This is a genomic window from Pseudomonas sp. MF09150, assembly GCF_059862355.1.
Genome location: NZ_JCBCUS010000003.1, coordinates 338,825 through 564,374 on the forward strand (window position 1 = coordinate 338,825; position 225,550 = coordinate 564,374).

Consider the following 225,550-nt stretch of genomic DNA (forward strand, 5'->3'; position numbering starts at 1 on the left):
TCGAGTCATGTACGTGTCCTGAAAAGATTAGGCGGGCGTGGCGAGGGAGCTTGCTCCCGCTGGACCGCTCAGCGGTCCCAACCCCGGGTACTGCGGCGTTTCAAGCACACCGCAAACTCTGCTGTCAGGAGTGCTGTTCACTCCAGCGGGAGCAAGCTCCCTCGCCACAAAAAGCCACTCGTCCTCCCCTGACAGGCCCTTGGCCCGCAGGGGGCGTCCCTGGCGCTTACTGCGCCGCCACTTTTTCCGACTTGCCGTCGTAGCGCTTGCGCCATTCAGCGAGGATCTGGTCGCGGTTCTTCGACGCCCAGGCGAAGTCGTTCTTGATCAGGCGCTGCTCATAGTCGGCCGGCAGTTCGGTCTGCGGCTTGGCGATACCCGGCTGGGCCAGCACCGCGAAGTTTTCCTTGTACAGCTCCATCGCCGCCGGGCTGGCGGAGAAGTCGGCGAGCTTCTTCGCCGCCTCTTCATGAGGGGTGCCCTTGATCACCGCAGTGGCTTCGATTTCCCAGCCCAGGCCCTCTTTGGGCAGCACGATGTCCAGCGGCGCGCCCTGGCGCTTGAGCTGCACCGCCGGGTACTCAAAGGAAATGCCGATCGGGAATTCGCCGGCAGCGGCCAGCTTGCACGGCTTGGAGCCGGAGTGGACGTACTGGCCGATGTTCTGGTGCAGCTCATCCATGTACTGCCAGCCCTGCTTCTCGCCGAAGGTCTGCAACCAGGCGCTGACATCGAGGAAGCCCGTGCCGGAGGACGCCGGGTTGGGCATCACGATCTTGCCCTTGTACTCGGGCTTGGTCAGGTCCTGCCAGCTGACCGGCTTGGTCAGGCCCTGCTTCTCCGCTTCCACGGTGTTGAAGCAGATGGTCGCGGCCCACACGTCCATCCCGACCCAGGCGGGCGGGTTGGCGGCGTCGCGGTAGTTGGGTCCGATCTGGCCCAGGTCCTTGGGGGCGTAGCTTTGCAGCATGCCCTGTTGATCGAGGATCGCCAGGCTCGACGCCGCCAGGCCCCAGACCGCATCGGCCTGTGGCCGGGCTTTTTCCGCCAGCAGCTTGGCGGTGATGATCCCGGTGGAATCGCGCACCCACTTGATCTCGACGTCCGGGTTGGCCTTTTCGAAGGCTTGCTTGTAGGACTTCAGCTGCTCGGCTTCGAGGGCGGTGTACACCGTCAACTCGGTCTTGGCGGCAAAGGCATTCAGGCTGAAGGCGGTGAGGACAGCAGCGGCAAGAGCCAGGGGCTTGAACATGGTGCGGTTCCTTTTAATGAGTGTGGGTGGAGGGGCGGAATCAGTGGCCCGGCGCGGTCTGGCGCCAAGCCTGGGAGCGGCGCAGCAAACCGCGCGAGGCCCAGGCCAGCAGCAGCGAAACGCCGGCCGAGGTGAAGAGGATCAGGGTCGACATGGCCGCCGCGCCGCCGACGTTGCCGGCGTCGTCCATGTTCAGCACGGCGACGGCGGCGAGAATGGTGTCCGGGCTGTAGAGGAAAATCGCCGCCGACACCGTGGTCATGGCCGAGACGAACAGGTAGCGCACGATGTCCAGCAGTGCCGGCAGGCAGATCGGCAGCGTGACCCGCCAGTAGTGCCGGTACAGCGGCGCCTTGAGCGACAGCGCGGCAGCTTCGAATTCGGCGTCGAGTTGGCGCAGGGCGGTGGTGGCGGTCATCTGCGCGGTGGTCAAATAGTGAGCGATGGTGCACACCACCAGCAGGCTCATGGTTCCGTAGAACACATGCAGCGGGTTGCCGTTGAGGTTGAAAAAGAACACGTAGCCCAGGCCCAGAACCAGGCCCGGCACTGCCATCGGTACAAAGCTCAGCATGCGCAGCAGCAGGTTCAGGCCGCGCTGCCCCTGGGTCTTCTCCATCAGGTAGGCGCCGGTGAAAATCAGCCCGCTGCCGATCAGGGCGGTGCACAGGGCCATGGTCAGGCTGTTGCGATAGGCCAGCCAGCCACCGCCGGCGGTGTCGCTGAACTGGTAGTGATTGAGCGATAGCGACAGGTTGTACGGCCAGAATTTGACCAGGGACGAGAACACCGCCATGCCGAACACCAGCAGCAACGCCGCGCAGATCAGCAGCACGATGGCCAGGTAGCAGCCATCCCGGGCGCGACTCGGCAGCGGCTTGAAGACCTGGGCCCGGCCGCTCATGGAGTCGCCATGGCGCCGGCGCAACCAGGCATCGACCGCGAAGCTGAACAGCGCCGGCAGCAGCAACACCATGCCGATCAGGGCACCGCGCCCGAACTGTTGCTGACCGACCACCGCCTTGTAGGCCTCCAGTGCCAGCACCTGATAGTCGCCGCCGACTACCACGGGCACGCCGAAGTCGGTGATGGTCAGGGTGAACACCAGGCAGAACGCGGCGAACACCGCCTGCCGGGTCGCAGGCCAGGTGATGCTGCGAAAGGCCTTGGCCGGGCTCGCGCCCATGCTCGACGCTGCGTCGAACAGCCGTGCATCGGCCAGGGACAGCGCCGAGAGCAAAATCATCAAGGCGTGGGGAAAGGTGTAGATCACCTCCCCCAGGACAATCCCCCAGAAGCCGTAGATGTTGTCCGACAGCAGCCCGCGCAGCAGGCCCTGATTGCCGAACAGATACACCAGGGCGATGCCCGGCAGCATCGAGGGCGCCATCAGCGGCAGCAGCGACAGGCCGCGCCAGACAGCCTTGCCCGGGATCAGGGTGCGTTGCAGGGCGTAGGCGAACAGATAAGCCAGCGGCACCACGATGGCCGCCACGCTGAGGGATACTTTCAGACTGTTACCCAGCAGCCAGTGGAAGTTTTCGCTGCGCAGCAGTTCCCGCGCCGCCACCAGCCCACCGCCCTGCCCGGCTTCACTGCTGAAGCCGCGCCAGAAGATCGCCAGCAACGGCATCAGCACAGCAACCCCCAGCAGGCACAGGAGCAGGACCTTGCCACCGACCACAAACAGCCGATCGCCCAGCTCGGCGCGGGAGGCCTGGCGTACCTGCTTGCCCGGCAGCGGCAGGGCGATCTGCGCGCCCATCAGGCAAACACCTGCAGGCTGCGCGGCGGCAGGGCGACCATGATGTTCTGCGCCCCCAGGCGCGGCATGGCTTCGGGCGCCAGTTCAGCGAGCAGCGCATGGCCGGGCAAATGCTCCAGCTCAAAACTCATGCGGCAGCGATTACCGAGGAAGGTGATTTCACGGACCTTGGCCGGGAACAGGTTTTCCTCGTGCACCAGCGGGTTGACGCTGATCGCCTCCGGGCGGCAGAACAGCCGGCCCGACGCGGCTTTGCCGCTGTTGTCGGCCAGGCGCATGCTCATTCCGCCGACCTGGGCATGGCTCTCGCTGTTGCGGCTGAAGGGCAGCCAGTTGCCCTGGCCGACGAACTCGGCGACGAAAGGCGTCGCTGGCCGGTCGTAGATTTCCTGGGGCGTGGCGTACTGCTCGACCTTGCCGTTGTTCATCACCGCGATGCGGTCGGCCATCAACATGGCCTCGTCCTGGTTGTGGGTCACCATCAAGGTGGTCACGCCCAGGCGCCGCTGCAATTGGCGCAGCTCGGTGCACAAGTGTTCGCGAACCCGGGCATCCAGGGCCGACATCGGCTCGTCGAGCAACAGCAGGGAAGGCGCCGGTGCCAGGGCACGGGCCAGGGCCACCCGCTGCTGCTGGCCGCCGGACAGTTGGCCGGGGTACTTCTTTTCGCTGCCGGTCAGGCCCACCAGCTCAAGCATCTGCCCTACCCGCTGGCGCACCTCGTCGCGTCCGCTGCCGGCCAGGCCGTAGGCGATGTTGGCCTCGACGCTGAGGTTGGGGAACAACGCGTAGGACTGGAACAGGATCCCGTAGTCCCGGGCCTGGGGCGCCAGGCGCGACACATCGCGCTCACCCAGGTACAACTCGCCCTGGTCCTGGCGCTCAAGGCCGGCGATGCAGCGCAGCAGCGTGGTCTTGCCGCAGCCGGACGGGCCGAGCAGGCACACCAGCTCGCCAGCCGCCACGTCCAGGGACACGTTATCCAGCGCCGCAAAGGCGCCAAAGCGTTTCTGCAGACCGCGCACCTTCATCGGTGCACCGGGGTTGCTCAGGGCAGTGGCAATCGAGTTGTTCATGGAGGGGCCTCATCAAGCAGATGCAGGCCATCCTAGGGAACGAATGCGTAGTTACTGTGGCAGCGAGGCAAAAGTTGCCGATAGTGGTATTGGCAGATTTGGGTTGGCCCGGGGCCAGGCAACCCTGCACGGCAGGTTCAGCAGCCGGCCATTTCCTGAGCCAACCCGAGGAAGGCCGCCGGCAGACGCGCGTTTTTACGCTCCTTGAGGCAGTACAGGTACTCGGCGATCTGTGGGGCGTTTTCGAAGGTCAGCACGCGCAATTGCGGGTCGTGGGGCACTTCCTGGCGGGCGATGATGCTGATGCCTATGTTGCGCAGCACGGCTTCGCGGATCGACTCACGGCTGCCGATCTCCAGCAGCGCGCCGAAGCTGACCTGGGCACTGTTGAGCAGTTCTTCGGTCAGGCTGCGGGTGGTCGAGCCGGCTTCACGCATCAACAGGGTATGCCCGGCCAATGCACTCAGGGGCACGTGGTCCAGCGCCGCCAGCGGATGGTTGCGATGCACCGCCAGCACCAGAGGGTCGGTGCCCAGCACCCGGCGGATCAAGCGTGGGTCTTCGAGCAGTTGCGACGAGGCGGCGATGTCCACTCGGTACTCTTCCAGCGCCTCCAGCACCTGCTGCGAATTGCCGATTTCTACGGCCACCTGGACCTGGGGCAAGCGCTCGCGGAAGGTCTTGACCAGGTCGAGGATGTAATACGGCGCGGTGGCGGCGATGCGCAGGCTGCCCTGCATCTGGCCGCTGTTGCGCAGGAAGAACTCGATGTCCGCCTCCTGCTGCAACAGTTGCTTGACCATCGGCAGCAGCCGCGCACCCTCGTCGCTCAGACTCAGGCGGCGACCGCCACGGTAGAACAGCTCAACCGCGTACTGGCTTTCCAGGTGGCGAATCTGGGTGGTGACCGTCGGCTGGCTAAGGCCGAGCTTTTTCGCCGCCAGGGTAATGCTGCCCAGGCGGGCGACCATGTAAAAAGCCTTCAGCTCGGCACTCAGCACTGCGCACTCTCGTCGTTATTTGCGCAACAGGCGCAAACCATTGAACACCACCAACAGGCTGACCCCCATGTCGGCAAAGACTGCCATCCACATCGTGGCCAGGCCGGCAAAGGTTACTCCAAGAAAGATCGCCTTGATCACCAGCGCCAGGGCGATATTTTGCACAAGGATATTTGAGGTCTGACGCGACAGGCGGATAAACGCCGGAATCTTGCGCAGATCGTCGTCCATCAGGGCGACATCGGCAGTTTCAATCGCGGTGTCAGTGCCAGCGGCGGCCATGGCGAAACCGATTTCGGCCCGGGCCAGGGCCGGCGCGTCGTTGATGCCGTCGCCGACCATACCCACGCGGTGCCCCTGGGCATACAGCGCTTCAATCGCTTGCAGCTTGTCGGTGGGCAGCAGGTCGCCTCGCGCCTGGTCGATGCCCACCTGGGCCGCGATGGCCTGGGCGGTGTGCGGGTTGTCACCGGTCAGCATCAGGGTCTTGACCCCCAGCTCATGCAGCTGGGCAATGGCTTCGCGGCTGGTGTCCTTGACCGTATCGGCCACGGCAAACAGCGCCAGCGGCCCGGAGCGGTCGAGGAGCAGGACCACAGTCTTGCCTTGTTTTTCCAGGGCGAAGAGTTTTTCCTCGAGGGCGGGCGAGCACAGGCCCAGTTCTTCCACCAGGCGGTGGTTGCCCAGGTGGTACAGCTCACCGTTGATTTCGCCACTCACGCCGCGTCCGGCCAGAGCCTGGAAGTTATCCACAGCGTGCAGCGCCAGGTTTTTATCCACAGCCGCATTGGCGATGGCCAGCGACACCGGGTGGTCCGAACGCCCGGCCAGGCTGGCGGCCAATGCCGGCGCGGTGTTTTCGGCCAGGGGGTCGAGGGGCAGGAAGTCGGTCTGCACCGGCTTGCCGTGGGTGATGGTGCCGGTCTTGTCCAGGGCCAGGTAGTCGAGCTTGTAACCGCCCTCCAGATACACCCCGCCCTTGACCAGGATCCCTTTGCGCGCGGCGGCGGCCAGGCCGCTGACGATGGTGACCGGGGTGGAGATCACCAGTGCACACGGACACGCCACCACCAGCAGCACCAGGGCGCGGTAGATCCAGTCGAACCAGGCCGCGCCCATGAACAGCGGCGGAATCACGGCCACGACCAGGGCAAAAACAAAGACTACCGGGGTGTAAATGGTGGAGAACTTGTCGACAAAGCGCTGGGTCGGCGCCCGTGCGCCCTGCGCCTGCTCCACGGCGTGGATGATTCGCGCCAGGGTCGAGTTGTTGGCCGCGGCGGTGACTTTATATTCCAGGGAGCCAGCCTGGTTGATGGTGCCGGCGAAAACCTTGTCGCCCACGGTCTTTTCAATCGGCAGGCTTTCGCCGGTAATCGGCGCCTGGTCAATGGTCGAACTGCCCGAGACCACCTCGCCATCGAGGCCGATGCGCTCACCGGGGCGCACCCGGACCAAGGCTCCGAGTTCGATGCTCTTGGCTTCACGTTCGACCCAGGTTCCGTCCGGCAACTGCACCGTGACCTGTTCCGGGGTCATCTGCATCAGGCCACCGATGGCGTTGCGAGCCCGGTCCAGGGAACGCGCTTCAATCAGCTCGGCCACGGTGAACAGGAACATCACCATCGCCGCTTCCGGCCACTGGCCGATCAGCACCGCGCCGGTCACTGCGATACTCATCAGCGCGTTGATGTTGAGGTTGAGGTTCTTCAGGGCGATCCAGCCCTTTTTATAGGTGCCCAGGCCACCGCTGAGAATCGACACCAGCGCCACCAGGGCAATCACCCACGTCGGCGCACTGTCGGTGAAGTGGATCACTTCCGCGGCCAGTGCCCCTACGCCGGACAGTGCCAGCGGCCACCAGTGTTTCTTCACCGGCGGCACTGCCGGCTCGGCGTCGGCGCCCTGCTCGATCGGCTCGGCCTGCATGCCCAGGGACTTGATGGCCTCGATGATCGGCGCGGTGCTCGGCAAGTCGTGGGTGACCCCCAGGACCCGGTTGATCAGGTTGAACTGCAATTGCTGCACACCGGCCAGCTTGCCCAGTTTGTTCTGGATCAGCGTCTGCTCGGTCGGACAGTCCATGGCTTCGATACGAAAACTGCTCAAGCGGGCGCTGGCGCTGATGGTCGCGCTCAACTGGACCTGCGCCGGCGCGACTTTGGACGAACAGCAGGAATCGCCATGGCTGCCGTGGTCATGCTTGGGGATGGCCTGCAGCTTCGGCTCCTGGCCGTGATCGTGATCGTGATCGTGATCGTGATCGTGATCGTGATCGTGATCGTGATCGTGATCAGCGTGGGGCTTGCCGGAAGTGTGGAGCGAATTGTTCATTGTGGTGACGTCCATGAAAGGTGCCTGTTGCCAAGTGAACACCCTGTAGCCACTATAGGGTCAAGCACCCAAAACGAGACGGCCCCCATGAAAATTGGTGAATTGGCGAAACTGACCGACTGTCAGGTCGAAACCATCCGCTATTACGAACGTGAAGGGCTGCTGCCGGAACCGGCTCGCAGCGAAGGCAACTACCGTCTTTACACCCAGGCCCACACCGAACGCCTGACGTTTATCCGCAATTGCCGCAGCCTCGACATGACCCTCGAGGAGATCCGCAGCCTGCTGGGCCTGCGCGACAGCCCGCAAGGCCAGTGCGAGAACGTCAACGCCCTGATCGACGAACACATCCACCACGTCAAATTGCGCATCGACGGCTTGCTGGCGCTGCAGGAACAACTGCTCGACCTGCGCCAACGCTGCTGCGAAGGGCCGGACCTGGACCAATGCGGGATCTTGCAGCGCCTGGAAGTCAGCGGTTCGGTCGCGCCCAGCGACGCCGAGCACTCCCATGTCGGCCGCAGCCACGGGCACTAGGCCCGTGGGCCGGGCGCCATGTTTTCAGGAACCGTGGCGGCCCAGGGGTATCAGCCGCCGGTAGATCCCCTCAAGCAGCGTCAGCAGCCGTTGATCCAGATCGCGCCAGGCCAGGCCCTGGCGCACCAGGCAGGCGCTGAGCAACCCGACCAGGCAGCCGCCAAGGATATCGAACGGGAAATGCACCCCCAGGTAGACCCTGGCCCAGCTCACCAACAGCGCCAGCGCCAGCATCACCAGCCCGGTTCGGTACAGGGACACCAGGATCAGAGCGAACGCCATGGCAAACATGCCGCTGGCATGATCGCTGGGAAAGGACGCCCCAGGCGCGTGGGCCAGGAAGTTCTGCCCCAGGCCCAGCATGAACGGCCGTGGGTGAAACCACAGATCGCGAATCAGCAGGTTGCAGGCCAGGGCGAAAACAATGCTCAAGGTCGCGATCAGCACGATCATTCGTTGCCGCCGCCCGCCAAACACCCACAACACCAGGAGCAGCAGCGGCACGCTCAGGACCAGCCATTGCGCCAGGAACACCGCCAGTTCGCGCATCGGCAACGATGCTTCGGCGCTGGCATTGATGGCCAGGAACAGGCTGCGGTTGAGTTCTTCCATTCAAGGGCTCGCATTCAATATCAGAAGGACTGCACCCCGAACGAACCGAGGCTGCTCCTGAGAGCGTAGCCGCCCGCCAGGTACAGCAATGCCCGGGAGGGTTCCCGGGCACAGGTCGATAAAGGTCATGGATGAAGCGACAAGGGCCGCGCGGTGTCAGCCCCACGGCCCCCGGGTAAAGGCCTAAACCGCCATCGGCGCGGTCATTGGCGCATGGTGCTGGTAGCCGTCGAGGGAGAAGTCGCTCGGCTCGATCAGCTCCAGCCACTCCGGCTGGTAGACACCGGTCTTGGCAAACTCCGGCACCCGATCACTGATCACCAGCTTGGGCATCGGGAACGGCTCGCGCTTGAGCTGTTCGTTGAGCATGTCCAGGTGGTTTTCGTAGACGTGGGCATCACCGATGAAATAGGTGAACCAGCGTGGGGTGTAGCCGGTGAGGCGCCCGATCAGGCTCAGCAAGGCGGCGCCTTCGGTGAGGTTGAACGGCGTGCCCAGGCCCAGGTCATTGGAACGGATATAGAGGGTCAGGGAGATTTCCCGGGTCTCGACATTCGGGTGGAACTGATACAGCAGATGGCACGGCGGCAAGGCCATTTCATCGAGCTGAGCGCAGTTCCAGCCGTGGAACAGGATCCGGCGGCTGCCCGGGTCCTTGATGATGGTGTCGACACACTGGCGGATCTGGTCGATGGCCTTGTACAGCACCACATAGGCCTGACCGTTTTCCTCGCCTTCGGCGATCTGCCGATAGCCCTGGGCCAGGGTCTGCTCGATGGCGGCCGGGTTGCTCAGGGCGATCTGCTTGTAGGCCGGCCATTTGCGCCATTGCACGCCATAAATTTCACCCAGGTCGTCTTCGCCCTGGCGGAACGGGTTGGCCAGCCATTGCGCGTTTTCGTTGGCGTTCTGGTCCCAGACCTTGCAGCCCAGGGCACGGAACTCGGCGGCGTTGTTCACGCCACGCAGAAAACCGCACATCTCGCCGATGGCCGACTTGAAGGCCATCTTGCGGGTGGTGATGGCTGGAAAGCCTTCCTTGAGGTCATAGCGCAGCATGGCACCGGGAAAACTGATGGTGTTCACACCGGTGCGGTTGGCCTGCTTGGTGCCGTTGTTGATGACGTGGGCGACCAGATCGAGATATTGCTTCATGAATTACCTGCATCCTTGAACCCGGGGCCAGGGCCCCGGTATTCGAATTTAAAGCGCGGCGCTCGTGTTCGCCGGAGCGCGGTGATATGCCAGCCAGATCAGGAACAGACCACCGATGATCATCGGCAGGCACAGTACCTGGCCCATGGTCAGCCAGTTCCACGCCAGGTAGCCGAGCTGGGCATCCGGCACCCGTACGAACTCGACGATAAACCGGAAAATCCCGTAGAACAGGGCAAACATGCCGGAGACCGCCATGGTCGGCCGCGGCTTGCGCGAGAACAGCCACAGGATCACGAACAGCGCCACGCCTTCCAACGCGAACTGGTACAGCTGCGACGGATGCCGCGGCAACTGCGAAGGGTCACTGAACGGCGGGAAAATCATCGCCCAGGGCAGGTCAGTCGGCTTGCCCCACAATTCGGCGTTGATGAAGTTGCCGATCCGCCCGGCGCCCAGGCCGATCGGCACCATCGGCGCGACGAAATCCATCAGTTCGAAGAACGACTTGTTGTTGCGCTTGCCAAACCACAAGGCCGCCAGCATCACCCCGATAAAGCCGCCATGGAACGACATGCCGCCCTTCCACACCTCGAAGATCAGGGTCGGGTTGGCCAGGTACGCGTTCAGGTCGTAGAACAGTACATACCCCAGACGGCCACCGACAATGACCCCCATCGACATCCAGAACACCATGTCGGAGAGTTTCTCCTTGTTCCAGGTCGGGTCGAAACGGTTCAGCCGGCGCGATGCCAGCAGCCAGGCACCGCCGATGCCGATCAGGTACATCAGCCCGTACCAGTGGATTTTCAGCGGACCGATGGCCAGGGCCACCGGATCGATCTGCGGGTAAGGCAGCATTGCGACTCCTCGTAAGAGTAGAAAACTCAAGATTGCGGGCGTGACAGTGGCACGCCGGGATTAAGCCAGGATTGCGGCCCCTTTCAGAGCAGGAAACTCAGCCCTACACCAAACAGCAGCGCGGCAAACAGACGCTTGAGCAGGCGCGGCGACAGGCTGTGGGCCAGGCGCGCGCCAAAGCGGGCGAATACCATGCTGGTCAGCGCAATGCCCAGCAGCGCCGGCAAATACACAAAACCCAGACTATGGGCCGGCAGCAACGGATCATGCCAGCCCAGAATCATGAAACTTAAGGCACTGGCCAAGGCAATCGGCAGGCCGCAGGCCGATGACGTGGCCACCGCCTGTTGCATGGGCACGCTGCGCCAGGTCAGGAACGGCACGGTGAGCGAGCCGCCACCGATGCCGAAAATCGCCGAAGCCCAGCCAATCACGCTGCCGGCCAGGGTCAGACCCACTTTGCCGGGAACCGTTCGGCTGGCCTTGGGCTTGAGTTCAAGGACCATCTGCAGGGCGATCACCAGGGCGAATACACCAATGATCTTTTGCAGGTGGGGACCGGAAATCGCCTCCGCCGTCAGCGCACCAAAGCCGGCGCCGATCAGAATCCCTACGGTCATCCAGACAAAGATCGGCCAGCGCACCGCGCCCCTGCGCTGATGCTCGCGAATCGCATTGACCGAAGTGAAGATGATGGTGGCCAGCGAGGTGCCCACCGCCAGGTGGGTCAACACCAGCGGGTCGAAGCCCTGCGCCTTGAAACTGAACACCAGCACCGGAACGATGATGATCCCGCCACCCACGCCAAACAGCCCGGCCAGCACGCCCGCACAGGCGCCCAACAGCAGATAGAGCAGAAATTCCATGGGTGCACCCCAAAATAAGACCGGCATGGTAACGGATGCACGGCCCTCGGCTCCACTGGATGGCGATGGATACCCGCTTCATCTGTGCGTAGAGTGGGCAAAAACACAAAAGGGATAAGCCCGATGTGCTTGATCGTTTTCGCTTGGCGGCCGGGCCACGCCCAACCGCTGATCGTCGCGGCCAACCGCGACGAATTCTATGCCCGCCCCAGCCTGCCCCTCGCCCAATGGCCTGAAACCCCGGAAATTCACGCCGGACGCGACCTGGAAGCCGGGGGCACCTGGCTGGGGGTCGGCGCCGATGGCCGCTTCGCCGCACTGACCAATATCCGCGACCCTCATCAACCCCCGGCGCGCCGTTCCCGGGGCGAACTGGTGGCACGCTTTCTCTCCGGAAAAATCCCGCTGGATGACTATTTGACCGACGTTGTCGGCCGATCGGTGGAATATGCCGGCTTTAACCTGCTGCTCGGCACCGCCGAAGCGCTGTGGCATTACAACGCCAATGAGCTGCAACCCCAACGCTTGCGCAGCGGCGTGTATGGCTTGTCCAACGCCGGCCTGGATACGCCCTGGCCGAAACTGCTCAAGGCCCGTGCCGCCCTCGGTGAACTGCTGGACGATCCGCAGCCCCAGGCGCTGCTTGCCTTGCTCAGTGATCCGCAGACCGCGCCCTTTGCCGACTTGCCGGACACCGGCGTCGGCCTGGCCACCGAGAGTCTGCTGTCCAGCGTGTTTATCGCCAGCCCCAGCTACGGCACCCGCGCCAGCACCGCGCTGATCGTCCACGCCGATGGCACCCGGCACCTGGTGGAGCGCAGTTTCGGGCCCTATGGCGGACATTTGGGAGAGGTCGAGCTGAAGGTTTAAAACGCCCAGGCCGGATGCTGCAGAGCAGGATCCGGCCGGGTGGTGAGTAGAACCGCGCGGTTTAAAGCGTCTTGGCCGAAGCGGGATTGATCATCCGCGCCAGGCCGAGCTTTTTCAGCGCCAGTTGCAGCGAGCTGTGAATAACTTGCGGGTTGTCGATGGTCATCAGCTCGGCCAGCAGTTCCTTGGCCTTGGTCAGGTTGATCTGACGCAGCATCCACTTCACTTTCGGCAGGTTGGTGGCGTTCATCGACAGACTGTCGAACCCCATCGCCATCAGCAGCACCGCTGCCGCCGGATCACCGGCCATCTCACCGCAAATGCTCACCGGCTTGCCTTCGGCATGGGCGTCGCGCACTACGTTTTGCAGGGCTTGCAGCACCGCCGGGTGCAGGTAGTCGTAGAGATCGGCAACCCGCGGGTTGTTGCGGTCCACGGCCAGCAGGTATTGGGTCAGGTCGTTGGAGCCGACCGACAGGAAGTCCACCTGGCGCGCCAGCTCCTTGGTCTGGTAGACCGCAGCCGGAATTTCGATCATGACCCCAATCGGCGGCATCGGCACATCAGTGCCTTCGTCACGCACTTCACCCCAGGCACGGTGGATCAGGTGCAGGGCTTCTTCCAGTTCGTGGGTGCCGGAGATCATCGGCAGCAGAATGCGCAGGTTGTTCAGGCCTTCGCTGGCCTTGAGCATGGCCCGGGTCTGGACCAGGAAGATTTCCGGGTGGTCGAGGGTGACGCGAATGCCGCGCCAGCCGAGGAAGGGGTTGTCTTCCTTGATCGGGAAATAAGACAGTGACTTGTCGCCGCCGATGTCCAGGCTGCGCATCGTCACCGGCTGCGGATGGAAGGCCGCCAGTTGCTCGCGATAAATCGCCAGCTGCTCCTTTTCACTCGGAAAACGCTGATTGATCATGAACGGCACTTCGGTGCGGTACAGGCCCACACCTTCGGCGCCGCGCTTCTGCGCCCGTGCCACATCGGCCAGCAGGCCGGTGTTGACCCACAGCGGCATGCGGTGGCCATCCAGGGTCACGCACGGCAGGTCGCGCAGCGCATCCAGGCCCTGGGCCAGTTGCCGCTCTTCCTCGACCACCTCGGCGAACTGCTTGCGCAGCACATCGCTGGGGTTGGTGTAGACCTCTCCGTGGTAGCCATCGACGATCATCTGGATGCCGTCGACCTTGGAGTAAGGCAGGTCGACCAGGCCCATCACCGTCGGAATCCCCATGGCTCGCGCCAGGATCGCAACGTGGGAGTTGCCCGAACCCAATACCGACACCAGGCCGACCAGCTTGCCTTCCGGCACCTCGCCGAGCATGGCCGGCGTCAGTTCTTCGCTGATCAGGATGGTGTTGTCGGGGTAGACCAGGGTTTGCTGGCGCTCTTCCTGCAGGTAGGCCAGCAGTCGGCGGCCCAGGTCCTTGACGTCGGACGCCCGCTCGCGCAGGTAGGCATCGTCCATCAGCTCAAAGCGGTTGACGTGATCGGTGACCACCTGACGCAGCGCGCCCTGGGCCCACTGACCGGTCTTGATAATGGTGGTGACTTCACTGCCCAGCGAGGCATCGTCGAGCATCATCAGGTAGACGTCGAACAGGGCGCGCTCTTCCGGGCGCAACTGGGTCGCGAGTTTTGCCGACAGTGCGCGCATATCGGCACGCACGCCTTCAATGGCGGTCTTGAACAGCCCGAGCTCGGCATCGATATCGCTGATGGTTTTATCCGGCACCACGTCCAGGTCGGCCGGCGGCAGCATGACCACCGCCGTACCCACTGCGGCACCCGGCGAACCCGGGACGCCGACGAACTTGGCTTCCTGAATCCCCTTGCCCTGGCGCCCCAGGCCGCGGATCGAGCCGGTGGCTTCGGCGTGGGCGATAACCCCCGCCAGCTGCGCGCTCATGGTCACCAGGAAGGCTTCTTCGCCCTCGTCGAACTGGCGACGCTCCTTTTGCTGGATGACCAGCACGCCCACGACCCGGCGGTGGTGGATGATCGGTGCGCCGAGGAAAGAGGCGTAACGCTCCTCACCGGTTTCGGCGAAGTAGCGATAGCGCGGGTGATCGGCGGCATTTTCGAGGTTGAGCGGTTCTTCGCGCGTGCCGACCAGGCCGACCAGACCTTCATTGGGTGCCATGCTGACCTTGCCGATCGAGCGCTTGTTCAAGCCCTCGGTGGCCATCAGGACAAATCGGTTGGTCTCGGGGTCCAGCAGATAGACCGAGCAGACCTGACTGCCCATGGCCTCTTTGACGCGCAATACAATAATCCCTAACGCCGCCTTGAGATCCTTGGCGGAGTTAACTTCCTGGACGATCTTGCGCAGCGTATTGAGCATGGCTCGGGGTCGAACTCCGTCGTCAGTCGCGCGCTAATAGGCGCGGGGCAAGCTCTTTGAGAGCGCGGCGATAAACCTCGCGCTTGAATGTCACCACCTGGCCCAACGGATACCAATAACTGACCCAGCGCCAGCCATCGAATTCCGGTTTACCGGTCAAATCCATCCGCACCCGCTGCTCGTTGGAGATCAGGCGCAGGAGAAACCATTTCTGTTTCTGGCCGATACACAGCGGTTGGCTGTGTGTCCTGACCAGACGTTGCGGCAAACGATAGCGCAACCAGCCCCGGGTGCAGGCGAGAATTTGCACATCTTCGCGCTCCAGGCCCACTTCTTCGTTCAACTCGCGGTACAAGGCGTCTTCCGGAGTCTCCTCGGGGTTGATCCCCCCTTGAGGAAACTGCCAGGCATCTTGATTGATACGGCGAGCCCATAGCACCTGGCCGGCATCATTCGTCAGAATAATCCCGACATTGGGGCGGAAACCATCGGGGTCGATCACGGCAACAACCTCGCAAACGCATGTCGCCGCATTGTTCCACAAAGGTTGTTAAAGCAGCAACGAGGCGGCTTACCTTATGTGCACTCTTGTGAAAAGACCGTATTCTGGACGCCTTTTTCAGCCTTCTGTGAGCGAGTAACTGCAATGCGCCTGGCTTTATTCGACTTGGACAACACGCTTCTGGGCGGTGACAGCGATCACGCCTGGGGCGATTACCTGTGCGAAAGAGGCTTCCTCGACGCCGTCACCTACAAGGCCCTCAACGACGAGTTCTACCAGGATTACCTGGCGGGCAAGCTCGATAACGCCGCCTACCTGAACTTCTGCCTGGAAATTCTCGGCCGCACCGAGATGAGCGTGCTCGATCAATGGCACCGCGACTATATGCGCGACTGCATCGAGCCGATCCTGTTGCCCAAGGCCCTGGCGCTGCTGGCCAAGCACCGCGAGGCCGGCGACAAGCTGGTGATCATCACCGCCACCAACCGCTTCGTCACCGCGCCGATCGCCGAGCGCCTGGGCGTGGAACACCTGATCGCCACCGAATGCGAGATGGTCGACGGCCGCTACAGCGGACGCAGCACCGATGTACCCTGCTTCCGTGAAGGCAAAGTGACACGCCTGAACCGCTGGCTGGAAGAAACCGGCCACACCCTGGACGACAGCTACTTCTACAGCGACTCGATGAACGACCTGCCGCTGCTGGAGCAGGTGGCGAACCCGGTGGCGGTCGACCCCGACCCGAACCTGCTGGCCGAAGCCCAGAAACGTGGCTGGCCCGTGCTCAGCCTGCGAGGCTGATGCCGCTGCCCGGTCCGCTTGAGCACGCGGACCGGGGCCCAGGCCATGCCAGCCATTACGCCGGCTTGGCCACCATCAAATAGAAAATCGCCATGAACGCCAGGAACGCCGGCCAGCCCAGGGCAAACCACCAGCGCATGTAGGTGGCGGCCTTGAGCGGCATCGGCGTGCCGTCGCGCAACGCCTGCTCGGCCATGCGGTGGACCCGGATCTGCAACCAGACCACCGGCAACCAGCAAATACCCGCCAGCACATACAAACCCAGGCTCCACATCAGCCAGCTCTGCCCGATCGACCAACCCGCCAGGTGAATCAGCCCCAGGCCACTCAGCGGCTGGAACACCGCCGTGGTCGCGGTAAACGCCCAGTCGGCGAACACCAGGTGCTTGAAGGTCACAGCGATCACTTCGACCTTGCCGCTGCGCCAGGCACGCAGGGCGTAATAGGCCGAGCCGGCGCCCAGCCCGAACAGAATGGTCGAAGACAGGATGTGCAAGGTTTTAAGCAGCAGGTAAACACTCATCGACGCGGTTCGGTCCAGAGAAGCCAAAGGGTCGCCACCATCAGCACCAGGTTCTTGGCAACGGCGGCATAAGGGTCAAACCAGTAGTGCGGCAGCACCAGGCTGATAAACAGGGTGTAACCCAGCATCAACAGCAGCTGCACCTGCAGGGTTCGTCGCCGCCAGCGCTTGAGCAGCAGCCCGACGCCCAACAGCGCATCGCACAGCGAGCCGCCGACCACCGCCAGCATGGCCATGACGCCGTGGACCCCGGCCTCGCCCATGATCCGCAGCCCCCAGTCGTAACCGGGGCCGATGCACACGGCTGCCGTGCCCAGCCAAATCAACACCATCACTGCCAGCATCAGCGGGCGCAGCGCCAGCTGGCTGCTCTGGCTCGCAGTCGGCCAGTCGTGCAAACGCGTCGGCAGCGGCGCCGCACGGTAGCCGCAGACCGACTCCAGCACCTGCGGATCGGCCAGGTTGTCGCGCTGCGCCATGCGCAGGCTTTGTCGATTCAGGGCACGCCAGCCCAGGCGCTCCCCCAGCCAGGCGCCAACCGCCAGCAGCCCGGACGGCACTTTGATGTAGCGCCCCGGCGCCCAACCCTGGGCCGCGCGCAACTGGTCCAGGACCTGGGCCAAAGTCAGGCACTGCGGGCCCACCAGCGGCAAGACCATGGCCTGCGCCGGCCATTGGCGCAGCAATGCCAGGACCGCGCCACTCAGGTCGTCCACATGCAATGGCTGCGACTGCGCCTTCAGGTCGAGCAGGGCAATCAGCGGCCAGGGCGAGAGCCGGGCCAGCCAGCCACTGCTGGCGCCGCCCTGCCCCAGCACCAGCGAAGGGCGCAGCACCACCGCGTCGATACCCAGTTGCAGCAGATAGTCATCCGCCGCGCCCTTGCTGGCGAGAAAGGCCACGTCCGATTGCGCCGCCGCGCCGAGGGCCGAGATCTGCAATACCCGCACGCCTCGTTGGGCCGCCAGATCAAACAGCGCACGGGCGCCCCGATCCTGGGTCAGCGCCAGCGCCGTGGTGTCGGTAGTCAGCAGCCCGGCTGCGTTGATCAGCAGGTCGACCTGCTCGGGAAAGGCAAAATAAGTCGGGTCCCGGGCCAGCAGGTCGAGGTCCAGGCTGCGCCACTCAACCCCGGGCAACCCAGGCGCCTGGGGCTGGCGACTGGTGGCGATCAATTGATGGCCAGCGGCGTGCAGCGCCGTCAGCAGATGGCGACCGATAAACCCCGTGGCCCCCACCAGAAGGATTTTCATCAGATTCCCCAGTGCGGCTCAGACCGGCTTGGCGCCCATCAACCCGGCGATGGCGAAAAAACACACAAAGCTGAATATCGCCAGCGCCAGGGTGAATTTCAGGCCGCTGGCCGCCTTGGCCAGCCGCAGGCGGTTGAGCCGCACCAGCAACCACAACCAGGCCAGCGCGCCCAGGGTGTAGAGCACGCTGGAGGCGAGGATCCAGGTCTGGCCCAGCGGCCAGCCCACCAGGTGCACCATCCACCAGCCGCTGAAGGGCAGACTCAGGACTCCGAGCGCCATCAGCAACCAGCCGAACAGCCCCGGCCGACGCAGCACCCGGCTGTAAAAGGTGGCGTCACCCCGGTTGCGCCAGACCCAGACCGCCAGGCCCAGGGCGCTGCCCAACAGCAGCACCGTGGCCAGCACATGCAGCAACTTCAGCGTGGTCAATATTTCCATGTCATCTCTTCCTTAGGCCGTGCCCATCAGCGTAGCCGTTCAGCCCAGGAACAGCTGATACGCCGGGTTGTCGCTTTCATCCCAGTACGGGTAGCCGATTTGCGCCAGTGCCGCCGGCACCAGATGACGCTCGGCAGCCGGGACTTGCAGGCCGGCAACCACCCGGCCATCGGCTGCGCCGTGGTTGCGGTAGTGGAACATCGAGATATTCCAGCGCCCGCCCAGCTTGTGCAGGAAGTTGAACAAGGCGCCCGGGCGCTCCGGAAACTCGAAGCGAAACACCACTTCGTCACTGACCTTTTCCGCATGGCCACCGACCATGTAGCGGATATGCAGCTTGGCCAGCTCGTTGTCGGTCAGGTCGATGACTGGGAAGCCCTGCTCGGTCAGGCTGGCGATCAAGGCGCTGCGCGGGTCGTTTTCCGGGTGAGTCTGCACCCCGACGAAAATGTGCGCTTCGCTGCCGGTGTTGTAGCGGTAGTTGAATTCGGTGATCTGGCGCTTGCCGATGGCTTCGCAGAACGCCTTGAAGCTGCCCGGCTTCTCGGGAATGGTCACGGCGATGATGGCTTCACGACCCTCGCCCAACTCGGCGCGCTCGGCGACGTGGCGCAGGCGGTCGAAGTTGACGTTGGCGCCGGAATCGATGGCCACCAGGGTCTGGCCGGTGATGCCACGCTGCTCGACGTACTTCTTGATCCCGGCCACGCCCAGGGCGCCGGCAGGTTCGGTGATCGAGCGGGTATCGTCGTAGATATCCTTGATTGCCGCACAGATCTCGTCGGTGCTGACGGTGATGACTTCGTCGACGTAGTCTTTGCAGATATCGAAGGTGTGCTGGCCGATCTGCGCCACCGCCACGCCATCGGCAAAGATGCCCACGGTCGGCAGCACCACTCGCTCACCGGCGGCCATGGCCGCTTGCAGGCAGTTGGAGTCGTCCGGTTCGACGCCGATGATCTTGATTTCCGGGCGCAGGTACTTCACGTACGCCGCGATGCCGGCGATCAGGCCGCCGCCGCCCACCGGGACAAAGATCGCATCCAGGCGCCCGGGGTGCTGGCGCAGGATTTCCATCGCCACCGTGCCCTGCCCGGCAATGGTGTGCGGATCATCGTAGGGGTGGATGTAGACGTAGCCTTTTTCGTCGACCAGCTTCAGCGAGTAGGCCAGGGCTTCCGGGAAGGAGTCACCGTGCAGCACCACCTTGCCACCGCGCGAACGCACACCTTCGACCTTGATCTCCGGGGTGGTCTTGGGCATCACGATGGTCGCCTTGACCCCCAGGACCTTGGCCGCCAGGGCCAGGCCCTGGGCGTGGTTACCCGCAGAGGCCGTGACCACGCCCCGCGCGCGCTCTGCCTCGCTGAGCTGGGTGAGCTTGTTGTAGGCGCCGCGAATCTTGAACGAGAACACCGGCTGCAAGTCTTCACGCTTGAGCCAGACCTGATTGCCCAGCCGCTCGGAAAGCTGGCGGGCGGTCTGCAGGGGGGTTTCTACGGCAACGTCGTAAACGCGCGAGGTGAGGATCTTTTTGACGTACTGTTCAAGCATCGGAAAGCATCACTGAGCGGGTTGGGCAGGGCCAGGGAGTCTAACCCAGCGTTTGGGCGGGCGACCACACGAAAACAGAGGTTTTGTTGGGTTATACTCGCGCCCCTCTTTACTCCCCGCCCGCTCCGGAGCCCGCATGACCCAGGATCAACTCAAACAGGCAGTGGCCCAGGCCGCCGTCGATTTAATCCTTCCGAAACTCGATGACAAAAGCATCGTCGGGGTCGGCACCGGCTCCACCGCCAACTGCTTTATCGATGCCCTGGCCCAGCACAAGGGCGCCTTCGACGGCGCGGTCGCCAGCTCCGAAGCCACCGCCGCGCGCCTCAAGGGCCACGGGATTCCGGTGTATGAGCTCAACACCGTCAGCGACCTGGAGTTCTACGTCGACGGCGCCGACGAAAGCGACGCGCACCTGAACCTGATCAAGGGCGGTGGCGCGGCCCTGACGCGCGAGAAGATCGTGGCCGCCGTGGCCAAGACCTTCATCTGCATCGCCGACGCCAGCAAGCTGGTCTCGGTGCTGGGCGCCTTCCCGCTGCCGGTGGAAGTGATCCCCATGGCCCGCAGCCACGTGGCCCGCGAGCTGGTTAAGCTCGGCGGCGACCCGGTGTACCGCGAGGGTGTGCTGACCGATAACGGCAACATCATCCTCGACGTGTTCAACATGCAGATCACCAACCCAGTGGAGCTGGAGCGCCAGATCAACGCCATCGTCGGCGTGGTCACCAACGGCCTGTTCGCCGCGCGCCCGGCCGACGTACTGCTGCTGGGCACCAGCGAAGGCGTGAAAACCCTCAAGGCCTGATCCCGCAGTCGCCTGCCGGCGCTGACCCTTGAATGGGGCCAGCGTCGGCAGGCTCGCCTTACAATGCGGGTTTCTTGAACACGTAGAACAGGTTCGGCTCACTCACCAGGTACAGGCTGCCATCGTCATCCATGGCGATCCCTTCCGCCTGCGGCACTGTCGCCCGCAACCCCTGCTGACCCTTGGTCAGGGACAGGGTGCTCAGCGGTCGCCCGTCGACATCCAGCTCCAGCACCAACCGCGACTCATCCGACAGCGCCAGCAAATGCCCGGTGCGTTCGTCGTACTGCAGGCTGGACAGGTCACGGACAAACATCCCGGCATCGCGCTTGGGGTTGTTGACCACGTGCACCGCGTAGGACTTTTCCGGATTGTAGTGAGGAAAGCCCTGCACCTCATAGATCAACATCGGATCACGTTCCTTGGCGACGAACAGGCGCTTGCCCACCGAGTCGTACGCCAAACCTTCAAACCCCTTGTTGCTGCTCATGTGCACACCCAGGGTCATTTGCTCGGCGTCGGCCGCATCGAGAAACTGCGTATCGTCCTCAAGGTGGATCTTGATCAGGCGCTGCCGGCGCTCGTCCGTCAGCACGTAAGTGTCGGCGCTGATGAACTCCACCGCCTCCGGATCGCCAAAGCCGACCAGGGCCACCCGGCGCAGGATCTGCCCCTCGAGCGACAGCTCGATCAGTTCGGCATTCTTGTTGGTGACGGTAAACAGGCTCTTGCGCACCGGGTCGTAGGTCAGTGCCGACACGTCGTCGTCCAGGCCCGGAATCTGTTGTGCCTCGATCTCCACCCGATAATCACCCAGGCCGATGGAACGGGCATCGGCCGGTTGCCACAGGCCTTGCACATTGAACCAGGCGCGCTCGAACAATCGGTACTGCTGGGCGGCGACGCCGACCAGCAACAGAGCGACCAGGCACAGCATCAGGGAAAGGGCTTTGGGACGGGCAAGTCGGCGCATTCAGGCAAGCTCGGGATCAGGACGGACGGATGAAATATCACGCCTGACTGAATTTAAACTTAATTGCCCGGGGTGTCTGGCCCGCCTTGCCATCACCGCAGGGCGCAGCCGTGTGACTCAGCGCTTCTCGAAGCGGTAAAAAAGGTCGGGCTCGCTGACCATGTACAACACACCGGCGTCGTCCATGGCCACGCCCTCGGCGCGGGGAATGGTGCTCTTCAAACCGTTGAAACCGCCCAGCAGGGTCATGAAGCTGACCTGCTCACCGGCTTCGTCCAGCTCCAGCAACAGATGGGAATCGGCGGACAGGACCAGGGTGTGACCGGTGCGCGGGTCGATGCCCAGGGCCGACAGGTTGCGCAGGTCCAGCTCGTCACTGGCCAGCTTCTGCTTGTCCCCCTTGAGCACCTGGCTGCCGTCGCTGCTCCAGGTGAACAGCGCCGGCGGCCGCTCCTCGCCCAGCAGCAGCTGCTGCTTGCGCGGGTTCCAGGCGATGGCTTCAAAGGCTTTGTTCTGGTCTTTCGAAGGGCCCAGGTCGTATCTGGGGAAGTCAGCGATGTTCAGTTCGCGGGTGCTGGCGTCGACCTTGACGATGGTCAGCAGGTGCTGGCGTTCGTCGACGATGGCCAACAGCCCGTTTTCCAACGCCGCCACGCCTTCCGGATTGCCCCAGCCCACCAGCGGCATCTTGCGCAGCACATCGCCCTGCAGGCTCAACTCCACCAGGAACGGGTTCTTGCCCATCACCGAAAACAGGGTCTTGGTCTGCGGGTTATAGGTCAGATCGGAGGCCTCGTCCTTCTCCATACCCGGCAGCACCTTGGCATCGATCACCGCACGGTAGTCGGGCAACCACACGCTTTCCTGGCGCTCCACAGGCGTTTCAAACCCCTCCTGGACCCACAACCAGCCGCGATCATCCCAATGCATGGCGTACGCCAGGCCGTAGACGATCACGCCTACCAGCAGCAACCAAGAATACCAGCGCATGACGAAGCGCGAGCGGTGAGCGGTTTTGAGTTTGGGAAGGGGATGCACGGCCATCAATGACATTCCAGAAAATCAGTCATTTGTAATAGCACACGGGATAAGGATCCATGCACCTTGGGCGGGTATTTATCCAGACAAGATGTGAAAAAAATGCCAAACACCCAGGGCGAGTGCTTGCAGGCTGGCGCGACCCAATCAGGAACGGCCAGCCCGGACGATCGGCAGCGAAGGCTCAGCGAACGCTGCTGCTGAAGGAGCTGGCACCCGGAAGCTCCAGGACCAACTCGTCACCGACATTCAGCGGACCGACGCCCACCGGCGTGCCGGTCAGGATCACATCGCCGGCCTGCAGCGAGAAGCAACCGGCCATGTGCTGGATCATCGGCACGATGGGGTTGAGCATCGCGCTGCTGTTACCGTCCTGGCGAACTTCACCGTTGATGGTCAGGCGGATGCCGATGTCGGTCAGGTCGGCGAATGTGCTGCTGACCACGAACGGTGCCAGGACCGCCGCGCCGTCGAACGACTTGGCGATTTCCCAGGGCAGGCCCTTGGCCTTGAGCTCGGACTGCTTGTCACGCAGGGTCAGGTCCAGGGCCGGGGCGAAACCGGAAATCGCATCCAGCACCTCTTCGCGGCTGGGCTTGGTCGACAGCGGCTTGCCGATCAACACGGCGATTTCCGCCTCGTAGTGCACCGAGCCACGCTCGGTCGGAATGCTGAACCCGCCTTCCAGCGCCACTACACAACTGCCCGGCTTGATAAACAGCAGCGGTTCGGTGGGCACCGGGTTGTCCAGTTCCTTGGCGTGCTCGGCGTAGTTGCGGCCGATACATACCACCTTGCCTACCGGGAAGTGGATTTTCGTACCGTCGACATATTGGTGCTGATAGCTCATTACCGACTCCTGCTCGTTGGGTTCTTCAGGGACTGCGGCTTCAAACGGCGAAAATCTTGCCCGGGTTCATGATCCCGTTCGGATCGAACACGGCCTTGACTGCTTTCATGTACTCGATCTCGACCGCAGAGCGGCTGTAGGTCAGGTAATCGCGCTTGGTCATGCCCACGCCGTGTTCGGCGGAAATCGAACCGTTGTACTTCTCGACGGTTTCGAACACCCACTTGTTGACCGTGGCGCACTTGGCGAAAAACTCGTCCTTGCTCAAGTTGTCCGGCTTGAGGATGTTCAAGTGCAGGTTGCCGTCGCCGATATGGCCAAACCAGACGATTTCGAAGTCCGGGTAGTGTTCGCCGACGATCGCGTCGATTTCCTTCAGGAAAGCCGGCACTTTCGACACGGTGACCGAAATGTCGTTTTTGTACGGGGTCCAGTGGGAAATGGTCTCGGAGATGTACTCACGCAGCTTCCACAGGTTGTGCAACTGGGTTTCGCTCTGGCTCATCACGCCATCCAGCACCCAGCCCTGCTCAACGCAGTGCTCGAAGGTTTCCAGGGCGTGGTTGGCCACTTCTTCAGTGGTCGCTTCGAATTCCAGCAGGGCGTAGAAGGGGCAGTCGGATTCGAACGGCGCCGGTACATCACCCCGGGCCATGACCTTGGCCAGGGCCTTGTCGGAGAAGAACTCGAACGCGGTCAGATCGAGCTTGCTCTGGAAGGCGTGCAGCACCGGCATGATCGAGTCGAAATCGGCGGTGCCCAGCACCATCGCGGTGAGGTTCTTCGGCGCACGATCCAGGCGCATGGTGGCCTCGACCACAAAACCCAGGGTGCCTTCAGCGCCGATGAACAGCTGACGCAGGTCGTAGCCCGTGGCGTTCTTGATCAGGTCCTTGTTCAGCTCCAGCAGGTCGCCCTTGCCGGTGACGACTTTCATGCCGGCGACCCAGTTACGGGTCATGCCGTAGCGAATAACCTTGATCCCGCCGGCATTGGTGCCGATATTGCCGCCAATCTGGCTGGAACCGGCAGAGGCGAAGTCCACGGGGTAGTACAGGCCCTTGTCGCTGGCCAGGTTCTGCAACTGTTCGGTGACCACGCCGGGCTGGCAGACTGCCGTACGGTCGGTGAGGTTCACGTCGAGGATCTGGTTCATGTAGTCGAAGGACACCACCACTTCACCATTGGCCGCCACCGCAGCAGCGGAAAGCCCGGTGCGTCCGCCCGACGGCACCAGCGCGATCTTGTGCTGATTGGCCCAGCGCACGATGGCCTGAACCTGCTCAGTGGTCTTGGGAAACACAATGGCCGTGGGGGCCGGAGCGAAATGCTTGGTCCAATCCTTGCCATAAGCATTCAGGGAGTCGGCATCGGTCAGCACCTTGCCAGGCTCAACCAGGGTCTTCAGCTCATCAATCAGGGCAGGATTGGTCATCGACAGAACTCTCGAACAATTCATGGTCATCCTGAGAACGCTTCACGTCGCAGGAATGAGTGTTTAGCGGGGTGCGTATGCTAGCATACCGCCCCCGCAGGGTAGTGCCCAAAGGCGCTCTGCGGTGACGGCTTTCCTGCCGTCCGGGTCAGCTATCGCTGTCCGATTCCCTGCCATTTTTCTCCGGGACACAGGTTTACGCAGATGAGCAAGACTTCTCTCGATAAGAGCAAGATCAAGTTCCTTCTTCTCGAAGGCGTCCACCAATCCGCTGTCGACGTCCTCAAGGCCGCCGGCTACACCAGCATCGAGTACCTCACGGGCTCCTTGCCGGAAGCCCAGCTCAAGGAAAAGATCGCTGACGCTCACTTCATCGGCATCCGTTCCCGCACGCAACTGACTGAAGAGATCTTCGACCACGCGAAGAAACTGGTCGCGGTCGGCTGTTTCTGCATCGGCACCAACCAGGTTGACCTCAACGCCGCTCGCGAGCGCGGGATTGCGGTGTTCAACGCGCCGTACTCCAACACCCGTTCGGTTGCCGAGCTGGTATTGGCCGAGGCGATCCTGCTGCTGCGCGGCATCCCGGAGAAGAACGCTTCCTGCCACCGTGGTGGCTGGATCAAAAGCGCTGCCAACTCGTTCGAGATCCGCGGCAAGAAGCTGGGCATCGTCGGCTACGGTTCGATCGGTACGCAGTTGTCGGTCCTGGCCGAAGGCCTGGGCATGCAGGTGTTCTTCTACGACACCGTGACCAAGCTGCCGCTGGGTAACGCGACCCAGGTTGGCAAGCTGCACGACCTGCTGGCCATGTCCGACATCGTGACCCTGCACGTTCCGGAAACCGCTGCGACCCAGTGGATGATCGGCGAGAAGGAAATCCGCGCCATCAAGAAGGGCGGGATCCTGATCAACGCAGCACGCGGCACCGTGGTTGAGCTGGACCACCTGGCCGCCGCGATCAAGGACAAGCACCTGATCGGCGCCGCCATCGACGTATTCCCGGTGGAGCCGCGCTCCAACGATGAAGAGTTCGAAAGCCCGCTGCGTGGCCTGGACAACGTGATCCTGACCCCGCACATCGGTGGCTCCACTGCTGAAGCCCAGGCCAACATTGGCCTGGAAGTGGCAGAGAAACTGGTCAAGTACAGCGACAACGGTACGTCGGTGTCCTCGGTCAACTTCCCGGAAGTGGCCCTGCCGGCTCACCCGGGCAAGCACCGCCTGCTGCACATCCACGAGAACATCCCGGGTGTGATGAGCGAGATCAACAAGGTCTTCGCCGAAAACGGCATCAACATCTCCGGTCAGTTCCTGCAGACCAACGAGAAAGTCGGTTACGTGGTAATCGACGTCGACGCCGAGTACTCGGACCTGGCGCAAGAGAAGCTGCAACACATCAACGGCACCATCCGTTGCCGCGTGTTGTTCTAAGCGTTCAGCGCTGGACTAAAAAGGAGCCCTTCGGGGCTCCTTTTTTATGGGGCCTGTTTTTTATGGGGCCTGTTTCGGGGACTTTTCCCTGGGCCAGAACACCACGGCCAGGTTGGCGAACAGGCTCAGGAAGAACAGCGGCAGGACCAGATACACGGGCGCCCAAAACACCTCGGGCGCCGTTCCGAACATAATCGCGCCGACGATGATCGATACGAGCGGCAGGACCGCACACAGCGCACACCACCAGAAGAGCCTGGAGCCGATCCTTGCAAGCTTTCTACGCATCCCTGCCCTCTTCAATCGGTCCACAAAAAAGGAAGGCACATTGGCCTCCCCCGTTTCAATTGTCATTACCCAAAGCTGGGAATAACGATTATTTCACCGTCACTGTGATCTTCTTCGACACAATCACTGGCTTGAACGGCACGTGGTTCTTGTCCGCAAGCTCCAGTTGCAAGGTGTGCTTGCCCGGCGCCAGGGTGACTTCGGTTTCAGTCTGTGCCTTGCCGAAATGCAGGTGGTTGGCGTCCATCGGAATCGGCAGGTTTTCCGCCGGCAGTTGGTCGACATCGATCAACAGGTGATGGTGGCCGGTGTTCGGGGTCTGGTCGCCGGCAGGTGCCAGGGCCATGCCTTGGACACCGAACTTGACCTTGAAGGTCTTGTCCACGGTTGCCCCGTCTTCAGGGGATACGATGCTCACCTGGGCACCGGCAGGCGCTGGCGTACGAGGAATTTCCGCGGCACCGGCGAACATCGAAGCACCCAGCAACAGGCTGGCCAGTGCAGTACGAGAGATGAAGCTTTTCATTATTTTCTCCAGTTTTTCGGCAAAATCTTTACGTTTGTGACAACTTCGGAGCGATTCGTTGTCGAAGGCACTCAACACCATAGCAAAGCGAGCCTGAACGGCGAACCGCACCTATAAATTCAAGGAGTGACCATGCGCTTTCTGCCTGGCCTGATACTTTTGCTACCCCTTGTGAGCACTTACGCTCAAGCCGAACTGATTGATGACATCAATGATCGTGGGGAGCTGCGCATTGCCCTCGAGGCCAACAGCCCGCCCTTCAACTTCAAGGACGACGGCAAACTCAGCGGGTTCGAGGTTGAACTGGGCCAACTGCTGGCCGGCGAGCTTGATGTGCGCGCCGACTTCGTGGTCACCGATGCCGCCGACTTGCTGCCAGGCGTCGAAAGCGGCAAATACGATGTGGCCATCAACCACATAGCAATGACCCCGGAACTCAAGGATCGTTTCGATTTCAGCGAGCCCTACAGCTACTCCAGCGCACAATTGATCGTGCGCCAGGAAGAACAGCGCCCGCTGGGTACGCTGCAGGCCCTGCAAGGCCAGGCTTTGGGCGTGGCCCAGGGCAGCCAGTTCGTGGACCAGGCGCGGACCGTCGAAGGCATCAACCTGCGCAGCTACCCGGACGCGCAACAGCCCCTCAAGGACGTGGCGGACAAGCAGATCGACGCCGCCATCAGCGACCGCCTGCTGATTCCCTATGCCATTCGCGACAGCCGCCTGCCGGTCAAGGAAGGCGCCAAGGTCGGCCCCACGCTGAGCCTGGCGATTCCGTTTCAGAAAGGTAACCCGGCCTTTCAGGCCAGCCTGGATGGCGCCCTGCAGCGCATCAAGAGTGACGGGCGCCTGATGGCGCTGTCGGAGAAATGGTTCGGCATGGATGCGAGCAAGCCGCCAAAGCCTTGAGCCTGTAGCGGCTGCGCTGCGTTCTAGCCGAAGCGGTGGCTGTCAGGTGTCTTTACAGTGTTGCAGAGGGCCAGCGCAGCCTCGCCCGCTCGGCAGCGGCTATGGCTTACGGGTGTGCTGTCTTATTCTGCGAGGCTGGCCAGGGCGGCGGCCGCTTCGGGCAACTGCAACTCGCTGAACACCTGCACCCCGTGGCGCGTCAACAGCGCTGCGGTGACGCCCGCGCCCTGGACCTTGACCCCGCTGAACGAGCCATCGTACGTCAGCACATTGCCGCAGGACGGGCTGTGGGCCTTAAGCACCGCGATGCGAATGCCCTGGCGCTGCACCAGCGCCAGGGCCTGCCGGGCGCCGTCCAGAAACTCACCACTGACGTCTTCACCGTCGCTGGTCAGTACCTGCGCACGACCATCGAGCACCTCGCTCCCCTGCCCGCCAGGAATCTCGGCCGCCGCTCGCGGTGTCGGCAAGCCGCCGGCCACTTCCGGGCACAAGGCAACCACCCGCCCCTCGGCCTGCCAATGGGCCAATTGATCGAATGGCCCGCTGGCTCCCCCGTCATAACGTACGCGGTGGCCCAACAGGCAGCGGCTTACCAGAATCTTGTGCATGATCAGAACGGCTCGTTACCGCGCCGCCGGAACCAGCCGGTCAACGACAGGCGATCGCGGGTTGCGGGCATGACTTCATGAGGCACCTCGCCGGATAGAAACACCACCAGCCGGCCTCCCGTGGGGACCACATCGTATTCGACGTCGCCCTTCAGATACATCCGCAGCTGACCACCGTATTCAGGCAGCCACCCCGGGTTGAGGTAGATCACCGCCGACACCATGCGCCGATCATCGTCGCGAAAACGGTCGAGGTGCTTCAGGTAGAACGCTCCCGGCGGGTACAGGGCGAAATGGCTTTCGAAATCCTCCAGCCCCAGGTACAGGCCGCGATTGAGCGCCACGCGCAGGCTGTCCATCAGCCCCAGATAAGTGTCGCAAGCCTCGGCCTGGCCGGGTTCGAGCCACTGGATATGATCCCCCCGGATCCCCTCGCGGATCTCCTGGAATGGCCCGCGCCCTACTGCCGCCGGAGCCAGTTCACCTTCGGCTGCACGTTTACGGCACTCAGCCGCCAACTCCAGGGTCAGAGCCTCTGGCAGAAAGATATTCTGCTGCGACCAGCCACAGGCGGCCAAGTCGTCGACGATACGTAACAACAATGGGTGATCAGAGGGTATTTGCATGGCGCGCATAGTATCCAGCCTCAGATGAATCTGACAGAGCCGTGTAGCGGAGGACCGCGCAAAAATTCAACGCACAGGTATCGGACACTTTGCACCCTGATCCTGATACGAATTCTCGACAACCATCGCCTCGCCCCGGAGAATAGTGGGCTGCTGACAGGAGTCCTTATGCGCCGTTTGCTTTTTTCACTGTTGATGTTCTGCGTTTTGCCCGCGTGGGCAGACAGCCTCGACCAGTTGTACAAGGTCGCCGGCTGGCCAGAACAACGCGCGCATTTCAACGATGCCCTCACCGCGGCTCAGCAACGCTACCAGAACAGCCTGCCACCGGCGGTCTACCAGGCGTTGGTGAACAACAGCAACCAACGCTTCGCCCCCCAGGCGATGGATCGGCGCGCCCAGGCGCAGCTGAGGCAGAACCTCGCCGACCCGCAGCCGGCGCTGGCGTTTTTCCAGTCGCCCCTGGGACGCAAGATCACCGCCGCCGAACTGCTGGCGACGCGTCGCGACCAATTGGCCAAGAACGCTCAGGGTCTGCCAAAGATGCAGGCCAGTGACAATCGTCAATTGATCATCGGCCACCTGGCCCAGGCCCTGCCCGCCCGCGAGGCCGGTGCCGAAGTCAGCCTGGCGATTGCCGGGGTGGCCGCCGACAGTCTGAGCCAGATGATTCCCGGGCTGTTGGGCGGTGGCCAGGCCCAGGGCATGCTCAACGGCCAGCGCCAGCGGCTGATGGAGCAGATCGGCGCCGATTTGAACAACACCTTGCTGTACGTCTATCGCGACCTGTCGGATACCGAACTGGAAGAATTCGCGACCTTCGCTGAATCCACCGAAGGCAAGGCCTACTACCAGGCCGCCCTCGCCGCCATCCGCGCCGGTCTGGCCGTCGGCCAAAGCAGCTCCAGCCTCGCCCCATAGCCCTGTCGCCGCCCTGCCGAAATACATCCGTTACATCGCTTCACAGGGCCTGCGGCAGCGGCTACAGCGCGGATGTGTAGCCGCTGCCGACAGGCTGCGTTGTCCCGCACAGACGCCGCAAATTCCCCCCACTGAAACTGCCTCGCCCCAAAGGACCTGCCGCAGCGCCTACAGGTGCTGGTCGAGGAAGGCGAAATACTGCTCGCGAAATTCAGGGGTTTCATTGGCCAGGTGATGTCGCGCACGCGGCAGCATCAGTACCTGGGGCTGATCGAATTTGCCGCAGATCACCTGCAGGTTGTGTCGCCAATCCACCGTCATGTCCTGTTCGCCCTGCACGATCAACGGACGCCGGGGGCTGCGGGGCGCGGCTTCCAGGCGTTTGATCCAGCGCGACAAGGCGCCGACCCAGGCCGTTGGCAGGCGCTGCGGCTGCAAGGGGTCGGCCTGCAGGAACGGCATGAAATCGGGATCGTTGGTGTTCTCGCTGAAGCGCCGGGCAATCCCGCTGACGAAGGGTTTGAGCAGGTAATAGCTGAGCATCGACCAACCCCAGGAGCGCGGCCGCACCAGGGGTGACAGCAGGATCACCCGGCCCTGGGCAGGACTCTGCTCACCCTGATGCAGCAAATGATCAACCACGATTGCGCCACCGGTACTCTGCCCGAACAGATGCCAGGGTTGGGGCAAATCCAGGGACCGCGCCTCGGCAAACAAGCCCTGCACCACCGCCTGGTACACCGCGAAATCATCGATGCTGGCGCGCTCGCCGCTGGACAGCCCGTGCCCCGGCAAATCGCAGGCAATCACCACGAACTGATGCTCCAGGGCCCACTCGATCACGTGCCGGTACAGACCCATGTGGTCGTAATAGCCGTGGTACAGAAACAGGGTCGCCACCGGATTTTCCGGCCACCAGACCTGGCTGACCACTTCAAACCCCGGCACTTCAAACCGTCCCAAGCGGCAACGGAACGGCGTCGCACGCTGGGCAAAATCCAGCCCGTAGAAGCGCTGATAGGCCCGCGCCTGCGCCGACAGTGGCTGCGCGGCAGCCAACGGTTGCAGGCTGGCACGCAATTGATCGGGGTCGAACGTCGCAGGCATAGGGCTTTCCAAAGGTGGCGCGAAGCGCAAAACAGGCTTTATGGGCCTGCGATATTCATCTGTCGCGGCAAGCATGGCAAGCTACGCGACCTCGAGGACCGATCCGCATGCCCAAGCCTTACCGCACGACACTCCTTGCCAGCCTGCTTGCACTCATCTGCGCCGGGGTGCTGTGGGCAGCCTACGACTGGTTCCAGGGCCGCTACCTGCGCGCCTTCAGCGAACACACCGCGGTGTTTTCCGGCGACCCGCTGCAACTGCCCGCCGAACTGGCCGGCCCCGGCGCGATCCGCCTGGTGCACTTCTGGGACCCGGCCTGCCCATGCAATGTCGGCAACCAGCAGCACCTGGGCGAATTGATCGAACACTTCGGCCCCCTGGGCGTGGAGTTCTACGCCGTGCAAAAGCCCGGCAGCCATGGCCAGCTCCCCGCCACCCTGAGCGCACTCAAGCCCATCGCCGCGCTGCCCGGCGCCGAGCAGATCCCCGCCAGCCCGGCCGTGGCGATCTGGGACCGCAACGGCAAGCTGGCGTACTTCGGCCCCTACAGCGAAGGCCTGACCTGCAACTCCAGCAACAGCTTTATCGAACCCATCCTGCAAGCCCTGCATCAAGGACGCGCGGTCGACGCGACCCACACCCTGGCGGTGGGCTGCTATTGTCCATGGCCGGTGAACCCTCTGAACTAGGGCATTCCCGACTTTTCAAGGACAGGGCTGCCCAGCCGTCGACGGGCCGTGCTAAATGTCTGCGGTCCAGCCGGACGGCATTCGAAGATCGAACCAGGAGCCTCCATGAAACGCAGCTTGCGCGTACTCGCCGTGTTGATCCTCGCCCTTGCCGCCGGGGCCGGCGGGTACCTGTACAGCAAGCAGCCTTCACGCCAGGGCCAGGTCGAACTGGCCGGCCTCCAGGGCTCGGTCACCGTACGCTATGACGAGCGCGGCATACCGCATATCCGCGCCGAGAACGAAACCGACCTGTACCGCGCCCTCGGCTATGTCCACGCCCAGGACCGCCTGTTCCAGATGGAAGCCATGCGCCGCCTGGCCCGCGGCGAACTGGCCGAGGTGCTCGGGCCCAAGCTGCTGGACACCGACAAACTGTTTCGCAGCCTGCGCATTCGCGAACGGGCAGCCAGCTATGTGGCGGCGCTGGATCGTGAGTCGCCGGCCTGGAAGGCGCTGCAAGCCTATCTGGACGGCATCAACCACTATCAGGACAGCCACGCCAGCCCGATCGAGTTCGACGTGCTGGGCATCCCCAAGCGGCCCTTCACCGCCGAAGACACCATCAGCGTCGCCGGCTACATGGCCTACAGCTTTGCCGCTGCCTTTCGCACCGAGCCGGTGCTGACCTATGTGCGCGATCAACTGGGCAGTGACTACCTGAAAGTCTTCGACCTCGATTGGCAGCCCAAAGGCGTGCTGGCAAGCCACAAGAACCCACCGGCCCCGGCCCTTTCCGCCCGCGACTGGCAAGGCCTGGGCGCCCTCGCCCAACTCAGCCGCCAGGCCCTGGAAGAGGCCGGCCTGCCGCAGTTCGAGGGCAGCAATGCCTGGGCGATCGCCGGCAGCCGCACCAAAAGCGGCAAGCCATTGCTCGCCGGAGACCCGCACATTCGCTTCTCGGTGCCTGCGGTGTGGTATGAGGCGCAGCTTTCGGCGCCGGGCTTCGAGCTCTACGGCCACCACCAGGCCCTGGTGCCCTTTGCGTTCCTCGGGCACAACCTGGATTTCGGCTGGAGCCTGACCATGTTCCAGAACGACGACCTCGATCTGATCGCGGAGAAGGTCAACCCGGACAACCCCAACCAGGTGCGCTACCACGACCAGTGGGTCGACCTCATCAGCAGCGAGCAACAGATCGCGGTCAAGGGCCAGGCCCCGGTGACCCTGGTGCTGCGCCAGTCGCCCCATGGTCCGATCGTCAACGACGCCCTTGGCGCCAACGCCGGCCAGACACCGATCGCCATGTGGTGGGCGTTTCTGGAAACCCCCAACCCGATCCTCGAAGGTTTCTACCAGCTCAACCGCGCCGACACCCTGGCCAAGGCCCGCAACGCCGCGAGCAAGGTCCAGGCGCCCGGCCTGAATATCGTCTGGGCCAACACCCGTGGCGATATCGGCTGGTGGGCCGCGGCCCTGCTGCCCAAGCGTCCGCTGGGGGCCACCCCGGGTTTTATCCTCGACGGCAGCAGCGTGCAGGCCGACAAGGACGGCTTCTACCCGTTCAGCGCCAACCCCCAGGAGGAGAACCCGGCACGCGGCTACATCGTGTCGGCCAACTTCCAGCCGGTGTCGCCCAGCGGGATGGAGATCCCCGGGTACTACAACCTGTCCGACCGTGGCCAGCAGCTGGATCGGCAACTCAGTGACAAAACCGTGAAGTGGGACATCGACGCCAGCCAGAAGCTGCAACTGGGCACCACCACCGCCTACGGTCCGCGTTTACTGGCTCCGCTGCTGCCGGAGCTGCGCAGCCTGGTCAGCGATCCCCAGGAACTGAAACTGGTGGAGCAACTGGCGCAATGGCCGGGCGACTACCCGCTGCAGTCCACCAGCGCCACCCTGTTCAACCAGTTGCTGTTCGAGCTGACCGATGCGGTCTTCCATGAAAAATTGGGTGACTCGCTGTTCGACACCCTGCTCACCACCCGCGTCATCGATGCCGCCCTGCCGCGCCTGACCGCCGACGCCAACTCGCCGTGGTGGGACAACCGCCTGACGCCGCAACGGGAAACCCGCGCCGACACCCTCAAGCTGGCCTGGCGCGCCAGCATCGACCACCTCAAGCGCACCCTGGGCGACGATCCGGCGCAATGGCGCTGGGGCGATGCCCACACCTTGACCCACGGCCACCCGCTGGGCACGCAGAAGCCCCTGGAGCGGGTGCTCAATGTCGGCCCGTTTGCCGCACCCGGTGCCCACGAAGTGCCGAACAACCAGACCTCGAAAATTGGCCCGGCGCCCTGGCCGGTGACTTACGGCCCGTCGACCCGCCGTATCATCGACTTCGCCGACGCGGCCCACAGCCTGACCATCAACCCGGTCGGGCAAAGCGGCGTGCCCTTCGACAAGCACTACCAGGACCAGGCCGAAGCCTATATCGAAGGGGTCTACCAGCAGGCGCACTTCAGCGAAGAAGAAGTCGTCGCCAATACCCGCAGCACCCTGAAACTGCTGCCGGCACGCCCGGCACACTGAAGCCCGGCGCCGGTCACTCAGGCCGGCGCGGCGAAGTTCAGGCGAAACTGCTGCGGCGTTACCCCCAGGCGGCGGTTGAAAACGCTGCGCATGTGCTGGGCATCGCGAAAGCCGCACTGATAGGCCACGGTCTTGAGCGGCGCGCGGGTGCTTTCGAGCATCACCCGTGCCGCGTCCAGCCGTGCGCGCTCGACGAACTCCGCCGGAGTGACCTTGGCCTCCCGGGCAAAGACTCGGGAAAAGTTGCGCGCGCTCATGTTGGCCGCTCGCGCCAGGTCGGCGATGTTCAGGTCGCCATTGAGGTTGGCCAGCACGTAGTGCTGCACCAGCGCCACTGCCGAGGTCGCTTCGGCATGGGGCGTGAGGAACGGACTGAACTGCGACTGCCCGCCCGCGCGCTGGGTGAACACCACCAGGCGCTTGGCCACGCTCAGGGCCACTTCGGCGCCGTGATCACGGGCCAGCAGGTACAGCGACAAATCGATCCCGGCCGTCACCCCGGCCGAGGTGAACAGCTCGCCGTCCTGCACATATAGCCGATCGGCCTCGACCCGGGCCGAGGGACAGAGCGCCGCCAGGGCCGTGGCATCGTTCCAGTGGGTGGTGACCGTGCGCCCCTCCAGCAGACCGGCCCGGGCCAGCATGAACGCGCCATTGCAGATCGAGCCAAAGCCGCCGGCGCCCAGGCTCGCCTGCCGCAGCCAGGCATCGAACTGCGGGCCGAAATCCAGAAACGGCAACTGCGGCCCGCCTGCCGCCAGCAGCAGGTCGTAGTGAGCGTCGGCTTCGCTGAAATGCCGGTGCGCCTGCAGCGTCAACCCATTGGAACAAGCCAGCAGACCGCGCTCGACGCCGATGACCTGCAACCGGTAGTGGGCCTCGGGGGCCAGGAAACGATTGGCCTCGGCAAACACATCCATGGGGCCGGTGACGTCCAGGGACTGCACCCCGGGAAATACGATGATGGCAACGCTTTTGCCCATGGGATCGATCACCTGCCGGGAGTTGAAGGGCGGACCAGAGGCTGGATGCCAGCCTGGGGCGAAGGGGCATAACCCTAGCGAATCACCGGCCAGTAAGCGAGCTGGCACGAAATGCACGCCGATTGGCCGGGATCGCAGCCATGGCTCGATTGTCGGCCCTGGGGCTCGGGAACAGACTGGATCGATCAGCGCCACACCGGCGCCCGCCCCCGAGGACCACCCCATGAGCAACCGCATCGCCGGCATCCCGATCCCCGACAGCGCCCTGGCCCGGGCCACCACCGAATACATCCGCGACCTCGAGCCCGACCTGCTGTACCACCACTCGCGGCGGGTGTTCCTGTTCGGCGCCCTGAGTGGCGAACGCCGACAACTGGCCTACAACCCGGAGTTGCTGTACGTCGGCGCGATGTTCCACGACCTGGGCCTGGTCCAGGGCCAGCGCAGTGCCGACCAACGTTTTGAAGTGGACGGCGCCAATGCAGCCAAGGCCTTCCTCCAGCCTTACGGCCTGAACGACGATGATCTCGAGCAGGTCTGGCTGTCCATCGCCCTGCACACCACGCCAGGGGTCACCCAGCATTTGCGGCCGAACGTGGCGCTGGTCACCGCCGGTGTGGAGATGGACGTGCTGGGCATCGACTACGCGGCCTTTCCTGCCGCGCAACGCGAGGCCGTGGTCCACGCGCACCCACGGGGCGAAGGCTTCAAGGAATGCATCCTCTGTGCGTTCGCCGAGGGCTTCAAACACAAGCCCTTGACCACCTTCGGCACGGTGAACGCCGATGTGCTGGTGGACAGCGAGCCCGGTTTCAAGCCGCTGAATTTTGTCGAGGTGATCCGCCAGTCGCCCTGGAGCTCTTGAGCAGGGGCTAACGGCAGAAACAAAAACGCCCCCTCGACAGGGGCGTTTATTGCATCGCTGGGGCTTAAACGGCTTCCGGCGCCTGGGCCCGACGGACGTCAGGCTGTTTCCAGGAATCGGCCGCGCTTTCTTCGATGGCCTGCTGGATCGCACGTTTGCGCGCTTCTTCGGCGCGGCGGCTGAAGAACCAGACCAGGAAGGTCACCAGGGACACCGCCAGCAGAATCAGGCTGGCCACGGCGTTGATTTCCGGTTTGACCCCCAGGCGCACTGCCGAGAACACTTCCATCGGCAAGGTGGTGGAACCCGGGCCGGAAACGAAGCTGGCCAGTACCAGGTCATCCAGGGACAGGGCGAACGACATCATGCCGCCGGCTGCCAGCGAGGGCGCGATCATCGGGATGGTGATCAGGAAGAACACCTTCCACGGCCGTGCCCCGAGGTCCATGGCCGCCTCTTCGATGGACAGGTCCAGCTCCCGCAGGCGTGCCGACACCACCACCGCCACATAGGCCGAGCAGAAGGTGGTGTGGGCGATCCAGATGGTCACCAGGCCACGTTCCTGGGGCCAGCCGATCATCTGTGCCATGGCCACGAACAGCAGCAACAGCGACAGACCGGTGATCACTTCGGGCATCACCAGCGGCGCGGTCACCAGACCGCCGAACAGCGTGCGACCCTTGAAGTGGGTGATCCGGGTCAGCACGAACGCCGCCAGGGTCCCCAGCGCCACCGCAGCGATCGCCGTGTAGCAGGCGATCTCCAGGGAGCGCAGGACCGAGCCCATCAGTTGGGTGTTGTCCAGCAGGCCGACGTACCACTTGATCGACCAGCCGCCCCAGACCGTCACCAGCTTCGAGGCGTTGAACGAGTAGATCACCAGGATCAGCATCGGCAGGTAAATGAACAGCAAGCCGAGCACCAGCATCAGGGTAGAAAAACTGAAGCGCTTCATTCTTTGCCCTCCATCTCTTTGGCCTGACTACGGTTGAAGAGGATGATCGGCACAATCAGGATCGCCAGCATCACCACCGCCAGGGCCGACGCCACCGGCCAGTCACGGTTGTTGAAGAACTCTTGCCAGAGCACTTTACCGATCATCAGGGTTTCCGGGCCGCCCAGCAGTTCCGGGATCACAAACTCGCCCACCACCGGGATGAACACCAGCATGCAGCCGGCGATGATGCCGTTCTTGGACAGTGGGATGGTGATCTTCCAGAAGCTGTTGAAGGTGCTTGAACCGAGGTCCGACGCGGCTTCCAGCAGGCTGTGGTCGTGCTTCACCAGGTTCGCGTACAACGGCAGGATCATGAACGGCAGGTAGGAATAAACCACGCCGATGTACACCGCGATGTTGGTGTTGAGGATCTGCAGCGGTTCGTTGATCCAGCCCATGCCCATCAGGATGCCGTTGAGCAGGCCGTTGTTGCTGAGGATCCCCATCCAGGCATAGACGCGGATCAGGATCGCGGTCCAGGTCGGCATCATGATCAGCAGCACCAGCACGGTCTGGATCTCTTTGCGCGCCGTGGCGATGCCGTAGGCCATCGGGTAGCCGATCAACAGGCAGAGGATGGTGCTGAAAAACGCCATCTTCAGCGAGCCGAGGTAGGCGGCGATGTACAGCTCGTCGTCGCCCAGCATCGAGTAGTTGCCCAGGTTCAGCAGCAGCTGCACCTTCTGGTCGACGTAGCTGTAGATCTCGGTGTACGGCGGGATGGCCACATCGGCTTCAGCGAAGCTGATCTTCAGGACGATGAAGAACGGCAGCATGAAAAACAGGAACAGCCAGATGAACGGGACCCCGATGACCAATTGACGGCCACCGGGAATTATTCGATTGAGTCGGCGCTTGAGCTTTCGCATGTTCATGAGCGAAGTACCACGCCGCTGTCGTCTTCCCACCAGACGTAAACCTGGTCACCCCAGGTCGGACGGGCTCCGCGGCGCTCGGCGTTGGCCACGAACGACTGCACCAGCTTGCCGCTCGGCAGTTCGACGTAGAACACCGAGTGTCCGCCCAGGTAGGCGATGTCGTGCACCTTGCCGCTGGACCAGTTGTATTCGCAGGTCGGCATTTCGGCAGTGACCAGCAGTTTTTCCGGGCGAATCGCGTAGGTCACCGACTTGTCCTGCACCGAAGTGCTGATGCCGTGGCCGACGTAGATCTGGCGATCCAGGTCTTTGCAGGTGATGGTTGCGTGGCCTTCGGCGTCGTCGATCACTTCGCCTTCGAAGATGTTGACGTTGCCGATGAACTCGCAGACCAGGCGGCTGACCGGAGTTTCGTAGATGTCGATCGGGCTGCCGATCTGCGCGATCCAGCCCAGGTGCATGATGGCGATGCGTTCGGCCATGGTCATGGCCTCTTCCTGGTCGTGGGTCACCATCACGCAGGTCACGCCGACGCGCTCGATGATCTCCACCAGCTCCAGTTGCATCTGCGAGCGCAGTTTCTTGTCCAGGGCGCCCATCGGCTCATCGAGCAGCAGCAGTTTCGGACGCTTGGCCAGGGAGCGAGCCAGGGCCACGCGCTGGCGCTGGCCACCGGAAAGCTGGTGCGGCTTGCGCTTGGCGTATTGGCTCATCTGCACCAGCTTGAGCATTTCCGCGACCCGGGCGTCGACTTCCGCCGCCGGGATCTTGTCCTGCTTGAGGCCGAAGGCAATGTTCTGGGCCACGGTCATGTGCGGGAACAACGCATAGGACTGGAACATCATGTTGATCGGCCGCTCGTAGGGCGGCATGTCGGTGATGTCCACGCCATCGAGGAAGATTCGCCCCTCGGTCGGCCGCTCGAAGCCTGCGAGCATGCGCAGCAAGGTGGATTTGCCCGAACCCGATCCGCCGAGCAAGGCGAAGATTTCGCCTTTCTTGATTTCCAGGGACACGTCGTCCACGGCAATCGTCTCGTCGAACTTCTTCGTGACCCGGTCGATTTTGACCAACACCTGCTTAGGTGTCTGGTCGCCCTCGAGGGCTTTCTTGTAGGCGCCGGAGGCAACAGCCATTTGCGAAACTCCCAACAAAATTTGCAGCTCGCCCGATACAGGCGAGCCTTGGATAGTTTGAGCCTTTGAAGCTACTTACCCGACTTGACCTTGGTCCAGCTACGGGTCATGAGACGTTGAATCTTGGGCGGCAACTCGGAGTTGACGTACAGCTTGTCGACGATGGCTTGCGCTGGGTAAACCGCCTCGTCGGTTCGTACTGCCTGGTCCATCAGCTCGCCCGCCTTGGGGTTGGGGTTGGCGTAACCGACGGCGTCGCTGACCTGAGCGATGACCTCAGGCTTGAGCAGGTAATTGATAAAGGCATGGGCTTCCTTGACGTTGCCGGCATCCCGCGGGATGGCCAGCATGTCGAACCAGAGGTTGCCGCCTTCCTTGGGGATCACGTAGGCGATTTCCACGCCCTTGCCGGCCTCTGCCGCACGGGCCTTGGCCTGGAATACATCACCGGAGAAACCGGCGGCGACGCAGATCTCGCCATTGGCCAGGTCGGAGATGTACTTGGAGGAGTTGAAGTACGTCACGTAAGGGCGCACGGCCAGCAACTTGGCTTCGGCCTTCTTGTAGTCTTCGGGGTTCTGGCTGTTGGGCGACAGGCCCATGTAGTTGAGCACCGCCGGCAGCATTTCATCGGCCGAATCGAGGAAAGCCACGCCGCAGCTGGACAGCTTCTTGATGTTTTCCGGCTCGAACAGCATGGCCCAGGAATCGATCTTGTCGACGCCCAGCGCGGCCTTGACCTTCTCCACGTTGTAACCGATGCCGTTAGTGCCCCACAGGTAAGGCACGGCGTACTGGTTGCCCGGGTCGTTCTTCTCCAGGCGCTTGAGCAGCACCGGGTCGAGGTTGGAATAGTTGCTCAACTGCGCCTTGTCGAGCTTCTGAAAAGCCCCGGCCTTGATCTGCTTGCCCAGGAAGTGATTGGACGGCACCACCACGTCATAGCCGGTATGCCCGGCCAGCAACTTGCCTTCCAGGGTTTCATTGGAGTCGAACACGTCATAGACCGGCTTGATGCCCGTGGCTTTTTCAAAGTCCGCCAGAGTGCTCTGACCGATATAGTCGGACCAGTTATAAATATGCACGGTAGGTGCTGCCTGGACACTGACGGCCAGCGTCAGCCCGGCGCCGACCAGCAAGGCTTTGCGAAATAAAGAAATAGGCAAGTGGAGGTCCTCTAAATAGTTGGGCCCAAGTTGCCCCGTGTCACATGACAGCCCGAAGCTGCCCGGCAACAAAACCGGCGCGCAACTTACCCTCGATAAACCGTTCCAGCAAAACTTTCTGTCATTTAATTACGGCAAAACCGATGTAGCCGCTGCTGGCAGGCTGCCAGCGCTGACGAAGAAAACCCTGCTTTCATCAGCGCCAGGCCCCTTTCGGGGCCATCGCGGCCTTGGGCAGCGGCTACAGGTTTGCGTTATTTACCGGATTTGATCTTGGTCCAGCTGCGCGTCAGGATCCGCTGGGTCGCGGCTGGCAAGTCGGCAATCGCATACAACTTGGCCTGCACGTCCGCTGGCGGGTAGATGCCTGGATCGCTGGTGATGTCTTTATCGACCAGGGCGGTTGCAGCCGCGTTACCGTTGGGGAAACGCACGGCGTTGGTGATCTCGGCCATGATTTCCGGCTTCTGCAGGAAGGTCATGAACTTGTAGGCGCCTTCGACGTTTTCCGCATCTTTCGGGATGGCGACCATGTCGTAGAAGCTGCCAGCACCTTCTTTCGGAATGTTGTAGCTGACTTTCACCTTGTCACCGGCTTCGGCAGCACGGGACTTGGCCTGGTAGATATCGCCCGAGTAACCGACCGCGACGCAGATGTTGCCGTTGGCCAGGTCAGAGATGTACTTGGAAGAGTGGAAGTAGCCGATCGAAGGACGGATCTTCAGGAACAGTGCTTCAGCTTCGGCCAGTTGTTTCTTGTCCTGGCTGTCGGTTGGATAGCCCAGGTAGTGCAGTGCCACCGGAATCATCTCGGTTGGCGAATCGAGGAAGCTGATGCCGCACGATTTCAACTTGGCTGCGTTCTCAGGCTTGAACAGCAGGTCCCAGGAGTTGGTCGGTGCATCGGCGCCCAATGCAGCCTTGACCTTCTCGGCATTGAAGCCGATACCGATCGAGCCCCACATGTAAGGGAATGCGTGTTTGTTGCCCGGGTCGCTGACGGATACGGCCTTGAGCAGGGATTCGTTGAGGTTTTTCCAATTAGGCAGTTTGGAGCGGTCCAACTCTTGGTAGACACCGGCCTTGATCTGTTTGGCCAGGAAGTTGTTGGACGGCACCACGATGTCGTAACCGGACTTGCCGGCCAACAACTTGGCTTCCAGGGTTTCGTTACTGTCGAACACGTCGTACACGACTTTGATACCGGATTCGGTTTCAAACTTCTTGATGGTGTCCGGCGCGATGTAGTCGGACCAGTTGTAAACGTGCAGAACCTTGTCATCGGCCTGGGCTGCGCCAGCGAATGCGCCCATCAGGGAGATCGCGAGGAGGGTCTTGCCAGCTATCTTCATACCTAATGCCTTCATGCGTAATGCTCCAATTATTCTTTTTAACCACATTCTTGTTAACCAAGAGCCGGCGGCCGATTCCCGGGCAACTAAAAACAGCGGGTAGTCTGGCAAGATCCAAGGCAGGCTTTCAAGGAAAGACCCATCCTTTATAACTGCTCAGGGCGAAAGTACCGCGAGATACTCCGCCCAGAGCCTAGCACTTAGCCTTGCAGCGCACTCAAGGTCAGATCCAGGCACTTGCGTGCCTTGGCCACCAGTTCATCGATCTCCGCGTGGCTGATCACCAGCGGTGGAGCGATGATCATGGTGTCGCCCACGGCGCGCATGATCAGGCCATTGTCGAAGCAGAACTGACGGCAGATCATGCCGACGCCCTTGCCCACATACCGCGCCCGTGTCGCCTTGTCCTGAACCAGCTCGATGGCGCCCAGCAGACCCACTCCACGAACTTCGCCCACCAGGGGGTGATCGTTGAGTTCGCGCAGACGTTTCTGCAAATAAGGTGCCGTTTCTGCATGAACGCGTTCGATAATTTTTTCATCGCGCATGATGCGGATGTTTTCCAGGGCCACGGCCGCCGCCACCGGGTGCCCGGAATAGGTGAAGCCGTGGTTGAAATCACCGCCTTCATTCAACACCGCGACCACTTCGTCGCGCACGATCAGGCCACCCATCGGGATGTAGCCCGAGGTCAGGCCCTTGGCGATGGTCATCATGTCCGGCTTGAGGTCGTAGAAGTCGCTGCCGAACCATTCGCCGGTACGCCCGAAACCGCAGATCACCTCGTCGGCGACGAACAGGATGTCGTACTTGGCGAGGATTTCCTTGATGCGCGGCCAGTAGCTTTCCGGCGGAACGATCACGCCACCGGCGCCCTGGATCGGTTCGGCAATAAAAGCACCGACGTTATCCACGCCGATTTCCAGAATCTTCTCTTCCAACTGGTTGGCGGCCCAGACCCCGAACTCTTCGGGGCTCATGTCGCCACCCTCGCCGAACCAGTAGGGTTGCGGGATGTGGACAATGCCCGGGATCGGCAGGTCGCCCTGTTCGTGCATGTAAGTCATGCCGCCCAGGCTGGCGCCGGCCACGGTGGAACCGTGATAGCCGTTGACCCGGCTGATGATGGTTTTCTTGTTCGGCTGGCCCTTGATCGCCCAGTAGTGGCGGACCATACGCAGCATGGTGTCGTTGCCTTCGGAGCCGGAACCGGTGAAGAACACGTGGTTCATGCCTTCAGGGGCAATGTCGGCGATGGCCTTGGACAGCTCCAGCACCGGCGGGTGGGCGGTCTGGAAGAACAGGTTGTAGTACGGCAGTTCTTTCATCTGCTTGGCGGCAGCATCCGCCAGTTCATCACGACCGTAACCGATGGCCACGCACCACAGGCCGGCCATGCCGTCGAGGATCTTGTTGCCTTCGCTGTCCCACAGGTACACGCCCTTGGCGGTGGTGATGATCCGCGGGCCTTTCTCTTTCAGCTGCTTGAAATCGCTGAAGGGGGCCAGGTGGTGATCGTTGCTGAGGGCTTGCCATTCACGGGTTTGCGGGTTGTTGCTGGTCATACGGCTCTCCTAGAGTCAGTTGGGCGCCGCTTGCGGCCGCGGCGCCCGGTGTGTCAGACGGCGAACAGCAGGAATTCCCGCTCCCATGAGCTGATCACGCGCTTGAAGTTTTCATGCTCGGCCCGCTTGACCGCGACGTAGCCAGTGATGAATTTTTTACCCAGGTATTTTTCGACGGTGGCGCTGTTTTCCATACGCTCCAGCGCGTCTTCGATGGTCAGCGGCAGGCGCAGGTTGCGGCGCTCGTAACCACGACCGACCACCGGCGCGCTCGGATTGACCCCCTCGACCATGCCGATAAAACCGCAGAGCAGGCTCGCGGCAATCGCCAAGTAAGGGTTGGCGTCAGCCCCCGGCAGGCGGTTTTCCACACGACGGTTCTGCGGGCCGGCATCCGGTACGCGCAGGCCGACGGTGCGGTTCTCTTCGCCCCACTCCACGTTCACCGGCGCCGACGTATCGGGCAGGAAGCGGCGGAACGAATTGACGTTCGGTGCGAACAGCGGCAACAGCTCGGGAATCAGCTTCTGCAAACCACCGATGTGGTGCAGGAACAGCTGGCTCATGGTCCCGTCTTCATTGGAGAAGACGTTCTTGCCGGTCTCGATGTCGATGATGCTCTGGTGCAGGTGCATGGCGCTGCCGGGTTCGCCGGTCATGGGCTTGGCCATGAAGGTCGCCGCTACATTGTGCTTGAGCGCGGCCTCGCGCATGGTGCGTTTGAACACCAGGATCTGGTCGGCCAGGGACAGGGCATCGCCGTGACGGAAGTTAATTTCCATCTGCGCCGTGCCGTCTTCGTGAATCAGGGTATCGAGGTCCAGTTCCTGCAGCTCGCACCAGTCGTAGACGTCTTCGAACAACGGGTCGAATTCGTTGGCGGCTTCAATGGAGAACGACTGGCGGCCGGTTTCCGGGCGACCGGAGCGGCCGATGGGCGGCTGCAACGGGAAGTCCGGGTCTTCGCAGCGCTTGGTCAGGTAGAACTCCATCTCCGGAGCGACGATGGGCTGCCAACCGCGATCGGAGTAGAGCTTCAGGACTTTCTTCAAGACGTTGCGCGGCGACAGCTCGATCGGGTTGCCTTGCTTGTCGTAGGTGTCGTGGATCACCTGCGCCGTGGGCTCGATGGCCCAGGGCACGAGGAATACGGCGTTCTGGTCAGGGCGGCAGATCATGTCGATGTCGGCAGGATCGAGCAGCTCGTAATAGATGTCGTCTTCGACATAGTCGCCGGTGACCGTCTGCAACAGCACGCTCTCGGGCAGGCGCATGCCTTTTTCGGCGATGAACTTGTTGGTCGGCGAGATCTTGCCCCGGGTGATACCGGTCAGATCGCCAATCATGCATTCGACTTCTGTGATCTTGTGGTCTTTCAACCAATCGGTGAGCTGGTCGAGGTTGTTACTCATAAATGCCTCTAGGCTGAGTTTCCTGACTCTTATAAGTCAGGCGTTTTGTGACGCATCGGCGTCGCGTTGTGTTGCCCGCTTGCGGCAGGCCTCACCAAAGGCCTGGAAAATGGCCAGGTAGTGAGGGTTGGAGCTTACCTGCCATTCGGGATGCCATTGCACGCCTAAAGCAAAAGCCTTGCCCGCCGTCACGGAAATCGCCTCGATCAAGCCGTCGGGCGCTACCGCCTCGACCCGCAGGCCGGGGGCCGGGCGATCGACGCCCTGGGCGTGGATCGAGTTGACCTGGATCTCGCTCGGCAAGCCCAGGCCGGCCAGCACGCCGCCGGCCTGGATGTGCGCGGCATGGGCCGGGGCATACTGCACCTCCAGCGGCTGGCTGGGATCTTCGCGGTGGTCCATATAGGGGCCGACCAGATGAACGTTCTGATGCAGGCTGCCGCCGAAGGCGACGTTCATTTCCTGAAAGCCGCGGCAGATGCCGAGCACTGGAATTCCGGCCGCAACAGCAGCACGAATCAACGGGAGGGTGGTGGCATCGCGTGCAGAATCATGAGCAGTACCCGGCGCACTGGCCTGGCCCTGGTAATGAAAAGGTTCGATATTGGAAGGGGAGCCGGTAAAGAGAATGCCGTCCAGACCGTCAATAATATCGTTCGGGTCGAGCAGCTCTGCCAAGGCTGGCAGAATCAATGGCAAGCCCTTGGCAGCAACAGCAACTGCGCGGACGTACTTATCGCCACTGATATGATAAGCATGCAGACCGACCTGCTTGGTGCAGGCGGTGACGCCGATTAACGGCAGGCGAGACATGAAGCACCCCGGTATTATTGCTGTTATGGGTTTGAATCGAGCTTAGCCTTGTTCATTTTTTTACACAACACCTCCGTAAAAAATACAACACGGCCCGCTCAAGCCTGCGGTACCGGAGGTAGCTGAAGACGGAAAAACGCCCTGTTTTGCCGCGAAAGTGCCGTGCAAGCGCTTTATTAGGGCGTAAAAGGCCTCACTTGACTTCGGCATGCCGTTCGGGTTGACTGAAACCAGAAAAGATCAATGATTGATATTTTTAACAACAAAGGTGTTGCATCATGTCGGTACCCCCGCGTGCCGTTCAGCTTAACGAAGCGAACGCGTTCCTTAAGGAACATCCTGAGGTTCTGTACGTTGACCTTCTGATTGCGGATATGAATGGTGTGGTGCGCGGCAAGCGCATCGAACGCACCAGCCTCCACAAGGTTTACGAGAAAGGCATCAACCTGCCGGCCTCTCTATTTGCTCTGGATATCAATGGCTCGACGGTGGAAAGCACCGGCCTGGGTCTAGACATCGGTGATGCTGACCGAATCTGTTATCCGATCCCCGATACCCTGTGCAATGAGCCGTGGCAGAAGCGCCCCACCGCGCAACTGTTAATGACCATGCACGAACTCGAAGGCGAACCTTTCTTCGCCGACCCGCGTGAAGTGTTGCGCCAAGTCGTTACAAAATTCGATGACCTGGGCCTGACCATCTGCGCCGCGTTCGAGTTGGAGTTCTACCTGATCGACCAGGAGAACGTGAATGGCCGCCCTCAACCGCCGCGCTCGCCGATCTCCGGCAAACGCCCGCACTCGACACAGGTCTACCTGATCGACGACCTCGACGAATACGTCGACTGCCTCCAGGACATTCTGGAAGGTGCGAAAGAGCAAGGCATCCCGGCTGACGCCATCGTCAAGGAAAGTGCCCCGGCGCAGTTCGAAGTGAACCTGCACCACGTCGCCGACCCGATCAAGGCCTGCGACTACGCAGTACTGCTCAAGCGCCTGATCAAGAACATCGCCTACGACCATGAGATGGACACCACCTTCATGGCCAAGCCTTACCCGGGCCAGGCGGGCAACGGTCTGCACGTGCACATTTCGATTCTGGACAAAGACGGCAAGAATATTTTTGCCAGTGAGGATCCCGAGCAGAACGCCGCATTGCGTCACGCGATCGGCGGTGTGCTCGAGACCCTACCGGCGCAGATGGCTTTCCTCTGCCCGAACGTCAACTCGTACCGTCGTTTCGGCGCTCAGTTCTACGTGCCGAACTCGCCGTGCTGGGGCCTGGACAACCGCACCGTGGCGATCCGCGTCCCGACTGGTTCGTCCGATGCCGTGCGCATCGAACACCGCGTAGCCGGCGCCGATGCCAACCCGTACCTGCTGATGGCTTCGGTCCTCGCAGGCGTGCACCACGGCCTGACCAACAAGATCGAGCCGGGGGCGCCGGTTGAAGGCAACTCCTACGAGCAGAACGAGCAAAGCCTGCCGAACAACCTGCGCGATGCCCTGCGCGAGTTGGACGACAGCGAAGTCATGGCCAAGTACATCGACCCGAAATACATCGATATCTTTGTCGCCTGTAAAGAGAGCGAGCTGGAGGAGTTCGAACACTCCATCTCCGACCTCGAATACAACTGGTACCTGCATACCGTGTAAACGGTTGCGATAAAAACAACGCCGCAGGCTTCAGCGCCTGCGGCGTTTTTTTATGGGTCGCCACCGGGCGCTTTCATCAGCGGCGGTGCGCGACGGTGTCCTGGCAGACAACACTCCACCCTGCTCGTACAATGCCCGCTGCCCAGTGAGGAGACTTCGATGACCCGCCCCGCCCCCCTTCGCAAACCCCGCGCTCGCAGCCAGGCCCGCATCGACTCGATCCTCGATGCCGCCCGCACCCTGCTGGCCGCCGAGGGCGTGGCCAGCCTGTCGATCTACAGCGTGGCGGAACGGGCGCAGATCCCGCCGTCGTCGGTCTACCACTTCTTCGCCAGCGTCCCGGCATTGCTGGAGGCCCTCACCGCCGATGTGCACGCCGCCTTTCGCGCCTGCCTGCAAGAACCCATCGAAACCACCCGCCTGCACAGCTGGCGCGATCTCTCGCGCCTGGTGGAGCAACGCATGCTCGCCATCTACAGCGAGGACGCCGCGGCCCGCCAGTTGATCCTCGCCCAGCACGGCCTGACCGAAGTCACCCAGGCCGACCGCCAGCACGACCTTGAGCTGGGCGACCTGATGCACACTCTGTTCGATCGGCATTTCCAGTTGCCGGCGCTGCCGACCGATGTCGACGTGTTCGCCCTGGCCATGGAGCTGGGCGATCGGGTCTATGCGCGCTCGGTGCAACAGCACGGCCAGATCACCCCGCGCATGGCCGAGGAAGGCATGCGCGTGTTCGACGCCTACCTGGGGCTGTACCTGCCGCCGTACCTGGCCAAACGCGAGGCGTGACCCGCCGCTCGCCCGGGCGCCCATAAAAAAGCCCCGAAGGGCTCACACCCGTCGAGGCTGTCTCAACACCGCGATCACAACTTGGCGATCGACACCTCGGTGGATTTCACGAACGCGATCACTTCGCTGCCGATCACCAGCTCCAGCTCCTTGACCGAACGGGTGGTGATCACCGACGTGACGATGCCGGAGGCCGTCTGCACGTCGATTTCCGACAGCACGTCGCCTTCGACGATTTCCTTGATGGTGCCTTTGAACTGGTTACGGACGTTGATGGCTTTGATAGTCATGCGATTTCTCCTAGGGTCGAAAATAAGCCGCAAGTGGCGAGCTTCAAGCAGCAAGTAAAAGCGCCGTGCTCTTGCTTGCCGCTGGACGCTCGCAACGTGCAGCTGCTCTTACTGTGCCCAGCGTAATTGCGTGGGCAAGGGTGAAACAGGTTCCGGCTCCGGGGGTGACCCGGGCAGCGACAGCACACGATTCAGGACTTCGGTTTCCAGCGCGGCCAGGCGGTGCGAACCACGGGCCCGAGGGCGCGGCAGGTCCACCAGCAGGTCGAGGCCGACTTCACCGTCTTCGATCAGGATCACGCGGTCGGCAATGGCCACCGCTTCGCTGACGTCATGGGTGACCAGCAACACCGTGAAGCCATGTTTTTGCCACAGGCCTTCGATCAGCTGCTGCATCTCGATCCGGGTCAAGGCGTCCAGGGCACCCAGGGGCTCATCCAGCAACAGCAGGCGCGGCTGGTGGATCAAGGCGCGGGCCAGGGCCACGCGCTGCTTCTGCCCGCCGGAAAGCGCCGCTGGCCATTCCTGAGCCCGGTCCGCCAGGCCGACCGCCTCCAGGGCCTGCAACGCCTGCGGACGCCAGTTGCCCTTGAGGCCAAGGCCGACGTTGTCGATGACTTTTTTCCAAGGCAGCAGGCGCGCCTCCTGGAACATCAGACGGGTGTCTTCAATCGCCTCGCTGAGCGCTGCCGACCCCGCCAGCAGCTCGCCGGCCGTGGGCTTGTCGAGACCGGCCAGGAGGCGCAGCAAGGTGCTCTTGCCGCAGCCGCTGCGACCGACCACGGCCACGAACTGCCCGGCCGGAATATGCAGGTCGACCTCGCGCAACACCTGGCGCGAGCCAAAAGTTTTTTGCAGCTTGCGCACTGCCAGCGGAATGCCGCGCAGCAGGCGTGGAGGTTGTTGAGCCGTCATTGCGCACCGCCTTTAGCCACTTGATAGGCCGGATGCCAACGCAACCAGACACGTTCCAGGCCGCGGGCGGCCAGGTCGGCCAGCTTGCCGAGCACGGCGTACAGGACGATCGCCAGTACCACCACGTCGGTCTGCAGGAATTCCCGGGCGTTCATTGCCAGGTAACCGATGCCGGAGCTGGCAGAGATGGTTTCCGCCACGATCAGGGTCAGCCACATAAAGCCAAGGGCAAACCTCACCCCCACCAGAATCGATGGCAGCGCACCCGGCAGGATCACCTGGCGGAACAGGCTGAAGCCGGACAGGCCGTAGCTGCGGGCCATTTCCACCAGCGCCGGATCGACGTTGCGGATGCCGTGATAGGTGTTGAGGTAGATCGGGAACAACGTCCCCAAGGCCACCAGGAAGATTTTTGCCGACTCATCGATGCCGAACCACAGGATCACCAGCGGGATCAGCGCCAGGTGCGGCACGTTGCGAATCATCTGCACCGAGCTGTCCAGCAGGCGCTCGCCCCACTTCGACAGGCCAGTGATAAAGCCCAGGGCCAGGCCGATGCCGCCGCCGATCAGGAAGCCGATCGCCGCGCGCCAGCCGCTGATGGCCAGGTGGGTCCAGATTTCGCCGCTGCGAATCAGGCTGACCCCGGCTTCAATCACGGCGCTCGGTGCCGGCAGGATCCGCGTCGATAACCAGCCCGCCGACACCGACAGCTGCCACACCGCCAGCAGCAATACCGGCAAGGCCCACGGCGCCAGCCGATGGAATACGTTTTGACTGTTCATGGCCGCGCTCAGCTCTGGGACACAGCTTTGGGAAGGATGTCGTTGGCCACCATCTCGCCGAACGGGCTCACGTAACCGCTGCTTTTGGGCAATTCGGGACGCTCGATATCCAGGTGCGGGAACAGCAGTTCGGCAACCCGATAAGCCTCTTCCAGGTGTGGGTAACCGGAGAAGATAAAGGTGTCGATGCCCAGGTCCGCGTACTCCTGCATGCGCGCTGCCACCGTCGGCCCGTCGCCGACCAGGGCGGTGCCGGCACCACCGCGCACCAGGCCGACGCCGGCCCAGAGGTTGGGGCTGACTTCCAGCTGGTCGCGGTTGCCGCCATGCAAGGCTGCCATGCGCTGCTGGCCAACCGAATCAAAGCGCGCCAGCGAGGCCTGGGCCCGGGCGATGGTGTCGTCGTCCAGGTGGGAAATCAGGCGCTCGGCGGCTTGCCAGGCTTCGTCGTTGGTTTCACGCACGATCACATGCAAGCGAATACCAAAGCGCACGGTGCGCCCCAGCTTGGCCGCCTTGGCCCGCACCTGTTCGATCTTCTCGGCCACCGCCGCCGGGGGCTCGCCCCAGGTCAGGACCATCTCCACCTGCTCGGCCGCGAGATCCTGGGCCGCTTCCGACGAACCGCCAAAGTACAGCGGCGGGCGCGGTTGCTGGATGGGCGGGTACAGCAGCTTGGCGCCCTTCACACTGATGTGCTGGCCGTCGTAGTCGACGGTTTCACCTTCCAGTACCCGGCGCCAGATGCGGGTGAACTCCACGGAAGCCTGGTAACGCTCTTCATGGCTCAGGAACAACCCATCGCCGGCCAATTCATCCGGATCGCCACCCGTCACCAGGTTGAACAACGCCCGGCCACCGGACAGGCGATCCAGGGTCGCTGCCTGACGCGCCGCCACCGTCGGGGAAATGATCCCGGGGCGCAGGGCTACCAGGAATTTCAGGCGCTGGGTCACGGGGATCAACGAGGCGGCCACCAGCCAGGAGTCCTCGCAGGAACGTCCGGTAGGGATCAGCACCCCGCCAAAGCCAAGACGATCGGCGGCCTGGGCAATCTGCTGCAGGTAACCGTGATCGACGGCCCGTGCGCCTTCGGCGGTGCCAAGGTAATGGCCGTCACCGTGGGTAGGCAGGAACCAGAAAATATTGAGGCTCATGGAGTTGTCTCCTAAGGGGTTCGAGTTACGGCGCTTTGGCAACGGCGGCAGGTGGGGTCCAGATCACATCCTTGATGCTCAACGGCTTGGGAATCAGCTTGAGCTGGTAGAAGCTGTCGGCGATTTTCTGCTGCGCGGCCACGACCTCGGGGGTCAGGAACAGCGCGCCGTAGCCCTGGCGCTTGACCGACGTCAGGGTGATGTCGGCGGGCAGGCCCAGCAGCGGCGACACCTGTTTGGTCACCTCCTCGGGGTTGGCCTTGGACCATTCACCGACTGCGCGCACTTCTTCCACCAGGGCCTTGATCACCTCAGGGTGTTGCTCGGCGTAGGGCTTGGTTGCCAGGTAGAACTGGTGGTTGTCGACGATGCCGCTGCCATCGCGCAGGGTGCGCGCTTGCAACTGTTGCTCGGCGGCGGCCTGGTACGGGTCCCAGATCACCCAGGCATCGACACTGCCGCGCTCGAAAGCGGCACGGGCATCGGCGGGTGGCAGGAAAATGGTCTGGATATCGCTGTATTTCAGACCTGCATCTTCCAGGGCCCGCACCAGCAGGTAATGCACGTTGGAGCCTTTGTTGAGCACCACCTTCTTGCCCTTGAGGTCCTGCACCGACTTGATCGGCGAGCCCTTGGGCACCAGGATCGCTTCGCTGGTCGGTGCCGGCGGCTCGTAAGCCACGTAGAGCAGATCGGCACCGGCGGCCTGGGCGAACACCGGCGGGGTTTCACCGGTCACACCGAAGTCGATCGAACCGACATTGAGCCCTTCAAGCAGCTGCGGGCCACCGGGGAACTCGGTCCACTGCACGTCGACGCCTTGCGCCGCCAGGCGTTTCTCCAGGGAACCCTTGGCCTTGAGCAGCACCAGGGTGCCGTATTTCTGATAACCGATACGCAGTCTTTCAGCCTGGGCTTGGGTGATGGCGCCGAAGGACACAGCCGCAACAAACAGAGCGACCAGACCGCGACGCAAAACTACAGGGCGCATGGCGCTCTCCTTTTGCTGTGGGGTTTTTGGCTGCACCTGCTTGGCCGTTAGCGGCTGAGTAAGGTGAGTACTGCAAAATTCGGGTAAGGCGGTTGCGGCTCAAATGCTCCAGCGAGCACTCAATAAACGTTCATTCAAGATATGCGGATCCAGCGGCTTGGGACGGCGCGCCATGGCGCTGTGGAACTGCTCCAGGGCCTCGCTCAGACGCTGCTCCAGAGCCGGCGCCAGTTGCGCCTGGGCACTGCCTTCGCCGTAAGCGATCTGGCTGTCCTCGGCAAAAATGCCGTGCAGCATTTCCTGGGCCTTGAGCGCCGACAGCACCGGCTTGAGCGCGTAATCCACTGCCAGCATGTGGGCGATGCTGCCACCCGTGGCCATTGGCAACACCACCTTGTGACTCAGGGCGCGTTCGGGCAGCAGATCGAGCACGGTCTTCAACGCGCCGGAGAACGACGCCTTGTACACCGGCGTGGCGATCAGCAAGCCGTCGGCCTGGTCGATCTGTTGCAACAGGTCGATCACTTTTGGGCTGTCGAAGCGGGCGTGCAGCAGATCTTCGGCCGGGAAGTCCCGTACCTGATAGCTGACAACTTCCACACCGTGCTGCTGCAACCAGCGCCTGGAGTGATCCAGCAGCACCCCGGAACGGGAGCGTTGGCTGGGACTTCCACCGAGTGAGACGACCAGCATGCAGAGGTTTCCTTGAGGGCTGAAAGCGATTCGCGGTTTGCGATCTCGCTGAATGAGACAGACCTTAACAGTCAATTTATATATCTATAAATCTTATTTTTTCATTTGTTTATTCTTAAAAAGAATATAAGAAGCAAAATCTTCCAGGCAAAAAAATAGGCCGTCGAGACGGCCTTAAACCCCTGCTTCATGATTCTGCAAAGCCCAGGGGGAGCGGGCATGGCAGCCCATAGTCGGTGGCCGGCGCCGCGGCTCCCCCAGGCGCGATTAACGATTGGGCTGTGGCGTCAGGCGCAGGTAGGGCTTCACTGCGCGGTAACCTTTAGGGAAGCGTTTCTTGATTTCGTCTTCGTCCTTGAGGGACGGCACGATCACCACTTCATCACCGTCCTGCCAGTTGGCGGGAGTCGCCACCTTGTAGTTGTCGGTGAGCTGCAGCGAGTCGATCACCCGCAGGATCTCGTGGAAATTGCGCCCGGTGCTGGCCGGGTAGGTAATGGTCAGGCGGATTTTCTTGTTCGGATCGATCACGAACAGCGAACGCACGGTCAGCGTGTCGTTGGCATTGGGGTGGATCAGGTCGTAGAGGTCGGACACCTTGCGATCGGCGTCGGCCAGGATCGGGAAGTTGACGATAGTGTTCTGGGTTTCGTTGATGTCCTCGATCCACTTGTGGTGCGAGTCCACCGGGTCCACCGACAGGGCAATGGCCTTGACCCCACGTTGGGCGAATTCGTCCTTGAGCTTGGCGGTAAAGCCCAGCTCCGTGGTGCACACCGGGGTGAAGTCCGCCGGGTGGGAAAACAGCACGCCCCAGCTGTCGCCGAGCCATTCGTGAAAACGGATCTTGCCGGCGCTGGAATCCTGCTCGAAATCGGGGGCGATGTCGCCCAGTCTTAGGCTCATGGGTGCTGCTCCTGTGAGTGCGGTATGCAGCTACTCTGCCTGCACTGGAGTTTATTTAAAAAGAATAAATATCGATTTATTCAGATCATAAAGGAATATTAAAAATCTATTCACTGGACCCACAGGCAGGCGAAGACCACCATTCTCATCAGGGTTCGAGAAGGCCTTGAGTGGTTGCAAAGAGGGGATTCGGGAAGGGCTCGCGGGGGTGGGCCCGACTTGAAACAGCACCACGCCCGGCATTGCGCCGGGCGTGGTATTAACGCGGTATTACAACAGCGGCAGCGAGTAACTGACGATCAGACGGTTTTCGTCCTGGTCGCGCTGGCCCGGTACATCGTTGCGCCACATGGCGTTTTTCCAGGTCAGACCCAGGTTTTTCAACGGGCCTTCCGGAATAACGTAGGCAACGGTCAGGTCGCGTTCCCATTCGGAGCGGCCGGAGCCTGCAACGGAACGGTTCGCCGCTACGGTGTCGATGTTATCGCCACGCAGGTAGATCACACCGGCGGTCAGGCCTGGTGCACCCAGCTTGGCGAAGTCGTAAGCGTAACGCGCCTGCCAGGTACGCTCGCCAGCGCGGTTGAACTTGGCGATCTGCATGTCAGTGGTCAGGTAAGCCGAAGCGCCGTCACCCTGGTTCAGGAACGGGAAGTCACTGCTGCCGTTGCTGACCTGGTAACCGCCACCGAAGGTATGACCGGCGACCGAGTACAGGAACAGGCCGCTGTACAGGTTGTTATCGACTTTGCCTTTACCGCTAGGCACACCGGAGTAGTTGCCGGAGGTGTAGTAGGCCGCTTCGTGGCCGTTGGCACCGTCGTCACGGCTATTGAAGTAACGCAGGTCGGACTTCAATACGCCAGGGCCGATCGCCCAGTTATGGGTCAGACCCAGGAAGTGCTGTTTGTAGAAGTCTTCCAGATTGCCGTAGTAGTACTGGGCAGTCAGGTCTTTGGTGATTTTGTAGTCACCACCACCGTAGTAGAACTTGTTGCTGAACTTGCCATTGCCAAAGTTGGAACCACCGTTGGCGCCCGCAATGGACAGGTTTTCATTGTTGCTGGAGTTACGACCTTTGGCTTTCTCGATCTGACCACCGACCAGAGTCAGGTCCTTGATGTCGTTGGAAGTGATCTGGCCGCCCTGGAAGGTTTGCGGCAGCAAACGACCATCGTTGGTCACGATAACCGGCAGTTTTGGCTGCAGGGTGCCGAGCTTGAGCTCGGTCTGGGAGATCTTGGCTTTGGCAGTCAGGCCCAGGCTGGAGAAGTCATCAACCGCTTCGCCGTTGGACTTGCTTGGGAACACGATGCCGCCATAGGAGCCGGAGTTGGCGCCGGAACGTGCGGTTGCACCGTTGGTGCCGCCACCGGAATCAAGTTTGACGCCGAGCAGACCAATGGCATCAATACCAAAACCGACAGTGCCTTGGGTGTAACCGGAAGTGAAGTTGAGCTGGAAGCCCTGACCCCATTCTTCGCTCTTGTTCACAGTGGCAGCAGAGTCACGGTTGTCTTGGTTGATATAGAAGTTACGCAGACCCAAAGTTGCCTTGCTGTCTTCGATAAAACCAGCGGCGCCTGCTTGCTGCGCCAAAACCCCTACGGCCACAGCCAGGGCCAAGGTGGACTTATTCATGTTTCGCTCCTCGTTTCTAATTTTTGTGGTTCTTTGGCCCTGGGTCGTACGCCCGGATCCACAGATGCGCGATTAGCGCCAGACCGTGACTGATAAGTCAATCGCAACTATCGGCGTCTACGACCATGGTCTAATCGTGCTGATTTGGTCCCTGCAGGGTAATGAATTCCTCATAAACCCAAAAAGAATTATTTCATTCTTTTTCATACCATTCAGGAATATGCCTTGGCGTGCCGTAAGCCAGCCGAGTCATCCACATCGGCTACCGAGCCAATTCCTTAATGGTATTTCCCATAAATGCTTAAGACCGATCTGATTTGGCGCAAGTAAATACGTCAAACCAGGTCAGAAAAGCGACGCCATCATGGCGAAGAGCTCATCCTCCCGTCAATTTGTTACAGTTTATGTGTCGAACAGACTTTTTTTTGCAACATTGCCGCTATACGCCTGACACATGCCGCTGCAGGACAGCGGCGAGTGCGCCCCCGCCGATACGGCGGGGACGAGCAGGATTTCAGAGTGCTTTTTCGAAGATTTTCGAGTTGCGCTGGTAGTTGTACAGCGAGGCCCGCGCCGATGGCAGGCGCTCGACACTGCTGGGCACAAAGCCGCGCTCGCGAAACCAGTGGGCGGTGCGCGTGGTCAGTACGAACAGGGTTTTCAGCCCTTGAGCCCGGGCCCGGGTTTCAATCCTTTCCAACAGTTCATCGCCGCGACGGCCGTGGCGGTACTCGGGGTTCACCGCCAGGCACGCCAACTCGCCGGCATCGGAGTCGGCGATCTGATACAGCGCCGCGCAGGCAATGATCATCCCTTCGCGCTCGACCACGCTGAACTGCTCGATTTCACGCTCCAGCACTTCCCGCGAGCGGCGCACCAGAATCCCCTGTTCTTCCAGCGGGCTGATCAGATCCAGCAAACCGCCGACATCCTCGATGGCTGCCTCGCGCACCAGCTCGAACTGCTCCTGGGCCACCAGGGTGCCGCCGCCGTCGCGGGTGAAAAGCTCGGTCAGCAGCGCACCATCTTCGGCGTAGCTGACGATATGGCTGCGCCCCACGCCACCGCGACAGGCTTCGGCAGCGGCATCCAGCAGTTCGGCCTGGTAATTGGCCCCCAGGCGCTGCAAGTGCGCGGGCACCTGTTGCGGCCGCAGCTCGCGCACCAGCTTGCCGTTTTCGTCGATCAGCCCGCGGTCGGCGCCAAACAGCAGCAACTTGTCGGCCGCCAGGTCGATGGCGGCGCGGGTGGCGACGTCTTCGCAGGCGAGGTTGAAGATCTCCCCGGTCGGCGAGTAACCCAGGGGCGACAGCAGCACGATCGAGCGCTCGTCCAGCAGGCGGTTGATGCCCTTGCGGTCGACCCGCCGCACTTCACCGGTGTGGTGGAAGTCCACGCCTTCGAGCACGCCGATCGGCCGCGCCGTCACCAGGTTGCCGCTGGCGACCCGCAGGCGCGAGCCCTGCATCGGCGACGAGGCCATGTCCATGGACAAGCGCGCCTCGATGGCAATCCGCAGATGGCCGACCGCATCGATCACGCACTCCAGGGTCGCGGCATCGGTAATGCGCAGGCCGTGGTGGTAATGGGGGGTCAGGCCTCGCGCAGCCAGGCGGGTTTCAATCTGCGGCCGCGAACCGTGCACCAGCACCAGGCGCACGCCCAGGCTGTGCAACAGCACCAGGTCGTGGACGATATTGCCGAAGTTGGGGTGATCAACCCCATCGCCGGGCAACATGACGACGAAGGTGCAATCGCGGTGGGCGTTGATGTAAGGAGAAGCGTGACGAAGCCAATTGACGTATTCGGGCATGAACCTGAGCCTTAATAAAAAGCAGCCTATAAAAGGGTGAAACAGAGAACGCACATCGGGCTGATGGTTATCGTCGGAACAGGCTTGGCGACACGCTGACTCTCCTTATAGGTACGGACCTGGGCACCGGCGCTTTACTGGGGTTGGGCCGGCGTCAGGCAATAATGTTCGATCAGTTCACGTAATAGATGCACGGTAGGCTGCAAGCGTGACATTTCGAGGTACTCCCCCGGTTGATGCGCACAGGCGATGTCGCCAGGGCCCAGTACCAGGGTCTCGCAGCCAAGGCGCTGAAGATAAGGCGCTTCGGTGCCAAACGCCACCGCTTCGGCGCGATGCCCGGTCAGTCGTTCGGCCACCCGCACCAGTTCGGCATCTTCCGCCTGTTCAAAGGGCGGCACTTCGGGGAACAGTGGCGCGTAGTCGATCTTCACCTGATGGCGCTCGGCCAGGGGTTCCAGTTTCTGCCGGATGGCCGCGCGCAGCATCTGCGGGTCCATGCCCGGCAAAGGCCGCAGGTCGAATTCCAGGGAACACTGGCCGCAAATCCGATTGGGGTTGTCGCCGCCGTGGATGCAACCGAAGTTCATGGTTGGCTGCGGCACACTGAATTGCGGGTTGCGAAATTCGCGCTGCCAGGCCAGTCGCAGGCCGCGCAGCTCGCCGATGGCGTCATGCATCGCCTCCAGCGCGCTGTGGCCCAGGCGCGGGTCAGAGGAGTGCCCGCTCTGCCCGAGGATGTCGATGCGTTCCATCATCACCCCCTTGTGCAGGCGGATCGGCTTGAGCCCGGTGGGCTCACCGATCACCGCAGCGCGGCCCAGTGGTCGACCGGCTTCGGCCAAGGCGCGGGCCCCGGCCATGGAGCTTTCCTCGTCACAGGTGGCCAGAATCAGCAGCGGTTGCTTGAACGGCTGGTCCAGCAGCGGCTGGACCGCCTCGATCACCAGGGCAAAAAAGCCCTTCATGTCACAGCTGCCCAGGCCGATCCAGCGCCCGTCGACTTCGGTCAGTTTCAAGGGGTCGGTCTGCCACAAGGCTTCGTCGAATGGCACCGTATCGCTATGACCTGCCAGGACCAGCCCGCCCGGGCCGCTGCCGAAGCTGGCCAGCAAGTTGAACTTGCCGGGGCTGACCTGCTGAATATCACAGGCAAACCCCAGGTCACCGAGCCAGGCGGCAAGCAGATCGATCACCGCACGATTGGATTGATCCAGCGCCGCCTGGGTGCAACTGACGGACGGTGCGGCAATCAGCGCGGCGAACTGGTCTTTCATGGACGGCAATGGCATGCGCTGGCTCCCGACGGCAAAGATGAGGCTCATCATAGAGCCATCTTGCGACAGGAATAAACCGGCGCGGCACCTCCAGGCGCCTTGTCCTGTACACTGCACGGCCTTGGCAGCCACACATTCCCCTGGCTGCGCTCCCGATTCTGGATTTTCCGGCCATGCAGAAAGAAACTGAAATCAAACTCCGCGTCAGCCGCGAAACCCTCGCCGCCTTGCGCGAGCACCCGCTGCTGAAAAAACGCAACAAAAGTGGCTGGGAACGCCGTGAGCTGATGAACCAGTACTTCGACACCCCAGAGCGTGACCTGGCCCAGGCCAAGGTCGCCCTGCGCCTGCGTCGCGATGGCGAAGAAGTGATTCAGACCCTCAAAACCCGTGGCCACAGCGTTGCCGGTCTGTCCGAGCGCAATGAATACGACTGGCACCTGGCCAAACCCAAGCTCGACGTGAAAAAGCTCGACGGCGAATGCTGGCCCGAAGAACTGGCCGAGCTGGACAAAAAGACCCTCAAGCCAATCTTCACCACCGATTTCGTCCGCGAACGCGCGGAAATCGCCTGGGGCCGCGGCAAGGCCAAAGTAGTGATCGAGGCCGCCCTGGACCTGGGCCACGTGGTTGCTGGCAAGCAGAAGGAAGAAATCTGCGAGCTGGAACTGGAACTGCGCGAAGGTGAACCGGCCGCGCTGCTGGAGCTGGCCGCAGAACTGGCGGCGACCCTGGCCCTGATGCCGTGCGATATCAGCAAGGCCGAGCGCGGCTATCGCCTGTTCGATGCCAACAGCTACACGCTGAGCCTGCCGGCACCGGAGTTCAGCGCCGAAACCGCACTGGATGACGCCTTTGCCGCCCTGACCTGGCACCTGCTGGGCAGCAGCCAGCGCCTGGCCGAACAGTATCGCTTCAACGGCCACTGGCGCCTGCTGCAGGACTGGGTGGAAAACCTCGCCGAACTGCGCGCCCTGCTCAGCAGCCTGGGCCAGGCCGCACCGCGCCAGTCCACCGCCGAACTGCGCAGCGCCCTCGACGCCCTGCTTGAAGACTGGCGCCCACTGGTGCAAGCCGGCCTGGAAGACGAAGACGTGCGCAAGGCAGCGCCGGAGCAGTTCATCGAAGAACTGGAAGACGTGCGCTGGGGCCTGTTCTCGCTGAACACTTCGCGCTGGTTGCTGGCCCGCAGTTGGACCACCGAGCGCAACACCCGTGGCAACCGCCAGGGCGCCGCGCAACTGGGCAACTGGCTGCCGCGCCTGCTGGCCGACGAGGCCGTGGCCCTGCAACTGCCGCGCTATCAGCAACAGCCTGAAGACCTGGCTGAACAGTTGCCGCGTATCGAACGGATCCAGGCCTGGCTGCACCACGCCCGCAACGTCCTGGACATCCCGGAGCTGGACCGCCTGTACGGCGAACTGAACAAGCTGGTGCAACTGGCCAACGAGCCCATCAGCGATGAAGTGCTCGACGCGCGCAAACAGCAAGCCATCACTGTGTTCCAGAGCCGTGCCTGGAAAACCCTGCTGCGCCTGTAACCTGCTCCTCACCGGCAAGCCTGCGGGCCTGTCGGTGAGCGCACCGCCCTAGAGTTTCAGCGCAGCACCGGCAAACTCGTCGTCGACTTGATTTCGGACAAGGCGACGATCGAGTTCACCTCCTGGATTCCCGGCACCATCGACAGCTTCTCGAAGAAAAACCGCTCATAGGCTTCAATATCGGCGGTGACGATGCGCAGCAGGAAATCCACCGCCCCCATCAGCACATAACACTCCAGCACTTCGGGAAAGCCGCGAATCGCCTCGGTGAACTCCGTAAAGTTGGAGCGCCCGTGGGCGTTGAGTTTGACCTCGGCGAAGATCTGCGTGTTGAGGCCGATTTTCTTGCGATCGAGCAAGGTCACCTGGGCGCGAATCACCCCCTCCTCTTTCATCCGCTGAATCCTGCGCCAGCATGGCGACTGGGACAGCCCGACCTGCTCGGCGATCTGCGCGCTGGACAGCGAGGCGTCCTCCTGCAGCAAGGCGAGAATCCGGCGGTCATAAGCGTCAAGCTCGCTGTGCATAGATATTCCTTAAATAGGCATATACAAGAAATGAACAATTCATTATTCGCGCAATCACGCTCATCTTAGATAAGAAATACCCGGGACCCCATGTAAAAATTTCTCCACTGATCTGGAGAACGCCATGCCCCACCTCGAAGCCGTAAACCGTGAACCTTGCCGTGCCGATGTGTGGAGCCGCGCCAACAGCCACTGCCAGGTGCGCTATCAATTGAGCGCGGAAGCCGAAGCCGACGTGCTGTGCCGGGTGCTCAACCATTTCGCCTTGCAGAGCCTGGTGCCGCAGCAGGTTGCAGTGCTGCAACGGGACGGCCAGTTACACATCGAGGTGGCGCTCGACGGTCTGAGCTGGCACCGGGCCGGAGTGATTGCGGAAAAACTTCGTAACCTGATCAGCGTGGAATCGGTAACGCTCGAGCCCATCGAGCTTTCCCGCCTGCACGCGGCGGGCTGACAGGCTGCCGGCAAAACCCTGCAACCCTTGGACGACGGGCCGTCGGTTACCCGGGACTATTCTTGGCAATTCGCGGTCAGAGGCGCACACCTTGAAACCGCTTGGTGCCCGAATGCCCCCAAGGAGCCCGAATGCCTGTTTCCCGCGTTACCCAGGACCGCTGGCTGGACCTCAATGATGTGCTGCGCGACCTGCTCAGCCAGGGCCTGCTCAACCAGGACTCGGCCGAACGCGCACTGAGCAGCCGGCGCAACGCCGCCAACAGCCAGCTGCACCCTCTGGAATTTCTGGCCGGCCAGCAACTCGATGATCAGCGTCGCCCCGGACGCAGCCTGGACCTGGAAAGCCTGACCCTGTGGCTGGCACAACGCGCGGGCCAGCCCTACCTGCGAATCGACCCGCTGAAAATCGATGTCGCCAGCATCACGCCGCTGATGTCCTACGCCTTTGCCCAGCGCCACCAGATTCTCGCGGTGGCCATCGACCCCCATGGGGTCACCGTGGCCAGCGCCCAGCCTGATGTGAACGCCTGGGAAGCCGACCTGGCCCATGTCCTGAAACTGCCCATCAAGCGTGTCGTGGCCAACCCGGCGGATATCCAGCGATTCACCCAGGAGTTCTACCGCCTGGCCAAGTCGGTCAGCGGCGCCAACACCGAACGCAAGATGCACAGCCTGGGCAACTTCGAACAACTGCTCAACCTCGGCGCCAGTGACCAGCAGCCCGACGCCAACGACGCCCATATCGTCAATATTGTCGACTGGCTGTTCCAGTACGCCTTCCAGCAGCGCGCCAGCGATATCCATATCGAGCCCCGCCGCGAGCAGGGCACGGTGCGCTTTCGCATCGACGGGATACTGCACAACGTCTACCAGTTCCCGCCCCACGTCACCGTGGCCATCGTCAGCCGCCTGAAGAGCCTGGGGCGAATGAACGTCGCGGAAAAACGCAAACCCCAGGATGGCCGGGTCAAGACCAAGACCCCGGATGGCGCTGAAGTGGAACTGCGCCTGTCGACCCTGCCCACCGCGTTTGGCGAAAAAATGGTGATGCGCATCTTCGACCCGCAGGTGTTGCTCAAGGACTTCGACCAGCTCGGCTTCGGCGCCGAGGACCTGCTGCGCTGGCAGGACATGACCCGCCAGCCCAACGGCATCATCCTGGTCACCGGCCCCACTGGCTCGGGCAAGACCACCACCCTGTACACCACCCTCAAGCAACTGGCGACGTCCGAGGTCAACCTGTGCACCATCGAGGACCCGATCGAGATGGTCGAGCCGGCGTTCAACCAGATGCAGGTCCAGCACAATATCGACCTGACCTTTGCCAGCGGCGTGCGCGCCCTGATGCGCCAGGACCCGGACATCATCATGATTGGTGAAATTCGCGATCTGGAAACAGCGGAAATGGCGATCCAGGCCGCGCTCACCGGACACCTGGTGCTGTCCACGGCACACACCAACGATGCCCCTGGCGCCATCAACCGGCTGCTGGAACTCGGCGTGCCCCATTACCTGATCAAGGCCACGGTGTTGGGGGTCATGGCCCAACGCCTGGTACGCACCCTGTGCCCGCACTGCAAGGCGCCCCAGAAGCTGGGCGCAGATGACTGGCAGGCCCTGACCCACCCCCGGCAATTGCCCCTGCCCGAACATGCCTGCCGCGCCGTTGGCTGTGCGGAATGCCGGGACACCGGCTACCACGGGCGGGCCGGGGTGTACGAGATCATGCAGATGAGCGACAGCCTCAAGGCCCTGATCAGCCGCGACACCGACCTCCTGGCCTTGCGCCGCCAGGCGGCCAGGGACGGCATGCGCAGCTTGCGCCTATCGGGCGCGCAGAAGGTCGCTGCCGGCCTGACCACCCTGGAGGAGGTGTTGCGCGTCACACCGCAAAGCGAGCAGCCCTAGCCCCCGAACTCCTCCCAGTCGATGACCCCGACCTTGTCATTGGGCTGGATATCCAGCACCGCGCCATCGGCACGCTGCTGCAGAATGGAACGCCCCACGGACAGCTTCTTGCGGGTCTGATGGTTAACCGCGGTGGACTCGCGGGTCGGGCTGAACAGCAGGCGGTCCGGGGTTTCCTGGCGGACCCGCATGCCTGCCGGGTAATGCCATTCCCCGAGCTGCACCGGCTGGGCCAGGACACCCGACCATTGGCGTAACTGTTGGTTTTCATCCAGGTCCAGGGTCAGCGACAGGAACTGCATGCCCTGGTAGGCCACGGGACGCGGCACCTCGCCGTCGGTGCGCACGATAAAGCCGGAGGACTCGTGGAACACCTGGCTGCCCGCGGGCCAGGTGACATCGGCCAAGCGGGCATCCGGGCTCATGTGGCATTCATCGAAGCGCCAGCGGCTGGGAAAGGTCCGGTCTTCGACGGTGCGGTCAAAGCTGACCCAGCCGCCACCCTTGCAGGGCCAGCCGGCGATCTGTTGGTCGCCCACCAGCAACAGTTTTGAAAAGTAGTAATGCGGCGGCATGTCTATTTCGCTGACCTGCAGGCCCAGCACCGACTGCGGCGTCTTGAACGTCGCATAATCGACGCTTTGCAGGCCCGACAGCTGCGACTCCCCCTTCCAGTCCACCGGGTCCAGGGTATCGAGCTTGACCAGGGTCCCGGCCGGGAAGTGCAGTTCGTCCAGTTGCAGATCCGCCTGCAACCGCGGGTTCAGCGCCTGGGTCCGCTCTTGTTGCGCGACGGAAAGGGCCACCATACCCCACACAAACTTGAGCCCCAGGCCGACGAAAAACAGCATGGCCAGGGTCAGGGGCACGTGCAGCCACAGGCGTTTTCGCAGTCGCTGGCGTTTTTCCGGGTGGCGCAGCGCCATGACCAGGGACACCAACCCTGCCGCGCTGGCGCCGCAGAGGATCAGCAACAGGTACAGGTACATGAACGCGATGGGGCTGGGGCCGAAAATCAAAGGTGAACATCCGTGCTCTGGCAGAAGCCGCGCATCGTGCCAAATTTTCCCCGGCGGGCATACCGCTGGATCACACGCCGGGCAGTTGAAACACGCACTCGCCGGCCAAACACCCACCACAGGTCGAAAACCTTCTTCCCATGCCACGGAACTCCTTCAGGTCGTCTGTAATCAAATTGTTCAGATACCCCCAGTCGGAGTCACCCACCATGCGTCTAAAAATAGCTGTCGCGACACTTGCCTTGCTCTCCCTTCCTGTCGGTTCGGCAATGGCCGACAGCTTCTGGCGTAACGTCATTTCCTCCGGTGCCACCACCGGTTCCACCTACCTGACCTTCAAGGATCACAAACTGATCGTTGCGGCGCAGGACGACGCGGGCAGTTTCGTTGCCAGCGACGGCGGGATCCGTGGCCCGTACCTGGAAGCCGCCATGCAGAAAGTCCGGGCCGATAACCCGGGCCTGCAGGCGACGGACATGGAACTGGCCAACGCCATCCTGGCCAAAAACGCGGTCGCGCAAGAGTGATCGCGGTTGTGAGATAAAAGTTGTGAGATAAAAAATGCCGCTCCCATGAGCGGCATTTTTTTGCCTGTTTTTTGATCAGTCCGCCCTCAGCGATAGGCATCCACCGGCACGCAAGCGCAAAACAGGTTGCGATCGCCATAGACGTTATCGACCCGATTCACTGTCGGCCAGTACTTGTGGCTGCGGGTATGGGCGCTGGGCAGCACCGCCTGTTGAATGCTGTAGGGCCGCTCCCAGACTCCGGTGATATCGGCCAGGGTATGGGGCGCACCCTTGAGCGGGTTGTCGTCGGCTGGCCAGTGGCCGTCCTGGACCTGGGCGATCTCCGCGCGAATACTCAGCATCGCCTCGATAAACCGATCCAGCTCGGCCTTGGACTCGCTCTCCGTGGGTTCGACCATCAGGGTTCCCGGCACCGGAAAGGACATGGTCGGCGCATGAAAGCCGTAATCCATCAGGCGCTTGGCCACGTCCTCCTCGCTGATTCCGGTCTGGGCCTTGAGCGGTCGCAGGTCGAGGATGCATTCATGGGCCACCCGCCCATTGCGCCCGCTGTAGAGCACCGCAAAGGCCCCGCTCAACTGCTCCGCCAGGTAATTGGCCGCCAGGATCGCCACCTCGCTGGCATCCACCAATTGCGGGCCCATCATCGCGATGTACATCCAACTGATGGGCAAGATGCTCGCGCTGCCCCAGGGCGCCGCGCTGACCGCATCGTTGCCTGGCAACGGCCCCTCCAGCGGCACCACCGGATGATTGGCGACAAACGGCGCCAAGTGCGCCCGCACGCCGATCGGCCCCATGCCCGGGCCACCGCCGCCATGGGGAATGCAAAAGGTCTTGTGCAGGTTCATGTGGGAGACATCGGCGCCGATATCCGCCGGCCGGGCCAGGCCGACCTGGGCATTGAGGTTGGCTCCGTCCATGTACACCTGGCCGCCATGGCTGTGGATAACTTCGCAGATTTCGCGCATGCCCTCCTCGTACACGCCATGGGTCGATGGATAGGTCGCCATCAGGCAGGCCAGGTGCTCGCCGGCGGCCTGGGCCTTGGCCTTGAGGTCTTCAAGGTCGACGTTGCCCGCAGCGTCGCATTCGACAATCACCACCTGCATCCCGGCCATCTGCGCCGAAGCCGGGTTGGTGCCGTGGGCCGAGGCTGGAATCAGGCAGATATCACGCCCCGCCTGCTGCCGGCTGGCGTGGTACTTACTGATCGCCAGCAACCCGGCGTACTCGCCCTGGGCCCCGGAGTTGGGTTGCATGCAGATGGCATCGAAACCGGTGATCGCACACAGCCAGCGCTGCAATTCGTCGATCATCAGCCCATAGCCCACCGCCTGCTCCAGGGGAGCAAAGGGATGCAGGTTGGCAAATTGCGGCCAGGTGATGGGGATCATCTCGCTGCTGGCGTTGAGCTTCATGGTGCAGGAGCCGAGCGGGATCATCGACTGGTTGAGCGCCAGGTCCTTGTTTTCCAGCTGCTTGAGGTAGCGCAGCATCCGGGTTTCGCTGTGGTGCGCGTTAAACACCGGGTGGGTCAGGTAGCGGCTGCTGCGCAGCAGCTCGGGGGGGATTCCACCGGGCAGCGCCTGGGCATCGAGTTCGGCCACCTGCAACCCGTGGTCGGCCCCCAGGAACAGGTCGAACAAGCGGGCCACGGTGCTTTCGTCGCAGCCCTCATCCAGGCTCAGGCCCAATTTCCCGCGCCCGAGAATCCGCAGGTTGATCTGCGCCGCCTTGGCGCTTTCGATGATCGCCGTCTGGCTCCCGCCCACCTCCAGGGTCAGGGTGTCGAAAAAATGCCGATTGAGCCGGGTGATGCCATGGCGCTCCAGCCCAGCGGCCAGGATGCAGGTCAGCCGGTGCACCCGTTGGGCAATGCGTTTGAGGCCCTCGGGCCCGTGATACACCGCGTAGAAACCGGCGATATTGGCCAGCAGCACCTGGGCCGTGCAGATATTGGAATTGGCCTTCTCGCGACGGATATGTTGCTCGCGGGTTTGCAGGGCCATGCGCAGGGCCACATTGCCCCGGGCGTCCCGCGACACGCCGATGATCCGGCCCGGCATGGCTCGCTTGTACTCGTCACGGCAGGCAAAAAAGGCCGCATGGGGACCGCCGTACCCCATAGGCACGCCAAAGCGCTGGGATGAGCCGAGCACCACGTCGGCCCCCTGCTCGCCCGGCGGCGTCAACAGCAGCAGGCTGAGCAGATCGGTGGCGACACAGGCCAGGGCATGCTGCCCGTGCAGGTGGTCGATCAGCGGACGCAGGTCGCGTATCTCGCCATGGGTGTCCGGGTATTGCAGCAAGGCCCCGAACACCTGCTGCCCTGGCAAGTTATCCACAGCGTCGACCACCAGCTCGAAACCAAACCCTTCGGCCCGGGTGCGAACCACGGAAATCGTCTGCGGGTGGCAGTTATGGTCGACAAAGAAGCGGTTGCTGGTGGATTTGGCGACCCGCCGGGCCAAGGCCATGGCTTCGGCCGCCGCAGTGGCTTCATCCAGCAGCGAGGCATTGGCCAGCTCCAGGCCAGTCAGGTCGATAGTCAGTTGCTGAAAATTGAGCAGGGCCTCAAGCCGGCCCTGGGCGATTTCCGGTTGGTAGGGGGTGTAAGCGGTGTACCAGCCGGGGTTCTCCAGCACGTTACGCAGAATCACCCCCGGGGTCAGAGTGGCGTGGTAGCCCATGCCGATCAGGCTGGTCCAGACCTGGTTCTGCTCGGCGTAGCCACGCAACTTGGCCAGGGCCGCCTCTTCGTCCAGGGCTGGCGGCAGTGCCAGCGCTCCCTTGAAGCGAATCCCCGGCGGCACTGTCTGCTCGATCAGCTCGGTCCGGCTGCCCAGCCCCAGGCTGTCGAGCATCGCCTGCTGCTCGGCGGCATCGGGCCCCAGGTGGCGGCGTAAAAAAGCGTTCGGATCGCGCAATTGGCTCAAGGACGGCAACTGGGACATGACGGGCTCTCTCTTAAGTGGCGCTCAACGTCGATGCAACACGGTCAAGCCAGCATAGCAGCCGCTTTCGGGCGTCGACGCGCTGGCGCCGTCGCCGAATCGGTACCATTATGCTGGGCGTCAGCGCGCCAGCCTCGGCGCGCACCCTGCCTGTTTCTACCCTCTGCTTACCGGGTGCACCCTCGTCATGAGCCAACTGCCTTTCCTGCCGTTTTCCAAACCCACCATCGATGAAGCCACCATCGCCGCTGTCGGCGACGTCCTGCGCTCGGGCTGGATCACCAGCGGGCCCAAGGTCCAGGCCTTCGAAGCCCAGCTCTCGGAGTTCTTCGGCGGACGCCCGGTGCGCACCTTCAACTCCGGCACCTGCACCATGGAGATCGCCCTGCGAATCGCCGGCATCGGCCCCGGCGACGAAGTCATCACCACCCCGATCTCCTGGGTGGCCACGGCCAACGTGATTCTGGAAGTCGGCGCCACTCCGGTATTTGCCGATATCGACCCGATCACCCGCAACCTCGACCTGGCCCAGGTGGAGGCGGCGATCACCCCCCGCACCAAAGCCATCATCCCGGTGTATCTGGCCGGGTTACCGGTGGACATGACGCGCCTCTACGCCCTGGCGCGCAAGCACGGCCTGCGGGTGGTGGAAGACGCCGCCCAGGCCCTGGGTTCGAGCTGGGACGGCCAGCGCATCGGCGCCAGCGGTGACTTTGTGTCATTCAGCTTCCAGGCCAACAAAAACGTCACCTCGTCCGAGGGCGGCTGCATGGTGCTGAACACCCCCGAAGAAGTGCGCCTGGCCGAGAAGTACCGCCTGCAAGGCGTCACCCGCAACGGTTTCGACGGGCTGGATGTGGATGTCCTGGGCGGCAAGTTCAATATGACCGACGTCGCCGCCGCCATCGGCCTGGGGCAGTTCGCCCATATCGAACACATCACCACCCATCGCCGTGAACTGGCCCGCTACTACTTCGACTGCTTCGGCAGCGATTTCGAGGCCACCTACGGCGCCCAACTGCCGCCGGCGGACTTCAGCAACAGCAACTGGCACCTGTTCCAGCTGGTGCTGCCTGAACGCCGGGACGGCAAGCCCGCCCGCGCCAGTTTTATGGAGCAGATGCAGGAACGCGGCATCGGGATCGGCTATCACTACCCGCCCATCCACCTGCTGAGCCTGTACCGCAAACTCGGCTTCAAGGAGGGCATGTTCCCGGTGGCGGAACGGGTCGGGCGCCTGATCGTTTCGCTGCCGATGTTCACCAGCATGAGCAAAAGCGACGTCGAGCGCTCGGTGGCGGCGGTCAAGGCCGTGCTGAAAGACGCCTGATACGGCGCCCATAAAAAAGCCTCGAATGATCGAGGCTTTTTCTTTCCAAGGGCTTACTCGCCGATGGCGGCCTTGTAGCCGGCAGCGTCCAGCAGCTTATCCAGATCTGCGGCATTGCTTGGCTTGAGCTTGAAGATCCAGGCGCCATACGGGTCGCTGTTGAGCAGCTCGGGGCTGGCGCTCAGCTCTTCGTTGATGGCAATCACTTCGCCCGCCACCGGTGCGTAGATATCGGAAGCCGCCTTGACCGACTCCACCACGCCCGCCTGATCCCCTGCACCGAACACGGTGCCGACTTCGGTCAGCTCGACGAATACCACGTCGCCCAAGGCTTCCTGAGCGTGGTCGCTAATACCCACGGTCACGCTGCCATCGGCTTCCACACGGGCCCATTCATGACTTTCGGCAAAACGCAGGTCGGCAGGGATATCGCTCATATTCTGTGTCCTCAAGAAGAAATGTCAGCGGCTAACTGCCCGCCGGAAAAAGTTAGATCAGGGTTTTGCCATGGCGTACGAAGGTCGGCTTGACCACTCGAACCGGGTACCACTTGCCACGGATTTCCACTTCTGCACGGTCGGCGGTGGCCATCGGCACCCGCGCCAGTGCGATCGATTTGCTCAGCGTAGGGGAGAAACTACCACTGGTGATCTCACCTTCGCCAACATCTGTGATGCGAACCACCTGGTGCGCTCGCAAAACACCGCGTTCTTCCAGGACCAGGCCCACCAGCTTCTGCTTCACTCCGCCCGCCCGCTCGGCTTCCAGTGCGGTGCGACCGATGAATTTGCGTGAGGCCGGCTCCCAGGCAATGCTCCAGGCCATGTTGGCCGCCAGGGGCGACACGTCCTGGTGAATGTCCTGGCCGTACAGGTTCATCCCGGCCTCGAGACGCAAGGTATCGCGGGCGCCAAGGCCGATAGGGGAAATGCCTGCGCCCACCAGGTCGTTGAAGAATGCCGGGGCCTGATCGGCCGGAAACATGATTTCCAGGCCATCCTCGCCGGTATAGCCGGTACGGGCGATAAACCAGTCACCGTCGAAACGGCCTTCGAATGGCTTGAGCTGGTGGATCAACGCGCCACGGGCCTGGGTCACCAGTTCGGCGATCTTATGCCGCGCCTGGGGGCCCTGGATGGCGAGCAACGCCAGGTCCGAGCGTTCGCGCAACTGCACCTGGAACGCCCCCAGCTGCGCCTGCATCCAGGCGATGTCCTGGTCGCGAGTGGCGGCGTTGACCACCAGCCGGTAACCGTCTTCGGTGCGGTAGACCAGCATATCGTCGACGATGCCGCCACGTTCGTTGAGCATGGTGCTGTACAAAGCCTGCCCGGGGCTTTGCAGGCGCTCGACATCATTGGCCAGCAGATACTGGAGCCAGGCCTTGGCCTGGGGGCCGCTGATGTCGATCACGGTCATATGGGATACATCGAAAACACCGCAGTCACGGCGCACCTCATGGTGCTCCTCGACTTGCGAGCCGTAATGCAGAGGCATGTCCCAACCGCCAAAATCGACCATCTTCGCGCCAAGGGCGAGGTGAAAGTCATACAGAGGCGTGCGCTGTCCCATGGGTTTCTCCTTCCGGGCGTGGCGAAGGTGCGGACCGCCGCTGCACGAGTGAAAGCCTTGAAATAGATGGCTTTCAGCCGATTCCAGCCAGCAGATCCGAAGATGGACCGCACCGAATGCCGCGCATTGTAGCCGCAAGGTTGAGGACTGGCACCTAACCGATTCGATGAGCCGAGCGGCGGATCAAGCCAATGACCGGCAACAACCCGACCAGAACCAGGGTCAAGGCCGGCAGCGAAGCACGCGCCCACTCCCCTTCGCTGGTCATCTCGAAGATCCGTACCGCCAGCGTGTCCCAGCCGAACGGGCGCATCAGCAGGGTGGCGGGCATTTCCTTGAGCACATCGACGAACACCAGCAACGCGGCGCTGAGGGTTCCGGGCAGCAGCAACGGCAGATACACCTTGCAAAACAGTCGTGGCCCGCTGACCCCCAGGCTGCGGGCAGCTTCCGGCAAGGACGGACGGATCCGCGCCAGGCTGTTTTCCAGCGGCCCATAGGCCACCGCGATGAAGCGCACCAGATACGCCAGCAACAGCGCACAGAGGCTGCCCAGCAGCAGCGGCTTGCCGGCGCCGCCGAGCCAGCTCGACAGCGGGATCACCAGCTCGCGGTCCAGGTAACTGAACGCCAGCATGATTGACACCGCCAGCACCGAGCCCGGCAGCGCATAGCCGAGGTTGGCCAGGCTGACCCCGGTACGGATCGCCCGGGTCGGCGCGAGGCGCCGGGCAAACGCCAGCAGCAGGGCCACGCTCACCGTGATCAGCGCCGCCATGGCCCCCAGGTAAAGGGTGTGCACGATCAACCCGGCATAGCGCTCGTCGAGGTCGAAGCGTCCACGCTGCCAGAACCACACCACCAGTTGCAGCAGCGGAATCACGAAGGCGCAGGCGAAGACCAGCAGGCACCAACTGCTGGCTGCCAGGGCCTTGAGCCCGCGCAGGTGGTACAACGCCTTGCCCCGCGGCCGCTCATTGCCTGCACGGCTGGCGCCACGGGCACGACGCTCGCCGTACAGCACCAGCATCACCGCCAGCAGCAACAGACTGGCCAGTTGCGCGGCGCTGGACAGGCTGAAGAAGCCATACCAGGTCTTGTAGATAGCGGTGGTGAAGGTGTCGAAATTGAACACGGCGACCGCGCCGAAATCGGCCAGGGTCTCCATCAATGCCAAGGCCACGCCGGCGCCGATGGCCGGGCGCGCCATGGGCAGTGCCACGCGCCAGAACGCCTGCCACGGCGACTGGCCCAATACCCGCGCGGCCTCCATCAGGCCCTTGCCCTGGGCCAGGAATGCGGTGCGCGCCAGCAGGTAGACATAGGGGTAGAACACCAGCACCAGCACCAGGATCACTCCGCCGGTGGAACGCACCCGGGGCAGGCGCAACCCGCTGCCGAACCACTCACGCAGCAGGCTTTGCACCGGGCCGGAAAAATCCAGCAGGCCGACAAAGACAAAGGCCAGCACATAAGCCGGAATCGCGAACGGCAGCATCAGCGCCCAATCCAGCCAGCGCCGACCGGGAAACTCACAGAGGCTGGTCAACCACGCCAGGCTGACCCCGAGCAGGGTCACGCCGACACCCACTCCCAACACCAGGACCAAGGTGTTGCCCAGCAGCCTTGGCATCTGGGTTTGCCACAGGTGCGACCAGATCTGCTGGTCGACCACCTGCCAGGACAGCAGCAGGACGCTCAGCGGCAGCAGGACCAGGGCGGCAATGGCGAAGACCAGGGGATACCAGCGGCGTTGGGCGGGATGGGCCACAAAAAACTCTCGGGCAGGTGGGACAGGCAAAAAGGCTTGCGGATCGCCGGGGCGAGGAGCGTGCTCGCGCTGGGCGGTATCGCCGCCCCTTTAAAGCAAACGCCCCGCATAGGCGGGGCGCAGTATAACGGCAGGCTCAGTTCCAGCCAGCGCGATCCATCAGGCGAATGGCTTCGGCCTGGCGCTTGCCGGCCACTTCCACCGGCAGGGTATCGGCGACGAACTTGCCCCAACTGGCCACTTCAGCCGACGGCTGCACTGCCGGGTTGGCCGGAAATTCCTGGTTCACGTCGGCGAAGATCTTCTGCGCTTCCGGGGTGGTCATCCACTCCACCAAGGCCTTGGCGGCTTCCGGGTGCGGCGCATGCTTGGTCAGGCCGATGCCCGACAGGTTGACGTGCACCCCACGGTCGCCCTGGTTCGGCCAGAACAGCTTCACCGCCAGATCCGGCTTCTGTTTGTGCAGGCGGCCGTAGTAGTAGGTGTTGACGATACCGACGTCGCATTGCCCGGCGTTGATCGCTTCCAGCACCGCGATGTCGTCAGAGAACACATCGGTGGACAGGTTGTTGACCCAGCCCTTGACGATCTCTTCGGTTTTCTCCGCGCCATGGGTTTCGATCAGCGTGGCCGTCAGCGACTGGTTGTAGACCTTTTTCGCCGTGCGTAGGCACAGTCGGCCTTCCCATTGCTTGCCGGCCAGGGCTTCGTAAGTGGTCAAGTCACCCGGTTTAACGCGGTCGGTGGAGTAGGCGAGGGTCCGCGCGCGCAGGCTCAGGCCCGTCCAGGCGTGGGCCGAGGAGCGGTATTGCAGGGGGATATTGGCGTCGATCACCTTGGAGGTGAACGGTTGCAGAATGCCCATCTGCTCGGCTTGCCAGAGGTTGCCGGCATCCACGGTGAGCAGCAGGTCGGCGGTGGCGTTTTCACCCTCGGCCTTGATCCGCTGCATCAGGGGCGCTTCCTTGTCAGTGATGAACTTGACCTGGACCCCGGTTTTTTTGGTGTAGGCATCAAACACCGGCTTGATCAGCTCGTCGATACGCGAGGAGTAGACCACCACCTCATCGGCCGCCTGGGCGGTTCCGCCGATAAGGGTGAGTGCCAGGGCAGTCAGTAGACGCTTCGGTGCCAACATGGGAGCGGTCTCTCGATATCAAAGTGAGGCCAAATGATAAGGACTCACATTTACCTTCTCAAACCGAACGTGCCCTTGAGGCGTTACCAGATGTTGCACCGAACGCAATAGGCGCAGAGCCGAGGGGGTCAGGCCTTGGCCAATGCCGGCAGATCGCCGCTCAACCCCAGCGCCTGACGCACAAACAGCGCCTTGGCTTCGGGCATCTGGTCGACGATTTTCAACCCGGTGTTGCGCAGCCAGCGCAACGGCAGCGGGTCTGCCTGGAACAAACGTTCAAAGCCTTCCATCGCCGCCATCAACGCCAGGTTGTGCGGCATGCGCCGGCGTTCGAAACGGCTGAGCACCTTCACATCGGCCAGGCGCTCGCCACGGCTGTGCGCGCGCAGCAGTTCTTCGGCCAGCACCGCCGCATCGAGAAAGCCCAGGTTGACGCCTTGCCCGGCCAGCGGGTGGATGGTGTGCGCGGCGTCGCCGATCAGCGCCAGGCCCTCGGCTACGTAGCGCTTGGCATGGCGCTGGCGCAGCGGCACGCAGAGCCGTGGGTCGGCGCTCAGCACCGTGCCCAGGCGACCCTCGAAGGCGCGCTCCAGCTCGCGGCAGAACACCTCGTCGTCCAGCGCCATGAGGCGCTCGGCCTCGCCTGGCGTGGTTGACCAGACAATCGAGCACCAGTCCTGCTGCCCATCGCGCTCCAGCGGCAGAAACGCCAAGGGGCCGTTGTCGGTGAAACGCTGCCAGGCGGTCAGTTGGTGCGGCTGGCTGCTGCGCACGCTGGTGACGATGGCGTGGTGCAGGTAATCCCACTCGCGGGTGGCGCAACCGGTCAGGCGCCGCACCGCCGAGTTGGCGCCATCGGCCGCGATCACCAGGGGTGCGCGCAGCACCCGGCCATCGGCCAGGGTCAGCAGCCAGTCATCCCCGGAGCGCCGCATCTGCTCCAGGCGCGCATTGGCCAGCAGGCCCAGGTCGCATTCGTGCAAACGCTCGAGCAAGGCGTCCTGGACCACGCGGTTCTCAACGATATGCCCCAGCACCTCGGCATGCACGCTGGCCGCCGAAAAGTGGATCTGCCCGGTGCCACTGCCATCCCAGACCTGCATCTGCGCGTAAGGGCTGGTGCGGCGTCGGGCAATCCCCTCCCAGACGCCCAGGCGTTGCAGGATCCGCTGGCTGGCCGCCGACAAGGCACTCACACGCGGCTCGAAGGGCGCCTCGGCAGCGAAGGGTTTGACCGTCAGCGGGCTGCCATCGAGCAGCAGGACTTCCAGCCCACTGTCCTGCAAGGCCAGCGCCAGGGCGCTACCGACCATTCCGGCACCGACAATCAGCAGATCTGCGCGCATTTCCATGCTTTAAGCCTGTCTCGCTTGCGGCTTGAGCCGCACGTAAAGGGTTTTATCGACCCGCGCCACCAAAGTGCCGTCGCCGTCGTGGATATCCACCTGCAACAACGGCAGGTACTTCTCGCCACTGGCGGTGTGCTGACGGATCTGGTCGAGCAGGGCCTGGTCGATCGTGAACCGGGCGAACACCGGGCCTTTGCCCGGGGCGATGAAATCAATGGTGGCGGCCTTGTCCCAGACGATGTACTCACGGCCGAGGTTTTCCATCAGCATCAACATGAAAAACGGGTCGACCATGGCGTACAGGCTGCCGCCGAACTGGGTGCCGACATAGTTGCGGTTGTACCAGCCCAGGCCCATGGACACCCGGACCTCACGAAAATCCGCGCTGATGTGGCGGACTCGCACCCCGGCACCGAGGTACGGCGGATACAGGCACATGATCCAGCGCAGCAGGCGCGCCTTGCCCAGGCGCTGGTTCAGCCACTTAAGCATCCGGGCGCGTACCCAGGCCCATGGCCTGACGGGCAAACCAGCGCTTGGCCGGAGGCAAGAGATCCAGCCCCAGCAGGCCGATATTGCGCCCCAGGGACACCAGCGGCTGCTTGCTGCCAAACAGGCGGGTGACCTGGTCGGAGAATCCCACGGTCAGGGTCTGATCCTGGCGCTGGCGTTCGCGATAAGCCTGCAAGGTGGCGAAATCCCCTGGCGAATCCTGGCTGGCCAGCAACGCATCGGCCAGGGCCTGGGCATCGCGCAGAGACAGGTTGAAGCCCTGGCCGGCAATCGGATGCAGGCTGTGGGCGGCGTTGCCGAGGACGGCGAGGTGCGGGCGCACCTGTTCTTCGGCCTCCACCAGTGACAGCGGATAAAGATGCCGCGCGCCCACTTGCTTGAGGGTGCCCAGGCGATAACCGAAGACGCCCTGCAGCTCGCTGAGGAAGCTGCGGTCATCCAGGCTGGCAAGGCGCTGCGCATCCATCCCCAGGCGAGTCCAGACCAGGGCGCAGCGATTTTCCGGCAGGGGCAGCAAGGCCATCGGCCCGTCATCGGTAAAACGCTCGAAGGCCATGCCGTTGTGGGCTTCGCTGGGGGTGATGTTGGCGATCAGCGCGCTCTGGTTGTATGGGCGATTCTTGACCCCGATCCCCAGTTGCTCGCGCAACCCGGAGCGGCCGCCATCGGCCAATACCGCCAGCTCGCATTCCAGGGTGGTCTCGTCATTCAGGGTCAGGCGGTAGCCGTCCGGCAACGGCTCCATGCGCGTGACTTCAGCCGGGCAGCGCCAATTGATCACGTCCTTGTCCAGGGCCTGCCACAGGCACTGGCCAAGCCAGGCGTTCTCCACCACATAACCGAGGGCCGGAACCCCCTCCTCCATGGCCGACAGGCGCGCGGTGGAAAACCGCCCACGGTCGGAGACATGAATCTGCTTGATCGGCTCGGCGCGACGGGAAATTTCCTGCCACACACCCAGCCGCTGATAAATCTGTCGCGCGCCAAAGGACAGCGCCGAGGAGCGGGCGTCATAGCTGGGCTGGTAACTGTCGCCGGGGGCGAAGGGTTCGATCAGCACGATCTTCCAGCCCCGGGCCTTGGCCCCGGCCTGCAACGCCAACGCCAGGCTGGCGCCGACCAGGCCGCCACCGATGATCGCCAGATTGACCCGGGTCATGCGACCTGGGCCCGTGCGGCGGCCATCAGTGCTTCGATCTCGGCGACCGTCTTCGGCACGCCACCGGTGAGAATCTCACAACCTTGCTTGGTCACTACCACGTCATCCTCGATGCGCACGCCAATGCCGCGCCACTTCTTCGCCACGTTCTGATTGTCCGGGGCAATGTAAATCCCCGGCTCCACCGTCAGCGCCATGCCGACCTCCAGCACCCGCCATTCGCCGCCGACCTTGTACTCACCGACGTCGTGCACATCCATGCCCAGCCAGTGCCCGGCGCGGTGCATGTAAAACGCCTTGTAGGCTTCGCTGGCGATCAGTTCGTCGACATCGCCTTCGAGCAAACCCAGCTGCACCAGGCCCTGGGTGATCACTTGCACCGTGGCCTCATGGGCCTGGTTCCAGTGCTTGTTCGGTGCAATCTCGGCAAACGCCGCTTCCTGGGAAGCCAGGACCAATTCGTAGATCGCCTTCTGCTCCGGCGAAAACCGACCGTTGACCGGCCAGGTACGGGTGATGTCGCTGGCGTAGCAATCGATCTCGCAACCGGCATCGATCAGCACCAGGTCACCGTCCTTGAGCAGCGCGTCATTCTGCTGGTAATGCAGGATGCAGCTGTTGCGCCCGGCGGCGACGATGGAACCGTAGGCCGGCATCTTCGCCCCGCCCTTGCGGAACTCGTAGTCCAGCTCAGCTTCCAGACTGAACTCATGCAGACCGGCTCGGCTGGCCTGCATGGCGCGGATATGGGCCTGGGCGGAAATCCGCGCGGCTTCACGCATGACCTTCACTTCTGCCGCCGATTTATACAGGCGCATGTCGTGCAGCAGATGATCCAGGGCAACGAATTCGTTCGGTGGCTGGGCGCCGAGGTGCGCTTTAGAGCGGATGACGTTGATCCAGTCCATCAGGTGCCGGTCGAATTCCGGATTGCTGCCCATGGCCGAATAGACCCGGTCACGCCCTTCGATCAGGCCCGGCAGGATGTCGTCGATGTCGGTGATGGGGAAGGCATCGTCAGCGCCGTAGTCGCGCATCGCGCCTTCCTGGCCAGCCCGCAGGCCGTCCCAGAGTTCACGCTCGGCGTTGCGCTCACGGCAGAACAGCACGTACTCGCCATGCTCGCGGCCCGGCATCAGGACGATGACCGCCTGGGGCTCGGGGAAACCGCTGAGGTATTGGAAGTCGCTGTCCTGGCGGTACACGTGCTCGACATCGCGATTGCGGATCGCCACGGCGGCGGCCGGCAGAATCGCGATGCTGTTGGGTTCCATCTGCGCCATGAGCGCCTTGCGGCGGCGGGTGTATTCCGATTTCGGGATATGGATCATGGGCAGACGGACTTCCCTATCAAGCAGTTAGTGCAAAGACGGCTTGGCAGCCGGTTCAACTTTCTTGCTGGTCTCGGTGAACAACAGCAAGGGGGCGACCCGCAGGTACTCCATCACTTCCATATAGTCGCTTTCGCCGTCATCGGATTCTTCCAGGGCATCTTGCACCTGGGCGATCGCGGCAAGGTCTTGCAACACTTCGGTGGCTTCGGTGCTCAGGGCGCTGCTGTCGCGGGAGTTCAAGCCGAAACCGCTGAGGAAGCCCTGGCACCACTGGCCCAGTGCCGCGGCACGTTCGGTCAGGGGCGCATCGTCGCTGGGCAACAGCAGAACCACGGTCATGTCATCGCTGGTCAGCTCGCCCTTGACCATTTCCTGCAGGCCGATCAAGGCGTTGCGCACGTTGTCTTGTGGTTCGCCTTCGAGCAGTTCGGCGGCGTCGATCAACCAGCCGTCGACATCAAAGCCGGCGCCGGCGCAACTGCGACCGAGCAACAGGCCGTGCAATTCGGCTGGCGAGACAGGGTGACCGCTGCTGGTGAGCAGGGTGGCGAAGGCGTTGTACGGAGAATTCTGAATGGGCATGGGCAGCTAGGCGCCAAGCGGCGCAATGTCTAGAATGGAGGCCTTGTATCGTAGCATCGGCGGACGCGCCAAGACCATCAAGGCCGTCAACTCGTTTGCCCAGCCTGTTGCCACTCATCAGACAAATCCAGTGGGATCCAATGGAAGACACCGACCTGCAAGCGCTGATGGCCAGACTCGAATTGCTAATTACCAGGGTCGAGCAACTAAAGAGTCAAAACGCACTCTTATTAGCTCAGGAAAAGACCTGGCGCGAGGAACGCGCGCACCTCATTGAAAAAAATGAAATCGCCCGGCGTAAGGTCGAATCGATGATTTCGCGCCTCAAGGCCCTGGAGCAAGACTCATGAGTTCAAGCAATAGCGTAACCGTGCAGATCCTCGACAAAGAGTATTCGATCATCTGCCCCCAGGAAGAGCGCAGCAACCTGGTGAGCGCCGCCCGTTACCTGGACGGCAAGATGCGCGAGATTCGCAGCAGCGGCAAAGTCATAGGCGCCGATCGCATCGCCGTCATGGCCGCCCTCAACATTACCCACGATTTGCTGCACAAGCAGGAGCGCCCCGACATACAGGCCAGCGGTTCGACCCGCGAGCAAGTACGCGACCTGCTGGAGCGCGTCGATCTGGTCCTGGCGACCGATCCGGAACAACCCAAAGCTGATTCCTGAAGGCGGTTGCGGTATACTCCCGCCACTCCCTGGGGTGCTTGCCAGTTGACGATGTCCCTGAGCCGATTCGCACTACCCTGGAGGTTGCACGTTGGGCTGGTGTGCATGTCCGCTAGACGGAAAGCCTTAAAGCCTACTGCATCTTCCACCTTGAACTTTCGGGTTCAAGGGCTAAGTTGACAGCGGTTCATCCGGGGAGCCTGAATTGCAAACCAATGCCAGCCATCGTGCTGGCATTGTTGTTTCTGGCGCCGGCCGTTTAGCGGTAGGCTGGGCCATCCGAACCCAGCTCCCACGGCCTGCCCCCATGACCGACGCCCCCCTCTCCCGCCCGCAACTTCGTCGCCTGCTGCGCCGCGCGCGGCGTGCCCTCAGCCCCAGCGAGCAGCGCCAGGCCGCACGCGGGCTGTATCGACAGCTGGCGCAAAACCCGCTGTTCCGCCGGGCGCGGCATATATCCCTGTACCTGCCCACCGACGGTGAAATCGACCCGCGCCTGCTGCTGCGCGCCGCCCAGCGCCGGGGCAAGGCCACCTACCTGCCGGTGCTCAGCGCCTGGCCCAGGACCAAGATGGTGTTCCAGCGGGTACGTCCGGGAGAGAAGCTGCGGCCCAATCGTTTCCGGATTCTTGAACCACGGGTGAATGTCGCGCGCCTGCGCAAGGTCTGGGCCCTGGACCTGGTGCTATTGCCGTTGGTCGGTTTCGACGATGTGGGGGGGCGTCTGGGGATGGGCGGCGGCTTCTATGACCGCAGCCTGGCGTACCTGGCCCGGCGCCAGAATTGGCGCAAGCCGACGCTATTGGGCCTGGCCCATGAGTGTCAGAAGGTCGAGCGACTGGATCAGGCGAGCTGGGATGTGCCGTTGCAGGCTACGGTGACAGACGGGCGGTGGTATTTTGCAGAGCAGGCGCCACTTGAAGGCAGCGGCGCCTGAGACGGGATCAACGCTTGAAGGGTTGCTGCTGTTGCGCGAGCTCGATCGGGGCATCGGCTTTACTGGCCCACAGGCTCTGCGCATAGCCAGTGGTCACCACACCCAAACCGAACAAAATAACCAAAATCCATAGTAAATCCGGTTTGCGTTTCATCGATTGCCCCCCTAAGGCCTATCACACACGATGACAGCAACGGCTTGCGTAATAGTCCGTGCAGCAGCGTCAAGCTTAAAATCCCGGCATTCTGCGATAACGTGAACCGACACGCAAATGCTGACGTCAACCGACTGTCGGTTTGTCATAAAATTGCCAGACAACTTGCCCACAGCCCTCGAGGAGCGCAAAAAATGGCCTATTGGCTGATGAAGTCCGAGCCCGAAGAACTCTCGATCAAGGGCCTGGAAAAGCTCGGCGAAGCCCGTTGGGACGGGGTGCGCAATTACCAGGCACGCAACTTCCTGCGGGCCATGGCGGTGGGCGACCTATTCTTCTTCTATCACTCCAGTTGCCCGGAGCCCGGGATCGCCGGCATCGGGCAGATCATCGAAGCCGCCTACCCGGACCCAACGGCCCTGGACCCGCAAAGTCCCTACTTCGACGCCAAGGCCACGCCGGAAAAAAATGCCTGGAGTGCAATCACCGTTGCCCATGTCGAGACTTTCTCCCAGGTGTTGCGCCTGGACTATTTGAAACAACAGGCCGCCCTCGACGAAATGCCGCTGGTACAAAAAGGCAGCCGCCTCTCGGTGATGCCGGTGACCGCCGAGCAATGGGCCGCGGTACTGGCCCTGCGCTGATCCACGGCAAGCCGTGCCGCGCACCGCTCGCGGCACGCGCCCACGGCTTTTATCTCGAGAACCCGGCAGTCATCGCGCACAACCATGCATCGTCTGGCCAATAGGGTTAGGCTTACGGCTTTCATTTGACGGGTATCAAGTCGCCTAACGGCGTCTACCGTCAGACTTGGACGCTATAAGCCGCAGGATGCACCTATGTCGACGAACCATCGTTCTTCCCGCCTTTTCGCCATTTCTTTATTGGTCCTGCTGCTCGCTGCCGGCGGCTTCGGTTATTGGAAGTCGCTCAGCGATCGCCTGCCCGAAGGCCTGAGCATGGGCAACGGTCGGCTCGAAGCCACAGAAGTGCAGATCGCCAGCAAGATCCCCGGGCGCCTGGCGGAAGTGCGGGTCAACGAAGGTGACAAAGTCCTGCAAGGCCAACTCCTCGCGCGCATGGACACCCGCACCCTGGAGGCCCAGCGCACCCAGGCGGAAGCGGAAGTGCTGCGGGCGCGGGAAAACTTCGCGGCCGCCGAAGCCAACGTGCAGCTGCGCCAGAGTGAGTTGTTGCTGGCCAACCAGGAATTCAAGCGCTCCCAGGAGCTGTTCAAGCGCGGCTTCGCCAGCCAGCAGATCATCGACCAGCAACAGGCCCGCCTGAACACCGGGAACGCGGCCGTGCTGGCCGCCAGGTCCCAGGTCGCGGCGGTCCAGGCCGCCATCGGCGCCGCCCAGGCCCAGGTTGCCCAGCTCACCAGCGAGATCGACGACAGCAGCCTGCGTGCGCCCATCGACGGCATTATCCAGCTGCGCCTGGCCGAGCCGGGCGAAGTCCTGGGTGCCGGCGGCCGGGTCCTGCTGCTGATTGACCCCAATGACCAGTACATGAACCTCTACCTGCCCGCCTCGGTCACCGGTCGCCTGACCGTTGGCTCGGACGCGCGGATCCTGCTCGACGCCCTGCCCGATCAGCCGCTGCCGGCAAAAATCACCTTTGTCGCGGCCAAGTCCCAGTTCACCCCGAAAGAAGTCGAGACCCGTGACGAGCGGCAGAAGCTGGTGTTCCGGGTAAAACTGCGGCTGACCGAGCCGAGTGCCGTGCCTCAGGCCAAACCCGGCATGCCCGGCGCCGGCTATGTGCGCACCGCGACCGTGGACTGGCCGGCTAACCTGCAATGACCGCCCTGGCGCTGCAAACCACGGGGATCAACCATCGCTATGGGCAACAGCAGGCCCTGATCGACATTGCCTTCAGCCTGCCGGCGGGCACCCGCTGCGGGCTGATCGGCCCGGATGGGGCCGGCAAGTCGAGCCTGCTGGGCCTGATCGCCGGGGTCAAAAAGCTGCAACAGGGCCAGCTCGAAGTACTGGGCGGCCCCATCGAGCAGCGCCGGCACCGCAACAGCCTGTATCCCCGCATCGCCTTCATGCCCCAGGGCCTGGGCGGCAACCTGTACCCCGAACTGTCGATCAGCGAAAACATCCGCTTCTTTGCCACCCTGTTCGGCCTGTCGAAAGCCGAATGCGAGCAGCGCATGCATGGCCTGCTGCTGGCCACCGACCTGCTGCGCTTCGCGGAGCGGCCGGCGGGCAAGTTGTCCGGCGGCATGAAGCAGAAGCTCGGACTGTGTTGCGCCCTGATCCACGAGCCGGACCTGCTGATCCTCGATGAGCCGACCACCGGCGTCGACCCCCTGTCCCGCCGGCGCTTCTGGGAGTTGGTGGAAGACGTGCGCAGCCAGCGCCCGCAGCTGACCCTGCTGGTCGCCACGGCGTATATGGAAGAAGCCGAACAGTTCGAACACTGCCTGATGCTCGATCGCGGCAAGCTGATCGCCCAGGGCCTGAGCCGCGAGCTGGCGGCGGCAACCCCCAGCGGCAAGCTCGACGAAGCCTTTACCCATTTCCAGGGTGACAGCGGCCATAACAATGAGCCGCTGGTGATCCCGCCGCGCGCCGGCGACAACCACGACATCGCCATCGAAGCCCACGAGCTGACCCTGCGTTTCGGCGATTTCACGGCGGTGAACAAAGTCAGCTTCGCCATCGGCCGCGGCGAGATTTTTGGCTTCCTGGGCTCCAATGGCTGTGGCAAGACCACCACCATGAAAGTCCTGACCGGGCTGATGCCGGCCACTGAAGGCAGCGCCAAACTGCTGGGCAACCCGGTCAACGCCAAGGACCTGGCAACCCGCAAACGCGTGGGTTTCATGTCCCAGAGCTTCTCGCTGTACGGCGAACTCAGCGTGCGCCAGAACCTGGTGCTGCACGCCCGGCTTTTCGACCTGCCGGCCAGTGAAAGCGCGCCGCGTATCGAAGAACTGATCCAGCGTTTCGACCTCGGCGCCATCGCCGAGCAGCAGTCCGGCGCCCTGCCCCTGGGCCTCCGCCAACGCCTGTCGCTCGCGGTGGCAGTGCTGCATCGTCCGGAAGTGCTGATCCTCGATGAACCGACCTCGGGCGTCGACCCGGCGGCACGCGATGACTTCTGGCGCCTGCTGATCGAGTTGTCGCGCGAGCAGGGGGTGACGATTTTCCTGTCCACCCACTTCATGAACGAAGCCCAGCGCTGCGACCGCATTTCCCTGATGCACGCCGGCAAGGTACTGGCCTGCGACACCCCCGCCGCGCTGCAACAGCAGTTCGCCGGCGATACCCTGGAAGCCGCCTTCGTGACCTGCCTGGAGCAGGCCCAAGGCGCCGCCGACGCCGCACCGACGCCAGCCCCTGCGGCAGAAACCACCCAGGCCCCGAGCAGCGTACCGCCAAGCAAACCCGGTTTCAGCCTGGCCCGCCTGCTGGCCGTGGCCACCCGCGAGGGCAAGGAATTGCTGCGCGACAAGGTGCGCCTGGGCTTTGCCCTGCTGGGGGCGATTTTCATGATGGTGATCTTCGGCTACGGCATTTCCCTGGATGTGGAGAAGCTGGCTTTCGCCGTCTACGACCAGGACCAGACGCCGCAAAGCCGCGCCTACCTGGAGGCGTTTCGCAGCTCGCGGTACTTTCAGGAACAGCCGCCGATCCGCGATTCGGCCGAACTGCACCGACGCCTGCAGCGCTCGGAAATCAAGCTGGCACTGGAAATTCCCCCCGGTTTCGGCCGCGATCTGTACGCCGGGCGCCAACCTGCGGTGGCGGCCTGGCTGGATGGCGGTATGCCGTTTCGCGCCGAAACCAGTCGCAACTATGTCGAGGCCGTGCACCAGGCCAACCTGGAGCAACTGGCCGAACAAAGCAGCCCGGCCTACAACCCGCGCCCTGCGGCCCGGCTGGAAACACGCTTTCGCTACAACCAGGACGTGGTCAGCGTGAACGCCATCGGCCCCGGGGTGATGGCGCTGATCCTGGCGTTTATCCCGGCGATGCTGACGGCGCTGGGGATTGTCCGCGAGAAGGAACTGGGCTCGATCACCAACTTCTACGCCACACCCCTGACGCGCCTGGAGTTTCTCCTGGGCAAGCAGGCGCCGTACCTGGCGGTCAGCCTGATCAACCTCGGCCTACTGGTGGCGATGAATCGCTGGCTGTTTGGCGTGCCCTTCAAGGGCAGCGGCCTGACCCTGGCCTTCGGCGGCATGCTTTATGTGCTGGCCACCACCAGCATGGGCTTACTGATCTCGGCGTTCACCCGGACCCAGATCGCGGCGATCCTCGGCACCATGATCATCACCAGCCTGCCGACAATCCAGTTCTCCGGGCTGATCGTGCCGCGCTCGTCCCTTGAAGGCGCGGCCGCCTTTATGGGGCAGATGTTCCCTGCCGGCTATTTCCTCGATATCGCCGTCGGCACCTTCACCAAAGCCCTGGACCTGCGCCAGCTGTGGCCGCAGTGCCTGGCGCTGTTCGGGTTCTTCCTCGGCTTCACCGGGCTCAGCCTGGCCATGCTGAAAAAGCAGGAGGTCTGATGCACCAGCTCACCCACATCCTGCGCCTGGGCCTCAAGGAACTCACCAGCCTGCGCCACGACAGCGTGCTGCTGCTGTTCCTGCTGTACGCCTTCACGGTGGCGATCTACATGCCTGCGGCCGGCTCGGTCATCGGCGTGCACAACGCCAGCGTGGCCCTGGTGGACGAGGACCACAGCCACCTCTCCCGGCAGTTGGCCGAAGCCCTGCAACCGCCCGAATTCCAGAGCGCGGTGGCGCTGCCCTACGACCAGTTGGACAAGGTCATGGACAGTGGCCAGTACACCTTCGTGATCAACGTACCGGCCAACTTCCAAAGCGATCTGCTGGCCGGGCGCGAGCCCGCGGTGCAGGTCAACGTCGATGCCACGGCCATGAGCCAGGCGTTCATGGGCGCCGGCTATATAGGACGGATCTTCCAGCGCGAACTGCTGACCTACGGCGGCCAGAACGAAGCGACCAGCAAGGCGCCCGCCCTGCTGACCACGCGCGCGCTGTTCAACACCAACCTCGAAGGGGGCTGGTTCCTGGCGGTGATCCAGATCGTCAATAACATCACCATCCTCGCCATCGTCCTCACCGGCACCGCCCTGCTGCGCGAACGCGAGCACGGCACCCTGGACCACTTGCTGGTGCTGCCGCTGACGGCACTGGAAATCATGCTGGCAAAAATCTGGAGCAACATGCTGGTGGTGGTGCTCTGCACCTGGATCTCGCTGGAGGTGATCGTCAAAGGTGCCCTGGGGGTGCCGCTGGCGGGCTCGATGACTTTGTTTTTGCTGGTGACCGCGCTGTACCTGTTCGCCAGCACCGCCCTGGGGATTTTCCTCGCGACCCTGGCCCGTTCCACGCCGCAGTTTGGCCTGCTGGCGATTCCGGTAATCATCCCGATGCTGCTGTTATCGGGCGGCAGCACGCCGCTGGACAGCATGCCGCAGTGGCTGCAATGGGTGATGCAGGGCTCGCCGTCGACGCATTTCGTCAGCCTGAGCGCGGCGATCCTGTTTCGCGACGCCGGGGTCAGCGTGGTGTGGCCGGACCTGTTGGCCCTGGCGGGGATCGGCCTGTTGTTCTTCGCCATTGCTCTGGCGCGCTTTCGCAAAAGCCTGGCCTCATAGCCGCCGGGGTTTAGCCGACGCCGAAAACGACACAGCGCCGGCCCGCCGATTCCTGGAGAGTCATGCCCAGGGGTCGACGTGCAGGCGCTGGAGGCAGGTGCGGCACCTCGCTCGAGATGCCGAGCCGCGGCTTACTGGATGATCAGGTTGTTGAACAGCAGGTCTTCCACCACCGGCTTGCCGGTTTCGTCGTTCATCACCTGCTGGGTCTGCTTCAGGGCTTCCTGGCGCAGTTTTTCCTTGGCTTCGACGTTGTTCATGGTCTCGGTGGTCTGCTGGGCGAACAGCGCCACCAACTGGTTGCGGATCAACGGCTCATTGGCCTTGACCGCCTTGGCCGCTTCATCGCCCGTGACCCGCAGGGCCACGTCGGCCTTGTAGACCTTGAGCTTCTGGGTGCCATCGAGGCCGTAGTTACCCACGAACGGCGGGCTCAGGCTGATGTAGCTGACTTTCGGTGCTTCGCCTTCTTTGGCTTCTTCGGCCATGGCTGCCATGGGCAGAGTCAGGGCCAGCATCAACATGATCCACGCTTTCACAGTTCGCTCCTTATCCGGTTTGCGGCCTAGCATAAAGGCCCCACTGCCTGAGCCCAAGCACAAAGCTTATGGGCGGCTATCAGGACGGGGCATGCTCGTTGACCGCGTTATTCACACACCTACACTTATCGGCCACCACTCCCAAAGGAATAGCCCTGATGAAAGCCGTGCTGTGCAAAGCCTTCGGCCCTGCCGAAACGCTGGTGCTGGAAGACGTCGCGAGTCCTGTGCCGAAGAAGAACGAAATCCTGCTTGAGGTGCACGCGGCCGGGGTCAACTTCCCGGATACCCTGATCATCGAGGGCAAATACCAGTTCAAGCCGCCCTTCCCGTTTTCGCCGGGCGGTGAGGCAGCCGGGGTGGTCAGCGCGGTCGGGGAGAAAGTCAGCCACCTCAAGGTCGGCGACCGGGTCATGGCCCTGACCGGCTGGGGCAGCTTTGCCGAGCAGGTTGCGGTGCCGGGCTACAACGTGCTGCCGATCCCGCCGAGCATGGACTTCAATACCGCCGCTGCCTTCAGCATGACCTACGGCACGTCGATGCACGCGCTCAAGCAGCGCGGCCACCTGCAACCGGGCGAGACCCTGCTGGTGCTCGGCGCCTCGGGCGGCGTGGGACTGGCGGCAGTGGAAATCGGCAAGGCCATGGGCGCCCGGGTGATTGCCGCCGCCAGCAGCGCAGAGAAACTCGCGGTGGCCAAGGCCGCCGGAGCCGATGAGCTGATCAACTACAGCGAAAGCAACCTCAAGGAAGAGATCAAGCGCCTGACCGACGGCAACGGCGCCGACGTGATCTACGACCCGGTAGGCGGCGATCTGTTCGACCAGGCCGTGCGCTCCATTGCCTGGAACGGCCGCCTGCTGGTGGTGGGCTTCGCCAGCGGACGCATCCCCGAGCTGCCGGTGAATCTGGCGCTGCTCAAAGGCGCGGCGGTGGTCGGGGTGTTCTGGGGCTCATTCGCCCAGCGCCAGCCTCAGGACAACGCGGCCAACTTCCAGCAGCTGTTCGGCTGGTTCGCCGAAGGCAAGCTCAAGCCGCTGGTATCCCAGGTCTACTCCCTGGCACAGGCCGCACGGGCGATCGACGATCTGGGCCAGCGCAAGGCCGTGGGCAAAGTGGTGGTGCAGGTGCGCTGAGGCGCAGCAGACCGGGCTTAATGCGCTGCGGACTTGCAGCGCTTGAGCCGCGCTTCCAGGTTGCGATCCGGCATCGCGTGGCTACGCAAGGCGTGCACGGTCTGTTCGACGTAATCACGCGTGGTGCCGTAGCGCCCGCTGGCGCTCTCAAACACCTGGCTCAGCACATGGTCCGGCAGATTGCCGGCATAGCTGGGCAGGTGCCGTTCCAACACAAAACCCAGGGCCTGGACCTGACTGCCATCTTCGAGTCGGCAATTGAGCCAGTGCGGGCGATAGGACGGATAAGGCATCTCACGCTGCCACAGCGCAAACAACGAAGCGTCGAGCTGTTCCTGGGGCAGGCGATAGGCAAAGCCGCTGCAGGAGCCGCCGCGATCCAGGCCGAAGACCAGCCCGGGCAATTCCGGCGTGCCGCGATGCTCGTGGGACCACAGGTACAAACCCCGATGGTAGCCGTGCACTCGGCCCCGCATGCGCTCGACAGCAGAGCATTCCGGGCGCCAGATCAGCGACCCGTAGGCAAACAACCACACCGGGCCGCCCTTGTGGCGAGCCATGGTCGATTGCATTGAGCTGAGCAATTGTTCGTGAGTCAGCTGCGGCCCCAGATCGAGCCGCGGAGGATAAGCAGGATTCAAACAAGCAGATTCAATGGCGGTCATAACGGATGATGTTCGGCCCCGCAAGTATTACGAGATGCAATCAAGATTAACGCCCTGAAACATATCGCAATAAGAATAAAACGAAAAGTACTTAAAGACGTATGACTCAATTACCTGGCAACAATGGCCAAACTCGGTGCCGCAGGCCACTTGCATATAGCTTAATACTACTTAGGAAATGTCTTAAATATCAGAATGAAATATGCATAAGCCTAATGTTTGACTAGGATGTGCCCTCATCTCTCTGAAGTACCGCCACTCTTGGCCGTCCCCAGGCATATACAGCACGCCTAAAGAGGCCCCTCATGAAAAAACTTCGACTCAGCGGCCTGCTATTACTGGCCCACGCCGGTGCAGCACTGGCAAGCGGCGACACTCAGGCAACAGACCAGGGTTTCTGGTACCTGCAAACCAGTGTCTTTACCAAACACTATTCCCCCGACCCGGATCACAATAACAACCAGGACTTATTGGGCCTGGAACGCAATGAAGCGTCGGGCTGGGTATATGGCGCGGCAACTTTTCGCAACTCGTTCAGCCAGCGCTCCTATTACGCCTACGCCGGCAAACGTTATCAAAGTGCCAACTATCCGCTGTACCTGAAACTCACGGGGGGATTACTGGAAGGCTACCGCGGCAAATACCAGAACAAGATCCCGCTCAACCGCTTCGGTGTAGCGCCGGTGATTATCCCGTCGCTGGGCACTTACTACGGCCCGGTGGCGGCGGAGCTGGTGCTGTTGGGCGCCAACGCCGCAATGATCACCACCGGCGTGCGTTTCTAGAGCCGACGCCCTGCGCAGCCTGGGCCCGACTCAGGGCCGCGGGGCATAGGCGAAGACATCGGCGCGCATCTGGTGCGCATCCATCCCCGCATTGACCAGCGCATCGAGCGTCGCATAAATCATCGCCGGCGAGCCGCTGGCGTAGACGTACACCGCGGACAGGTCAGCAATGTCTTCGCAGACCGCTTCGTGCAGCATGCCGCAGCGCCCTTCCCAACCGCACAGATCACTGACGACCTGATGCAGGTAGAGATTGGGCAGTTGCTGCCACTGTTCCCATTCGTCGATACGGTAGAAATCTTCAGGCCGGCGTACGCCCCAATACAGGTGTACCGGGTGCTTGAAGCCGCTGGCCCGACAATGCTCGATCAGGCTATGCATCTGCGCCATGCCGGTACCGGCTGCGATCAGCACCAGCGGCCCATCGGGCAACTCGGCCAGGTGAGTATCGCCAAACGGCAGCTCGACCCGCACGACGCGGTTGCGTTGCAGCTGTTCGATCAGGCTCTGGGCGCTGCTTTCGCGGACCAGCACATGCAGTTCGATATCACGCCCGGAATGGGGCGCCGAAGCCAGGGAAAAAGCCGATTTCTCGCCGTTTTCCCGCTCCAGCATCAGATATTGGCCAGCGTGGTAACGCGGCGGCTTGCCGGCTGGCGCACGCAAGCTCACCCGCCAGACATCACCGCCGACTTCCACGCACTCACTGACCTGACACGACAGACTGCGCACCGGCAGCTCTCCCAGGGCAAGCACGCCATCCCACAACACAATGCAGTCTTCCAGCGGCTCTGCAATGCAAGTGTAGAACTCGCCATGGTCACGCACATCGCCGGCCTGGCGGACGCTGCCTTCGACCAGCAAGGCGCCACACACGTGGCAATTGCCATTGCGGCAGCTTTGCGGGCACTCATAGCCCAGGCGTCGCGCCGCATCGAGAATCCGCTCGCCGGGCAGTGTCTCAAGCACGGCTCCGGAGGGCTGCAAGGTTACACGCATCAATCTATTCCTAACTGATTCCAGATGGCATCGATCCGGCGGGTCACCGCCTCATCCTTGACGATCACCCGGCCCCACTCGCGAGTGGTTTCACCGGGCCATTTATGCGTGGCATCGAGCCCCATCTTCGACCCCAGGCCGGAAACCGGCGAGGCAAAATCCAGGTAGTCGATCGGCGTGTTATCGATCATCACCGTGTCGCGCTTGGGGTCCATGCGCGTGGTAATGGCCCAGATCACGTCGTTCCAGTCGCGTGCGTTGATATCGTCGTCGGTGACGATAACGAACTTGGTGTACATGAATTGTCGTAAAAACGACCACACACCCAGCATCACGCGCTTGGCATGGCCGGGGTACTGCTTCTTCATGGTCACCACCGCCATGCGGTACGAGCAGCCTTCGGGCGGCAGGTAGAAGTCGGTGATTTCCGGGAACTGCTTCTGCAGGATCGGCACAAACACTTCATTGAGCGCCACGCCGAGAATGGCCGGCTCATCCGGCGGGCGGCCGGTGTAAGTGCTGTGGTAGATCGGCTTGATGCGATGGGTGATGCGCTCCACGGTGAACACCGGGAAGCTGTCGACCTCGTTGTAATAACCGGTGTGATCGCCGTAAGGGCCTTCATCGGCCATCTCGCCCGGGTGAATCACCCCCTCAAGGATGATTTCGGCGGTGGCCGGCACTTGCAGGTCATTGCCCCGGCACTTCACCAACTCGGTGCGGTTGCCCCGCAGCAGGCCGGCGAAGGCGTACTCGGAAAGGCTGTCCGGCACCGGGGTCACGGCGCCAAGGATGGTCGCGGGGTCTGCGCCCAGGGCCACGGCCACCGGGAATGGCTGCCCCGGGTTCTTCTCGCACCACTCGCGGTAATCCAGCGCGCCGCCACGATGGCTCAACCAGCGCATGATCACTTTGTTGCGGCCGATCACCTGCTGGCGATAGATGCCCAGGTTCTGCCGGTCCTTGTTCGGGCCTTTGGTGACCGTCAGGCCCCAGGTGATCAGGGGGCCGACATCGCCCGGCCAGCAGGTCTGCACCGGCAGCATCGCCAGGTCGACGTCGTCGCCTTCGATGACCACCTCCTGGCACACCGCGTCCTTCACCACCTTGGGCGCCATGGCGATGATCTTGCGGAAGATCGGCAGCTTGGACCAGGCGTCTTTCAGGCCTTTGGGCGGCTCGGGCTCCTTGAGGAAAGCCAGCAGCTTGCCGATTTCCCGCAGCTCGCTGACGGCTTCCGCGCCCATGCCCAGGGCGACACGCTCGGGCGTGCCGAACAGGTTACCGAGCACCGGAATGTCATAACCCGTAGGGTTTTCAAACAACAGGGCCGGACCTTTGGCACGCAGGGTGCGATCGCAGACCTCGGTCATTTCCAGCACTGGGGACACCGGAACCTGGATGCGCTTGAGTTCACCGCGCTGTTCCAGGCCGCTGATAAAGTCGCGCAAGTCGCGATACTGCATGCGTGAGCCTCGTTTTGGCCGTGGCGTTCGGGGCAGGCAGTTTAGCGCCGAACCCAGCTGTTCAGAACAGCGAACTGCCCGTTGATCAATAATCAGATAGCAAAAAGCCGGGTTTCCCCGGCTTTTGCGGTCCCGCTCGACTTACTTGCGTTTCATCGACAGGAAGAACTCATCGTTGGTCTTGGTCTGTTTCAGCTTGTCGATCAAGAACTCGATGGCGGCGACTTCATCCATAGGATGCAGCAGCTTGCGCAGGATCCACATGCGCTGCAGCTCGTCGTCGGCGGTCAGCAACTCTTCGCGGCGGGTGCCGGAGCGGTTGATGTTGATGGCCGGGAACACGCGCTTCTCAGCGATGCGACGGTCCAGAGGCAGCTCCATGTTGCCGGTGCCCTTGAACTCTTCGTAGATCACTTCATCCATCTTCGAGCCGGTTTCAACCAGCGCGGTAGCGATGATGGTCAGCGAGCCGCCTTCTTCGATGTTGCGCGCGGCGCCGAAGAAACGTTTCGGTTTCTCCAGGGCGTGGGCATCGACACCACCGGTGAGCACTTTGCCGGAGCTCGGGATCACGGTGTTGTAGGCACGGGCCAGACGGGTGATGGAGTCCAGCAGGATCACCACGTCCTTCTTGTGCTCAACCAGGCGCTTGGCCTTCTCGATGACCATTTCGGCAACCTGCACGTGGCGGGTTGGTGGCTCGTCGAAGGTCGAGGCAACCACTTCGCCGCGCACGGTGCGCTGCATTTCGGTTACTTCTTCCGGGCGCTCGTCGATCAGCAGAACGATCAGGTGCACTTCCGGGTTGTTACGGGTGATGTTGGCTGCGATGTTCTGCAACATGATCGTCTTGCCCGCTTTTGGCGGTGCCACGATCAGACCACGCTGGCCTTTGCCGATCGGGGCGCAGAGGTCGATCACACGACCGGTCAAGTCTTCGGTGGAACCGTTGCCGGCTTCCATCTTCATGCGCACGGTCGGGAACAGCGGAGTCAGGTTTTCAAACAGAATCTTGTTCTTGGCGTTCTCGGGACGATCGTAGTTGATCGTGTCGACCTTGAGCAGCGCGAAGTAACGCTCGCCTTCCTTTGGAGGGCGGATCTTGCCAACGATGGTGTCACCGGTGCGCAAGTTGAAACGACGGATCTGGCTTGGCGAGACGTAGATATCGTCTGGGCCGGCCAGGTAGGAGGCGTCGGAAGAACGGAGGAAGCCGAAGCCGTCCTGGAGGATCTCCAGCACGCCATCACCGGAGATTTCCTCGCCGCTTTTCGCGTGCTTTTTCAGCAGGGAGAAAATCACGTCCTGCTTGCGCGAACGGGCCATATTTTCTATGCCCATCTGTTCGGCCAATTCGAGCAGTTCGGTAATCGGCTTTTGCTTGAGTTCAGTCAGATTCATATAGGAATGACGTAATCATTTATGGAGGGGGGGAAATTAAGCTTTTGGCTTAATGAGGCCGCGCCGCGGAGAAGGCGACAGGATCGCGTACTTGTTCGAAAGGAGAGCGTCGGCGACGGCTTGCAGGGGGCAGTGGAGAAACCAGTGCGGGGCCGAATGTAACACCTGAGTTTCTGAGCGTCTAGCCCTCAATCATGAAAAAGCCCCGCAATTTGCGGGGCTTTTTTTGACCGGATCTGACAACGCCGCTTAGATGTTGGCGTCGAGGAAAGCAGCCAGTTGCGACTTCGACAGAGCACCTACTTTGGTGGCTTCAACGTTGCCGTTCTTGAACAGCATCAGTGTCGGGATACCACGTACGCCGTGCTTGGCAGGGGTTTCCTGGTTCTCGTCGATGTTCAGCTTGGCAACGGTCAGCTTGCCTTTGTAGGTCTCGGCGATTTCGTCCAGAACCGGAGCGATCATTTTGCAAGGGCCGCACCATTCAGCCCAGTAGTCGACCAGTACAGCGCCTTCGGCCTTGAGTACGTCGGCCTCGAAGCTAGCGTCGCTAACGTGTTTGATAAGATCGCTGCTCATGGAAGTCTCCAGGTTGTAAGCAAAAAAACGTGGCCCATCATAGCCGCCCTTCCCGCGTTCAGGAAGCCGGAGATGATTGACTCTCGCTATGGTGAGGCATGAGTTTGGGTATAGCTCAACTCAGGACGAGCCAGGGGTCACGAAGGCGATTCCGGTGCGCAGCGCGGCACCCCGAACATGTTCCTGCATGGCCTTCTGCGCCGCGCCGGACGCGTGCCGGGCCAGGCCGCGCAGGATCTTGCGGTGCTCCTGCCAGGTTTCCATGGCTCGCTCGGGTCGGATGAACGGTAGTTTCTGGCTCTCCAGAAACACCTCGGCACTGGCACTGAGGATGCTCAGCATCGCCTGGTTGCCGCTGGCCAGGAGGATCTTCTGGTGAAACTCGAAGTCCAGCCGCGCCGCCGCTTCGAAGTCCCCGGCCCGCAGCTCGCGGCGCATGGCCTCGACGTTATCTTCCAGGGCATCCAGCTCGTCGGCGGTCAGGGTCACGGCCGCAAGGCCGGCGGCAAACCCCTCCAGCGCATAACGCAGCTGGAAGATATCCACCGGCGAGGCCTGGGCCGCGAACGGCCAGCTCAGGCCTGCGGCATTCGCCAACGGCTCCGGCGCCTGGACGAACACCCCCTTGCCCGGCTGCACGCTGATCACCCCCAGTGCGCTCAGGGACGACAGCGCCTCACGTAATGAGGCCCGGCTGACGCCCAATTGCAGTGCCAGGTCCCTTTGCGAGGGCAAGGCATCGCCCGGGCCGAAGCCCTGTTCGGTAATCAATTGACGAATGGCTTGCAACGCCACTTCGGGCACGGCGCGGGAGATCGAGTTCATAGATTTCAGCTGGGTCGGGCCACGAAAGCGGTAGTTGTAAAGCTATTCGCCGAGCCCGGCAAGTCGTGCCCCAAGCGGGTTCGGGCGCCTGGGCCGACGCTCGATAAGGGTGCGAAAACCGGCACAACTGTTCAGACCAGTAAGACCGACCAAGCCCAGTAAAACCCTGCCCTGCAAGGCTTTTGCCGTGATCTGGCATGGGCTGTGCTGTGTCGCAACCCTGAAATCACTCGCCGCCGTTCCGGAGAATTGCCATGACCCAGCGTTTCAGCGCCCTGCTCTGCGCCCTGTTTGCCAGCCTGATGCTGAGCCAGGCCCCCGCCCACGCCAATGGCCTGGACGATGTCGTCGCCCGCGGCACGCTTAAGGTCGCCGTGCCCCAGGACTTCCCGCCCTTCGGCTCGGTGGGCCCGGACATGAAACCCCGCGGCCTGGATATCGACACCGCCAAGCTGCTGGCCGAGCAACTCAAGGTCAAACTCGAACTGACCCCGGTCAACAGCACCAACCGCATCCCGTTCCTCACCACAGGCAAGGTCGACCTGGTGATCTCCAGCCTCGGCAAGAACCCCGAGCGCGAGAAGGTCATCGACTTCTCCCGCGCCTACGCTCCCTTCTACCTCGCCGTGTTCGGCCCGCCGGATGCCGCCATCAGCAGCCTCGACGACCTCAAGGGCAAGACCATCAGCGTCACCCGTGGCGCCATCGAAGACATCGAACTGACCGCCGTGGCACCCCAGGGCGTGACCATCAAGCGCTTCGAGGACAACAACTCGACCATCGCCGCCTACCTCGCCGGGCAAGTCGACCTGATCGCCAGCGGCAACGTGGTAATGGTGGCCATCAGCGAACGCAACCCGAAACGCATCCCGGCCATGAAGGTCAAGCTCAAGGACTCTCCGGTCTATGTCGGTGTGAACAAGAACCAGCCGGAGCTGCTGGACAAGGTCAACCAGATCCTGGCCACCGCCAAGAGCGACGGCAGCCTGGAAAAGAACGCACAGCTGTGGCTCAAACAGCCACTGCCGGCTGATCTCTGATCGCACCGACGGAGGTTAGCCATGGCCTATCAGTTCGACTTTCTACCGGTGCTGGAAAACACCGGCCTGCTGTTGCGTGGCGCCCTGTTCACCCTTGAGCTGACCGCCATCGGCACCCTGCTCGGGGTCAGCCTGGGGATCGTCGGCGCGTTGGTGCGGGCCTGGAAGATCCAGCCCTTCTCGGCGATCTTCGGCGTCTACGTCGAGCTGATCCGCAACACGCCGTTCCTGGTGCAGTTGTTCTTTATCTTCTTCGGCCTGCCGTCCCTGGGGCTGCAGATTTCCGAATGGCAGGCCGCCGTGCTGGCGATGGTGATCAACCTGGGCGCCTATTCCACCGAAATCATCCGCGCCGGCATCCAGGCCATCCCCAAGGGGCAGCTGGAGGCGGCCGCGGCCCTGGCCATGAGCCGCATGGAAGCCTTCCGCCACGTGGTGCTGCTACCGGCCCTGGGCAAGGTGTGGCCGGCCCTGAGCAGCCAGATCATCATCGTCATGCTCGGCTCGGCGGTGTGCTCGCAGATCGCAACGGAGGAGCTGAGCTTTGCCGCCAATTTCATACAGTCGCGCAACTTCCGCGCCTTCGAGACCTACGCCCTGACCACCCTGGTCTACCTGTGCATGGCCTTGCTGATCCGCCAATTGCTGAACTGGGTCGGCCGGCGCTATATCGCGAGGAGCAGCCAATGAGCGACTTCACCTTCTGGGACATCCTGCGCAACCTGCTGGGCGGCCTGCAATGGACCCTGGCCCTGTCCCTGGTGGCCTTTATCGGTGGCGGCCTGATCGGCTTGCTGATCATGACCCTGCGCATTTCCGCCAAGGCCTTCCCACGGGGCTTCGCCCGCCTCTATATCGAGCTGTTCCAGGGCACGCCGCTGTTGATGCAACTGTTCCTGGTGTTCTTCGGCATTGCCCTGCTCGGGATCGACATCTCCGCCTGGCTGGCGGCGGCGATCGCCCTGACCCTATTCACCAGCGCCTACCTGGCGGAGATCTGGCGCGGCTGCGTCGAGTCGATCCCCCATGGCCAGTGGGAGGCGTCGTCGAGCCTGGCCCTGAGCCCGCTGGAGCAATTGCGCCATGTGATCCTGCCGCAAGCCCTGCGCATTGCCGTGGCGCCCACCGTGGGCTTCTCGGTGCAGGTGGTCAAAGGCACGGCGGTGACCTCGATCATCGGCTTCACCGAACTGACCAAGACCGGCGGCATGCTCGCCAACGCCACCTTCGAACCCTTCATGGTCTACGGCCTGGTAGCGCTTGGATATTTCCTGCTCTGCTACCCCCTGTCCCTCAGCGCGCGCTACCTGGAAAGGAGACTGCATGCCTCTGCTTAGAATTTCCGCCCTGCATAAATATTACGGCGACCACCATGTGCTCAAAGGCATCGACCTGAGCATCGAAGAGGGCCAGGTGGTGGCGATCATCGGCCGCAGCGGCTCGGGCAAAAGCACCCTGCTGCGCACCCTCAACGGCCTGGAGTCGATCAACGACGGGGTCATCGAGGTCGACGGCGAATACCTCGACGCGGCGCGAGCCGACCTGCGCAGCCTGCGACAGAAGGTCGGCATGGTGTTCCAGCAGTTCAACCTGTTCCCGCACCTGAGCGTCGGTGAGAACGTGATGCTCGCGCCCCAGGTGGTGCAGAAAGTGCCCAAAGGCAAGGCCGCCGAGCTGGCACGGCAGATGCTGGAACGGGTCGGCCTGGCGGAGAAGTTCGACGCCTTTCCCGACCGCCTGTCCGGCGGCCAGCAGCAGCGGGTGGCGATCGCCCGGGCCCTGGCGATGTCGCCCAAGGTACTGCTGTGCGACGAGATCACCTCGGCGCTGGACCCGGAACTGGTCAACGAAGTGCTCAGCGTGGTGCGCCAGCTGGCGAGGGATGGCATGACCCTGATCATGGTCACGCATGAAATGCGCTTCGCCCGCGAGGTGGGGGACAAATTGGTGTTCATGCATCAGGGCAAAGTGCATGAAGTGGGCGACCCCAAAGTGCTGTTCGCCAACCCGCAAACCCAGGAGTTGGCCAACTTCATCGGCAACCAGGAGGCCGTAGGCTGAGCCTCTGGCCGCCAGCGCCCGCTTTTATGCGCTGAATCAACGCATTAAACACTGCGCGTTGGCGGCAGCGGTTGATCGTGGCAGGATGTTCAGGTTATCGACCGAGATCCCCCCAACCATGCCGCAATCCCAAGCCAAGAATCTGTCCCTGATCGCCGCCATCGACCTGGGCTCCAACAGCTTTCACATGGTCGTGGCCAAGGCCCAGAACGGTGAAATTCGCATTCTCGAGCGGCTCGGTGAAAAGGTTCAACTGGCCGCCGGGATCAACGACGAGCGCCAGCTCAACGAAGAGTCCATGCAGCGCGGGCTCGATTGCCTGAAGCGCTTTGCCCAACTGATCAATGGCATGCCCCTGGGTGCCGTGCGTATCGTCGGCACCAACGCCCTGCGCGAAGCGCGCAACCGTGGCGAATTCATCCGCCGCGCCGAAGAAATCCTCGGCCACCCGGTTGAAGTCATTTCCGGCCGTGAAGAAGCTCGCCTGATTTACCTCGGCGTGTCCCACACCCTCGCCGACACCCCGGGCAAGCGCCTGGTGGCCGACATCGGCGGCGGCAGTACCGAATTCATCATCGGCCAGCGTTTCGAGCCACTGCTGCGCGAAAGCCTGCAGATGGGCTGCGTCAGCTTTACCCAGCGTTATTTCAAGGACGGCAAGATCACCCCGGCGCGCTATGCCCAGGCCTACACCGCGGCACGCCTGGAAATCATGAGCATCGAACACGCCCTGCACCGCCTGACCTGGGATGAAGCCATCGGCTCCTCGGGCACCATCCGCGCCATCGGCCTGGCGCTGAAGGCCGGCGGGCATGGCACCGGAGAGGTCAACGCTGAAGGCCTGGCGTGGCTCAAGCGCAAGCTGTTCAAGCTGGGCGATGCGGAAAAAATCGACTTCGAAGGAATCAAGCCCGATCGCCGGACCATTTTCCCGGCAGGCTTGGCGATTCTCGAAGCCATCTTCGATGCCCTCGAACTGCAACGCATGGACCACTGTGAAGGCGCGCTGCGTGAAGGCGTGCTCTACGACCTGCTGGGCCGTCATCATCACGAAGACGTGCGCGAACGCACCCTCAGCTCGCTGATGGAGCGCTACCACGTCGACCTGGAACAAGCTGCCCGGGTCGAGCGCAAGGCGCTGCATGCCTTCGACCAGGTGGCCGAGGACTGGGACCTGGAAGACGGCGTGTGGCGCGAGCTGCTGGGCTGGGCGGCCAAGGTGCATGAAGTGGGGCTGGACATCGCCCACTATCACTACCACAAGCACGGCGCCTACCTGATCGAGCACTCGGACCTCGCCGGCTTCTCCCGCGAAGACCAGCAAATGCTCGCACTACTGGTGCGTGGCCACCGGCGCAATATTCCCAAGGACAAGTTCGCCGAGTTCGGCGATGAAGGCACCAAGCTGATTCGCCTGTGCGTGTTGCTGCGCTTTGCGATTCTGTTCCATCACATCCGCGGCACCCAGGAAATGCCCCAGGTCAAACTGCACGCCGCGGGCGACAGCCTGGATGTGGTGTTCCCGGAAAACTGGCTGGATGAAAACCAGCTGACTCAAGCCGACTTCGCCCTGGAAGCGGAGTGGCTGACCCGGGTCGGCATCAGCCTCAACGTGCATTGAGGCCCGCGGCGGCCCTTGCGGGCCGCCGCTTCGCTGTCACTTCTCCTAGCGAACGCTCAACACTGGATTGCTCAGGCGCTCCAGCAGAATCGCCTGGGCGCTGCGCGGGTTCTGGTTGCCGGTCGGCGTGTTGCGGATGTAGCGCCCGTCCGACTGCAGGCTCCAGCTGTGGGTGTTGTCGGTGAGGTAACTCTCCAACTCTTTCTTGACCCGCAGGATCAGCTTCTTGCCCTCGACCGGGAAGCAGGTCTCGACCCGCTTGTCGAGGTTGCGCTCCATCCAGTCGGCACTGGAGAGGAACATCTGCTCCTCGCCGCCGTTGAGGAAGTAGAACACCCGGGTGTGCTCCAGGAAGCGGCCAATGATCGAGCGCACATGAATGTTGTGCGAGACCCCGGCGATGCCCGGACGCAGGCAGCACATGCCGCGCACCACCAGGTCGATGCGCACGCCGGACTGGCTGGCCTTGTACAGCGCGCGGATGATCTTCGGATCGGTCAGCGAGTTGAACTTGGCGATGATGTGCGCCGGCTTGCCGTCGAGGGCGAACTGAGTCTCCCGGGCAATCATGTCGAGCATGCCCTTCTTCAGGGTGAACGGCGCGTGCAGCAGCTTCTTCATGCGCAGGGTCTTGCCCATGCCGATCAACTGGCTGAACAGCTTGCCCACGTCTTCGCACAGGGCGTCGTCGGAGGTCAGCAGGCTGTAGTCGGTGTAGAGACGGGCGTTGGCCGCGTGATAGTTGCCGGTGCCCAAGTGCGCGTAACGCACGATCTCGCCGGCTTCACGGCGCAGGATCAGCATCATCTTGGCGTGGGTCTTGAAGCCGACCACACCGTAGATCACCACCGCACCGGCCGCTTGCAGGCGGCTGGCCAGTTGCAGGTTGGACTCTTCGTCGAACCGCGCGCGCAATTCGATCACCGCCGTGACTTCCTTGCCGTTACGCGCCGCATCCACCAGCGCATCGACGATTTCCGAGTTGGCACCGCTGCGGTACAGGGTCTGCCGGACGGCCAGCACGTGGGGGTCCTTGGCGGCTTGGCGCAGCAGGTCGACCACCGGGGTAAAGGACTCGAAGGGGTGCAGCAACAGGATGTCCTGCTTGCTGATCACGCTGAAGATGTTCTCGCTGTTCTGCAGCAGCTTGGGGATCTGCGGGGTGAACGGCGTGTATTGCAGCTCCGGATGGCTGTCCAGGCCGGTGATGCTGAACAGGCGCGTCAGGTTCACCGGGCCATTGACCTGATACAGCTCGGTCTCGTGCAGGTTGAACTGCTTGAGCAGGTAGTCCGACAGGTGTTTCGGGCAGGTGTCGGCCACTTCCAGACGCACCGCGTCGCCGTAGCGACGGGAGAACAGCTCGCCGCGCAGGGCGCGGGCCAGGTCTTCGACGTCCTCGGTGTCCACGGCCAGGTCGGCGTTACGGGTCAGGCGGAACTGATAGCAGCCTTTTACCTTCATGCCCTGGAACAGGTCATCGGCATGGGCGTGGATCATCGACGACAGGAACACATAGTTGTCGCCCGGGCCGCCGACTTCTTCCGGGACCTTGATGATGCGCGGCAGCAGGCGCGGCGCCGGGATGATCGCCAGGCCGGAATCACGGCCAAAGGCGTCGATCCCTTCCAGCTCGACGATAAAGTTCAGGCTCTTGTTCACCAGCAACGGGAATGGGTGCGTCGGGTCGAGGCCGATCGGGGTGATGATCGGCGCGATCTCGTCGCGGAAATAGCGGCGGACCCAGGTCTTGAGCTTGGTGGTCCAGTTGCGGCGACGGATAAAGCGGACCTGATGTTTCTCCAGCTCCGGCAACAGGATGTCGTTGAGGATCGCGTACTGGCGGTCGACGTGGCCGTGCACCAGTTCGCTGATGCGCGCCAGCGCCTGGTGCGGCTGCAGGCCGTCGGCCCCGGCTTGTTCACGGGCGAAGGTGATCTGCTTTTTCAGGCCGGCAACGCGGATCTCGAAGAATTCGTCGAGGTTGCTGGAGAAGATCAGCAGGAACTTGAGCCGTTCCAGCAGAGGGTAGGACTCATCCAGCGCCTGTTCCAGGACCCGGATGTTGAACTGCAGTTGCGACAATTCGCGGTGGATGTACAGGCTGCTGTCATCCAGGCTGGGAATCGCGATCGCCGGGGCCGCCTGCGGCGACTCGACCGCGGCCGCGACCACCGCAGGCGGGGTCTCCAGCTCGGGCGGGGTTTCGGCAACTTGCTCAATCACAGGCTGAGCGTCTTTTACGGCAACTTCAGTAAGTCCTTCGGTATTCATCGCGTGTTCCTGGGAGGGCTATTTTTGCTCTCGTAACAATTGAGCAGCACGAACGGCAAAGTAAGTCAGGATGCCATCGGCACCTGCACGTTTAAAAGCGGTCAGGGATTCAAGAATAACCCCTTCACCCAACCATCCATTCTGAATCGCCGCCATATGCATGGCGTACTCGCCGCTGACTTGGTAGACAAAGGTCGGCACCTTGAATTCATCCTTGACCCTATAAAGGATGTCCAGATAAGGCATGCCGGGCTTGACCATCACCATGTCCGCGCCTTCCGCCAGGTCGGCGGCCACCTCATGCAGCGCTTCATTGCTGTTGGCCGGGTCCATCTGGTACGAGGCCTTGTTGGCCTTGCCCAGGTTCAGCGCCGAGCCCACCGCATCGCGGAACGGGCCGTAATAGGCGCTGGCGTATTTGGCCGAGTAGGCCATGATCCGCACATTGACGTGACCGGCCAGCTCCAGGGCCTCGCGGATCGCCTGGATCCGCCCGTCCATCATGTCCGATGGCGCCACCACCTGGGCACCGGCCGCGGCATGGGACAACGCCTGGCGGACCAGGGCGTCAACGGTGATGTCGTTCTGCACATAACCGTCTGCGTCGAGAATCCCGTCCTGGCCATGGGTGGTGAACGGGTCCAGCGCCACATCGGTGATGACCCCAAGCTCCGGAAAGCGCTCGCGCAAGGCGCGGGTTGCGCGCTGGGCAATACCTTCCGGGTTCCAGGCTTCGGCCGCGTCCAGGGACTTGAGCGCCGCCGGAGTCACCGGAAACAGGGCCAGCGCCGGAATCCCGAGCTCGACCCAGGTCGCTGCCTCTTCGAGCAGCAGGTCAATGGTCAGGCGCTCCACCCCCGGCATCGAAGCCACCGCTTCCCGACGGTTCTCGCCCTCGAGCACGAACACCGGCAGGATCAGATCGTCGACGCTCAGGACGTTTTCACGAACCAGGCGGCGAGAGAAATCATCACGACGGTTGCGGCGCAGGCGGGTGGCGGGGAACAGGCGGTTGGCAGGGGTAAAGCTCACGGCAGACTCCTGAGCCCGCGCTGACGGGCGAGCGTGACAGTTATAAGCGGCCATTATGACGAACGAATGACAGTTGTGCTTAACCCTGTGACCTGTAGTCGCAGTGATTGTCATTGCTGGATTTGTTCACGTCGAGACACATTTCGATACTTTCCTCTATGTCCTCGAAGGGGTAGGCTGCGCGTTCATTTCGCCAGCACCCAGACAATGCTCCAACAATTTCTGCATGACTTCGGCTACTTCGCCCTTTTTCTCGGCACGTTCTTCGAAGGCGAAACCATTCTGGTGCTCGCGGGCTTCCTCGCGTTTCGCGGATACATGGATATCAATCTGGTGGTGGTAGTAGCCTTCTTCGGCAGCTACGCCGGCGACCAGCTTTGGTATTTCCTGGGGCGCAAGCACGGGCGCAAATTGCTTGCGCGCAAACCCCGCTGGCAATTGATGGGTGACCGGGCGCTGGAGCATATCCGCAAGCATCCGGATATCTGGGTACTGACTTTCCGCTTCGTCTACGGCCTGCGCACGGTCATGCCCGTGGCCATTGGCCTGTCCGGCTATCCGCCGGGACGCTACCTGCTGCTCAACGGTATCGGCGCGGCCATCTGGGCCACCGCCCTGGCCGCTGCCGCCTACCACTTCGGTGCAGTGCTCGAGGGCATGCTCGGCAGCATCAAGAAGTACGAGCTGTGGGTGCTGGGCGCCCTGCTGATCCTGGGCCTGGGCCTGTGGTTGCGCCGGCGCCTGAAGAACGCGCGGCTGGCCAAGGAGATCTACCAGGCCGAGCAGGACAAGAAGGCCGAAATCAAGACGCCAGTCGAGTAACCCGGCCTCTGACGTAATACAGACCGATCACACTGAGCAGGCTGTAGCTCAGCAGGCCGATCCAGCCCAACGGGCTGGCCGGCCACAGCCCGACCAGCGGCGCCAGCCACACCAGCGGCAGGTTCGACAGCAGCCGCACAGCCTCCAGCTTCAACGCCCACGGCCGATTCTCCAGCGCCGCGCCCAGCACGAACAACCCGAACGCTATGGCGCCCCAGCCCAGTACCAGGGCACCGGTCGGCAAGCTGTTCTCCAGGTTCATCAGGTAGCTGCCCAGCGCCACATACACCGAGAACTGCAGCACCACGTACACCTGCTGGCGCACATCCAGCTCCACCTCGAACTTGCGGAACTGGCTCAGGTCCGGCTTGGCCAGCGGGTACTTGGCCCGCACATCCGCCGGGCGCCAGCCGGTGCGCATGAACCAGATCCGCAGCTTGTCCCAGTAGCTTTCGGTACGCCGCGCGTCCTCCCACAGCTGTGCATAAAACTGCAGGTTGGCCCAGATCGGGTTCCAGCTGGCCAAGGGCGTGGTCACCCCAAATATCACGGGCTCGTTATCGTCTTCTTCCTGGAACGAGCCAAATAGACGGTCCCAAATAATGAACACGCCGCCGTAGTTGCGATCCATGTAGAGAGCGTTCTGTGCATGGTGGGCCCGATGATTGGACGGCGACACGAAGAACCATTCGAACCAGCCGAGCTTGGGGATATGCCGGGTATGCACCCAGAACTGGTAGAGCAGGTTCAGCGCCGCAACGCTGACAAACACCAGCAGTGGCACGCCGGCCACGGCCAGCGGCAGGTAGAAGATCCAGCTCAGCAGGAAGCCGGTGCTGGTCTGGCGCAGGGCTGTGGAGAGGTTGTAATCCTCGCTCTGGTGGTGCACCGAATGGGCGGCCCAGAGGATGTTGCGTTCATGGCCGAAGCGATGCAGCCAGTAGTAGCAGAAGTCATAGAGCACAAAGGCGAATACCCAGACCCAGACGCTGTCGGCCGGCAACTCGAACAGCGCCAGGTGCTTCAGGGCAAAGGCATAGGTCACCAGGCCCACACCCTTGGTCAGAAGCCCCGTGGTGGTCGACAGCATACCGGTGCTGATGCTGTTGACGGCATCGGCGACGCGGTAGTTGTTCACCCCGCGCCAGCGATCGACCAACAGTTCGACAACAATCAATACGAAGAAAAACGGCACCGCATAGAGGATGAAGTTCATGACGCGACCTGACCGGAATCGATACGCGAGATTAGGGCCCGCGGTGAAATAACCCTATGGCAACCCATGACAATTTAGTGGACATTTAGCGCCATGAATCTGGAGAAAAACCCATGAGCAAAAAAGTTGCAGTGATCCTTTCCGGTTGTGGCGTATACGACGGCGCCGAGATCCATGAAAGTGTGATCACCTTGCTGCGCCTCGACCAACGCGGCGCCAAGGTCCAGTGCTTCGCCCCTGACATCGCGCAGATGCACGTGATCAACCACCTGACCGGTGAAACCATGGACGAGTCGCGCAACGTGCTGGTGGAATCGGCGCGCATTGCCCGTGGCGAGGTGAAGAACCTGCGCGAAGCCAACGCCGAAGACTTCGACGCGCTGATCGTGCCCGGCGGTTTTGGCGCGGCCAAGAACCTCTCCAACTTTGCCGTCGAAGGCGCGGGCTGCAAGGTCCAGGAAGATGTACTGGCGCTGGCCGAAGCCTTTGCCGAGGCTGGCAAGCCGGTGGGCCTGATCTGCATTTCGCCGGCACTGGCGGCGAAGATCTACGGCCCGGGGGTGATCTGCACCATCGGCAACGATGCCGACACCGCCGCCGCCATGGGCAAGATGGGCGCCACCCACACCGACTGCGAAGTCAGTGAAATCATCGAGGACAAAGCCCGCAAACTGGTGAGCACCCCGGCCTACATGCTCGCCCAGTCCATCAGCGAAGCCGCATCCGGCATCAACAAGCTGGTGGACCGAGTGCTGGAACTGACCCACGAAAACGACTGACCGCCCTCGCTGCCTCAGCACCTGTTCGCGATCTGGCGAGCGACGCTCAGGCCTGACGCGCCAGCCGCGTCAGGATACGGTCCAGTGAGTTGGCGAACGCCTGCTTCTCGCGATCACCGTAAGGCCCCTGCCCGCCGCCGACCTGTCCCTGTTCGCGCAGGTCGGTGAACAGGTTGCGCACTGCCAGGCGCTCTCCCATGTTCTGCGCGTCGAACTCCTTGCCGCGAGGATCAAGGGCCGCCACACCTTTCTTCACCAGCCGGTCCGCCAGTGGCACATCGCTGCAGATCACCAGCTCGCCCGGTACGGCGTGTTCCACCAGATAATCGTCGGCGGCATCCGGCCCGCTGGGCACCACGATCAGCTTGACGCAGGTAAACGCCGGCTTGATCTGGCTTTGCCCGGCCACCAGCACCACCTCGAATTGACGCTTCAAGGCGAAGCGCACCAACTGATCCTTGGCCGCCTTGGGGCAAGCGTCGGCATCGACCCAGACACGCATAATCCTTCCTCATGAATGCACTGCGGGCAAACCCGCCCCCTGCACTTTAGCCGCAGGGGCGGGCTTGCCCGCTATAAACCCGCTATCGAGGCCTAGGAAGCCTGTACCCGACGCTTCTCGGCGTTGCGGCTGCGGCTGTAAAGCACCACGATCGCCACGATCGCCACGGCCTGGGCCGCCAGCGAGTAGGCATCGGCGTGGATCCCCAGCCAGTCGAAGTCGAAGAACGGCACCGGACGGGTGCCAAAGATCCCGGCCTCCTGCAATGCCTTGACCCCGTGCCCGGCGAACACCACCGACAACGCGCACAGCAGCGCGGCGTTGATGCCGAAGAACAGCGCCAGGGGCAGTTTCGCCGAGCCCCGCAGAATCACCCAGGCCAGGCCCACCAGCAGTACCAGCGCGGTAGCGCCACCGGCCAGCACCGCGTTATGCCCGGCCGGGCCGGCCTGCAGCCAGAGGGTTTCATAAAACAGGATGACTTCGAACAGCTCGCGGTAGACCGAGAAAAACGCCAGCATCGCAAAGCCAAACCGCCCACCACCGCCCACCAGACTGCTCTTGATGTAGTCCTGCCAGGCCGCCGCGTGCCGCCGGTCGTGCATCCACACCCCCAGCCACAGCACCATCACACTGGCAAACAGCGCCGTGGCGCCTTCCAGCAGTTCGCGCTGCGAGCCGCTGACATCGATCACATAGGCCGCCAGGGCCCAGGTCGCCAAGCCCGCCAGCAAGGCCAGGCCCCAGCCGACGTTGACGCTGCGCACCGCCGACTGCTGGCCGGTGTTGCGCAGGAAGGCGAGGATCGCCGCCAGCACCAGGATCGCTTCCAGGCCCTCGCGCAGCAGGATCAGCAACCCGGAGATGTAGCTCAGGGACCAGCTCAAGCCATCGGAACCCAACAGGTCCGCGGACTCCTTGAGCTTGGCCTTGGCCGCCGCCAGGCGCTGCTCGGCCTGCTCCGCCGGCAAGCCGTCCTGCAGCGATTGACGGTAAGCCATCAGGGATTTCTCGGTGTCTTTGCGCACAGTGGCGTCGACGTTGTCGAGGGAGCTTTCCACCAGCTCGAAGCCCTCGAGGTAAGCCGCCACCGACAGGTCATACGCCTGCTCGCGATCCCCGGCGCGGTAAGCGGCCAGGCTCTTGTCGAGGGTCGAGGCGGTGTAGTCCAGCAATTGCGCCGGACCGCGCTTGACCTGCGGCGGTTGCGCGCGCTGGGCACGGAAGGTCGCGGCGGCCGCCGGGCCCTGGGCGGAAAGGACTTCGCCGGGGGTTTGCCGGGCCAGGTCAGCAAGGTTGAACACCTCGGCCCCCTTGGCCGCTGCCGGATCCGCACTGAAGCTGGCGATGTAAGTCGCCAGGTCCCAGCGCTGGCGGTCGTCCAACTGGTCGGCGAACGACGGCATGTCGGTGCCTTCGACTCCCAGCCCCAGGGTGTTGTAGATCGCGTACAGGCTCAGGCGATCCAGGCGCGCGGCATCGCGCAGGTTGGCCGGTGGCGGCGTCAGGCCAACACCCGCCGGGCCATCGCCCGCCCCCGTGTCGCCATGGCACACCGAGCAATGCTGGGCATACAGGGGCGCGCCGCGAGTCGGGTCCGGGGTAATGATCGGCGCCTGGCTGACCTCATAGGCCACCGCCAGCTTCGCCCCCAATTGCCGGGCCTGGCGGGCGACCGCCGCCCCGTCTTCACGGGCGCCGATGGCACTGCGCAGGCTGCTGACACCGGTTTCCAGCTCGGCCTTCTCCGGTTTGGACGGCAGATCGGCGATCAACCCCTGCAGCACCCCCAGAAATTCCAGCTGTTCGCTGTACTCGGCGTCGTCGATGACCTTGCCCGCCTCAACCGTGGACGGGTAATCCGCGCCGATGTAATCGAGCAAATGCAGGGCCTTGGGCGCGCCTTCAACGGTATCGGCCAGCAGATTGGAGCTGCACAGGGCCAATAGCGGCAGCACAAGCCACGCCAGGAAACGGGAAGGGGCAATCATCAATCAATCTCAATTGGTAATACGAAGTTACATATTGTTCACTTCCAATGAGCTTCACTCAAGCGCCATGACGCCGCGCCTGCGCCATCAGCCCCGCAAAACCGGGCGCAAGCCTTGCCGGCAGGGTGTTACGGGCCATCGGCCGGACTTGCGCAAATTTGCCCTCGACGCCAAAAAGCCACGCTCGCTGACCGCAGCCGCTGTCGAACACCAGCGTAAATGCCCGAGGCAGACATCCGCCCCCGCTCCCCTGATTCCGCGTACTGGCACCCGCTTAATAAATGAAATTAAAAAGCCAGTACAAGGCCATCATCCGCCGCTATAATGCCGCGCCCTAGTTATCGCGATAGGGTATTTAAGCTCCTCTTTTTATGAGGAATTGGCAGGATAGCCAGTTGTCCTGCCAGTGGGTCCGTCCAGCCCTACCCGCGCGCCAGGCTGCCCAATTCAGGGAAGAAGTACCCATGGCCTCCCGCGCCCTCACCTTGTTCGCCCTCAGTACGGCCACCCTGCTGGCTGGCTGTTCGGCCTTCCGCAGCTATGATAACGAGCTTCAGGAAACCAACCAGCAACTGGGCGCCGGCCACGTCGATGCTGCCCTGGCCCTGCTGGAAAAGAACAACCAGAGCGAAGACAAAGACCTGCTCTATTACTTCGAAAAAGGCGAGTTGCTGCGGGCCAAGGGCGACCTCAACGGCAGCCAGACGGCCTGGCGCCATGCCGACCAGGTGGTGGGCAACTGGGAAGACTCGGTCAAGCTCGACACCGACAAGTACCTGGCCCAGTTCGGCAGTTTCCTGATCAACGACAAGGTGCGGCGCTACGAAGGCTACGACTACGAAAAAGTCATGCTGACCACTCAGATGGCCCTGAACCTGCTGGCTCAGAACGATTTCGACGGCGCCCGTACCGAAATCAAGAAAACCCACGAACGTGAAGCGGTGATCGCCGAGCTGCGCGACAAGGAATACCTCAAGCGCGAGGACGAAGCCGAAAAACAGGGCGTCAAGACCGAGTACAAGGACCTCAAGGGTTACCCGATCGAGTCCCTTGATGCGCCCGATGTGGTCAGCCTGAAAAACAGCTACCAGAGCGCGTTTAGCCATTACCTGGCCGGCTTCGTCTACGAAGCGCTGGGTGAAAAAGACATGGCGGCACCGGGCTACCGCAAGGCCGCCGAACTGCGCCCCAACACCCCGCTGCTGGAACAGGCGCTGCTGAACCTGGACGAGCCAGCCGCCGTACCGACCGTCAAGGTATCGGGCAAATCCAAGAAGTCGTCGGCCAAGGCTGCGGCCAAGCCCGTTGCCAAGCCCGAGCTCGCCGCTGACGAAAGCGACATCCTGATCGTGGTGCAAAGCGGCCTGGCGCCGGCCCGCGACTCGATCCGCATTCCACTGCCGCTGCCCATCAGCGGCAACCTGGTGATCACCCCGCTGTCGTTCCCGGTGATCAAGCCGGACACCACGACCCCAGCCTTCACCCAGATCGCCGTGGATGGCCAGCAACAGTCCCTGACCCAGCTCAACAGCACCACCGCCATGTCCCGCCGCGCCCTGCGTGACGACATGCCGGGGATCATCCTGCGCACCACCGTGCGCGCCGTGACCCGTGGCGTGGCGCAAAAACAACTGAACGACGTCAACCCGCTGGCCGGCCTGGCCGTGGGCATTGCTTCGGCCGTGACCGAAGGTGCGGACACCCGCACCTGGCGCACCCTGCCGGACAACACCCTGGTGACGCGCCTGCGGGTCAAGCAGGGCGAGCACCAGATCACCCTGCCTAGCGCCCAGGGCGGCTCCCAGGTGCAGGTCAAGATCGACCGGCGCTATCAGGTCGTAACCCTGCGCGTGGTCGGCAACCAGGTATTCAGCAGCGGCCTGGCCGCTCAGGTAATGCCCAGCGCCAATAGCCAGGCTGTGATCAGCCTCAAACAACCTTAAGCGGAGACTCTCATGCGCTTCAAAATCATCGCTGTCGCCGCGCTGGCCCTTCTGGGCGGCTGCGCAACCCCTCCACCACCGGCTCCCGGCAGCGCCGCGAGCAAGGTGGTGGTGATGAACAAGTTCAACAACATTGCCATCGGCGCAATGCGGGTCGCCCGTGAAAACGGCTTCCTGACGGTCAAGGTGGCGCTGAACAACACCAGCCACACCAACATGACCATGTACTACCGCTTCGTCTGGCTGGGCAACGACGGTTTCCCGGTGGCTGATGAAGAAAGCTGGAAGGTGTTCAACCTGTACGCGGCACAAGCCACCTTCCTGCCGGCCATTGCTCCGGTCCCCCAGGCCACTGACTTTCGCATGGAAGTCAAAACCCAATAAATCGCCACCCCATCAGATTTAGAGAGCACACCCATGTTTGCACGCTTTTCTTTCCTCGCCATTGCCGCCCTGCTGGCCAGTGGCTGCGCCAATAACTCTCCCGTCCTGGGCGGCAAGAACATCGGCTACGGCGACAGCAAGGCCGTGGAACTGGTGACCAACGAGTTCGGTTCCACCGACCTGCAGATGATCGCCGAGTCCATGACCCGCTCCCTGGCCCAGTCCGGGATCCTGCAGGGTCGCCCTGTGGTCCAGGTCTACGACGTGAAGAACAAGACCAGCGAGTACATCGATACCCGCGAGATCACCACCTCGATCAAGACCCAGCTGATGAAGTCCGGCACCGCCCGCTTCGCCAGCGACAACACCGCGATGCAGAGCCAGGTCGACCAGCTCAAGCTGCAGAACCAGAGCGGCCTGTACAAGAAAGGTACCGTGGCCAAGACCGGCAACATGATCGCCGCCAAATACCGTCTTGAAGGTTCGATCAGCTCGATCGTCAAGCGCAGCAGCGACTACAAGGACGTCTTCTACAAATTCAGCCTGCAATTGATCGACGTCGAGAGCGGTCTGGCCGAGTGGATGGACGAGAAAGAGATCCGCAAAACCACGGAGCGCTAAGCAATGCGTGCATGGATTGGCATCATGGCCCTGGCTTGCGCGTTTGGCGCGCAGGCGGCCCCTAAAGTTGCAGTCATGGACCTGGCGTACCAGGAACGTGTGCAGGAATACATCCACATCGTGTCGTCGCAGAACAGCTATCGCGAGGGCTATGCCAGCGCCAGCGGTTCGTCGAGCTACAACGAGATGGAGTCGAGCACCAGCTACATCGAGGAAGGGGAGCTGCGCAAGTTCACCGGTGACATCAAGGGCGAGATCCTCAAGTCCGGGATGTTCCAGCTGATGCAGGGCACGCCCCACACCAGCGCGTCCACCGCCAACGTGTACGACGTGATCAAGCGCATCAAGGCCGGCAACTTCAAGGGCGCCGACTACGTGCTGTTCGGCACCCTGTCGGATATCGACTTCAACCGCGATATCAACGAGCTGGCCAACACCGACAGCTACTCGGCGGTGCTGGCACTGACCCTGGTGGCCGACTTCAGCCTGATCAACACCAAGACCTTCGAAATCACCTCGGCCTTTACCGCCATGGGTGAAGGTCAGGACACCAAGCTGGTGAACAACCGTGATGTGCGGATCTCGCTGAACCGCCCACGGGTGGTGCGCGAAGTGTCCAAGTCCCTGGGCGAAGACGTTGCCCGGCAGATGGCCGAGCAACTGGGCCGCGGCGGTTATCAGCAGCCAGGACAAGCGCCGACGCGCAACAACCTGCCGCCTGATACCCAGCCGGTGATCCTGCGCTAAACCCTCGGGCAATGAAAAAGGCGACCTTCGAGGTCGCCTTTTTTATGCCCGCCAGGTTTAGATCGCGGCTTTGCGAATGGTCGCCAATAGCCCTGCGGCCCCGATGAACAGCCCGGCAAAGGTGCGGTTCATCCGCCGCTGCTGGGTCGGCGTGCGCAACAGGCGCAGCACTTTGGAGGCCAGGCCGGTGTAGCCGGCCATGACGATCAGGTCGACCACAATCATGGTGCCGCCCAGGATCAGGTATTGCTTGATCAGCGGCGCATGGGGATCGATGAACTGCGGCAGCACCGCCAGCATGAACACCAGGGCCTTGGGGTTGCTGACATTGACCAGGAAGCCGCGAAAAACCAGGGCCAGGGGCTTGCCGATGGGGCGGATCGCCGCGTCATCGCTCATGTCGCTGGGCAGTGCGCGCCATTGCTTGACCGCGAGGTACACCAGGTACGCCACGCCAAACCACTTGATGGCGTAGAAGGCGGTGGCGGACGCCGCGAGGATCGCCCCCACGCCCGCGGCGACGATCGCAATCTGCAACGCCAGGCCCAGTTGCAGGCCCAGGGCATTCCAGTAGCCACGCCAGAAACCGTATTGCAGACCGCAGGACATCGACGCAATGGCGCCGGCACCCGGGGAAAGACTGATCACCCAGCAGGCGGCAAAAAACGCCAGCCATGTCTCAAGAACCATCGCGCACCTCGGATCGAATCAATCGTGGCTGCCTAAGCTAATCCTCCGACTCGCGGCTGACCATGTTTTTTTCTAGGGCGCGCAAGGTGTCAGGAGAAGATGAGGTGTGCGTCCGGTAGCCGCTGCCGCAGGCTCGGGCCGCGTTTGGACGCTGCCCCAGCCGCTACCGAAGAACCCTCGGCAGATGGTAGACCCCCTACTTCCCACCCGTCCCGATAGGCAGCACATCATTCCCGCGCCAACGGCGCACCGAGCGCTGGAAGAACAGGCTGTTGGGCACCTGCACCATGGCGCTGCCGGTACCGGCTTCTTCCGCCTCGACCAGGGTGGTGTACAGGAGGTTGATCGCCACTACCCGGCCCTTGACCCCGGGCTTGTCGACGGTATCGACCAACTCGACGATATCCCCCAGGCGAAACGGCCCGACGGTGAAAATCAGAATCGCGCAGAGCAGGTTGGAGAGCACGCTCCACATGGCAAAGAATGCCACCGCCGCCACCGCGACAAACCCCGACAGGGCTGTCCACAGCACCGTCGCCGAAACCCCCAGGCGCTCCAGGACAAAGATCAGCGCGCTGCCCATGATCAGCCAGCGCAGGCCTCCGCGCAGCGGCATCAGCAACTGCGGCGGGAACGGATAGCGCTCTCCCAGTCGGGTCAGGCAGCGCGCCACGAAGCGCTGCGCCAGGTACCCGGCCAGCAGGATCAGGACAATTTGCAGGGCAATCCACAAGGGGCCGACCCACTGCGCCGGCAGCGGCAATTGAAGAGCCTCCATCAGGACAGCGCCTCCAGCTCCGCCTGCATGCTTTCCAGCAGCTCCAGGGCTTCCATCCAAGCTTCTTCAAGCTCGGCTTCACGCACCTTGAGCTTGGCCTGTTCGGCCAGCAAGTCCCGCAGGTCGTTCTTGCGCGCAGGTTCGTAGATATCGCTGTCGCCGAGACTGGCATCGATCTTCGCCAGTTTCTCGTGCAGCTTGCCCAACTCGGCTTCGAGCTTGTCGGCCTCGCGCTTGTGCGGCGCCAGTTGCTGGCGCAACGCAGCCGCGGCCTGGCGCTGGGCCTTCTTGTCGGTCTTGTCCGGGTTGACCGGCGTCGTGCTGACCGGGGCGTTGCGCTGTCGGTAATCCACCAGCCAGCGGGTGTAGTCGTCGAGGTCGCCATCGAACTCTTCGACCTTGCCGTCGGCCACCAGGTAGAAGTTGTCGGTGGTGCTCTTGAGCAGGTGGCGATCGTGGGAGACCACCAGTACCGCGCCGCTGAACTCCTGCAACGCCATGGTCAGCGCCAGGCGCATTTCCAGGTCCAGGTGGTTGGTCGGTTCGTCGAGCAGCAGCAGGTTCGGCCGCTCCCAGGCGATCAAGGCCAGGGCCAGGCGGGCTTTTTCGCCGCCGGAGAAATTCAGCACCGGCTCGTCGATCCGCGCGCCACGGAAATCGAAACCGCCAAGGAAGTCGCGCAGGGTCTGCTCGCGCTCGGTAGGCGCCAGGCGCTGCAGGTGCAGCAGCGGGCTGGCCTTGGCGTCGAGGGAGTCCAGCTGGTGCTGGGCGAAATAGCCAACCACGGTGTTTTCACCCCGGGTCAGGCGTCCGGCCAGCGGCTCGAGTTCACCGGCGAGGTTTTTGATCAGGGTCGACTTGCCGGCACCGTTGGGGCCCAGCAGGCCGATACGCGCACCCGGGGTCAGTTGCAGCTTGACCTTCTCCAGCACGGTCTTGTCGCCATAACCCAGGCGAGCATCAGACAGGTCGATCAAGGGGCTGGAGATCTTCGTCGACTCGCGGAACACGAAGTCGAACGGCGAATCGACGTGGGCGGCAGACAACTCTTCCATCCGCTCCAGGGCCTTGATCCGGCTCTGGGCCTGGCGCGCCTTGGTGGCCTGGGCCTTGAACCGGGCGATGTAGCTTTCCATGTGCGCGCGCTGCGCCTGCTGCTTCTCGTAGGCCTGTTGTTGCTGGGCCAGACGCTCGGCACGGGCGCGTTCGAACGCGGTGTAACCGCCACGGTACAGGGTGATCTTGCGCTGATCGACGTGGGCCACGTGATCGACCACGGCATCCAGGAAGTCGCGGTCGTGGGAAATCAGCAGCAAGGTGCCCGGGTAGCTCTTGAGCCACTCTTCGAGCCAGATGATGGCGTCGAGGTCCAAGTGGTTGGTCGGCTCATCGAGCAACAACAGGTCCGACGGGCACATCAGCGCCTGCGCCAGGTTCAGGCGCATCCGCCAGCCCCCAGAGAAGTCGCCGACCGGGCGGTCCATCTGCTCGTTGGTGAACCCCAGGCCGGCCAGCAGCTTGCGCGCCCGGGCATCGGCGGTGTAGCCGTCGGCGCTGTCCAGTTCGGAGTGCAGGCGGGCCTGGGCGGCACCGTCATGGGCCGCCTCGGCGTCGGCCAGCTCACGCTGTACCTGGCGCAGGCGCAGGTCGCCATCGAGCACGTAGTCGACCGCCAGGCGCTCCAGCGTGTCGACCTCCTGCCGCATATGGGCGATGCGCCAGTCGGCAGGCAGGAAGCAGTCACCGGAATCCGGGTGCAGCTCCCCGCGCAGCAAGGCGAACAGGCTGGATTTTCCGGCGCCGTTGGCACCGATCAGGCCGGCTTTGTGGCCGGCGTGCAGGGTCAGCTCGGCGTCTTCTAGCAGACGTTGCGGACCACGCTGTAAAGTCAGGTTCTGAAGTCGAATCATAATGGCGGCGGAGTCTACCAGCTTCGCTCGCAACTGGCGCGAGTAGCAATATGTCCCCTGACCTGTGGAGCTACACCCTCAAGACCTACGCCCGCCCGGGCGTGGAACCGGCCTGCCTGCAATTGCAGGCGGCAGGGGCCAACGTGTGCCTGCTGCTGTGTGCTGCCTGGCTGGGTGGACGTGGGGTTGCCTGCAACAGCTCGCGCCTGTCACAGCTGCACGCGCTGGCTGCGCCCTGGCATGAAGAGGTGGTGCAGCCGCTGCGCCAGTTGCGCACAGGGTGGCGCCAGGCGGCCAATGACGACCACGAGTTGAAAGCGTTGCGTGAGCAAGTGAAGGCCCTGGAGCTGCAAGCAGAACGGCAGTTGCTACTTCGCCTGGAAGCACTGGCGAGGGATTGGCCGCAGGCTGAGGCCGAAGATTTATGGCCCTGGGTGCAAGGTCTGGCGGCCGAAGCCGCCAACCTTGACCGCGATGCGCTGCAGGCGCTGCGCGTCGCGGTGACCGGCGCTTAAGAGGCGCTGGTTGGCGTGGTGCTGCCGGTAGGGGCGCTGGCAGGCGTTGCCGATGTTGGCGCAGCTACTGGAGCAGGTGCTGCCGGTTTGGCTGCTGGAGTTGCCGGAGTCGCAGGCTTGGCGGCCGCTGGAGCGGTGGCCGGCTTTGCAGCGGCGGGCTTGGCTGCGGGCTTGGCAGCAACCGGTTTTTTCGCGGCAGGTTTTGCAGCAGGCTTGGCCGCTGGTTTGGCTGCGGCCGGTTTGGCAGCAACAGGTTTTGCAGCGGGTTTTGCAGCAGCGGAAGCAGCAGGTTTGGCTGCCGGTTTAGCCGGTGCCTTTGCTGCAGCGGGTTTGGCCGCTGGTTTAGCCGGTGCCTTTGCCGCAGCAGGTTTAGCCGCTGGCTTGGCCGCGGTCTTGGCTGCTACTGGTTTGGCTGCAGGCTTGGTCGCTGCGGGTTTGGCTGCGGCAGTCTTGGCGACTGGTTTAGCTGCAGGCTTGGCAGCGGGTTTAGCGGCAGGTTTCGCAGCAGCGGTTTTGGCAGCCGGCTTGGCGGCAGGTTTTGCGGCAACCGGTTTAGCGGCAGCCGGTTTGGCAGCCGCGGTTTTAAGAGCCGGTTTCGCGGCGCTGGCGGCGCCTGGTTTTTTTGCGGCGGGCTTGGCTGCTGGCTTGCTCGCAGCTTTGGCCGCGGGTTTTGCTGCAGGCTTGGCGGCTGCCTTGGCCGGCGCCTTGGCTGCAGCTTTGGCAGCAGGTTTCTGCGCAGGAGCAGCAGGTTTGGCTGCACGCGAGGTCAGCGCCTTGGCCACGGCCTCTTTCACACGACCAACACCCTGAGCCAGTTTCAGGCTTTCCTGGGCATCGCGTTTAAGTTGCAGAATGTAGGTGCGGGTTTCGGATTGACGCGCCTTCAGCGCATCCAGCAGGTCTTCAAGTTCTTTCACTGCGTCCTTGGCTTTGGCTTGTGCCTTGGCCTTGCCGGCCGCCGCGGCGTCCTGCAATTTGGTGCGCGATTTGTGCAGTTTTTCTTGCGCCTTGCCCCGTTGCTTTTCCAGCTTGGCGAGCAGTTTTTCAGCATCAGCCAAGGCTTGCGAACAAGCGTTTTCCAAATGTTCGAGCAAGCTGCCCGAAAGCTGTTGGAGCAAATGCAACGGAGTGTTTACAGGCTTCTTATTCGCCGACATGGGTTACCTCCTGGCTGACGTGAGTTGCGGCTCATACTAGACCTCTGCTGCTACCGCCGCTAGGTCATGTTGACAGTATCGAAAGCCCGGCGTTGCAGCCGATTGAAAATGTTGTTCCGCCTCTGCAAAGTTGCCCTGCAGCCGCCTCCCTCACACTGGCATAATCCACACCCTCTCAGGCCGGAGAACGCCCATGTCGCGTTACCTTTTTTTATCGTTGAGTCTGCTCTTGCCCCTGGCCCAGGCTGGCGAAAAAGCACCGCAAAACGACACCCGCGATCTCGCCTACAGCCTCGGCGCCAGCCTGGGCGAACGGCTGCGTCAGGAGGTGCCCGACCTTGAACTGCAAGCCCTGGTGGACGGCTTGAAACAAGCCTACCAAGGCAAGCCGCTGGCCCTTACCGATGAGCGTATCGAGCAGGTGCTCGCGCAGCACGAGGCCCAGGTCAGCGCGCAATCGGCCAAGCCCCAGAGCGAAATCGCCTTGGAGAAAGAACAGCGTTTTCTCAGCGAAGAAAAAGCCAAGCCAGGCGTTCGCCCATTGGCAGATGGCATCCTGCTCACCGAACTCGTCCCCGGCAGCGGCGCCAAGGCAGGGCCCAACGGGTCGGTGCAGGTCAAGTATGTCGGGCGCTTGCCCGATGGGACGGTGTTCGACCAGAGCAACCAGCCTCAATGGTTTCGTCTCGACAGCGTGATTGCCGGCTGGCGCAGCGCCTTGCAGCAGATGCCGACGGGCGCCAAATGGCGCTTGGTCATCCCCTCGGCCCAGGCCTACGGCGCCGAAGGTGCCGGGGATCTGATCGAGCCTTACACACCGCTGGTGTTCGAGATCGAATTGCTCGGCGTCAGCGGCTGAGGCACAGAAACGAAAAACGGCGCGCCATGCGCACCGTTTCTTTAAAGCCCTTGCCGGGAATCAAGCCTGGGCGACAACCTCTTCCTTGTGCGCGTTGTGCAGCACTTCAATCAGGCAGTCTTCCAATTCGAAGCGCTCATGCAACAGGCCGCCGAGCTCCTTGAATTTCTCGGCAACACACTTGCCCTGGTCACACAGATCATTGAACGTCAGGAGCTTTTCAGTGATCACGTCAATCCGTGGGTAAATGGTCTCGGCCAACTCCAGCCCGCGCTTGTCACCAAAGGCCTTGGCTTCGCTGGTCAGTTGCTCGTAGATTTCGAAGTGTCCGGCCGAGACGTAATCAACCAGGATTCCGCAAAACTCCTGCAGCAGCGTGCGATTCTCAGCCAGCGCTTCGGGCTCTGCGCCGAGAGCATCATAGGCCCGAACCAGTTCGTGACGTGCCTGCAACCAGCGATCGATCAGCAGATGCACTCCACCCCAGCGTTCCTGAGCATTCTGACAACTTTCGAGCATGGTGATCTCTCTTCCCTTATGGGTCATGCCGCCCCTGCTCCTGACCCATGACTTGAAAGCTCAAGCCCCAGCAGGCGGAACGGCATCGAACAACAGATAGCTTTGACACGTGCGGGCCAGATTATGCCCGCGCGACAACTGCTTCAAGGTACGCAGGAGATAAAGTTCATACAAGTGTTTAATCCGCCGCAGTTACCCAAAACCTGACTTAGGGCAAGACTGGCCGCCGCCGAGCCAGGCGCAGCAAGCGGTAGACGCTCAAAACCAGCATTGCAGCGAACACCAGCAGGCTCCACTCCGGAGCGCTCATGTCGACCAGGGTCCAGGTCACATCAGCGCAGTCCGAGGTGCCCTGGAAGACCAATTGCAGCGTGCGCACCGCGCTCATGTTCCTGAGCATGAAAGGAATGTCCGGCAAGCACGCCAGCAACTGATCAGAGGCGACATTCTGCAGCAAGACATGCCGCCCGGCGGTCAGCACCCCGCCCAGGCTGCTCAGCAGATTCAACAACCAGTAACCACGACTGCCCTGGCGCCCGGGACCGTGCACGGCGGCAACCAGACTGACGACGGTGAACAGCAGGATGAAAAAGCGTTGCACGCTCCACAGCGAGCACGGCTCGAGGCCCACCCCGTATTGCAGGTGCCACCCGGCCCAGGAGGCCAAGGCGCCTACCGCAAATACCAGGAAAAAAAGCGAGCGTGAGCCGGCCAGCGACATGACGTATCCGTTACGCAAGAAACAGGCAGTCACGGTAGAGAAAGCGCACGCACCTTTCAAGAAGCGCCATGCGTCAGCTCCAAGCGAATCGGCCCAAAGTGATTGAACCGTTGATTGAAAGCATCCGGCCGGCTCCTCGCAGAGTCGGCCGGCAGGCCATCAAACCCGAGCAGGAACGGGCAAGGGTGCGGCCAGCAAGCGCTCGTCGAGCATGCCCAGACCTTCCTGGAACAGCTGATTACTGCGCTCGGTATCACCCAGTTGGGCCAGCAACCGCGCCAACTCGGCACAGGCTTCAGGATTGCGCTGCACTCGCAGGCTGCTTTCCAGATAATCCCGCGCCTTGCCCCACAGGCTGTTCTGCAGGCACAAACGCCCCAGGGTCAGCAGCAGGCTCGGGTCATCCGGATGATCCTTGAGCCAGTGCTCAGCCGCTTGCAGCTGACGCGCAGGGTCAGCCCCGCGCAACAGACCATAGAGGCGTGCCAGATGGCTGTCGTACTTGCGTTTGAGCGCGCTGCGTAAGACTTCCTCGGCCTGAACCTCGGCGCCCAGCTGGCGCAGTTGGTCGGCATAGGCCAGCACCAGTTGCGGCTCCTGGCGCTGAGCGGAGGTGAGTTGCTGCCAGGCTCGGTCCAGGGACTGCAGGCCCACCGCGCCGTCTTCTTCACGGCGCCCGGCCAGGGTCAGGTTCTCACCCCAGGCCCGACGCTCCAGTTCGACCAGCTCGGCGGGCGGCAGGACCTTGTCCTTGCGCAACTCGGGCAGCAGGCGGATAAGCGCCGACCAATCACCGCGCTGCTGATGCAAACGCTGCAATTGACGCAGCACTTGCACGCTGTGGGGATGCCGCTCGTGCATGGCCTGCAGGGTGGTCAGCGCACCGTCGGTGTCGCCACGGTCGGTCTGCAACTGCGCGTGACTCAGGGCCACTGCCAGCTCGGCCTGGGGCTGACGCTCCAGGGCACGCTCCAGCAGGCTGTCGCACTCCTCATAGTGACCCAGTTCATTGGCCGCCCGCGCCGCGCCAAGGTAGTACAGCAGCGGTTGGCGCTCGGCTTCGGCCGCCCGGTGCAGGTGCCGCTGGGCACTGGCCCAGCGTCCTTCGGCCAGATCCATCTGGCCCTGCTCGATGGCGATCTGCACCCGACGGCTGCGATTGCGGCGCGACCAGGGGTTGACCACACCACTGGAGGCGGTCACCAGCTCGATCAGCACTTTGATGCCCCACACAGCCAGCCAGATCAGCGCCACCACTGCCAGGGCAGCCCAAAAGCTCGATTGATAACGGAAGCTGCTGTAGGCGATCAGTACGTAACCCGGATGCTCGGCAATCGCCAACCCCAGCAAGCCGATGGCCGCGACCACCAGCAGTACAATCACATACACGCGCTTCATGGGCTGGTCTCCTGCGCCGGGTTGGCGGCAGGTTTGGCCGCTGGCTTCAGCGACTCATCGACCCGCAGGTTACGTCGTTCCAGATACGCCTGGACGGTGTTCAGGGTCTCGGTCAGGTCGGGCGTCACCACCTTCACCGGTTGTTTGCCGACCTCGATTATCTGCTCCAGCATCAGTTTGCTTTGCGGATTGTCCAGGCTGAAATTGCTGGTGAGCACGTCGCGGGCCTCGGCCAGGGCCTGGGCATAAACCTCTGCCTCGCCATTGAGCGCCGCCCACTGCGCCTGCTCCAATGCCAGGCTGAGTGCCAGGCGCACCTGGGTCAGGCTTTGCCCGGCCAGCAGCGGCTGGATGTTCTTGTCGGCGTCGAAGTCGATGCGAATGTAGCGCGAGATCTGATCCCACCAGCGTGCCCAGCGGCTGGCGCCATCGCCATCAGCCGGCAGGTTCGACGATTCGGTACTTGGGTGAAACTCCGGCGCCAGAGCGGTGAGCTGCAGGACCTGGCCGCGCAAGGCGCCCAATTGCAGGAACAACCCGGTACGGTCCGGCTGCTTGACGCTGCGCAAGTCGACCAGGCTCTTGGCCAATGCGTCGCGGGCGGCGAAGGCGCCCGAGTCGTCCTGCTCGCCGAGGATCTGATCGGCGCCCTGGACCAGGGCCCGCGCGCTGTTGACGTCCTGCAATGCCGAAAGGCGCAAGCTGGCCAGGCGCAGCAGATGCTCGGCCTCGGCCAGGCGCCAGTCTTTACGGCTGGCACTGAGCACGGTCTCAAGGCGTTGACTGAGGTGTTGTTGATCGCGCTGCAATTGCGCCACCAGGTTGCGGCTGGCTTCCAGCTCATTGGCCGGCGGCATTTGATCCAGGCGCGTGCCCATGCGCTGCTCGCTGAGCTTCAGGCCCTGCGCCTGGTCACCCAGGGTTTGCAGTTGTGCCAATTGCTGCTGGTTGAGGGCTTGCAGGTTGCGCACCTGCCACACGCCCCAACCACCGGCGGCGACACCCGCCGCGCCCAGCAACAGGGCCAGAATCGCCAACCCGTTACCGCGACGCTGGGCGACTGGGGTTGCGGGTTCAGTCGGGGCGTTGAGCGCCGGCTGGACTTGATCTTCAGGCAAGGTCGTTTCGCTCACGTATCCATCCTTTGCATTAGAGAACGGGCACGGGTTGCTCCCGTAACGCCGTTAGCAAGGCCGCGGCACTGGCGCCACGACAATCCACAACTGTTTGGGCCCCGGCAGCACGCGCCATCTCGGCGACCCGTGGGCTTGGAACAAACAACGGCAACTGCGCCAATTCGTCCCAGGCCGCGCCCGCCATTTGATGCAGGTGCGTAAAACCCTGTCCACTGCTGACCACCAGCCCGTTCAAGCGTTCCGCTCGAATACGTCGTACCAGGCTGCCATCGGCATAAGCGGGCAGGCAACGACGATACAGTTCCAAGTAATCGACACTAGCACCTTGATTGCCCAAGCGCTCAGCCAGCAGCTCGCGCCCGCCTTCGCCACGCACGATCAGGACGCGCGGCTCGGGGCGTGCAATAGCCTCGCGCAACTGGGGAAGCTCAAGCAAGGCTTCGCTGTCATCGCCCTGTTCCGGGTAGAACACATCAAGGCCGTGATCAGCGAGAATCTGTGCGGTGGCCGCACCCACGCTGAACCAGCGCTGGCGAGGCGGATGTGGCCAGAACTCCTGGAGCAATTCAATTGCCAGGCGTGCGGCCGGCTTGCTGACCACGATCACGGCGCAGTAGCGCTCCAGTTGCAGCAACGTCGCCCGCTGCGCCTCGCCCAGCACCAGGGGCTCGATCTCCAACAGCGGCAGGCTGCTGCTGAAACAACCCGCATCTGCCAAAGTGGCGGCCAACGCCGCCGACTCCTCTGTCGGCCGGGTCAGCAGCAGACGCCAGCCGGTCACTCTTCGCCAGCCTCGCCATAGACTGCACGCAGAATATCGTCGGCGCCCTGGGCCAGCAGGTCTTCCGCCACCTGGACTCCCAACTCGGATGCCGCAGCACGCGGGCCACGGGCTTGCGCGCTGAGCAGCAGGCCGCCACTCGGCTCGCCGACCAGGCCACGCAGCCAGATCTGTTCGCCTTCAAGCACGGCGTAGCATGCGATCGGCACCTGGCAGCCGCCATTCAAGTGTTTGTTGAGGGCACGCTCGGCGGTCACGCGGGTGGCGGTGTCGGCGTGGTGCAGCGGTGCGAGCAGCTTGTGGATCTCGCTGTCGGCGGTGCGACATTCGATGCCGACCGCGCCCTGGCCGCCGGCCGGCAGGCTGTCATCGACACTGATCGAGGAGCTGATGCGATCTTCAAAACCCAGGCGGATCAGGCCGGCGGCAGCCAGGATGATCGCGTCGTACTCGCCGGCATCCAGCTTGGCCAGCCGGGTGTTGACGTTGCCACGCAGAAAGCGGATCTGCAGGTCAGGGCGGCGGGTCAGCAACTGCGCCTGACGACGCAGGCTGGAGGTGCCGACGATACTGCCCTCGGGCAATTGCTCAAGGCTGGCGTAGGTATTGGAAACAAAGGCGTCGCGCGGGTCTTCGCGTTCGCAGATGCAGAACAGGCCCAGGCCTTCGGGGAAGTCCATGGGCACGTCTTTCATCGAGTGCACGGCGATGTCGGCCTGGTTCTCCAGCAGCGCGGTTTCCAGTTCCTTGACGAACAGGCCCTTGCCACCGATTTTCGACAGTGGCGAATCAAGCAGCTTGTCGCCGCGACTGACCATGGGCACCAGCGTCACCACGAGACCCGGATGGGCCTCTTCGAGACGGGCTTTGACGTATTCGGCCTGCCACAAGGCCAGGGCACTTTTGCGGGTAGCGATGCGGATCTCGCGAGAGGACATGGATCAATCCGTACTGAATAGATACGGCAGATAATAACAGCTCAGCCAAATCCGCTTTGACTTGTATCAGAAACAGCGCCGCCTGCCCGGCCTCGGGGCCCAGCTCGGCGACGTCCCATGGCCGCCCTAAAGCTGCTGCATCATTTTGCGCACGCCCGCGACATGCCGTCGGCTGACGATCAGGGCGTCGCCATTGAGGCCTTTGAGAAACAACTGGAAGTGCCCCAGGGGTGTTCGCTGCAAACGTTCGATGCGCTCGCGGGCCACCAGGGCATTGCGGTGGATGCGCACAAAACGATCGCCGAATTCGTCTTCAAGCGCCTTGAGCGGCTCGTCAAGCAGCACTTCTCCGCCCTCGTGGCGCAAGGTCACGTATTTGTGATCGGCGATAAAATAGATCACCTGGGCCAGGGGGATCAGCTCAATCCCCTTGCGGGTACGGGCGCTGATATGACTGCGCGGCCCATTGCCGCTTTCGGCGGCAGGACGAGTCAAGGCTGCCAGCTGCACGCGATTGGGTCGTTCGGCATGCTTGAGGGCTTCGAGCAACGATTCGGGGCGCACCGGCTTGACCAGATGGCCCACGGCGCTGGCGTTGAATGCTTCGAGCGCGAATTCATCCTGGGCCGCGCAAAACACCACGGCGGGTGGAGTTTCCCGCTCGCATAACCTGGCGGCAACCTGCAAACCGTCCAGGCCGGGCATGCGGATATCAAGCAAGACGATATCCGGCTTCAGGCTGCCGATCAGGGTCAACGCCTCATCGCCATTGGTGGCGCTGGGCTCCAGGACACTGTATCCCTCGAGTTCACTGACCATACGGCTCAGACGCTCGCGGGCTTGGGGTTCGTCATCAACGATCAGGACATTCATATAGCGCTGGATTCCTGCGTGAGTCTCGCACAAGGATAGCGTAGACAGGTGAAGTGACGTCCGTCACGGCGATCCACGCTAAGACTAGTGCGAAGGCCAAAAAGTGCCGCAAGCCGGTTACCAATATTTGCCCGGGCCTGCCCGATACCGCTCCACAACCTTGGAAGCACGACGCCGTCGCAGGGTCTGCTGATACCCGACATACCTGCCCCCTCTTCTACCGTCGCCCCAGGTTATGCCCGTGCACCCTCGCTGTACTGGGGGGCTCCATGGCCGGGAGCGATCGCCACATTCGATTGCCAGGCCCGGCGCGAGACCACAAGGGTCTGCGCCAGTGCGCTGGTACTACAGTCCAACTGTAGACGGTTGCCAAGACGATATTGCTCAATCGAAAAATATCGTTTCAACATAATCGCTACCACGCCCATCCATTGCCGCTTGCTGTCCCCTGCGCGATGCAGGGCACGACCCTAGTCTCTGCGCGCCCGAGGCCCGCGACAAGCCGTCAACCTGGCCCCATGACAAATAAAAATCCTGCCGACCGGCGCCAACGACAGTCCGGGCAACCCTGTTATTATCCGCGACAACTTTTCACGCCATTTCCATTCAGCAGATCACGAGCGATTTCATGAGCACTGACAAGACCAATCAGTCCTGGGGCGGCCGCTTCAGTGAACCCGTCGACGCCTTCGTCGCCCGCTTCACCGCCTCTGTCACTTTCGACCAGCGCCTGTATCGCCACGACATCATGGGCTCGATCGCCCACGCCACGATGCTGGCCAAGGTCGGCGTGCTGACCGATGCCGAGCGCGACACCATCATCGAAGGCTTGAACACCATCCAGGGCGAAATCGAGGCGGGCAGTTTCGACTGGCGCATCGACCTGGAAGACGTGCACATGAACATCGAGGCGCGCCTGACCGACCGCATCGGCATCACCGGCAAGAAGCTGCACACCGGGCGTAGCCGTAACGACCAGGTCGCCACCGATATCCGCCTGTGGCTGCGCGACGAAATCGACCTGATCCTGGCTGAGATCACCCGTCTGCAAAAAGGTCTGCTGGAACAGGCCGAGCGCGAAGCCGGCAGCATCATGCCCGGCTTCACTCACCTGCAAACCGCGCAGCCGGTGACCTTCGGGCACCACATGCTGGCCTGGTTCGAAATGCTCAGCCGCGACTACGAGCGCCTGGTCGACTGCCGCAAGCGCACCAACCGCATGCCCCTGGGCAGCGCCGCACTGGCCGGCACCACATACCCCATCGACCGTGAATACACCGCACAGCTGCTGGGTTTCGACGCCGTCGGCGGCAACTCCCTGGACAACGTTTCCGATCGCGACTTCGCCATCGAATTCTGCGCCGCAGCGAGCATCGCGATGATGCACTTGTCGCGGTTCTCCGAAGAGTTGGTGCTGTGGACCAGCGCGCAGTTCCAGTTCATCGACCTTCCGGACCGCTTCTGCACCGGCAGCTCGATCATGCCGCAAAAGAAAAACCCCGACGTGCCGGAGCTGGTTCGCGGCAAGAGCGGCCGGGTATTCGGCGCCCTGATGGGCCTGCTGACCCTGATGAAAGGCCAGCCCCTGGCCTACAACAAGGACAACCAGGAAGACAAGGAACCGCTGTTCGACGCCGCCGATACCCTGCGCGATTCGCTGCGGGCCTTCGCCGACATGATCCCGGCCATCAAGCCCAAGCACGCCATCATGCGCGAAGCAGCGCTGCGCGGCTTCTCCACCGCCACCGACCTCGCCGACTACCTGGTTCGTCGCGGCCTGCCATTCCGTGATTGCCACGAAATCGTCGGCCACGCCGTGAAGTACGGTGTGGAAAGCGGCAAGGACCTGGCGGAAATGAGCCTGGAAGAGCTGCGCAAATTCAGCGATCAGATCGAGCAGGACGTGTTCGCCGTGCTGACCCTGGAAGGCTCGGTGAATGCCCGTGACCACATCGGCGGCACCGCGCCGGCCCAGGTCAAGGCTGCCGTGGTTCGCGGCCAGGCGCTGCTGGTCAGCCGCTAAACCACTCGCCGACCAGCCCGTTCCAGCCATTGGCGCTGGAGCGGGCCGGCTGGCGCCCCACCTGAGGTTCTATTTCTTGCTGGCGACCATCGCCAGGAACTGCGGCATCGCCGCATCCTTGTCAGCCGCCACGCGCCGGGCATGGGGACGTTGCTCGAGTTGTTCGAGCAGCGCCTTGGCTGCCGGCATCTGCGCCAGATAATCCACGCCGAACAGCTTCTGGCCCACCGCGCAGGCCAGGCTCACGCTGTACATGAAATACAGATCCGCCACGCTCAGACTGTCGCCCGCCACATAGGGCGCGAACTTGGCGTGTCGGCCCAGGGCGGCGAACCCCTGCAGCAGGTCGGCATGGGATTTTTCCTTGATCACAGCTGGCAACGGCATGCCGAAGAACGCCTCGGGGTAGCAGGCGCGGGCCGGCAACTCGATGTACAGCTCGATCTCCTTGGCCAGGGCCAGCACCTGCGCTCGCAGGTAAGGATCCGTGGGCAGCAGTTTCGGGCCAGCCTGGGTCTGCTCGATGTATTCGAGGATCACGCTGGTTTCGTTGATAAAGCCCTGCTCCACGTGCAGCACCGGCACCTTGCCCCGTGGGCTGATGGCCAGCGCCTCCGGGCTTTGGCCGGCGTAGAACGGGACTTCCTCGAAGGGCAGCCCCTTCTCCAGCAACGCCAGTTTCACCATGTTGTAGTAGTTGCTGACACTGAATCCATAGAGCTTGAGCATCACATAGCCTCCGGGCCGTGCAGGGGGTTGGCAGCGCCTCTTTATAGATCCTGGGGTCCACTCTCGCCAGCAGCATCAGCGCTCTGAATGCAGGTAAACTGGCGACCTTTCCTTGAGGAGCCTGCCATGAGCGAGCCGACCGACATCGACCACGACGAAGAAGAATTCACCGAAAACACCTTGATCGAAGCGATCGAAAACCAGATCGAAAGTGACAACCCGCCAGCGGCCAAGGCCACGTTCAACAAGCTGACCCTGGTCGGCTACGAACGCGAGGAAATCCTCAGCCTGATGGCCCACGTGCTGGCCGTGGAGATCGACGCCATCCTCGAAGAAGACCGGGCGTTCGACACCCAATGGTATGAAACAGCCCTGCGCGCCCTGCCCGAGCTGCCGCCAGAGAAGAAGTAAACCCGGACCGCACCCAGAAAGCCGGACCTGCCTGCATCCAAGCAACCGGCGCTCCCCCTGCTCGCCCCCCTGTCGCCGGTGGCGTGCCGGCATTTGCCCGGCGCGACTGACGCCACCACTGCACCGACAAGCCGCCTGCGGCCATACACCGCTGCCCCACACTGAAAAAGCCCACCGCGAATACTGGACAGGCCGCACAACTGCGTTCACCTTAGGAACGCTGTCGTCTAATTCCTAGAAAGTCTGGAGTCCTTATGTCGTATACCCCTGAGCTGGTTGCCGAACTGGAAATCCTTGCACTCTTCAACCTGGACAGTTCCCAGGAAGGCCTGAAAATTCATCAGACCGCTGCCCCGAAAGCTATCGCTGCCGCACAACGCCTATTCGACAAAGACCTGATTACCCAGCCCGATGGCGGCTACCTGACCAGCCTGGGTCGGGATGCTGCCGAGCACGCCCAAGGCCTGCTGACCATTCTGGCGGTCAACGAAACCGCTTAAACGCTCGCGTCCGGCCCCCGGGATCCCCGTCTGTCGGATTCCGCGGGCGCACCCCTTCCAGGCGGTGGAAATCTGACGTCAAAAATCAAAATTCGACTTAAGGCCTGCCCCGTCTGGCTGTAAACTGCCGAGCGACCGATACCTCCCACGTTCGAGCTGCGCGAGCCGTTAGCAATGACCCGCACCCATGAAATCCGCCCCGATCTGGACGAGGGAATCGACCGCAAGGTTCTCAGCCAACTGCGTGCGCGTTTTCTCAAGCTCAATGAAGGCCGCATGGCCCGGGCGATGGAGGGGTTGTCTCCACGCCAGCAGGGTGTGCTCAACCTGCTGCCGCTGTTCTTCCACGTCAATCATCCGCTGCTGCCAGGTTATGTTTCCGGCAGCACCCCGGCCGGGCTGTCCAATTACGAACCCGACGCCCAGGCCCTGGCCGAAGCCCAGCGCCTGACCCGCTCGTTTTCCTACAAGGCACGCCACGGCAATCCACCGCGACCGATCCATGGTCTGTTCCTGATGGGCAGCCTGGGCACCCTGGCCCAGGCCGACCAGAGCGACATGGATGTCTGGGTCTGCCACGCACCGGATCTGAGCGACAGCGAGCTCGCTGAGCTACGCAAGAAATGCCAGCTGCTGGAAGCCTGGGCCGACAGCCAGGGCGCCGAGGCGCACTTCTTCCTGATCGATCCGAGCCGCTTCGTGCGCGGCGAGCGCGATACCCAGCTGAGTTCCGACGACTGCGGCACCACCCAGCACTACCTGCTGCTCGACGAGTTCTATCGCACCGCGATCTGGCTGGCCGGGCGCACCCCGTTGTGGTGGCTGGTGCCGGTGTATGAGGAAACCCGCTACGCCCAGTACACCCAAACCTTGCTGTCCAAGCGCTTTGTGCCGGCTGAGGAGAACCTCGACCTCGGCCACCTGGCGCGCATCCCCCCTGGGGAATTCATTGGCGCCGGGCTGTGGCAGTTGTTCAAGGGCATCGAGTCACCGTACAAGTCGGTCCTCAAGCTGCTGCTGACCGAGGTCTATGCCAGCGAGCACCCCAAGGTCGAGTGCCTGAGCCTGCGTTTCAAGCAGGCGGTGTTCGCCAACCGCCTGGACCTGGACGAGCTGGACCCCTACATCGTGGTCTACCGGCGTATCGAGGAATACCTCAAGGCCCGCGCCGAACCTGAACGCCTGGAGCTGGTGCGACGCAGCCTGTACCTCAAGGTCAATCGCAAGCTCAGCAGCGGCAGCGGCGCACGCAACCCAAGCTGGCAACGCTTGCTGCTCGAACGCCTGGCCAATGAATGGGGCTGGGACCAGCGCCAGCTGGCCATGCTCGACAGCCGCAGCCAGTGGAAGGTGCGCCAGGTCAGCGCCGAGCGCCGGGCGCTGGTCAACGAGCTGAACTACAGCTACCGCTTCCTGACCCAGTTCGCCCGCACCGAGCAGACCGTCAGCCTGATCAACAAGCGCGACCTCAATGTGCTCGGGCGCAGGCTGTACGCGGCCTTCGAGCGCAAGGCCGGGAAGATCGAATTCATCAACCCGGGGATCGCCCCGGACCTGGCCGAAGACACCCTGACCCTGGTCCAGTCGCCGAACCGCAAGGAACCCGGGCAATCCCATTGGGGTTTGTACAACGGCAGCCTGAGCGCCCTGGAATGGGAAAATTTCGCGCCGATCAAGCGCAGCCGCGAGCTGCTGGAGCTGCTGACCTGGTGCCATCGCAACGGCGTGATCGACAGCACTACACGCCTGGCCCTGCACCCCGGCACCAGCGACCTCAGCGAATTCGAGCTGTTCAACCTGCTGGGCAGCCTGCAACAAACCATCGCCCTGCCCCTGACCACGGTCAGCGAAGAGCAGTTGCTGCATGCCAGCGTGCCCAGCGAGGTGCTGGTGCTGGTGAATATCGGCGTCGACCCGCTCAAGCATCACCGCGACTTGAATATCCTGATGACCACCGAGCGTACCGACTCCCTGAGTTACGCCGGGGTCCGGGAAAACCTGGTGCTGACCCTCGACCAGGTCACGCTCAATAGCTGGAACGAGGTGATGGTCAGCCGCTACGACGGCGCCCACGCCCTGCTCGACTGCCTGCGCGACTACCTCAACAACCTGCCGCGCGGCACCCAGCCACGGCTGCGGGTGCGTTGCTTCTGTCATAACCGCGCCCAGTTCATCGCCCAGCGCGTCGAAGAAATCTTCGACATGGCGCAGAACCTGTTGCTCAGCCAGCTCAACCATCGCTACCTGATCCAGGTGCAGCAGCACTACCACGTGCTGGAGCTGGTGCCGGGGCAGGTCAACCATGTGGCCCTGGCAAGCCTGCCGGCGCTGCTGGCCTACCTCGGCGAAGAACAGCTGAGTTACAGCCCGCTGCACCTGGACCCGATGGCCCTGGAGGATCAGGACCTGGCGCTGGTCCTGCCCATGGGCCAGCCCGAGTGCATCCAGGTGTTCTATCGGATCATCGACAGCGAAGCCGAACTCTACGTGCTCGATGAATTCAATGCCCTCTGGCAGCAGCGCCTGCCTTACCACGACGAGCAAAGCCTGCTGGTGCCGTTGCAACGCTTTCTGCAGTCAATTCTGTATCGCCGGGACGCGCTGTTGCCGATGGATGCCAGCCAGCCGGTAGCGCCACTGGAAGCCTTGTACTACCAGATCCTGCCGTCGGGCAGCGGCCGGGCGCGCCGCGTGGAACCGCGCCCGGCGCCGCTGACCCCGGTGGACAAGCCGTTTTATGACGTGCAGGCAATCATCGGCAAGGCTGCACCGGGCCAGGTGCAGGTCACCCTGTATTGCAATCAGCGGGAGTTCTCCGAACTGGAGCATGGCGACCAGCTGTTCAGCGTGGTCGCCCGGGAAATCGTCGAGCAGCGGCACGAGACGCAGCGTTATCGCTGCTACATCACCGATCTGGATCTGTCGGGCCTGCTGGGCGATGCACAAAGCCCGAGCAATCTGTACCTGCGCTACAAGTCTGACCTGGAGCGCGCACTGAACGACGCGCTCGAGCAGGTCTAGGGGGCTTCAGAGATGGAAGTCGCCGGCCGCTTCAGGCTGGTATTCCACTTCCAGCAGTGCCAGCTTCAGAGTCTTGCCGCCCGGCGCCGGCCAGTCGATGTGCTGACCCACCTGCAAACCCAGCAGCGCACTGCCGACCGGGGCCAGGATTGAAATCTTGCCTTCGTCGGCATTGGCGTCCTGCGGGTACACCAGGGTCAGGTGGTAATCCTTGCCACTGCCTTCTTCACGGCAATGCACACGCGAGTTCATAGTCACGACACCCGCTGGGACTTCATCGTGACCAACCAGTGTTTCGGCGCGATCCAGCTCGGTTTGCAGCGCGATAACGCCAGGCAGCGAGTCGTCCAGGCTGTCGATCAGGCGCTCCAGACGTTGCACGTCAAGGCGGGTGAGGATGATGGTAGGTGCGGTGCTCATGATCCAGGCAGACTCCTTTTTTCTGCACAAAAAAGCAAAACCCCGCCAAATAAGACGGGGTTCTCACAGACCTCGATGTGGCGAGGCGTAACCGGACACTACCACAGCACAATAAATAAACAAGCCGCCGGCCACAGACCCTAGCCGAGGTCGGCTGCCGCATTTCGGCGTGTCAGCGCCTGGGCGCAGATATCGCGCCGCCGCTGGTCATCGGCCGAGCGCCATTCGCGGATGTCTTCGACATGGCGAAAGCAGCCGCGGCAGACTTTCTCTTCGTCCAGGCGGCACAGGCTGATGCACGGCGAGGCCACCGCCGGGCTGATATTGCTGTACAGCGGCTTGGGGGCACGCACCGGCGCGGTCTGGGTCACGGTCTCAGAGCCCTTCGAACTCAAGCTTGATATCTGCCTGCTCTTCGACGATCCGCTCGAGCATTTCGCCCAGCTGCTCTTCGCTCTTGTCGCACATCCAGCGCTCGCTTTCTTCGTCGTAGTCGAAGTGGAAACCACCGGAGCGCGCCGCCAGCCACAGCTGACGCAAAGGCTCCTGGCGACTGAAGATCACCTGGCTGCCGTTTTCGAACTTGACGGTGAGGACACCGGCCGAGCTCTCCAGATCGATGTCCAGGTCACTCTCGTCGAAAATATCCTCCAGCATCTGCTGGGTCGTATCGACCAGATCGTGGAAACGGGCTTCAGTCAAACTCATTGTGGCAACCTCAAAAAGTGTCTACTCACGCTCAAGCGCCGCAAGATACGGAGGCATCCAGGCGAATGCAAAGGATACCGATCAAGGGCACAAAGGCCATGCAAATTATTTCCGTGCCCGCCCGCCGACACCCGGGCGCCGCGGGCAAAGGCCCGCCGGACGGGAGCCGCGCCGCATAGGCAAGCTGCAAGGTGGCCGGTATACTCGGGCGCAATTAACGCATTCTCAAGGATTTCGCCATGAAGCGCCTGATCTCTTCCCTTGCTGCGCTCGTCGCGGTTGCCTGCCTCGTTACTGCCTGTGGTCAAAAAGGTCCGCTGTATCTCCCCGATGACAGCAAGTCCCCTGAAGAACAAGCGAAGTCGCAATCGCAGTCGCACAAGCACGACTCCTACTAAGGGCAAAACATGGACGCTTTTAACTACCGCGACGGTGAGCTGTTCGCGGAAGGTGTAGCGTTGTCCGCCATTGCCCAACGCTTTGGCACGCCAACCTATGTCTATTCCCGAGCGCATATCGAAGCCCAATACCTCGCGTACGCCGATGCCCTTGCCGGCACGCCGCACCTGGTGTGCTTTGCGGTAAAAGCCAACTCCAACCTTGGTGTTCTGAACGTCCTGGCTCGCCTGGGCGCCGGTTTCGACATTGTTTCCCGTGGCGAGCTGGAACGGGTTCTGGCCGCCGGTGGCAGCGCCGACAAAATCGTCTTCTCCGGTGTCGGCAAAAGCCGCGAAGACATGCGCCGCGCCCTGGAAGTCGGGGTGCACTGCTTCAACGTCGAATCCACCGACGAGCTGGAGCGCCTGCAGGTCGTGGCCGCCGAGCTGGGTGTGCGGGCCCCGGTATCGTTGCGGGTCAACCCGGATGTGGATGCCGGCACCCACCCGTACATCTCCACCGGTCTCAAGGAAAACAAGTTCGGCATCGCCATCGCCGACGCCGAAGACGTGTATGTCCGCGCCGCACAACTGCCGAACCTGGAAGTGGTGGGGGTCGACTGCCATATCGGTTCGCAACTGACGACCCTGGCGCCCTTCATCGATGCCCTCGACCGCCTGCTGGACCTGGTGGATCGCCTCGGCGATTGCGGGATCTACCTGCGCCACATCGATCTCGGTGGCGGCCTGGGCGTGCGTTATCGCGATGAAGAGCCTCCGCTGGCTGCCGACTACGTCAAGGCCGTGCGCGAGCGCCTCGACGGCCGCGACCTGGCCCTGGTGTTCGAACCCGGACGCTTCATTGTCGCCAACGCCGGGGTCCTGCTGACCCAGGTCGAGTACCTCAAGCACACCGAACACAAAGACTTCGCCATCGTCGATGCCGCCATGAACGACCTGATCCGCCCGGCGCTGTACCAGGCCTGGATGGACGTCACGGCCGTGCGCCCTCGGGATGCCGAGCCACGGAACTACGACATCGTCGGCCCGATCTGCGAGACCGGGGACTTCCTGGCCAAGGAACGTCAGTTGGCGCTGGAGGAAGGCGACCTGCTGGCCGTGCATTCCGCCGGGGCCTACGGTTTCGTCATGAGCTCCAACTACAACACCCGCGGCCGCGCCGCCGAAGTGTTGGTCGATGGTGACCAGGCTGTTGAAGTGCGTCGCCGCGAGACGGTAGCCGAGTTGTTTGCTGGCGAAAGCCTGCTGCCGGAGTAAGCCATGCTGCTGCGTTTTACCAAGATGCACGGCCTGGGCAATGACTTCATGGTTCTCGACCTGGTCAGCCAGCACGCGCACATTCTGCCCAAACACGCCAAGCAATGGGGCGACCGCCACACCGGTGTCGGTTTTGACCAGTTGCTGATTGTCGAAGCACCAAGCAACCCGGATGTGGACTTCCGCTACCGGATCTTCAACTCCGACGGCTCCGAAGTGGAGCAGTGCGGCAACGGTGCCCGCTGCTTTGCGCGCTTTGTCCTGGACAAACGCCTGACCACCAAGCGCCAGATCCGGGTCGAGACCAAGAGCGGCATCATCGAGCTGGATATACGCAACGACGGGCAGATCAGCGTCAACATGGGCGCCCCGCGCCTGGTTCCGGCCGAGATCCCGTTTGACGCGCCGGCCCAGGCCTTGAGCTACCCGCTTGATGTCGACGGCCAACAGATCGAGCTGGCCGCCGTGTCCATGGGCAACCCCCACGCGGTGCTGCGAGTCGACGATATCAACAACGCGCCGGTGCACGAGCTGGGCCCGAAAATCGAACATCACCCGCGCTTTCCGGCCCGGGTCAATGTCGGTTTTCTCCAGGTCATCGACCGCCAGCGCGCGCAGCTGCGGGTCTGGGAACGTGGGGCCGGGGAAACCCAGGCTTGCGGTACCGGAGCTTGCGCAGCCGCAGTGGCCGCGATCAGCCAGGGGTGGATGGATTCGCCGCTATTGATCGACCTGCCAGGCGGGCGCCTGTCCATCGAATGGGCAGGCCCAGGCCAACCGGTGATGATGACCGGCCCGGCAGTACGCGTATACGAAGGACAAGTGCGTCTATGAGTGAGCGAACCCCATGACCGACCAGCCTCAGGTTCCAGCCGAAAAGCCCGACGAATCCCCTTCCGAAAGCCTGGAGGCAGCGGCCATTGCCGCCTACCTTGAGGCTCATCCGGATTTCTTCGTCGAACACGAAGAACTGCTCCCGGCCCTGCGTATTCCCCACCAGCGTGGCGACACCATCTCGCTGGTGGAGCGGCAGATGAAGATCCTGCGCGAACGCAACATCGAGATGCGTCACCGCCTCTCGCAATTGATGGATGTGGCGCGCGACAACGACCGGCTGTTCGAAAAGACCCGCCGCCTGATTCTGGCGCTGATGGATGCCACCAGCCTCGAAGACCTGGTGATGAGTGTCGAAGACAGCCTGCGCCAGGATTTTCAGGTGCCCTTTGTCAGCCTGATCCTGTTTGGCGACAACGCCATGCCGGTGGGTCGCTGGGTCAGTGCCGGCGAGGCCCAGACCGCCATTGGCGGCCTGCTCACCGAGGGCAAGAGCGTCAGCGGCAGCCTGCGCGAGCATGAGCTGGACTTCCTGTTCGGCGAAGAACAGCGCAAGCAGATCGGCTCCACCGCCGTGGTCGCCATTGCCCATCAGGGCGTGCACGGCGTACTGGCCATCGCCAGCCGTGACCCGCAGCACTACAAGAGCTCGGTGGGCACGCTGTTTCTGAGTTATATCGCCGAAGTCCTGGGTCGACTCCTGCCGCGCTTCACCCACTCGCTGCGCTCGGTACGCTGAGCATGGAACGGCAGTTGGACGCCTACTGCGAGCACCTGCGCAGTGAGCGCCAGGTGTCGCCCCATACCCTGGAAGCCTACCGCCGTGACCTGAACAAAGTGCTGGCCTTGTGTGCCAAGCAGCAGGTCGCCAGTTGGGCGACGCTCGACATCCAGGCCCTGCGCAGCATGGTCGCCCGCCTGCATCAGCAGGGACAATCATCCCGCAGCCTGGCGCGTCTGCTGTCGGCGGTGCGCGGCCTCTACCACTATCTGAACCGTGAAGGCCTGTGCAACCACGACCCGGCCAACGGCCTGGCGCCGCCCAAGGGTGAACGCCGCCTGCCCAAGACCCTGGACACCGACCGCGCCCTGCAACTGCTGGACGGCGCCGTGGAGGACGATTTCCTGGCCCATCGCGACCAGGCGATCCTGGAGCTGTTCTACTCCTCGGGCCTGCGCTTGTCGGAGCTGACCGGGCTCAACCTGGACCAACTGGACCTGGCGGACGGCCTGGTCCAGGTGCATGGCAAGGGCAGCAAGACCCGGGTCCTGCCGGTGGGCAAGAAGGCCCGCGAGGCGCTGCAGTTGTGGTTGCCCCTGCGGGCCCTGAGCAATCCGGCGGACGATGCCGTGTTCGTCAGCCAGAAGGGCCGGCGTCTTGGCCCGCGGGCGATCCAGCTACGGGTGAAGGCTGCGGGCGAGCGCGAACTGGGGCAAAACCTGCACCCGCACATGCTGCGACACTCGTTCGCCAGCCATATGCTGGAGTCTTCCCAGGACCTGCGCGCGGTGCAGGAGCTGCTGGGCCACTCGGACATCAAGACCACGCAGATCTACACCCACCTGGATTTCCAGCACCTGGCGTCGGTCTACGACAGCGCCCATCCTCGGGCCAAACGCACCAAAGGCGGTGAGCAATGACCATCAAGCTGATCACCTTCGACCTCGACGACACCCTGTGGGATACCGCGCCGGTGATCGTCAGCGCCGAAGCCACCCTGCGCCAGTGGCTGACCGAACACGCGCCCAACCTGGGCGGTGTGCCGGTGGAGCATCTGTGGGCCATTCGCGAACGGGTGCTGGGCCAGGATCCGAGCCTCAAGCACCGCATCAGCGCCCTGCGCCGCCGCGTGCTGTTTCATGCCCTGGAAGAAGCCGGGTACGACCAGGTCCAGGCCAATCAACTGGCCGATCAGAGCTTTGAGGTATTCCTGCACGCCCGGCATCAGTTGCAGATCTTTCCCGAAGTCGTGCCGACCCTGGAAGCCCTGGCCAACCATTTCGCCCTGGGCGTGGTCACCAACGGCAATGCCGACGTGCGCCGCCTGGGCCTGGCGGACTACTTTACGTTCGCCTTGTGCGCTGAAGACATCGGCATCGCCAAGCCCGATGCGCGCCTGTTCCACGAGGCCCTGCAGCGGGGCGGGGCGACAGCGGACAGCGCCGTGCATATCGGCGACCACCCCGGCGACGACATCGCCGGCGCCCAACAGGCAGGCTTGCGGGCCATCTGGTTCAATCCCGGCGGCAAAACCTGGGAGGCCGAGCGCGCACCCGACGCCGAGATCCGCAGCCTGACCGAGCTCCCCGCCCTCCTCGGCCGCTGGAGATAGGGCTAAGCCGCAAGCTCTAAGCTCTAAGCTCTAAGCTCTAAGCTGACGGCTTACAGCTTGCCGCTGTCTCTCGCTGCGTCTCTCCACTTTTTTGCGCGCCAAAAAAAACCCGCAGCGACGGCGGGCTTTTTCGGGGCAGGCGCCTTAGATAGGGCGGCTACCGTACTTGTTGTCAGGCTTCTTGGGCGGGTCAGCGACCACATTGGCCTCGACTTCCTGCACTTTACCGCCACGGGCCAGGAACTCTTCCATGGCACGCGCCAGTGCATCACGCTCTTTGTTCTTGGCCTCGACGCTCGGCAGCTCGTCTACCGATACGGCAGCCTTGGCCTTGCCTTTGGCGGTCGGCGCGGGAGCATCGCCACCATCGTCTTCGACCACGTCATCGGCGGCCGCTTCAAGACCTTCTTCGGTTTCGTCTTCGTCGCCTACTTCGAGGTCGTCGTTTTCCAGATCATCGTCGCTCATGTTCTACCTCATGACTTGCGAAAAGCAGATTAGTTATAGCCCAGCTGAGCCGACTGTCGAAGGTCGCTGGAAAAAAATCAACATCCGCTGGTAACCAGCGGCTTATGCCTTATCACCGTGCAAGGTGGCAAGGACTTTACGGGCACCGCCATGATCTCGATGCTCGCCCAGATAAACACCTTGCCAGCTGCCTAGCGCCAAGCGCCCTGCCGATACCGGCAAGCTCAGTTGGCAGCCCAGCAGGCTGGCCTTGAAGTGCGCCGGGAGGTCGTCCGCGCCTTCGTCGTTATGTTCATACCCGGCCATACCTTGCGGCACCAGCCCGTTGAAAAAACGCTCGAAGTCACGTCGAACCGCCGGATCGGCGTTCTCGTTGATGGTCAACGAGGCCGAGGTATGCTGCAGCCACAGATGCAACAGACCGACCCGACAGGCCTTCAACTCAGGCAAGCCGGCGAGCAATTCGTCCGTTACCAGGTGAAAGCCTCGGGGCCTTGCCCGCAGGGTAATCAGAGTCTGTTGCCACATACAGTTCTCCGCACATTCGGCGCGCATTCTAGCGCGCTCTGGGAAAAAACAAAGCGCCTAATACTCGCCCTGCGCTGTAAGCAATTGGCCAGGGAAAAATAGCGACGGCAAACCCCTGGACTCGCCGGGGAAAAAACCTTTCAGCCTTGCGTTAGTGACAAACGCCGGGCAAAAAAATGCCCGGCAAGCCGGGCATTTTTTTTCGCGAACCTACAAGTTGTAGCCGCGCTCGTTGTGTTGCGCCAGGTCGAGGCCGACCGCTTCTTCTTCCTCGGTCACGCGCAGGCCCATGACGGCATCCAGCACCTTGAGAATGATGAAGGTGACGATCGCGGTGTAGATCACCGTGAAGCCCACGCCTTTGCACTGGATCCAGACCTGTGCGGCGATGTCGGTCACGGTGCCGAAGCCACCCAGCGACGGAGCAGCGAACACGCCGGTGAGGATCGCGCCGAGGATACCGCCGATACCGTGCACGCCGAAGGCGTCCAGGGAGTCGTCGTAGCCCAGTTTGCGTTTCAGGCTGGTGGCGCAGAAGAAGCACACGACGCCAGCGGCCAGGCCGATCACCAGGGCGCCCATCGGGCCCACGGTGCCAGCGGCTGGAGTGATGGCCACCAGGCCGGCAACCACACCCGAAGCGATACCCAGGGCGCTTGGCTTACCGTGGGTCAGCCACTCGGCGAACATCCAGCCCAGGGCCGCGGCAGCGGTTGCGATCTGAGTCACGAGCATCGCCATGCCGGCGGTGCCGTTGGCGGCGGCAGCGGAGCCGGCGTTGAAGCCGAACCAGCCGACCCACAGCATGGCCGCGCCCATCAGGGTGTAACCCAGGTTGTGCGGAGCCATCGGCGTGGTCGGGAAGCCTTTGCGCTTGCCCAGTACCAGGCAGGCGATCAGGCCAGCCACACCGGCGTTGATGTGCACCACGGTGCCGCCAGCGAAGTCGAGTACGCCCCAGTCCCACATCAGGCCGCCGTTACCGGACCAGACCATGTGCGCGATCGGTGCATAAACCAGGGTGAACCAGACGCCCATGAAGATCAGCATCGCGGAGAACTTCATGCGCTCGGCGAAAGCACCGACGATCAGCGCCGGAGTGATGATCGCGAAGGTCATCTGAAAGGTGATGAACACCGCCTCGGGAAACAGCGCCGCAGGCCCGGTGATGCTGGACGGAGTGACACCGGCGAGGAACGCCTTGCCCATGCCGCCGAAGAACGAGTTGAAGTTGACGACGCCTTGTTCCATGCCCGTGGTATCGAAGGCAATGCTGTAGCCGTAGATGACCCACAGGATGCTGATCAGGCCGGTAATGGCAAAGCACTGCATCAGCACCGACAGAATGTTTTTCGAACGCACCATGCCGCCGTAGAACAGCGCGAGGCCGGGAATGGTCATGAACAGCACCAGGGCCGTCGAGGTGAGCATCCAGGCGGTGTCGCCGGAGTTGAGGACTGGAGCCGCCACTTCGTCTGCCGCCATGGCCAGGCTGGGCATTACGAGGGACAACAGGGCTCCTAGCCCTGCGAATTTACGCAGAGTCATATTGTTTTCTCCTGGGGCGTTGGGGTTTGGCGGCTTAGATTGCGTCGGTATCGGTTTCGCCGGTACGGATGCGAATAGCCTGTTCCAGATTGACCACGAAGATCTTGCCGTCACCGATCTTGCCGGTGTTGGCCGCCTTGGTTATCGCCTCGATAACCCGGTCAAGATCCTTGTCGTCAATGGCGACATCAATCTTCACCTTGGGCAGGAAATCGACCACATATTCCGCGCCGCGATACAGCTCGGTGTGGCCCTTCTGCCGACCGAAGCCTTTGACCTCAGTAACGGTAATGCCCTGCACGCCGATCTCGGACAGCGACTCGCGCACGTCGTCCAACTTGAACGGCTTGATGATGGCAGTGACTAGCTTCATGAAAACTCTCTCCCGAATTGGTGGACTTGCCCCAGGAAAACAAACCCGACTCAAGTCTAAGCGCAGTGCCTGGCTTTGTAACGCATCGTCGGCCTTCCGCTGCCAGACCGACACCAGCTAACCGCTCCTGACGAAACACTTCCCGCTACGTCTGCCGCACTGCATTCGTCACAGCGACTGCATCAGTGCATGGGTCATCAGCTCCTAAGCAGAAACCTTGCCAGCTCCTGAAAAGCCCCTGATTTCAGCCCCTTGCCGACGATAGCCAGTATCAGCTCGCCATCACCGCCGCAGATACGCACAAAAACGGTGCGTCGCCGCGCAGCGCCATGCGCGAAAAACGTGCGTCCCTGCCCTCGTCCGTGCCTGCGAATGCTGCGTGATACACTGCGCGCCATCAGTTTTCAGGACCTTCCCATGCTCGCGCCCAAAGACCTTCTCGACGCCCTGAGCGGCCACGCCTCCCGCCTGTTCAGCGGCGACACCCCGCTGCCTCGCAATGAAATCGAAAGCCAGTTCAAGGCCCTGCTGCAAAGCGGCTTCAGCAAACTGGACCTGGTCAGCCGCGAAGAATTCGACAGCCAAATGGTGGTGCTGGCCCGCACCCGTGCCCGCCTGGAAAGCCTTGAAGCCAAGGTCAGCGAACTCGAAGCCCGGCTCAACCCGCCAACCGAATGACCGGCTGCGCGGGAATCTAGGGCCCGGCCAGGCTCAGGTCAGGGGCGACCACTCACCGGGATGACACATCCTGTGAGCATTGCCCGGCTGCCGCCGGCGCCACGCCAACTATCCTTGTAACGCCCGCCGCAGGACGCGGCATGGGCCTCACCAAGGAAGGGCTCATGTCTCTGGCGATCATCCACAGCCGCGCTCAGGTCGGCGTACAGGCACCGGCGGTCAGCGTCGAAGTGCACCTGGCCAACGGCCTGCCCGCGCTGACCCTGGTGGGGCTACCGGAAGCCGCGGTCAAGGAAAGCAAAGACCGGGTGCGCAGCGCGATCATCAACTCGGGTTTCAACTTTCCGGCACGGCGCATCACCCTCAACCTGGCACCGGCCGACCTGCCCAAGGACGGCGGACGCTTCGATCTGGCGATTGCCCTGGGCATTCTCGCCGCCAGCGTGCAGGTGCCCAGCCTGGCGCTGGATGAAGTCGAATGCCTGGGTGAGCTGGCGTTATCCGGCGCCGTGCGCGCGGTGCGCGGCGTGCTTCCGGCGGCCCTGGCCGCGCGCAGCGCCGGACGCACGCTGGTGGTACCGCGGGCGAATGCCGAAGAAGCCTGCCTGGCATCGGGCCTGAAAGTGATCGCGGTCGACCACCTGCTGGAGGCGGTGGCGCATTTCAATGGCCATGCGCCGATCGAGCCGTTTGTTTCCAATGGTTTGCTGCAAGCGGACCGCCCTTACCCCGACCTGAATGAAGTCCAGGGCCAGCTGGCGGCCAAAAGGGCGCTGCTGGTGGCGGCGGCAGGTGCCCATAACCTGCTGTTCAGCGGCCCGCCAGGCACCGGCAAGACCCTGCTTGCCAGCCGCTTGCCCGGCCTGCTGCCGCCATTGCAGGAACAGGAAGCACTGGAAGTGGCAGCGATTCAGTCGGTCGCCAGCCACATCCCCTTGTGCCACTGGCCACAACGACCGTTTCGCCAGCCCCACCACTCCGCGTCCGGGCCGGCACTGGTGGGTGGCGGCTCGAAACCGCAACCCGGAGAAATCACCCTGGCCCATCACGGGGTGCTGTTTCTCGATGAGCTGCCGGAATTCGACCGCAAGGTGTTGGAGGTGCTGCGAGAACCGCTGGAATCGGGCGAGATCGTGATCGCCCGCGCCCGGGATCGGGTGCATTTTCCGGCGCGCTTCCAGCTGGTGGCGGCGATGAACCCCTGCCCCTGCGGCTACCTGGGCGAACCCAGCGGCCGCTGTCGCTGTACCCCGGAGCAGATCCAGCGCTATCGCAACAAGCTCTCGGGCCCGCTGCTCGACCGAATCGACCTGCACCTGACCGTCGCCCGGGAAACCACCGCCTTGAACCCCACCCCGCAGCCCGGGGCAGACACGGCCCACGCCGCCGCCCTGGTGGCACAGGCCCGGGAATGCCAGCAGCAACGCCAGGGTTGCGCCAACGCCTTTCTCGATTTGCCGGGGCTGCGCGCGCATTGCAGGTTATCCACAGCCGACGAGCATTGGCTGGAGAACGCCTGCGAACGTTTGACCCTGTCGCTGCGCGCCGCGCATCGCCTGCTCAAGGTCGCCCGGACCCTGGCCGACCTCGAGCAACGCGAACAGATCAGTCGCGAGCACCTGGCGGAAGCACTGCAATACCGTCCCAGCGCCAGCAGTGTCTGATCACTCCTTGGACAGGTCGACCAGGGGCGTTGGCCGCACTTCAGTCTGGCGTCCGTCCTGGATCTGGGTGATCCGGGCCAGGGACTTATCCACAGCCGGCTTGTCCGCCAGCAGGCTGTAGCGAATCTGGAACTGCCGCTGCTCCTTGGCGCCGATGGTCGGCACCAGGTTCAGCGGGCGCTGGTAGCGACGGTTGTAGGAGAAGCTGGTGCCCGGCTCCAGGCCGGTGACATAGCCCTGGCCCTGGGTGTCGGTATTTTTCCACAGCGAGAACACTGGCAACTGTTGCGTGTTGAAGCCCAGGGAGACGCCAAGGTTGCCGGCCTTGTTGTGCAGCACGGCCAGGGTCTCGCCCTTGGCATCGGCATAAGGCACCACGTTGTAGACGGTTTCGTCGTAGTCGCGGGTTGGGCCGCGATAAGTCTGCCACTGCCCCAGATCCGCCTTGGCCTTGTCGTTGAACGGCGAGACCTGCTTCACCGGAGCGGCAAAACGTGCGCCCTCTTCAAGGAACGGTGTGCTGAAGTTGCTGTGGTACAGCGCCTGGTATTCCTTCGGGTAATCGCCGTTGTTGGTCAGGGTGTCGTTGAGGGCAAAGCTCACGCTGCCGGGTTCGGTCAGCAGTTCGGTGACCACCGTGAAGTCGACCTTCTTGAACGCCTGCTCCTTGAGCTCGCCGCGCAGACTGATGGCATAGGGCGGCTTTTCGTCGATGTGCAGGGTGACTCTGTTCGCCGGAATATTCGCCGCCCGGCCATGCAGGGTCAGCAGCTCGCCGTTATCCATCCCCGGATGGCCGACCCATTCGTAGCCGCAGCGGGTGACCAGCTCGTTGAAGCCTTCGAGCCAACCCAGGCCACCGCGGCCGTTGAGCTCGATAAAGGCCGGATTGACCACTTCCTTGACCGGTGAATCCCACCCCAGGCGCACCGAGCCTACGGAAGCCTGAAGGACGTTCATGCCACGGGTGGGGACGACCGAGAGTTTCATCGCGCCGTTATCGATGTCGACAATGCTCACCCCTTCCTGGCGCCCTCCGTGCAGGGTGCGCAGGGTGACAGAGAAGGGTTTGTCGATTTTGAGCCCCAGCTGTTGGCTGGTGATGTGCAGGTTTTGCGCGGCCTTGTCGGTGTCGAGCAGTACATAGTCCCAGGCCATGGCGTGGGAGGCGGCCGTCAACGCGCCGAGGGTGACAAACAGTTTAAGCGGAGTCATGGAAGTTGCCTTTCTTGGAGTTGTGCAATTTTTATAGCGCTGAAGAAACGTTTCAGCAAGCATAAAAAACGGCATCAGGCAGACAAGATCAGGCGAACCCCAGCATCAGTCGACTAGTCGGATCTTCAGCAGCAGCCGCGCCACCTCCATGACTTCGTCCAAAGCCGCTGCCGCCGCCGCATGCGAGGGCTGCAACAACAGGTCATCGGCATAGCCCATGGTCTGGGCGAACAATTGGCGCGCTGCGCGTTCGGCGTTCTGGCAGCAAAACACTTGATCGGCCACTCCCTGCTCGATGATGTGCGCCAGCATCGCCTGCCATTCGCCGTTGATCTTCAGGTACGCCTCGGCCATGGGCGCGTCGTGCATGGCCTCGTCCCAGGCGTCCAGCCAGAGCGCCCAGCCGGCGTCCGCCGAGTCGGGCAGGCAGTCGCGCAGGAAGCCTTGCAGCGCGTCCAGCGGCGCGGCACCAGCCAGGGATTGGCGCGCAGTTTCAAGCTGCTCGTCGGCAAAGCGCACGAAGGCCTCACGGCGCAGCTCATTCCAGTCGCTGAAGTAGTGGTAGACGTGGCTGCGGGACAAACCGGCGTGTTCTGCCAGATCCCGGGTGGACACATCGGCGAAACCCTTGCTGCGAAACAGCTCCAGGGCGGCGGCGATGATCTGGTCTTTACGGTCGATACGCGACATGGGGCTTGCCTCCGGACGCCGCTGGATGGACGGCGCTTGCTTTTTGAGCGATCGCTCAAAGATAATTGAGCAGTCGCTCAATATTAGCGTTTATCTTCCCTTCGGTGCACCCATGTCAGCCGTTACGTCGCAAATTCTTGTGGATCAAAGCAAAAAAATCGGTCAGCAATCCGCTGGCCAAACCCTCAAGGCCATCGCCCGGGCGTACCCCGGCAAACTGTTTTTCACCCTGAGCCTGGTGGCCTTGGAAAACGCCCTGCTCCTGGCCTACCCGCTGTTCGCCGGCTTTGCGGTGGACTCGATCATTCGCGGCGACACCGGCAGCGCCCTGGTGTACGCGGTGGTGGTGCTGGCGTTCTGGGTGGTCGGTGCCGCGCGACGCGCCGTGGACACCCGGACCTTCACCCGCATCTACACCGACCTCGCGGTGCCGGTGATCCTCAACCAGCGCCTGCTGAATCAGGACACGTCCACCGCCGCGGCACGGGTGGTGCTGGCGCGGGAGTTCGTCGATTTCTTCGAGAAACACATTCCGACCATCGCCACCGCCCTGGTCTCGATTGTCGGCGCAGCGGCGATGCTGGCGCTGATCGAGCCGTGGATCGGCCTGGCGTGCCTGCTGGCGCTGATCCTGTGCTGCGCCTTGTTGCCACGCTTTGCCCGGCGCAACCAGGCACTGCATGAGCGGCTCAATGACCGGCTGGAAAAAGAGATCGGCATGGTCGCCCGGGTCGGCGCGGCGTCGTTGCAGCGCCATTACCGGGTGTTGTCGCGCCTACGCATCCGGCTCTCGGACCGCGAAGCGGTGGCCTACCTGTTTCTCGGCACGGTGGCGGCGGCGCTGTTTGTGGTCGCCATCAGCCAGTTGGCCCTGTCGCCAGCGGTCAAGGCCGGCCATGTGTATGCGGTGATGACCTACCTGTGGACTTTTGTCAGCAGCCTGGACGAGGCGCCGACCATGGTCGACCAACTGGCCCGCCTGCGGGATATCGGCAAGCGGGTAGACCCCGGCCTGTAGCCGCCGAGCGCCGCTCAGCGCGCGGCCACTGCCCGGTGTTCCATCAGGCCAGCGCAGTCAGGCTCGACAGCGGCTACAGGTGTGCGACGCGCTTTAGCGGAAGCGGTCGACTTCGTGACGCAGGTCGGCGGCGAGAGCTTCCAGTTCCTTGGCGGTGATCGCCAGGTTGGACACCACTTCACGCTGCTCGCTGTTGGCCTGGGCAATGCTTTGCAGGTTGCTGCTGAGCAGGGTCGCGGTGCTGCTCTGCTCCTGGGTCGCGGTGGTGATGGCGGCGAACTGCTGGCCGGCACTGCGGCTCTGTTCATCGATCCGGGCCAGGGCCGAAGCCACATTGGCGTTGCGCGACAGGCCCTCCTGCATCAACCGGTTGCCCTGCTCCATGGTGCTGATGGCGTTGCCGGTTTCCTGCTGGATGCTGCCGATCATCACCGAGATTTCATCGGTTGCCTCACGGGTGCGCGAGGCCAGGTTGCGCACCTCATCGGCCACCACTGCAAATCCGCGCCCCTGCTCACCAGCCCGGGCGGCTTCAATGGCCGCATTGAGCGCCAGCAGGTTGGTCTGGTCGGCAATGGCGGTGATCACCCCGACAATGCCGCCGATTTCCTGGGAGCGCTGGCCCAGGGTGTTGATCACCGTGGCGGTGCTGTTCAGGGCGCTAGCGATCTGCTCCAGGGAGGATGAAGCCTCTTCCATCGAGGTGCGGCCGATGCGCGTCTGCTGGGCGTTTTCCTGAGCCAGGCGCTCGGTGTTGCCCATGTTGTCAGCGATGTTCAGCGAGGTGGCGCTGAACTCTTCCACGGCGCCCGCCATGCTGGTGATTTCGCCGGACTGCTGCTCCATGCCCTCGTAGGCGCCACCGGACAATCCGGACAACGCCTGGGCCCGGCCGTTGACCTCCTGGGCCGCCCGGCGGATGTGCTCAACCATAGTCGACAGGGCTTCGCCCATCTGGTTGAAACTGCGCGCCAACTGGCCGATCTCATCCTGGCTGGACACATTCAGCCGTACGCTCAAGTCGCCGGCGCCCAGGGCCTCGGCCTGACGCACCAGGTCTGCCAGGGGCGCCAGTTTGCTGCGCAACAGCCAGACCGCCGCGCCAACCGCCAGCAGCATCGCCAGCAGACTGCCGATGACCAGGCGCAGGCCGACACTCCAGGTCACCGCGCGGATTTCCGCTTTCGGCATGCTCGCCACCACCGCCCAGGGGCCACCCTCGAACGGCACCGCCAGGCTGTAGAAGTCTTCGGCCTTGTCACTCCAGAAGCGGCCCTTGCCCGGTTGGCGAATCAGCTCGGCCATGGTCGGCAGCGCCTGATCCAGCGCCTGCACGCCGGCAGGCGGAACCAGCCATTTGTTTTGCTCATCCAGCAAGGCCAGAGAACCGGTCTGGCCGATGCGGAAGCGCCTGAGATTGTCGAACTGGGCGTTCTGCGCATCGGTGTAGTCGAAACCGACGAACAACACCGCAATCACCTTCCCGCTGCTGTCGCGCACCGGCGTGTATTGGGTCATGTAGGAGCGGTCGAACAGCAGCGCGCGGCCGACGTAACCCTGCCCCGCCATGAGCTTCTGGTAGGCCGGGTGGGCATGGTCGAGCAAGGTGCCGATGGCGCGGCTGCCGTCCTGTTTGCTCAGCGAGGTGCTGACGCGGACAAAATCATCGCCGCTGCGGACAAACACGGTCGCCACGCCAGCCGTCATCTGCTTGAACTCGTCGACCTCCTCGAAGTTGTTGTTCAACACCTGGCCGCCCAGGTGCAGGCCCGGCGTGGAGGTGCCGGCCACTGTCACCGGCTGCTCGGGGTGCAGGCTCAGGCCGCCGCTGAAGCGTTTTTCGAACAGCCCGCTCAGGCGCTGGGTGCTTTCGCGCAGGGTGCTGTGGAACGTGTTGAGCTGATCGGCCAGCAGCCGCGCTTCGCTGGCCAGGTGCTCTTCCCGCGTGTCGAGGTTGGCGGAATCCAGCGAACGCAGGGCAAAAACGGCACTGCCGCTGATCACGATCGCCAAGATCACAGCCAGGGCAAGGCCCAGCTGTGAGGCAATACGGGCACGGGGTTGAGGCATGACGGCTCCTGACCGAGAGCCCGGATCATCCTGATCAGGTCGCGTGCTCGGCAAAATTTTCCAGTAAGGGGGACGGGGGGAACGCTGCAGGACGCAAGTTCCACTTTCTAGGATTCGGCGGCAACGATGAATACTTGAGCAATTCGCACGGTTATCACTCAAGGCCGCTCCCACGGGCGCTACATCGTTTCAGCCGAGGCGCTCTACCTCAGGCAATTGCATGGCCTGGACCTCGCCCTGGAGAAAATCGCTGAGGCGGCGCAAACGTTCACCTCCGGGCCGGGTTTTCGGCCAGACCAGGTAATAGTTCTCGCCACTGGCCACCGCAGTCGGCCACGGCAGGCTCAGCCGACCCTGGGCCACATCTTCGGCGACCATCAGCAAATCGCCCATGGACACGCCGTAGCCCCGGGCCGCGGCAATCATCCCCAGCTCCAGGGTGTCGAAGACCTGCCCGCCCTTGAGCGAGACCTGATCGGACAAACCCATGCGCTCCAGCCAGCTGCGCCAGTCGCGGCGGTCCGGGGTCGGGTGCAGCAATTCGGTGACGGCCAGGCGCGCCACATCCCATGGCTGGTCATTGAGCAGGTTCGGCGCACCGACCGGGATCAACAGCTCGGGAAACAGGTAGCTGGCCTCCCAGTCCGCCGGAAAGTGGCCGTTGCTCAGCAGCACCGCGCAATCGAAGGGTTCCTGGTTGAAGTCCACCGAATCGATGTCCATCCAGGCGCTGGTCAGTTGCACCTCGTTGCCCGGCTGCAGGTGGCGAAAACGGCTGAGCCGCGCCAGCAGCCAACGCATGGTCAGGGTCGACGGCGCCTTCATCCGCAGAATGTCATCCTCGGCGCGCAAGGTATTACAGGCCCGCTCCAGGGCGCTGAAGCCTTCGCGAACGCCCGGCAACAGCAGGCGCGCGGCTTCCGTGAGTTGCAGGTTACGCCCGCTGCGCTTGAACAACCGGCAGGCGAAGTGCTCCTCCAGGGTGCGGATATGTCGGCTGACCGCGCTCTGGGTAATCGATAACTCTTCGGCCGCGCGGGTGAACGAACTGTGCCGGGCCGCAGCCTCAAAGGCGCGCAAGGCATACAGGGCAGGAAGACGACGAGACATGTAACGCTCTCCGTGGGCGGTGCGGCCACGCTACCAGAAACGAGTTCGCATGAGTTTTAATCATGCCAGTAATCGTTTTTATCCTTTTGTGCAATGCGCCACAAGCGCCGAGAATCAGCGCTCTTGACCCATTGCCCATTGCCGAGCCTGATGACCATGCAGCATCCAGCACGTACCGAACTCCGGGCCATCCTGCGGCTGGCGGGGCCGCTGATCGCCTCGCAGTTGGCGCACATGTTGATGGTCCTCACCGACACCCTGATGATGGCCCGGCTCAGCCCAGAGGCCCTGGCCGGGGGCGGGCTGGGCGCGGCCAGCTATTCGTTCGTGTCGATTTTCTGCATCGGGGTAATTGCCGCGGTCGGCACCCTGGTGGCGATTCGTCAGGGTGCCGGCGACATCGAAGGCGCCACGCGCCTGACCCAGGCCGGGCTCTGGCTGGCCTGGCTGATGGCGCTGGTGGCAGGCCTGCTGCTGTGGAACCTGAAGCCGGTGCTGCTGCTGTTCGGCCAGACCGAAACCAACGTCGACTCCGCCGCGCAGTTCCTGCTGATTCTGCCCTTCGCCCTGCCCGGCTACCTGAGCTTCATGGCCTTGCGCGGCTTTACCAGCGCTATCGGCCGCGCCACGCCGGTGATGGTCATCAGCCTGGGCGGCACCGTGGCCAACTTCCTGCTCAACTACGCACTGATTACCGGCATGTTCGGCCTGCCGAAACTGGGCCTGATGGGCATCGGCCTGGTGACCGCCATCGTCGCCAACTGCATGGCCCTGGCTCTGGCCTGGCACATCCGGCAGCACCCGGCGTACGCTGCTTATCCGTTGCGCCAGGGCCTGTCGCGGCTCAACCGCCACTACCTGCGGGAGCTGTGGCGCCTGGGCCTGCCCATCGGCGGCACCTATGCGGTCGAGGTCGGATTGTTTGCCTTCGCCGCGCTGTGCATGGGCACCATGGGCAGCACCCAATTGGCAGCGCACCAGATCGCGTTGCAGATCGTTTCGGTGGCGTTCATGGTGCCGGCGGGGATTTCCTATGCGATCACCATGCGCATCGGCCAGCACTACGGCGCTGGGCAATTGCTCGACGCGCGCCTGGCGGGACGGGTGGGGATCGCCTTCGGTGCGGTAGCGATGCTGTGTTTTGCCATGGTGTTCTGGCTGCTGCCGAATCAGTTGATCGGGCTGTTCCTGGACCACAATGACCCGGCCTTCCGCGAAGTGATCAACCTGGCCGTGAGCCTGTTGGCGGTAGCGGCCTGGTTCGAACTGTTCGACGGCACGCAAACCATCGCCATGGGCGCGATTCGCGGGCTCAAGGACGCCAAGACCACCTTCCTCGTCGGCCTCGGCTGCTACTGGTTGATCGGGGCCCCGGCGGCCTGGTTGATGGCCTTCACCCTGGGCTGGGGGCCGACCGGCGTGTGGTGGGGCCTGGCCCTGGGCCTGGCGTGCGCCGCCATCAGCCTGACCCTGGCCTTCGAATGGCGGATGAAACGCATGTTGCGCCTGGAGCCCCAGGTGCAGCCATCGGCCTATGCCTCGGCCCAGGTGGATTCGTAAAGATCGGTTGAACTGGCGAGCGGGATTGCCCCCTCGCCAGGCGGGTTAGCTCACCACGTCCGCCATGGATCGCTGGCTGCTGCCAAAGGTCAGGTACTCCACCAACTCCGCCAGGGGCAGCGGTTTGCTGATCAGGTACCCCTGCGCCTGGTCGCACCCGAAGCCGCGCAGCAGGGCCAGTTGCTCCGGTGTTTCGACCCCCTCGGCCACCACTTCCAGGTTGAGGTTGTGCGCCAGGTTGATCATGGCGTGCACCAACTTGCGGTTCTCCTCGCGCAGCTCCATGCCGCCGACAAAACTCTTGTCGATTTTGAGCAGGGCGATCGGCAGGCTGTTGAGGTGCACGAAGGACGAGAAGCCAGTGCCGAAGTCGTCCAGGGAAAAGCGCACGCCCAGGCGCCCCAGGGCGTCCATGGTCTGCTTGACCAGGTCACTGCGGCGCATCACTGCGGTTTCAGTCAGTTCGAACTCCAGCCACTGCGCTTCGACGCCGCGCTCGGCAATCAGCCGGCTCAGGGTCGACAGCAACTGGCTGTCCTGGAACTGCCGGAACGACAGGTTGACCGCCATGTGCAGCGGCGGCAAGCCGCGCTCACGCAGGGCCTGCATGTCCCGCAGGGCACGGGAAATCACCCAGTACCCCAAGGGCACGATCAGCCCGCTCTGCTCGGCCAGGGGCACGAACTCGCTGGGCGGCAGCAGGCCCCGTTCGCCGTGGCGCCAGCGCACCAGGGCCTCGAGGCCGACGATTTGTCCGTCATGCAGGTTCAGGCGCGGCTGGTAATGCAGCTCCAGCTCGTCGCGGCGCAAGGCTCGGCGCAGTTCGCTTTCCAGATCGGCGAGGCTGCGGGCATTGCGATTGATGCGTTCATTGAAGATATGAAAGGTGCAGCCCTGGGTGCTCTTGGCCTGCTGCATGGCGATGTGAGCGTGCCACATCAGCGGGTCCGCCCCGGCATTGGCCCGGGCATGGGCCACGCCCAGGCTGCAGCCGATCAGCAGGCTTTCGCCGTCGATCCAGTAGGGTTCGGCCATGGCCTCGGTAATGCGCTCGGCCATCCATTCGGCCCGCTGCGGCGCACGGCGTGTATCGATCAGCAAGGCAAACTCGTCGCTGCCCAGGCGCGCCAGTTGATCGCCGGCCTCAAGCTGGCTCTTGAGCCGCGAGACCACCTGCAGGATCAAGCGGTCGCCGGCCTGGTGGCCGAGGGCGTCGTTGGCATGCCGGAAGTTGTCGAGGTCCAGGTGCCCCAGTGCCAGCCCGCGTCCTTCGTTTTCAACCAGGCGCGCGGCAAGCAGGGTCTGGAACCCCTGTCGGTTGGCGATACCGGTCAGCGGGTCCTGTTCGGCCAGGCGCTGCAGCGTGGTTTCCAGCACGCCGCGCTCACGCACATGGCGCAGGCAACGCCGCAGGATATCGGGGTTCAGGGCGCTGCGAATCAGCCAGTCACTGACACCCACCGGGGTCACCGAGGGTTCGTGGTCCAACAGCAGGACGGTGGGCAAACTGCAGCGACCGGGGGCCGGTTGCAAGGAGGCAATGGTCAACAAGACCGCGCTGCGATCGTCATTGAACAGACGGCTGACAGAATCCCAGGTCGGGGCACTGATCAGCACAACCGAGTCTCCCAACGGAGCGAGACACTCGCGCAACAACGCTGCCCATGCCGGCTCTTCGGCCAGTAGCAGCAAACGCAAGGGTTCGACAGGCTTAGACAAGCTAGCTCCCTAGACTCTGCAAAAGAAGTTGGCGGTGGGCATTATGACGCGCGAATAAACAATGACAAATGGTATTGATTATCAAACGCAATTTCTTGTACCGCTCTAACTCGAACATTAGACGCATATTCAGCGCGCATCCTGCGGGAAAGTATCAAAACCGGCAAATTTAGATCGCGTGTTGCGTCACAAGTCGGAGAGAGGCAGCAGAATCTGTCCAGCCTGTTAAAATGCCCGCCCATTTCGCAACAGACTCCCTTTTCCGTCATGTCCCGACTCAATCCCCGGCAGCAAGAAGCCGTGAACTACGTCGGCGGCCCTCTTTTGGTGCTCGCCGGTGCTGGCTCCGGCAAGACCAGCGTGATCACCCGCAAAATCGCGCACCTGATCCAGAACTGCGGCATCCGCGCCCAGTACATCGTGGCCATGACCTTTACCAACAAGGCGGCGCGGGAGATGAAGGAGCGTGTCGGCACCCTGCTCAAGGGCGGCGAGGGCCGTGGGCTGACCGTGTGCACCTTCCACAACCTGGGCCTGAACATCATCCGCAAGGAACATGTGCGGCTGGGCTACAAACCGGGCTTCTCGATCTTCGACGAGACCGACGTCAAGGCCCTGATGACCGACATCATGCAGAAGGAATACTCGGGCGACGACGGCGTCGACGAGATCAAGAACATGATCGGCGCCTGGAAAAACGACCTGATCCTGCCGCCCGAAGCTCTGGAAAACGCACGCAACCCCAAGGAACAGACCGCCGCTATCGTCTACACCCACTACCAGCGCACGCTCAAGGCGTTCAACGCGGTGGACTTCGACGACCTGATCCTGCTCCCGGTGAAGCTGTTCCAGGAACACGCCGACATCCTGGAAAAATGGCAGAACAAGGTCCGCTACCTGCTGGTGGACGAATACCAGGACACCAACGCCAGCCAGTACCTGCTGGTGAAGCTGCTGATCGGCACGCGCAACCAGTTCACCGTGGTCGGCGACGACGACCAGTCGATCTACGCCTGGCGCGGCGCCCGCCCGGAAAACCTGATGCTGCTCAAGGACGACTACCCGTCCCTGAAAGTGGTGATGCTGGAGCAGAACTACCGCTCCACCAGCCGTATCCTGCGTTGCGCCAACGTGCTGATCTCCAACAACCCCCACGAGTTTGAAAAACAACTGTGGAGCGAGATGGGCCACGGCGACGAGATCCGCGTGATCCGCTGCCGCAACGAAGACGCCGAGGCTGAGCGGGTAGCGGTGGAGATTCTCACCCTGCACCTGCGCACCGATCGCCCGTACAGCGATTTCGCGATCCTGTATCGCGGTAACTATCAGGCCAAGCTGATCGAGCTGAAGCTGCAGCACCATCAGATTCCTTACCGGCTTTCCGGCGGCAACAGCTTTTTCGGACGCCAGGAAGTGAAAGACCTGATGGCCTACTTCCGCCTGATCGTGAACCCGGATGACGACAACGCTTTCCTGCGGGTGATCAACGTTCCGCGCCGGGAAATCGGCTCGACGACCCTGGAAAAACTCGGCAACTACGCCACCGAACGCAAGATTTCGATGTACGCCGCCACCGATGAAATCGGTCTCGGCGAGCACCTGGACAGCCGCTTCACCGACCGCCTGGCGCGCTTCAAGCGCTTTATGGACCGGGTGCGCGAGCAGTGCGCCGGCGAAGACCCGATCTCTGCCCTGCGCAGCATGGTCATGGACATCGACTACGAGAACTGGCTGCGCACCAACAGCTCCAGCGACAAGGCCGCCGACTACCGCATGGGCAACGTGTGGTTCCTGATCGAAGCCCTGAAAAACACCCTGGAAAAAGACGAAGACGGCGACATGACCGTCGAAGACGCCATCGGCAAGCTGGTCCTGCGCGACATGCTGGAACGTCAGCAGGAAGAGGAAGACGGCGCCGAAGGCGTGCAGATGATGACCTTGCATGCCTCCAAGGGCCTGGAATTCCCCTACGTGTTCATCATGGGCATGGAAGAGGAAATCCTCCCGCACCGCTCCAGTATCGAAGCCGACACCATCGAGGAAGAGCGGCGCCTGGCCTACGTGGGCATTACCCGCGCACGCCAGACCCTGGCCTTTACCTTTGCCGCCAAGCGCAAGCAGTACGGCGAGATCATCGATTGCGCGCCCAGCCGCTTTCTCGATGAGCTGCCACCGGACGACCTGGCCTGGGAAGGCAATGACGACACGCCGACCGAAGTCAAAGCCGTTCGCGGAAACACCGCACTGGCGGATATACGCGCGATGTTAAAGCGCTAGAATTGCCGACTTTTTACCGCACTCTATTTATCAGCGCTTAGGCGCACAAGGCGCCCAAAGAGGAAAGCTTCATGGAAGCACTGCACAAGAAAATTCGCGAAGAAGGCATCGTGCTTTCCGATCAGGTCCTGAAAGTCGACGCCTTTCTCAACCATCAGATCGACCCGCAACTGATGAAGCTGATCGGCGACGAATTCGCCACGCTGTTCAAGGACTCGGGCATTACCAAGATCGTCACCATCGAAGCCTCGGGCATTGCCCCGGCGATCATGACCGGTCTGAACCTCGGTGTGCCGGTGATCTTCGCCCGCAAGCACCAGTCCCTGACCCTGACCGAGAACCTGTTGTCGGCCACCGTCTACTCCTTCACCAAGCAGACGGAAAGCACCGTGGCCATCTCGCCACGGCACCTGACCAGCAGCGACCGGGTGCTGATCATCGATGACTTCCTGGCCAACGGTAAGGCCTCCCAGGCGCTGATTTCGATTATCAAGCAGGCCGGCGCCACCGTTGCCGGCCTGGGTATCGTCATCGAAAAGTCGTTCCAGGGCGGGCGTGCCGAACTGGATGCCCAAGGCTACCGCGTGGAGTCTCTGGCCCGCGTGCAATCCCTGGCCGGCGGCGTGGTCAGCTTCATCGAGTAAAGTGCGCGACGGCGCCGGCGGCGTGCCGGCGCCACGGGTGGTCCGCCGTTACAGGCGGGTTTCCTGCAAGGCTGCCAGCAGCAGCCGCTGATACAGATCCTCACGCAAGCCTTCGGGTTTCTCCAGCTGCATGCGCGCCAGGTGCAGGGGAAAAGCCTCGGCCTCCGGCGCGTCCAGCGCGGCCTTGCCCAGCTCCAGAATCTCGGTGAGCTTGAACTTGCTCTTGAGCCAGTTGAGGGCCCGCAGCAGATCCCGCTCTTGCGCACTGAAATCACTGCCCAACGGATACTCCGGGAACAAGTGCGGGTGCCGTGCGCGAATCGTCTGCAAACGCTGTGGGCTGTTGTCGGTAAATCGCGGTTCCAGCTGAAAGTCCTTGGGTAGCTTGCCGACTTTCTGCGCTTGCTCGATCAGCCCGGGCTGGAAGCGTGAGTCGCTGATATTGAGCAGGGCCTCGATCACCTTGGCGTCGGTCTTGCCCCGCAGGTCGGCGATGCCGTACTCGGTGACCACGATATCGCGCAGATGGCGCGGGATGGTGCAGTGCCCGTACTCCCAGACCACGTTCGAACTGACCTCGCCGCCCGACTCACGCCAGCTGCGCAGGATCAGCACCGAACGCGCGCCTTCCAGCGCATGGCCCTGGGCGACGAAGTTGTACTGCCCGCCGACCCCACTCAGCACCCGGCCGTCTTCCAACTGATCGGCGACACCGGCACCGAGCAAGGTGACCATGATCGAGCTGTTGATAAACCGCGCATCCCGACGTTGCAGGCGCTTGAGCTCTTCCTGGCCATACAGCTCGTTGATGTAGCTGATGCGCGTCATGTTGAATTCAAGGCGCTTGCTTTGCGGCAGCTCCCGCAGGCGCTGATAAAAACTGTGCGGCCCCAGGAAGAACCCGCCATGCACCGAGATGCCGTCGGTTTGCGCCGCTTCATCCAGGGTGCCGTCATTGGCCTGCTGCTGGGTCTTGATATCCGGGTAGACCTTGCGCCGCACGATCCCGGCGTCCGCCAGCACCAGCAGGCCGTTGACGAACATTTCGCTGCAACCGTAGAGGCCCTTGGCAAAGGGCTCGACTCCGCCTTCGCGGCCAATCAGCGGCGCCCAGTAATAGGCATCGATGTCGGTCAGCAGTGAGCGATAGGCGTCGTTGTCTGCCTGCCGGGCCAGCAATGCGGCGGTCAGGGCGTCGCCCATGGAGCCGATGCCGATCTGCAAAGTGCCGCCGTCGCGCACCAACGTGCTGGCGTGCAAACCGATGAAATGGTCCTGGAACCCCACCGGCATGTTCGGCGTGGAAAACAGCGTGGTGCGGTCCTTTTCATCGATCAGCAGATCGAAGCCGTCCATGTCGAGTTCGGCGTCACCCGGCATGTACGGCAGCTCGTCGTGAACCTGGCCGACCATGAGGATGGTCTCGCCGGCAGCACGACGCTTGGCGATCATCGGCAGCAGATCAAGGGTGATGTCCGGGTTGCAGCTCAGGCTCAGCCGATCCGGATGATCAGGGTGGCTGGCCACCAACTGCGCCACCAGGTTCAGGCCACTGGCGTTGATGTCGCGGGCGGCGTGGCTGTAGTTGCTGCTGACATAGTCCTGCTGCGCGGGGGCACTGTTGAGCAGGCTCCCGGGCTGCATGAAGAACTGCTCGACATGGATGTTGCGGGGCAGGCTGTCGTGTTGCAGGTCGGCGAGGAAATCCAGCTCGGGGTAGTCGCCGAATATGCGTTCGACAAAGGGTTCGAGAAAGCGCTTCTGCAAGCCATCGCCCAGGGTCGGACGGCCCAGGCTCAAGGCGGTGTAGATGGTCAGCTGCCGTTCGGGCAGTTGCTTGATGCGGCGGTACAGCGCATTGGCAAACTGGTTAGGCTTGCCCAGGCCCAGGGGCATGCCCATGTGAATATGCGCCGGCAGGCGCGCCAGCACGTCATCGACTGCCTGCTCGATTGAACACAACTGCACCATACGACTCTCCCGAACGTTCCATGAATTGGGGTTGGACCGAGCTTGCCGGGTCTTTACTGCATTGACCAGTGTGGAGGCCGAATCGCGGGCACAAAAAAGCCGCTCGTAAGCGGCTTTTTCGCTGAAGATTGACCTTATTTCAGGCCAGACATCTTCTCGATGGCGCCTTTGAGCTCGTCATCGGAGCAATCGGCACAAGTGCCTTTTGGCGGCATGGCGTTGATCCCGGTAATGGCCTTGGCCAGGATGCCGTCGAGGCCGCCCTGGTGATCGGCACGCTCTTTCCAGGCTGCGGTGTCACCGATTTTCGGTGCGCCGAGCAGACCGGTGCCATGGCAAGCGTTGCAATGCTTGGCAATCACTTCATCAGGGGTTTTCGCCCCTCCACCACCGACAGAGGCGGCGACTTCCATGCCCTTGCATTCCTGCCCCTGAACACAGACCTGACCGACCGGTGCAAGGCGTTGGGCAATATCATCATTAGTCGCAGCTTGAGCGCTGACTGCCCATAGGGCCAATACGGTTGCTGGTGCGGCCAGCATTTTCATAATTAGGTTCACGCGTACACCCTCAATGGTGGCTAGTCACGCCCACGGCCACGGTTTCGCAGGCGGGCGCAAGTATAACGGTTAGCCCGCCACACTGAAACAACCCTAAAGTCGATGGGGTCTTAAAGGTGGCGAAATGGCACTTCGGGCGTCGCCGCAAGCCTTGCAGGACGCCTCTTCTATTAGAAATTCGCTGGCGTGGCTGCGCTGATTAGTCGCGCCGGTACATCGAAAGGATTTCGGAAACGGTGCGGCTTGGTACTTTCAAAGTAGTAGCTGTCGCCCGCTTCGAGCACAAATGTTTCAAGCCCGACCACCAGTTCAAGGCGGCCTTCCACGAGAATTCCGGTTTCTTCGCCTTCGTGGGTGAGCATTTCCTCACCGGTGTCGGCGCCCGGCGGGTAGATCTCGTTGAGAAAGGCGATGGCACGGCTGGGATGGGCGCGCCCCACGAGTTTCATGGTCACGGCGCCATCGGAAATATCGATCAGTTCATGGGCTTTGTAGACGATCTGGCTCGGGGTTTCCTGGAGGATTTCCTCGGAAAAGAACTCGACCATGGACATGGGGATGCCGCCAAGAACCTTCCTAAGCGAGCTGATCGAGGGGCTGACACTGTTCTTCTCGATCATCGAAATGGTGCTGTTGGTGACGCCCGCGCGCTTGGCAAGTTCACGCTGGGAAAGACCTTTCAGTTTACGGATGGATTGCAGTCGTTCACCGACGTCCAATGCGGCAGTCTCCTAGGGAATCAGGCGTTGTTGTAATTGAGCATTATCATGGCGATAGCGTTCAGTATTTACAACACTTGCCCTCCAATCCACCCAGGAGCGGCCTGTCAGGTTCCGACCACTGGCCGTCAGCCCTCGGAATAGAGCCTTGGCACTCGGCGCAGGTTGCAGAAAATCTGGTACGGAATAGTGTCCGCAGCCATCGCCACGTCGCTGGCGAGGATGTTTTTACCCCACAGCTCCACGGTCGAGCCCAGGCCGGCCTGCGGCACATCGGTGAGGTCGATGCACAGCATGTCCATGGACACCCGACCCAGCAATTGGCTGCGCTGGCCAGCCACCAGAACCGGCGTGCCGGTCGGCGCCTGGCGTGGGTAACCGTCGGCATACCCCATGGCAACCACACCAATGCGCATCGGCCGCGTGGTGACGAACTTGGCGCCGTAGCCCACCGGCTCGCCGGCTGGCAACTCACGCACGCAAATCACTTTCGATTCCAGGGTCATGACCGGTTGCAGGCGCGCGGCCACCGGGTTGTTTTCTTCGAACGGGGTTGCGCCATACAGCATGATGCCGGGGCGCACCCAGTCACTGGGAATACTCGGCCACCCCAGGACCGCCGGCGAGTTGCGCAGGCTGACCTCGGCCGCCAGCCCCTCGCGGGCAGCCTGAAACACGGCCACCTGCTCGTCGCTGCGCACGCAATCGAGCTCATCGGCCCGGGCGAAGTGGCTCATCAACACCACTTTCGCCACTTTGCCACTGGCCAGCAGCCGCTGATGGGCAGCCTGATAATCCTTGGGATGCAGGCCAACCCGGTGCATGCCCGAGTCGAGCTTGAGCCAGACCGTCAGCGGCTTGGCCAGGGTTGCCTTCTCGATGGCCTCGAGTTGCCACAGCGAATGCACCACACACCAGAAGTCATGCTCGATGATCAGCGCCAACTCATCGGCCTCGAAAAAGCCTTCGAGCAGCAGCACCGGCGCACGAATCCCCGCCGCGCGCAGCTCCAGGGCTTCTTCGATGCAGGCCACGGCAAAACCGTCGGCCTCGCCTTCCAGTGCCTGGGCACAGCGCACCGCGCCATGGCCATAGGCATCGGCCTTGATCACGGCAAGGGCACGGACGCCCGACAACTCGCGGGCCAGTTGGTAGTTGTGACGCAGGGCTTGAAGGTCGATCAGGGCACGGGCAGGACGCATGGCGGCAGACTTCTAGGCGGTCATGGGGGAAGAAAAAACCGGTGCTGGCCGAAGGCGTGAGCCGCCGACAGCACCGGCAGAGGGATCGGTGTTTAAGGCAAAGCGGCGACTACGGACAGCTCGATCAGGATCTCGGGCTCGCACAGCTTGGCTTCGACTGTGGCACGGGCAGGAGCGACGCCTTTTGGCAGCCATTTGTCCCAGACAGCGTTCATGCCCTCGAAGTGGGCGTCGATGTCTTTCAGGTAAATGGTCACTGACAGCAACTTGCTCTTGTCGGTACCAGCCAGGTCCAGCAAACGCTCGATGTTGGCGAGGGTTTCGCTGGTCTGTTGTTCAATTCCGGCGGTCATGTCGTCGCCGACCTGCCCCGCCAGATAGACGGTGCCGCTGTGAACGACAATCTGGCTCATGCGTTCATTGGTGAGCTGGCGCTGGATTGACATGCTTGGCTGTCTCCTGAGAATTACCGTAACGAGAAATATCGAGGCCTTCGGCGCTGATCTGCGGCGTTTTCTTCGCCATCAGGTCAGCCAGCAAGCGACCGGAACCGCACGCCATGGTCCAACCCAGGGTGCCGTGACCGGTGTTCAAGAACAGGTTGCGGAACGGTGTGGCACCCACAATCGGCGTGCCGTCCGGGGTGGTCGGCCGCAGGCCGGTCCAGAAGCTGGCTTGCGCCAGATCGCCGCCCTGAGGATAGAGGTCGTTGACGATCATCTCCAGGGTTTCGCGCCGGCGCGGGTTCAGCGACAGGTCGAAGCCCGCGATCTCGGCCATGCCGCCGACCCGGATACGGTTGTCGAAGCGAGTGATCGCGACCTTGTAGGTCTCGTCGAGAATGGTCGAGGTCGGGGCCATCGCCGGGTTGGTGATCGGCACGGTCAGGGAGTAACCCTTGAGCGGATACACCGGGGCCTTGATCCCCAACGGCTTGAGCAGTTGCGGCGAGTAGCTGCCCAGGGCCAGCACGTAGCGATCGGCGGTTTCCAGCTTGCCGTCGATCCATACGCCATTGATCCGGTCGCCGGCGAAGTCGAGGCGCTGGATGTCCTGGCCAAAACGGAACTCCACACCCAGTTGGGTGGCCATTTCCACCAGGCGCGTGGTGAACATCTGGCAGTCGCCGGTCTGGTCGTTAGGCAGGCGCAGGGCGCCGGCGAGGATATCGGTGACGTTGGCCAGGGCGGGCTCGACGCGGGCGATGCCCTCGCGGTCGAGCAGTTCGAAAGGCACGCCGGACTCCTTGAGCACGGCGATGTCTTTCGCCGCGCCATCGAGCTGGGCCTGGGTCCGGAACAGCTGGGTAGTGCCCAGGCTGCGGCCTTCATAGGCAATGCCGGTCTCGGCGCGCAGTTCGTCGAGGCAGTCGCGGCTGTACTCGGACAGGCGGACCATGCGCTCCTTGTTCACGGCGTAGCGGCTGGCGGTGCAGTTGCGCAGCATCTGCGCCATCCACAGGTACTGGTCGATATCGGCGGTGGCCTTGATCGCCAACGGCGCGTGGCGCTGCAGCAGCCACTTGATGGCCTTGAGCGGCACGCCCGGTGCGGCCCATGGCGAGGCATAGCCCGGCGACACCTGACCGGCGTTGGCGAAACTGGTTTCCATGGCAGCGGCCGGCTGACGGTCGACCACCACCACTTCAAAACCTGCTCGGGCCAGATAGTAGGCACTGGTGGTACCGATTACGCCGCTACCCAAGACCATAACGCGCATTTTCATATCCCTCATCGCGGCTAAACCGCTGACGTTTGTTATTCAGAGCGAAGATGTGCGCAGTATAAAAAGCAATGGGCAGTGCATTTCACTATATAACTGCCTATATTTGGCGACAATTCTCGGCAAAAACCCTTTTGACGGAGGTGCATCCCCTATGCGCACTAATCACCAGACAAAACGCGAGCTGGACAAGATAGATCGCAACATCCTGCGCATCCTCCAGGCCGACGGGCGTATCTCGTTTACCGAGCTGGGAGAGAAGGTCGGTCTGTCGACCACTCCCTGCACCGAACGGGTCCGGCGCCTGGAGCGCGAAGGGATCATCATGGGCTACAACGCGCGCCTCAATCCGCAGCACCTCAAGGGCAGCCTGCTGGTGTTCGTCGAAATCAGCCTGGACTACAAGTCCGGCGACACCTTCGAAGAGTTCCGCCGCGCCGTGCTCAAGCTGCCCCACGTACTGGAGTGCCACCTGGTCTCGGGCGACTTCGACTACCTGGTGAAAGCCCGAATTTCCGAAATGGCGTCCTACCGCAAGCTGCTGGGCGACATCCTGCTCAAGCTGCCCCACGTGCGCGAATCCAAGAGCTATATCGTGATGGAAGAGGTGAAGGAGAGCCTGAGCCTGCCGATTCCGGACTGAGATCCGGCGCAGGACGACTCGAGAGTGCCGGGGCGACCCAAGTAAAGCGCTAGACCAGCACCTGGCGGGTGCTCGCCATGTACTCGTGGATCTGCTTTTCGACCCGAGGGTGGATCATCTCCACCGGGCGCCGGCCATTGGGACACGGCAGGCTCGGGGTGGTGCCGAACAGGCGGCAGATCAGCGGCCGTTCGTCGTACACGGTGCAGCCGTTGGGCCCCAGGTGCACGCAGTTCAGCTCGTCCATGGCAGCGTCCTGCTCGGCCGCGGTCTTGCGTGGCAGGCGCGACATCTCCTCGGTTGAAGTGGTCACCGGGCCGCAGCAGTCATGGCAACCGGGGACGCACTCGAACGAGGGAATCTGCTGACGCAGCAGGCGGACTTTCTGGCTGTTGCAGCTCATTGGCAAGGTTACCGGGCAAATACAGCCGGGGATTTTGCCCTAAAAGCCCACCAACAGACAGCGCACCCCGACCGCTGTTGCCGCCGACGAAAGGTCAGGCTTATGCTCCGTCAAATTTTCCAAACACCCCAATCAGGATTCACGCACATGAACCCCGGTGTTCAGCAACCTGCCCCGAGCGACCGTCACGCCGCCTCCTATTACGCCGCCAGCAGCCTGCCCCAGCCCGATCATCCGGCGCTGGCCGGAGAGTTGCAGGCCGATGTCTGCGTGGTCGGCGGCGGCTTCTCCGGGCTGAACACCGCATTGGAACTGGCCCAGCGCGGCTTCAGTGTGGTGCTGCTGGAAGCGCGCAAGATCGGCTGGGGCGCCAGCGGGCGCAATGGCGGCCAGCTGATTCGCGGCGTCGGCCATGGCCTGGAGCAGTTCAGCAAGGTGCTGGGCGACGACGGCGTTCGGCAGATGAAGCTGATGGGCCTGGAAGCGGTGGACATCGTGCGCCAGCGGGTCGAACAGTTCCAGATCGCCTGCGACCTGACCTGGGGTTACTGCGACCTGGCCAACAAGCCCAGGGACCTGGAGGGTTTCGCCGAAGACGCCGAAGAACTGCGCGAGCTGGGCTATCGCCACGAAACCCGCCTGCTGCAAGCCCATGAAATGCACAGCGTGGTCGGCTCCGAGCGCTATGTCGGCGGTTTGATCGACATGGGCTCCGGGCACCTGCACCCCTTGAACCTGGCACTGGGCGAGGCCGCCGCGGCGCAGCGGCTGGGGGTGCAAGTGTTCGAACATTCAGCCGTGACCCGCATCGATTACGGCAGCCAGGTCAGGGTGCACACCGCTCGCGGCCTGGTCCGCGCCAAGACCCTGGTGCTCGGTTGCAACGCCTACCTCAATGGCCTCAACCCGGAGCTGGGTGGCAAGGTGTTGCCCGCCGGCAGCTATATCATCGCCACCGAGCCGTTGAGCGAGCAGCAGGCACAGCAGTTGCTGCCGCAGAACATGGCGGTCTGCGACCAGCGGGTGGCCCTGGATTACTACCGGCTTTCGGCGGATCGGCGCCTGCTGTTCGGCGGCGCCTGCCATTACTCCGGGCGTGACCCGCAGGACATCGCCGCGTACATGCGGCCGAAGATGCTGCAAGTGTTCCCGCAGCTGGCCGGGGTCAAGATCGACTATCAATGGGGCGGGATGATCGGTATCGGCGCCAACCGCCTGCCGCAGATCGGCCGGCTCAAGGACCAGCCGAATGTGTATTACGCCCAGGCCTATTCAGGTCATGGGCTGAATGCCACGCACCTGGCCGGCAAGCTGCTGGCCGAAGCCATCAGCGGCCAGCAGGGTGGCGGCTTCGAGCTGTTCGCCAAGGTGCCGCACATCACCTTCCCAGGCGGCCGCTACCTGCGTTCGCCGCTATTGGCACTGGGCATGCTCTGGCACCGCCTCAAGGAGCTCGGCTGACACCGCAACCGCCCTCCCCCTGGCATTGCTGCCGCCCAATGGCCTGACGGCGTGCAGCAGCGCCAGAGCCCTTCTTCACAGACGCCAGAACGGCTTGAGCCCTTCGCGGCACGCCTGCTCCCGGCTAAGCCCGATGTCCCGCAGTTCGTCAGCCGTCAGGGCGAGCAAGGCCTTGCGGGTACGCAGCCGATGCCAGTACAGGCCCCAGCGGCCAAGGGCGCGCGGCGCGTTGCGGGACATCACCGCCTGCATCGCCCGCTCGTGCCCAACCGCCAGTTCCTGACTGTGTAACGACAGACGCACATCGCTCAAGCCGTTCATTGTTGTTTGCTCCTGTTTACTTGGGTGGCCATGAGCAAACATGATGCGCGGGTGCCTGAAACCATGACAGATTCAAAGCGCTGGTATTATTTCCATACAGAATTTCCCCACCGATGGCTGAATCCTGTATTTTCCGTCCATCTGTACTGGTTCTTTAATCAATCCCTTGCGCGAGTGCCTGCCATGACCCTCTACGTCAACCTTGCCGAACTGCTGGGCACCCGCATTGAGCAGGGTTTTTATCGCCCCGGCGACCGCCTGCCTTCGGTGCGCGCCCTGAGTGTCGAGCACGGTGTCAGCCTGAGCACTGTGCAGCAGGCATACAGAGTGCTGGAAGATAACGGCCTGGCGATGCCCAAGCCCAAGTCCGGCTACTTTGTACCGGCCAGCCGCGAACTGCCGGCGTTGCCCGCCATCGGCCGTCCGGCGCAGCGGCCAGTGGAGATATCGCAATGGGAACAGGTGCTGGAACTGGTGCGCAGCGTGCCGCGCAAAGACGTCATACAGATGGGCCGGGGCATGCCGGATATCAATACACCGACCCTGAAACCCCTGCTCCGCGGGCTGGCCCGCATCAGCCGGCGCCAGGACATGCCCGGCCTGTATTACGACAACATCTACGGCGTGCTCGAACTGCGCGAACAGATCGCCCGCCTGCTGCTCGACTCCGGCTGCCAGCTGCAAGCCAATGACCTGGTGATCACCACCGGCTGCCATGAGGCGCTTTCAACCAGCATTCGCGCCATCTGCGAGCCTGGCGACATCGTCGCGGTGGACTCGCCGAGCTTTCACGGCGCCATGCAGACCCTCAAGGGCCTGGGCATGAAAGCCCTGGAAATCCCCACCGACCCGCTGACCGGCATCAGCCTCGAAGCCCTGGAACTGGCCCTGGAGCAATGGCCGATCAAGGCCATACAGTTGACCCCCAACTGCAACAACCCGCTGGGCTACATCATGCCCGAGTCGCGCAAGCGCGCGCTGCTGACCCTGGCCCAGCGCTTTGACGTGGCGGTCATCGAAGACGATGTGTATGGCGAACTGGCCTACACCTACCCGCGCCCGCGCACCATCAAGTCGTTCGACGAAGACGGCCGGGTGCTGCTGTGCAGTTCGTTCTCGAAAACCCTGGCCCCGGGCCTGCGCATTGGCTGGGTCGCGCCGGGGCGCTATCTGGAGCGGGTGCTGCACATGAAATACATCAGCACCGGCTCCACCGCGCCGCAACCGCAGATCGCCATTGCCGAGTTCCTCAAGGCCGGCCATTTCGAACCCCACTTGCGCAAAATGCGCGCTCAATACCAGCGCAATCGCGACATGATGCTCGACTGGGTCAGCCGCTACTTCCCCCTGGGCACTCGCGCCAGTCGGCCCCAGGGCAGCTTTATGCTGTGGATCGAACTGCCGGAAGGCTTCGACACCCTCAAGCTCAACCGCGCGCTGCTCGACCAGGGCGTACAGATTGCCGTGGGCAGTATCTTTTCCGCCTCGGGCAAGTACCGCAATTGCCTGCGGATGAACTACGCTGCCAAGCCAACGCCGCAGATCGAAGATGCGGTGCGCAAGGTGGGCGCAGCCGCGATCAAGCTGCTGGCTGAAACTGATTGCACGACCGACTGACCTTTTTCCCCCAAGACTGCGTCCATATGTCGACCATCGCCGCCTTCGAGACGAGCTGACTTGAGACTCAAACAGGCTTTCGCCTTACTTCTGCTGATCACGGCGGGCCTCAGCGGCTGTGCCACCCTGAACGTGCCCCGGGAACCGAGCCAGGCCCTGCCGGCCACAGAGTCGGCGTTTGGACGCTCGATCCAGGCCCAGGCCGCGCCCTATCAGGGGCGCTCCGGGTTTCGCCTGCTGTCCAACAGCACCGAAGCCTTCATGGCTCGCGCCGAGCTGATCCGCAATGCGCAAAGCAGCCTGGATTTGCAGTACTACATCGTGCACGACGGCATCAGCACCCGGATGCTGGTGGATGAGCTGCTCAAGGCCGCCGATCGCGGAGTGCGGATACGCATCCTGCTGGACGACACCACCAGCGATGGCCTGGACCAGGTGATTGCCACCCTCGCCGCCCACCCGCAGATCCAGATCCGCCTGTTCAACCCCCTGCACCTGGGGCGCAGCACCGGCATCACCCGCGCGGCAGGGCGCCTGTTCAACCTGTCCCAGCAACACCGGCGCATGCACAACAAGCTGTGGCTGGCGGACAACAGCGTGGCCATCGTCGGCGGGCGCAACCTGGGCGACGAGTATTTCGATGCCGAGCCCAGCCTCAACTTCACGGACATCGACATGCTCAGCGTCGGGCCGGTGGCCGAGCAGTTGGGGCACAGTTTCGACCAGTACTGGAACAGCGCCCTGAGCAAGCCCATCGACGAGTTCCTCTCCAGCACCCCCACCGCCCGGGACCTGGCCAACACCCGGCAACAACTGGAACAGTCCCTGGCAGACACCCGCCGGCAGAACCACGCCCTGTACCAGCAACTGAAGACCTACCAGAGCCACCCGCGCATGGATATCTGGCGCAAGGAGCTGATCTGGGCCTGGAACCAGGCCCTGTGGGATGCGCCGAGCAAGGTCCTGGCCAGGAACGAGCCCGACCCGCAATTGCTGCTGACCACCCAGCTGGCGCCGGAGCTGCAAGGGGTAAGCAAGGAACTGATCATGATTTCGGCCTACTTCGTGCCCGGCCAGCCGGGCCTGGTGTACCTCACCGGGCGTGCCGACGCCGGGGTGCAAGTGAGCCTTCTGACCAACTCCCTGGAAGCCACCGATGTGCCGGCAGTGCACGGCGGCTATGCGCCTTACCGCAAGGCCCTGCTGGAACACGGGGTAAGGCTGTTCGAATTGCGCCGCCAGCCCGGCGATCACGGCGGCAGCGGGCCGCACCTGTTCCGCAGCACCTGGCGCGGCTCGGACTCCAGCCTGCACAGCAAGGCGATGATCTTCGACCGGCAGAAATCCTTTATTGGCTCGTTCAACTTCGACCCGCGCTCGGTGCTGTGGAACACCGAAGTCGGGGTGCTGGTCGACAGCCCGGAACTGGCCGAACATGTGCGCGCCCTGGCCCTGCAAGGCATGGCCCCGGCCTTGAGCTACGAGGCCAAGCTGCAGGACGGCAAGATCGTCTGGGTCACCGAAGACAACCAGCAACTGCACACCCTGACCCGGGAGCCGGGCAGTTGGTGGCGGCGCATCAACGCCTGGCTGAGCACCAGCGTCGGCCTGGAGCGCATGCTCTAGGCCCGCGCCGATCTGTCAGCGTTTGAGCAGCTGGTTTTTGATAAAGGCGTCCAGCCCGGGCGAGTGATAGAAACCCATGCAGCGTTCAAAAATCGCGTTGATCGGGTAACCGGCCTCGTTCTTCATCGGCGGCCCGCCGATATGGAAGCTGCCCGTCTGCTGCTCGACGTAGTTGCTCAGGGCCCGGGTACGGCGGTCGGTGCCGTCGCGGTCCAGCTGCACCCGATCGACGAAGTAGGACGCGTCGTGCAGGTCGTACGCCTTGTAGAACTTCAAGCGCCCGTAGTTATCGTCCAGGCACTGCTTCAGCGCCAGTTGCTTGACCCGCTCCACGGGCGGGTCCTTGGGTGCGGCATGGGCGGACCCGGCGAGCAAAATCGTCAGCGCACAGAGCGCCCCGCTGAATCGAATCCCTGGCTTAAGCTTCATCTGACCTCCCTGATTGAACCAACAGCGGTGAAGCCTATACCGATTGCGGCGCCGCGGCACCCAATGCTCCCTGGCGCAGCAACAACACAATCAGCCCAAAAGCCCCGGCCGCCATCAGCCACAGCAAGGCATGGCCGCTGACCCACTGGCTGCCCGCCCCGGCCACCAGCGGCCCGATCAGGCAGCCAATGCCCCAGAGTTGCGCCACGTGGGCATTGGCTCGCACCAGGGCGTCGTCGCGGTAACGCTCGCCGATCAGGATCAACGACAGGGTAAACAGGCCCCCGGCGCTGGCGCCGAACAGCACCCACAACGGCCAGATCAGCAAGGTGTGGAGCAACAGCGGAATCGCCAGGCTCGACAACAACAGCGCCACCGCACAGCCGGTGAACAGGGAGCGCCGCGACAGGCGATCGGCCAGGGCGCCAATCGGCAATTGCAGCACCGCATCGCCGACCACCACGGTGCTGACCATCGCCAGGGCGATGTCTTCGGTAAAGCCCTGGCGCAGGCAATACACCGGTAACAGCGTAAGAATCATTGCCTCAAAGGCGGCGAACAGTGCCACGGCCCAGGCAGTCGCCGGCAGCCCACGACAAAAGCGCCACAGGTCGACCAGGGTCACGCTGCAGGCTTCAGTGGTCGGGGCGCCGCTGCGGCCGATCAACAGCAGGGGCGATACCACCAGCAGCCCGACACCGACCCAGAAGCCGTAGTCGGTCTCGGTGCCCAGCACCCCCAGCAGCAATGGCCCGGCCAGCTGGCTCAGGGCGTAACAGCTACCATACAGCGCCACCAGCCGCCCGCGCCACTGCTCGACCACCAACTGGTTGATCCAGCTCTCGCCCAGAATAAACACGATGGTCAGCACCATGCCCAGGCCCAATCGCAGCACCAGCCACAGCGGGTAACTCGGCAACAGCGCCAGCAAAGCAATGGACAGCGCCCCGCCCCACAGGCACAGGCGCATCAGGCCCGCAGTACCAAAACGCGCCGCCAGGCGGCTGGCAAGCTTGGCCCCAAGCAACACGCCAAAGGCCGGCATCGACGCCATGACGCCAATGGCAAAGGGGCCATAACCCCAGCCTTCCAGGCGAAACGACACCAGCGGCATGCTGACACCCAGGGCCAGCCCGACACTCAGGACAGCCGCCAAAACGGCGAAATAGGTCGCCCAACGCATTTCCACGCTCCTGTGGATCATTTTTTATACCGTCACAGACAACGCAGCCGGACTTCCCTTGCGGAAAGTCCGGCTGCGATTTTGGATCGAGGCCCGGTCCGGCGGGCAAGCGCCCGCCCCGAGCCCTTCAGGTCAGAGCTTGATCCAGGTCGCCTTCAACTCGGTGTACTTGTCGAATGCGTGCAGCGACTTGTCACGGCCGTTGCCCGATTGCTTGAAGCCACCGAACGGCGCGGTCATGTCGCCGCCATCGTACTGATTGACCCACACGCTACCGGCACGCAGGGCCTTGGCGGTCAGGTGAGCCTTGGAGATGTTGGCTGTCCAGACCGCTGCGGCCAGGCCGTACAGGGTGTCGTTGGCAATCTCGATGGCTTCTTCGACGGTATCGAAGGCGATCACCGACAGCACCGGGCCGAAGATTTCTTCCTGGGCGATTTTCATCGCGTTGCTCACACCGTCGAAAATCGTCGGCTCGACATAGGTGCCGCCGGTTTCCTGCAGGGTGCGCTTGCCGCCCGCGACCAGCTTGGCGCCGTCGGCATGCCCGGCTTCGATATAGGACAGCACGGTGTTCATCTGCTGGGTGTCGACCAATGCACCGACGTTGGTCGCCGGGTCCAGTGGGTTGCCCGGCTTCCAGCCCTTGAGGGCCTCGATCACCAGGGGCAGGAATTTATCCTTGATGGAGCGCTCCACCAGCAGGCGCGAACCCGCGGTGCAGACTTCGCCCTGGTTGAAGGCAATGGCGCCCGCGGCCGATTCGGCAGCGGCCTGTAGATCCGGTGCATCGGCGAACACGATATTCGGGCTCTTGCCGCCGGCTTCGAGCCAGACGCGCTTCATGTTCGATTCGCCGGAGTAGATCAGCAATTGCTTGGCGATTTTGGTCGAGCCGGTGAACACCAGAGTGTCGACGTCCATGTGCAGGGCCAGGGCCTTGCCCACGGTGTGGCCATAACCTGGCAGCACGTTGAGCACGCCCGCCGGAATACCGGCTTCCACGGCCAGGGCGGCGATGCGGATTGCGGTCAGCGGGGATTTTTCCGAAGGCTTGAGGATGACCGAGTTACCGGTGGACAACGCCGGCCCCAGCTTCCAGCAAGCCATCATCAGCGGGAAGTTCCACGGCACGATGGCCGCGACTACGCCCACCGGCTCGCGAGTCACCAGGCCCAGTTGATCATGGGGCGTGGCGGCGACTTCGTCGTAGATCTTGTCGATGGCCTCGCCACTCCAGCTCAGCGCTTGCGCCGCGCCCGGAATGTCGATGCCCAGGGAGTCGCTGATCGGCTTGCCCATGTCCAGGGTTTCAAGCAGGGCGAGTTCTTCGGCGTGCTTTTTCAGCAGGCCGGCAAAACGAATCATGGTGGCCTTGCGCTTGGCCGGGGCCAGGCGCGACCAGGCGCCGGAATTGAATGTGGCGCGGGCATTTTCTACAGCACGCTGGGCGTCGGCGACGTCACAACTGGCGATGGTTGCCAGCACGCGACCGTCAACCGGGCTGATGCATTCGAAGGTTTCACTGGAAACCGCAGCGGTGTATTCGCCATTGATATAGGCGCGGCCTTCGATCTTCAGGTCGCGGGCACGTTGTTCCCAGTCGGCACGAGTCAGGGTGGTCATACGAGTGTCCTCCTCTTATTGAATACAAGCGCCACGCGATCAACGCAGGCACCTTCAGGAATTCTGCCCGGCCAGCCTTCTTTCGGCCCAAGGCACCGGCCACCCTAAACCAGTGGCACCCGAAGTTTCAATATATTTGACATAACCCCAGTAAACGCCATTGCTATGTTCATTTTAATAAACATAGACTTTGGCCCCACTACCACTCGCGCCGCCAATCACGGGGGAATACAAGAATGAGCATTCAGCACGTCGTCGACTTCAGCCAGGCCACCACCGAGGGTGAACGCTATCGCCCTGCACCGGAAAAAGTCCTCAAGGGCGACCCGGAACAGGCGGTGTTCAACCATTACGCCAGCCCGTGCGGGCAGATGAACGCCGGGGTCTGGGAAGGTGCGGTCGGGCAGTGGACGGTGAATTTCACCGAGCATGAATACTGCGAAATCGTGCAGGGCGTCTCGGTGCTGCGCGACAGCGACGGCAATGCCAAGACCCTGCGCGCCGGCGACCGCTTCGTCATCCCGGCCGGCTTCAAGGGCACCTGGGAAGTGCTGGAGCCCTGCCGCAAGATCTACGTGGCCTTCGAACAGAAAGCCTGAATCACAGGCACAAAAAAACCCGCTTGAAGGCGGGTTTTTTTGTCAGAAGAAAAATCAATTACTTGATTTTGCCTTCTTTGTAGATCACGTGCTTACGAACAACCGGATCATATTTCTTGATCTCGATTTTGTCCGGAGTAGTGCGCTTGTTCTTGTCGGTAGTGTAGAAGTGACCAGTACCGGCGCTCGAAATCAAACGAATCAATTCACGCATGATTAGCTCCCTTAGATCTTGCCAGCTTTGCGGATTTCGGCCAGCACGACAGTAATGCCACGCTTGTCGATGATACGCATGCCTTTGGCAGATACGCGCAGACGCACGAAACGTTTCTCTTCTTCAACCCAGAAGCGGTGATGCTGCAGGTTCGGCAGGAAACGACGACGGGTTTTGTTGTTTGCGTGGGAAATGTTATTCCCAGTCACCGGACCCTTACCGGTAACTTGACAGACTCTCGACATGCCTCAGCCCTCTAAAACCACATGCCCAACCCGGCATGGGTTGGCCGCTTAATCTCTCAGTCATTTGGCGCCAGGCGCCGCGTTTCTTTAGGGGTCTTACCGGCTACACCTACAAACGAAGGAACCGGGCCCCTAGAAAAGAGCGCTGCTTTATACCAGAAAGACCCAATAGCAACAACAGTCACTGTGGTCGGGAATTCAAAAAGTCCCGTTTTTCTTGCGCCAAGCGCCTGCGGCAAAGGCTACCGCAGTTATCGACCGCTCGTCGCAGAATAAAATTCCTGCCCCACAAAGCCCCCGCCAACGCAGCGTCATTCACCGTCGCCAGTACCCGCGAGGCCCCTTCGAACGGGGCAATTTGTCAATTCATGGCAAATTATTGGCCGTCGCCAGGGTAAAAACCGACCTTTTTGCCTCTGAAGGCCCACCCCACCCACGTCAATAAACGGAAAAAGGGGATAGTCATTTTCCGACGAGATCACTAGGGTAAGCCTTTTCCAGACTGCACTCGCAGATGGGCCTTCGATCTGCAAAGGAAGCCGAATATGCGTCTCGCCGCCCTACCGCTGTTGTTCGTACCGTTTCTGAGCCCGCTGGCCCAGGCTGCCGCCCTGAGCGTCTGCACCGAAGCCAGCCCGGAAGGTTTCGACGTGGTGCAATACAACTCGCTGACCACCACCAACGCCTCGGCGGACGTGCTGATGAACCGCCTGGTCGACTTCGACGAAGCCAGCGGCAAGGTGGTGCCGAGCCTGGCAGACAGTTGGGAGGTGTCCGACGACGGCCTGACCTATGTGTTCAAGCTGCACCCCAAGGTCAAGTTCCACCACACCGACTACTTCAACCCCAGCCGTGAACTGACCGCCGAAGACGTGAAGTTCAGTTTCGAGCGCATGCTCGACCCGGCCAATCCCTGGCACAAGATTGCGCAAAGCGGCTTCCCCCACGCCCAATCCCTGCAGTTGCCGGCACTGATCAAGAAAATTGACGCCCTTGACCCACTGACCGTGCGCTTCACCCTGGACCACGCCGACTCGACATTTATCGCCACGCTGAGCATGGGCTTCGCCTCGATCTACTCTGCCGAGTACGCCGAGCAACTGCTCAAGGCCGGCACACCGGAGAAGCTCAACAACCAGCCGATCGGCACTGGGCCGTTTATCTTCGGCCGCTTCCAGAAAGACGCGTCGATCCGCTACAAGGCCAACCGCGACTACTTCGCCGGCAAGCCGGACGTGGACCCGCTGATTTTCGCCATCACCCCGGATGCCAACGTGCGCCTGCAAAAACTGCGGCGCAATGAATGCCAGATCGCCCTCTCGCCCAAGCCCCTGGACATCAATGCCGCGAGCCAGGACCCGGCGCTGAAAGTCGAACGCACCGCCGCCTTCATGACCGCCTTTGTCGCCATCAACAGTCAGCACCCGCCGCTGGACAAACCGGAAGTGCGCCAGGCAATCAACCTGGCCTTCGACAAGGCCAGCTACCTCAAAGCGGTCTTCGAAGACACCGCCGAAGCTGCCAACGGCCCGTTCCCGCCGAACACCTGGAGCTATGCCAAGGACTTGCCGGGCTATGCCCACGACCCTGAAAAAGCCCGCCAACTGCTGGCCAAGGCCGGCCTGAAAGACGGCTTCCAGACCACCATCTGGACTCGCCCATCCGGCAGCCTGCTCAACCCCAACCCCAGCCTCGGCGCACAACTGCTCCAGGCTGACCTGGAGAAAATCGGGATCAAGGCCGAGATCCGCGTGATCGAATGGGGCGAACTGATCCGCCGCGCCAAGGCCGGCGAGCATGACCTGCTGTTCATGGGCTGGGCCGGCGACAACGGCGACCCGGATAACTTCCTCACCCCGCAGTTCACCTGCGCGGCGGTCAAGTCCGGCACCAACTTCGCCCGCTACTGCGACCAGGGCCTGGATAAGCTGATCACCGCCGGCAAGACCACCAGCGAGCAAGGCGTGCGCAGCAAGCTCTATCAGCAGGCCCAGGCGCAGATCCAGCAACAGGCCCTGTGGCTGCCCCTGGCTCACCCCACCGCCTTCGCCCTGACCCGCAAGGAAGTCCAGGGCTATCAGGTCAGCCCCTTCGGCCGCCAGGACTTCTCCAAAGTCAGCGTCGGCAAGTAACCCCGCCACAGGTTCTGGGCTCCCCAGTGCCCAGAACCTGCCGTTCAATACTTGCCGCTGCTCTCACCTAGACCCAACCGTATTCCGCCATCGACAGTGGATCGCCTTCACCGATGATGAAGTGATCGAGCACCCGCACATCCACCAGATCCAGGGCCTCTTTCAGCCGACGTGTCACCACACGATCGGCATGACTGGGCTCGGAGATGCCCGAAGGGTGGTTGTGGCACAGGATCACGGCGGCGGCGTTGTGTGCCAGGGCACGCTTGACCACCTGCCGCGGGTAGACGCTGGTGCTGTCAATCGAACCCTGGAACAGCGCCTCGAACGCCAGCACCCGGTGCTTGGTGTCCAGAAACAGGCAGCCGAACACCTCATGGGGCTCATGGCGCAGCATTGACTTGAGGTAGTCGCGGACCACCAGCGGGTTTTCCAGCACCGAGTCGCGACGCAGTTTTTCGGCCAGATGCCGACGAGCCATTTCCACCACGGCCTGCAACTGGGCGAATTTTGCCGGGCCCAGGCCCAGTTGGCGGCTGAAGGTCAACTGGTCCGCCTCCAGCAGGCGACGCAGGCTGCCGAACTGATGCAAAAGGTGACGCGCCAGGTCCACCGCGCTCTTTCCGGCAACCCCGGTACGCAAGAAAATCGCCAGCAATTCGGCGTCGGAAAGGCTCGCCGCACCCTGCTCCAGAAGCTTCTCCCGCGGGCGCTCCGCCGCGGGCCAGTCGCGAATGCTCATAGCACCTCCATGTGTGTGGGCGCCGCTGTTCCATAGCGGTCGCTGTGGTATCTTAGCCCATCTTTTTGCCTGTGATTTCCCCTGGGGAGGGGGCGTTACAAGCAGCAATCATTGAACTCAAAGGCAGGCCTATGCAGCGGCTGTATCGGAAACGCATCGTCCTCGGCGTCGGCGGCGGCATTGCCGCCTATAAGAGCGCCGAGCTGGTTCGCCGACTCCTCGACCAGGGCGCCGAAGTGCGTGTGGTCATGACCCGTGGCGGCAGTGAATTCATCACACCGCTGACCATGCAGGCACTCTCCGGGCACCCGGTTCACCTGGACCTGCTCGATCCCGCAGCCGAGGCTGCCATGGGCCATATCGAGCTGGCCAAATGGGCCGACCTGGTGCTGATCGCCCCCGCCACCGCCGACCTGATCGCGCGCCTGGCCCAAGGCATCGCCGATGACCTGCTGACCACCCTGGTCCTGGCCACGGACGCCACCGTCGCCATCGCCCCGGCCATGAACCAGGCCATGTGGCGCGATCCGGCCACCCAGGCCAACACCCAATTGCTGCAAAGCCGCGGCCTCCAGGTGTTCGGGCCGGCCTCGGGCAGCCAGGCCTGCGGCGACGTCGGCATGGGCCGCATGCTCGAAGCCAACGACCTGGTGCTGTGCGCCGCCGATTGCTTCCAGCATCAGGCTCTGACCGGCAAACACGTACTGATTACCGCCGGCCCGACCCAGGAAAACATCGACCCGGTGCGCTACATCACCAACCACAGCTCCGGCAAAATGGGCTTTGCCCTGGCCGAAGCCGCAGTTGAAGCCGGCGCCCGAGTGACCCTGATCACCGGCCCGGTGCACCTGCCGACCCCGGATCGGGTGACCCGGATCGATGTCGTCAGCGCCCGCGACATGCTCGCCGCCTGCGAGGCCGCCATCCCCTGCGACCTGTTTATCGCCTCGGCGGCGGTGGCGGACTACCGCCCGGAAGTCGTTGCCCCACAAAAATTAAAGAAAGACCCTACGAAAGGTGACGGCCTGCTGCTGCAGATGGTGCGTAACCCGGACATCCTGGCCACCATCGCCACCCGTCCCGATCGCCCTTTCAGTATCGGCTTCGCCGCCGAGACCGAACACTTGCTCGACTACGCTGCACGCAAATTGAAAGACAAGAACCTCGACCTGATCGTCGCCAACGACGTGGCCAACCCGAGCATTGGCTTCAACAGCGAGGAAAACGCCTGCAGCGTGATTGACCGGGAGTTGCACGCAACTCTCTTCGCCCAGACCAGCAAGGGCAAGATCGCCCGCCAACTGATCTCTTTTATCGCCGAACGGCTGAACCAGGTTTAACTCGCATGCACGCTCTACAAGCCAAGATCCTCGACCCACGCATCGGCAACGAATTCCCGATGCCACAGTACGCCACCCCGGGCTCCGCCGGTCTCGACCTGCGCGCCATGCTCAAGCAAGACACCGTGCTGGAGCCGGGCCAGACCCTGCTGATCCCCACCGGCCTGTCGGTCTACATCGGCGACCCGGGCCTGGCGGCGCTGATCCTGCCGCGCTCCGGCCTGGGCCATAAACACGGCATCGTCCTGGGCAACCTGGTGGGCCTGATCGACTCGGACTACCAGGGCGAACTGATGGTGTCCTGCTGGAACCGTGGCCAGACCGCCTTCAACATCGCGGTCGGCGAGCGCATCGCCCAACTGGTACTGGTGCCGGTGGTCCAGGCGCACTTCGAAGTGGTCGAGGCCTTCGACGAAAGCCAGCGCGGCGCAGGCGGTTTCGGGCATTCCGGCAGCCACTGATCGACGCGGAACCTGGCCGGGCGCCAAACCCGGCCAGAGTTCCGGGTTTTGTATTTCAGGACGAAAATCGGGCAAAGCGCCTTCGCGGGTTTCCCTCCCCAAATCAAGGCATTAGACCCTCAAAAGCACGCTGAATCGCCGACGATGGCATTTTTGCACCATGAACCCAATGGCAAAAACATCGTCATACCCTTCAGTTTGAGCCTGCCGGCCCACCCTGGCCCGGCCTGTCCCGCCCCCTTTTGAAATGGAGCAACCCCGATGAGCAACCCGGCCCCAGTCGCACCGAGCTTTCCCGATAGCATCTTTCGCGCCTACGACATTCGCGGCACCGTCCCGGAGTTTTTGAACGCTGAAACCGCTTACTGGCTCGGCCGCGCCATTGGCGCCCAGAGCCTGGCTCAGGGTGAACCTGACGTTTCCGTTGGCCGCGACGGCCGTCTCTCCGGTCCGGAGCTGGTGGAGCAACTGATCAAAGGCCTGGCGGACAGCGGCTGCCACGTCAGCGACGTCGGCCTGGTGCCCACTCCGGCGCTGTACTACGCGGCCAACGTACTGGCCGGCAAGTCCGGGGTCATGCTCACCGGCAGCCACAACCCGTCGAACTACAACGGCTTCAAAATCGTCATTGCCGGCGACACCTTGGCCAATGAACAGATCCAGGCCCTGCACCAACGCCTGAAGGACAACAACCTGAGCAGCGGCAAGGGCAGCATCACCCGGGTGCAGATCCTTGAGCGCTACAGCGACGAGATAACTCGCGATGTGAAACTGGCCCGCCGCCTGAAAGTGGTGGTCGATTGCGGCAACGGCGCGGCCGGGGTCATTGCCCCGCAGTTGATCGAAGCCCTGAACTGCGAAGTCATCCCGCTGTTCTGCGAGGTCGACGGCAACTTCCCCAATCACCACCCGGACCCGGGCAAGCCTGAAAACCTGGTGGACCTGATCGCCAAGGTCAAGGAAACCAAAGCCGACCTGGGCCTGGCCTTCGACGGCGACGGCGACCGCGTCGGCGTGGTGACCAACACCGGTAGCATCGTCTTCCCGGACCGCCTGCTGATGCTGTTCGCCAAGGATGTAGTGGCGCGCAACCCGGGCGCGGAAATCATCTTCGACGTCAAATGCACCCGCCGCCTGACCCCGCTGATCAAGGAATACGGCGGCAAGCCGCTAATGTGGAAGACCGGCCACTCGTTGATCAAAAAGAAGATGAAACAAACCGGAGCCCTGTTGGCCGGCGAAATGAGCGGGCATATCTTCTTCAAGGAGCGTTGGTTCGGTTTTGACGACGGGATTTACAGTGCCGCGCGCCTGCTGGAGATCCTCAGCAAGGAGCCATCCAGCGCCGAAGAGCTGTTCGCGACCTTCCCGAACGATATTTCGACGCCGGAAATCAATATCCATGTGACCGAAGAGAGCAAATTCAGCATCATTGATGCTCTGCACGACGCGCAGTGGGGCGAAGGCGCCAACCTGACCACCATTGACGGGGTGCGAGTCGATTACGCCAAAGGCTGGGGCCTGGTCCGCGCCTCCAACACCACGCCGGTGCTGGTGCTGCGTTTCGAGGCCGACAACGAAGCCGAGCTGCAGCGCATCAAGGATGTGTTCCACGTCCAATTGAAACGTGTTGCACCCGATCTCCAACTACCGTTCTGATTTTCTGAAACACCGGAGCCCTGAATGACCCTCGAACGCGATGCCGCCGCCAACACCGCCAAGGTTCTATCCGAAGCGCTGCCTTACATTCGCCGCTATGTCGGCAAGACGCTGGTGATCAAATACGGCGGCAACGCTATGGAGAGCGAAGAGCTCAAGACCGGTTTCGCTCGTGACATCGTGTTGATGAAAGCCGTCGGGATCAACCCGGTGGTGGTACACGGTGGCGGCCCGCAAATCGGTGACCTGCTCAAGCGCCTGTCCATCGAGAGCCACTTTATCGACGGCATGCGCGTCACCGACGCCCAGACCATGGACGTGGTGGAGATGGTCCTCGGCGGCCAGGTGAACAAAGACATCGTCAACCTGATCAACCGTCACGGCGGCAGCGCCATTGGCCTGACCGGCAAGGACGCCGAGCTGATTCGCGCGAAAAAACTCACCGTGACCCGCAAGACGCCGGAGATGACCCAGCCGGAAATCATCGACATCGGCCAGGTGGGCGAAGTGATCGGCATCAACACCGACCTGCTGAACCTGCTGGTGAAGGGCGATTTCATTCCGGTGATCGCGCCCATCGGCGTCGGTGCCAACGGCGAGTCCTACAACATCAACGCCGACCTGGTGGCCGGCAAGGTGGCCGAGGCACTGAAGGCCGAGAAGCTGATGCTGCTCACCAACATCGCCGGCTTGATGGACAAGGAAGGCAAGGTCTTGACCGGTCTGACAACCCAGCAAGTGGACGACCTGATCGCCGACGGCACTATCTACGGCGGCATGCTGCCGAAGATCCGTTGCGCACTGGAAGCGGTGCAAGGCGGCGTCGGCAGCTCGTTGATCCTGGATGGCCGGGTTCCGAATGCGATCCTGCTGGAAATCTTCACCGATACCGGTGTGGGTACCCTGATCAGCAATCGCAAGCGCCCTTAAGCGCTGAAAAAAAGCCCCGCTCAACCTGGTTGAGCGGGGCTTTTTTATTGTAGCGAGGGCGTTGGCCCCCGCCGTACGGCCTAGCAGTCGCGAATCAGACGCCGAACTGCTCGCGATACGCCTTGACCGCCGGTAAATGCTGCTTGAGCTGCGGATCGTCTTCCAGGAACTGCAACACCTGGTTCAGCGACACGATGCTGACCACCGGAATCCCGAAGTCACGCTCCACTTCCTGGATGGCCGACAATTCACCGTTGCCGCGCTCCTGGCGGTTCAGCGCGATCAGCACGCCAGCGGCCTTGGCACCTTCCTGGGACGCAATGATCTGCATCACTTCGCGAATCGCCGTACCGGCGGTGATCACGTCGTCGATGATCAGCACATCGCCCTTGAGCGGCGCACCCACCAGGCTGCCGCCTTCACCGTGGGCCTTGGCCTCCTTGCGGTTGAAGCACCATGGCAGATCCTGCCCATGATGTTCAGCCAGGGCCACGGCTGTGGCGGCGGCCAGGGGAATGCCCTTGTACGCCGGACCGAATAGCACGTCGAAGGAAATACCGCTTTCAACGATGGCGGCCGCATAAAAACGACCCAGCTGCGCCAGGGCGGAACCCGAGTTGAACAGCCCTGCATTGAAGAAGTAAGGACTGGTGCGCCCGGACTTCAGGGTGAACTCACCGAAGCGCAAAACCCCGCGATCGATGGCAAAACGAATGAAATCGCGCTGATACGCTTGCATGAAAAAAGCCCCAGATACCACGGATTTAGCTAATTAGGTAGACCTCGGGTATCATACACGCACGTGATTTTTGGGGCCATTTATGCGGATCATCAGTGTGAACGTCAATGGTATTCAGGCTGCAGTCGAGCGTGGTTTGCTCAGTTGGCTGCAGGCCCAGAATGCCGACGTCATCTGCCTGCAGGACACCCGCGCCTCCGCCTTTGAACTGGACGACCCAGCCTTCCAACTGGATGGCTACTTCCTTTATGCCTGCGATGCTGAAGTCCCCGCCCAAGGTGGCGTGGCTTTGTATTCGCGGTTGCAACCTAAGGCGGTCATCAGCGGCCTCGGCTTCGAGACAGCCGATCGCTACGGGCGCTACCTGCAAGCCGATTTCGATAAGGTCAGCATCGCGACCTTGCTGCTTCCTTCGGGGCAGAACGGCGATGAAGACTTGAACCAGAAGTTCAAGCTAATGGACGACTTCGCCCGTTATCTGGATAAACAGCGGCGCAAACGTCGCGAGTACATCTATTGTGGCTCGCTCTACGTTGCGCAACAGAAGCTGGATATCAAGAACTGGCGTGACAGCCAGCAATCCCCGGGCTTCCTGGCGCCTGAGCGTGCCTGGATGGACGAGATTGTCGGCACCATGGGTTATGTCGACGCCTTGCGCGAAGTCAGCCGTGAAGGCGATCAGTACAGCTGGTGGCCGGACAACGAACAGGCCGAGATGCTCAACCTGGGTTGGCGCTTCGACTATCAACTGCTGACCCCGGGCCTGCGTCGCTTCGTGCGCAGCGCACGCCTGCCGCGTCAGCCACGCTTCTCGCAGCACGCACCGCTGATCGTGGACTACGACTGGACGCTGACTATCTAAGCGTCGTTTCGCAGCCACAAAAAAGCCGACATCAGTGTCGGCTTTTTTGTGCGCGGCGGTTTTACTTGATCAAGCGCCAGGTGAACGGATAGCGATACGGTACCCCTTCCCCCGCCTTGACCCCGCCAATGATCGTCAGCACCAAGGCGCCGATCGCCAGCAACCCGAACAAGAAGAAGCCGATGATTACCAGCATCAACAGGAAGCAGATAGCCGAGGCAATGGCGACGGTGATCTGGAAATTCAGCGCCTCCTTGCCCTGAGCGTCAATGAACGGGTCGGATTCGCGCTTGATCTGCCACAGAATCAACGGACCGATCAGGGTACCGAACGGCACCCAGATCCCCAGCAAGGCAGACAGATGACAAAACATTGCCCACTGCCGAACCTCATGGCTCGGCGTAGGCAGCGGAAGCTGGTCGTCACTCATGGCGTTCTCCTTGGCAGGTCGTCCGTAGCGCAATCAGTCGGCCAGGGCCGCCTGCTGCAGTTCAAAAATCTCGCTCATGCCTTTCTTCGCCAGCTCCAGCATTGCATTCAGGTCTTCAGGCTGGAACGGTGCGCCTTCGGCAGTGCCCTGGACTTCAATGAAACCACCGGTGCTGGTCATCACCACGTTGAGGTCAGTCTCGGCAGCCGAATCTTCCAGGTAGTCCAGGTCCAGCACAGGCTCGCCCTGATACATGCCCACCGACACCGCAGCGATCATTTGCTTGAGCGGGTCGCCGCCTTTGAGGCCGCCACGCTTCTTGATCACTTTCAGCGCATCGACCAAGGCCACCATGGCGCCGGTGATCGACGCGGTACGGGTGCCGCCGTCAGCCTGGATCACGTCGCAGTCGACGTACAGGGTCACGTCACCCAGCTTGGACATGTCCAGCGCGGCGCGCAGGGAGCGGCCGATCAGGCGCTGGATTTCCAGGGTGCGGCCGCCCTGCTTGCCACGGCTGGCTTCACGCTGGTTACGCTCGCCGGTAGCACGCGGCAACATGCCGTACTCGGCGGTCAACCAACCCTGGCCCTGGCCCTTGAGGAAGCGCGGCACGCCGTTCTCGACGCTGACCGTGCAGATAACCTTGGTATCACCGAACTCGACCAGTACAGATCCCTCGGCGTGTTTGGTGTAGTTGCGGGTGATGCGGATCGAGCGGAGCTGATCGGCAGCGCGACCACTTGGACGTTTCATAGGGGAACACCTGTACGGGGACGGAAAACTGCCGAACATTATAGAGCCCGCGGCCGCGCCTGGGCAGTTCTAAAAAATCCAGGGACGGACCAAAGGCTCTGCACGAAGGCTCCAGCGCCCCGCCGCAACCCTTTGTCACCGCCACGGTTGGGGGCTTTCGCCGCACTGCGCTACAATCCTGCGCCTTCGCAGCCTGTCGGCTTTAATTCATATCTATCGGGCCCGCCCAACCCTATTGCGGTTGGTGCCAGACCTGAATCGGAGGTACCTCCATGGTGCACAGCATGACCGCCTTCGCCCGGGTCGAACGGGCCGGCACTCAGGGCACCCTGAGCTGGGAACTGCGCTCGGTCAACAGCCGCTACCTGGAACCGCACCTGCGCCTGCCGGAGTCCTTTCGCGACCTCGAAGGCGCGGTTCGTGAAGCGCTGCGCCAGGGTTTGTCCCGCGGCAAGCTTGAATGCACCCTGCGCTTTACCGAAGAAACCACCGGCAAACCCCTGCAAGTGGATCGCGAACGGGCCGCGCAACTGGTGGCCGCAGCCGAATCGGTGGCTAGCCTGATCAAGCAGCCTGCGCCGCTCAACCCCCTGGAAGTCCTGGCCTGGCCCGGCGTGCTGGTGGCTGACGCAACCGATCCACAGGCACTGAATTCCGAGGCCCTGGAATTGTTCAAGCAGGGCCTCAAGGAACTCAAGGGCGGCCGCGAACGCGAAGGCTCGGAGCTTGCCCGCCTGATCAACGAGCGCCTGACCTCGATCGAGGAAGACGTGGTGACACTGCGCGAACTGGTGCCGCAAATGCTCGCGACCCAGCGCCAGAAGGTCCTCGACCGCTTCGCCGACATGCAGGCCGAGCTCGACCCGACGCGCCTGGAGCAGGAAATGGTGATGCTTGCGCAAAAGAGCGACGTCGCTGAAGAACTGGACCGCCTGAGCACCCACATCATCGAAGTACGCCGCGTGCTGAAGTCCGGTGGCGCCGCCGGTCGGCGCCTGGACTTCCTGATGCAGGAGCTCAACCGCGAAGCCAACACACTGGGCTCCAAGGCCTTCGACCCGCGCAGCACCCAGGCTGCGGTCAACCTCAAAGTGTTGATCGAGCAGATGCGCGAACAAGTACAGAATATTGAGTAAGGCTACCCCCACATGACCCACAGCACCGGCACCCTGTACATCATTTCCGCCCCTTCGGGCGCGGGCAAGAGCAGCCTGGTCAAGGCCCTGACCGACGCCAACCAGGAGATCCGTGTCTCGGTCTCCCACACCACCCGGGCCATGCGCCCCGGTGAAGTGAACGGCGTGAACTATCACTTCGTCTCCCGCGAAGCGTTCGTGAAGATGGGCGAGCATGGGGACTTCCTCGAGCGTGCCGAAGTATTCGGCAACCTCTACGGCACCTCGCAAAGCCACCTGCAGCAAACCCTGGATGCGGGCCATGACCTGATTTTGGAGATCGACTGGCAGGGCGCCGAGCAAGTGCGCAAATTGATGCCGCAAGCCCGCTCGATCTTCATCCTGCCGCCGTCCCTTGAGGCCTTGCACCAGCGCCTGACCAACCGCGGCCAGGACAGTGACGAGATCATCGACGGGCGGATGCGCGAAGCGGTCAGCGAAATGAGCCACTACGTCGACTATGACTATTTGATCATCAACGATGATTTTGCCCATGCGCTGGCGGACCTGAAGGCGATTTTCCGGGCCAATCAGCTGCATCAAAAGCGTCAGCAGCAGCGTTTTGGCAAATTGCTCGCTGAATTGCTGGGCTAAAACAGCACTTCCCAAAACCGCTGCAAGCGCTTTACATTGGCACTTGCAGCGCGTTGCAGGGCCTGGTCAAAAAATCAGCGCTTCCCTAATCGCTGGTGATTTTTTAAACTGTTGAGTCCGCTCGCCCAACCGGGCAGCGCGCATATTGCATTCGCTCCGAGGAATACCATGGCCCGCGTAACCGTTGAAGACTGCCTAGAACACGTGGAAAACCGCTTTGAGCTGGTCATGCTCTCTACCAAGCGTGCCCGTCAACTGGCCACCGGCGGCAAAGAGCCCCTGGTTCAGTGGGAAAACGACAAGCCTACCGTTGTAGCCCTGCGTGAAATTGCCGAAGGCCTGATGAGCTACGAGTTCATTGCCAACGCTGAGATCGTTGAAGACGAACCGCTGTTCGCAGCGTTCGAGGACGAGTCCAACGAGGCCGTCTAAGCCTATGCCTGGTCGACGTAGCACGGCGCGGGAATACAGCTTACGGCAGGAGTCAGCATGCCGAGCATAGACGCCCTCGCCGATCGCTTATCGACCTATCTCGGCACGGACCAGGTCAACCTGGTCCGCCGAGCGTATTTCTACGCCGAACAAGCCCACGACGGCCAACGCCGCCGCAGCGGCGAGGCGTACGTCACGCACCCATTGGCGGTGGCGAATATTCTTGCCGACATGCATATGGACCATCAGAGCCTGATGGCGGCCATGCTGCATGACGTGATTGAAGACACCGGTATTGCCAAGGAAGCGCTTTCAGCGCAGTTCGGCGAAACCGTGGCGGAACTGGTCGACGGGGTCAGCAAACTGACCCAGATGAACTTCGAGACCAAGGCCGAAGCCCAGGCTGAAAACTTCCAGAAAATGGCCATGGCCATGGCCCGCGACATTCGCGTGATCCTGGTCAAGCTGGCCGACCGCCTGCACAACATGCGGACCCTAGAAGTGCTGTCCGGCGAAAAGCGCCGGCGCATCGCCAAGGAAACCCTGGAAATCTATGCCCCCATCGCCAACCGGCTGGGCATGCATGCCATCCGCATCGAATTCGAAGACCTTGGCTTCAAGGCCATGCACCCGATGCGTTCCGCGCGGATCTATCAGGCCGTCAAGCGCGCCCGGGGCAACCGCAAGGAAATCGTCAACAAGATCGAAGAATCCCTCAGCCACTGCCTGGCCATCGACGGTATCCAGGGCGAGGTCAGCGGCCGGCAGAAACACCTCTACGGCATCTACAAGAAAATGCGCGGCAAGCGTCGGGCCTTCAACGAGATCATGGACGTCTACGCGTTCCGCATCATCGTCGACAAGGTAGACACCTGCTATCGCGTGCTGGGTGCTGTACATAATTTGTACAAACCGCTGCCGGGACGCTTCAAGGACTACATCGCGATTCCCAAGGCCAACGGCTACCAATCGCTGCATACCACCCTGTTCGGTATGCACGGCGTGCCGATCGAGATCCAGATCCGCACCCGGGAAATGGAAGAGATGGCCAACAACGGCATCGCCGCGCACTGGCTGTACAAATCCAGTGGCGACGAGCAGCCAAAAGGCACCCACGCCCGCGCCCGCCAATGGGTCAAGGGTGTACTGGAGATGCAGCAGCGCGCTGGCAACTCCCTGGAATTCATCGAAAGCGTGAAGATCGACCTGTTTCCGGACGAGGTCTACGTGTTCACGCCCAAAGGCCGGATCATGGAGCTGCCCAAAGGCTCCACGGCCGTCGACTTCGCCTACGCGGTGCACACCGACGTCGGCAACAGCTGCATTGCCTGCCGCATCAACCGCCGTCTCGCACCGCTGTCCGAACCGCTGCAAAGCGGCTCCACGGTGGAGATCGTCAGTGCCCCTGGCGCCCGGCCGAATCCGGCCTGGCTCAACTTCGTGGTCACCGGCAAGGCCCGCACCCATATTCGCCACGCCCTGAAGCTGCAGCGCCGCTCCGAATCCATCAGCCTCGGCGAGCGCCTGCTGAACAAGGTGCTCAACGGTTTCGACAGTTCGCTGGAAAAGATCCCGGCCGAACGCATCCAGGCGATGCTCCACGAATACCGCCTGGAACTGATCGAAGACCTGCTCGAAGACATCGGCCTGGGCAATCGCATGGCCTATGTGGTGGCCCGCCGCCTGCTCGGCGAGGGCGAACAATTGCCAAGCCCGGAAGGCCCGCTGGCGATTCGCGGCACCGAAGGCCTGGTGCTGAGCTACGCTAAGTGCTGCACGCCGATCCCGGGCGACCCGATCGTCGGCCACCTGTCCGCCGGCAAGGGGATGGTGGTGCACCTGGACAACTGCCGCAATATCAGCGAAATCCGCCACAACCCGGAAAAATGCATCCAGCTCTCGTGGGCCAAGGATGTCACCGGCGAATTCAACGTCGAACTGCGGGTCGAGCTGGAACACCAGCGTGGCCTGATTGCCTTGTTGGCCAGTAGCGTCAACGCCGCCGACGGCAATATCGAGAAAATCAGCATGGATGAACGCGATGGTCGCATCAGCGTGGTCCAACTGGTGGTCAGCGTGCACGACCGCGTGCACCTGGCCCGCGTGATCAAGAAACTCCGCGCCCTGACCGGGGTGATTCGCATCACCCGCATGCGCGCGTAGCGCCTCACATAAGCCATCGTCACTTACAAGGACTCATAAATGACCAAGACTGTTATCACCAGCGACAAAGCGCCTGCTGCCATCGGCACCTATTCCCAGGCGATCAAGGCTGGCAACACCGTGTACATGTCCGGCCAGATCCCCCTCGACCCAAAAACCATGGAACTGGTCGAAGGCTTCGAAGCCCAGACCGTCCAGGTGTTCGAGAACCTGAAGTCGGTTGCCGAAGCCGCCGGCGGTTCGTTCAAGGACATCGTCAAGCTGAACATCTTCCTCACCGACCTGAGCCACTTCGCCAAGGTCAACGAGATCATGGGCAAGTACTTCGAACAGCCTTACCCTGCCCGCGCCGCCATCGGCGTCGCCGCCCTGCCAAAGGGTGCGCAGGTTGAGATGGATGCCATTCTGGTCATCGAGTAACACCCGCGGCGCAGCGTCCCAGGCTGCGCCGACTTTGCTTTGAAAGGATTTCATCATGCGCAAAGCGCTAGCTTTCTCGCTGCTCGCCGTCATGCTCGGCGGTTGCGCCAGCGACCCCGCCAAAACTGATGTCGGCGGCACCTGGATCAACCAGGTTGCGATCGACGCGGCCTCCAAGGGCGGCCCTTTGCGTGAAGCGCTGCAAGCCTACGGCCCGAACCTGGAGTGGGAGATCAACACCCGCGCCGGCCAGGCCCGCTACACCAACGGTTTCGAAATTGCCGAAGGCAAGGTCATTGCCGACCCCGCCGGCAGCTGGAAAGTCGACTTCTACGGCAGCTCCGCTACTGAACTGAAGCGCGACGGCAAACAACTGCTGCAAGCAGCGAACGACAACGAACCCGAACAGGTCTTCGACCGTCCCAAGGATCCTGCGCCGGAAGGGGCACCCCTGGGCGCCAACTTCGAGCGCGCGCTCTATACGGCGTATATGGGCGGCTCCTGGAAAATCCTCAGCGGCCCGGGGGAAGGCGCCACCGTGCAGTTCCAGGGCGACGGCGCGGTCCAGGGCCTGCCGGGGGCTGATCGTTACGCCCTGTGCCTGGCCGGAGACTGCGCCTCCATGAGTGGCGGCAACGATAACCTCTGGCTCCAGCAAAATGGCCAGGGCAACGCCTGGATCTTTGTACGCAAGGACAAGCAGCTGGAAATCTTCCAGGCGGTCAATACCGCCCAGGCGGATGAAGTGCCATCCCTGGCACCCGGCACTCGTCAGTGGCTGCTGGAAAAGCAATAACGGCTGTAGCCGCACGCTGAGCCTTTGCCGGAATAGCGGCGTTGCGCTGGGCCAGCGCAACCTCGCGGGCTCGGCGGCAGCTACAGAATCACCCTTTCAGTATTGCCGCGTAGCCTTCGCAGTAACTCAAGTAACGCGGCACCCAGCCCAGCGCCCGAGCCCGGGCGTTGCTGCAGCGCTTGCTGCCGGCACGCCGCACACTGGCGTCGTCGGCCCATTCGGTGACCCCCAGGTATTCGCGCAGCCAACCCACGACTTCCGCCAACGGCGCCGGCGCATCGTCGACGCCGATATAGCAGTCTTCCAGCGCCACTCCGCGCTGATCGGCCTGCATCAGGAACGCCAGCAAGCCTGCAGCGTCATCAGCATGAATCCGATTGCCATACAAAGGCGGGTCGATCGCCACCCGATAGCCTTGGCGGACCTGGGTCAGCAACCATTCGCGGCCGGGACCGTAAATGCCGGTCAGGCGCACCAGGCTGGCGGGGATGCCGCTGTGCAGCGCCACTTGCTCCGCCTCCAGCATCAGCCGCCCGGAATAACCGCTGGCTTCGGTGGCTGAGGTTTCATCAACCCATTCGCCGTCTTTCTGCCCGTAGACACTGCTGCTGGACACAAACAGCAGGCGCCTGGGCTGCTGGCCGTGCTGCTTGAGCCAGCTCAGCACGTGTTGCAGACCCTCGACATAGGCGGCGCGATAGCCCGCTTCGTCATGCTCGGTGGCAGCGGCGCAGTACACCAGGTAATCCAGGGGAGTGCTTGGCCAGGTCGGAGGGCATTGGGCGTTGAACAGATCACCGGCGACGCCAATGACCCCGTCCGGCAAGCGTGAAACGTTGCGGCGCAAGCCATGAACCTGCCAACCATCGACAAGCAATTGACTGGCCAGGCGGCTGCCGACATCACCACAACCGGCGATCAAAACAGAAAGGGCGGGCATCACTAAACTCCGTTCGCAAAGCTCAAGACTAGCCGCGGCGATGGACGAGCGGCTAGCAATCAAGGAAAAAAAGATACTCTATTACTTTTGTTAACAAGAATTACTTGCAATAATAAGCGCCCAAATTGTTCTCGGCCCCGCGAGGCCTAGAAGGACATTTACCTCTTTCCTCTCTCAGGTCCGGCCAGCATGACACCCAATCAACTCTCCGCTTCGCCAACCAAACGCCCAAGCCCGCTGCGCGCCATGAGCGCGGTTGCAGCGTTGTTGTTCAGCCTGGTACTGGCACCGAGCGCAGCCTTCGCCGACGCACAGGCACCGGCCACCGCGCCAGCCGCGAACGCCACCCATGCACCGGCCGAACCTGCCGCACCGGTCGTGACTCCGGTCGCCACCGACCCGGCCCAGACCCCGGCCCAAGGCGAAGCTGCAGAGGACGTTCCTGAAGTACTCGAAGCCGACAACACCCTGGGTATGGCCCATGACCTGTCGCCGTGGGGCATGTACCAGAACGCCGACATCATTGTGAAGATCGTGATGATCGGCCTGGCCATCGCCTCGATCATCACCTGGACCATCTGGATCGCCAAAGGCTTCGAGCTGATGGGCGCCAAGCGTCGTCTGCGCGGTGAAATCCTCAGCCTGAAAAAGGCCACCACCCTCAAGGAAGCCAGCGCCACCGCGACCAAGGAAGGCACCCTGGCCAACCTGCTGGTCCACGACGCCCTTGAAGAAATGCGCCTGTCGGCCAACAGCCGGGAGAAGGAAGGCATCAAGGAACGCGTGAGCTTCCGCCTTGAGCGCCTGGTAGCTGCCTGCGGCCGCAACATGAGCAGCGGCACCGGCGTGCTGGCAACCATTGGTTCCACCGCACCCTTCGTCGGTCTGTTCGGCACCGTGTGGGGCATCATGAACAGCTTTATCGGCATCGCCAAAACCCAGACCACCAACCTCGCGGTGGTTGCACCAGGTATCGCCGAAGCCCTGCTGGCCACGGCCCTGGGCCTGGTTGCAGCGATCCCGGCCGTAGTGATCTACAACGTCTTCGCCCGCTCCATCGCCGGTTACAAGGCGCAGGTGTCGGACGCCTCTGCTGAAGTCCTGTTGCTGGTCAGCCGTGATCTCGATCACCTGCCGACCACTGAGCGCTCCACACAACCCCACGTGGTCAAAGTAGGGTAATCAGCCATGGGCTTGCATTTGAAAGAAGGCGCTGACGACGATCTCGCCGAGAACCATGAAATCAACGTCACGCCGTTTATCGACGTGATGCTGGTGCTGCTGATCATCTTCATGGTGGCGGCACCCCTGGCCACTGTGGACATCAAGGTCGACCTCCCGGCCTCCACCGCCAAGCCTGAACCGCGCCCTGAAAAGCCGGTGTTCCTCAGCGTCAAGGCCGACCAGCGCCTGTTCCTGGGCGAAGACGAAGTGAAGGCCGAAACCCTCGGCGGCGCCCTCGATGCCAAGACTCAAGGCAAAAAGGACACCACGATCTTCTTCCAGGCCGATAAAGGCGTGGACTACGGCGACCTGATGAGCGTGATGGATACCCTGCGGTCCGCCGGATACTTGAAGGTAGGCCTGGTCGGACTTGAGACGGCAGCCAAGAAATGATCACGACGCGCCAAAAGCTGACGCGTTATAGCGGTAGCCTGGCAGTGGTGCTGGGCGTCCATGCGGTGGCGATTCTGCTCGCCCTCAATTGGTCGTCGCCACAACCGGTCGAACTGCCACCCCAGGCGATGATGATCGAGCTGGCGCCGGTTCCGGCACCGCCTCCTCCCGCACCGCCCAAGGTCATAACGCCACCGCAGCCACCGGCTCCGGTAGAAGAACTGCCGCTGCCGAAGCTGGCTGAAGCGCCGAAGCCGACGATCTCGGTGCCCAAGCCGGTCAAGCCCAAGCCCAAGCCGCAACCACCCAAGCCGGTGGAAAAGCCGCCTGAGCCGACCAAGGAAAAGCCCAGCGAGGAAAAACCCAGCGACGCACCGCCGACCAACGCCAAGACTGACAAGTCCGCGCAACCGGCACCGGGCCCTTCGCCTGCGCAATTGGCCGCCAAGGAAAGCTGGCAAGGCACCCTGCTGGCGCACCTGGCCAAGTACAAGAAGTACCCGCCAGGCGCACAGTCCCGGGGCAAGGAAGGCCTGAACCGCCTGCGGTTCGTGGTCGACGCCGAAGGCAATGTGCTGTCCTACGAGCTGGTGGGACGCTCGGGCAACGCCGATCTGGACCGGGCCACCCTGGAAATGATCCGCAAAGCCCAGCCGCTGCCCAAGCCGCCGTCGGACATGCTCAACAACGGCTCGATCGAGATCGTGGCACCCTTCGTTTACTCCCTGGAGAAACGTCGCCGCTGATCCCTTCAGCCAGCTCCCCCTGCAAAGGCACCGAAAGGTGCCTTTTGCATATCCGCCGGCGACGAACATGCATTAGCCGGTGTCGCACTGCGCCCTCTGTCTGATAACGTGCGTCTATCGATTGCAGCCGGTATGCTTGGCCCGCACCTCATGGACGCCCGCTATGACCCTCACTGAATTACGCTACATCGTCACCCTCGCCCAAGAGCAGCACTTCGGCCACGCGGCCGAGCGTTGCCACGTCAGCCAGCCGACCCTGTCGGTGGGCGTGAAAAAACTTGAAGACGAGCTCGGTGTACTGATTTTCGAGCGCAGCAAAAGCGCGGTGCGCCTGACTCCGGTCGGCGAAGGCATCGTGGCCCAGGCGCAAAAGGTCCTCGAACAGGCCCAGGGCATTCGCGAACTGGCCCAGGCCGGCAAGAACCAGCTGACCGCCCCGTTGAAGGTCGGCGCCATCTACACCGTCGGCCCCTACCTGTTCCCGCACCTGATTCCGCAACTGCACCGGGTCGCGCCGCAGATGCCGTTGTACATCGAGGAAAACTTCACCCACGTCCTGCGTGACAAGCTGCGCAACGGCGAATTGGACGCGATCATCATCGCCCTGCCGTTCAATGAGGCCGACGTCCTCACGCTGCCGCTGTACGACGAACCCTTCTATGTGCTGATGCCCACCGGCCACCCATGGACCCAGAAGGACACCATCGACGCCAGCCTGCTCAACGACAAGAGCCTGCTGCTGCTCGGCGAAGGCCACTGTTTCCGCGACCAGGTGCTCGAAGCCTGCCCCACCCTGACCAAGGGCAACGACGGCGCCAAGCACACCACGGTGGAATCCAGCTCCCTGGAAACCATTCGCCATATGGTTGCCTCCGGCCTGGGGATCTCGATCCTGCCGCTGTCGGCGGTGGACAGCCATCATTACGCCCCCGGCGTGATCGAAGTGCGTCCGCTGACCCCGCCCGTGCCGTTTCGCACCGTGGCCATCGCTTGGCGCGCCAGCTTTCCACGGCCCAAGGCGATCGAGATCCTCGCCGACTCGATCCGCCTGTGCTCGGTGGCCAAGCCGCCTGCCGCGAGCTAAGCCGTCGCGATGACTGAGCTGTCGAAAGTGCCGGTCACGGCACTCAAGGGCGTCGGCGAAGCCATGGCCGAAAAGCTGGCCAAGGTCGGCCTGGAAAACCTCCAGGACGTGCTGTTCCACCTGCCCCTGCGTTACCAGGATCGCACCCGCGTGGTGCCCATCGGCGCCCTGCGCCCGGGCCAGGACGCGGTGATCGAAGGCACCGTCAGCGGCGCCGACGTGGTCATGGGCAAACGCCGCAGCCTGCTGGTACGCCTGCAGGACGGCACCGGCGGGCTGAGCCTGCGCTTCTACCACTTCAGCAATGCGCAGAAAGACGGCCTGAAACGCGGCACCCGCGTGCGCTGCTATGGCGAAGCCCGGCCCGGCGCTTCCGGGCTGGAGATTTACCACCCGGAATACCGAGCCATCAGCGGCGATGAGCCACCTCCGGTGGACCAGACCCTGACCCCGATCTACCCGCTCACCGAAGGCCTGACCCAGCAACGCCTGCGCCAGCTGTGCCAGCAGAGCCTGGCCCTGCTAGGCCCGAGCAGCCTGCCCGACTGGCTGCCGCAGGAGCTGGCGCGCGATTACCAGCTGGCACCACTGGACGATGCGATTCGCTACCTGCATCACCCGCCGGCCGACGCCGATGTCGACGAACTCGCCCTCGGCCATCACTGGGCCCAGCATCGCCTGGCGTTCGAAGAACTGCTGACCCACCAGCTGTCCCAGCAACGCCTGCGCGAAAGCATGCGCTCGCTGCGCGCACCGGCCATGCCCCCGGCGAAAAAACTGCCGGCCAAATACCTGCGCAACCTGGGCTTTGCGCCCACCGGCGCGCAACAGCGAGTGGGCCGGGAAATCGCCTACGACCTGAGCCAGCCCGAGCCGATGCTGCGCCTGATCCAGGGCGATGTCGGCGCCGGCAAGACCGTGGTCGCCGCCCTCGCCGCCCTGCAGGCCCTGGAAGCCGGTTATCAGGTGGCGTTGATGGCGCCGACCGAGATCCTCGCCGAACAGCACTTCATTACCTTCAAGCGCTGGCTCGAACCCCTGGGCCTGGAAGTCGCCTGGCTGGCCGGCAAGCTCAAGGGCAAGAACCGCAGCGCCGCCCTGGAACAGATCGCCGCCGGCGCGCCGATGGTGGTCGGCACCCACGCGCTGTTCCAGGACGAAGTGCAGTTCAAGAACCTGGCCCTGGTGATCATCGACGAACAGCATCGCTTCGGCGTGCAGCAGCGCCTGGCCCTGCGCCAGAAAGGTGTTGGCGGGCGCATGTGCCCGCACCAGTTGATCATGACGGCCACGCCGATTCCCCGGACCCTGGCCATGAGCGCCTACGCCGACCTCGACACCTCGATCCTCGACGAGCTGCCCCCCGGGCGCACCCCGGTCAATACCGTGCTGGTGACCGACAGCCGCCGCGTCGAAGTCATCGAGCGGGTGCGTGCCGCCTGCGCCGAAGGGCGCCAGGCGTATTGGGTCTGCACCCTGATCGAAGAGTCCGAAGAGCTCACCTGCCAGGCCGCCGAAACCACTTACGAAGACCTGACCGCGGCCCTCGGCGAACTGCGCGTGGGCCTGATCCACGGGCGCATGAAGCCTGCGGAAAAAGCCGAAGTCATGGCTCAGTTCAAGGCCGGCGCGTTGCAGTTGCTGGTAGCGACCACGGTGATCGAGGTCGGGGTCGATGTGCCCAATGCCAGCCTGATGATCATCGAAAACCCCGAACGCCTGGGCCTGGCCCAGCTGCACCAGTTGCGCGGCCGGGTCGGACGCGGCAGCGCCGCCAGCCACTGCGTGCTGCTCTATCATCCGCCGCTGTCACAGATCGGGCGCCAGCGCCTGGGCATCATGCGGGAAACCAACGACGGCTTCGTCATCGCCGAAAAGGACCTGGAGCTGCGCGGTCCCGGCGAGATGCTCGGCACGCGCCAGACCGGTTTGCTGCAATTCAAGGTCGCCGACCTGATGCGCGATGCCGACCTGTTGCCGGCCGTGCGCGACGCGGCCCAGGCCCTGCTGGAGCGCTGGCCGCACCACGTGAGCCCGTTGCTGGACCGCTGGCTGCGTCACGGCCAGCAATACGGCCAAGTGTGAAACACCTCTCAGTTAATGGAACGCTGGTGTAACCAAGCTGGTTATACTGGTCCAATTGTTGGGAAAACGGATACAGACCATGACCGAAGTTGCCCTCGCCGACCAAGCCCCGCACGCTCCGTCTGTAATCCGGTTGCTGCTGGGCAAGCTGGCCATCAGCTACAACGAAGTGCTCGACCGCCCCGGTCTTCCGACCGAGCGCAAGGTGCAGGCGGTTCTGCTGGACGACGCCGTCGGCGCGCTCATGGTGCTGTTCCCGCAGAGCCAGTTGCTGGACCTCAATCGCCTGGCCGAGCTCACGGGCCGGCGCCTGACCGCCGTGTCCACCGAACGCCTGGAGCGCATGCTCGGCAAACACAGCCTGAGCCTGTTGCCCGGTCTGCCGGCCCTCACCAGTTCACCGTGCCTGTACGAAGAGAGCCTGCTGCGCGAACCCAGTGTGTTGATCAATTCCGGCGAGCCCGGAGTGCTCCTGGAAATCACCCGCGAAGACTTCAAGACCATGCTCAGCAAGGCCAGCGCCGGCAATTTCGGCGAAGCCCTGAGCCTCATCCGGCCGAACCTCGACCGCCCCGATGATGACCGCGAGGAAATCACCCAGGCGATGCAAGCCTTCACCGCCCGCCGGATCCAGCAGCGCCTGGAAGCCACCATCGAGATTCCGCCCCTGGCGGAAACTGCACAAAAAATCATCAAGCTGCGGGTCGACCCCAACGCCACCATCGACGACATCACCGGCGTGGTCGAGACCGACCCGGCCCTGGCTGCCCAGGTGGTGAGCTGGGCTGCCTCGCCGTACTACGCTTCGCCCGGCAAGATCCGTTCGGTGGAAGACGCCATCGTCCGCGTGCTGGGCTTCGACCTGGTGATCAACCTGGCGCTGGGCCTGGCCCTGGGCAAGACGCTGAGCCTGCCCAAGGATCAGCCGCAGCATTCGACGCCGTACTGGCAGCAGTCGATCTACACCGCCGCCGTGATCGAAGGCCTGACCCGCGCCATGCCTCGCGCCCAGCGCCCGGAAGCCGGCCTGACCTACCTGGCCGGCCTGCTGCACAACTTCGGCTATCTGCTGCTGGCCCATGTGTTCCCGCCGCACTTCTCGCTGATCTGCCGGCACCTGGAGGTCAACCCGCACCTGTGTCACAGCTATGTCGAGCAGCACCTGCTGGGCATCAGCCGCGAGCAGATCGGCGCCTGGCTGATGCGCTACTGGGACATGCCGGACGAGTTGTCCACAGCCCTGCGCTTCCAGCACGACCCGAGCTACGACGGCGCCTACGCCGAATACCCGAACCTGGTGTGCCTGGCGGTGCGCCTGCTGCGTAGCCGCGGCATCGGCTCCGGCCCTGATGAAGACATCCCCGACGCCCTGCTCGAACGCGTCGGCCTGAGCCGCGACAAGGCCGAGGATGTGGTCAGCAAAGTCCTGGAAGCCGAAGTGCTGCTGCGGGAACTGGCGTCGCAATTCAGCCAGGCCTGAGCCGCCGCCACAAAAACGCCCCGCACGGCAGCCCGTGCGGGGCGTTTTTTTTGCTTCTGTAGCCGCTACCGCCAGGCTCGGCTACAGGTCAGGCTTTGGGCTTGGGCTTTTTCGGTTTCAGGTATTTGGTCAGGCCCTGGAACCAGATCACCAGCGCGGGGTTGCCCTTGATCTGGATCGATTTGTCCTGGATCCCGGTCATGAAAGCCAGTTGCTTGTTCTTGGCCTGCATCGTCGCGAAGCCGTAGGCGGCGTCTTTGAAGGCGATGGCGAAGGCAGGATCGGGATAGGTGCCGGAACGGCTGGTAATGCGCTGGTTCTTGACGAAGAAGTGACGGGAGACTTTGCCGTCGAGGGTCTGCAACTGGAACACCAGCTCCTTGTCGCCCAGCTGTTGCTGGAAGGCGGCATTGTTACGGCTGGCTTTGCCCATCAACAGGCCAAGCATCCACAGAAGAAAACGAAATTTCATGTACGGCGCCTCGGGTAGTTATTAGATGGCCCGGGCAGTTTAACCGTTCAGTAAAAGAGCGCCAGCGATCTCCGTGATTACCCGGAGATCGACTGGCGTTTAGCACTTATCGCGTCATCTTGTCAGACAATCGCGGACTCAGACGTTAGGGCAAGGCACCGGTGCCCAGTCACCCAGGTCCGGGCTTTTGCACATGCTGTTGACTTGGCTCTGGCCGGTGCTGGCGACCTTGGCGCTTTCGTCCTGCTTGATCTTGGCGTCCCGCAGGGTCTTCTCGGTCGCGACCGCTTCCTGAGGCACCTTCGGCAGGGGTGGCTTCTTGGTCACTTTCGGCGGCTGCTTGATCTTGGTCTTGCCGCTGGTAACCAGCGTCGTGGTATCGGCGGCGACCACAGTGGCCACGTCGGTACGCTGCACGCCCACTTGCTGCAGGTCTGTCTCGTAGGCCTGGGTGTAGTTGTTCAGGTCTTCGCCAGCCTTGCCGTTAACCGCCGTGATCAGGTCGTTGGACTCTTTCAGGCCGGCAACGATTTCCGCCAGACGCTTGCGGCCTTCGGTATCGTTGATGGTCTTGGCCTTGCGACCCGAGATCAGGTTGTCGAACTCGCGCTGATAGCAGCTCTGCGAAGCCTTGGCGTACGCGGTGCTGCGGTCGATGTCGGCCGCGCGCTTGTTGACGTCGGTGGCGTAGGAGCCGATGCGCTGGTTGTCATCGCTGATCTGCTTCTGGCGCTCGGTGTAGTAACCCGCAGCACCACCGGCCAGGGCACCGCCAGCGGCACCGATGGCGGCATTGCGACCGCGCTTGTCCGAATCGCCGGTCAGGGCGCCCAGCAGTGCACCGCCGGCTGCGCCCAGGGCAGCGCCGGTGACGACCGACTTGGTCATGTCCGAGTCAGTGGCACGCAGGTGCTGTACCGGCTCGTAGCAGCTCGGGTAGTACTCGACCTTGGTCGTCGAAGCGACCTTGGACACCGGTGAAGTGGCACAGCCGGTCAACACGGTGCTGAATCCGGCGGCAACCAACAGCAGGTGACGCTTGGATGTTGAAGCAAATGGTTTGCGGGAAAAAAGCATGTTTGTTTTCTCGTTTAAGTTTGACCAGCTCGGTACGGCGCCATGCCGTCCGAGACCCTCCAAGCTCGCCAGACAGCGTCCGCTCACGGTTTCTGAGCGGTCGATGCGAGCAGTTCTTTCAAAATCGTCGCCGGATCGGCTCGCCGTTGCTGGCGATAATTCCCGACATGACGAACGAATAGGGTTGCGCGCGTCACCAGGCTCTTGCCGAGCACCGGCTTGCGATTCAGCTCTTCCTTGATGCGTTGAAACTGCGCCTGGATCACCGCGTCGGTGTAGCGGGTGCCGGTGGCCAGGTTGTCGATGTAGATCGCCACCGCGCCGTCGAGTGCGCTGCGGCCGTTGTCGATGGCTTCGGCGAACAGCTTGGCGCTGGGCTCGTCCTTGGCGTCGACAGCCTGCTGCTGGCTCTTCTTCAGGTTGGTCAGGCGGATGTTGTAGTTATTGATGGTCTCGGCCACCAGCGCCGAGGACTGGATCAGGTTGCCGGCGGCCTCTTCGCGCTGCTGGGCGATCAGCGAGACATTGCGCTTGAGCTCTTCGTTGACCAGCCCCAATTCGGCCTGCAGGCGCGGGTCGACGCTGGCGGCGATGATGCTGTCCAGGCGCTTGGTGGGGTCCTGGGCGTCATCGATGGCATCGGTCAGGGACGCCAGGCGGCCCTCTTTCTGCCACTGGGCGAACAGCTCCTTGTAGCGCGAGCGCGGCGCCGCCAGGGCCCCCAGGGCCACACGGAAACCGGTGGTCTCGTTGCTCTGCTCGGTGCCATCGGCGGCGAACAGCGGGTATTCGCGGCGCATGCCGGTGAACAGCGTGCCCTCGCCTTCAAGGTAGTTGCCGCCCTTGACCACGAAGCCGCCATAGGTGCCCTGGCGACGCCCGGAGTGCACCAGCTGGAAGGATTCCTGGACCATCTCGGCGGCGTTGCCGATCACGTCGAACATGCCGATAGGGTTGGGCAGCTTGGTGCCGATCGGCATCAGCCGCGCGGCTTGCCCGGTGCCGCCCGCCACCTGGTTGAACACTGCCCAGTCCGCCAGCGGGCCGTCGCTGTCGCTGCCTTCCAGGCGCCGGGGGAACAGGCGTCCCTCCAGGTCCTGACGGCTCACGGCCTGGCCACCACGGGCGGCGTATTCCCACTCGACCTCGGTCGGCAGCCGCACAAAGCCCAGGCCGCCGTCTTCGCTGGCGGTGCCCCGGCCGCTGACCGGCAGCAGGTCACGGTGGTACTTCATCAGCCAGGCGCTGTACACCGCGGCAAAGCGCTCGGCCTCAAAGCGCGAGAGCTTGACCTTGGGCAAGCGCCCCTGCATGCCTTCGGGCGCTTCGCAGGCCGGGGCCGGTTCGCCGCTGGCCAGGGACTGAGCCTGGGCCATGACCTGGGCGTACTGGCGCGCCGTCACTTCGTATTTGCCGATGAAATACAGCATCGGCTTGAGCGGGATCCCGGCCCCGGATTTGGGCAACCCCGAGGCGATGCTCTTGCTCCAGCTCGAAGGCAGGTCCTTGACGGTGAACTGGCCGTTGATGAAGTCGCGGCGGTAGCCGGAAATAAACGACTGCTGATACCCCGCCTCGCCTTCGCTGAAGGGGTAGCCGAGGCTGATCTCGCGGTCGTCGAGGGTGCCCTGGGCCAGCACGTACACGTAACGGAACACCATCTCGCCGTCGCACGGCAGCGGCAGGCTGACGTCGTCCGGCAACGGCTTGGGGTTGTCCAGCTTGTTGACCTCGTCGGCCCACACGGCGCCGGTCAGGGTCAGGGCCAGCGCGGCACTCAGCAACTTATACATCTCGAATTCCTTCACACGCTTCAATGCGCGATACGCGCCAGCCACCCAGGGCTGCCGCCACGGTGCTGACGCCCAGCGTCGCGAACAGGGCCAGCGCGTAGTGCGCCGGTAACAGGTGGCTGGCGTATTCGCCCGGCACCTGCATAAACAAACGGTTCAGGCCGGTTTCGGCCAAGGCGTACAGCAGCCCGCTCAACAGCGCGGCAAACCCGGCGCTGTACAACGCCTGGGCCACCACGAACAACAACAGCGCGGCGGTGGAGAACCCCAGCAGGCGCAGCACCGACAACTCTCGACGCTTGCGCGCGACCGCCGCCAGGGCCCCGGCGAAGATCGCCGCAAAGGCCCCCGCCAGGGCCAGCCCGGCTATGACCCAGAAAACGATCGATAGGTTGCGGCTCAGTGACTGCACCTGAGCGATTGTCTGCGCCTGGGTCGACACCAGCAGCCCGCGTTCGGCGAAGTACAGGCGCAGTGGCTCGACGTCATCCAGGCTGCGGGCATACAGGCGAAACCCCGGGTACACCCGCTGCGCCGCGGCGCCCGGGGTTTCGCCGGCCCAGCCCAATGCGGCCACGGCGCGGCCATCGCGGTAATCCTCGGCGGCTTCCAGCAGCACCAGCGGCGCAAACAGGGCATCGCGCTGGAATGCTTCCAGGGGCAATATGCCCTGCACCTGCACCCGGGTCCGCTGTGACTCGCTGCGCCCGGCCACCTGCCGGCCAAAGCTGGCCTGAAGCCAATCGCCGGCCCGGACCCCGAGCTTCTCTGCGGCGGTCTGGCTGAGCAGCACGCCGCTCAGGCCCTCGGGCGCCTTGAGACCGCCGAGCAAGGGATCGGTTGGCGCGCTGGGGATCATTTCCACGGTCAGCCCGGGGCCGCTGGCGGACACCGCCAGATCGGCCGTGGCCGCGATCTGCCGGGTGCGCGGCAAGGCAAAGGCCACGTCCACCCGCTGCCCCAGGCGCTCGATGAATTCGGCACTGAAACGCCCGCCGCCCAGGGGGATGATCTCGCGCACCGCCGGGTCGTTCTGCAGGCGCTCGGTGAGGCTGCTGACCAGGCCGAACTTGAGCCCGAACAGCACCATCAATGGCGCGATCACCGCCACCAGGGCCAGCACCGAACAGGCCGAGAGCCAGGTGTCGGCGCGGTAATCCTGCCAGGCCAGGGACGCCGCCAGGGAGCTGCGCATCAGCAGGCCTCCCCGAGGGTCGCGGTGACCCCGCCATCGGCGTCGCGCTGGCAGGCGATGCGGCGGATTTGCAAGCCGCTGTTGCGCGCCAGGACTTCGTCATGGGTGGTGATCACGCAGCAGGTGCCCTGGTCCCGCGCCCGGCTCAGCAACAGCTGCATCACCCGCGCCGCATTCAGCGGGTCGAGGGCGGCGGTCGGTTCATCGGCCAGCAGCAACTGCGGGCCGTGGGCCAGGGCCCGGGCGCAACTGACCCGCTGGCGTTGCCCGACGGACAAGGCCGCCGGTCTCTTGTGCAACTGATCGGCAATTTCCAGCTGCTCGGCCAGGCGCCGCACCACACCGTCGTCGGCCAGCCCCAGCAGGCTGCGGGACAACCCGATGTTCGCCCGCACATCGAGAAACCCCAGCAGGCCACCGGTTTGCAGCACATAACCCAGGTGCCGGCTGCGCAGCGCAGCCAGCGGATTCTGCCCCGAGGCGCGCCAGATCGCGGCGATGTCCAGGGCCTCGCGGCCCGGCGCGAACTCGAAACGTGCCGCCCGGTCCGGCGCCAGCACCAGGGCCAGCAGGTCGAGCAAGGTGCTTTTGCCGCAGCCGCTGGGCCCGACCACCGCCAGTTGTTCGCCGGCGAGCAATTGCAGACGCGGGATCACCAGGCTGTAGCGCTGGCTACCCGTGCCACGGCTTTTACGCACATCGCCGAGGTTGAGCATCATGGCAGCGTCGACAACGGAACGCGGTACAAGGCATCGCCCGGCTCGGCATCACCGAAGCGCACCCAGTTGGCCAGGTCGTTGTGGAAGGTTTCGTAGAGGCGGATTTTCGAGTCCAGCTCATCGATGAAATCTTCCTGCTCGGCCACGCTCAGGGACAGCCACAGGTCCTGGGTCATGCTCAGCGATTTGCTGCGATACGGCAGGCCTTCCAGGTACTCACCCAGCACGCCGCCGTCGGCCAGGTTGCCGCCTTTTTTCAGGGCCGCCGGATCGCGACTCATGTAGGCACTGGCGCTGGCGATTTCCTGGAAGAAGTTCTTGGGCGAGGTCTGGGTCTTGCGCGCCGCGTCGACGATCAGTTTCAGCGACTGTTGCAGGTCATTGAGCTGCAACTTGGTCAGCATCACGCACACCTGGAACGCCGGCAGCGCCGGGTTGGTCAGATCACGGTCGGCGGTCCAGGCACTGACCAGCTGGGGCGCCTGACTCGCGGACTTGCGGCCGAGGAAGTCCATGTGCATGGCGTAGCCGATGGCCGCCGACTTCTCACTGAGGCTCGGCGCCACGGCCAGTACCGGCACGGCTTGCGGCTGGTTGCTGCGCACCTGGTGCACCAGGTTGGCGAACACCGAGCCGATCTCGTCGACCCGTTCGCCGAACTTGCGCACATCGCCGCCGGGCACCGGGATGTACAGATCGCCGATCTGCGGGTTGGCGTCGGCGGTCAGGGTCCGGTACTGGGTCTCGGCGCCGCTGTGGGTTTTCTTGCCGGCGTCGGAGCGCAGGTGCAGGGCGTAGATCTTGATCTGCTTGCCCAGCGCCGCCTGACGCACTTCGGCCTCGTTCATCTGGGTCGCGGCAAACGGGTCGTTCTTGCGCAGGGCCCCGGCATCGGTCACCAGCAGGATCAGGCGCCCGCCGTAGCCGGACCAGTCCATGCCCTCGACCGCCTGCATCACCCCGGCAAACGCGTCTTCGTTGAACGAATGGCTCGACACCTGGGACGCCTTGACCTGCCCCGCCAGCTCCATGAAGCGCTTGGGGTCGCGCCCCTGATCGAGGGTGATCAGGGTCTTGGAGACGTACTCCAGGCCCGGGGTCTTTTTGGTGCTGTTGCGAAAGCCCACCAGGCCGAAGCTGACGCTGTCCAGCTCGCCGCGTTCGGCAATCCGGGTTTGCAGCTCGTGCACCACATCGCGCACCTGGTCGATATAGGGCTGCATCGACACCGTAGTGTCCACCACCAGCACCACCGCCGTGCGGAAGGCATCGGCCGGCGCTTTTCGGGCGGCGGCCGGCTGCTGGCTGCTGAGCGCAGGCGAGGTACTGCCGGGGTCGATCGAGGCGATGTTGAGCAGCTGCACCGGCTGGCCGTTTTCGTCGAAGCTCTCGCGGGATTCGAAAATCGGCAGCAGGTAGAACTGCTCCTGGGGCACCGCGCTCGCGCCCGGCTCCAGGGCCAGTACCTGCTGCTCGTCAGCCGGGTTTTTCTGCGCCCGCAGCAGCAGGTTTTTCGCCGCAGAAGGGTCGGCCAGCAAGCGTTCCAGCTCGCTGGCCTGGCGCACGAACATCACCGGCGCGCGGCCGGAGCGTTCGGTGAACTTGAGCACCAGGCTCTGCTTCCAGTCGCTGACCTGGCTCTCTGGCAACCAGCCGGCACTGCGCCCGTCGCTGGCGGCGCCGACCCGCAGCCAGGGGCTGCCGTCCACGGTTTTGCGCTGGTAGACATACAGCACGGAAAACGCCGGCAACGCCTTGCCCGGCGCCGCACCCGGGGCCTCGGAAAAACGTGCCTCAGGCTTGCTCAGCACGCGCTGGAACAGGGTCTTCTTGCCCGGTATCAACAGCGGCCGCTGGCCGCCATCGACGTCCGCAACAGGCGTGCCTGGCTGCACCTGGGCCTGATTCCGGTTCGCCGGCGGCAGGCTGCCTGGGCTCGGACTGCCCGAACTCGGGCTACCTGAGCCCTGGCCGACGGCTGTCGAAGCCTGGGTCTTGCTCACCGGGTCCTTGCTGTCACCGCTCAGCCACCAGTAACCGGCGCCGGCCACGGCCAGGGCGACGGCCACCGCCACCCCCGCCAGGGCCAAACGTGGACCACGGGACTGCGCCGCAGCGGCGCTCCTGGGCGGTGGCGGCGCGGCACGAGGCGCCTCGGACGGTTGCTGCGCAGGCGTCCTCAGCGGCTCAGACGCAGGCTTGGCCGGCGGTGCCTGCTGCGGGATCTCGATCGACACCGGGGTCAACCCGGCCAGGTCGTTACTGGGCAATGACTCCAGCGGCGGCAGTTGCAGGGGCTGGATCAGCGTCGCCTCGACCTCCTCGACCACCGGCGGCAGGTTGTCCAGGGCGATGAGCAAGGCGGCGGCGTCCGGGTAGCGCTCGTTCGGGTCCTTGGCCAGCAGCTTGCTCAGGATGTGTTGATAGCGGCCGTGGTGCAGGGGCAGCTCCGGCAGCGGCTCGGTCAGGTGGGCCAGGGCCGTGGACAGCGCATCGTTGCCGTTATAGGGCAACTTGCCGACCAGGATTTCATACAGCACCACCCCCAGCGCATAGAGGTCGGCGCGGCCGTCGATCTCCTGGCCCCGGGCCTGTTCCGGGCTCATGTAGCTCGGGGTACCCACGGCAAAGCCGGCCTGGGTGAACTGGGTGCGATCGTCCAGGGACTTGGCGATGCCGAAGTCCGAAAGCACGGCCGTACCGTCGGCGCGAAACAGGATGTTCGCCGGCTTCACATCGCGGTGCACCAGCCCCTGGGCGTGGGCATAGCCCAGGGCCGAGGCGATCTGGCGGATGTAGACCAGGCCCTGCTCCGGGGTCAGGCCGGCAGCGATGCGCTCCTTGAGCGTGCCGTTGGGCAGGTACTCCATGGCCATGTAGTACAGGGCGTCGACATTGCCGATGTCATGGATGGTCACGGTATTGGGGTGCGACAGGCGCGCCAGGGTCCTGCCTTCACGCAGGAAGCGCTCGCAGAAACTCGGGTCGGCCGCCAGCGCCGCAGCCATGACCTTGAGCGCCACCTTGCGCTCCAGGGACCGCTGGGTCGCCAGGTACACCGTGGCCATCGCGCCTTCGCCGATTTCGCCCTGGATGTCGTAGCCGGGAATCAGTAGTTCCATGGTTAGTGTCCTGCGGCCTTGACCACAATGGCGGTGATGTTGTCCGGGGCGCCCCGGGTCAGGCCCAGGTGGATCAGGCTGCGTACCACGTCATGGGGGTCGGTGTGGCACAGCACATCGCGCAATTCGTGGTCTTCGGCGGTCTTGTTCAGGCCGTCGCTGCACAGCAGGAAACTGTCGCCGGCCTGCACCTGCAGGTCGACCTGGGACAATTCCAGGTGCGCCTCGACGCCCACCGCGCGGGTCACGATATTGGCTCGCGGGTGAACCCGGGCCTCGGCCTCGCTGAGCAGGCCGCTGTCCTGCAGGTCCTGGACGTAGCTGTGATCGCGGGAGATGGCGTCGAGCTGGCCGTCGCGCAGGCGATACAGGCGGCTGTCACCGGCCCACAGGCACACGCCGCGGGCACCGCGCACAGCCAGCAGGACCACGGTGCTGCCCATCATGTTCACCCCACGGTTGGCGGTTTCTTCACGCACGGCGGCATTGACCGCCGCCAAGCCGTTGCGCAGGGCCGCGACGTAAGCCTCGAGGCTGTCGCCGGCCGGAATCCGGCGCAAGCTGTCGACGATCAGGCTGCTGACGTAATCGCCGGCGGCGTGTCCACCCATGCCGTCGGCCACCAGCCAGAGGCCGGTTTCCGGGGCTTCGAGAAAAGCGTCTTCATTGATTTTGCGCACCATGCCCACGTGGCTGTAGCTCGCGGACTGGTAGGACAGTTGAGGCGCTGAGCGCATGTTAGACGGCACCTTCTTGTCCGAGCAGAAACTGCGCGAAATCATTGGCTGGCGGCAAACCCGGGCAACGCAACAGCATCGGGCTGATGCTCTGCGACCCACGGCCCCACCAGAAACTCATGCCCTCGCAAGCCTGGGCCGCGAGCACGGCGCCGCGCTCCCGAGGCTCGCTGACGGCAAATTGCTGCAAACCGGCAAAGCGGCTGCCCGGCACTTTCGGCGTCGCAGCGGGGGCTGGCAGGTCCTGCATCGCCTGCTCCAGGGCTTCGAAACTGGCGTCTTCATCCAGGGTGCCCAACAGCAACTCCTCGACGTGCTCGAACCACAGGTCCGGGCCCACCACCAGGGACGCCAGGTCGCTGTCGTGATCGAGCAGGGCCGCGATGGTCAGGGGGAAATAGCGCCCGACCCGGTCGATGCTCGGCATCACCACGCCAACCGCCGCCTGGGCGCCACACACCCCCGGCGCCAGGGCGAAGCGCCATAGCGGACTGACCAGATAGGCATTGAGCCACTCGCTGCCCAGGGTCTGCTGGCTGGCCAGCAACCCGGCCGCCAGCCAGCTGTCCCAGGGGCCGATAAAGCCCTGGGGCAAGCCGCGACTGACAAAGTCGCCCCGGCTGGCCAATTTGCCGTAGAAGCCCTGGGTCGTCATAGCCGCTCCGGCAAGCTGAAGCCGCTGAGCACACGGCTCTTGAATGGGTTGAAGGCGCTGTTGGCGCGCAACTCGTAGGAGATGCTCGCGCCATCGATGCGCAGCCGCAGGTTGAAGCGGTCCGGCGAATTGCCAGGGGTCAGGTCCGACTGCTCCAGCAGGCGGAACCAGGCCCAGGGGCCGTCCAGGGTGACGCCGGAGCGACCGTTGGCCGACGGCGGCATGATCGACAGCCGCACCACGCCGATGCTGCCCGGGTTCGGCCACTGCATGGCCACCGGCCGGCTCGGGCCGTGGTCATAGCTCAATTGCTGGCCGTCGAGGTCGAGCAGGAACTGGCTGATGCTGGCGTCCATTGCCACCGGCTTGAGTTCGAAACGCACCGCTGGCGAGGTGCCGCCGGAACGGAAGAACGCATCACGAATGCTCGCCGCGCGCTGGAAGGTCTGCAGCACGCCCGGGGCGATCCCGAGCTTCTGCGCCGCGCCCGGCTGCCAGCGCCAGGTGGCCGCCGAGGTGTCGACGTAGGGTTGCAGGTACTTGCGGAAGTAGTTGTCCATCACCCCGCCCACCCCGAAGAACTGGCCGAAGTCATCCAGAGTGGCGTCCCGCGCACTGCCGGGCGACATCGGATAGCGCCCGCTCAGGGACTGGCGATAAACGTTCACCACCTCGCTGACCCAGGCCGCGTTCAACTGGTTGCGCACGCCGCCCATCACCGTATTGGTGGTGGAGGTGACCACCGACTTGACCAGCCCCTGGACCAGCGGCGGCTGGCGCTCGGCGGTCAGGCTGACCCGGTTGGCCGCGGCGCTGGCCTGGTTTTTGGCCTCGCCCAGCAACGCGTCGCCGCTGGCGCCGACCATGGCGCTGACCTGCACATACAGCGCGTTCATGTCTGCCAGCAGGCCGTCGATGGCCGCCGGTTCACCTTCACCCTTGGTCACCAGGCTGTTGAGGTCGGCAAAGTGCGTGCTCACCGGGTCCTCGCTGGCCGCCGCAGGCTGGGTGCCGGCCGCCTGCTCCTGGCCCAGCAGCGAACCCAGGCGTTGCTTGAGCTGGTCGACGCCCCCGTCGACCTTCTGGCCCTGGGCGGCGATCAGGCGTTCTTCCTGCTGCAGATCGGTTTCCTTGGCCACCGCCACCAGCAGCTTTTTCAGCGGCGAGGTCGGCCCGGAGATGATCCGCAGCACGTCGGCGGCCTGGGCCACGCTGGTGATCGGGACAAAGTCGATGTCCGCCAGCAAGGCATCCCACTGGCGCAGGTAGTCCTGGAAATACAGGCGACGCACATCCGCCGCCAGGCTGGCGACGTTCTGCTGGTCGGCCTGGTCGCGGCCCAGTACCCACTGCTCTTCCGCCAGGGTGCCGGCCTGATTGAGGCTGGCCAGGAGGAAGCCTTCGCGGTAACCCTTGGCCGTGAACAGGCCGCTCAGGGGTTCGCCCAGGGGCTTGCCGCTCTTGCGGGTGAACACCAGCGCGGCATCGCGCCCGGCGGCGTCGCTGAGGCGGAAGTCCGGCACGCTGGCCGGCAGTTTCTGGCGCTTGACCCGGTCATACACGCGCTGGGCCACCGGCAACTGCTGCAACTGGCGGCGCAGGTCGTCGATCAGGCGCTGGTCCAGGCGCGCATTGGGCGGGTGTTTGTCGAACAGGGCCTTGAGGTGCTCGGTCAGGGCCAGGCGCTGCTCGGCCGGCAAGTCCCGCGGCAGGCTGCGGTCCCAGTCCAGGGCGATCCAGGCCTTGATGAAGTCCGGGTCGTAATGCTCGCCGTCGGCCAGCATCAGGTAGGCCTTGAGGCCTTCGTAGAGGAAGTCCGAATTGCCGCCGCTGTGCAGTTGCTCTTCGATCCGGGTCAGCAGGCGCGGGGCGAATACGGCGATCAGCAGCTTGCGGTAGACGCTGCCGGACTCGGCTTCCAGCATGTCGCCCTGATACAGGCCCAGGCCTTCGGCCCAGCCTGGCGCATCGTCGGACAGGTGCTTGACCGCATTGAGCAGCGGCAGCACCGCCAGCACATCGCGCTGGGCCGGGCTGAGGTTCTGCACCACCGGGCCCAGCGGCGCCAGGCGCTGGTCGACCTGGGCAATGTAGGCCTGGTTGGCACGGTAGCTGATCCACCACAGGGTGCTGACCACCAGCACCAGGGCCACGGTCGCGGCCAGCACGCCACGGGCGATCCACTTGCGCCGGCGCTCGACCTTGGGGTTGACCCCGACCAGGCCACGCTCGGCAAAGGCCACGGCGGTGAACAGTTTTTCGATGAAGTAGCTGCGGCCGGTGCCGGTCTGGCGGGCCAACTGCTGGCGGTCCAGGTTCATGCTCTGGGCCATGCTGCCGATCAGGCGGTCGATGGGGCTGCCTTCCTGGGTGCCGCTGGTGAAATACACCCCGCGCAGCAGGACCCGCTCTTCGAAGGCATTGGGTTTGAACACCCCTTCGAGGAAGCTTTGCAGGCAATCCTTGAGCGCCCCGAACTGCTGCGGGAAGCCGTAGATCAGGTCGCGCCGCGCCGGGTCGCGTTCCTGTTGCAGGCGCTCGACCAAACGCTCGTTGAGGCGCTGTTCAAGGCCGGCGAACTCGCTTTGCAGGTGCGCCAGCGGGCTGTCGCCACTCTTGCCGTCGTCCAGCTCGAAGGTCATGCCCCAGACCTGGGCCCGCTCTTCCTTGCTCAGGGAGTCAAAGAACTCCATGAACCCGGGCACCAGGTCGAGCTTGGTCAGCATCAGGTAGATCGGGAAACGCACGCCCAACTCGGTGTACAGCTCCTGGATCCGCGAACGGATCGCCGCCGCGTGGGCCGCCCGTTCGGCGTCGCTGCCCAGCAGCAGGTCGGACAGGCTGATGGCGACGAAGGCGCCATCGATCGGGCGCCGCGAACGCTGGGTTTTCAGCAGGTTGAGGAAGCCCAGCCAGGCCGCCTTGTCCACCGTGGCGTGGCTGTCCTGGGTGGTGTAGCGCCCGGCGGTATCGAGCAGCACGGCCTGGTCGGTAAACCACCAGTCGCAGTTGCGGGTGCCGCCAACGCCGCGCACGGCACCGGCCCCCAACTGCGCAGCCAGGGGAAAGTGCAGCCCGGAGTTGACCAGCGCGGTGGTCTTGCCCGAGCCCGGCGGGCCGATGATCACGTACCACGGCAGCTCATACAGGTTGCGCCGCTCATCGCCGCCAAGCTTGGCCTTTTTCAACAGGGCCAGGGCTTCGTCCATGCGCTGGCGCAGGCTCGCCAGCTCTTCGGCGGTGGCCACGCTGTCCGGGTCCGGCGGGGTGTCGGCGGCCAGGCTTTGCAAGACCTTGGCCGCATGACGCCGGGCCTGGATGATGCGAAACACCCGGTAGGCGATCCACACCGCGAAGATGAAAATGATCAACCCCCAGCGCCGACCTTCCGGCACCAGGGCTTCGAGCAGCGGCCCGATAAACCAGATGATCAGGCTCAAGGCGATCAGGCCCAGCAGCGGGATCACCCAGCGAATCACAAAACTGAAAAACGCCTTCACTCGACCCCCTCCGCCAACACAGTGATTTCTACCCGACGATTACGCGCACGCCCTTCCGGGGTGGCGTTGGACGCCAATGGCTCGGTGTCGCTGCGGCCCTCGGCGCTGAAGCGCTCCGGTTGCCCGGTCTTGGCCGCCAGGATCTGCAGCACCGACTCGGCACGGGCCTGGGACAGCTTCCAGTTGGACGGGAAGCGCAAAGTGGCGATCGGCCGGTTGTCACTGTGGCCAGTAACCCGCACCTGGCCCTTGACCTTGCGGATGGCGTCGGCGATGCGCAGCATCAGGGGCTGGTAGTCATCGACGATGCCGGCGCTGGCCGAAGCGAACAGTTCGTCGCCACGGATGGTCACGATCGAGCGGTCGACGGCGTCTTCCACCGCCACCCGCCCGGCCTTGATCTCATCGGCAAGGAAGCCCGCCAGGCGCGGACGTTCCACCAGCTTGGGCTGAATCACCGGCCGGTCGATCGCCTGCACCGGGATCTCGCCCAGGGCATGAATATTCTTGAACACCGGCTCGGCATCCGAGGCCAGCTTCATGCGCAGGCCGAACAGCAGCGCCAGCAGCAGCGCCAGGCCGATGGCCACGCCCACCCAGGGCGGCATGAATTGCGCCAGGCGATCACGGGCCACGCTGACCCCACGCCAATGGGGCGACAGCTCGCGCTCGTGTTCGCCACGGGCGCTGCGAATGGTCGCGGCCGTGCGCTCGCGCAGGGCTTCGAGCTGGCTGCGGCCGTCGTTCATTACCCGGTAGCGCCCTTCAAAACCCAGGCACATGCACAGGTACAACAGCTCCAGCAGGTACAGGCGTTCGCGCGGGCTTTGCAGGCAGTGCTCCAGCAACTGGAAGACTTTCTCGCCGCCCCAGGCTTCGTTGTGCACGGTGATCAGCAGGCTCTGCTTGCCCCAGTCGCTGGTGCTGCCCCATGGCGTGCTCAACACCGCTTCATCGAGGGCGGTGCACAGCGCATAACGCGCCAGCAGCACATCGTTGCGCGCCACACCGGCGGCCTCGGCACGCTCCTCGAACTGGCGCAGGTAGGCCAGCAGTTGTGCGCGCAGGCTGGCTGGCGCCGGGTGGGCAATGGTGCTGCGCAACCGGGTCAACAGCGCCAGCAACGGGCCGGCGGCGCTTTCCAGCGGGTTCAGGCCCCGGGCCTGGCCGGTCAGCGGCGGCGCGGCCGGCATGGCCAGGGGCTGGGCCGCAGCAGCGGCCGGCCGGGAGCTGTCCGGGCCACGGCCACCGGGACGCGGCATGAACTGGGTACGGTCGTTGGCGGCAGACGGCTGCCCTGGCGAATCATCGTTGGGATGCATCGCGGTTTATCCTCGGATGGCCCAGAAGGCCAGGTTCAAGCCCGGAAATTCGCCGGCCACGTGGAACGCAAAACCACCGGAATGGATCAGCTGTTTCCAGTGTTCGCTGCCACGGTCGAGTTCGTAATAGGTCGAGCCCGCGTGGTACGGCAGCTGCCGCGGCGCCACCGGCAGCGGCAGCAGGCCGATCCCCGGCAGTTGCAGGTTGACCAGATCGCGGATGTGCTCTACCGAGCCGACCTTGCTCTGCTGGGCGAAGCGCCCGCGCAGGGTTTCCCCCGGCACATCGGCCCGCACCACCAGGATGAAGCTGGCGTTGTCGATCAGGGTCTTGTCCGCCAGCATCGCCACATGCACGCCGTAGGCTTTCTCGACAATCGGAATCGGCGTCGCCTTGCTGTCGATCAGCATCGACAAGGCTTCGCGCAGCGCCTGCATCACCGGGGCGAAGCTCGCCGCCAGTTCGTCGTGCTGGTACTGCGGGTACTCGGCCGGGCGCCGGCCGGCGCTGGAGAAGGTGGCAAATTCGCCGGCCAGGCCTACCAGCTCGCTGTACAAGCGCTCGGGGTGCAGCGGGCTGAGCTGGGCCAGGTGCGCCACCAGCGGCTGGGCGCGGTTGACCAGTTGCAGCAGCATGAAGTCGGCAATTTCCGAGGCACCGCCCGCCCCCGAGGCCACTACTCGCCCGGCCAGGGCTTCGCCACGCTGATGGAGCAGGCCCAGCAGTTCGCTGCGAAACGCGGTCAGCGGTTTCGACGCCGCCACATCCAGCACCGGCGGGATGTAGCTGTCATCGAGGATCAGTGCACGGTCGGCGCGCTTTTCCTTGACCCGCACCAGGCCGATGGCGGCGTAGTCGCTCAGGCCGTCCTGCACCGTCAGCAGGCGCAAGGCCCGGGAACCGACGGCCACCGGCGCACGGTTTTCGAACGGCGCGTTGTCATCACGCACCTCGCGCACCTGGCTCAGGTACCGCGCAGCGCCCAGCTCCTCACCTTCGTCGACGGTGTCGCGGGCGCCGGCGCGCTTGAGCGGCAGGGCCAGGTACACCAGGCCATCGCGCAGGCTGTCGTCAATGCTCAGCGGGCTCGGTGCCAGGTCGTCATGGGGGATATTGAACGGCGTGCCGTCGGGCAACAGGCCGCGCGCCGAGACAATCGCCAGCTTGCCCTGGGCCAGCAGGCCCTGGTCGATCAGCAGCTCGGAGAAGCCCCAGGCACCTGCGGACAACGGCCGGCTACGGGCATCGATTAGGTTTTCCAGGTAACGGTCATGCTGCTGGAAGTGCTGGGTTCCAATGAACATGCCTTCCGACCAGACCACGCGATTGTTCCAGGACATGGTTGCTCCGATTGCCTATTGGGTAGGGCTGGATGGGGACGCCGCGACCACACCGCGAATCGCGCGGGCATCGAGGCTGATCTGATATTCGGTGCGCTGCCTTGGCGGCACATTCATCACCGCGCGCCATTGCGCCCGGTCCACGTCGCGATAGCCCACCAGCAGGCCGATCTGGCGTGTGGCCGGGTCGAGGGTGCGCTCCAGGTTCAACTGGTCACCGGGCTGGATCAGCACTTCGTCCTGATCGATCAGGTCGGCGCCCAGGGTCGCCTGAGCCCGCTCGGCCAGGGCGAAGTAGTCGGAACGGGCGAAGGTCGCCGGATTCTTCAGCTCGAACAGACGCACCCGCACCGGGGCGGGCACCCCGTCGGGCCCAGGGTTGAGCCCGGGGGAGGCGGAAAAATGCAGTTCGATGGTGGCCGTGGTGAGCGCATCCGGTGCCGCCTCGGCGGGGGCTGCTGCCTCATCCTTGGCACATGCCGCAAGCAGCAGCATGGCGACCAATGTCAGAAATCGTTGAATCATCCTGCGTCCTCAATGACGTATCAGCTGTCCGTGAATCCGTGTTTGCTGGGGTTGGGTCGCGCTCAGGAGCGGCGTACCCGACTGGTGTGTTCTTCGTAGGCGCGGCTGAACTCCCGACCGAACAGGTCCTGGAAGTCGTCCTGGGCCTCGCGGGAAATCTGGCTGTAGAGCGCGGTGAACTGCTGCCAGTACTGGGCCTGGCGCGAGCCGCTGAACAGGTTGCTCAAACCGCCGGGCTTGCCCATGCGTGCCTCCAGCTCGGCAGGTTCGAAACGCTGCAACAGGTGCTTGATTGCCGCTTCCACCCCGGCCATCACCGCCAGTTGGTGGGCGCGCAGATCGTCGAAGCTGTCCTGCACCGCCTGGTCCGGAGCCATGAACGCCTGCTTGCTGTGGCGCAGCATCAGCAACATGGCTTCATCGACATTCGGCGCGAATTTGAGCGGGTTGTTTTCCACCGGGCGGATCATGGTCTGCTGCATGCGGAACTCGCCCTTGAGGCTGCTGCGGGCCCGCAACACATCGATCAGGCCCTCGACCATCAGCCGGTAGCTGCGGCCGATGCTTTCCATCTGCGCCTCGGCCTGCTCCTTGTCGATACGCAACTGGTCCAGGCCGGCACCGCGCAGAAAAGCCTGCAGCAGATCGGCCTGGGGGCTGGCGGCAACGGCGGCGGGCACCGGCTCGGGCACGGGTGCCGGCGCGCTGACGGGCGGCTCGGGTTGCACCACCGGCGCGACGGCGACTGCCACGGCCACCGGAACCACCTGCAACTGGGGCTGAGGCGGCGCCGCCGGCGGTTGGGCGGGCGCCTGGATCTGCGGTTGCGGTTGCGGTTGCGGTTGCGGCGCCAGACCGGTCGGCGGTGGCGCGATCGGTTCCAGGGGCGGCCATTGCACGGGGGGTTCGCTGCGCGGCAGCGGGGTGTCGGCAAACAGGTCCCAGTCTTCCGGGATCACCGAGGCCGCCACCGGTGGTGCGGGCGGGGCTTCGACCACAGGCGCCGGAATGCTGGTGGGGCTTGGCGGGCGGAAATCATGCTGCTCGGCCGGCACATGGTCGGGCTGGGTGGCAGGCGGCGTGGCCGTGGGGCTCAGGAAATCGAACAGGTCGGGCATGGTGTCCAGCGCCGACCCACCCTGGAAGTGCGCCACCGGCGCGCTCGGAATAATCGGCGCGGCACTGGGCAGCGGCTGTTGCCGCCCCATCAGGGCTTCAAAACTGTTGGATGAATCCACCGCGAACGGCTGGGCCTGGGCGCTGTTCAGGTTGAAGTCGATACGGGCACTGATTTCGTAATCGCCGATGCGAATGACCTCGCCATCCTGCAAGGGCTCGCTATTGCCACGGCGCAGACGAATACCGGCGTTGAGCAACTCCACGCCGTTAGTGCTGTTATCGGTTAAATAATAACGACCGTCCTTGTATTGAATAGAGCAATGTCGCGCCGAAACTAAACGCTCAGGATCGGGAAGTACCCAGTCATTATCAGAGGCACGGCCAATTGATATCACGCCACGATCCATTACTTTCTCGGGGCATTGACCTGGGGTGATCTTGTGATAACTAGTGATAGTCAAACACAGCGACATCTCGCCTCCTTGCTGGGTGTTTCGCCTGCGAACCGGGTACGGGGAAAAAGTTCCGTAAAAAACCGGCAAACTTTGAAAAAATCCTTTCAATGCCGGTTTTACCAGCACGTTCACTTAATTTGCCCGCCCCAGGTGACAGAACGCCGCTCACCGTCCCTCACACTGACCCAATAGTCAGGTCAGGATATTGGAGACTTATCACTGTCATGCGGGGCGAATAGCTTACCTTGACAAGCCACAAGTACTACACCAAAAATGCACAACTTCTTGAATACGGATGATGGCTTACTAATATCAGTGAGTCTATATAAGCAAGAATGTGCTGCAGTTCACAAAGAACTTCCGCGCTAATTGCCTGACTGTCCCGCAGGCTGATATGGAGATCGAAACAGGTGGATGTGCCAATGCTGCTCGCCGCAATTTCCGAGACTTCGCCTTGTGGTGAAGACCTGGAATATGACGCGGACTTTTTGCACCTGGAGCGGGCCGCACAAGGCCAGCCCGAGCGCAGCATGGGTGATTCGATCCTGCCTGCCGAAGCGCCCGATTGGCGCAGCGTCCAGCAGCAGAGCCTGGACCTGCTCGCGCGCAGCAAAGACCTGCGCATCGCCCAACTGCTCCTGCAAAGCAGCCTGGCCCTTGAAGGCCTGCCGGGCCTGGCCACGTCCCTGACCCTGATCAGCGAACTGCTCCTGCAGTACTGGCCGCACCTGCACCCGCGCCTGGATGCAGACGACAACAACGACCCCACGGTACGCATCAACGCCCTGGCTGGCCTGACCTCGGACGCCACCGTGCGCCTGCTGCGCGAAAGCATCCTGACCCGCTCCCGCGCCTTTGGCCCGGTCAGCCTGCGGGCGGCGTTCAACGCCAGCGGCTTGCAGAGCTTCTCCGGCGAGACCCTGGGCGCCGATCACCTGGCCGGGGCCATGCGCGACAGCGACCCCGAGCAGCTGGAGCAAGTGCGCGCGGCCTTGAACCAGGCCCGCAGCGCCGCCGAAGCCATCGAACAACAGGTCAACGAGCAGGTCGGTTCGGCCAGTGGCGTCGATCTTTCGGCCCTCAAGCAGCCGCTGAAAATGGCCCTGCAAGTGCTCGGCCAGCACGCCCCGCAAGGCGTCGAGAGTGCGCCTGTGGCCAGCGCCGATGAGCCGGTGGCCGACGCCCCCGGGCAACCGCTGGCCGTGGCCGCCGTGCCCCGGGTGTCGGGCGAGATCGGCAACCGCGACGACGTGCTGCGCAGCCTCGACCGGCTCCTGGCCTACTACAGCCGCCATGAGCCTTCGAGCCCGCTGCCCGTGCTGTTGAACCGGGCCAAGAACCTGGTGCACGCCGACTTCGAGTCGATCGTGCGCAACCTGATTCCCGATGGCATGTCCCAATTTGAAAACCTGCGCGGCCCCGAAAGCGACTAACCACGCCCGGAGCAAGCAGTCCCGTTAACGGCAACCACCGATGACGCCAACACCGTCGCAGTAGCGACCAGGAGCAGCAACGTGGCGAAGCAAAGTTCTCAGAAGTTCATCGCGCGCAACCGTGCGCCCCGCGTGCAGATCGAGTACGACGTCGAACTCTACGGCGCCGAGAAAAAGGTCCAGCTGCCCTTTGTCATGGGTGTGATGGCCGATCTCGCGGGCAAGCCGGCCGAGCCCCTGGCGGCGGTTGAGGATCGCAAGTTCCTGGAGGTCGACGTCGACAACTTCGACTCGCGCCTCAAGGCCATGCAGCCGCGCGTCGCGTTCCATGTACCCAACGAACTGACCGGCGAAGGCAACCTGAGCCTGGATATCACCTTCGAAAGCATGGACGACTTCAGCCCGGCCGCCGTGGCGCGCAAGGTCGACTCGCTGAACCAGCTGCTCGAAGCCCGTACCCAGCTGGCCAACCTGCTGACCTACATGGACGGCAAGACCGGTGCCGAAGAAATCATCATGAAAGCCATCAAGGATCCGGCGTTGCTCCAGGCCCTGGCCAGCGCGCCAAAGCCTGCGGACTCCGAGCCGAACGCTTAATCAGGACTTACGATCATGACCGAATCGATGCGTGACAATCAGTCCCAGCCCGCCGGGACCGAGCAGGCCAGCGAATTTGCCTCGCTGCTGCTGCAAGAATTCAAACCCAAGACCGAGCGTGCCCGCGAAGCCGTCGAAACCGCCGTCCGCACCCTGGCCGAACAGGCCCTGGCGCAGACTGACCTGGTGTCCAACGATGCGATCAAGTCGATCGAATCGATCATTGCCGCCATCGACGCCAAGCTCACCGCCCAGGTCAACCAGGTGATCCACCACCCGGACTTCCAGAAACTGGAAAGCGCCTGGCGTGGCCTGCACTACCTGGTGAACAACACCGAAAGCGACGAGCAGCTGAAAATTCGCGTGCTCAACATCTCCAAGCCGGAGCTGCACAAAACCCTGAAGAAATTCAAGGGCACGGCCTGGGACCAGAGCCCGATCTTCAAGAAGATGTACGAAGAGGAATACGGCCAGTTCGGCGGCGAGCCGTACGGCTGCCTGGTGGGCGACTACTACTTCGACCAGTCGCCACCGGATGTCGAGCTGCTGGGCGAGCTGTCGAAAGTCTGCGCCGCCATGCACTCCCCGTTCATCGCCGCGGCCTCGCCGACCGTGATGGGCATGGGCTCGTGGCAGGAACTGTCGAACCCGCGCGACCTGACCAAGATCTTCACCACCCCGGAATACGCCGGCTGGCGTTCGCTGCGTGAATCGGAAGATTCGCGCTACATCGGCCTGACCATGCCGCGCTTCCTGGCGCGCCTGCCGTACGGCGCCAAGACCGACCCGGTGGAAGCCTTCGCCTTCGAAGAAAACACCGACGGCGCCGACAGCTCCAAGTACACCTGGGCCAACGCCGCCTACGCCATGGCGGTGAACATCAACCGTTCGTTCAAACACTTCGGCTGGTGCTCGCGGATTCGCGGCGTGGAGTCGGGTGGCGAGGTTGAAAACCTGCCGGCGCACACCTTCCCGACTGACGACGGTGGCGTGGACATGAAATGTCCGACCGAGATCGCGATCTCCGACCGCCGCGAAGCGGAACTGGCGAAGAACGGTTTCATGCCGCTGCTGCACAAGAAAAACACCGACTTCGCGGCCTTTATCGGCGCCCAGTCGTTGCAGAAACCGGCCGAATACGACGACCCGGATGCCACGGCCAACGCCAACCTGGCGGCGCGCCTGCCGTACCTGTTCGCCACCTGCCGTTTCGCTCATTACCTGAAGTGCATCGTGCGCGACAAGATCGGCTCCTTCAAAGAGAAGGACGAGATGCAGCGCTGGTTGCAGGACTGGATCCTGAACTACGTCGACGGTGATCCGGCGCACTCCACCGAAACCACCAAGGCCCAGCACCCGCTGGCGGCTGCCGAGGTGATTGTCGAGGAAGTGGAAGGCAACCCGGGCTACTACAACTCCAAGTTCTACCTGCGCCCGCATTACCAGCTCGAAGGGCTGACCGTGTCGTTGCGCCTGGTCTCGAAGTTGCCGTCCGCCAAGGGCGCGTAAACCGCAATAACCTGTCGCCGCGGCCCAGGTACGAGGCAGCGGCGGCAGCTCGGATCGAACGACGCAGTCTTCTGGCTACAGAAGCAGAACCAACATCGTGGCAAGTGCCACATAGGGAGAAAACATGGCTGTTGATATTTTCATCAAGATCGGTGACATCAAGGGCGAGTCCATGGACAAGGCCCACAAGGACGAGATCGACGTCCTGAACTGGAGCTGGGGCATGTCGCAGTCCGGCAATATGCACGTCGGTGGTGGCGGTGGCGCAGGCAAGGTCAACATCCAGGACCTGTCGCTGACCAAGTACGTCGACAAGGCATCGCCGAACCTGATGATGCTCTGCTCCAGCGGCAAGCACATCGACAAAGTGCGCCTGACCGTGCGCAAGGCCGGCGGCGAAAGCCAGGTCGAGTACATGATCATCGACCTCGAAGAAGTCCTGGTCACCTCGCTGAGCACCGGCGGTTCGGGCAGCGATGATCGCCTGACCGAAAACATCACCCTGAACTTCGCCCAGGTGATGGTCGAGTATCAGCCGCAGAAAGCCGACGGCAGCAAAGATGGCGGCGCCATCAAGTACGGCTGGAACATCCGCTCGAACACCAAGCGCTGATTCCGTCTGCAGCGCTGCCACCGGTTGCCTTCGCAGCCTGTGGCAGCGGCTGCAGGGTTCGCTTCGAACCTGATTCCATGCCCCTCTCCCGCTCCGGTGCCTGAACCCATGGCTATGCCTGTCTCCATCACGTCATGCCCTCGCAACCCGACCGTGGAGCTGCCTCTGTGGTAAGCGAAATCGCCGCGCGCGACCGCCTGCAACCGTCCTTGCTCGATCGCCTGAGCGACGATGAACCGGGCAACCTCAAGGAAAGCGCCGACAAGCGTGTGCTGTCCCTGACCCAATTGAAGAATTCCGTGCTGCGCGACCTGACCTGGTTGCTCAACACCACCTCCCTGCTCGACGCCGACGCCACGCTGCACACCCCGGCCGGCACCTCGGTGATCAACTACGGCCTGCCGGCGCTGGCAGGGCACAGTGCGTCGAGCATTGATATCGCGGCCCTGGAAAGCCTGATCCACCAGGCCATCGCCACCTTCGAGCCACGCATCCTGCGCAACACCTTGCGCGTGCGGGCGCGAACCGCCCCTGGCGAGATGAACCACAACGCCCTGAGCTTCGAAATCGAAGGCGACCTGTGGGCCCAGCCGGTGCCCCTGCGCCTGCTGCTGCAGACCGACCTGGACCTGGAGTCCGGGAATGTGCGAGTGGTCCAGGCCGACCAGCGGAGGCGCCCATGAACCCGCGCCTGCTGGAGCTGTACAACCAGGAACTGCACCACGTGCGCGAGAGCGCCGCGGAGTTCGCCAAGGAATACCCGAAGATCGCCAGCCGCCTGACCCTGTCGGGCATGGACTGCGCCGATCCCTATGTGGAGCGCCTGCTCGAAGGCTTTGCCTACCTGACTGCGCGGGTGCAGTTGAAGCTCGACGCCGAGTACCCGACCTTCACCCACAACCTGCTGGAAATCGCCTACCCGCACTACCTGGCACCGACTCCGTCGATGACCGTGGTGCAGATGCAGGCCGACCCGGACGAAGGCTCCCTGAGCGGCGGCTTCACCCTGGAGCGCGACACCACTCTGCGCGCCGCCCTGGGCCGCGACACTCAGACCTGCTGCGAGTACCGCACCGCCCACGCGGTGACGTTGTGGCCGTTGCAGGTCGCCAGTGCCGAGTACTTCGGCAACCCCTCGGCGGTGCTCGGGCGCCTGGCCGCCAGCGAGCCCAAGGCCAAGGCCGGGTTGCGCCTGACCTTGCGCACCGGTGCCGAGCTGCCGTTCAACAGCCTGGCCCTGGACAGCCTGCCGCTGTACCTCAACGGCAATGACGAACAACCGTTCCGCCTCTACGAGCAACTGCTGGGCAATGCCTGCGCGGTGTTTGCCCGCCAGCCGGGGGGCAACTGGGTCGAGCGCCTGCCGGCCGGGGCCTTGCGCTCCCGTGGTTTCGATGACTGCGACGCGGCCCTGCCCGTGGTGCCCCGCGCCTTCCAGGGTTATCGCCTGTTGCAGGAATACTTCGCCCTGCCCAACCGCTTTCTGTTCGTCGAATTCGCCGAACTGGGTCGCGCCGTGCAGCGTTGCAGCGGCCAGGAGCTGGAGCTGATCGTGCTCTTCGAGCGCCATGACCCCAGCCTGGAAAGCAGCGTCGGCGCGGCGCAGTTCGTGCCCTTCTGCACTCCGGCGATCAACCTGTTCCCCAAGCGCGTGGACCGCATCCACCTTTCGGACCGGGTCAACGAACACCACGTGATCGCCGACCGCACCCGGCCGATGGATTTCGAGATCCACTCCCTGAGCGCCATCAGCGGCCACGGCACCGGCCCGGAACAACCCTTCCTGCCGTTCTATGCGGTGCGCGACCCGTCGCGCTACGGCCGCGACCAGGCCTACTACACCTTGCGCCGCGAACCGCGGGTGCTGTCCAGCGACCAGCGGCGCAACGGCCCGCGCTCGACCTACATCGGCAGCGAAAGCTTCGTCAGCCTGGTGGACAGCCAGCAGGCGCCCTACCGCCATGACCTGCGGCAACTGGGCGTCAGCGCCCTGTGCACCAACCGCGACCTGCCGCTGTTCATGAACGTGGGCAACAGCAAGACCGACTTCACCCTGGCCGACAGTGCCCCGGTGCAAGCCGTGCGCTGCCTGGCGGGGCCCAGCCGGCCGCGCCCCAGCCACGCCCATGACGGCAAGGCCTGGCGCCTGATCAGCCAGCTGTCGCTGAACTACCTGTCGTTGAGCGAACAGGGCCAGGGCGCCGCCGCCCTGCGCGAACTGCTGCGCCTGTACGGCGACAGCAATGACGCCGCCCTGCAATTGCAGATCGAAGGCCTGCGTGAAGTCAGCAGCAAGGCCGTGACCCGGCGCCTGCCGATGCCCGGGCCGATCGTGTTTGGCCGGGGCCTGGAGATCACCCTCGAATTCGATGAAAACGCGTTCCGTGGCACCGGGGTGTTTCTCCTCGGCGCGGTATTCGAGCGCTTCCTGGCACGTTACGTGTCGATCAACAGTTTTACCGAGACGGTGCTACGTACCACCGAACGCGGCGAGATCATGCGATGGAAAGCCAAGCCCGGACGCCGTCCGACTCTTTGAATACGCTGACGGCGATGCACGCCGAGCCCTGGGAATATGATTTCTTCCAGGCGCTGCGGCGTATCGAGTGTCTGTCGCCGCAGTTGCCGCGCTTCGGCCATTCCCTGCGCCTGGCGGACGACCCGCTGCGCCTTGGCCAGCAGGCCGACTGCAGCTTCGCCCCGTCCACCCTGGCGTCGGTAGAGCCTGGCGGCGACGGCGCCCCGGCGCGCCTGGAGCAGTTCTTCTTCGGCCTCGGCGGCCCCAACGGCCCGTTGCCGCTGCACATCACCGAATACGTGCGCGAGCGCCAGCGCAACAACGCCGACAGCACCAGCAAGCGCTTTCTGGATGTGTTCCACCACCGCCTGCTGAGCCTGTTCTACCGGGCCTGGGCCGAGGCCCGGCCAACCGTCAGCCACGACCGTCCGGACGACGATTACTGGTCGGCGCGCCTGGCCGCCCTCAGCGGGCGCGGCATGCCGAGCCTGCTCAAGCAGGGGCTGATCCCGGACACCGCCAAGCTGCACTACAGCGGCCACCTCGCGGCCCAGACCCGTTACCCCGACGGCCTGCGGGCGATCATCGGCGAGTATTTCGGGCTGCCGGTGCAGATCGAGGAATACGTCGGCCAGTGGTTGGAGCTGCCCGAGCGCAGCCGGGTCGGGGTCAGCGCGAATCAGCTGGGGGTGGATTTCTGCCTGGGCAGCCACGTCTGGGATCGCCAGCACAAATTCCGCATCCGCCTCGGGCCGCTGTCCCTGGACGCCTACATGGGCATGCTCCCCGACGGCCAGCAATTCAAGGAACTGGTGGCCTGGGTCGCCGAGTACCTGGGGCACGAACTGGACTGGGACCTGAACCTGGTCCTGGAGCAGGCGCAGGTGCCCGCGCTGCAACTCAACGGTCGCTTCCGCCTGGGTTTCAACACCTGGCTCGGCCAACCCGGCAAAGACGCCGATGACTTAATTCTGGCCCGGCACTACGCCGAACTGGCCACTACCTCACGCACATCAAGGAGCACAGAGCATGGGTGAAATCAGTCGCGCAGCGCTGTTCGGCAAACTCAACAGCGTCGCCTACAAAGCCATCGAAGCCGCCACCGTCTTCTGCAAACTGCGGGGCAACCCCTATGTGGAGCTGGCCCACTGGTTTCACCAATTGCTGCAATTGCAGGACTCGGACCTGCACCGCATCGTCCGTCAGTTCAACCTGGAGCCGGCGCGCCTGGCCCGCGACCTGACTGAAGCCCTGGACCGCCTGCCGCGCGGCTCGACCTCGATCACCGACCTCTCGTCCCACGTCGAAGAAGCGGTCGAGCGCGGCTGGGTCTACGGCAGCCTGATGTTCGGCGAAAGCCAGGTGCGCACCGGCTATCTGGTGATCGGCATCCTCAAGACCCCAAGCCTGCGCAACGCGCTGCTGGGGCTGTCCAAAGAGTTCGACAAGATCAAGGTCGAAGCCCTGAGCGAGCGCTTTGACGAATACATCGGCGATTCGCCGGAAAACGCCCTCAGCGCCAGCGACGGCTTCAATGCCGGCGCCGTGCCCGGCGAAGCCAGCGGCGCCATGGCCCCGAGTGCCCTGGGCAAGCAGGAAGCGCTCAAGCGCTTTACCGTCGACCTCACCGAGCAGGCCCGCAGCGGCAAACTGGACCCGATCGTCGGCCGTGATGAAGAGATCCGCCAATTGGTGGACATCCTCATGCGCCGGCGGCAGAACAACCCGATCCTCACCGGTGAAGCCGGTGTCGGCAAAACCGCCGTGGTCGAAGGCTTTGCCCTGCGCATCGTCGCCGGCGATGTGCCGCCGGCACTCAAGGACGTCGAACTGCGCAGCCTGGATGTCGGCCTGCTGCAAGCCGGCGCCAGCATGAAGGGCGAATTCGAACAGCGCCTGCGCCAGGTCATCGAAGACGTCCAGGCCTCGCCCAAGCCGATCATTCTGTTTATCGACGAAGCCCACACCCTGGTCGGTGCCGGTGGCGCCGCCGGCACCGGTGACGCGGCCAACCTGCTCAAGCCGGCCCTGGCCCGTGGCACCCTGCGCACCGTGGCCGCCACGACCTGGGCCGAGTACAAGAAACACATCGAGAAAGATCCGGCCCTGACCCGCCGCTTCCAGGTGGTGCAAGTGGCCGAGCCGTCGGAAGACAAGGCACTGCTGATGATGCGTGGCGTGGCCTCGACCATGGAGCAGCACCACCAGGTGCAGATCCTCGACGAAGCCCTGGAGGCCTCGGTCAAACTCTCGCACCGCTACATCCCGGCGCGCCAGTTGCCCGACAAATCCGTGAGCCTGCTGGACACCGCCTGCGCCCGCGTCGCCATCAGCCTGCACGCGGTGCCGGCCGAGGTGGACGACAGCCGCCGCCGGATCGAAGCCCTGGAAACCGAGTTGCAGATCATCGCCCGCGAACATGCGATCGGGGTCAACATCGGCACCCGGCAAAGCAACAGCGAGGGCCTGCTGAGCGCCGAACGCGAGCGCCTGGCCGAGCTGGAAAGCCGCTGGGCCGAGGAGAAAACCCTGGTCGACGAATTGCTGGCGACCCGCGCCACCCTGCGTGAACGCGCCGGCGTGGTGGACAGCGATGACGGCAGCGAAGACAGCCACGACCTGCGTGAAAAACTGGTCGACCTGCAACAGCGCCTCAGCGCCTTGCAAGGTGAAACCCCGCTGATCCTGCCAACCGTCGACTACCAGGCCGTGGCCTCGGTGGTGGCCGACTGGACCGGGATCCCGGTCGGGCGCATGGCGCGCAACGAACTGGAGACGGTGCTCAACCTCGACCAGCACCTGAAGAAACGCATCATCGGCCAGGACCATGCCCTGCAGATGATCGCCAAGCGCATCCAGACCTCCCGCGCCGGCCTCGACAACCCGAGCAAGCCGATTGGCGTGTTCATGCTGGCCGGCACCTCCGGCGTGGGCAAGACCGAAACCGCCCTGGCCCTGGCCGAAGCCATGTACGGCGGCGAGCAGAACGTGATCACCATCAACATGAGCGAGTTCCAGGAAGCCCATACCGTGTCCACCCTCAAGGGTGCCCCGCCGGGCTATGTGGGCTATGGCGAAGGCGGCGTGCTGACCGAAGCGGTACGGCGCAAACCCTACAGCGTAGTGCTGCTGGACGAGGTGGAAAAAGCCCACCCGGACGTGCACGAGATCTTCTTCCAGGTGTTCGACAAGGGCGTGATGGAGGACGGTGAAGGCCGGGTGATCGACTTCAAGAACACCCTGATCCTGCTCACCACCAACGCCGGCACCGAGCTGATCGCGCAAGTCTGCAAGGACCCGCAGAACGTCCCCGAGCCCGAGGAAATCGCCAAGGCCCTGCGCCAGCCGCTGCTGGAAATCTTCCCCCCGGCCCTGCTCGGGCGCCTGGTGACCATTCCGTACTACCCGCTCAGCGACGACATGCTCAAGGCCATCACCCGCCTGCAACTGGGGCGGATCAAAAAGCGCGTGGAGAACACCCACAAAGTCGCCTTCGACTTCGACGACGAGGTGGTCGACCTGATCGTCTCGCGCTGCAGCGAGACCGAAAGCGGCGGACGGATGATCGACACCATCCTCACCAACAGCCTGCTGCCGGACATGAGCCGCGAGTTCCTGACGCGCATGCTCGAAGGCAAGCCAATGGCCGGGGTGCGCATCAGCCAGCGCAACAACGAATTGCACTACGCGTTCAGTGACGTTGGGGTTTGAGCGCAAGGGGATGTTGCTACGGACTGTAGCCGCCACCGAACGGGGCCCGAGCCTCGCGGTAGCGGCTACAGATCAATTGCCTCTAACGAGATAAACCATGTTATTCACGCAATCCACACGGCTGGCACAGATCAGCAGCCCCTTGGGGCCGGATGTTCTGCTGCTGAAAAACATGGGCGGCGGCGAGGAGCTGGGGCGCCTGTTCGACTACGAGCTGCAACTGACCTCGAACGACGCCGCCATCGACCTCAACCAGCTCCTGGGCAAGCCCATGAGCCTGAGCCTGCAACTGAGCGACGGTGGCGAGCGGCACTTCCACGGCATCGTTTCCCGGTGCAGCCAGAATGTCGACCTGGGCCAGTTCGCCAGCTACCAGGTGACCCTGCGCCCCTGGCTGTGGCTGTTGAGCCGCACCTCCGACTGCCGGATTTTCCAGAACCTGAGCATCCCGCAGATCATCAAGCAGGTGTTTCGCGACCTGGGTTTCTCCGACTTCGAAGACGCCCTCAGCCAGCCTTATCGCGAGTGGGAATACTGCGTCCAGTACCGGGAAAACAGCTTCGACTTCGTCAGCCGGCTGATGGAACAGGAAGGCATCTACTACTTCTTCCGCCATGAAAAAGACCGCCACGTGCTGGTCCTGGCCGATGCCTACGGCGCCCACAGCACCGTGCCCGGCTACGACTCGGTGCCCTACTACCCGCGCGACGAACAGCAGCGCGAGCGCGACCACATCTTCGACTGGCACCTGGCGCAGGAAGTCCAGCCCGGCTCCCTGGAGCTCAACGACTACGACTTCCAGCGCCCCAGCGCACGAATCGACGTGCGCTCGGCCATGCCGCGCCCGCACACCGCCGGCGACTACCCGCTGTACGACTACCCCGGGACCTACGTCCAGAGCCAGGACGGCGAACACTACGCGCGCACCCGCATCGAGGCCCTGCAAAGCCTGCACGAACGGGTCGAACTCAGCGGCAACGCCCGCGGCCTCGGCGCCGGCCACCTGTTCAGCCTCAGCGGCTTCAGCCGCCAGGACCAGAACCGCGAATACCTGATCGTCGGCGCGCGCTACTACATCGTCCAGGAAAGCTTGGAGTCGGGCGGCGGTGGCGGCGGCGCGCAGTTCGAAAGCGGCCTGACCTGCATCGACGCCCAGCAAAGCTTCCGGCCCCTGGCCGACACCCACCGGCCCGTCGTCAAAGGCCCGCAGACCGCCATCGTGGTCGGCCCCAGCGGCGAGGAAATCTGGACCGACCAGTTCGGCCGGGTCAAGGTGCACTTCTACTGGGACCGCCACGACCAGTCCAACGAAAACAGCTCCTGCTGGATCCGCGTCTCCCAGGCCTGGGCCGGCAAAAACTGGGGCTCGATGCAGATCCCGCGGATCGGCCAGGAAGTCATCGTCAGCTTCCTCGAAGGCGACCCCGACCGCCCGATCATCACCGGCCGCGTGTACAACGCCGAGCAGAGCGTGCCCTACGACCTGCCCGCCAACGCCACCCAGAGCGGCATGAAAAGCCGCTCCAGCAAAGGCGGCTCCCCGGCCAACTTCAACGAAATCCGCATGGAAGACAAAAAGGGCCTGGAGCAGCTGTACATCCACGCCGAGCGCAACCAGGACATCGTGGTCGAGGTCGATGAAAGCCATTCGGTGGGGCATGACCGGAACAAGAGCATTGGACATAACGAGACGGTAACCATCGGCTCCAATCGTCTGCGGGTGGTACGAGAAAACGACACCCTGCTGGTGGGCGGCGCCAAATCCGACAGTGCCGCCACCCGGTACACCATCGAGGCCGGCGAGAGCATACGCCTGGTCTGTGGCGACAGCGTGCTTGAGCTCAAGGCCGGTGGTGACGTGAACCTGACCTGCGGCTCGTTCAATCTCTTTTCCTCCGGCAGCAGCAAGATTCAGACAAAAGGCAAGCTCGATATCAACCTGGGCAGTGACAAAGGCACCTCGCCTGGCGCCCAAGGTGTGCAAGACAGCATCAAGTCCGCCGTCGAGTCCAGATTTCCGGGCAAAACCAACGCCGATTAATAACGGAATTTCCAGTTATGAATTACCTGATCAATGAAGCCCAGTTCACCTTGCCCGATGAGGGCTTGCAGGACGCCTCGATCAACATCCTCAAGTTCGCCAGCCTGGGTACCTCACTGATCATCAGTCGCAGCCCACTGGCAGATGGCGAAACCTTGCAAAGCAACTTCGACGGACAACTGAAAAAGCTCGAACAACAAGTCAAGGATCTGCGCTACTCGCCGGCCCAGGCCGTCAAAGTTGGGACCGCCCAGGACATTGATGCCATCGAAGTACAAAATCGCTTTAGCAAGGGTAATGAGCATATCTACCAGTACCAACTGGCCTTGCTGATTCCTGGCACCCGGAGAATGATGGCCTTGAGTTATGTCAAGACTCAGCCGCTGGGCGCAGCTGAGGCCGTACACTGGGCACTCATCAAGAACACCCTCACCCTTCACGTCACGCCTTGAGTCGAGCCTGATCCATGAGTGACGATCTCTGGGCTGCTCGCGAAGGCGATGCGTTGCTTCACACCTCGGTCATGGCCGATATCCTCGGCGGCGTGCTTGAGGTGGCAGCCTATGCCGCGATTACCTATGTCGGCTGCATTGCCGCGACCGCCCTGATAGCGGTTGCCACCGGCATAACCATCGGCACTGCTGGCGTCGGCTGCGTGGCACTGGGCCTCGCAGTCGGTGCCATCGTGGGTATCACAGCAGGGCTCACGGGAGCCGACGTCAAGATATCCAGTTGGTGCGAAAGCGCTGCCAACTGGGTCTTTCCGCCGGTGATCGATGCCTTTATCACCAGCGGTTCGGAAAACGTCTTCATCAACGACAAGCCTGCAGCACGCGCCGCGGGGAAGATGATGGCCGTGCCTGTGCCGCCCAGCGAACCACCTGCCGCCAGCTTTTTGGATATGGCACAGAACTTCTTCTCGCAAATGTGGCGCCCCACAGTCGCCACACCCGCGCCTGGAACCGAGCCCTGCCTGCTGGATACGGTGGCCTGCAACAAACACCCCCCTATGCCCGAACAGTTCCTCGCAGAAGGCTCAAGCTCGGTCTTTATCAACGGCCAACCGGCTGCCCGCAGCGGCGACCGCAGCACCTGTGATGCCAAGATTGGCAGCGCTGAAGGCCTAATCTCCCCCGATGTGCGCATCGGCGGCGAGACTATCGTGGTCCGCGAAATCCGCAGCGGAAAAACCCCCGGAGTGGGCCTGGCAATTACCGCGCTGCTGATGCTGCGAGGCAATATGCGTGGGTTTTGGAGCAAGTTGCCGTGTTTGGTCGTCAGCACGATGGTCGGCGCGGCGACGGCCTGGGGAACCAGCAAAGTTGTATCGGCCTACAAGGAAGGCAGCAATGGTTCACCCAACCCGGTGCATAGCGCCACCGGCGCCAAGATTCTCGGCGGAGAGGAAGAGCTGGACTTTGT

The 225,550-nt window shown here is 63.1% G+C and carries 212 protein-coding genes, 1 other RNA gene and 2 pseudogenes (2 of these 215 cut by a window edge); 90 read left to right on the forward strand and 125 right to left on the reverse strand.

Annotated features, from left to right (window positions below):
• The 6 genes from AC19YX_RS14430 to AC19YX_RS14455 form a co-directional block, all read right to left on the reverse strand.
• Positions 1–9, reverse strand: partial view of a TIGR03364 family FAD-dependent oxidoreductase gene (locus AC19YX_RS14430; protein ID WP_500606502.1) — the beginning only. Its footprint begins 1,125 nt before the window's first position; the window shows 9 of its 1,134 coding nt (coding positions 1–9); the start codon lies at positions 7–9; the stop codon falls past the left edge of the window.
• Positions 10–226: 217 nt separating this feature from the next.
• Positions 227–1,252, reverse strand: a complete 1,026-nt coding sequence (locus AC19YX_RS14435) for a putative 2-aminoethylphosphonate ABC transporter substrate-binding protein (protein ID WP_201128439.1) — start codon at positions 1,250–1,252, stop codon at positions 227–229.
• Between the two features lie 40 nt (positions 1,253–1,292).
• Positions 1,293–3,017 (reverse strand): putative 2-aminoethylphosphonate ABC transporter permease subunit, encoded by a 1,725-nt coding sequence (locus AC19YX_RS14440; protein ID WP_500606503.1) that lies wholly within the window; start codon positions 3,015–3,017, stop codon positions 1,293–1,295.
• Complete coding sequence (locus AC19YX_RS14445) at positions 3,017–4,093, reverse strand: putative 2-aminoethylphosphonate ABC transporter ATP-binding protein (RefSeq protein ID WP_020295857.1); 1,077 nt, start codon at positions 4,091–4,093, stop codon at positions 3,017–3,019. The genes AC19YX_RS14440 and AC19YX_RS14445 overlap by 1 nt, the downstream gene beginning before the upstream one ends.
• A gap of 137 nt (positions 4,094–4,230) precedes the next feature.
• Positions 4,231–5,094, reverse strand: coding sequence for a LysR family transcriptional regulator (locus AC19YX_RS14450; RefSeq protein ID WP_500606504.1), 864 nt, complete (start codon positions 5,092–5,094; stop codon positions 4,231–4,233).
• A gap of 15 nt (positions 5,095–5,109) precedes the next feature.
• Positions 5,110–7,428 (reverse strand): heavy metal translocating P-type ATPase, encoded by a 2,319-nt coding sequence (locus tag AC19YX_RS14455; RefSeq protein ID WP_500606505.1) that lies wholly within the window; start codon positions 7,426–7,428, stop codon positions 5,110–5,112.
• 87 nt (positions 7,429–7,515) lie between these two features.
• On the opposite strand from AC19YX_RS14455, the gene cadR reads away from it, so the two are divergent.
• Positions 7,516–7,965 (forward strand): Cd(II)/Pb(II)-responsive transcriptional regulator, encoded by a 450-nt coding sequence (gene cadR, locus AC19YX_RS14460; RefSeq protein ID WP_020295860.1) that lies wholly within the window; start codon positions 7,516–7,518, stop codon positions 7,963–7,965.
• 24 nt (positions 7,966–7,989) lie between these two features.
• On the opposite strand, the gene AC19YX_RS14465 is transcribed toward cadR, so the two are convergent.
• From AC19YX_RS14465 to AC19YX_RS14480, 4 genes are all read right to left on the reverse strand, one after another.
• Positions 7,990–8,577, reverse strand: a complete 588-nt coding sequence (locus tag AC19YX_RS14465; protein WP_500606506.1) for an undecaprenyl-diphosphatase — start codon at positions 8,575–8,577, stop codon at positions 7,990–7,992.
• Between the two features lie 183 nt (positions 8,578–8,760).
• The gene (locus tag AC19YX_RS14470; protein WP_500603367.1) at positions 8,761–9,732 is read right to left on the reverse strand and encodes a thymidylate synthase; all 972 of its coding nucleotides are present in this window, start codon (positions 9,730–9,732) and stop codon (positions 8,761–8,763) included.
• Positions 9,733–9,780: 48 nt separating this feature from the next.
• Positions 9,781–10,593, reverse strand: coding sequence for a prolipoprotein diacylglyceryl transferase (gene lgt / locus AC19YX_RS14475; RefSeq protein ID WP_020295863.1), 813 nt, complete (start codon positions 10,591–10,593; stop codon positions 9,781–9,783).
• Between the two features lie 83 nt (positions 10,594–10,676).
• The gene (locus AC19YX_RS14480) at positions 10,677–11,459 is read right to left on the reverse strand and encodes a sulfite exporter TauE/SafE family protein (protein WP_020295864.1); all 783 of its coding nucleotides are present in this window, start codon (positions 11,457–11,459) and stop codon (positions 10,677–10,679) included.
• 123 nt (positions 11,460–11,582) lie between these two features.
• Here AC19YX_RS14480 and AC19YX_RS14485 point away from each other — a divergent pair, with 123 nt between their 5' ends.
• Positions 11,583–12,329, forward strand: a complete 747-nt coding sequence (locus AC19YX_RS14485; protein WP_500606507.1) for an NRDE family protein — start codon at positions 11,583–11,585, stop codon at positions 12,327–12,329.
• Positions 12,330–12,390: 61 nt separating this feature from the next.
• Here AC19YX_RS14485 and ptsP read toward each other — a convergent pair whose 3' ends face one another.
• On the reverse strand, positions 12,391–14,670 hold the full coding sequence (ptsP, locus tag AC19YX_RS14490) for a phosphoenolpyruvate--protein phosphotransferase (protein ID WP_020295866.1): 2,280 nt from the start codon (positions 14,668–14,670) through the stop codon (positions 12,391–12,393).
• A gap of 22 nt (positions 14,671–14,692) precedes the next feature.
• A complete protein-coding gene (locus AC19YX_RS14495; RefSeq protein WP_007927344.1) occupies positions 14,693–15,172 on the reverse strand; it encodes an RNA pyrophosphohydrolase in 480 nt (159 codons plus the stop codon).
• A gap of 144 nt (positions 15,173–15,316) precedes the next feature.
• On the opposite strand from AC19YX_RS14495, the gene AC19YX_RS14500 reads away from it, so the two are divergent.
• Entirely contained in the window at positions 15,317–15,973 is a 657-nt protein-coding gene (locus tag AC19YX_RS14500) for a histidinol-phosphatase (protein ID WP_500606508.1), read from the forward strand.
• A 55-nt stretch (positions 15,974–16,028) separates the two neighbouring features.
• Here AC19YX_RS14500 and AC19YX_RS14505 read toward each other — a convergent pair whose 3' ends face one another.
• The 4 genes from AC19YX_RS14505 to ilvA are packed head-to-tail and all read right to left on the reverse strand — an operon-like array spanning position 16,029 to position 19,744.
• Positions 16,029–16,496, reverse strand: a complete 468-nt coding sequence (locus AC19YX_RS14505) for a DUF2269 family protein (protein ID WP_078470567.1) — start codon at positions 16,494–16,496, stop codon at positions 16,029–16,031.
• Positions 16,493–17,749, reverse strand: coding sequence for an SDR family oxidoreductase (locus tag AC19YX_RS14510; protein ID WP_500606509.1), 1,257 nt, complete (start codon positions 17,747–17,749; stop codon positions 16,493–16,495). The genes AC19YX_RS14505 and AC19YX_RS14510 overlap by 4 nt, the downstream gene beginning before the upstream one ends.
• Positions 17,750–17,767: 18 nt before the next feature.
• Complete coding sequence (locus AC19YX_RS14515; protein WP_201128453.1) at positions 17,768–18,190, reverse strand: DUF2269 family protein; 423 nt, start codon at positions 18,188–18,190, stop codon at positions 17,768–17,770.
• Positions 18,191–18,229: 39 nt separating this feature from the next.
• Positions 18,230–19,744: a threonine ammonia-lyase, biosynthetic gene (ilvA, locus tag AC19YX_RS14520; RefSeq protein WP_020295871.1), complete on the reverse strand. Its 1,515-nt coding sequence runs from the start codon at positions 19,742–19,744 to the stop codon at positions 18,230–18,232.
• A 136-nt stretch (positions 19,745–19,880) separates the two neighbouring features.
• Between ilvA and rpiA the strand changes: the two genes are divergently transcribed.
• A complete protein-coding gene (gene rpiA / locus AC19YX_RS14525) occupies positions 19,881–20,552 on the forward strand; it encodes a ribose-5-phosphate isomerase RpiA (RefSeq protein ID WP_078470564.1) in 672 nt (223 codons plus the stop codon).
• Positions 20,553–20,610: 58 nt separating this feature from the next.
• On the opposite strand, the gene AC19YX_RS14530 is transcribed toward rpiA, so the two are convergent.
• From AC19YX_RS14530 to AC19YX_RS14545, 4 genes are all read right to left on the reverse strand, one after another.
• Entirely contained in the window at positions 20,611–21,525 is a 915-nt protein-coding gene (locus AC19YX_RS14530; RefSeq protein WP_078470563.1) for an SdiA-regulated domain-containing protein, read from the reverse strand.
• A 117-nt stretch (positions 21,526–21,642) separates the two neighbouring features.
• A complete protein-coding gene (locus tag AC19YX_RS14535; RefSeq protein WP_500606510.1) occupies positions 21,643–22,569 on the reverse strand; it encodes an SdiA-regulated domain-containing protein in 927 nt (308 codons plus the stop codon).
• 178 nt (positions 22,570–22,747) lie between these two features.
• Complete coding sequence (locus AC19YX_RS14540) at positions 22,748–23,413, reverse strand: fumarylacetoacetate hydrolase family protein (protein WP_078470561.1); 666 nt, start codon at positions 23,411–23,413, stop codon at positions 22,748–22,750.
• Positions 23,414–23,453: 40 nt separating this feature from the next.
• Positions 23,454–24,848, reverse strand: coding sequence for a D-2-hydroxyglutarate dehydrogenase (locus AC19YX_RS14545; protein ID WP_078470560.1), 1,395 nt, complete (start codon positions 24,846–24,848; stop codon positions 23,454–23,456).
• Between the two features lie 204 nt (positions 24,849–25,052).
• Between AC19YX_RS14545 and serA the strand changes: the two genes are divergently transcribed.
• Positions 25,053–26,282 (forward strand): phosphoglycerate dehydrogenase, encoded by a 1,230-nt coding sequence (serA, locus tag AC19YX_RS14550; protein ID WP_020295877.1) that lies wholly within the window; start codon positions 25,053–25,055, stop codon positions 26,280–26,282.
• Positions 26,283–26,342: 60 nt separating this feature from the next.
• On the opposite strand, the gene AC19YX_RS14555 is transcribed toward serA, so the two are convergent.
• Together AC19YX_RS14555 and AC19YX_RS14560 are read right to left on the reverse strand one after the other, a co-directional pair.
• Positions 26,343–26,636 (reverse strand): hypothetical protein, encoded by a 294-nt coding sequence (locus AC19YX_RS14555; protein ID WP_500606511.1) that lies wholly within the window; start codon positions 26,634–26,636, stop codon positions 26,343–26,345.
• Between the two features lie 22 nt (positions 26,637–26,658).
• Entirely contained in the window at positions 26,659–27,096 is a 438-nt protein-coding gene (locus tag AC19YX_RS14560) for a DUF4399 domain-containing protein (RefSeq protein ID WP_500606512.1), read from the reverse strand.
• Between the two features lie 132 nt (positions 27,097–27,228).
• On the opposite strand from AC19YX_RS14560, the gene AC19YX_RS14565 reads away from it, so the two are divergent.
• Entirely contained in the window at positions 27,229–28,002 is a 774-nt protein-coding gene (locus AC19YX_RS14565) for a transporter substrate-binding domain-containing protein (protein WP_500606513.1), read from the forward strand.
• A 122-nt stretch (positions 28,003–28,124) separates the two neighbouring features.
• Here AC19YX_RS14565 and AC19YX_RS14570 read toward each other — a convergent pair whose 3' ends face one another.
• Both AC19YX_RS14570 and AC19YX_RS14575 read right to left on the reverse strand, forming a co-directional pair.
• A complete protein-coding gene (locus AC19YX_RS14570; protein ID WP_500606514.1) occupies positions 28,125–28,613 on the reverse strand; it encodes a 2-thiouracil desulfurase family protein in 489 nt (162 codons plus the stop codon).
• A 2-nt stretch (positions 28,614–28,615) separates the two neighbouring features.
• Positions 28,616–29,248, reverse strand: coding sequence for a 2OG-Fe(II) oxygenase (locus tag AC19YX_RS14575; protein WP_020295882.1), 633 nt, complete (start codon positions 29,246–29,248; stop codon positions 28,616–28,618).
• Positions 29,249–29,407: 159 nt separating this feature from the next.
• Between AC19YX_RS14575 and AC19YX_RS14580 the strand changes: the two genes are divergently transcribed.
• A complete protein-coding gene (locus AC19YX_RS14580) occupies positions 29,408–30,160 on the forward strand; it encodes a DUF2059 domain-containing protein (RefSeq protein ID WP_020295883.1) in 753 nt (250 codons plus the stop codon).
• A gap of 168 nt (positions 30,161–30,328) precedes the next feature.
• Here AC19YX_RS14580 and bipL read toward each other — a convergent pair whose 3' ends face one another.
• Entirely contained in the window at positions 30,329–31,267 is a 939-nt protein-coding gene (gene bipL, locus AC19YX_RS14585) for a phospholipase BipL (protein WP_078470556.1), read from the reverse strand.
• A gap of 107 nt (positions 31,268–31,374) precedes the next feature.
• Between bipL and AC19YX_RS14590 the strand changes: the two genes are divergently transcribed.
• On the forward strand, positions 31,375–31,956 hold the full coding sequence (locus AC19YX_RS14590) for a DUF6436 domain-containing protein (protein ID WP_078470555.1): 582 nt from the start codon (positions 31,375–31,377) through the stop codon (positions 31,954–31,956).
• 105 nt (positions 31,957–32,061) lie between these two features.
• Entirely contained in the window at positions 32,062–34,473 is a 2,412-nt protein-coding gene (locus tag AC19YX_RS14595) for a penicillin acylase family protein (protein WP_500606515.1), read from the forward strand.
• 17 nt (positions 34,474–34,490) lie between these two features.
• On the opposite strand, the gene AC19YX_RS14600 is transcribed toward AC19YX_RS14595, so the two are convergent.
• Positions 34,491–35,456 (reverse strand): GlxA family transcriptional regulator, encoded by a 966-nt coding sequence (locus AC19YX_RS14600; RefSeq protein WP_078470553.1) that lies wholly within the window; start codon positions 35,454–35,456, stop codon positions 34,491–34,493.
• 223 nt (positions 35,457–35,679) lie between these two features.
• Between AC19YX_RS14600 and AC19YX_RS14605 the strand changes: the two genes are divergently transcribed.
• A complete protein-coding gene (locus AC19YX_RS14605; RefSeq protein ID WP_078470552.1) occupies positions 35,680–36,321 on the forward strand; it encodes an HD domain-containing protein in 642 nt (213 codons plus the stop codon).
• Between the two features lie 64 nt (positions 36,322–36,385).
• On the opposite strand, the gene AC19YX_RS14610 is transcribed toward AC19YX_RS14605, so the two are convergent.
• From AC19YX_RS14610 to AC19YX_RS14645, 8 genes are all read right to left on the reverse strand, one after another.
• Positions 36,386–37,276 (reverse strand): ABC transporter permease subunit, encoded by an 891-nt coding sequence (locus AC19YX_RS14610; protein ID WP_020295889.1) that lies wholly within the window; start codon positions 37,274–37,276, stop codon positions 36,386–36,388.
• On the reverse strand, positions 37,273–38,154 hold the full coding sequence (locus AC19YX_RS14615) for an ABC transporter permease subunit (protein ID WP_177326759.1): 882 nt from the start codon (positions 38,152–38,154) through the stop codon (positions 37,273–37,275). The genes AC19YX_RS14610 and AC19YX_RS14615 overlap by 4 nt, the downstream gene beginning before the upstream one ends.
• A gap of 35 nt (positions 38,155–38,189) precedes the next feature.
• Positions 38,190–39,332, reverse strand: coding sequence for an ABC transporter ATP-binding protein (locus tag AC19YX_RS14620; protein ID WP_020295891.1), 1,143 nt, complete (start codon positions 39,330–39,332; stop codon positions 38,190–38,192).
• Positions 39,333–39,403: 71 nt separating this feature from the next.
• Positions 39,404–40,498, reverse strand: coding sequence for a polyamine ABC transporter substrate-binding protein (locus tag AC19YX_RS14625; RefSeq protein WP_078470551.1), 1,095 nt, complete (start codon positions 40,496–40,498; stop codon positions 39,404–39,406).
• A gap of 254 nt (positions 40,499–40,752) precedes the next feature.
• Positions 40,753–41,850 carry a polyamine ABC transporter substrate-binding protein gene (locus AC19YX_RS14630; protein WP_078470550.1) on the reverse strand — a complete coding sequence of 366 codons (1,098 nt, stop codon included), beginning with the start codon at positions 41,848–41,850 and terminating at the stop codon, positions 40,753–40,755.
• A gap of 200 nt (positions 41,851–42,050) precedes the next feature.
• Positions 42,051–43,415 (reverse strand): aspartate aminotransferase family protein, encoded by a 1,365-nt coding sequence (locus AC19YX_RS14635; RefSeq protein ID WP_078470549.1) that lies wholly within the window; start codon positions 43,413–43,415, stop codon positions 42,051–42,053.
• Between the two features lie 53 nt (positions 43,416–43,468).
• Positions 43,469–44,827, reverse strand: a complete 1,359-nt coding sequence (locus tag AC19YX_RS14640; protein ID WP_500606516.1) for a glutamine synthetase family protein — start codon at positions 44,825–44,827, stop codon at positions 43,469–43,471.
• Between the two features lie 36 nt (positions 44,828–44,863).
• The gene (locus AC19YX_RS14645) at positions 44,864–45,640 is read right to left on the reverse strand and encodes a gamma-glutamyl-gamma-aminobutyrate hydrolase family protein (protein WP_500606517.1); all 777 of its coding nucleotides are present in this window, start codon (positions 45,638–45,640) and stop codon (positions 44,864–44,866) included.
• 278 nt (positions 45,641–45,918) lie between these two features.
• On the opposite strand from AC19YX_RS14645, the gene AC19YX_RS14650 reads away from it, so the two are divergent.
• Positions 45,919–47,295 (forward strand): glutamine synthetase family protein, encoded by a 1,377-nt coding sequence (locus AC19YX_RS14650; RefSeq protein ID WP_020295897.1) that lies wholly within the window; start codon positions 45,919–45,921, stop codon positions 47,293–47,295.
• Positions 47,296–47,454: 159 nt separating this feature from the next.
• Positions 47,455–48,087, forward strand: a complete 633-nt coding sequence (locus AC19YX_RS14655; RefSeq protein ID WP_201128467.1) for a TetR/AcrR family transcriptional regulator — start codon at positions 47,455–47,457, stop codon at positions 48,085–48,087.
• Positions 48,088–48,161: 74 nt separating this feature from the next.
• On the opposite strand, the gene AC19YX_RS14660 is transcribed toward AC19YX_RS14655, so the two are convergent.
• The 10 genes from AC19YX_RS14660 to argE form a co-directional block, all read right to left on the reverse strand.
• Positions 48,162–48,377: a TOBE domain-containing protein gene (locus AC19YX_RS14660; protein ID WP_003213899.1), complete on the reverse strand. Its 216-nt coding sequence runs from the start codon at positions 48,375–48,377 to the stop codon at positions 48,162–48,164.
• Between the two features lie 108 nt (positions 48,378–48,485).
• Positions 48,486–49,292 carry an aliphatic sulfonates ABC transporter ATP-binding protein gene (ssuB, locus tag AC19YX_RS14665; protein ID WP_201128468.1) on the reverse strand — a complete coding sequence of 269 codons (807 nt, stop codon included), beginning with the start codon at positions 49,290–49,292 and terminating at the stop codon, positions 48,486–48,488.
• Entirely contained in the window at positions 49,289–50,077 is a 789-nt protein-coding gene (gene ssuC / locus AC19YX_RS14670) for an aliphatic sulfonate ABC transporter permease SsuC (RefSeq protein WP_020295900.1), read from the reverse strand. Before ssuC ends, ssuB begins: the two co-directional genes overlap by 4 nt.
• An 8-nt stretch (positions 50,078–50,085) precedes the next feature.
• Positions 50,086–51,234: an FMNH2-dependent alkanesulfonate monooxygenase gene (gene ssuD / locus AC19YX_RS14675; protein ID WP_020295901.1), complete on the reverse strand. Its 1,149-nt coding sequence runs from the start codon at positions 51,232–51,234 to the stop codon at positions 50,086–50,088.
• Between the two features lie 25 nt (positions 51,235–51,259).
• Entirely contained in the window at positions 51,260–52,225 is a 966-nt protein-coding gene (locus tag AC19YX_RS14680; RefSeq protein WP_500606518.1) for a sulfonate ABC transporter substrate-binding protein, read from the reverse strand.
• 99 nt (positions 52,226–52,324) lie between these two features.
• Positions 52,325–52,918 carry an NADPH-dependent FMN reductase gene (gene ssuE, locus AC19YX_RS14685; protein WP_020295903.1) on the reverse strand — a complete coding sequence of 198 codons (594 nt, stop codon included), beginning with the start codon at positions 52,916–52,918 and terminating at the stop codon, positions 52,325–52,327.
• A gap of 267 nt (positions 52,919–53,185) precedes the next feature.
• Positions 53,186–53,824, reverse strand: a complete 639-nt coding sequence (locus AC19YX_RS14690) for a peroxiredoxin (protein WP_020295904.1) — start codon at positions 53,822–53,824, stop codon at positions 53,186–53,188.
• Between the two features lie 270 nt (positions 53,825–54,094).
• Positions 54,095–55,465: an OprD family porin gene (locus AC19YX_RS14695; RefSeq protein ID WP_201128471.1), complete on the reverse strand. Its 1,371-nt coding sequence runs from the start codon at positions 55,463–55,465 to the stop codon at positions 54,095–54,097.
• 514 nt (positions 55,466–55,979) lie between these two features.
• Positions 55,980–57,278, reverse strand: coding sequence for an amino-acid N-acetyltransferase (gene argA, locus AC19YX_RS14700; protein ID WP_020295906.1), 1,299 nt, complete (start codon positions 57,276–57,278; stop codon positions 55,980–55,982).
• Positions 57,279–57,412: 134 nt separating this feature from the next.
• Positions 57,413–58,570: an acetylornithine deacetylase gene (argE, locus tag AC19YX_RS14705; protein WP_020295907.1), complete on the reverse strand. Its 1,158-nt coding sequence runs from the start codon at positions 58,568–58,570 to the stop codon at positions 57,413–57,415.
• Positions 58,571–58,728: 158 nt separating this feature from the next.
• Here argE and AC19YX_RS14710 point away from each other — a divergent pair, with 158 nt between their 5' ends.
• Positions 58,729–60,096 (forward strand): CYTH domain-containing protein, encoded by a 1,368-nt coding sequence (locus AC19YX_RS14710; protein ID WP_500606519.1) that lies wholly within the window; start codon positions 58,729–58,731, stop codon positions 60,094–60,096.
• Positions 60,097–60,152: 56 nt separating this feature from the next.
• Here the strand turns inward: AC19YX_RS14710 and AC19YX_RS14715 are convergent, their stop codons facing one another.
• Positions 60,153–60,623, reverse strand: a complete 471-nt coding sequence (locus tag AC19YX_RS14715; RefSeq protein ID WP_020295909.1) for an Lrp/AsnC family transcriptional regulator — start codon at positions 60,621–60,623, stop codon at positions 60,153–60,155.
• Positions 60,624–60,747: 124 nt separating this feature from the next.
• Here AC19YX_RS14715 and AC19YX_RS14720 point away from each other — a divergent pair, with 124 nt between their 5' ends.
• Positions 60,748–61,077, forward strand: a complete 330-nt coding sequence (locus AC19YX_RS14720; RefSeq protein ID WP_201128478.1) for an ACT-like domain-containing protein — start codon at positions 60,748–60,750, stop codon at positions 61,075–61,077.
• A gap of 131 nt (positions 61,078–61,208) precedes the next feature.
• Entirely contained in the window at positions 61,209–62,987 is a 1,779-nt protein-coding gene (tfpB, locus tag AC19YX_RS14725) for a type IV pilus assembly ATPase TfpB (protein WP_201128485.1), read from the forward strand.
• Here the strand turns inward: tfpB and AC19YX_RS14730 are convergent.
• Entirely contained in the window at positions 62,984–64,006 is a 1,023-nt protein-coding gene (locus AC19YX_RS14730; RefSeq protein ID WP_500606520.1) for a hypothetical protein, read from the reverse strand. The genes tfpB and AC19YX_RS14730 overlap by 4 nt on opposite strands.
• A gap of 209 nt (positions 64,007–64,215) precedes the next feature.
• Between AC19YX_RS14730 and AC19YX_RS14735 the strand changes: the two genes are divergently transcribed.
• Positions 64,216–64,533 (forward strand): DUF2388 domain-containing protein, encoded by a 318-nt coding sequence (locus AC19YX_RS14735; protein WP_020295913.1) that lies wholly within the window; start codon positions 64,216–64,218, stop codon positions 64,531–64,533.
• 86 nt (positions 64,534–64,619) lie between these two features.
• Here the strand turns inward: AC19YX_RS14735 and gcvP are convergent, their stop codons facing one another.
• Positions 64,620–67,493, reverse strand: a complete 2,874-nt coding sequence (gene gcvP / locus AC19YX_RS14740; RefSeq protein ID WP_500606521.1) for an aminomethyl-transferring glycine dehydrogenase — start codon at positions 67,491–67,493, stop codon at positions 64,620–64,622.
• A 187-nt stretch (positions 67,494–67,680) separates the two neighbouring features.
• Between gcvP and AC19YX_RS14745 the strand changes: the two genes are divergently transcribed.
• On the forward strand, positions 67,681–68,823 hold the full coding sequence (locus AC19YX_RS14745; RefSeq protein WP_500606522.1) for a DegT/DnrJ/EryC1/StrS family aminotransferase: 1,143 nt from the start codon (positions 67,681–67,683) through the stop codon (positions 68,821–68,823).
• 53 nt (positions 68,824–68,876) lie between these two features.
• Here AC19YX_RS14745 and gcvH read toward each other — a convergent pair whose 3' ends face one another.
• The 9 genes from gcvH to AC19YX_RS14790 form a co-directional block, all read right to left on the reverse strand.
• Positions 68,877–69,260, reverse strand: coding sequence for a glycine cleavage system protein GcvH (gene gcvH / locus AC19YX_RS14750; RefSeq protein WP_020295916.1), 384 nt, complete (start codon positions 69,258–69,260; stop codon positions 68,877–68,879).
• Between the two features lie 52 nt (positions 69,261–69,312).
• A complete protein-coding gene (gene gcvT, locus AC19YX_RS14755; protein WP_500606523.1) occupies positions 69,313–70,395 on the reverse strand; it encodes a glycine cleavage system aminomethyltransferase GcvT in 1,083 nt (360 codons plus the stop codon).
• 154 nt (positions 70,396–70,549) lie between these two features.
• Complete coding sequence (locus AC19YX_RS14760; protein WP_201128493.1) at positions 70,550–72,166, reverse strand: ABC transporter permease subunit; 1,617 nt, start codon at positions 72,164–72,166, stop codon at positions 70,550–70,552.
• A 136-nt stretch (positions 72,167–72,302) separates the two neighbouring features.
• On the reverse strand, positions 72,303–73,304 hold the full coding sequence (locus AC19YX_RS14765; RefSeq protein ID WP_078470534.1) for an extracellular solute-binding protein: 1,002 nt from the start codon (positions 73,302–73,304) through the stop codon (positions 72,303–72,305).
• Positions 73,305–73,432: 128 nt separating this feature from the next.
• Positions 73,433–74,650 (reverse strand): 2-octaprenyl-3-methyl-6-methoxy-1,4-benzoquinol hydroxylase, encoded by a 1,218-nt coding sequence (locus AC19YX_RS14770; RefSeq protein WP_201132082.1) that lies wholly within the window; start codon positions 74,648–74,650, stop codon positions 73,433–73,435.
• 9 nt (positions 74,651–74,659) lie between these two features.
• Complete coding sequence (locus AC19YX_RS14775; protein ID WP_421548249.1) at positions 74,660–75,145, reverse strand: DUF4442 domain-containing protein; 486 nt, start codon at positions 75,143–75,145, stop codon at positions 74,660–74,662.
• Positions 75,138–76,325, reverse strand: a complete 1,188-nt coding sequence (gene ubiH / locus AC19YX_RS14780) for a 2-octaprenyl-6-methoxyphenyl hydroxylase (RefSeq protein WP_201128496.1) — start codon at positions 76,323–76,325, stop codon at positions 75,138–75,140. The genes AC19YX_RS14775 and ubiH overlap by 8 nt, the downstream gene beginning before the upstream one ends.
• On the reverse strand, positions 76,322–77,656 hold the full coding sequence (pepP, locus tag AC19YX_RS14785; RefSeq protein ID WP_201128498.1) for a Xaa-Pro aminopeptidase: 1,335 nt from the start codon (positions 77,654–77,656) through the stop codon (positions 76,322–76,324). Before pepP ends, ubiH begins: the two co-directional genes overlap by 4 nt.
• A 27-nt stretch (positions 77,657–77,683) precedes the next feature.
• Positions 77,684–78,241: a YecA/YgfB family protein gene (locus AC19YX_RS14790; protein WP_500606524.1), complete on the reverse strand. Its 558-nt coding sequence runs from the start codon at positions 78,239–78,241 to the stop codon at positions 77,684–77,686.
• A 140-nt stretch (positions 78,242–78,381) separates the two neighbouring features.
• On the opposite strand from AC19YX_RS14790, the gene AC19YX_RS14795 reads away from it, so the two are divergent.
• The 4 genes from AC19YX_RS14795 (at position 78,382) to AC19YX_RS14810 (ending at position 79,848) form a co-directional block, all read left to right on the forward strand.
• Positions 78,382–78,591: a TIGR02449 family protein gene (locus AC19YX_RS14795; RefSeq protein WP_007940359.1), complete on the forward strand. Its 210-nt coding sequence runs from the start codon at positions 78,382–78,384 to the stop codon at positions 78,589–78,591.
• Complete coding sequence (locus AC19YX_RS14800; protein WP_020295926.1) at positions 78,588–78,911, forward strand: cell division protein ZapA; 324 nt, start codon at positions 78,588–78,590, stop codon at positions 78,909–78,911. The genes AC19YX_RS14795 and AC19YX_RS14800 overlap by 4 nt, the downstream gene beginning before the upstream one ends.
• A gap of 23 nt (positions 78,912–78,934) precedes the next feature.
• Positions 78,935–79,113, forward strand: a non-coding RNA gene (ssrS, locus tag AC19YX_RS14805) — 6S RNA.
• A gap of 105 nt (positions 79,114–79,218) precedes the next feature.
• Entirely contained in the window at positions 79,219–79,848 is a 630-nt protein-coding gene (locus tag AC19YX_RS14810; protein ID WP_500606525.1) for a 5-formyltetrahydrofolate cyclo-ligase, read from the forward strand.
• A gap of 7 nt (positions 79,849–79,855) precedes the next feature.
• Here the strand turns inward: AC19YX_RS14810 and AC19YX_RS14815 are convergent, their stop codons facing one another.
• Positions 79,856–80,002 carry a hypothetical protein gene (locus AC19YX_RS14815; RefSeq protein WP_178102934.1) on the reverse strand — a complete coding sequence of 49 codons (147 nt, stop codon included), beginning with the start codon at positions 80,000–80,002 and terminating at the stop codon, positions 79,856–79,858.
• A 194-nt stretch (positions 80,003–80,196) separates the two neighbouring features.
• On the opposite strand from AC19YX_RS14815, the gene AC19YX_RS14820 reads away from it, so the two are divergent.
• From AC19YX_RS14820 to AC19YX_RS14835, 4 genes are all read left to right on the forward strand, one after another.
• Entirely contained in the window at positions 80,197–80,646 is a 450-nt protein-coding gene (locus AC19YX_RS14820) for an EVE domain-containing protein (protein ID WP_078470527.1), read from the forward strand.
• Positions 80,647–80,841: 195 nt separating this feature from the next.
• A complete protein-coding gene (locus AC19YX_RS14825; protein ID WP_078470526.1) occupies positions 80,842–81,807 on the forward strand; it encodes an HlyD family secretion protein in 966 nt (321 codons plus the stop codon).
• A complete protein-coding gene (rbbA, locus tag AC19YX_RS14830; RefSeq protein WP_500606526.1) occupies positions 81,804–84,533 on the forward strand; it encodes a ribosome-associated ATPase/putative transporter RbbA in 2,730 nt (909 codons plus the stop codon). Before AC19YX_RS14825 ends, rbbA begins: the two co-directional genes overlap by 4 nt.
• Positions 84,533–85,651: an ABC transporter permease gene (locus tag AC19YX_RS14835; protein WP_201128502.1), complete on the forward strand. Its 1,119-nt coding sequence runs from the start codon at positions 84,533–84,535 to the stop codon at positions 85,649–85,651. The genes rbbA and AC19YX_RS14835 overlap by 1 nt, the downstream gene beginning before the upstream one ends.
• A 131-nt stretch (positions 85,652–85,782) precedes the next feature.
• Here the strand turns inward: AC19YX_RS14835 and AC19YX_RS14840 are convergent, their stop codons facing one another.
• Positions 85,783–86,190: a flagellar basal body-associated protein FliL gene (locus tag AC19YX_RS14840; protein WP_020295933.1), complete on the reverse strand. Its 408-nt coding sequence runs from the start codon at positions 86,188–86,190 to the stop codon at positions 85,783–85,785.
• Positions 86,191–86,348: 158 nt separating this feature from the next.
• Here AC19YX_RS14840 and AC19YX_RS14845 point away from each other — a divergent pair, with 158 nt between their 5' ends.
• A complete protein-coding gene (locus tag AC19YX_RS14845) occupies positions 86,349–87,326 on the forward strand; it encodes an NADPH:quinone oxidoreductase family protein (RefSeq protein ID WP_500606527.1) in 978 nt (325 codons plus the stop codon).
• Between the two features lie 17 nt (positions 87,327–87,343).
• Here the strand turns inward: AC19YX_RS14845 and AC19YX_RS14850 are convergent, their stop codons facing one another.
• A complete protein-coding gene (locus AC19YX_RS14850; protein WP_201128513.1) occupies positions 87,344–87,991 on the reverse strand; it encodes a gamma-glutamylcyclotransferase in 648 nt (215 codons plus the stop codon).
• A gap of 305 nt (positions 87,992–88,296) precedes the next feature.
• Between AC19YX_RS14850 and AC19YX_RS14855 the strand changes: the two genes are divergently transcribed.
• The gene (locus AC19YX_RS14855) at positions 88,297–88,776 is read left to right on the forward strand and encodes a sn-glycerol-3-phosphate transporter (protein ID WP_078470521.1); all 480 of its coding nucleotides are present in this window, start codon (positions 88,297–88,299) and stop codon (positions 88,774–88,776) included.
• 30 nt (positions 88,777–88,806) lie between these two features.
• On the opposite strand, the gene AC19YX_RS14860 is transcribed toward AC19YX_RS14855, so the two are convergent.
• From AC19YX_RS14860 to AC19YX_RS14880, 5 genes are all read right to left on the reverse strand, one after another.
• Positions 88,807–89,775 carry a CDP-6-deoxy-delta-3,4-glucoseen reductase gene (locus AC19YX_RS14860; protein WP_078470520.1) on the reverse strand — a complete coding sequence of 323 codons (969 nt, stop codon included), beginning with the start codon at positions 89,773–89,775 and terminating at the stop codon, positions 88,807–88,809.
• Positions 89,775–91,241, reverse strand: a complete 1,467-nt coding sequence (gene ubiD, locus AC19YX_RS14865) for a 4-hydroxy-3-polyprenylbenzoate decarboxylase (RefSeq protein WP_020295938.1) — start codon at positions 91,239–91,241, stop codon at positions 89,775–89,777. Before ubiD ends, AC19YX_RS14860 begins: the two co-directional genes overlap by 1 nt.
• Positions 91,242–91,382: 141 nt before the next feature.
• Complete coding sequence (gene rho, locus AC19YX_RS14870) at positions 91,383–92,642, reverse strand: transcription termination factor Rho (RefSeq protein WP_020295939.1); 1,260 nt, start codon at positions 92,640–92,642, stop codon at positions 91,383–91,385.
• A 249-nt stretch (positions 92,643–92,891) separates the two neighbouring features.
• Complete coding sequence (gene trxA, locus AC19YX_RS14875; RefSeq protein WP_003206727.1) at positions 92,892–93,221, reverse strand: thioredoxin TrxA; 330 nt, start codon at positions 93,219–93,221, stop codon at positions 92,892–92,894.
• A gap of 120 nt (positions 93,222–93,341) precedes the next feature.
• Positions 93,342–94,046: a FadR/GntR family transcriptional regulator gene (locus AC19YX_RS14880; protein ID WP_078470519.1), complete on the reverse strand. Its 705-nt coding sequence runs from the start codon at positions 94,044–94,046 to the stop codon at positions 93,342–93,344.
• 254 nt (positions 94,047–94,300) lie between these two features.
• On the opposite strand from AC19YX_RS14880, the gene AC19YX_RS14885 reads away from it, so the two are divergent.
• The 5 genes from AC19YX_RS14885 (at position 94,301) to ppx (ending at position 98,768) form a co-directional block, all read left to right on the forward strand.
• The gene (locus AC19YX_RS14885; RefSeq protein ID WP_020295941.1) at positions 94,301–95,086 is read left to right on the forward strand and encodes a transporter substrate-binding domain-containing protein; all 786 of its coding nucleotides are present in this window, start codon (positions 94,301–94,303) and stop codon (positions 95,084–95,086) included.
• 21 nt (positions 95,087–95,107) lie between these two features.
• Positions 95,108–95,776: an amino acid ABC transporter permease gene (locus AC19YX_RS14890; protein WP_020295942.1), complete on the forward strand. Its 669-nt coding sequence runs from the start codon at positions 95,108–95,110 to the stop codon at positions 95,774–95,776.
• The gene (locus AC19YX_RS14895; protein WP_078470518.1) at positions 95,773–96,423 is read left to right on the forward strand and encodes an amino acid ABC transporter permease; all 651 of its coding nucleotides are present in this window, start codon (positions 95,773–95,775) and stop codon (positions 96,421–96,423) included. The genes AC19YX_RS14890 and AC19YX_RS14895 overlap by 4 nt, the downstream gene beginning before the upstream one ends.
• Positions 96,410–97,147, forward strand: a complete 738-nt coding sequence (locus tag AC19YX_RS14900) for an amino acid ABC transporter ATP-binding protein (protein WP_500606528.1) — start codon at positions 96,410–96,412, stop codon at positions 97,145–97,147. Before AC19YX_RS14895 ends, AC19YX_RS14900 begins: the two co-directional genes overlap by 14 nt.
• Before the next feature lie 118 nt (positions 97,148–97,265).
• Entirely contained in the window at positions 97,266–98,768 is a 1,503-nt protein-coding gene (ppx, locus tag AC19YX_RS14905) for an exopolyphosphatase (protein WP_078470516.1), read from the forward strand.
• A 45-nt stretch (positions 98,769–98,813) separates the two neighbouring features.
• On the opposite strand, the gene ppk1 is transcribed toward ppx, so the two are convergent.
• Together ppk1 and hemB are read right to left on the reverse strand one after the other, a co-directional pair.
• On the reverse strand, positions 98,814–101,042 hold the full coding sequence (gene ppk1, locus AC19YX_RS14910) for a polyphosphate kinase 1 (protein WP_078470515.1): 2,229 nt from the start codon (positions 101,040–101,042) through the stop codon (positions 98,814–98,816).
• Positions 101,043–101,060: 18 nt separating this feature from the next.
• Positions 101,061–102,074: a porphobilinogen synthase gene (hemB, locus tag AC19YX_RS14915; protein ID WP_020295947.1), complete on the reverse strand. Its 1,014-nt coding sequence runs from the start codon at positions 102,072–102,074 to the stop codon at positions 101,061–101,063.
• A 207-nt stretch (positions 102,075–102,281) separates the two neighbouring features.
• On the opposite strand from hemB, the gene AC19YX_RS14920 reads away from it, so the two are divergent.
• Positions 102,282–102,896, forward strand: coding sequence for a DedA family protein (locus AC19YX_RS14920; protein WP_020295948.1), 615 nt, complete (start codon positions 102,282–102,284; stop codon positions 102,894–102,896).
• Here AC19YX_RS14920 and AC19YX_RS14925 read toward each other — a convergent pair.
• A complete protein-coding gene (locus tag AC19YX_RS14925) occupies positions 102,877–104,112 on the reverse strand; it encodes a sterol desaturase family protein (RefSeq protein ID WP_078470514.1) in 1,236 nt (411 codons plus the stop codon). The genes AC19YX_RS14920 and AC19YX_RS14925 overlap by 20 nt on opposite strands.
• 113 nt (positions 104,113–104,225) lie before the next feature.
• On the opposite strand from AC19YX_RS14925, the gene elbB reads away from it, so the two are divergent.
• Positions 104,226–104,891, forward strand: coding sequence for an isoprenoid biosynthesis glyoxalase ElbB (gene elbB, locus AC19YX_RS14930; RefSeq protein ID WP_078470513.1), 666 nt, complete (start codon positions 104,226–104,228; stop codon positions 104,889–104,891).
• Positions 104,892–104,937: 46 nt separating this feature from the next.
• On the opposite strand, the gene AC19YX_RS14935 is transcribed toward elbB, so the two are convergent.
• The gene (locus AC19YX_RS14935) at positions 104,938–105,393 is read right to left on the reverse strand and encodes a YaiI/YqxD family protein (RefSeq protein ID WP_020295951.1); all 456 of its coding nucleotides are present in this window, start codon (positions 105,391–105,393) and stop codon (positions 104,938–104,940) included.
• Between the two features lie 92 nt (positions 105,394–105,485).
• Positions 105,486–107,384, reverse strand: a complete 1,899-nt coding sequence (locus AC19YX_RS14940; RefSeq protein ID WP_421548242.1) for an FTR1 family protein — start codon at positions 107,382–107,384, stop codon at positions 105,486–105,488.
• A gap of 464 nt (positions 107,385–107,848) precedes the next feature.
• On the opposite strand from AC19YX_RS14940, the gene AC19YX_RS14945 reads away from it, so the two are divergent.
• Genes AC19YX_RS14945 through AC19YX_RS14960 form a run of 4 tightly spaced genes read left to right on the forward strand, consistent with a single transcriptional unit; the run spans position 107,849 to position 111,079 of the window.
• Positions 107,849–109,327: a COG3014 family protein gene (locus tag AC19YX_RS14945; protein WP_500606529.1), complete on the forward strand. Its 1,479-nt coding sequence runs from the start codon at positions 107,849–107,851 to the stop codon at positions 109,325–109,327.
• A gap of 12 nt (positions 109,328–109,339) precedes the next feature.
• Complete coding sequence (locus AC19YX_RS14950; RefSeq protein ID WP_078470510.1) at positions 109,340–109,711, forward strand: YcfL family putative periplasmic lipoprotein; 372 nt, start codon at positions 109,340–109,342, stop codon at positions 109,709–109,711.
• 33 nt (positions 109,712–109,744) lie between these two features.
• Complete coding sequence (gene lpoB, locus AC19YX_RS14955; protein WP_078470509.1) at positions 109,745–110,332, forward strand: penicillin-binding protein activator LpoB; 588 nt, start codon at positions 109,745–109,747, stop codon at positions 110,330–110,332.
• A 3-nt stretch (positions 110,333–110,335) separates the two neighbouring features.
• Complete coding sequence (locus AC19YX_RS14960; protein WP_020295957.1) at positions 110,336–111,079, forward strand: hypothetical protein; 744 nt, start codon at positions 110,336–110,338, stop codon at positions 111,077–111,079.
• Between the two features lie 57 nt (positions 111,080–111,136).
• Here the strand turns inward: AC19YX_RS14960 and AC19YX_RS14965 are convergent, their stop codons facing one another.
• The 3 genes from AC19YX_RS14965 to AC19YX_RS14975 all read right to left on the reverse strand — a co-directional run bounded on the left by AC19YX_RS14965 (position 111,137) and on the right by AC19YX_RS14975 (position 114,457).
• Positions 111,137–111,769 (reverse strand): LysE family transporter, encoded by a 633-nt coding sequence (locus AC19YX_RS14965; RefSeq protein WP_078470508.1) that lies wholly within the window; start codon positions 111,767–111,769, stop codon positions 111,137–111,139.
• 196 nt (positions 111,770–111,965) lie between these two features.
• The gene (locus tag AC19YX_RS14970; RefSeq protein WP_201128523.1) at positions 111,966–112,547 is read right to left on the reverse strand and encodes a mechanosensitive ion channel family protein; all 582 of its coding nucleotides are present in this window, start codon (positions 112,545–112,547) and stop codon (positions 111,966–111,968) included.
• Positions 112,547–114,457, reverse strand: coding sequence for an ATP-binding cassette domain-containing protein (locus AC19YX_RS14975; protein ID WP_201128528.1), 1,911 nt, complete (start codon positions 114,455–114,457; stop codon positions 112,547–112,549). Before AC19YX_RS14975 ends, AC19YX_RS14970 begins: the two co-directional genes overlap by 1 nt.
• 50 nt (positions 114,458–114,507) lie before the next feature.
• Here AC19YX_RS14975 and AC19YX_RS14980 point away from each other — a divergent pair, with 50 nt between their 5' ends.
• Positions 114,508–114,972 carry a TIGR02444 family protein gene (locus tag AC19YX_RS14980; RefSeq protein WP_078470505.1) on the forward strand — a complete coding sequence of 155 codons (465 nt, stop codon included), beginning with the start codon at positions 114,508–114,510 and terminating at the stop codon, positions 114,970–114,972.
• Here AC19YX_RS14980 and AC19YX_RS14985 read toward each other — a convergent pair.
• Positions 114,969–116,129, reverse strand: a complete 1,161-nt coding sequence (locus AC19YX_RS14985; protein WP_500606530.1) for an AlgP family protein — start codon at positions 116,127–116,129, stop codon at positions 114,969–114,971. The two genes, AC19YX_RS14980 and AC19YX_RS14985, sit on opposite strands and share 4 nt — an antisense overlap.
• A gap of 193 nt (positions 116,130–116,322) precedes the next feature.
• Between AC19YX_RS14985 and AC19YX_RS14990 the strand changes: the two genes are divergently transcribed.
• Positions 116,323–116,988, forward strand: a complete 666-nt coding sequence (locus tag AC19YX_RS14990) for an FKBP-type peptidyl-prolyl cis-trans isomerase (RefSeq protein ID WP_421548238.1) — start codon at positions 116,323–116,325, stop codon at positions 116,986–116,988.
• A gap of 60 nt (positions 116,989–117,048) precedes the next feature.
• On the opposite strand, the gene AC19YX_RS14995 is transcribed toward AC19YX_RS14990, so the two are convergent.
• The 8 genes and pseudogenes from AC19YX_RS14995 to AC19YX_RS15030 all read right to left on the reverse strand — a co-directional run.
• A complete protein-coding gene (locus AC19YX_RS14995) occupies positions 117,049–117,507 on the reverse strand; it encodes an Rsd/AlgQ family anti-sigma factor (RefSeq protein ID WP_078470502.1) in 459 nt (152 codons plus the stop codon).
• A 208-nt stretch (positions 117,508–117,715) separates the two neighbouring features.
• The gene (locus AC19YX_RS15000; RefSeq protein ID WP_078470501.1) at positions 117,716–118,228 is read right to left on the reverse strand and encodes a disulfide bond formation protein B; all 513 of its coding nucleotides are present in this window, start codon (positions 118,226–118,228) and stop codon (positions 117,716–117,718) included.
• A 159-nt stretch (positions 118,229–118,387) separates the two neighbouring features.
• Positions 118,388–119,626 carry a heme biosynthesis protein HemY gene (locus AC19YX_RS15005; protein WP_500606531.1) on the reverse strand — a complete coding sequence of 413 codons (1,239 nt, stop codon included), beginning with the start codon at positions 119,624–119,626 and terminating at the stop codon, positions 118,388–118,390.
• Positions 119,623–120,759: a uroporphyrinogen-III C-methyltransferase gene (locus AC19YX_RS15010; RefSeq protein WP_078470499.1), complete on the reverse strand. Its 1,137-nt coding sequence runs from the start codon at positions 120,757–120,759 to the stop codon at positions 119,623–119,625. The genes AC19YX_RS15005 and AC19YX_RS15010 overlap by 4 nt, the downstream gene beginning before the upstream one ends.
• A gap of 16 nt (positions 120,760–120,775) precedes the next feature.
• Positions 120,776–121,543 carry a uroporphyrinogen-III synthase gene (locus AC19YX_RS15015; protein ID WP_500606532.1) on the reverse strand — a complete coding sequence of 256 codons (768 nt, stop codon included), beginning with the start codon at positions 121,541–121,543 and terminating at the stop codon, positions 120,776–120,778.
• The gene (gene hemC, locus AC19YX_RS15020) at positions 121,540–122,481 is read right to left on the reverse strand and encodes a hydroxymethylbilane synthase (protein ID WP_201128540.1); all 942 of its coding nucleotides are present in this window, start codon (positions 122,479–122,481) and stop codon (positions 121,540–121,542) included. The genes AC19YX_RS15015 and hemC overlap by 4 nt, the downstream gene beginning before the upstream one ends.
• 126 nt (positions 122,482–122,607) lie before the next feature.
• Positions 122,608–123,354, reverse strand: a complete 747-nt coding sequence (locus AC19YX_RS15025; RefSeq protein WP_500606533.1) for a LytR/AlgR family response regulator transcription factor — start codon at positions 123,352–123,354, stop codon at positions 122,608–122,610.
• Positions 123,351–123,503, reverse strand: a pseudogene (locus AC19YX_RS15030) (sensor histidine kinase); the annotation flags it as partial. The gene AC19YX_RS15025 and the pseudogene AC19YX_RS15030, both read right to left, overlap by 4 nt.
• A gap of 479 nt (positions 123,504–123,982) precedes the next feature.
• Between AC19YX_RS15030 and argH the strand changes: the two are divergent.
• Positions 123,983–125,377, forward strand: a complete 1,395-nt coding sequence (gene argH / locus AC19YX_RS15035) for an argininosuccinate lyase (RefSeq protein ID WP_500606534.1) — start codon at positions 123,983–123,985, stop codon at positions 125,375–125,377.
• Positions 125,378–125,446: 69 nt separating this feature from the next.
• Here the strand turns inward: argH and AC19YX_RS15040 are convergent, their stop codons facing one another.
• Positions 125,447–126,106: a glutathione S-transferase family protein gene (locus tag AC19YX_RS15040; protein ID WP_500606535.1), complete on the reverse strand. Its 660-nt coding sequence runs from the start codon at positions 126,104–126,106 to the stop codon at positions 125,447–125,449.
• 126 nt (positions 126,107–126,232) lie between these two features.
• Between AC19YX_RS15040 and AC19YX_RS15045 the strand changes: the two genes are divergently transcribed.
• The 3 genes from AC19YX_RS15045 to AC19YX_RS15055 all read left to right on the forward strand — a co-directional run bounded on the left by AC19YX_RS15045 (position 126,233) and on the right by AC19YX_RS15055 (position 130,038).
• Complete coding sequence (locus tag AC19YX_RS15045) at positions 126,233–126,517, forward strand: hypothetical protein (RefSeq protein ID WP_020295973.1); 285 nt, start codon at positions 126,233–126,235, stop codon at positions 126,515–126,517.
• Positions 126,518–126,771: 254 nt separating this feature from the next.
• Positions 126,772–127,017 carry a TIGR02647 family protein gene (locus AC19YX_RS15050; protein ID WP_020295974.1) on the forward strand — a complete coding sequence of 82 codons (246 nt, stop codon included), beginning with the start codon at positions 126,772–126,774 and terminating at the stop codon, positions 127,015–127,017.
• A 174-nt stretch (positions 127,018–127,191) separates the two neighbouring features.
• Positions 127,192–130,038: a class I adenylate cyclase gene (locus AC19YX_RS15055; RefSeq protein WP_201128545.1), complete on the forward strand. Its 2,847-nt coding sequence runs from the start codon at positions 127,192–127,194 to the stop codon at positions 130,036–130,038.
• Positions 130,039–130,044: 6 nt separating this feature from the next.
• On the opposite strand, the gene rnk is transcribed toward AC19YX_RS15055, so the two are convergent.
• The 3 genes from rnk to cyaY all read right to left on the reverse strand — a co-directional run bounded on the left by rnk (position 130,045) and on the right by cyaY (position 131,166).
• Positions 130,045–130,458: a nucleoside diphosphate kinase regulator gene (gene rnk, locus AC19YX_RS15060; protein WP_020295976.1), complete on the reverse strand. Its 414-nt coding sequence runs from the start codon at positions 130,456–130,458 to the stop codon at positions 130,045–130,047.
• Positions 130,459–130,598: 140 nt separating this feature from the next.
• Positions 130,599–130,829 carry a DUF1289 domain-containing protein gene (locus tag AC19YX_RS15065; protein ID WP_078470493.1) on the reverse strand — a complete coding sequence of 77 codons (231 nt, stop codon included), beginning with the start codon at positions 130,827–130,829 and terminating at the stop codon, positions 130,599–130,601.
• Positions 130,830–130,833: 4 nt separating this feature from the next.
• Positions 130,834–131,166 (reverse strand): iron donor protein CyaY, encoded by a 333-nt coding sequence (gene cyaY, locus AC19YX_RS15070; RefSeq protein WP_020295978.1) that lies wholly within the window; start codon positions 131,164–131,166, stop codon positions 130,834–130,836.
• Positions 131,167–131,405: 239 nt separating this feature from the next.
• Between cyaY and lptM the strand changes: the two genes are divergently transcribed.
• From lptM to AC19YX_RS15100, 6 genes are read left to right on the forward strand one after another with little or no spacing between them, the layout of a single operon-like run.
• Positions 131,406–131,564: an LPS translocon maturation chaperone LptM gene (gene lptM, locus AC19YX_RS15075; RefSeq protein ID WP_020295979.1), complete on the forward strand. Its 159-nt coding sequence runs from the start codon at positions 131,406–131,408 to the stop codon at positions 131,562–131,564.
• Positions 131,565–131,573: 9 nt separating this feature from the next.
• Positions 131,574–132,821: a diaminopimelate decarboxylase gene (gene lysA / locus AC19YX_RS15080; RefSeq protein WP_500606536.1), complete on the forward strand. Its 1,248-nt coding sequence runs from the start codon at positions 131,574–131,576 to the stop codon at positions 132,819–132,821.
• Between the two features lie 3 nt (positions 132,822–132,824).
• Positions 132,825–133,655: a diaminopimelate epimerase gene (gene dapF, locus AC19YX_RS15085; RefSeq protein WP_078470491.1), complete on the forward strand. Its 831-nt coding sequence runs from the start codon at positions 132,825–132,827 to the stop codon at positions 133,653–133,655.
• A gap of 13 nt (positions 133,656–133,668) precedes the next feature.
• Positions 133,669–134,394 carry a DUF484 family protein gene (locus AC19YX_RS15090; RefSeq protein ID WP_020295982.1) on the forward strand — a complete coding sequence of 242 codons (726 nt, stop codon included), beginning with the start codon at positions 133,669–133,671 and terminating at the stop codon, positions 134,392–134,394.
• 2 nt (positions 134,395–134,396) lie between these two features.
• Positions 134,397–135,296 (forward strand): tyrosine recombinase XerC, encoded by a 900-nt coding sequence (gene xerC, locus AC19YX_RS15095; protein WP_201128547.1) that lies wholly within the window; start codon positions 134,397–134,399, stop codon positions 135,294–135,296.
• On the forward strand, positions 135,293–135,988 hold the full coding sequence (locus tag AC19YX_RS15100; RefSeq protein ID WP_201128549.1) for an HAD family hydrolase: 696 nt from the start codon (positions 135,293–135,295) through the stop codon (positions 135,986–135,988). The genes xerC and AC19YX_RS15100 overlap by 4 nt, the downstream gene beginning before the upstream one ends.
• Positions 135,989–136,132: 144 nt before the next feature.
• On the opposite strand, the gene sutA is transcribed toward AC19YX_RS15100, so the two are convergent.
• The 4 genes from sutA to glnK all read right to left on the reverse strand — a co-directional run bounded on the left by sutA (position 136,133) and on the right by glnK (position 138,905).
• Positions 136,133–136,456, reverse strand: a complete 324-nt coding sequence (sutA, locus tag AC19YX_RS15105; protein ID WP_020295985.1) for a dormancy-specific transcriptional regulator SutA — start codon at positions 136,454–136,456, stop codon at positions 136,133–136,135.
• A gap of 102 nt (positions 136,457–136,558) precedes the next feature.
• On the reverse strand, positions 136,559–136,984 hold the full coding sequence (locus tag AC19YX_RS15110) for a secondary thiamine-phosphate synthase enzyme YjbQ (protein WP_020295986.1): 426 nt from the start codon (positions 136,982–136,984) through the stop codon (positions 136,559–136,561).
• A 210-nt stretch (positions 136,985–137,194) separates the two neighbouring features.
• On the reverse strand, positions 137,195–138,532 hold the full coding sequence (locus tag AC19YX_RS15115) for an ammonium transporter (protein WP_078470487.1): 1,338 nt from the start codon (positions 138,530–138,532) through the stop codon (positions 137,195–137,197).
• A gap of 34 nt (positions 138,533–138,566) precedes the next feature.
• Positions 138,567–138,905, reverse strand: coding sequence for a P-II family nitrogen regulator (gene glnK / locus AC19YX_RS15120; protein WP_002555808.1), 339 nt, complete (start codon positions 138,903–138,905; stop codon positions 138,567–138,569).
• 417 nt (positions 138,906–139,322) lie between these two features.
• Here glnK and AC19YX_RS15125 point away from each other — a divergent pair, with 417 nt between their 5' ends.
• Both AC19YX_RS15125 and AC19YX_RS15130 read left to right on the forward strand, forming a co-directional pair.
• Positions 139,323–139,583 (forward strand): accessory factor UbiK family protein, encoded by a 261-nt coding sequence (locus AC19YX_RS15125; protein ID WP_078470486.1) that lies wholly within the window; start codon positions 139,323–139,325, stop codon positions 139,581–139,583.
• 164 nt (positions 139,584–139,747) lie between these two features.
• Positions 139,748–141,247 (forward strand): YifB family Mg chelatase-like AAA ATPase, encoded by a 1,500-nt coding sequence (locus AC19YX_RS15130; RefSeq protein ID WP_201128556.1) that lies wholly within the window; start codon positions 139,748–139,750, stop codon positions 141,245–141,247.
• Here the strand turns inward: AC19YX_RS15130 and AC19YX_RS15135 are convergent, their stop codons facing one another.
• Both AC19YX_RS15135 and AC19YX_RS15140 read right to left on the reverse strand, forming a co-directional pair.
• Entirely contained in the window at positions 141,248–142,462 is a 1,215-nt protein-coding gene (locus tag AC19YX_RS15135; RefSeq protein WP_078470474.1) for an aldose 1-epimerase family protein, read from the reverse strand. It lies immediately after the preceding gene.
• A gap of 105 nt (positions 142,463–142,567) precedes the next feature.
• A complete protein-coding gene (locus AC19YX_RS15140; protein ID WP_500606537.1) occupies positions 142,568–143,152 on the reverse strand; it encodes a TetR/AcrR family transcriptional regulator in 585 nt (194 codons plus the stop codon).
• A 112-nt stretch (positions 143,153–143,264) separates the two neighbouring features.
• Here AC19YX_RS15140 and AC19YX_RS15145 point away from each other — a divergent pair, with 112 nt between their 5' ends.
• Positions 143,265–144,170, forward strand: a complete 906-nt coding sequence (locus AC19YX_RS15145) for an ABC transporter six-transmembrane domain-containing protein (protein WP_500606538.1) — start codon at positions 143,265–143,267, stop codon at positions 144,168–144,170.
• A 93-nt stretch (positions 144,171–144,263) separates the two neighbouring features.
• Here the strand turns inward: AC19YX_RS15145 and AC19YX_RS15150 are convergent, their stop codons facing one another.
• The gene (locus AC19YX_RS15150; protein ID WP_421548227.1) at positions 144,264–146,240 is read right to left on the reverse strand and encodes a methyl-accepting chemotaxis protein; all 1,977 of its coding nucleotides are present in this window, start codon (positions 146,238–146,240) and stop codon (positions 144,264–144,266) included.
• A gap of 189 nt (positions 146,241–146,429) precedes the next feature.
• Positions 146,430–147,350 (reverse strand): LysR substrate-binding domain-containing protein, encoded by a 921-nt coding sequence (locus tag AC19YX_RS15155; protein WP_078470470.1) that lies wholly within the window; start codon positions 147,348–147,350, stop codon positions 146,430–146,432.
• Between the two features lie 150 nt (positions 147,351–147,500).
• Between AC19YX_RS15155 and AC19YX_RS15160 the strand changes: the two genes are divergently transcribed.
• On the forward strand, positions 147,501–148,910 hold the full coding sequence (locus tag AC19YX_RS15160) for a NorM family multidrug efflux MATE transporter (RefSeq protein ID WP_078470584.1): 1,410 nt from the start codon (positions 147,501–147,503) through the stop codon (positions 148,908–148,910).
• 45 nt (positions 148,911–148,955) lie between these two features.
• On the opposite strand, the gene AC19YX_RS15165 is transcribed toward AC19YX_RS15160, so the two are convergent.
• Positions 148,956–150,629 (reverse strand): putative bifunctional diguanylate cyclase/phosphodiesterase, encoded by a 1,674-nt coding sequence (locus AC19YX_RS15165; protein ID WP_201128565.1) that lies wholly within the window; start codon positions 150,627–150,629, stop codon positions 148,956–148,958.
• 267 nt (positions 150,630–150,896) lie between these two features.
• On the opposite strand from AC19YX_RS15165, the gene rep reads away from it, so the two are divergent.
• Together rep and AC19YX_RS15175 are read left to right on the forward strand one after the other, a co-directional pair.
• A complete protein-coding gene (gene rep, locus AC19YX_RS15170; protein ID WP_500606539.1) occupies positions 150,897–152,906 on the forward strand; it encodes a DNA helicase Rep in 2,010 nt (669 codons plus the stop codon).
• A gap of 71 nt (positions 152,907–152,977) precedes the next feature.
• Positions 152,978–153,550 carry a xanthine phosphoribosyltransferase gene (locus AC19YX_RS15175; RefSeq protein ID WP_020295998.1) on the forward strand — a complete coding sequence of 191 codons (573 nt, stop codon included), beginning with the start codon at positions 152,978–152,980 and terminating at the stop codon, positions 153,548–153,550.
• A gap of 48 nt (positions 153,551–153,598) precedes the next feature.
• On the opposite strand, the gene AC19YX_RS15180 is transcribed toward AC19YX_RS15175, so the two are convergent.
• From AC19YX_RS15180 to dadA, 6 genes are all read right to left on the reverse strand, one after another.
• Positions 153,599–155,521, reverse strand: a complete 1,923-nt coding sequence (locus AC19YX_RS15180) for an acetyl-CoA hydrolase/transferase C-terminal domain-containing protein (RefSeq protein WP_500606540.1) — start codon at positions 155,519–155,521, stop codon at positions 153,599–153,601.
• A gap of 134 nt (positions 155,522–155,655) precedes the next feature.
• Positions 155,656–156,069, reverse strand: a complete 414-nt coding sequence (locus AC19YX_RS15185; RefSeq protein WP_078470467.1) for a c-type cytochrome — start codon at positions 156,067–156,069, stop codon at positions 155,656–155,658.
• Positions 156,070–156,251: 182 nt separating this feature from the next.
• Positions 156,252–156,800 carry a cupin domain-containing protein gene (locus tag AC19YX_RS15190; RefSeq protein ID WP_020296001.1) on the reverse strand — a complete coding sequence of 183 codons (549 nt, stop codon included), beginning with the start codon at positions 156,798–156,800 and terminating at the stop codon, positions 156,252–156,254.
• Between the two features lie 128 nt (positions 156,801–156,928).
• A complete protein-coding gene (gene alr / locus AC19YX_RS15195) occupies positions 156,929–158,002 on the reverse strand; it encodes an alanine racemase (protein ID WP_421548225.1) in 1,074 nt (357 codons plus the stop codon).
• A 92-nt stretch (positions 158,003–158,094) separates the two neighbouring features.
• On the reverse strand, positions 158,095–158,448 hold the full coding sequence (locus tag AC19YX_RS15200) for a RidA family protein (protein WP_020296003.1): 354 nt from the start codon (positions 158,446–158,448) through the stop codon (positions 158,095–158,097).
• Positions 158,420–159,721: a D-amino acid dehydrogenase gene (gene dadA / locus AC19YX_RS15205; protein WP_078470583.1), complete on the reverse strand. Its 1,302-nt coding sequence runs from the start codon at positions 159,719–159,721 to the stop codon at positions 158,420–158,422. The genes AC19YX_RS15200 and dadA overlap by 29 nt, the downstream gene beginning before the upstream one ends.
• 157 nt (positions 159,722–159,878) lie before the next feature.
• Here dadA and AC19YX_RS15210 point away from each other — a divergent pair, with 157 nt between their 5' ends.
• The gene (locus tag AC19YX_RS15210) at positions 159,879–160,367 is read left to right on the forward strand and encodes an Lrp/AsnC ligand binding domain-containing protein (protein WP_007932443.1); all 489 of its coding nucleotides are present in this window, start codon (positions 159,879–159,881) and stop codon (positions 160,365–160,367) included.
• Positions 160,368–160,416: 49 nt separating this feature from the next.
• Here AC19YX_RS15210 and AC19YX_RS15215 read toward each other — a convergent pair whose 3' ends face one another.
• Positions 160,417–160,770 (reverse strand): YkgJ family cysteine cluster protein, encoded by a 354-nt coding sequence (locus AC19YX_RS15215; protein WP_020296005.1) that lies wholly within the window; start codon positions 160,768–160,770, stop codon positions 160,417–160,419.
• A gap of 147 nt (positions 160,771–160,917) precedes the next feature.
• Here AC19YX_RS15215 and AC19YX_RS15220 point away from each other — a divergent pair, with 147 nt between their 5' ends.
• Complete coding sequence (locus AC19YX_RS15220; protein WP_201128568.1) at positions 160,918–162,231, forward strand: NAD(P)/FAD-dependent oxidoreductase; 1,314 nt, start codon at positions 160,918–160,920, stop codon at positions 162,229–162,231.
• A 75-nt stretch (positions 162,232–162,306) separates the two neighbouring features.
• On the opposite strand, the gene AC19YX_RS15225 is transcribed toward AC19YX_RS15220, so the two are convergent.
• Positions 162,307–162,552 (reverse strand): DUF1127 domain-containing protein, encoded by a 246-nt coding sequence (locus AC19YX_RS15225; protein WP_500606541.1) that lies wholly within the window; start codon positions 162,550–162,552, stop codon positions 162,307–162,309.
• Between the two features lie 183 nt (positions 162,553–162,735).
• On the opposite strand from AC19YX_RS15225, the gene AC19YX_RS15230 reads away from it, so the two are divergent.
• Both AC19YX_RS15230 and AC19YX_RS15235 read left to right on the forward strand, forming a co-directional pair.
• The gene (locus AC19YX_RS15230; protein ID WP_078470463.1) at positions 162,736–164,169 is read left to right on the forward strand and encodes an aminotransferase-like domain-containing protein; all 1,434 of its coding nucleotides are present in this window, start codon (positions 162,736–162,738) and stop codon (positions 164,167–164,169) included.
• A 60-nt stretch (positions 164,170–164,229) separates the two neighbouring features.
• A complete protein-coding gene (locus tag AC19YX_RS15235) occupies positions 164,230–165,795 on the forward strand; it encodes a phospholipase D family protein (protein WP_201128572.1) in 1,566 nt (521 codons plus the stop codon).
• A gap of 15 nt (positions 165,796–165,810) precedes the next feature.
• On the opposite strand, the gene AC19YX_RS15240 is transcribed toward AC19YX_RS15235, so the two are convergent.
• The 3 genes from AC19YX_RS15240 to AC19YX_RS15250 all read right to left on the reverse strand — a co-directional run bounded on the left by AC19YX_RS15240 (position 165,811) and on the right by AC19YX_RS15250 (position 169,033).
• The gene (locus tag AC19YX_RS15240) at positions 165,811–166,224 is read right to left on the reverse strand and encodes a hypothetical protein (RefSeq protein ID WP_500606542.1); all 414 of its coding nucleotides are present in this window, start codon (positions 166,222–166,224) and stop codon (positions 165,811–165,813) included.
• A gap of 34 nt (positions 166,225–166,258) precedes the next feature.
• Entirely contained in the window at positions 166,259–167,407 is a 1,149-nt protein-coding gene (locus AC19YX_RS15245) for an MFS transporter (protein WP_500606543.1), read from the reverse strand.
• Positions 167,408–167,539: 132 nt separating this feature from the next.
• Positions 167,540–169,033: an aldehyde dehydrogenase gene (locus tag AC19YX_RS15250; RefSeq protein ID WP_500606544.1), complete on the reverse strand. Its 1,494-nt coding sequence runs from the start codon at positions 169,031–169,033 to the stop codon at positions 167,540–167,542.
• A 236-nt stretch (positions 169,034–169,269) separates the two neighbouring features.
• Between AC19YX_RS15250 and AC19YX_RS15255 the strand changes: the two genes are divergently transcribed.
• Positions 169,270–169,632: a cupin domain-containing protein gene (locus AC19YX_RS15255; protein ID WP_201128577.1), complete on the forward strand. Its 363-nt coding sequence runs from the start codon at positions 169,270–169,272 to the stop codon at positions 169,630–169,632.
• Positions 169,633–169,690: 58 nt separating this feature from the next.
• Here AC19YX_RS15255 and rpmG read toward each other — a convergent pair whose 3' ends face one another.
• Positions 169,691–169,846 carry a 50S ribosomal protein L33 gene (rpmG, locus tag AC19YX_RS15260; RefSeq protein ID WP_003177274.1) on the reverse strand — a complete coding sequence of 52 codons (156 nt, stop codon included), beginning with the start codon at positions 169,844–169,846 and terminating at the stop codon, positions 169,691–169,693.
• Between the two features lie 11 nt (positions 169,847–169,857).
• Positions 169,858–170,091, reverse strand: a complete 234-nt coding sequence (gene rpmB, locus AC19YX_RS15265) for a 50S ribosomal protein L28 (protein WP_007894701.1) — start codon at positions 170,089–170,091, stop codon at positions 169,858–169,860.
• A 545-nt stretch (positions 170,092–170,636) separates the two neighbouring features.
• On the opposite strand from rpmB, the gene AC19YX_RS15270 reads away from it, so the two are divergent.
• The gene (locus AC19YX_RS15270; RefSeq protein WP_020296014.1) at positions 170,637–172,223 is read left to right on the forward strand and encodes an ABC transporter substrate-binding protein; all 1,587 of its coding nucleotides are present in this window, start codon (positions 170,637–170,639) and stop codon (positions 172,221–172,223) included.
• Positions 172,224–172,290: 67 nt separating this feature from the next.
• Here the strand turns inward: AC19YX_RS15270 and radC are convergent, their stop codons facing one another.
• Positions 172,291–172,965, reverse strand: a complete 675-nt coding sequence (gene radC, locus AC19YX_RS15275; RefSeq protein WP_078470457.1) for a RadC family protein — start codon at positions 172,963–172,965, stop codon at positions 172,291–172,293.
• A 131-nt stretch (positions 172,966–173,096) separates the two neighbouring features.
• On the opposite strand from radC, the gene coaBC reads away from it, so the two are divergent.
• The 4 genes and pseudogenes from coaBC to argB all read left to right on the forward strand — a co-directional run bounded on the left by coaBC (position 173,097) and on the right by argB (position 177,355).
• A complete protein-coding gene (coaBC, locus tag AC19YX_RS15280; RefSeq protein ID WP_500606545.1) occupies positions 173,097–174,305 on the forward strand; it encodes a bifunctional phosphopantothenoylcysteine decarboxylase/phosphopantothenate--cysteine ligase CoaBC in 1,209 nt (402 codons plus the stop codon).
• Between the two features lie 5 nt (positions 174,306–174,310).
• Positions 174,311–174,766 carry a dUTP diphosphatase gene (dut, locus tag AC19YX_RS15285; protein WP_020296017.1) on the forward strand — a complete coding sequence of 152 codons (456 nt, stop codon included), beginning with the start codon at positions 174,311–174,313 and terminating at the stop codon, positions 174,764–174,766.
• Positions 174,767–175,021: 255 nt separating this feature from the next.
• A pseudogene (locus tag AC19YX_RS15290) lies at positions 175,022–176,425 on the forward strand (phosphomannomutase/phosphoglucomutase); the annotation flags it as partial.
• Positions 176,426–176,449: 24 nt separating this feature from the next.
• Positions 176,450–177,355, forward strand: coding sequence for an acetylglutamate kinase (gene argB / locus AC19YX_RS15295; RefSeq protein WP_020296019.1), 906 nt, complete (start codon positions 176,450–176,452; stop codon positions 177,353–177,355).
• 94 nt (positions 177,356–177,449) lie between these two features.
• On the opposite strand, the gene pyrE is transcribed toward argB, so the two are convergent.
• Positions 177,450–178,094, reverse strand: coding sequence for an orotate phosphoribosyltransferase (gene pyrE, locus AC19YX_RS15300; protein ID WP_078470455.1), 645 nt, complete (start codon positions 178,092–178,094; stop codon positions 177,450–177,452).
• Between the two features lie 82 nt (positions 178,095–178,176).
• Between pyrE and crc the strand changes: the two genes are divergently transcribed.
• Complete coding sequence (gene crc / locus AC19YX_RS15305; protein ID WP_020296021.1) at positions 178,177–178,956, forward strand: catabolite repression control protein Crc; 780 nt, start codon at positions 178,177–178,179, stop codon at positions 178,954–178,956.
• A gap of 61 nt (positions 178,957–179,017) precedes the next feature.
• Here crc and AC19YX_RS15310 read toward each other — a convergent pair whose 3' ends face one another.
• Together AC19YX_RS15310 and rph are read right to left on the reverse strand one after the other, a co-directional pair.
• Positions 179,018–179,386 carry a DUF4870 domain-containing protein gene (locus AC19YX_RS15310; protein WP_078470454.1) on the reverse strand — a complete coding sequence of 123 codons (369 nt, stop codon included), beginning with the start codon at positions 179,384–179,386 and terminating at the stop codon, positions 179,018–179,020.
• Between the two features lie 33 nt (positions 179,387–179,419).
• Complete coding sequence (gene rph / locus AC19YX_RS15315; protein WP_020296023.1) at positions 179,420–180,142, reverse strand: ribonuclease PH; 723 nt, start codon at positions 180,140–180,142, stop codon at positions 179,420–179,422.
• Between the two features lie 272 nt (positions 180,143–180,414).
• Between rph and AC19YX_RS15320 the strand changes: the two genes are divergently transcribed.
• From AC19YX_RS15320 to AC19YX_RS15345, 6 genes are all read left to right on the forward strand, one after another.
• A complete protein-coding gene (locus AC19YX_RS15320; RefSeq protein WP_078470453.1) occupies positions 180,415–181,278 on the forward strand; it encodes a YicC/YloC family endoribonuclease in 864 nt (287 codons plus the stop codon).
• A gap of 12 nt (positions 181,279–181,290) precedes the next feature.
• Entirely contained in the window at positions 181,291–181,911 is a 621-nt protein-coding gene (gmk, locus tag AC19YX_RS15325) for a guanylate kinase (RefSeq protein WP_078470452.1), read from the forward strand.
• Between the two features lie 168 nt (positions 181,912–182,079).
• Positions 182,080–182,343 carry a DNA-directed RNA polymerase subunit omega gene (gene rpoZ, locus AC19YX_RS15330; RefSeq protein ID WP_003177259.1) on the forward strand — a complete coding sequence of 88 codons (264 nt, stop codon included), beginning with the start codon at positions 182,080–182,082 and terminating at the stop codon, positions 182,341–182,343.
• A gap of 57 nt (positions 182,344–182,400) precedes the next feature.
• A complete protein-coding gene (spoT, locus tag AC19YX_RS15335; protein ID WP_020296026.1) occupies positions 182,401–184,506 on the forward strand; it encodes a bifunctional GTP diphosphokinase/guanosine-3',5'-bis pyrophosphate 3'-pyrophosphohydrolase in 2,106 nt (701 codons plus the stop codon).
• Between the two features lie 39 nt (positions 184,507–184,545).
• Positions 184,546–184,926 (forward strand): RidA family protein, encoded by a 381-nt coding sequence (locus AC19YX_RS15340; RefSeq protein ID WP_003176922.1) that lies wholly within the window; start codon positions 184,546–184,548, stop codon positions 184,924–184,926.
• A gap of 55 nt (positions 184,927–184,981) precedes the next feature.
• Positions 184,982–185,722, forward strand: coding sequence for a hypothetical protein (locus tag AC19YX_RS15345; protein WP_500606546.1), 741 nt, complete (start codon positions 184,982–184,984; stop codon positions 185,720–185,722).
• A gap of 88 nt (positions 185,723–185,810) precedes the next feature.
• Here AC19YX_RS15345 and AC19YX_RS15350 read toward each other — a convergent pair whose 3' ends face one another.
• Entirely contained in the window at positions 185,811–186,662 is an 852-nt protein-coding gene (locus AC19YX_RS15350; RefSeq protein WP_500606547.1) for an SDR family oxidoreductase, read from the reverse strand.
• A 189-nt stretch (positions 186,663–186,851) separates the two neighbouring features.
• On the opposite strand from AC19YX_RS15350, the gene exbB reads away from it, so the two are divergent.
• The 6 genes from exbB (at position 186,852) to AC19YX_RS15380 (ending at position 193,674) form a co-directional block, all read left to right on the forward strand.
• Complete coding sequence (gene exbB, locus AC19YX_RS15355) at positions 186,852–187,844, forward strand: tonB-system energizer ExbB (RefSeq protein WP_421548216.1); 993 nt, start codon at positions 186,852–186,854, stop codon at positions 187,842–187,844.
• Between the two features lie 6 nt (positions 187,845–187,850).
• A complete protein-coding gene (gene exbD, locus AC19YX_RS15360; protein WP_020296030.1) occupies positions 187,851–188,279 on the forward strand; it encodes a TonB system transport protein ExbD in 429 nt (142 codons plus the stop codon).
• Positions 188,276–189,025: a TonB family protein gene (locus AC19YX_RS15365; RefSeq protein ID WP_020296031.1), complete on the forward strand. Its 750-nt coding sequence runs from the start codon at positions 188,276–188,278 to the stop codon at positions 189,023–189,025. Before exbD ends, AC19YX_RS15365 begins: the two co-directional genes overlap by 4 nt.
• 163 nt (positions 189,026–189,188) lie before the next feature.
• Positions 189,189–190,109: a hydrogen peroxide-inducible genes activator gene (locus AC19YX_RS15370; RefSeq protein ID WP_020296032.1), complete on the forward strand. Its 921-nt coding sequence runs from the start codon at positions 189,189–189,191 to the stop codon at positions 190,107–190,109.
• Positions 190,110–190,118: 9 nt separating this feature from the next.
• Positions 190,119–192,194 (forward strand): ATP-dependent DNA helicase RecG, encoded by a 2,076-nt coding sequence (gene recG, locus AC19YX_RS15375; RefSeq protein WP_078470447.1) that lies wholly within the window; start codon positions 190,119–190,121, stop codon positions 192,192–192,194.
• 79 nt (positions 192,195–192,273) lie between these two features.
• Positions 192,274–193,674 (forward strand): aminoacyl-tRNA deacylase and HDOD domain-containing protein, encoded by a 1,401-nt coding sequence (locus AC19YX_RS15380; RefSeq protein WP_078470446.1) that lies wholly within the window; start codon positions 192,274–192,276, stop codon positions 193,672–193,674.
• Between the two features lie 88 nt (positions 193,675–193,762).
• Here the strand turns inward: AC19YX_RS15380 and AC19YX_RS15385 are convergent, their stop codons facing one another.
• The 13 genes from AC19YX_RS15385 to tagH all read right to left on the reverse strand — a co-directional run bounded on the left by AC19YX_RS15385 (position 193,763) and on the right by tagH (position 211,724).
• Complete coding sequence (locus AC19YX_RS15385; protein WP_078470445.1) at positions 193,763–194,146, reverse strand: helicase; 384 nt, start codon at positions 194,144–194,146, stop codon at positions 193,763–193,765.
• 138 nt (positions 194,147–194,284) lie between these two features.
• A complete protein-coding gene (tagQ, locus tag AC19YX_RS15390; RefSeq protein WP_078470444.1) occupies positions 194,285–195,223 on the reverse strand; it encodes a type VI secretion system-associated lipoprotein TagQ in 939 nt (312 codons plus the stop codon).
• Positions 195,224–195,306: 83 nt separating this feature from the next.
• Positions 195,307–197,016, reverse strand: coding sequence for a formylglycine-generating enzyme family protein (locus tag AC19YX_RS15395; RefSeq protein WP_078470443.1), 1,710 nt, complete (start codon positions 197,014–197,016; stop codon positions 195,307–195,309).
• On the reverse strand, positions 197,009–198,211 hold the full coding sequence (locus tag AC19YX_RS15400; protein ID WP_421548215.1) for an ABC transporter permease: 1,203 nt from the start codon (positions 198,209–198,211) through the stop codon (positions 197,009–197,011). The genes AC19YX_RS15395 and AC19YX_RS15400 overlap by 8 nt, the downstream gene beginning before the upstream one ends.
• Entirely contained in the window at positions 198,211–198,927 is a 717-nt protein-coding gene (locus tag AC19YX_RS15405; RefSeq protein ID WP_500606594.1) for an ABC transporter ATP-binding protein, read from the reverse strand. Before AC19YX_RS15405 ends, AC19YX_RS15400 begins: the two co-directional genes overlap by 1 nt.
• Complete coding sequence (locus AC19YX_RS15410) at positions 198,927–202,052, reverse strand: serine/threonine-protein kinase (RefSeq protein WP_500606548.1); 3,126 nt, start codon at positions 202,050–202,052, stop codon at positions 198,927–198,929. The genes AC19YX_RS15405 and AC19YX_RS15410 overlap by 1 nt, the downstream gene beginning before the upstream one ends.
• A gap of 2 nt (positions 202,053–202,054) precedes the next feature.
• A complete protein-coding gene (locus AC19YX_RS15415) occupies positions 202,055–202,789 on the reverse strand; it encodes a PP2C family protein-serine/threonine phosphatase (protein WP_078470440.1) in 735 nt (244 codons plus the stop codon).
• Position 202,790: 1 nt separating this feature from the next.
• On the reverse strand, positions 202,791–203,444 hold the full coding sequence (tagF, locus tag AC19YX_RS15420) for a type VI secretion system-associated protein TagF (protein ID WP_078470439.1): 654 nt from the start codon (positions 203,442–203,444) through the stop codon (positions 202,791–202,793).
• Positions 203,441–206,944, reverse strand: coding sequence for a type VI secretion system membrane subunit TssM (tssM, locus tag AC19YX_RS15425; RefSeq protein WP_500606549.1), 3,504 nt, complete (start codon positions 206,942–206,944; stop codon positions 203,441–203,443). Before tssM ends, tagF begins: the two co-directional genes overlap by 4 nt.
• The gene (locus tag AC19YX_RS15430; protein ID WP_078470437.1) at positions 206,941–208,266 is read right to left on the reverse strand and encodes a DotU family type VI secretion system protein; all 1,326 of its coding nucleotides are present in this window, start codon (positions 208,264–208,266) and stop codon (positions 206,941–206,943) included. The genes tssM and AC19YX_RS15430 overlap by 4 nt, the downstream gene beginning before the upstream one ends.
• Positions 208,267–208,272: 6 nt before the next feature.
• On the reverse strand, positions 208,273–209,607 hold the full coding sequence (gene tssK / locus AC19YX_RS15435) for a type VI secretion system baseplate subunit TssK (RefSeq protein WP_020294506.1): 1,335 nt from the start codon (positions 209,605–209,607) through the stop codon (positions 208,273–208,275).
• A gap of 15 nt (positions 209,608–209,622) precedes the next feature.
• Entirely contained in the window at positions 209,623–210,132 is a 510-nt protein-coding gene (tssJ, locus tag AC19YX_RS15440; protein WP_500606550.1) for a type VI secretion system lipoprotein TssJ, read from the reverse strand.
• 62 nt (positions 210,133–210,194) lie between these two features.
• On the reverse strand, positions 210,195–211,724 hold the full coding sequence (gene tagH / locus AC19YX_RS15445; RefSeq protein ID WP_500606551.1) for a type VI secretion system-associated FHA domain protein TagH: 1,530 nt from the start codon (positions 211,722–211,724) through the stop codon (positions 210,195–210,197).
• Between the two features lie 392 nt (positions 211,725–212,116).
• Between tagH and tssA the strand changes: the two genes are divergently transcribed.
• From tssA to AC19YX_RS15500, 11 genes are all read left to right on the forward strand, one after another.
• Positions 212,117–213,139: a type VI secretion system protein TssA gene (gene tssA / locus AC19YX_RS15450; RefSeq protein WP_078470434.1), complete on the forward strand. Its 1,023-nt coding sequence runs from the start codon at positions 212,117–212,119 to the stop codon at positions 213,137–213,139.
• An 81-nt stretch (positions 213,140–213,220) separates the two neighbouring features.
• A complete protein-coding gene (tssB, locus tag AC19YX_RS15455) occupies positions 213,221–213,736 on the forward strand; it encodes a type VI secretion system contractile sheath small subunit (protein ID WP_078470433.1) in 516 nt (171 codons plus the stop codon).
• Positions 213,737–213,751: 15 nt separating this feature from the next.
• Positions 213,752–215,245: a type VI secretion system contractile sheath large subunit gene (gene tssC / locus AC19YX_RS15460; RefSeq protein ID WP_078470432.1), complete on the forward strand. Its 1,494-nt coding sequence runs from the start codon at positions 213,752–213,754 to the stop codon at positions 215,243–215,245.
• 124 nt (positions 215,246–215,369) lie between these two features.
• On the forward strand, positions 215,370–215,858 hold the full coding sequence (locus AC19YX_RS15465; protein WP_078470431.1) for an Hcp family type VI secretion system effector: 489 nt from the start codon (positions 215,370–215,372) through the stop codon (positions 215,856–215,858).
• Positions 215,859–216,025: 167 nt separating this feature from the next.
• Positions 216,026–216,541: a type VI secretion system baseplate subunit TssE gene (gene tssE, locus AC19YX_RS15470; RefSeq protein WP_078470430.1), complete on the forward strand. Its 516-nt coding sequence runs from the start codon at positions 216,026–216,028 to the stop codon at positions 216,539–216,541.
• A complete protein-coding gene (tssF, locus tag AC19YX_RS15475) occupies positions 216,538–218,397 on the forward strand; it encodes a type VI secretion system baseplate subunit TssF (protein WP_078470429.1) in 1,860 nt (619 codons plus the stop codon). Before tssE ends, tssF begins: the two co-directional genes overlap by 4 nt.
• Positions 218,361–219,413: a type VI secretion system baseplate subunit TssG gene (tssG, locus tag AC19YX_RS15480; protein ID WP_078470428.1), complete on the forward strand. Its 1,053-nt coding sequence runs from the start codon at positions 218,361–218,363 to the stop codon at positions 219,411–219,413. The genes tssF and tssG overlap by 37 nt, the downstream gene beginning before the upstream one ends.
• Positions 219,406–222,087 (forward strand): type VI secretion system ATPase TssH, encoded by a 2,682-nt coding sequence (tssH, locus tag AC19YX_RS15485; protein ID WP_078470427.1) that lies wholly within the window; start codon positions 219,406–219,408, stop codon positions 222,085–222,087. Before tssG ends, tssH begins: the two co-directional genes overlap by 8 nt.
• 97 nt (positions 222,088–222,184) lie before the next feature.
• Positions 222,185–224,128 carry a type VI secretion system Vgr family protein gene (locus AC19YX_RS15490; protein WP_421548208.1) on the forward strand — a complete coding sequence of 648 codons (1,944 nt, stop codon included), beginning with the start codon at positions 222,185–222,187 and terminating at the stop codon, positions 224,126–224,128.
• A gap of 17 nt (positions 224,129–224,145) precedes the next feature.
• Positions 224,146–224,580, forward strand: a complete 435-nt coding sequence (locus tag AC19YX_RS15495; protein ID WP_421548207.1) for a DcrB-related protein — start codon at positions 224,146–224,148, stop codon at positions 224,578–224,580.
• 14 nt (positions 224,581–224,594) lie between these two features.
• Positions 224,595–225,550: the 5' portion of an RHS repeat-associated core domain-containing protein gene (locus tag AC19YX_RS15500; protein ID WP_500606552.1), read on the forward strand. 3,457 nt of this gene lie beyond the right edge of the window; 956 of the gene's 4,413 nt are visible here — the first part of the coding sequence; its start codon is at positions 224,595–224,597; its stop codon lies beyond the right edge, outside the window.

Bases quoted from the DNA above. Each gene is read 5' to 3' on its own strand.
- AC19YX_RS14435 (WP_201128439.1), bottom strand. From the start codon at position 1,252: ATGTTCAAGCCCCTGGCTCTTGCCGCTGCTGTCCTCACCGCCTTCAGC.
- AC19YX_RS14440 (WP_500606503.1), bottom strand. From the start codon at position 3,017: ATGGGCGCGCAGATCGCCCTGCCGCTGCCGGGCAAGCAGGTACGCCAG.
- AC19YX_RS14445 (WP_020295857.1), bottom strand. From the start codon at position 4,093: ATGAACAACTCGATTGCCACTGCCCTGAGCAACCCCGGTGCACCGATG.
- AC19YX_RS14455 (WP_500606505.1), bottom strand. From the start codon at position 7,428: ATGAACAATTCGCTCCACACTTCCGGCAAGCCCCACGCTGATCACGAT.
- cadR (WP_020295860.1), top strand. From the start codon at position 7,516: ATGAAAATTGGTGAATTGGCGAAACTGACCGACTGTCAGGTCGAAACC.
- AC19YX_RS14465 (WP_500606506.1), bottom strand. From the start codon at position 8,577: ATGGAAGAACTCAACCGCAGCCTGTTCCTGGCCATCAATGCCAGCGCC.
- AC19YX_RS14470 (WP_500603367.1), bottom strand. From the start codon at position 9,732: ATGAAGCAATATCTCGATCTGGTCGCCCACGTCATCAACAACGGCACC.
- lgt (WP_020295863.1), bottom strand. From the start codon at position 10,593: ATGCTGCCTTACCCGCAGATCGATCCGGTGGCCCTGGCCATCGGTCCG.
- AC19YX_RS14480 (WP_020295864.1), bottom strand. From the start codon at position 11,459: ATGGAATTTCTGCTCTATCTGCTGTTGGGCGCCTGTGCGGGCGTGCTG.
- AC19YX_RS14485 (WP_500606507.1), top strand. From the start codon at position 11,583: ATGTGCTTGATCGTTTTCGCTTGGCGGCCGGGCCACGCCCAACCGCTG.
- ptsP (WP_020295866.1), bottom strand. From the start codon at position 14,670: ATGCTCAATACGCTGCGCAAGATCGTCCAGGAAGTTAACTCCGCCAAG.
- AC19YX_RS14500 (WP_500606508.1), top strand. From the start codon at position 15,317: ATGCGCCTGGCTTTATTCGACTTGGACAACACGCTTCTGGGCGGTGAC.
- AC19YX_RS14505 (WP_078470567.1), bottom strand. From the start codon at position 16,496: ATGAGTGTTTACCTGCTGCTTAAAACCTTGCACATCCTGTCTTCGACC.
- AC19YX_RS14510 (WP_500606509.1), bottom strand. From the start codon at position 17,749: ATGAAAATCCTTCTGGTGGGGGCCACGGGGTTTATCGGTCGCCATCTG.
- AC19YX_RS14515 (WP_201128453.1), bottom strand. From the start codon at position 18,190: ATGGAAATATTGACCACGCTGAAGTTGCTGCATGTGCTGGCCACGGTG.
- ilvA (WP_020295871.1), bottom strand. From the start codon at position 19,744: ATGCTTGAACAGTACGTCAAAAAGATCCTCACCTCGCGCGTTTACGAC.
- rpiA (WP_078470564.1), top strand. From the start codon at position 19,881: ATGACCCAGGATCAACTCAAACAGGCAGTGGCCCAGGCCGCCGTCGAT.
- AC19YX_RS14530 (WP_078470563.1), bottom strand. From the start codon at position 21,525: ATGCGCCGACTTGCCCGTCCCAAAGCCCTTTCCCTGATGCTGTGCCTG.
- AC19YX_RS14535 (WP_500606510.1), bottom strand. From the start codon at position 22,569: ATGGCCGTGCATCCCCTTCCCAAACTCAAAACCGCTCACCGCTCGCGC.
- AC19YX_RS14540 (WP_078470561.1), bottom strand. From the start codon at position 23,413: ATGAGCTATCAGCACCAATATGTCGACGGTACGAAAATCCACTTCCCG.
- AC19YX_RS14545 (WP_078470560.1), bottom strand. From the start codon at position 24,848: ATGACCAATCCTGCCCTGATTGATGAGCTGAAGACCCTGGTTGAGCCT.
- serA (WP_020295877.1), top strand. From the start codon at position 25,053: ATGAGCAAGACTTCTCTCGATAAGAGCAAGATCAAGTTCCTTCTTCTC.
- AC19YX_RS14555 (WP_500606511.1), bottom strand. From the start codon at position 26,636: ATGACAATTGAAACGGGGGAGGCCAATGTGCCTTCCTTTTTTGTGGAC.
- AC19YX_RS14560 (WP_500606512.1), bottom strand. From the start codon at position 27,096: ATGAAAAGCTTCATCTCTCGTACTGCACTGGCCAGCCTGTTGCTGGGT.
- AC19YX_RS14565 (WP_500606513.1), top strand. From the start codon at position 27,229: ATGCGCTTTCTGCCTGGCCTGATACTTTTGCTACCCCTTGTGAGCACT.
- AC19YX_RS14570 (WP_500606514.1), bottom strand. From the start codon at position 28,613: ATGCACAAGATTCTGGTAAGCCGCTGCCTGTTGGGCCACCGCGTACGT.
- AC19YX_RS14575 (WP_020295882.1), bottom strand. From the start codon at position 29,248: ATGCGCGCCATGCAAATACCCTCTGATCACCCATTGTTGTTACGTATC.
- AC19YX_RS14580 (WP_020295883.1), top strand. From the start codon at position 29,408: ATGCGCCGTTTGCTTTTTTCACTGTTGATGTTCTGCGTTTTGCCCGCG.
- bipL (WP_078470556.1), bottom strand. From the start codon at position 31,267: ATGCCTGCGACGTTCGACCCCGATCAATTGCGTGCCAGCCTGCAACCG.
- AC19YX_RS14590 (WP_078470555.1), top strand. From the start codon at position 31,375: ATGCCCAAGCCTTACCGCACGACACTCCTTGCCAGCCTGCTTGCACTC.
- AC19YX_RS14595 (WP_500606515.1), top strand. From the start codon at position 32,062: ATGAAACGCAGCTTGCGCGTACTCGCCGTGTTGATCCTCGCCCTTGCC.
- AC19YX_RS14600 (WP_078470553.1), bottom strand. From the start codon at position 35,456: ATGGGCAAAAGCGTTGCCATCATCGTATTTCCCGGGGTGCAGTCCCTG.
- AC19YX_RS14605 (WP_078470552.1), top strand. From the start codon at position 35,680: ATGAGCAACCGCATCGCCGGCATCCCGATCCCCGACAGCGCCCTGGCC.
- AC19YX_RS14610 (WP_020295889.1), bottom strand. From the start codon at position 37,276: ATGAAGCGCTTCAGTTTTTCTACCCTGATGCTGGTGCTCGGCTTGCTG.
- AC19YX_RS14620 (WP_020295891.1), bottom strand. From the start codon at position 39,332: ATGGCTGTTGCCTCCGGCGCCTACAAGAAAGCCCTCGAGGGCGACCAG.
- AC19YX_RS14630 (WP_078470550.1), bottom strand. From the start codon at position 41,850: ATGAAGATAGCTGGCAAGACCCTCCTCGCGATCTCCCTGATGGGCGCA.
- AC19YX_RS14635 (WP_078470549.1), bottom strand. From the start codon at position 43,415: ATGACCAGCAACAACCCGCAAACCCGTGAATGGCAAGCCCTCAGCAAC.
- AC19YX_RS14640 (WP_500606516.1), bottom strand. From the start codon at position 44,827: ATGAGTAACAACCTCGACCAGCTCACCGATTGGTTGAAAGACCACAAG.
- AC19YX_RS14645 (WP_500606517.1), bottom strand. From the start codon at position 45,640: ATGTCTCGCCTGCCGTTAATCGGCGTCACCGCCTGCACCAAGCAGGTC.
- AC19YX_RS14650 (WP_020295897.1), top strand. From the start codon at position 45,919: ATGTCGGTACCCCCGCGTGCCGTTCAGCTTAACGAAGCGAACGCGTTC.
- AC19YX_RS14655 (WP_201128467.1), top strand. From the start codon at position 47,455: ATGACCCGCCCCGCCCCCCTTCGCAAACCCCGCGCTCGCAGCCAGGCC.
- AC19YX_RS14660 (WP_003213899.1), bottom strand. From the start codon at position 48,377: ATGACTATCAAAGCCATCAACGTCCGTAACCAGTTCAAAGGCACCATC.
- ssuB (WP_201128468.1), bottom strand. From the start codon at position 49,292: ATGACGGCTCAACAACCTCCACGCCTGCTGCGCGGCATTCCGCTGGCA.
- ssuC (WP_020295900.1), bottom strand. From the start codon at position 50,077: ATGAACAGTCAAAACGTATTCCATCGGCTGGCGCCGTGGGCCTTGCCG.
- ssuD (WP_020295901.1), bottom strand. From the start codon at position 51,234: ATGAGCCTCAATATTTTCTGGTTCCTGCCTACCCACGGTGACGGCCAT.
- AC19YX_RS14680 (WP_500606518.1), bottom strand. From the start codon at position 52,225: ATGCGCCCTGTAGTTTTGCGTCGCGGTCTGGTCGCTCTGTTTGTTGCG.
- ssuE (WP_020295903.1), bottom strand. From the start codon at position 52,918: ATGCTGGTCGTCTCACTCGGTGGAAGTCCCAGCCAACGCTCCCGTTCC.
- AC19YX_RS14690 (WP_020295904.1), bottom strand. From the start codon at position 53,824: ATGAGCCTAAGACTGGGCGACATCGCCCCCGATTTCGAGCAGGATTCC.
- AC19YX_RS14695 (WP_201128471.1), bottom strand. From the start codon at position 55,465: ATGAATAAGTCCACCTTGGCCCTGGCTGTGGCCGTAGGGGTTTTGGCG.
- argA (WP_020295906.1), bottom strand. From the start codon at position 57,278: ATGCCCGAATACGTCAATTGGCTTCGTCACGCTTCTCCTTACATCAAC.
- argE (WP_020295907.1), bottom strand. From the start codon at position 58,570: ATGCCATTGCCGTCCATGAAAGACCAGTTCGCCGCGCTGATTGCCGCA.
- AC19YX_RS14710 (WP_500606519.1), top strand. From the start codon at position 58,729: ATGCAGAAAGAAACTGAAATCAAACTCCGCGTCAGCCGCGAAACCCTC.
- AC19YX_RS14715 (WP_020295909.1), bottom strand. From the start codon at position 60,623: ATGCACAGCGAGCTTGACGCTTATGACCGCCGGATTCTCGCCTTGCTG.
- AC19YX_RS14720 (WP_201128478.1), top strand. From the start codon at position 60,748: ATGCCCCACCTCGAAGCCGTAAACCGTGAACCTTGCCGTGCCGATGTG.
- tfpB (WP_201128485.1), top strand. From the start codon at position 61,209: ATGCCTGTTTCCCGCGTTACCCAGGACCGCTGGCTGGACCTCAATGAT.
- AC19YX_RS14735 (WP_020295913.1), top strand. From the start codon at position 64,216: ATGCGTCTAAAAATAGCTGTCGCGACACTTGCCTTGCTCTCCCTTCCT.
- gcvP (WP_500606521.1), bottom strand. From the start codon at position 67,493: ATGTCCCAGTTGCCGTCCTTGAGCCAATTGCGCGATCCGAACGCTTTT.
- AC19YX_RS14745 (WP_500606522.1), top strand. From the start codon at position 67,681: ATGAGCCAACTGCCTTTCCTGCCGTTTTCCAAACCCACCATCGATGAA.
- gcvH (WP_020295916.1), bottom strand. From the start codon at position 69,260: ATGAGCGATATCCCTGCCGACCTGCGTTTTGCCGAAAGTCATGAATGG.
- gcvT (WP_500606523.1), bottom strand. From the start codon at position 70,395: ATGGGACAGCGCACGCCTCTGTATGACTTTCACCTCGCCCTTGGCGCG.
- AC19YX_RS14765 (WP_078470534.1), bottom strand. From the start codon at position 73,304: ATGTTGGCACCGAAGCGTCTACTGACTGCCCTGGCACTCACCCTTATC.
- AC19YX_RS14770 (WP_201132082.1), bottom strand. From the start codon at position 74,650: ATGCGCGCAGATCTGCTGATTGTCGGTGCCGGAATGGTCGGTAGCGCC.
- AC19YX_RS14775 (WP_421548249.1), bottom strand. From the start codon at position 75,145: ATGCTTAAGTGGCTGAACCAGCGCCTGGGCAAGGCGCGCCTGCTGCGC.
- ubiH (WP_201128496.1), bottom strand. From the start codon at position 76,325: ATGACCCGGGTCAATCTGGCGATCATCGGTGGCGGCCTGGTCGGCGCC.
- pepP (WP_201128498.1), bottom strand. From the start codon at position 77,656: ATGATCCATATCCCGAAATCGGAATACACCCGCCGCCGCAAGGCGCTC.
- AC19YX_RS14790 (WP_500606524.1), bottom strand. From the start codon at position 78,241: ATGCCCATTCAGAATTCTCCGTACAACGCCTTCGCCACCCTGCTCACC.
- AC19YX_RS14795 (WP_007940359.1), top strand. From the start codon at position 78,382: ATGGAAGACACCGACCTGCAAGCGCTGATGGCCAGACTCGAATTGCTA.
- AC19YX_RS14800 (WP_020295926.1), top strand. From the start codon at position 78,588: ATGAGTTCAAGCAATAGCGTAACCGTGCAGATCCTCGACAAAGAGTAT.
- AC19YX_RS14810 (WP_500606525.1), top strand. From the start codon at position 79,219: ATGACCGACGCCCCCCTCTCCCGCCCGCAACTTCGTCGCCTGCTGCGC.
- AC19YX_RS14815 (WP_178102934.1), bottom strand. From the start codon at position 80,002: ATGAAACGCAAACCGGATTTACTATGGATTTTGGTTATTTTGTTCGGT.
- AC19YX_RS14820 (WP_078470527.1), top strand. From the start codon at position 80,197: ATGGCCTATTGGCTGATGAAGTCCGAGCCCGAAGAACTCTCGATCAAG.
- AC19YX_RS14825 (WP_078470526.1), top strand. From the start codon at position 80,842: ATGTCGACGAACCATCGTTCTTCCCGCCTTTTCGCCATTTCTTTATTG.
- rbbA (WP_500606526.1), top strand. From the start codon at position 81,804: ATGACCGCCCTGGCGCTGCAAACCACGGGGATCAACCATCGCTATGGG.
- AC19YX_RS14835 (WP_201128502.1), top strand. From the start codon at position 84,533: ATGCACCAGCTCACCCACATCCTGCGCCTGGGCCTCAAGGAACTCACC.
- AC19YX_RS14845 (WP_500606527.1), top strand. From the start codon at position 86,349: ATGAAAGCCGTGCTGTGCAAAGCCTTCGGCCCTGCCGAAACGCTGGTG.
- AC19YX_RS14850 (WP_201128513.1), bottom strand. From the start codon at position 87,991: ATGACCGCCATTGAATCTGCTTGTTTGAATCCTGCTTATCCTCCGCGG.
- AC19YX_RS14855 (WP_078470521.1), top strand. From the start codon at position 88,297: ATGAAAAAACTTCGACTCAGCGGCCTGCTATTACTGGCCCACGCCGGT.
- AC19YX_RS14860 (WP_078470520.1), bottom strand. From the start codon at position 89,775: ATGCGTGTAACCTTGCAGCCCTCCGGAGCCGTGCTTGAGACACTGCCC.
- ubiD (WP_020295938.1), bottom strand. From the start codon at position 91,241: ATGCAGTATCGCGACTTGCGCGACTTTATCAGCGGCCTGGAACAGCGC.
- rho (WP_020295939.1), bottom strand. From the start codon at position 92,642: ATGAATCTGACTGAACTCAAGCAAAAGCCGATTACCGAACTGCTCGAA.
- trxA (WP_003206727.1), bottom strand. From the start codon at position 93,221: ATGAGCAGCGATCTTATCAAACACGTTAGCGACGCTAGCTTCGAGGCC.
- AC19YX_RS14880 (WP_078470519.1), bottom strand. From the start codon at position 94,046: ATGAACTCGATCTCCCGCGCCGTGCCCGAAGTGGCGTTGCAAGCCATT.
- AC19YX_RS14885 (WP_020295941.1), top strand. From the start codon at position 94,301: ATGACCCAGCGTTTCAGCGCCCTGCTCTGCGCCCTGTTTGCCAGCCTG.
- AC19YX_RS14890 (WP_020295942.1), top strand. From the start codon at position 95,108: ATGGCCTATCAGTTCGACTTTCTACCGGTGCTGGAAAACACCGGCCTG.
- AC19YX_RS14895 (WP_078470518.1), top strand. From the start codon at position 95,773: ATGAGCGACTTCACCTTCTGGGACATCCTGCGCAACCTGCTGGGCGGC.
- AC19YX_RS14900 (WP_500606528.1), top strand. From the start codon at position 96,410: ATGCCTCTGCTTAGAATTTCCGCCCTGCATAAATATTACGGCGACCAC.
- ppx (WP_078470516.1), top strand. From the start codon at position 97,266: ATGCCGCAATCCCAAGCCAAGAATCTGTCCCTGATCGCCGCCATCGAC.
- ppk1 (WP_078470515.1), bottom strand. From the start codon at position 101,042: ATGAATACCGAAGGACTTACTGAAGTTGCCGTAAAAGACGCTCAGCCT.
- AC19YX_RS14920 (WP_020295948.1), top strand. From the start codon at position 102,282: ATGCTCCAACAATTTCTGCATGACTTCGGCTACTTCGCCCTTTTTCTC.
- AC19YX_RS14925 (WP_078470514.1), bottom strand. From the start codon at position 104,112: ATGAACTTCATCCTCTATGCGGTGCCGTTTTTCTTCGTATTGATTGTT.
- elbB (WP_078470513.1), top strand. From the start codon at position 104,226: ATGAGCAAAAAAGTTGCAGTGATCCTTTCCGGTTGTGGCGTATACGAC.
- AC19YX_RS14935 (WP_020295951.1), bottom strand. From the start codon at position 105,393: ATGCGTGTCTGGGTCGATGCCGACGCTTGCCCCAAGGCGGCCAAGGAT.
- AC19YX_RS14940 (WP_421548242.1), bottom strand. From the start codon at position 107,384: ATGATTGCCCCTTCCCGTTTCCTGGCGTGGCTTGTGCTGCCGCTATTG.
- AC19YX_RS14945 (WP_500606529.1), top strand. From the start codon at position 107,849: ATGGCCTCCCGCGCCCTCACCTTGTTCGCCCTCAGTACGGCCACCCTG.
- AC19YX_RS14950 (WP_078470510.1), top strand. From the start codon at position 109,340: ATGCGCTTCAAAATCATCGCTGTCGCCGCGCTGGCCCTTCTGGGCGGC.
- lpoB (WP_078470509.1), top strand. From the start codon at position 109,745: ATGTTTGCACGCTTTTCTTTCCTCGCCATTGCCGCCCTGCTGGCCAGT.
- AC19YX_RS14960 (WP_020295957.1), top strand. From the start codon at position 110,336: ATGCGTGCATGGATTGGCATCATGGCCCTGGCTTGCGCGTTTGGCGCG.
- AC19YX_RS14965 (WP_078470508.1), bottom strand. From the start codon at position 111,769: ATGGTTCTTGAGACATGGCTGGCGTTTTTTGCCGCCTGCTGGGTGATC.
- AC19YX_RS14970 (WP_201128523.1), bottom strand. From the start codon at position 112,547: ATGGAGGCTCTTCAATTGCCGCTGCCGGCGCAGTGGGTCGGCCCCTTG.
- AC19YX_RS14975 (WP_201128528.1), bottom strand. From the start codon at position 114,457: ATGATTCGACTTCAGAACCTGACTTTACAGCGTGGTCCGCAACGTCTG.
- AC19YX_RS14980 (WP_078470505.1), top strand. From the start codon at position 114,508: ATGTCCCCTGACCTGTGGAGCTACACCCTCAAGACCTACGCCCGCCCG.
- AC19YX_RS14985 (WP_500606530.1), bottom strand. From the start codon at position 116,129: ATGTCGGCGAATAAGAAGCCTGTAAACACTCCGTTGCATTTGCTCCAA.
- AC19YX_RS14990 (WP_421548238.1), top strand. From the start codon at position 116,323: ATGTCGCGTTACCTTTTTTTATCGTTGAGTCTGCTCTTGCCCCTGGCC.
- AC19YX_RS14995 (WP_078470502.1), bottom strand. From the start codon at position 117,507: ATGCTCGAAAGTTGTCAGAATGCTCAGGAACGCTGGGGTGGAGTGCAT.
- AC19YX_RS15000 (WP_078470501.1), bottom strand. From the start codon at position 118,228: ATGTCGCTGGCCGGCTCACGCTCGCTTTTTTTCCTGGTATTTGCGGTA.
- AC19YX_RS15005 (WP_500606531.1), bottom strand. From the start codon at position 119,626: ATGAAGCGCGTGTATGTGATTGTACTGCTGGTGGTCGCGGCCATCGGC.
- hemC (WP_201128540.1), bottom strand. From the start codon at position 122,481: ATGTCCTCTCGCGAGATCCGCATCGCTACCCGCAAAAGTGCCCTGGCC.
- AC19YX_RS15025 (WP_500606533.1), bottom strand. From the start codon at position 123,354: ATGAATGTCCTGATCGTTGATGACGAACCCCAAGCCCGCGAGCGTCTG.
- argH (WP_500606534.1), top strand. From the start codon at position 123,983: ATGAGCACTGACAAGACCAATCAGTCCTGGGGCGGCCGCTTCAGTGAA.
- AC19YX_RS15040 (WP_500606535.1), bottom strand. From the start codon at position 126,106: ATGCTCAAGCTCTATGGATTCAGTGTCAGCAACTACTACAACATGGTG.
- AC19YX_RS15045 (WP_020295973.1), top strand. From the start codon at position 126,233: ATGAGCGAGCCGACCGACATCGACCACGACGAAGAAGAATTCACCGAA.
- AC19YX_RS15050 (WP_020295974.1), top strand. From the start codon at position 126,772: ATGTCGTATACCCCTGAGCTGGTTGCCGAACTGGAAATCCTTGCACTC.
- AC19YX_RS15055 (WP_201128545.1), top strand. From the start codon at position 127,192: ATGACCCGCACCCATGAAATCCGCCCCGATCTGGACGAGGGAATCGAC.
- rnk (WP_020295976.1), bottom strand. From the start codon at position 130,458: ATGAGCACCGCACCTACCATCATCCTCACCCGCCTTGACGTGCAACGT.
- cyaY (WP_020295978.1), bottom strand. From the start codon at position 131,166: ATGAGTTTGACTGAAGCCCGTTTCCACGATCTGGTCGATACGACCCAG.
- lptM (WP_020295979.1), top strand. From the start codon at position 131,406: ATGAAGCGCCTGATCTCTTCCCTTGCTGCGCTCGTCGCGGTTGCCTGC.
- lysA (WP_500606536.1), top strand. From the start codon at position 131,574: ATGGACGCTTTTAACTACCGCGACGGTGAGCTGTTCGCGGAAGGTGTA.
- dapF (WP_078470491.1), top strand. From the start codon at position 132,825: ATGCTGCTGCGTTTTACCAAGATGCACGGCCTGGGCAATGACTTCATG.
- AC19YX_RS15090 (WP_020295982.1), top strand. From the start codon at position 133,669: ATGACCGACCAGCCTCAGGTTCCAGCCGAAAAGCCCGACGAATCCCCT.
- xerC (WP_201128547.1), top strand. From the start codon at position 134,397: ATGGAACGGCAGTTGGACGCCTACTGCGAGCACCTGCGCAGTGAGCGC.
- AC19YX_RS15100 (WP_201128549.1), top strand. From the start codon at position 135,293: ATGACCATCAAGCTGATCACCTTCGACCTCGACGACACCCTGTGGGAT.
- sutA (WP_020295985.1), bottom strand. From the start codon at position 136,456: ATGAGCGACGATGATCTGGAAAACGACGACCTCGAAGTAGGCGACGAA.
- AC19YX_RS15110 (WP_020295986.1), bottom strand. From the start codon at position 136,984: ATGTGGCAACAGACTCTGATTACCCTGCGGGCAAGGCCCCGAGGCTTT.
- AC19YX_RS15115 (WP_078470487.1), bottom strand. From the start codon at position 138,532: ATGACTCTGCGTAAATTCGCAGGGCTAGGAGCCCTGTTGTCCCTCGTA.
- glnK (WP_002555808.1), bottom strand. From the start codon at position 138,905: ATGAAGCTAGTCACTGCCATCATCAAGCCGTTCAAGTTGGACGACGTG.
- AC19YX_RS15125 (WP_078470486.1), top strand. From the start codon at position 139,323: ATGCTCGCGCCCAAAGACCTTCTCGACGCCCTGAGCGGCCACGCCTCC.
- AC19YX_RS15130 (WP_201128556.1), top strand. From the start codon at position 139,748: ATGTCTCTGGCGATCATCCACAGCCGCGCTCAGGTCGGCGTACAGGCA.
- AC19YX_RS15135 (WP_078470474.1), bottom strand. From the start codon at position 142,462: ATGACTCCGCTTAAACTGTTTGTCACCCTCGGCGCGTTGACGGCCGCC.
- AC19YX_RS15140 (WP_500606537.1), bottom strand. From the start codon at position 143,152: ATGTCGCGTATCGACCGTAAAGACCAGATCATCGCCGCCGCCCTGGAG.
- AC19YX_RS15145 (WP_500606538.1), top strand. From the start codon at position 143,265: ATGTCAGCCGTTACGTCGCAAATTCTTGTGGATCAAAGCAAAAAAATC.
- AC19YX_RS15150 (WP_421548227.1), bottom strand. From the start codon at position 146,240: ATGCCTCAACCCCGTGCCCGTATTGCCTCACAGCTGGGCCTTGCCCTG.
- AC19YX_RS15155 (WP_078470470.1), bottom strand. From the start codon at position 147,350: ATGTCTCGTCGTCTTCCTGCCCTGTATGCCTTGCGCGCCTTTGAGGCT.
- AC19YX_RS15160 (WP_078470584.1), top strand. From the start codon at position 147,501: ATGACCATGCAGCATCCAGCACGTACCGAACTCCGGGCCATCCTGCGG.
- rep (WP_500606539.1), top strand. From the start codon at position 150,897: ATGTCCCGACTCAATCCCCGGCAGCAAGAAGCCGTGAACTACGTCGGC.
- AC19YX_RS15175 (WP_020295998.1), top strand. From the start codon at position 152,978: ATGGAAGCACTGCACAAGAAAATTCGCGAAGAAGGCATCGTGCTTTCC.
- AC19YX_RS15180 (WP_500606540.1), bottom strand. From the start codon at position 155,521: ATGGTGCAGTTGTGTTCAATCGAGCAGGCAGTCGATGACGTGCTGGCG.
- AC19YX_RS15185 (WP_078470467.1), bottom strand. From the start codon at position 156,069: ATGAAAATGCTGGCCGCACCAGCAACCGTATTGGCCCTATGGGCAGTC.
- alr (WP_421548225.1), bottom strand. From the start codon at position 158,002: ATGCGTCCTGCCCGTGCCCTGATCGACCTTCAAGCCCTGCGTCACAAC.
- AC19YX_RS15200 (WP_020296003.1), bottom strand. From the start codon at position 158,448: ATGTCAATCCAGCGCCAGCTCACCAATGAACGCATGAGCCAGATTGTC.
- dadA (WP_078470583.1), bottom strand. From the start codon at position 159,721: ATGCGCGTTATGGTCTTGGGTAGCGGCGTAATCGGTACCACCAGTGCC.
- AC19YX_RS15210 (WP_007932443.1), top strand. From the start codon at position 159,879: ATGCGCACTAATCACCAGACAAAACGCGAGCTGGACAAGATAGATCGC.
- AC19YX_RS15215 (WP_020296005.1), bottom strand. From the start codon at position 160,770: ATGAGCTGCAACAGCCAGAAAGTCCGCCTGCTGCGTCAGCAGATTCCC.
- AC19YX_RS15220 (WP_201128568.1), top strand. From the start codon at position 160,918: ATGAACCCCGGTGTTCAGCAACCTGCCCCGAGCGACCGTCACGCCGCC.
- AC19YX_RS15225 (WP_500606541.1), bottom strand. From the start codon at position 162,552: ATGAACGGCTTGAGCGATGTGCGTCTGTCGTTACACAGTCAGGAACTG.
- AC19YX_RS15230 (WP_078470463.1), top strand. From the start codon at position 162,736: ATGACCCTCTACGTCAACCTTGCCGAACTGCTGGGCACCCGCATTGAG.
- AC19YX_RS15240 (WP_500606542.1), bottom strand. From the start codon at position 166,224: ATGAAGCTTAAGCCAGGGATTCGATTCAGCGGGGCGCTCTGTGCGCTG.
- AC19YX_RS15245 (WP_500606543.1), bottom strand. From the start codon at position 167,407: ATGCGTTGGGCGACCTATTTCGCCGTTTTGGCGGCTGTCCTGAGTGTC.
- AC19YX_RS15250 (WP_500606544.1), bottom strand. From the start codon at position 169,033: ATGACCACCCTGACTCGTGCCGACTGGGAACAACGTGCCCGCGACCTG.
- AC19YX_RS15255 (WP_201128577.1), top strand. From the start codon at position 169,270: ATGAGCATTCAGCACGTCGTCGACTTCAGCCAGGCCACCACCGAGGGT.
- rpmG (WP_003177274.1), bottom strand. From the start codon at position 169,846: ATGCGTGAATTGATTCGTTTGATTTCGAGCGCCGGTACTGGTCACTTC.
- rpmB (WP_007894701.1), bottom strand. From the start codon at position 170,091: ATGTCGAGAGTCTGTCAAGTTACCGGTAAGGGTCCGGTGACTGGGAAT.
- AC19YX_RS15270 (WP_020296014.1), top strand. From the start codon at position 170,637: ATGCGTCTCGCCGCCCTACCGCTGTTGTTCGTACCGTTTCTGAGCCCG.
- radC (WP_078470457.1), bottom strand. From the start codon at position 172,965: ATGAGCATTCGCGACTGGCCCGCGGCGGAGCGCCCGCGGGAGAAGCTT.
- coaBC (WP_500606545.1), top strand. From the start codon at position 173,097: ATGCAGCGGCTGTATCGGAAACGCATCGTCCTCGGCGTCGGCGGCGGC.
- dut (WP_020296017.1), top strand. From the start codon at position 174,311: ATGCACGCTCTACAAGCCAAGATCCTCGACCCACGCATCGGCAACGAA.
- argB (WP_020296019.1), top strand. From the start codon at position 176,450: ATGACCCTCGAACGCGATGCCGCCGCCAACACCGCCAAGGTTCTATCC.
- pyrE (WP_078470455.1), bottom strand. From the start codon at position 178,094: ATGCAAGCGTATCAGCGCGATTTCATTCGTTTTGCCATCGATCGCGGG.
- crc (WP_020296021.1), top strand. From the start codon at position 178,177: ATGCGGATCATCAGTGTGAACGTCAATGGTATTCAGGCTGCAGTCGAG.
- AC19YX_RS15310 (WP_078470454.1), bottom strand. From the start codon at position 179,386: ATGAGTGACGACCAGCTTCCGCTGCCTACGCCGAGCCATGAGGTTCGG.
- rph (WP_020296023.1), bottom strand. From the start codon at position 180,142: ATGAAACGTCCAAGTGGTCGCGCTGCCGATCAGCTCCGCTCGATCCGC.
- AC19YX_RS15320 (WP_078470453.1), top strand. From the start codon at position 180,415: ATGGTGCACAGCATGACCGCCTTCGCCCGGGTCGAACGGGCCGGCACT.
- gmk (WP_078470452.1), top strand. From the start codon at position 181,291: ATGACCCACAGCACCGGCACCCTGTACATCATTTCCGCCCCTTCGGGC.
- rpoZ (WP_003177259.1), top strand. From the start codon at position 182,080: ATGGCCCGCGTAACCGTTGAAGACTGCCTAGAACACGTGGAAAACCGC.
- spoT (WP_020296026.1), top strand. From the start codon at position 182,401: ATGCCGAGCATAGACGCCCTCGCCGATCGCTTATCGACCTATCTCGGC.
- AC19YX_RS15340 (WP_003176922.1), top strand. From the start codon at position 184,546: ATGACCAAGACTGTTATCACCAGCGACAAAGCGCCTGCTGCCATCGGC.
- AC19YX_RS15345 (WP_500606546.1), top strand. From the start codon at position 184,982: ATGCGCAAAGCGCTAGCTTTCTCGCTGCTCGCCGTCATGCTCGGCGGT.
- AC19YX_RS15350 (WP_500606547.1), bottom strand. From the start codon at position 186,662: ATGCCCGCCCTTTCTGTTTTGATCGCCGGTTGTGGTGATGTCGGCAGC.
- exbB (WP_421548216.1), top strand. From the start codon at position 186,852: ATGACACCCAATCAACTCTCCGCTTCGCCAACCAAACGCCCAAGCCCG.
- exbD (WP_020296030.1), top strand. From the start codon at position 187,851: ATGGGCTTGCATTTGAAAGAAGGCGCTGACGACGATCTCGCCGAGAAC.
- AC19YX_RS15365 (WP_020296031.1), top strand. From the start codon at position 188,276: ATGATCACGACGCGCCAAAAGCTGACGCGTTATAGCGGTAGCCTGGCA.
- AC19YX_RS15370 (WP_020296032.1), top strand. From the start codon at position 189,189: ATGACCCTCACTGAATTACGCTACATCGTCACCCTCGCCCAAGAGCAG.
- recG (WP_078470447.1), top strand. From the start codon at position 190,119: ATGACTGAGCTGTCGAAAGTGCCGGTCACGGCACTCAAGGGCGTCGGC.
- AC19YX_RS15380 (WP_078470446.1), top strand. From the start codon at position 192,274: ATGACCGAAGTTGCCCTCGCCGACCAAGCCCCGCACGCTCCGTCTGTA.
- AC19YX_RS15385 (WP_078470445.1), bottom strand. From the start codon at position 194,146: ATGAAATTTCGTTTTCTTCTGTGGATGCTTGGCCTGTTGATGGGCAAA.
- tagQ (WP_078470444.1), bottom strand. From the start codon at position 195,223: ATGCTTTTTTCCCGCAAACCATTTGCTTCAACATCCAAGCGTCACCTG.
- AC19YX_RS15395 (WP_078470443.1), bottom strand. From the start codon at position 197,016: ATGTATAAGTTGCTGAGTGCCGCGCTGGCCCTGACCCTGACCGGCGCC.
- AC19YX_RS15400 (WP_421548215.1), bottom strand. From the start codon at position 198,211: ATGCGCAGCTCCCTGGCGGCGTCCCTGGCCTGGCAGGATTACCGCGCC.
- AC19YX_RS15405 (WP_500606594.1), bottom strand. From the start codon at position 198,927: ATGCTCAACCTCGGCGATGTGCGTAAAAGCCGTGGCACGGGTAGCCAG.
- AC19YX_RS15410 (WP_500606548.1), bottom strand. From the start codon at position 202,052: ATGGAACTACTGATTCCCGGCTACGACATCCAGGGCGAAATCGGCGAA.
- AC19YX_RS15415 (WP_078470440.1), bottom strand. From the start codon at position 202,789: ATGCGCTCAGCGCCTCAACTGTCCTACCAGTCCGCGAGCTACAGCCAC.
- tagF (WP_078470439.1), bottom strand. From the start codon at position 203,444: ATGACGACCCAGGGCTTCTACGGCAAATTGGCCAGCCGGGGCGACTTT.
- AC19YX_RS15430 (WP_078470437.1), bottom strand. From the start codon at position 208,266: ATGCATCCCAACGATGATTCGCCAGGGCAGCCGTCTGCCGCCAACGAC.
- tssK (WP_020294506.1), bottom strand. From the start codon at position 209,607: ATGTCCTGGAACAATCGCGTGGTCTGGTCGGAAGGCATGTTCATTGGA.
- tssJ (WP_500606550.1), bottom strand. From the start codon at position 210,132: ATGATTCAACGATTTCTGACATTGGTCGCCATGCTGCTGCTTGCGGCA.
- tagH (WP_500606551.1), bottom strand. From the start codon at position 211,724: ATGTCGCTGTGTTTGACTATCACTAGTTATCACAAGATCACCCCAGGT.
- tssC (WP_078470432.1), top strand. From the start codon at position 213,752: ATGACCGAATCGATGCGTGACAATCAGTCCCAGCCCGCCGGGACCGAG.
- AC19YX_RS15465 (WP_078470431.1), top strand. From the start codon at position 215,370: ATGGCTGTTGATATTTTCATCAAGATCGGTGACATCAAGGGCGAGTCC.
- tssF (WP_078470429.1), top strand. From the start codon at position 216,538: ATGAACCCGCGCCTGCTGGAGCTGTACAACCAGGAACTGCACCACGTG.
- tssG (WP_078470428.1), top strand. From the start codon at position 218,361: ATGGAAAGCCAAGCCCGGACGCCGTCCGACTCTTTGAATACGCTGACG.
- tssH (WP_078470427.1), top strand. From the start codon at position 219,406: ATGGGTGAAATCAGTCGCGCAGCGCTGTTCGGCAAACTCAACAGCGTC.
- AC19YX_RS15490 (WP_421548208.1), top strand. From the start codon at position 222,185: ATGTTATTCACGCAATCCACACGGCTGGCACAGATCAGCAGCCCCTTG.
- AC19YX_RS15495 (WP_421548207.1), top strand. From the start codon at position 224,146: ATGAATTACCTGATCAATGAAGCCCAGTTCACCTTGCCCGATGAGGGC.